This window comes from Sphingomonas liriopis (assembly GCF_024211255.1).
Classification (GTDB): Bacteria; Pseudomonadota; Alphaproteobacteria; order Sphingomonadales; family Sphingomonadaceae; genus Sphingomonas; species Sphingomonas liriopis.
Window position 1 is genome coordinate 57,072 of the sequence record NZ_JAMLDY010000003.1, and the last position, 193,104, is coordinate 250,175.

Sequence of the window (193,104 nt, forward strand, 5' to 3'; positions counted from 1 at the left end):
TTTGGCAGACACCCCCTGTAGCACCCCAATATAATTACAGACGTGGTGGTACGTGCTGGAACCGGTCGTGCTGACACCGCAGCCGGCGCCGTGTCCACCGGAGTTCATCCATATCGAACTGCCGGGTGGCGTGCGGGTGAGCGTGGATGCTGCGGTGGATGCAGGGGCGCTGGCACGGGTGCTGTCGGTGCTGCGATGAACCCCGTGCCTCTGCCGACACGGGTGTTCCTGGCGTGCGGGGTGACCGACATGCGCAAGGGGTTTGATGGCCTGGCGGTGCTGGTGCCGCAGGTGCTGGCGCAGAACCCCTAAAAAAGCCGTCGGCATCTTTGCGGAGATGCCGCGATGAAGTTCGCCTTTATCGAGCAGCATGCGTCCATCTGGCCGGTGAACGTCATGTGCCGCATGCTCGGCGTGTCGCGCACCGGCTTTTGCGACTGGCGCGGTCGCGCACCGAGCGCACACGCCCCAGCCGCTCCCTTACCGCGCAGGCGTAGGCCAGCTTCCCGCAAAGCCTCACACCGTCATAGCGAGACGGGTCTCCATGCGTGCACGATTGGCTGGAATACGTCGTCCATCGAACGGAAATACGCGAGGCCCGCCCGCAGCGTCTGGCGATCGCGGTTGATGAGACCGTTGTAGAATGCCCGGGTGTCGCTCGACTGCGTTTCTCCCGACGATCTCGATCGGGTTCCGCCAATTTGTGGACTGCTTTCCTCGACGAGCTCTTCCGGCTCGGTCTGGCATCGGTGATGGTAGCCGGCTTCAACCACGTCACCGTTTATGCAAACCGCCTCCTCCCGTCATTCGGAACGCAGCCCGATTCGAGGACATTTGCGTGCCGAAGGCGCAGCATACGCGCGTCTTGCCGATGGCGACTGTGCGGGCCGCTTGGAGAGATCGGGAAGAGATGTAATGGACATGTCAGTCGAACATTCTGACCGCTCATAAGGGGATAGCCGTGATGTACTTTACCTGAGCCAAGGAAAAATGCGATGAGCCGGTCGCAACCGAAGGGTGACGTAATACGATCCGCATTAAAAAGTGATTATAATGGTCTACGTCGGTGACGATGATCCGCAGAAGATAGTCCCAGTCACCAGACATTGAGTAGCACTCCATTATTTCGTCCCGCGAAGCGACAAAGGTCTCGAAAGCTTCTGTGGCCTTCGCCGAGTGATCCTTCATCCGAATGTGGCACAGCACGTTCACGCCGCGGCCGACGCTCTCGGGATCAACAAGGCGAACATGCCGCCCTAGCACGCCGGCGGCTTCCAGCGCCCGGATCCGGCGCCAGCAGGACGCTGTGGAAGCGCCGACCCGCTCAGCGAGATCGGCGTGGCTGAGGGACGCGTCGCGTTGCAGTTCGACGAGCAGCTTGCGGTCGATCGCATCGAGTTCTCGAGCCCTACTCATGGCGCCACGGGATCAGCGTCAGGCTGCAATTCCGGCCTCGCCCTGTCGAACGCTTCAAGGGACAGGCAAGCAGCCGCAATCTTCAAAAGCGCGGGGTATGCGGCGAGTTCGACGGACCAATCCGATCGCCGCCAATGCCAAGTAACCGGATCGTGCTGCGCTCCACTGCGCAGTTCGTGCGTGACCTGGCTATAGCTCAGTCCCTTGAGGAGTCCGATCCTTACTCGATAGGCGACTGAGGAACGCCAGTAGCCGTGGAGTCGTAGGGATGGATGCGCTGCCTCTGTTCCGTTTCGCTCGTACTCCATCTGCAAATCTCGCTCTCGTCGCTTCGGCTATCGCATGCCCGCACCGTGTTGATCAAATCAATTCGTATCCTGGCATATTATGAAAAGAACCTATCACATCTATAGCCGTTTATTCCATATTTGAGATCGTATTTCGTCACTTTCCGATATATTTACACCATGGCTACCGACCTTACTCGACCCTCGCATGCCGCGCCCGATTGGACCGTCGCGCAGGACTGGCACTCCTATTCCGCAGAGGAACATACCGTGTGGGATCGTCTCTTTGCGCGCCAAGCCGAGATGCTGCCGGCACGTGTCGTTCCCGCCTTCATGGAAGGCCTGGATATGTTGCGAATGACGAAGCCAGGCATTCCTGACTTCGACGAGTTGAACGCCCGCCTTTCCGATGCGACCGGCTGGCAGGTCGTTGCGGTGCCGGGGCTGGTTCCGGACGAGATATTTTTCGAGCATCTCGCCAACCGGCGCTTCGTTGCCGGCCGCTTCATTCGGACGCCGGAACAGCTCGACTACCTGCAGGAGCCGGATATCTTCCACGACGTGTTCGGCCACGTGCCGCTGCTCGTTCATCCCGTGTTCGCAGACTATATGCAGGCCTATGGCGAAGGGGGCCTGCGTGCCGCCAAGCTCGGTATGATCGAGGCACTGGCACGGCTATACTGGTACACGGTAGAATTTGGCCTGATCCGGGACGGCTCGGATCTCAAGCTATACGGCGCCGGCATCGTCTCTTCCTACGGCGAAAGTGTCTTCGCCCTCGACGACCCCTCCCCCAACAGGATCGGTTTCGACATCGAACGGGTGATGCGGACGCGCTATCGCATTGACGACTATCAGCAGAACTACTTTGTGATCGACAGTTTCGAGGACTTGCTGCGCCAGACCCGGGACACCGACTTCGGGCCCATCTACGAACGCCTTCGCGACAGGGACGCTATCGACGTCGGAGACCTGTTGCCATCCGACAGGATTCTCCACGTCGGTACGCAGGCCTATGCCAAGGCCGGGGTACGCGCATGAGCGGGGATCTGATGCCGTTCGCGGCCCTTCGGCCGCAGAAGCCCGACGCGCTGCTGGCGCTCATCGCCATGCACCGCGCCGATTCGCGTCTTGACAAGATCGACGTGGGCGTTGGAGTCTATCGCGACGAGGCAGGGCTTACGCCGGTCATGCAAGCGGTCAAAGCTGCCGAAGGGCGCTTGCACGCGGAGCAACAGAGCAAATCCTATCTTGGCGCGGAAGGCGACGTCCGCTTTGCCGAACTCCTGATGAAACTGGTCTTCGGTGAGGGGCAGAGCGATGCGAGACGCTTCGGGCTGCAGACGCCCGGCGGCACCGGGGCCTTACGGCTCGGTGCGCAGCTTCTGGCGCGCGCGGCGCCATCGTCGCGCGTGTGGTTGAGCGAGCCGACCTGGCCAAATCACGCGCCGATCTTCGCTGAGGCCGGTCTTGCCACGCGCCTTCATCCCTATTTCGATGTCGAAAGCCGCGGCATCGCCTTCGATGCCATGCTCGAGGCGCTGCAGCAGTCGCGAGCAGGTGACGTCCTCCTGCTTCACGGCTGTTGCCACAACCCGACGGGCACGCAATTCACGCTGGAGCAGTGGGAGGCGCTGGCGGCGCTCTGCAATGAGCGCGACATCGTCCCCTTCGTCGACCTGGCCTACCAGGGCCTCGGCAATGGGATCACTGCAGACGGCGAAGGTGCGCACCGACTTCTCGATGCTGTTCCGACAGCGCTCGTTGCTTATAGCTGCGACAAGAACTTCGCATTATACCGCGATCGGGTTGGCGCGCTCTTTGTCCAGACGCCGACAAGCGACCTGGGCGAGGTGACGCGGGCCAATGCGCTCGCGCTGGCCCGCAGCCTCTGGTCGATGCCGCCAGACCATGGTGCTGCGGTGGTCCGCACGATTCTGGATGACGGCGAACTGCGCCTCTCCTGGGGCGACGAACTTGATCGCATGCGGGACCGATTGAACAAGATGAGGGTGCTGCTGGCAACGGCGCATCCGGCCTTGACGTCTGTCGCGTCCCAACGCGGGCTCTTCTCGCTTCTGCCGATCGCACCGAGCGCCGTCCCGGCGATTCGCCAGACCCATGGGATCTACATGCCGGCGGATGGCCGGATCAATATCGCGGGCCTGAACGAAATCAATCTCCCGCGTTTCGTCGAGGGGTTGCTACCTCACCTCGAAAAAGGGGTCGGCATCCCGCAGGCATTTGCCGCGACGGCCAAAAGCGCGTTCAAATGAAAGTGATTGTAACTGGCGCGGCAGGCGCGCTCGGAACTGCTACCGCCGACATTCTGGAGCAAGCGGGGCATAAGGTCGCGCGTATCGTGGTCAGAGCGGCCTCTGATGCATCGCCGTTGATGATCGAGTGTGAAGATCTCGCGCATTCCGAGGCGGCGGCGCAAGCGATCGGGATTGCTGCCCATCGCCTCCGCGGCCTGTCTGGCGTTCTTCATCTGGCCGGCGCGTCGAGTGGCGACCTGTCGCCGAGGGGAACGGCGCGCTCTCCATCTACGACATCGACTTCGCCTACGAGCCGGACATTGATCGCCAGCCGGTGGGTGCCGGACTTCAGCGTATCGATCATCTCACACACAACGTCTATGGTGGTCGGATGGCGCACTGGGCTGCGTTCTGCGAGCGCATCGCCGGCTTCCGCGAAATCCGCTACTTCGATATCAGGGGCGAATATACCGGCCTCGCCAGCAAGGCGATGACCGCGCCCGACGGCCAAATCCGAATTCCGCTCAATGAGGAAGGCAAAGCCGGCGGCGGACAGATCGACGAGACCGCCTTCGCCGAGGACAAGGTTCCGTCCACGGGCGGGGACGATCCGTATATGCACATCTTCCTCGATTGTGGCGGCGGCAACGTCTTGGCCTTCTTCGAGTTGCCGAACCAGCCTCCGATGAGCCGGGACCCAAATACCGCCGGCTGGGTTCAGCATCTCGCCTTCGAAGTTCAGGATGGGGCGGCGTTGCTCGCTGCCAAGGCGCACATCGAAGCGCAGGGCTGCTCGGTGTGGGCCCACCTGTCACGGCGTTTTCAGATCGATCTATTTCTTCGACCCAAACGGACACCGCGTCGAACTTGCCTGCAACATCGGCACCCCCGAACAATATGACGATCTGAAGCGCGTCGCCCCGCTGATGCTCGAGGAATGGAGCCGGACCAAGCGTGCCCCGCGATACGCGGAATGGCTGCACAAGGAACCCACCGCATGAAGCTTGCCAGTCTAAAGGGGGGCCGGGATGGCCGTCTCGTCGTCGTGTCTAATGACCTCTCGACCTACGTCGAGGCAGGCACCGTTGCGCCCACATTACAGGCGGCGCTTGACGATTGGTCTGCAGTCGCGCCGCGGCTCGAGCAACTGGCCTCTAACCTCGACCGTGGCAGCCCTGCGGGCCTGCCATTCCACGAGGCTGCACTCGCCGCTCCTCTTCCACGCGCCTATCAGTGGGCCGACGGATCGGCCTATGTAAATCATGTCGCCCTTGTTCGGCAGGCTCGAGGCGCCGAGCTGCCGGACAGTTTCTGGCACGATCCGCTGATCTACCAGGGTGGGTCCGATGGCTTCCTGGGAAGCCATGACCCGATATCTCTGTCCAACGAAGACTGGGGCTGCGACATGGAGGCAGAAGTCGTCGTGGTCACCGACGACGTGCCGCAGGGCGTCAGCCGCGAGGCGGCTATAAGCCTGATCCGGCTGATCGGGCTGGTGAACGATGTATCACTGCGGAACCTCATTCCCGCTGAACTGGCCAAGGGCTTTGGCTTTTACCAATCCAAGCCAGCTAGCGGCCTTTCGTCGGTGTTCGTAACGCCCGACTCGCTCGGCCCACGGTGGCGAGATGGCAAACTGTACGGCACACTGAAGGTCGATCTTAACGACCAACCCTTCGGGCGAGCCGACGCCGGAATCGATATGACGTTCGATTTCGGCACCCTTATCGCGCATCTCGCTGCAACGCGTTCACTGGCTGCAGGCACGATCGTGGGTTCCGGAACAGTTTCGAACCGCGATGCCAATGGCGGTCCCGGACGTCCGGCGGCCGACGGAGGGCTCGGGTATAGCTGCATCGCCGAGGCCCGCATGGTGCAGACAATCCTCACCGGGGGTCCAGCCACGCCCTTCCTCAAGCACGACGATCGCGTCCGTATCTGGATGGACGACGAAGACGGTAGGCCGATCTTCGGCACGATAGACCAGAAAGTGAAGGTGGGGCAATGAAAGTGCTCGACGATCAGGAACGGAACGAGGCCCTCATCTCCCTCCCAGGATGGACGCACGACGCTGGGCGAGACGCCATCGTCCGAAATTTCGAATGCGGGGACTTCGTCAGCGCATTCTCGTTCATGACGGCCGTCGCGATCATGGCAGAGAAGGTTGATCACCATCCGGAATGGTCCAATGTCTATGGCAAGGTGTCCATTGTCCTCACGACACACGACGCAGGTGGCCTCACGCCGAAAGACATCGAGTTAGCGCGCAAAATCACGGCTATAGGACCATCGTCCTGAGCGACTTTGTCGCTCGGCTTTGCTGATTGCGTCATTGCGTCCTTCGCAGCCGCTGGAGGATGCAAGCACCAGCGGCCGCGGCAGTGCAAGCGGCTCCCCCTGCCCGGCCCATCCTGCAAGGCAGGGGCTGCGATCATAGGAGGCCCCAGGTTGAACGCGACTTGCCTACCCCAATTTTTTGTAGAGATATTCGAACATCGGCTTCCACGCGCCCATTTCCGGCTTGTCGGAATATTCGGCAGATGAGCGTACGCTGCCGTCAGGAAGGCGTTCGAAATAGGCGCGGACATAACGATCCTTTCGCGGCTCGATCGAGACGAAACGGATGATTCCGTCGGGCCCCTGCCGGCCGCGGGCGATGAAAGGTTGGCCCATGATATCGACCGACATCAGCGTCCAGACACCATGGGCGTAGGCAATGATATCATTGGCGGCGAAGTGAAATTCCTGCCCCGGCTTGCGATATTTGTCATTGATCCATTTGCTTTCGAGCGAGAGCCAGCAGCCACGTTGGCGGCTCTCCGCATGTGCAAAGGCCATCGGCTGCCCGTTTTCGAACACGAGCCAGTCGCCCTCAAGGAAATCCAGCGCGCGATAGCCCGGCTCGGCACAGTACGTTTGTTCAGGCGGTGCAACGACCGTGCCGAGGACTTGGGCCTGCGCGGATTCGACTTCGCCGGTGGCCACCAGAACCGTCGCCGCCGCGATCAAGTTAAGAAATTTTGCACGCATGATCTGCCTCCCTCGCTGATGTGAATGTGGGGCAGGCGACTCCCGGCCGCTTGCCCCACCAAGTCTCATCGACCACCAAAATTGTACTGGAGCGAAACACCGAATGTGCGTGGCCGAATGACATTCGCATAATAGCGCGACGTTGCAGTCGCGGGCACCGCCGAGAAGGAAGAGTAAATGATCCCGCGGCTGTCGGTCACGTTGTTGAGATAGGCAGACACCGTCCACGTGGTTTGGCGCAGCCCCAGTCGCAGATCGATCGTGGTATAATCAGGCAGCGTCTGGCGAACATTGCCGGTCGCTGGGGCGCCGCGCGCGAAGGGACCGTAACGTTTACCGGTGTAGCCGACCGTAGCGCCTGCGAACAATGTCGCACTTTCGCTCACCTGAAAATCCCGATCAAACCCCGCTGAACCGCTCCAGACGGGTGCGTTGATGAGGCGTTCGCCGCGAAGCGCGTAGATCGAACCGGCGGCAATGAGATTATCCCGCAACTTAGACGAACTGTAGGATCCGTTGAAGAACAGATGGGTATCTTGGAGTGGATTGAACTGAAGCGCGGCCTCAACACCGTTGATACGTGCCTTGCCGAGATTGCCAACATAGGAATAGGTGATGTTGTTCACCACGGCGGTCGACGTGATCTGGATCCCATCCCAGTCGATCCGGTAGACTGACAGGTCATATGCGAAGACCTTGTTCGGGGTGCTTCCCTTGGCGCCGATCTCGTAATTGGTGGTCTTGTCGGATTTGTACGTCAGTGGAATGCCCGGGGCAACGCCGGCATTGGCGCCGCCGGCGCGGAAACCGGTCGCGACGCGCGCGTAAACGGTCAGATCGCGATTGACCTTCCACCGCGGGCTGACCGACCAGGTCACAGCGCTGTCGTCCGCAGACGATGGAATGACGGTACGCGTCCCGCTTGCGCCGGTGGTGATACCGACATCAGCCTGATGGTTCTTGGCGTAGCGTAAGCCCCCTTCGATATCCAATCCGCCGACTATCTTCACACGAGCAGATCCGAACACCGAATATTCGCGGTATAGCGGATCGTCGGTCGTCTGCGAGATGAAGCCCGCCTTGGCTCCGCTCGTCGGGTTATAGGCATTCAGGGTGAGATTGTTATCGCTGTGTTCGCGCGTGTAAAATGCCCCGACGAGCCCGCTGATCGGCGCATTCTGGTCGCTGGCGATGCGCACTTCCTCGCTAAACTTTTTGGTATTGTAAGCGTAGGGATCATAGGCCGCGCCGCGCACCCCATAAAGTGCCTGTGCCGCCCCGCCGGCATAGCCGGAATAATCGCGAAAGAGTTTATAGTTGCTGATCCCATAGCCAGTAATAGACGTGAAGGTCAGTCCGTGGCCGAGAACCGCGTTGAACGCAGCGGAGTAAAGCTGGCTGCGGCTGACCGCCTCACCCGTGCCCGGAATGAAGATCTGCGTAAGATCGCCGTACACCGGCCTGGTCAGGTAATTGACCTCGACCTGTGAGGAGCCGAGATAATGATCACGTTGATACAGCGCGGTCACCTTCAAACTGACGTCCGGTGCGATCTTCCACAAGGCTCCAAGGCGCGCACCATAAGAGCGCCCCTCGTTGACGTTCGATTTACCGGAGTTCACGTTGTCGATGTAGCCAGGATCCTGCCGGTAAAAGCCGCTGACGCGCACGCCGAGCACGTCGGTAACGATCGGCGTGTTCACGGCTCCACGTATCCCGAAGCCGCTGTTGCCGTGCGCGACGGTCGAACCGCTTACCCCGACGAGGCCGAAGCTATTGACGGTGTCCGCGTCGGTCGTCACATATTTCAGCAAGCCACCCATGCTCGACGCGCCGTAAAGCGTGCCCTGAGGACCTTTAAGGGCCTCGATACGCTGAAGATCGGATGGGTCGAGATCAGGGATGCGGACCGCGCCCGCCGCCGTTACGGTGCTCGCGCCAACGGGAACGTCGTCGATCGTGATGCCCACCGTTGGGTTGCCGGCGACGCCGGTCACCACGCCCCGGATAGCGACTCCGGTCTGCCCGGAATCGACGGCCTGAACCGACAAGCCGGGGACTTGCTGGTAAAAATCCTGAAGGCGCGTTGCCCCCTTTGCAGTCAGCGCCTCGGACGAAAGGGCGGTGATCGCCATGGGCACATCTTGCAGGCGCTCGGCCCGCTTCTGAGCCGTTACGACAATGTCAGTGGAAACGGTGTTTTCGGAGACTTCGGATTGCGCCGGATCGGGGTGAGGCTGTGGCGGATCGGACTGCGCGCGCGCCGAAGGTGCGCAGATTACCATAATAAGGGCCGCGCCTGTCATCAGGCCAGCGAAGTGGGTGCGAGCAACCGGATTTCTCATTTAACCCCCCATTTTTATAGTACGCCATCGATTCGCGCATTTAATACGTTTTTTTTATCATCGGAGTTTTCGCATGTCTACACCGTACTGGAGATTGGCTATCCGTGGCATAGGCCCAACTCGTCAACGGTCTAAAACAAGGAGGAGACGGTTGTTTTTTCCGATTGATCTGAATCTTTCGTATGGTAACGCTCGTCGCCGGGCCGCGACGGCGATTGCGCCCCTGACCACTGCCGCGTGAGTTGCAATCGCGGTGCGGACGGACCCTCGTAATTTAGTCCGGCGTTTGCTGACGGAGGCTTGCATGCGAGTTGCCCTTCTAACCTTAGTTGCCCTGGCGTCACTTTCATTGGTGCATTCGCCAGCGATGGCGGAGCCGGATCCGCCCGCCCAGAGCAGTGAAGCTCTCAAGCCCGTAGCCGAGCAATCGGTGCGGACGCGGCATCAGATCAGGATCGGGGGCAAGCCCGTCAAATACACGGCCGTCGCCGGTACGCTCACCATCCGCGACGATAAGGGCCAGCCCCGGGCAAGCATGTTCTACGTGGCGTATATGCTCGACCCGAATGACCGCTCACGCCCGGTCACCTTTCTCTATAACGGCGGCCCCGGCTCATCGAGCGTCTGGATTCACCTCGGCTCCTTCGGGCCGAAACGCGCCGAATTGCCGGGCCCGGGACAAGCGGCCGGGAACCCGCCCTATGAACTGATCGACAATCAGCAGACGTTGCTACCCAAATCGGACCTCGTCTTTCTCGACGCGATCAGCACGGGCTATTCGCGCCCCGCGCCCGGCGTCGCAGCGCGTGACTTCTTGACCGCAGATGCAGACGCCGAGGCTTTTGCCAAAGGTATCGAGCGCTTTCTCACCTTGCACGATCGCTGGAACGCGCCGAAATTCCTGTTCGGCGAATCTTATGGAACTGCGCGCAATGCCGCACTGGTAGATCGTCTGCAGCGCGACGGCGTCCAGATGAACGGGGTCATCGCGCTCGGTTCGATCCTGGATATCTCCCGGGTCATCAACCAAGACGACCGCCTCTTCATTACGATCGTGCCCAGCTACGCGGTCACAGCCGCCTTTCATCGACGGATCGCGCACTCGGGTGACCAACAGAGCTTGATTTCCTCCGCGATCCAGTGGGCAGAGGGACCTTACGCACAGGCGCTCGCCAAGGGCACTACGCTGAGCAACAGCGAAAGGGCAAGCACAGCCCGGCAACTCGCGCAATATTCTGGCCTGCCCGAGCAGTTCATTCTGCAAAACGACCTACGCGTCGATCCGGATAAATTCCGAGCCGAGTTACTGCGCGATCAGGGCGTCGCGGTCGGCGAACTCGACGCGCGCTATACCGCAGATGAACCGCCAGGAACCCGCGACGCCCCGACGTTCGATCCCTCCGGCAACGGCACCTTCCGGATCATCGTCAGCCAGATGAATAGCTATATCCACGGCGACCTCGGTTTCAGCACGGATCTCGAATACCGGCGATCCGATCCGGAAACGTCCAGGGCGTTCGATTTCCGGCGGGCCGGCAACGGCGCTTTCTCCAGTGCCTTTGGCAGTTACGGCGATGATCTGGCTCATGCGATGACGGTCAATCCACGGCTGCAAGTGCTCACCCTGAATGGCCTGTTTGATCTCTCGACGATCTTCTACGGTGCGGTTTACGATTATCACCATCTCAAGATCCCGCGCGCATTGGCCAACAATATCACATACAAATACTATGATGCCGGGCACATGGCCTATACCGACGACACCGTCCGCCGTCAGATGCTCGCAGACATCGAGCGCTTCTATGACAAGGCCGCGCCTGTCCGGTAAAGGCGCCCTCTCCCACTGTGAGTGCGCAATCGCAGACGCGCTAGCCTTCGCAATTTACTATCTGCTATCAACGCAGACCAACAAACTGGAAGTGTAGCTAAATGGCAAATCTCCGTACGGCGAGAAAACCTGCAAAGCCGGGGAGCAAGCGGCCGGCGCGATCGCCGGTCGCTCCGCCGTCAGGTATCGCCATGATCGTCAAGGCTTTCCGCCAGAATGCGAAAATGACCCTGAACGAGTTGGCGCAGCGCGCCAACGTGGCGGCATCGACGATCTCAAAGATCGAGGGTGGCCAGCTCTCCCCTGGCTATGAGATTATCGTCCGTCTGGCGCAAGGACTCGGGATCGACGTTGCCGACATGTTCCGTGCGCCGCAGCAGAATGCCGCTACGGGACGGCGCGGCGTTACCCGTCGGGGTGGGGGCGTCCAATACACCACCCCGAATTACGCCTATCAAGCGTTGGTCAACGACGTCTCACGCAAAGAGTTTATCCCGCTGCTAACGACCATCAAGGCGCGTGAGCGTGTTTCCTGGAATGAGCTTCCCGCCCATGACGGCGAAGAATTTGTCTATGTATTGAAAGGCAGTGTCCGCCTGTTCAGCGAGCATTACGAGCCGTTGGATCTCGAGGTCGGTGATTGCGTATATTTCGATAGCCGATCGGGCCATGCCCTGGCTTCGATCGGCGAGGAAGATGCCGAGGTGATGTGGATCTGCTCGCATCCCGATGCAATGACCCACGTCAATTCCGGCGCTTCAGACGAGGGCGAACGGAGCGCCTAGCCCTTTTCATGTCGCCGCGGGATCGGGGAGGTCAAGCCACCCGCGGCTGAACGTCACGCATTTCGACACCAGCGTCAACGCATCACCGGCGAGCGTCGCACGGAAGGCCCCGCCCCTCGACGACACTTGAATAAAGTCAAGGGACGCTTGCCCAAGCCGTGCGTTCCAGAAAGGCGCAAGCGCACTGATCGCCGAGCCGGTCGCAGGGTCCTCCTGCTCGCCGATTGAGAAGCCGGGGCAGAAGAATCGGAAAACGACGTCCGTTCCCGCCAAGGCGGTGGCGATCACTGCCGAATCGCCGAAGGCGCGCATGACGTCGTAATCTGGCGCAAGTGCGGCGACCTGCTCCGGTGTTTCAAAGAGCGCAATCCAGTCGCGCTCGCTGCGATGGACGCTGACGGGCATTGCGCGCAGCGCCGGACCCAGCTGTGCAGGGCTGCCGGCCTGAGTGTAGGACCAGCAGGGAATTCCCATGCTGATCCCGCCGTCCACCATCGCTGCCGGTCGGATGCCACTAACCGTGGCGAATTGAATAGCATCCGCGCCAGTCTCGTGCAGCACAGCATGGGCAGCTGCAAACGTCGCGTGACCGCAGAAGCTCATCACCTCCCGCTCGCCTCGTGTGAACCAGCGCAGACCACGGGTATCCTCTCCCGGCCCGACAAAGGCGGTGACGGAAGGGCCAAAATCGTGGGCGATGCGCGCCAACACGGCATCTGTCGGCCACGTGTCGAGCAGACACACGCCCGCAGGATTGCCGCCGAACACCTTTGAGGTAAAGGCGTGAATTTGGAAGGCGCGTAGAGCCATCACGACGCCAGCGCCATCGGTAAAGCATCAAGTGTGCCGCTCTTCGTTCTCGCCAGCGCGAACTCGGCGGCTATCAGGTCCGCTGCGGCAAAACCTGCGCATTTGAAGATCGTGATATCCTCTCGCTCCGGGCGGACGGAACTCCGCAGGAGTGAACGAAGGTCTCCGTCGATACGGCTCTCGTCGAGACACCCCTCGGCAATGGCGTCCAGCAGATCTCCGGATTCGGCGAGTGCCGCGTGATCATCGAGCCATATCTGCCCGGCACGGCGGAAGGCCTCACCGTCCACCTCCCGCATCGTCGGCTTGAAACTGCCGACAAGGCTGAGATGCGCCCCGGTCTTGAGCCAGCGTCCGTGGACGACAGGCGTCGTGGCGCTGGTCGCCGTCACGATAAGATCGGCGCAGCGCACCGCTTGCTCAAGGCTCCCGCACTGCGTTGCCGGCAATCCCGCGTCGCGAAGCTCGAGCGCCATTTCTGACGCTACCTTTTCCTGCCGGCCGAATATCTCGATGCTTTCAAAGCCATGGCACGCGGCGTGCGCCTGCGCCAGCGCTCGAGCGACCGGTCCGGTGCCGACGATCAGCATGCGCGTCGCATCCTTGCGCATCAGGCGGGATGCGGCCGCTGCCGACAGCGCGGCGGTACGCCGCTCGGTCAGCATGCCACCATCGAGGATCGCCTCGACGATACCCGATCTTGCGTTGATGATGATATAGCTGGCGCCATGCGATGCCTGCCCGCGAGCACGATTGCTTTCCCAGAACGTCACCGTCTTGAGCCCGATCACCGCATCGTTGCGCCAGGCCGGCATGACCAGCAACGTACCGACGTCATTTGCGCCACCCGAAAGTTCAAACTGGAGACGCGGAGGGGATACGCTCGTGTCTCCGCCGAGGGAGCACGCGAGGTGGTCGGTAAGCACCGTCCACGGAAGCAGCGCCGCGACATCATCATGGTTCAATACGATCATTCGTTCATACCTTCGGCAACCAAGCCATTTTCACCCGTGCCCGACGATGTTCATCGCCAGGGAACCTTCATAGAGAAGCAATTTTATATTAGGAAATCTTATGGTACAATAATAAATTACGCTCAGTCCTTGGCATACGTCGCGTGCAGCCTTGACGACAGCAACCAACAAAACCGGCCGGCGCAAACGAGCCTGAGGCGGGCCGGTTAATCGAGGCTTCGTTCCGCGAGGGGTTCCGGCGCCATCGCGTAGGGCGAGAGCGGTTCGCCTCCCGACTTGACCGTGGGACCGCCGATCGTAAGTCCACGGACCAGAGCTGCCGCGACGATGAGTAGCCCCGCGGGCACGAGAGCAAAGCCGTATCGTATGGCGCTCGCCGCCGGCGTGTTGGCCACCGCTGTAGCGGCAGTACCGGAATGGTAGCCGATGAGGTCGAGATAGAGCCCTACCAGGAACGCGCCGATCGACATTCCCGTCTGCTGGGTGAAGATCCACGTACCGTAAATGGCGCCTTCCCTCCGCTGGCCGCTGAGTTTCTCGTCCAGTTCAACAGTGTCCGGCGTCATCGCGCTCGGCAACATGAAGACCCCGCCAAAGAACGCCCCGATCAAAACCATGAGCGGGAACATCAGCGCCGGCACCCCGACCGGCACGAGCAGAGCGAGACAGAATACCGTAGCCGCACCCGAATAGGCGATCGCACAGGCGCGCCGTCGTCCTATGCGTCGCCCGAGCGCCGCCCAGAGCGGCGTCGTCACGATCGCCGTAATCGATCCAACCGGGTACAATGCTCCCATCAGGCCTCCGTCGAGACGCAGGGTGATCGTGACGAAATAGATCATCATGGCGCTGTAGAAGGCGTCGCTGGCGCTGCTGAACAGATAGGCGCCGGACAGTCGGAACAGCTGCCGATTCGTGCGGAAGCTCCGCCATTGCTGGGCAAGGCTGGCGTTCGTCATTTGCAGGGCCCTGCTCGGCGCGCGCGCGGTTGCGAAAAAGGCGGTAAGCCCCGACAGGATGATGAACGCTCCTGTGATGAAACCCACCCACCGATGGCCAGCGACCGGATCAGGCGCCGCGCGGACGATCAGCGGACTCGCCATCACGGTGAGGAGGACCGCGAAACGTGCTGCAATTTCTTTGTAGCCGGTTAGCGCCAGCCGTTCGGATACGTCATCCGTCATCTCCGGCAGCATCGCAGAATACGGGACGTGGTAGAGGCTGAGTCCGGTGTTGACTGCAAAGCACGCCGCGAGGAACCACGCAGCCTTGGCCGTCAAAGTCCAGTCGGTCGGAATCGCGAACATTGCGGCATAAGCGATGCCCCAGACAAGCGAACCCACCAGCAGGAACGGACGGCGCCTGCCCCAGCGGGACCGGAACCGATCAGACACTCCGCCCATCAGAGGATCCGATATGACGTTCCACAGGCGCGGCACCAGGATCAGCGTGCCGGCAAGCGCGCTCGGCACCTTTTGCACGTCGGTGAGGTAATAAAGCAGGTAGATCGACAGGATCGCCATATGGCTGGCGATAGCAAACTCGCCGACCGCCCATCCGAGCCGTGTCGTACCGGCTAGCGGTGACTTACGCGCATGTGCCACCCTGCCCCTCCTGATCCATGACGAGGCACGTCCGACACCGACTTTCTGCTATCCATATCTTCTGATTATACATTGTCGATCTTTTCCGGTGGCTTTCGCCAGGTTGCCGGCCCCTCTGCGTTACGCCGTAACTATGTTTTTGTGGATCTCGCCATTCTTGCAAATCAGGAGAAGATTGTCCTCGTAGTTGGCGAGGATATCGATCGCTTCCAACGGATTGCCCTTGACGAGCAGAAAGTCGGCCCAAGCGCCCGGTTTCAGCACTCCGAGCGGTGCAGCCCTGTACGGGTTTCGTGCGCCGCTCATCGCGAACAGCGCGGCGTTGCCCGACGTTGCGATCCGCAGCGTCTCGGCATTCGAGTACACCGTCGCAAACTTCGTGAGCATCCGATTCTCGACGGGGCTATCCGGCTGGAAAACCAGGTCCGTCCCAAATGCGACGCGAACCCCATGCTTCTGCGCCCAGCGCAGCAGATGCTCATAGGCACCGTTCACCGGGGCGCCCTTCGCATGCATTTCAGGAGACACAGGCTGATCTCCCGCGGAGAACGCCTGCGTACTAAGCCAGACGCCTTTCTGGCCGAGCAGCGCCATTGTCGCCTCGTCCATCAAATGCCCGTGCTCTATGCAGGCAACGCCAGCCTCAATGCACCGCCGGATGCTGTTCGATGAATACGCATGGGCCATCACGTACGTGCCCCACGCCTGCGCTGCTTCGACCGCGGCCGACAATTCCTCCATCGTAAATTGAGCGCTGTCGATCGGGTCGAAATCGGACACGATCCCACCCCCCGCCGCGATCTTGATCTGGCTCGCGCCACGCCGCAACTGCTGCCGCGCGCCGGCCAGGACCGCAGGCACGCCGTCGACGACCAGCTCGAGTCCGAGTTGCTGAAAGCGCGAAGGGGTTCCCGCGAACGTCGGCGAAAGGGCGTAGGCGGCCGCGTGATCACCGTGGCCGGAGGTCTGCGAGAGTATCGCGCCACTTGGATAGATACGCGGTCCAGCTATCCGACCTTCATCGATCGCACGCTTGATGCCGAACGTCGGCCCTGCGCAGTCGCGAACCGTGGTGAAGCCGCGCAACAGCTGGCGCTGGGCTTCCGCCACCATGTCGGCGAACATCAGGCCATCGTCCGCCGCGTCCAGGTCCGCCGGCCGGTTAGCCGCGAGCGCCAAATGCCAATGGGCGTCGGTCAGGCCCGGCATCAGCGTCTGACCGCGGCCATCGATGACGATGCATCCCGATGGCGGATCGATCGGCGAGGTGGAGACGCGGGTAATCAACGGCCCTTCCGCCAGCAGATGGCTATCGACAAGCTTCGGCGACACGCCGTCGAACAGCCGCACGTTCTTGACGAGTACCGCCGGCTTTCGCTCGCGCGGCGCTGCGACCGCGGAGGTAGCGGCTACTGCCATCGTGCCGGCACCGATCAGCAGGGTTCGTCGATCGATCTGCATAATGGTTCCTATCCGGTCAGCGTTGCGTTACGAATGTGGAAATCGCATCGAGGACTTCGGGCTGAGCGATCAGTCGGTGCCCGCCGTCATAATAAGCGATGCTGTAGCGGCTACGGTCGAGCTTCGCCTGACGCATGATATATTCGCTGTTGCCGATGGTCGTCAGCGTATCGAAGCGCCCCTGCACCAGCATCACCCGTAGCGACGGATCAGCTTTCATCTCGTCGGCCAGCGTGACGTCTAGCGCCATCGCGCCTGACGTATAGTAGTTCCACCCCGGATTGAGCACCGTATTGAAACCGTGGTAGGCGCCGAGGCCGGTAACCCCGATCTGTGTTGCGGCATAGTCAGCCATCAATTTGTCATAGAGCGCGAGCATTTGCGTCAGCGACTCACGCTCGCCTGCCGGATGGGTAATGCGCCCGTCGTCACCATCAACGACGAGATGGCGATCGGCCAGCAGTTCCGCCTGGAAATCGGCCGGGACGATCGAGTTGCGCCCGGTGAAATTTTCCGCCGGGAGGCCGATCAGTGCCGGGAGGCGGGCAATCACCCGGTCCCGCTCCGCCTCGGTCAGTTCATACCCTTGCATGAGCGCCGCGATATAGTCCGTGCGCGCGAACAGCCGGGCCTTATCGACTGCCTGCTGCCAGGTCTGGCCCTTATTGTCGATGCGGCCGTGATACCAGGCGACGGACGCCATCATGGGCAGGGCATTGGCAGCATATAGAATGTCGGGCATTTGGCCCTTCTGGAAATAGCCGAGGCTATTTCCCCCAAGCATCAACCCGGCAACCTTGATCGCCGGTTGGCCGCGGGCCAGGTCGCGTGCCATCGCCACCGCCCGCATCGTGCCGTAGCTTTCCCCATAGATGTAAACGGGCGCGTTCAGCCGGCCGTGGCTCTGCAGCCAGGTTACCGCCATCCGCGACATCGCCGCCGAATCGCCGTCGACGGAGGCGAACGCGCTCTTCTGACCGTCGGGCAAGATATGGCTATATCCTGTCTCGGGCATGTCGAGGAATACGAGGTCGGCGACAGCCAATGGCGAACGCGGATTGTCGATCAGCCCCCGATCGGGATGTCCAATGTCGGATACGATTTTGGGTCCGAGCGCACCGAACTGCAGAAAGACCGCCGAGGCACCCGGGCCGCCATTAAACGCGAAGATAACGGGACGCGGCTTTCCGGTCGGCGTTGTCGCGACATAGGAGGTGGCGAAGAGGCTCGCCGTCGGCTTGCCGGTAGCGATATCCTTGATGATCGTTTCCGACACCTCGGCGGTGTAGGAAAGCTCCCTTCCGTCGAAAATGCCCTCGTGCGAACTGCGGAAGATCCGCGGCCCCGGCTGCGAGGTCATCGTAAGGGGCACGAGCGGCTGCGGCGCGATCTGCGCCTGTGTGCTGGTCACAGCCGCAGCAATGGCGGCCGTGGACAGAAGGGCAAGGACGAAGCGCCTCATTTGCTGTGATCTCTGTCTGTTCTGGGTTGATCATTGCGGATCGGCGATGCCGGCAACGGCGTCGCCGCGGCGGATGAATGGCTGGCGAGCGTATCAAGGATGAATTGTCGCACATCGCGACCGAATTGCGGTGCAGTCTCACCCAGGTAGGACATGTGACCCGAAGCATAACTATGCAGTGTCACGCGTTCCGGAGGCAGACCTGCGGCTCTGGCGCTGCTTGCCGTCGCCAGCGGCGTCGCCAGCAGATCGTAATAGCCCGTCATCAGCATCACCCGCAGCTGCGGCTGGCGTCGCATCGCGATCGCGAGATCGTCACCGTATGTCTGGTCGGGCGCGACGCCCGCCCGACGGTTGTTCCAACGACTGAATACGCCCTCCCAGACGATCGCCTCATAGGGGATCGGCATGTCGACCTTCAGTTCGTCGTGGATCATCTGCTGAAAGCCGGCGACGATCCCGGGCACATATTGCGCCATCGCCGGATCGTCTGCGACGAAGTCGCCCCCGTCGTGCGACGCGGGCAAAGTATAGCGGCTGTCATACAGTCCAACCTTCAGGCCCGACCCGGCCAGCGCCAGAGCGGAATATTCAGGAGGCGACAATGCCAGATGTCTGTCGATCCAGGTTTTGGCAGGAACGCCGGTATAAAGTGCCAGGCGATCAGCCACCTCCGCTTCAACGCTTTGCGGTAACGCGCCGTCTTTCAGTCGCCGAAGCGCGTCTGCGTACGGACCGCCCACATAGTCAGAAACTTCACCGTACCGGGTTGCGACGTCGGGCGCGGAGGCGCCCCCACGATGATAATCCGCGGTAATCGCCATGCCGGGGATCAGTGCACCCCCGCCGATGCCGGCATCGGTAGCGGGAGCGGCGCCGCTATTGGCCCCCAGGCTGAGTGGCGCCCCGACAATGATCACGCCGTCCAGCGTTATCCCCCGCATCACGCCGACATAGCGGATACCGCCGAGAAGCGCGCGCGGCATCATGGCAGCGCGGAAGCCGCCGTAGCTCTCGCCAAGCACGAACTTGGGCGACGTAAACCGACCGTTACGCTGCAACCACCCCTCGATGAAACGCGCGACGCTGTCGGCGTCGGCATCGACGCCCGCGAAGTCGCTATCCTCGGCGGCTCCCGCAGCGTGGCTGAATCCGGTCCCGACTGGATCGATGAAGACGAGGTCGGCGACGTCCAGCGGCGAGTCCGGATTTTCGGAATAGCCGAACGGAGGGACGTTGCTCGGATTGACGCTGTGGTCGAGGAACGCCCTCCATGGCCCCATCGCCCCCATCTGCAACCAGCACGATGCCGAACCGGGACCGCCGTTGAAGAGGAAGAGGACAGGCCGATTAGGATCGCGGGCACCCGTCTTCACATAACTGAACGTGAAGAACCGACCGGTCGGCTCACCCTCGATATTGGTGACGTAGCTCTCTTCGGCGGTTGCCGTAAACGCGATCTTCCGCCCTCCGATGGTGGCCACATGCTGGGTGACAAAGCGACGCGGTGGTGGAACATCGGCGAGCGACAAATGCTTGCCGGTATATCTGGTAGCGACAGAGGGTGCCGTTACCGTCGTTTGCGATGCCGAGCTTTCTGAAGGGCTGGAGGCGACAGCCGGTGACGGCGCTGACGCTGACGCTGACGATGTCTGCGGCGTTGGCGGGGGTGTTGCGGCAACTGCGGACATCGTGCCCGGTGTTGCGAATACGCCGCATATCAGCGTGAACCGGGCTACGGACCCGCCCATTGACTTCAGCATGCGTGCGCCCCCCGCCATGGTGCGTCAGAAAGTCCGGCTGAGTGACAACCCAACCGTGCGCGGCCGGATATAGACAGCTGCGAAGGGCGCACTCGCGAGCGATTGCAAACTACGCGTAGCGCCGCCGATCACGCCCCGTCGGTTCGTCACGTTCGTCAAAAACGCGTTCACTGACCACGGCCCCTGCTTGAGCCCTGCGCGAAGATCGAAGGTGGTATAGGCAGGGTAACGCGGCCGCAACAGACTTAACGTTCGCTGGAAGTCGCTGTAGCGGTCACCAACATAGGTTACCGTGCCACCGAAGGTGGCGCTGGTCGTGCCGTTTAGAGGAATAGTCTGGTCGATGGCGATGTTGCCTGCGAAGCGGCTGCTGAACGGCAGACGATCGCCGTCGAGTCCGGCTCCCCCTCCGACAGGCAGATCGCGCGTCAACTCGGCCACGTTGTAGGTGCCGTTGGCGGCGATCGTGAGCCCGTCGGTTGGATTGAGGGTGATCGCCGCTTCGACGCCTTCGCTCTTTGCGCGTGGCCCGTTGGTAAAATAGGTCAAGCCGGTCGTCGGGTTGCTCAACGAAAGCTGAATGTTCCGCCAGTCGATGTAGAAGAGCGACGTGTCGATCGTCAGCCGTCGATCCCAGAAGCTTCCCTTGAAGCCGATCTCGTAATTGACCGTCTTATCGGGCGCATAGCTGGCAGGCACGCCGGCGGCGGCGTTGGGATTGGGGCCTCCGATGCGATATCCCGAGGCTATACGCGCATAAAGCATCGCATTGTCGGAGAACTTGTACTGTGGCGACACCAGGAAGGTGCCGAGGTCGCTTTTCGAGCCGATGTCGGTTGTCCCCGGCGCGACCAGCACCCCGGCCGCAGTGCGCGGGTAGGACTGGTTGTTGTGGGCGTAACGCCCGCCTGCCTGCAGGGCGAAGGCTCCCAAGTGAAGCGTCACGTCTCCAAAAGCCGCCAACTCATCCAGCTTGGTGTGCGAACTGATCGTCGCGAGGTTTATCGCTACCTGGTTTGCGCTCTGTAGGACGCCATTGATGATCTGCTGACCTGAGGTTCGTTCGCGGCCATAATAGCCGCCCACCGTGACGTCCAAGAGATCGCCAATCGAACGGTCGGCGCGCACCTCCTGTGTGAACTTCCGCGTATCGTAGATATTGTGGAACGTTGCGCCGGTAGCCGCGGGATTGCCGCTGAATAGGGCAGAATACACGCCGTAACTCGGGGAATAGTCGTAAATGGCGTTGTATTTACTCTGCCCGTAGCCAGTCAGCGCCGTTAGTGTGAAACCAGCAATATTCGCCGTTATGGTGGAACTGTAAAGCCGAACCCGGCTGCGATACTGGCCGGTTCCTGGCAAGCGCGCCTGGGAAAGCTCGCTTGTATTTGCCTGGAAAAGGCTGTCCGAATCGACTTCGGATGTTCCGTTACCATCGGTATTCTGCAGGAGGGCCGAAACCTTCCAGGAAATGTTAGCATCCGGCCGCCAGAGAAGCGATATCCTGCCGCCATAAGCATTAGCCGAATTGACATCGTCCTTGCGGGTTGTTGCGTTATCGACATATCCGGGATCGCGGCGCCCAAAGCCGCTCACGCGGACCGCCAATTGGTCGTCGAGCGGCACGTTGATCGCTCCTCGCAGGCCAGCGCCCACGCCGCCGCCGTCCACCGACGTCAAGTTGGACTGCACTTGACCCGATACTCCGCGGGTCGAGGGATCGACTGTTACATATTTAAGCAGCCCACCCATGCTGCTGGCACCGTACAGAGTCCCTTGCGGGCCGCGCAGCACCTCGACCTGGGCCAGATCCGAGGGATCGAGATCCGGTATCAAACGCGACGAGTAAGAGGTCACGCTGCTTGCACCAAACGGCACATCGTCGATCACGATGCCAACGGTGGGATTACTGGACGAACTCGTGCTGATACCGCGCACGGCCAACGTGAACTGGCCACTGCCTGACGAGAGCAGGCTAAGCCCTGGGATCTTGTCGAAGTAATCCTGCAACTGTGTCCGGCTCTCACTGAGCAGTGTGGACGGTGCAATCGCCGTTACAGGCACCGGCACCGACAGAAGCCGCTCCGATCGCTTCTGGGCGGTGACGATGATATCACCCTGCCCGTTGATGTTCGGCGAAGTCGGCGCCGCAGCGTCCGGCGTTGCGGGAGTGGAATCCTGCGCGAACGCGGGCGCAGCAGACGCAAACGTCACCGCTGTCGTCATCAGGAAGAAGCGCCGAACACGGCTCTTGATTGAATTCACGGCCATCTGCCCCCCTCGAACTACCAAAGCGACACCTTGATGACGAATCAAAGGCGGATACGCAACATTTCTATGATCGTATGAGATTTGGTATGAGTGGCAAGCTGGTAACAGGCGACGTTCGGGCTTAGGCGGTTCGCTTTGGCGAAGGCGCTCTATGTCGAGAGGACTATTCCATAGTTACGCCCAGCCGCGGATAAGCAACGGCGGCTTTTCCCCTCCCTCCGATCACCAGCGATAGCCAAGAGTCGCGATCACGTTCCTGCGATAGCCGAACCCGCAGGCGGCCCGCACCGAGCTGAGCAGCCCCCACAGGGTGGTCCAAGTTGTTAGTTAGTGCATTTGCCCTGCTGCACCACTCGGATCAGGGCAGCCAATATACGAGCGAGAAGTTCCAACGGCTGATGGCCGACAACGGCGTGACCTGCTCGATGAGCCGGTCGGGCAACGTCTGGGACAACGCGGCGATGGAGAGCTTCTTCTCCTCGCTGAAGACCGAGCGGGTCGGACGTAAAACCTACCGCACGCGCAATCACGCAAAGGCAGACGTGTTCGACTACATCGAGCGCTTCTACAATCCGACGCGACGCCACTCGACCCTGGGTTATCTCAGCCCCATGGACTTCGAGCGGCAAGCGCAGGTAGCTTAACCTCGTGTCCGCGAAATCGGCAGCAGCTCAGGCCGCAACGGTCGGTCGTGAGACCTTCCAGGACGCCAAACCGCTTTAAGTTGCTGATCAGCCAGTGTTTATCGGGACGTTCCGGGACGTGGTGAGACGTCCCTGGAAATTGTACTGGCTGGGGCGGCAGGAGCCTCATCCAAGTTTCTGATCCCCAGCGAAACTGCCGTTTTCACCTTTGCGATTGATGCCGATCGACGCAACCTCTGTAGCAGAAGGCTGTAGGGGCGGGTCAAGGCTGACGGCGGCGTGTCGCTTAAACGGCTGGATCGACGCAGGAATGGGGTCGCTTACCGAACACTCAGTTGAGTCCGTGCAGACCCATAATCGGCCATTCAGTGCAAGCGTAGCGCTACTCGCAAGCGGTCGCTCGTTCATGTCCAATGACTCTTTTCTGAACAGGCAAAATACCCGGCCCCACCGCTTGCCGGCGTGGGCTTAGGGGCCGATCTCCAGCGCCCGTCAGCCGATAAAGGCCGGGCCCGCGAAGCGACCGTGCGCGTTGAGGTTCCCACAGCGACAAGGCGGAGACGGCATGAACACGATTGAGCGAGGCGCTGGACGCACGCTGCTTCTGATCCACGGCCTGGGCGGGAGTTGGCAATCGTGGAGCACCGTCTTGGACCCACTCAGCGCCTCGCGAAAGGTCATCGCGGTCGACCTTCCCGGCCATGGGGCTACCCATGCCGAGTCCGACAGCGGGACGTTCGATGGTCTGGTCGGCAGCGTCGAGCGTTATATCGCGGAGGCTGGCTTGTCCGGCGTCGATGTCGTCGGCAGTTCCATGGGTGCGCGGATTGTACTTGAGCTCGCGCGGCGTGGACTCGTCGGCAACGTGGTCGCGCTTGATCCGGGCGGCTTCTGGCGGGGCTGGGAGCGCACCTTCTTCAGAACCACCATCGGCGCCTCCGGTCGCTTACTGCGGGCCATCCGGCCGGCCCTGCCGGCGTTGAGCCGGAATGCAGCGTCGCGCACGGCCCTGCTCGCTCAGCTCTCTGCGCGTCCTTGGGCGCTTGACGGGGAGACCGTCGCGACCGAGCTGGAAGGTCTCAGTAAGACGCCGACATTCGATGCGCTGGTCCGGAGCCTTGCCACGGGGCCTGAGCAGTCCGGCCCCGCCGCTGCCGGCACCGGCCGGGTCGTCATCGGGTGGGGCAGGTACGACCGGCTCTGCCTCCCCAGACAGGCTGCGCGCGCGCAGGCAGCCTTTCCCGGCGCCGAGCTGCACTGGTTTGATGGCAGCGGGCACTTTCCGATGTGGGACACGCCGGAGGAGACAGTCGCCGTCATTCTCGACGCGACGAGGTGATTCTCCACCCGCTGGACGGCTCGATTGCGCGATAATTGCAGCATCGACCCATACCCGGACGTTCAGGCCGCCCTTCCGGTTCCTCGATTCCGGCCGTTCGTTCACCTCACCCATCCGCAGCTTCTCTCGGCGGTCAGCCCGCTGAAGTCTGCAAACCGTTTCGGTTGGCCCAGAGTTCGGCCATGTCAATATTCGGTAGCGCCTCCTCCATCCGTCGCTTGGCATTATCGGAGGAACATGGAATCTTCTGCGCCCCAAACTCAAAGACGTGACAGCAAGTCAGGTCGTTATCGATGCCGAGGTGCGCGCAGAGTACCTTTGCTTTAGGCGGGCTGAGGCCGACCTTGGTGGCAAGCTCGTTCCGTTGATGGTGAAACTGCTTACGCAGATCAACCCTTGACGGAGCCTGAGGCGTTGAACAACAGCTAACGCCGCGCTTCTAGGGCAAGCCGAGACTCCACGGTCGACCACGCTGGATTTCGGCCTAGCGCTCTGCTCTAATGTTCGCGGGGGAAAATTTCGGGTATGAACGATTTCGATGCGATCCGTGGGTTCGCCGGGGCATCGCCCGGGCAGGACCTCAGTCGCGTCGTGTCGAGACTGACCAAGCGCGATCTCGAACTAATTGTCGGTCCCGCGGTGCTGCCACTCCTGCCCACTCTCGATCCTGCTGACAGGAGCGGGATCGAGGCGGCGGCGAACCGCATCCTCGCGGAACGGCCCTTGGCGGTGTTTGCCGACGCCGCGCAGCGCCGGACGATCCTTCGCAACCTAGATCCCGGCAAGCTCGAGGAACTCCGGCACCGTCTGAACGGTGATCCCGCAGGCCTCGCCGAAAAGGCGCATTGGCCGACGGCCTCCGGCTTCTTCGGCCTCGACCCGGCCGACGCCGCGAGCGTCGTCGCGGCACTACCCGTGGAGGAACGGGAAGTCGGCTTCGGGCTCTTCCCCCACCAACGGGCAGTCGTGCGCCGAACCGTCGCGATCATTGGCGGCGGCAAGGGGCGGACCGTCGTCCATATGCCTACCGGGGCGGGCAAGACCCGCACGGCGATGCACATCGTCGCGCGCGCGCTGAACGAGGCGGAACCAGCCCTCGTGGTGTGGCTGGCGTCCAGCCGTGAACTCGTCGAGCAGGCCGCGGAGACCTTCGGGCTGGCCTGGTCCCAGCTTGGAAACCGGACCGTGACGCTGCAGCGCTTCTGGGCGAATTTTGGCGAACCGCCAACCGCGCTCGCGGACGGGCTGCTCGTGGCGGGCCTCGCCAAGCTGCACGCCTGGCGCGAACGGCGCCCGCTCGACTTCCAACGCCTGGCGGGCCGCACTTCGCTCGTGGTCATCGACGAGGCTCACCAGGCCATCGCGCCGACATACCGGGCGCTCATCGACGGACTCTGCGGAGCGGGTGCCGACAACGCGCTGCTCGGACTGACTGCGACGCCGGGGCGGACCTGGAACGACATGGAGGCGGACCGCGAGCTCTCGGATTACTTCGAGGGCTCGAAGGTGGTGCTCGAGGCCGGCGACGATGACAACCCGGTCAAGTACCTACTCGACCAGGGCTACCTAGCGCGGCCAGTCTTCAAGCCGATCGAGTATACGCCAGCGAGGACGCCGAGCGAGGAGGAGTTGCGGCGCATCGCGCGCGCCGACGACTTCCCCGACGCCTCGCTCGAGGCGTTCGCCGCGGACACTGCCCGGAACGTTGCGATCATCGCGGCGGTGAAGGGTCTCGTAGAACGTGGCCACCGCCGTATCATCCTTTTCGCCGTCAGCGTCGGCAACGCGGAGATCCTCGCCGACGCACTGGAGGCGAACGGCATCGCCTCGTCCGTGGTAACCGGGGAGACGCCAGCCGGCCGGCGGGCCGCGACGCTGCGGGCCTTCAAATCCGCCAGCGAGGCGCCGATGGTTGTGTGCAACTTCGGCGTCCTCACGACCGGCTTCGACGCACCGCGGACGAGCGCGGCGATCATCGCGCGACCGACGAAGTCGTTGGTACTGTACAGCCAGATGGTCGGCCGCGCGACGCGGGGCCCGAAGGCTGGTGGCAACGAGACGTGCGAGATCCTGACGGTCCACGATCCCGCATTCCCGGGCTTCGGCGACATCGCCGACGCCTTCTTCAACTGGGAGGATGTTTGGAATGGCGAGTGAGGTCGAGGTGGACGTCGAGGAGGCCCCATTCATCCCCGCGGAGCTCGCGATTCAGGCGATGCGCGACAGCGGCTACAAGAACACAGCCTATGCGCTCGCCGAACTCGTCGACAACTCGGTGCAGGCAAACGCAGAGAATTGCGAGATCATCTGCGTGGAGGCGATGACCCAACTCGCCACGCGGTCGCGCAAGCGGTTGTGCGAGATCGCCGTCCTCGACGACGGCGACGGGATGGATGCCAAGGTGCTCCGCAAGTCGCTGCAGTTCGGGAACGGGACGCGGCTAAACGACCGATCTGGCATCGGCCGCTTCGGCATGGGGCTCCCCAACGCATCGATATCCCAGGCCGGGCGCGTCGATGTCTGGAGCTGGCAGAACGGCGCGGACAACGCGCTCCACACCTGGCTCGACGTGCAGGAGATCCGCGAACGGAAGACCCGGGACGTGCCACCGCCGCAGCTCGACCCCGTGCCGGCGGTGTGGCGCGCGCGGGCACGCACCATTGGCAAGTCGGGCACCCTGGTGGTGTGGACGAAGCTCGGTGCGGACCGGCTAACGTGGAAGGGCGCGAAGGCGACCCTGAAGAACACAGGTTGGCTCCTGGGCCGCATCCACCGGCGGTTCATCGGGAACAAGACCCTGTCCATCCGGATGGCCGGCGGAGAGGAGGACGCGCTCGAGGAGAGCTTCGTCACGATCAACGACCCGATGTACCTGACTCCGGCGCCGACTATGCCAACGCCGTTCAACGTGCAGCAGATGTTCGAGCACCTCTACGACATCCCCGTCGACATTGAGGTCGACGGCAGGGTGCACACCGTGCACACCCGCTACTCGGTTGCCAAGCCGCTCACGATCGAGCTGGCCGGCACGGCGAACCGCGGCGACACCGCCTACGGCAAGGATGCCGCGGACAACATCGGCGTGTCGGTAATGCGGGCGGGGCGCGAGCTGATGCTGGATCGCTCCTGGACGATCCAATACGATCCCCGCGACCGGTGGTGGGGATGCGAGGTCGAGTTCCCGGCCGAGCTGGACGAGATCTTCGGCGTAACCAACAACAAGCAGGCCGCGACCGTCTTCAACGAACTATCGAGCCTGACTTGGGACGAGCTGGCCGAGCCCGACGAGACGATGCCCGACGTCGTGAAGCGCCTGCGCGACGAGGGCGATCCCAAGGGGGTGCTGCTCGAACTGAGCAAGACCATCAAGGACAACCTCGCCTCGATACGCACCACCATCAAGGTCCAGGGCAAGGGCACGCGCCGCAAGGGTGAGCGCCACGAGGCCGGGGACCCGACCGAGGCGGCCAACGAGAAGTGGAAGAAGCGGGACGAGACGAATCCGCTTCCAGATACTCCCGAGAAGCCGTCGCCGGGCGACGTGAAGGAGATCTCCGACGACCTGAGCGAGGACGGCCGCAGCGACGAGGACACCTCCGAGATCGTGGCTCGGATCGTCTCGGGCGACCTTAAGGTGCTCTTCATCGACAAGACGCTCGGCGGCTCATCCGAGCTGTTCACGGTGGTCAACCGGGGTCCAGCAACCGAGGTCGTGTTCAACCGGCGGCACCCCGCGTTCGACATGATCTTCGACACGGTGTCGGCCGACGACGACCTGGAGCACCTGTCGTCCGGCGAGTTGGAGGAGCGCCTGCTGAAGGCCGGCAGGGCGGTTCAGCTGCTCTTCGCCGCCTGGGCGCGCATGGAGCGCGAGGACCCGCCCCACCAGCGCACCTACGAGCGGGTGCGCGAGAGCTGGGGCAAGCTGGCGCGCGACTTCCTCGAGCCCGACGACGTGGCGGGCTTCTAGCTTGCGCCGCGACGGCGACATACTCCTCGCGCACGTCGCCGCGGCGACCAGGCAGCTCATCCTGTGCGCGCCGTTCATCAAGGCCGCCGTGCTGCGGCGGCTACTGGCGGCGATGAACCCGGACGTCGGCGTATGCGTCGTGACCAGATGGCATGCGGACGAGGTCGCCGCGGGGGTGAGCGACCTGGAGACGTTCGACATAGTGGCGGCCCGTCCGGGCTCGGAGCTGAGGCTAATCGACCGGCTCCATGCGAAGCTGTACCTCGCGGACGACAGGGCCCTGGTCGGATCGGCAAACCTGACGGCCACGGCGCTAGGCTGGTGCGATCGGTCGAACCTCGAGATACTGCTCGAGGCCGGGACGGGTGACCCGTCGATAGCGCGCTGCGTCGAGGAGGCCGCCGCCGCCCGCCTGGCGACCGCCGAGGAGCGCGACCGCATCGCCAGCGAGGCGGCATCGCTGAAGGTGCCGCGATCAGTAGAGGCGACGGAGGTGGACGAAGCGAGGGCGACGAACTGGATGCCCCGGCTCGCCGCCCCGGCGCGGCTCTACCAGGTCTACAATGGGCTCGGCGCAGACCGACTGACGGCCGCGTCCCTGGAGGCCGCACGGCACGACCTAGAGGCGCTCGCGATTCTCCCCGGGCTTTCAGAGCCTGCCTTCAGGGCGGCGGTGTCCACGTCACTCACGACAATGCCGGTCCTCGCAGCCATCCTTGCCGCCGTCGACGGCGACCTCGGCGACGAGGACGCGGTCGCAATGATCGCCGCGCTCCCCGGCGAGTCGACCATGGAGCCCGAGCTGCAATGGGTCGTCGTGCGGGACTGGATGACGCACTTCCTGGGGGACACGCTGGAGATCGCGCCGAGGAGCTACGTCACCCGCCGCAAGCCGCGGCCCATGCGGTAGCCCATCGCAACGATCGGGTGTGGCGCACTTGCTCCGGCAACCCGCGCGTCGACACAGTGTCGCTATTCCCCCGACGTGAACACGAACGATCGCCACCGCAGGGTCTGACGTCCAAGGGCATCCGGCGGCGTGGCCTGCTCGGTGAGCCTGAAACCCGCGGTCTCCGCGGCTTCTACGACGTCCGCGTCTGCATGTGCGTGGAAGACGTCTGCCGGCTCGCCCGGGGCCGGCGCACGGAGGCTGACAGCGAGTGCGCCGCCGGGCGTCAGCAGCGTCGCGAACGTCGTGAAGCAGCGTTCTAACCGCGTCGCCGGAACGAGCATCAATACCGCCGAACATAAGATGAAGCGGAACCTCTGGGCCTCCGCAACCAAATGCGGCAGGTCAGGCAAGCGATCATCGACCCAGCGCAGGCGGTCGCCTTCACGGACGGCAACGGATCGGAACGCCTCGGAGGGTTCCACCGCGACGACGCGGTGGCCCATTGCGGCGAGCGCCCGCGCGTCGCGACCACTGCCCGCACCGACGTCGAGCACATTTGAGGGCAACGTTGGAAGATGCGGGGCTACGCCGGGATGCACCTCCTCGAACGAGATCGAGTCGTACGCGCCCGACAGCGTCACCGCGAGGTTGTCGTAGTAGTCGACCGACGCGAGCGGCGCTGAGCCCGGACGGCTCACCGCGGGGCCTTCGCAGCTGCTGGGAAGACGCGCTCCGGGACGGCGGCGGCCCACAGCGACCCGCAGGCGGCGACCAGCAGCAGCACCGCGAAGCACGTGACGATCATATAGTTGGGTCCGATGACGGCACGGCCGTCCCGGGTTAGGATCTGTTCTTGGATACGCTGCATGACGTAACGCAGGCGATAGAGCGCCACGATCATGACGAGGTTGGCGAGGCCCGCGAAGGCCAGGAGGCCGACGCGCGCCGCTTCGGTCACGGCGAGGCTCGCGACCCCGAACCAGAGGCCGCCGGTCAGCGTCATGAAAAGGAGTGGCGTCTGCCACAGCACCGCGTTGAGCGACCGGAAGTCGGCGCACAGTTCCCTGTAGACCGTGTCCGCGTCCAGCAGCGGTGGCGTCACTGTTTTTTCACCCGACATGGCCACATGATATAGAGGCAGCGCGTACCTTGCGACAGCCTCGGCCTGCCGCTGGCCGCACGAGCGGGGCTGCTGCTGTCGCCTGCGCGGCGCTCGCTCCAATACGGTGGCAATCCTTTTCGTGGCTGGCGGGTACTCGTCGCTAATTGGCTTGCCCGCGAACGCGTGTTCGGTAGGTTCGAGAAAGCGATATCAGGAGTAAGCTAGCTTGGCATTCTCGATAAAGGCCACGGTCCCCGAGGCGCTCACCCCAGAGATCGTGTTCCTGAAGGGCAGCGTGTCGCTCTGGAACTACTCGATCCCGTTCTTCACAACGAACGTCCCCCTCGTCTTCGCGGAGAAGTACTTTAAGCTCTTCGAGGAGCTACCTCAGGCGGACACCGCCGAGTGGACCCTCGAGGAGCTGTTCCAGCGCGACATCTCCTGGGATCGGGTCGATAACGAGATCCTCGCATACCTAAACAGCCCGACCCGTCCGCAGTTCTTCAACGCGCTGACCGTCGCCCTTATGCCGAGCCATACCGACAGCCTCGGGGGGGATTTCGGTCCCGCGGGGGACATGCCGAGGCTCACCGACCCCGGCCTCGGCGCACCCATCGGGATGGGCGGCATCCAGATCCAGTTCTATGATTCTGACGAGGACCAGGTAGCCGGAGCCGGCAAGATGCGCTGGGCGACCGACCGCGTGGACGCCGTCGCCGTGGACGGCCAGCATCGCTTGGCGGCCATCAAGCGCTTCGTAAAGGAGGCGAAGAAGGACCGGTGGGAAGGCGCATCGGTGCCGGTCATCTTCCTGATCGCTGACGCGCGCGTGGGTTTCAAAACGCCCCATGCCGACAGCGACTCCTCGCGCACAGTGTCGGCACTGCGCAGCGTCTTCATCGACCTAAACAAGAACGCCAAGCCGGTCTCGCCGAGCCGCACGATCCTGCTCGACGACCTCAGCATCGTAAGCGTCGCCACGCGCTCCCTGATGGGACGATCGCTCGGTGACACCGGCGATGCCGAGCGCATACCACTGTCGCTCGTCGACTGGATGACGGACCGCAACAAAATTGAGGACGGTCCCTTCATCACCACCGTCACGCTGCTGCATGAGGCGGTCCGACAACTGCTCGCGGTCCCCGACCTGCAGATGGACGAGGACGACAACAGCGTCGCTAAGGTGGAGAAGTGGCTGGATGCGACGCTCCCCGTCGAGGACGTCGGCGCGAGGGAAGAGGTGCTGGGTCAGATCCGGCAATGCGCCCGGCTCCAGACCCGCCTCAGCTGGCTCCCCAACCAGATCAAAATCCTCCAGCAGTCCTTCGATGCGAACTGGCGTCCGCATATGCGCGCCCTTCTACGCGACTACGCACCTTATTCCGCCCTATGGACATATGCCGAGGAGCACGACCTGCTCGGGCCACAGTTTGTCAACCTCTACGTATCGAAGGAGGTCATGCCCGCGAAGGCTGGCCAGGAGCGAAGCAAGCGCCTCGAGGAAGCGGCCAAGCAAGCGGAGCCCGGCTGGTCGCTGAGCAAGCGCTACGACAAGCCGCTCGCGGCGATCGACGAGATCAAGGAGGACAGCTGGGCCTTCAAGGTCGTGTTCCAGCGCGCGCTCTACCGTGCCTACATCAACGTGCTCCGCGGCCCCGGCCAGTACTTCAAGACAGCACCCTCGCGCGAGACCGCTGCCGAGGCATTTATCGAATACATGAATACGCTACACGAGGAAGGGCTCGACGAAGTCTACGCGCAACTGAAAAACGACTATTTCTGGGCCGGCTCGGGTCTCTCGGCCGATGACACGATCGAGTTCACGAACGCTGGCGCAGAACGGATGCGAAGCTGGCTCGAGGTCGGCTTCATCCTCAAGCTCCTCGGACCGGAGGCACCGGCGTTCGATCGCCTCGACAGCAGCGTCGGGGGTGCGCCCTCGAAGACGCTTTGCTACTACCTCGACCTCGAGGCCAACCGCCCTATCAGGTGGGGAATGGCGAAGTTCGCGCTCGCGCGGGGGTTCGACGACGACTCAGGCCAGTATGAACGCCTGGTCAAACAGCGATACGAGCACCTCCGCGGTACGCTGAGAGGCAGCTAAGGTGTTCAGCGCCGACGGGCGCGCCGACTTCTGCTCGGGTAACGCCGAGGAAGGCTACCGGCTCGTCTACAACATCGAGGCGTACCTGCGGCACATGGTCCGGTTCGAGATCGTGGCCGCCCGAGGTCGGCAGTGGCGGACGCTGCTCGGCGCCGCCGACGCGACCGCCAAGGCCGCGCAGCGCAACGAGCGCGACCTTCGCATCATCGACGCCGACGAGCGCAACATACTGTCCTACCTGCTGTTGACGGAGCTCAAGGACGTCATGCTATCCGAAGCGGTGTGGCTGATTCTGAAGAATCGCTGGCCACCACAGGACATCTTTGCGTCCTCGTTCAAGGTGTTCAACGCGTTGCGGAACAAGGTCGCCCACTTCCGGCGCCTGACCGATCGCGACATGCGGAGCGTGCGCGAGTTCAGGACGCTGGTCGAGGAGATGACAGCCCACTATCGGTCCCAACGGAGGGCGATAAAGCCGCTCACGCCGGAGACCGTCCCAGATCCTTACCGCTTGATCGTCGAGGACTGGCTCGCAAGCATCGCGTTGGGCGAAGACCAGTGGCAGGTGCCAGTCGTGAGCCGCGTTCACAGGTATCTCGTCATCGAGGCACGGCTTGCCACCGGTACGATCGCGTCCGACGCCATATCCGCACTTGTCAATGGATGCGGTACGGATGCGTTCTTCCTGTCCATAGACGGGCCGCGGGTACAGATGCGGGCCTATCTGCCGTGCATCCTTACGGCGGAAGAGGCGCAAAAGGTCGTGAAAGGCCTGCGCGAGCTACCGATCGTGACGGAAGACATGCTGGAGGAAGAAGCCGACACCGAGGCGTTCGACCTCGAAGTGCCCTTCGAAGTGCTGCTGCCAATGGACTTTCGGACCTAGCCTTCCGCAGCCCGGCCCACCCGGTCACTTATGGCAGGTGAGGCAGACCTTGGACGCGCCATACAGCTCGTCCATGTCGATGGGGTCGTCGTCCCGCCGCAGCGGGTTGACCACGCGGCGCGACGCGGCGCGCGCCACCCTGCGGTCGTGATCGGCTCGGATCTGCGCAACGCGGTCCGGTCGCGCCAGCTCGTCAAGCGACTCCCCCTGGCTCCAGGTAAAGGGCGATCCGTGGTCCACCGCGTTCTTCTCGTACGCCTTGGCCTCCTCGAAGCTCTCCGGATGGCGCTCCATCAACCGGACCCACTCAATCTTCTGCTGGAAGAAGCAGAACGTGCAGCCGGACCGAGAGCGCCAGTCATAATAACGCGGCAATCCGAGCCCGCTGGCGTTGAGGATGTCTATCACCGCCGCCTTATCGATTCCGACCTCGCGGAACGGGAGGCGCACCTTGAGGTTCGGGTGCGTGGAGGCGTAGCCCTCGCGGTAGCTCTCGTCCGAACGGATCGCGACGTAGCTGACGACAGTGTCGCCAGCGTCGAGCGACGGCCAGAGCCACTGCTCGAACGGCCGGATCTTCAACTGCCGAGTGCACCACCGCGTACGCGGGCTCGGAAGGAACGAGTTGTACTGCCTAAGCCAGAAGTCGAAGTCGCGGTCGGGGTTCAACCGCTCGATGGGCTTGCCGACGAAACCCTCGAGACGTCCCAGGTATTCGTAGACCTCCGGCAGCTCCTTCCCGGTGTCCGTGAAAAAATACTCCAGCTCGAGTTCCGGATGGGCCTGAGCCATGTGCACCGCGAGCGCGGCGCTGTCGCGGCCGCCGGACAGTCCAAGGACATGACGTTCCGCCATCAGCCGGCCTTCCGCTTGGGGCCGCTCGACGCCGGTAGGCTGGACGGCGTCAATTCGTCGGCGAGCTGCGCACCGAGCTCAATGATGGCGGCGAGCGCCACCTCGCGGGACGTCCTACTGTCGATTGCGCCCCGCAGCTTCGTCGCGAGCGACCGCGCCCGCTGCCGGTCAAGGTCATCGACACTGAACTCGGGCGCCACCAGCGCAGGGCGGCCGGGATCCGACATGTAGAACGCCATCCGGATGCGCGAGCTGTCCCGACCCTTTACGTGGGCCAGCCCCTCCGCCCGGAGGAACTCCTGCGAAAGCGCGGCGAGCTCGATAGTCGCGGCGTCGACGTCACGGTCCACCCAGTCGCGCGGGGGCTTGTTGGCCGCCAGACTCGCGAGCCCCTCAATCGCCTCGTTGCCGCCGTGAAAGGACGCGAGACGGGTCGCGAACGCATCCAAGCGGTAGTTGCCGGTCAGCCCTACCACCGTCGCGGCCCGCTTACGCAGGCGGTCCAGGGCATCGTCCCCGTCGCCAACCGCGAGCTCCGCAAGCATCCTGTCCGCGAGGTCCGCGACCATGTGGTCGTAGGCGGTCGAGATCTCGACCAGTCCGTCCCTGATCTGGCCGATCACCTCCTGCGCCGTCGCGTCGCCGTCGGCGAAGATCGTGGGCAGGTCGTCGAGCATGAACTTGTTCGGGTCGTGGGCAGACGCCGCAAGGTCGCGCACCCGCGTCGCGGCCGGGCCCATGCGGGCGGTCCGGCGCACCCATCCCTGTGCTCCCGTGACGACGGCGACGAGTTGACGACCGACGCTCAGCGGATCCACCTGTGGGGGCATCTCCTCGCCCAGGAGCTCGGCGGTGGTCTCGGCGATCCCCTGGAGGATGCGGACATGGTCTTCCGAGATGTCGTTCCGCCGCAACCTCACACTGCCCGCGTCCTGCAGGAGGCGGTCAACGAACAGGTCGCCGATCCGCGAGATGAACGCACCGTCGAGGTAGACGGAGACTTCCTCGCCGCGCGACAGGATGAAGGCGAGGCCGAGGATCGGGAGCAGCCCGTCCTTCACCCCGAACGGCCGCGCGCGCCACCGGTCGAAGAGGTCGGACAACTGCATCCCGGCGGATCCGGCTTCCGCAAGCAGCGCGTCCGCGCCGTCCCATAGCGGCAGGAGGCGGGCGCCGTCAGCGTCGTTGGGCGGAGTGCGGAAGCCATGGCCGCCGTCCGAGACAGGACCATGAAGTCCAGAGCGTTCGAGAATCGATGCGTACAGGCCGCCCTCGGCCGGGAAGTCCTCAATGCCGAGCCTCGGCCGATCGGCTGACCGGACCATGGCGACCATGAGCGCGCGGGCGGCCGCCATCGCGTTCGACGACGGCTTCGAGCGGTTCATGAGCTCGTTGCGGATGCGCGGGGACGCCGGGAACATCGCTCCCGCGAGCCGCGACGCTAGCAGGCTCAGGCGCGCCGGGCCCTCGGAGCCGTCCGCGTCCGCCCGCTCACCCTCGTCGGGGATGTGCCACGAGGTCACTGCGAGGCTGGCGCGTAGCCGCTCCTCCAGCTCGCCACCGACTCGGGCGATGCGGCTCGCGACCTCGCGACGGGCGACCGGGTCGCCCTTCAGCTCGGGCCGGGTGGACTGGATCGACTCCAGTGCGATCAGCTCGAGGCTGAGCTCGCGCAGCATAAAGCTATCAGTCGCCACGCCGATGGCGATCGCCCGCCCGCCGATGCGCTCCCGGAGCAGCGCCACCCGCCGGCGGACGGTACCCGCACTGGCGCCCGCCTCGTTGATCAGGAGGAGGAACAACCCGACGGCTCCGCTGTCGCCGCGGAAGCGGGCGATCCGCTCCTCCGCCGCGTCGAGGGACGCGACGTCCACCTCGAACCACCGCATTGCACCGGTGTCGTGATAGTGGCGCTTGGCGAGGATGGGGCCGAAGACGCCCGTGCTCCTCAATCGCCCATAGTCGCACGCCATCGTCGCCGAGAGCAGGCCGGAGACCGCATGCTCGATGTCGAAGTCAGAACCGGCGTAGAGCGAGAACGCGTCGAGGTGCCGTCTATAGACAATCACCGACCACGCCTTGAGCGTCTCGAGGTCCTGCCGCAGATCCGCCTCGGGGACGTCGGGCAACGCCGCGCCGAGGATGTCCACGCCCGCAACCAGCCCGGACCGCTCGCGGAACATGTCGACCAACGCGATCGCCTTGACCAATCGCAGCTGGTGCTCGGTGCCGCCGCGCGCCTCGCAGCGCTCCACCGCGTCCACAGCGAGCGACCACCGGTGACCGTCGGGCGACGCGAGGATCGACGGCTCCAAGTTCGCGCGGAGGTAGTTCCAGAGCAGTCCGACGTCGTATGGCCGCGCGTCGTCGACCTGGGTTGAGGCGAGATAGTCCTGGAAGCCATACGGCTCCGCGGAACCGAGGAAGCCGAAGAGGCTGCGCTGGTTCTGGCCGAAGCGCCGGCGGGAAAGCGGCCCAAGCAGACACGCCACGACGGGGCTCAGCGGCCAGCAGCCGCGAAGCGTGGCCTCGATGCCCCCGACGACGCCGGAACCAACGCGGATCGCGGCCGCGACGGCCGCGGCCGCCGGCTGAACCTCCGGCGCCCCGGGCGCGTCGATCGCGGTCGCGAGAAGGGCGAGCTGCTCCTCGCCGACCGGGTTAAGAGGCACGTCGACGTAGCGCCCCTGCACCTTCAGCCAGTCGTCACGCGTCTCACGCGCCAAACGGTAGGCGTAGTCATCGAAGGCCTGATGCAGGATGCCGATCACGATCAGGCGGCCTTCCGAACGCGAAGCCGCCTCCGCCAGCTCCTGGAAGAAGAACGCGTCGGAATGGCCAGCCGCGGCGTGCTCGAGCAGCTTGCCCATCTCGTCGACGATCAGGACCAGTCCGATGCCATGGCCGGCCGCCGCCACGAGTCTGGGTATGACCCCGCCCTTTCGCTGCGGGATGCGGTGCTCGTCGAGGGCGTCCCCAATGACCTCCTCCGCGTCGGCGCGCCGGCCGGTGACGGGGACCACGCTCCAACCGTCGCCGGCCCACCTCAAGTCGTCAGCGAAGCGGGCGGCCACATCGTGGGGCAACACGGCCATCGCGCCCTGACGACCGGGGCCGTCAGGGCCGAGCGCCGTGGCCAGCACGACCGCGAGGCTGGACTTCCCGCAACCGTAGGGCCCGGTCCACGTGAACGCCCCATGCCCAAGCCGGGAGACGTGCTCGATCGTCGTCCTGAGCGCCTGCGCGGCAGTCGAGGTGCACACGAAGCCGGACGTGGCTTCGGCGCCGATGTCGCCGTCGATGCGCACCGACCGCTGAAATCGCCGCCGGACGGAGACCGTGTCGACGAGCGCGGTCACGCCGCCTTCCTCGGGAGGTAGGCTGGCCCGAGCAGCCCGGTCGCGGAGATAGTCGCGATCGGGACCCGCGCCGAGATCTGCCGCAAACCCGTGCTCTCGTCCCAGGCGAGCGCACCGCCCGTCACCCGCTCCAGCCGTTCCAGCCGTTCCGCGATGGACTCGTCGTCCAGAAGGAAGGCCCGACCGGGCGAACCGGGCTCATGCGTGACGGCCTCGACCGAGAGCGCGCCGCGCGTCGCGAGCTGAGACTGCCAGAACTCCACGAGCGCCGAGGCGAAGACCTCGTCAGACAGCGTCGGCTTCGGCCCGCGTCGGAACTGCACCGCTCCGACACCTGCGAGCGGCGTGATCAGCCCGAGCTCCGCGAACGGACACTCGAGGCCGTCCTCGGCCCCCATCCGCCCGCCCGTCCGCGGAACATAGGTGCGGATGAGGCACTCGACGTCGCGGTCGATCGTCGCACGCGCAATGCGGCTACCGGCGAGACGGCCCGCGTCGCGCAGTTCATCGACCCGCGACATGAGGCGCGCGGCAAGGGAGTCCTTCGTGAAGATCGTCTCGTTGAACTCGTTAAAGGCGTAGTACCACGCGGTAGCGCGTCCCGGGGAGGATGCCAGCTTCCAATGCAGAGCCCATAGCGAGTCGGGCCGCTCGAGATACGGGTCGACTGAGCCGAAGAGGAGCGTGCCGAGTTCCGTCGGCGCCAACTCGCCGATTCGGCCGCCTAGGCCGTGGCTCTCAAGCACCCCGCAGGCGAGCGACCAGTGGCGCATCGACGCCACCATGTTCTTGCCAACGCCGAACTCGGAGATCGCGACGTCCGGCGCGAATGCGCGCCGACGGGCATCCTCGTCGGGTGCCGACACGACGGCGTCGTACGACTTCTTCAGCCATCCGTAGCGGCAGGGGAACGTCTCATGCCCCGCGAACTGCAATCTGACGTCCGCCCGATCTAGGAGGCTTCGCATACAGGTCTTCCCACTGGACAATATATCCAGTCGGGCATAGGCGTCAGCAAAGCGGCCGTCAACGCTGGCAGAACTCGCCAGTAGAACAGGGACATACCAGGAACATGCAAATGGCCGATATTGGTATCTACCTCGATCATCAGGCCTCGGCCCCACCAAGCCCAACAGTGCTAAGCGCAATGATGCCATTCATCTCAGGCATTTACGCAAACCCGCACAGTGACGACCACGCCGCGGGATGGGCCGCCTCAGACGCAGTCGAGGCGGCGCGCGCGCATGTCGCCGGCGCGCTGGGGGCCGAGACCGGCGAGATCGTGTTCACGTCGGGCGCGACCGAGGCGAACAACATCGCGATCCTCGGCGTGGCTGAGGCCGCCACCGACAGGCGGGCGATCGTCGTCGGCGCGATCGATCACAAGTCCGTCCTCGCGCCTGCCCGCGCCTTGGGGCGACGCGGTTTCAAAGTCCACATCGCGCCCGTCGATGACGACGGCGCGATCGACCTCGCCGTGCTCGGCGATTTGGTAAACGACGACACGCTGCTGGTGTCGATCGGCGCGGTGAACAACGAGATCGGCTCTGTTCAGCGCCTCGCCGACATCTCGCGGATCTGTCGCGACGCCGGCGCGCTGCTCCATAGCGACGCGACGCAAGGGCTCGCATGGGGCGCGGTCGACGTGGAGGCGGCTGGCGTCGATTTCGCGAGCGTCTCGGCGCACAAGGCCGGTGGGCCAAAGGGCGTGGGCGCGCTGTTCGTGTCCTCCACATCCGCCGACAGGATCGCGCCCGTAATCCACGGCGGCGATCAGGAGAACGGGCTTAGACCCGGCACGCTGCCGACGCCGCTCTGCGTCGGCTTCGGCGCCGCCTGCACCGATCTCCCGGACGAGGATGGGATCGAGCGCTGGCGGGAGGTCACCGATCACCTACTGGCCGGACTGAGAGGCGCCATCCCGGGGCTGCGGCTCAACGGAGCACCGAGTCCGCGCCATCCGGGAAATCTCAGCGTTCTGCTGCCCGATGGCGACGCCGCCGCCGTTGTGGCGCGGCTCCAACCACGGCTCGCGGTCTCGCGCGGATCGGCGTGCACATCCGGCACGCCCGAGCCAAGCCACGTCCTGCGAGCGATCGGACTTTCTGCCGTTGAAGCTGAACGGACGATCCGTCTCAGCACTGGCCCCGGCACGAGGATCGAGGAAGTCGAACGGGCAGTGGCGCTGATCGCGGCGGCGGTCCGCGCGACCTGACAGCGATAGTCGGATTGCGGAGGAACGAACGGCCGGAAACACGCTCCCGCGCCTGAAAGCGGACGGGTCGCTCTCCACCACTTCAGGATGTCCAACGTCGCTGCCCAGCTACCTCAACGAACCTCCGCCAACGGCCCCTCGCCGGCCCCAAGGCTGCTTAGTCGGCAAAGTCGATCAAAACGTTGCACAAAAGCAACACACGCACAGAGAAACAACGTCAGCCGCCCTGATGTTCTCTATTCGTCCCCGCGGCAAGTGAAGGGTTGGCGGAATTTTCGCTATATGTGTAGGCAGTGGCAAACTCGCCATTGCGCCCACCCGAATGATTAAGGGGAAAGCGCATGCTTACAATAACCGCAACTACCTATCCAGCACATGGCGATCCGCGCCACCCGCTTGCAAGCCGGTCGCTCCCATCTGCCAGCCTCGGCACCCTTGAATATCTAATACCCGGCTTGTTGTCGACCTCAGAGGCCACTGCTCCCATATCGTCACGGGAGAGGACGCTACATAATAGGCTTACCAAGCGCATCCTCGACGCAAGCGATGCCATGCTCATACCGCAGGCGGCCGGCGCATACGATATAGCGCTTTCGCTAACCGACAGCCTTTACGACACCCGCCGCTACCGGATGAAGGTGTCCATTCCGTATTCAGCCGTGGACGCCATCCACCCCGGCACGGTTCTGATCGCAGCAATAGCGGAACTGGCTCTAGCTCTGAGAAGCAATCCCAGCGGCAAGGCTCCTTTTGAGCCAGATCGGATGCGGGCGCTGTCTGACTGGTTGGGCGGGTATTGCGAACTGCAGCCGCTCGGACGCGACATCCGGCGTGCAGCTCCACACCAGATGTACACGCTGATCCAGCAGCTGCTCACGTACTACGCCTGACTATCGGGGGGCTGGCGCAGTCCAGCCCCCTCCGGAGAAAATAGATGGAAATGCCACTTTCCGTACCCGTGGAAGGGTGGGAGACGTCGCCCATTCAGCCAGACCCCTACCTTCATGGAAGGGAACGAGACCTCGACACCGGGAGCGATCGGTTTCGAGACCTACCGCCTTCCGAGCAGCGGATAGCCGCCATGTGGCGTGACGGCGAGGATCTCGTCGATCGTCAAGGCCGGCCGCGGGTGCCACTCGGCACCGGGCTGTACTCGCAACGGCTTCAAGCTTGGGAAGAAATCCGGCGCTCACGGGCCAAGCCGGTATCCGACGTCATCACCGAGCAGGACTTCATGCGCATGTACAAGGCCGTCGCCACGGCCAACATGCAAGGCCTGATCCTGAACACTTTCGTCACGGTGTCCTGGGAGGTCGGCGGCGTCCGTGACCCCGATCATATCGCATCGCTACATTCCCGTTTTCTCGCCAGCATGCAGGCATGGGCCAATGACCGCCAGAAGGCCAAACTAGACCATCCGATACCCATGCCGGTGATATGGGTAAAAGAGGTGGGACAGCACCTCGGCCTGCACAGCCATTTCCTGTTGAACGTGCCCGAATTTTGGAACGTGACGTTCCGCTCCTGGGTGGCGAAAGCGGTCCGTAGGCTCTTGGAGTTACCGGCGCCGGACCCCCGCCAGCCGCCGGCGAAACTTCGCCCCAGCCATACAAGCTGGTTCGGCAACGACACCCGCCAGCAATGGAATGTCTTTCGATACATGATGAAAGCGCTCGACGACGAGGGCACGATCATGATCGAGCACACGCATCGCGAATTTCTGTTGAGGGAAGTCTCAGGCGTGAAGCCCACCCCTCAAGGCCGAATAACGGGGCGGAGGGTCGGTCACACGAAGAATATCGGCCCTGCCGCGCTCGCGCGCCTGGAGAACGACATCGGCACAGCCGACATATGGGGTGACAGGGATCAGCGACTTGGCCTGCGCTACGACGAGTACTTCCTGCGCCACGGCGAACTGGGAGAGCAGCTTCTGAACCTACGGATATGACTGGAGGACGACGCTGAAACCGGAGAGATTCGGACCTAAACCGGAGATTTTCCGATCCTAAGCCATTAATAAGAAAAGAGCCCATGCACTTACTATGCGCTCGGCAAATCGGCGGCTCAGGAAACGAAGGACAAGGGCCGGCTAATCGTATGGATAGCCGGTCCCCTCAAAACGCGCGCCCCCCAAAACCACATCCCGTCAGAGGCTCAAGCCCAAAGGCAGATTTCGTCCTCACCCTTTGCCCAGCACGCACCGTTGCGCGTCAGTGGATCGCCATCGCCGAGCGGGTTATTGATCTTGTCCCCTCCCGGCCGGCCATTCCACATCCCAGTTGCTTCGCCCTGATCGATCTCCAGGGTGGCGAGGTAGCCGCTTTCATCCGGCTTATCGCTGATACCCCATCCAGTATGATCGACATACCAATAATAATAGCAAGGCCCGTCGATGTACTTCACGCCGGAGACCTTCAGCCGGCAGCGACCACGTAGGGTCTTGGCCTGGGTCGCAGTCACGGTGGCGGCCGCAGGCCGATCGCATTTCTGAACCTCGTACTGAAACAGCGGACCTCCATCACCGGCGTCCGTCAGATTCCATGTTCCCTCATTGCCGGGATCGAAGGAAATCGTCTGACCGGGCGCCACCGTGCCGAGGGGAGAACTGTCGTCACTTTCCGCGACCACCACATTCAGGTTGAGCGGGCGCGCCGACCCATTCGTGAGCCGCGCCTTTGCACCGACGCAAAATACGACCGCATCGGGGCCTTGCCCGAGCTCTTCCCAAGTCGGCCTATTCCGCCGAAGTTCGTCCGTTACCAGGAAATCGGGCGTGGCCGCTGCGACCGTCGCGGGTGCCTTCGCAGCCGCAGGCGCTGGTGAGATCCCGACCGGTGCCGCTGTCGCAGCGACATTGTCATCCGCGTGCTCGCGAGCCCCTTCCGTTCTCCCCATCGTGAACAGCGCGATCGCTAGGCCGATGACGACGCAGACGGCGATGAACAGCAGCCCGACCTGTACGTGGCGCCCCTTCACAGCGAGGCCCGATCGGTTGCCGGCGTAAGGCGATCCAACGCGTCCGCCACATCGGAAAGGCGATCGTGCATCGAGATGAACGTTGCGGTGATGCCGAGCATCAGGATTACGACCACTGCCCCACCAGCGAGGGCGCCGAGATATGCGTCGCGGAAAGGGATGGTTGAAAGCGGGCCGAACATCAGCGATGCGCCCAGCCACGACGCCATCACGAGCATCACTGCGAGCGCCAGCAGAATAAGCCATCGGTATAAGTCGACGATGAAACGCATGTGCTTCCCCCTGATAAATCGTCGAACGGCGCAGTCACGGGAACAGCAGGCCGCCATCGCGGACCACCGCACATCAACCTCGTTACAGAGATACACCCGCTTGCAACGCCGCCCCTTCGTCCGTTCGGGGCGGCGGCCTAAGCCGGATGTTGGAAACACTGGCGATGCTCAGCGCGCATGCGCCTTTACCGGCAAGCCGGCTGGACATGCGCGCATGCCACCCGGCCGAGAAGCTCGACCAGGTACATCGCCAAAGAGGTTTCCACGCCCCGCCCCCGAGTATTGCGGAGGCGTTCCGACCCTAACCGCCGCCGGATGAGAAATGCAAGGTCACGCCAACATCAGCTGTCTTCGAACCATGGGTTCGGCAGTGTATTCAGCTGACCGAACCGGACGCCATAATCGCGCGGCGCCCAGACATCGCGCCTTCGCGATCCTACTGGAAACATCCGGTAGTCACTTCCGCGGCAGGCGTCGTCGTCAGGATCGATGAAGACGCGATCGCCCGCTATCGCGCGGATCGTGCCCTGGCCTCGTGATCCTCGTCCCGTCCAGAAGAACACTCGTTGACCGACGATAAAGCCTGCATCTCCCACGTCGTGCCACCGCGCTATCCGGCAGCCAAGTCGACAATCCTGCATGCCGATCGCGACACCTCGACATAGCGAGAGAGTGGCGCACGCGGCTCAAAGGAGCGATCGATCTCGACCGGTAGGCCCAGCCTTCCGCGGATGCTCACCAGCTCGGCGAGGCTGACGTAGCCTAGCTCCACTTCCCCGAGTCCGAGACCGCACAAGCCAAAGGCCCGATCGCGGTCGATGGGATCGAGTTCGGTCAGAAGCCATGTGGCCGCGGCGTCCGGGGTGAAAAGCTTCACGACGGGAATCGGGTCGATGTCTTCGCCGGCGGCGGTACGCCGCCCGTTGTCGATCAGGCGATCGATGATGGCGGCGGGTAAGACAAGCTCGCGCATTACGCCCCTCCCGCGACCAGACGAAGCGGCGCCAAGACTGGGGGCGCAAGATGCCACTCCCCTCGCCTATCGGCGAGCGCGCATTCGACTGCGTGATCGACCTGATGCCAGTCGAGGTAGCGGTCAAACAGCGCAGCGGCAGCCTCCCGTGCGCCCGCCCAATAGATGGCGTCGATTAAGGCCTCCAACGTCACATTGGCGAATGGCACAGGTCCATCTGCAGGATCGCATAGGAAGGCCCCGTACAGCTTAACAGCCTGCTGGACCGACGTGTTGTGCCGCGGCGCGATCACCATGAACGCCGTCTCAGCATAGTCGCCGCGCATGAGCATAGCCTGAGCAAGCAAATGCTCGCGAAAGAGTTGCTGCATCGGGTTGACCCGCAGAGCGGCATGGCCGGGTTCCTTGAACAAACCACACGCTGGCGCCAAGCGGTCATAGCTGGCGTTCAATTCGGTCGGCGAAGGCTCGGTCAGGCCCTCGGAATATTTCACCTCGATGCCGACAAATCCAGACTTACCGTCGGCACGGTCGTACACCATGGCGACGTCGAACGCGCTTCGGTCGCCGGTCAGCGTCGGGTCTCGGCGACCGGGGTTGTGTTCGAACCAGATGTGCCGAACGGCGGCAATGTCCCGCTGTGGCAGCAGCGCACGCAAGGTTTTCGTCGCCAAAGCAAGATCGAAGCGGAGGGGTGCGAACGCGTTGAACGTCAGCGGCATCGACGACAGAAGGTTGCCGTACAGCCGCCCCTGTTCGATGAGGGCGCCGGCTTCCTGATAGGCCACTTCTCGTCGCACCAGATGCGCGATCGATGGGGTCATGAAGTTGCGTCCCGCATCTGCGGCGGCACCACTGAGCAGCGATCCCAGCCGGCGCTTGCGTCCCGCGCGGTCCTGATGATTGCCGGGTGGCAGGCCCTGGCGATCGCGCCACAGCGATTGAAGCAGCCGAGCGCAAGCGCGGAAACGGGTGTCGAATTGCTCGTGGACGTGATGACGCTTCAGAACTTCAACAGGCACGATGGGAAGCTGATCCAACCGCTCGCCGCGTTCGGGTGCCATGAATCCTCCTGAATGATCGCCCGCCAGATTGCGGACAGGAAGGATCCACCCGCATCGGCCATCTATTCACCCGGTTCGATCACGCCTCGTTCCAGCATGCGGATCAACTCGCCAAGGCCGCGTTGTTGCAGTGGCTGTCGCCCATCGGGGACGATCCGCCCCGTCGTGGGATAGTAGCTGACGAAAGGCGCTACCTTGATCTGATAGGAGTTTCCCTGTGGGCGACGAACATCGAAGCCGAGGCGCAACAAACGATCGATTGCTTCGGTCATGTCAGGAGAATCTCCCGAGCGCGGCGCCGCCGCTGGCATAACACTGAACCTCACATCAGCCTCCTTTAGCCATTTCCCTCCGGCGGAGAGATAAAGGTTAATAGATAGCTAAAGGGGTATAGGTATAGGTATAGGTATAGGTATAGGTATAGGTATAGGTATAGGTATAGGTATAGGTATAGGTATAGGTAGATAGGTAGATAGGTAGATAGGTAGATAGGTAAAGCGCAAGGCGCGCCTATTCTATGCGCTCGATGCCAAATTTTGTCTACGCTATGAGATAATAACCTCCCCAGCGATCTCGCTAAATTTATCCTGACTTAGACGAGACAGGTCTACGCCAATGTCAATGCGTTCGATCGCACTGCGCAAATTGGCTATGGTGAGACCCTTCGAATATCGCGCGGTTTCGCCGACGGTCGCGTGACCAGTCAATTCATCGATCGTCGGCTCATCTACGCCGGCCTGTCGCATGAACGTCGTTGCGCTGTGACGGAAAGAATGGAAGTCACGGCCGGGTACGAACAGCTTTACATCCTGTCGATACCGGCTGAACCACTTCGAATAATTATGCCCGAAACGGCCATCGGCACCTCCGGGTTGGAGGTTGGGAAACAGCATCTTATCGCCGCTTCGGCGTAGCTGCTCGACGTACACCAGTAGCCCCAATTCGATCAGTTTGGAGTGAAGCGGTACGCGCCGAACAGCATTGGCGTTCTTCAACTGCTGCCCGTCACGGGTGTTGAGATCGAACAGCCAGACGCTCTCTTCCTGGCGGATGTCGGCCAGCCGAAGTTGACAGATTTCCTCCTGTCGCATGCCGGAGAACAAAGCGATGAGCGGCAGCCAGAACCTCTCGTCCCGCTCGATCACCGATCCCGGTCTAGACCGCCGTGCGATCGAATAGCACCCTTTCCAAATCGGCGTCTCGAACAGTTCTGCTAGCTGCTCACGTGTCCAATGCTCGCGCTGATCCTTAGCGCGCTTCGCCGAAGGAAATTTCCAGTCGGCAAAGATGTTCGATGCCACCTGCCCCTTCTCCAACGCCACGGACCACAGCGCCGCGAGTGCGTTGAAATGCCGCTGAATGGTGCGGGGCGTCAGACGATCGGTATCGACCGCTTTGGTAGCCGCGACGATCTCGGCCGCGGGCATGCCGCGAAACTCAGCCGCCTTGCCGTAATTGGCCGGCAGATCGCTGAGCAGTTCCTTGAAAGACGCGGCATCGCTCCGTGCAAATCCCTCGAGGGGTCGATCCCCGAAATGCTGTACGAACAGCGCATAGGTCTTGCGCGCCTGCAAGGCCGTTTGCTTCTCCCACACACCTCGACGAACCTGCGTCTCGCGGAACTGCTCCGCTTCGACGGAAAACATTGGACTTGAGGGTGCAGAGGCCTGGGCTGGGGAAGCGGATTGCGGCTGTACCGCCCGTTCGGCAAGCGCCGCCGCCAGCAGCTTGTCGGCAGGTTCGTAATTGAAGTCGCCTTCCGCCCTGGCGCGCAATGTCTCGGCTATCTCGACGCCAGCACGCAGCATGGCTTGCCCCGCTTTGCGAACACTCAGTTTGTCGAAGCGCGCCTCCATGCCGTATCGACGCGCAAGCATGACGGCGGTCATCTGCCGCACCGATCCAAAGGCATTGCTCGCGAGGTCGATCCGGCTGCGTTCCGCAAGCTGGCGATAGTGCTCCGCCCGATGTTCCCGGAAGGCATCGGGAGCGTCGCTCAGCAAGCGCTCATTGTCGTCCTGCCGCAAGATGGTGGCATAAAAGTCCCGCACCAGCGCCGCGATGTCGTCGTCGCTCAGCATGGGCGCGCATTCGAGAACACCGAACAATTCCTCCGACCGCAGGTACAGGCAGCGCGACAGCGTTCGCGCCGCGCCTGCTTCGTGCGTGTGGAGGCTGCATGTCAATTCTGCACGGGCCAACCGCATGCGCAGCGCCGCCGGCACGGCCCTGCGGAAGTGATAGACGCCACCGCGCCTGACCGTATTCGGGATCGCTCCCATCGCCACAAAGCCCCGGCTCTGTAGCAGGGTTCTGTAGCAAAACCCCACCACGGTTCCGGCACCGCCCACAAAACCGATACTGGTCAGTATCTTAGGGGAAACATGGCTGGGGCGGCAGGATTCGAACCTGCGGATGGCGGCACCAAAAGCCGCTGCCTTACCACTTGGCGACGCCCCAACGGAGAGGCGGCCTTATAGCCGCGTCGGCGGGGTTGGAAAGCCCCGCCGACACCACTTTTCACCGCTGCCGCCCGGCTCAGCCGAGGCGCTGCAACCAGCCGTGCGGATCGGGTGCGCGGCCGCGCTGGATCGCGGATAGCGCGTCGAGCATGCGTTGGGTCAGCTGGCCCGTGCCGCCGCCGCCGATGGTGAAGCGGCCGTCGGGGCCGACGACCTCGCCGATCGGGGTGACGACCGCGGCGGTGCCGCAGGCGAAGGCTTCGGTCAGGCGGCCGCTGCCTGCGTCGGCGCGCCACTGGTCGATGCCGTAGAGTTCCTCGCGGACCTCGATGCCCTGGTCGCGGGCGATGCGCAGGATCGAATCGCGGGTGATGCCGGGCAGGATCGTGCCGGTCAGCGGCGGCGTCACCATCGATCCGTCGTCGAACACGAAGAAGACGTTCATGCCGCCCAGTTCCTCGACCCAGCGGCGCTCGACCGCGTCGAGGAAGACGACCTGGTCGCAGCCCTGGCGGATCGCCTCCTGCTGCGCGGCGAGGCTGGCGGCATAATTGCCGCCGCACTTCGCCTCGCCGGTGCCGCCGGGCGCGGCGCGGGTGTAATCCTGGCTGACCCAGATCGACACCGCGCGCGCCTCGCCCTTCCAGTAGGAGCCGACCGAGGAGGCGATGACCATGTAGAGATATTCGGACGACGGCTTGACGCCGAGGAACGCCTCGCTCGCGAACATGAACGGGCGCAGGTACAACGCGCCGCCGTCGACCTGCGGGAACCAGTCGCGCTCGGTCGTCACCAGCTGTCGGCACGATTCGAGGAACAATTCTTCGGGCAGCTCGGGCATCGCCAGCCGGCGCGCGGAATTGTTGAAGCGGCGCGCGTTGGCGTCGGGGCGGAACAGCGCGGTGCCGCCGTCGTCGAGGCGATAGGCCTTGAGCCCTTCGAAAATTTCCTGTGCATAATGCAGCACCGCGATGGAGGGGTCGACGGTGATCGGTGCGCGCGCGGTGATCGCGGCGTCGTGCCAGCCCTTGTCCTCGCTATAGCGGATCACCGCCATATGATCGGTGAAGACGCGGCCGAAACCCGGGTCGACCAGCCTGGCGGCGCGGTCGTTGGCATCGACCGGAGTCGTGCTGGGATCGAAGCGGAAAGCGGCCGCGCCGGACATCAATTGAGCGTTCATCGATTTCTCTCAGGCATCAGGGGTTGCGGATGCGTACGGACGGTGGCTAAACCGGTCAACATGGCTGCCACAGCTCCCTCCGCGTCTGCGCAATTCTTGCGCGAATCCGAACTTCGTCGGGGCATGGAGCTGTTGTACTTCGGCCATAGCCATCTCACCCGCTCCGTCGATCAGGGGCTTGCCGCCCAGGGGCTGGGCCGCGCGCACCATCGTGCCCTGTACTTCATCGCTCGCCGGCCCGATCTGACGGTCAGCGAGTTGCTGGCGATGCTGGCGATCACCAAACAGTCCCTGGGGCGCGTACTCAACGAGCTGACGGATCGCAAGCTGGTCGAGACCCGCCCGGGCGAACGCGACCGCCGCCAGCGCCTGCTGCGCCTGACCGAGGAAGGCGCGCGGCTGGAAAGCGAGTTGTTCGAGGCGGTGCGCATCAAGATGTCGCAGGCCTATCAGGCGGCAGGGCAGGATGCGGTATCGGGCTATTGGGCGGTGCTGGAGGGGATGATCCCCGACCCCGACCGGGCGCAGGTGGAAAAGCTGCGGTCCTAGGGATCGTCCCGCTCGAAGCGGGGTACATTCTCTCGCCGTTCGCCCTGAGCTTGTCGAAGGGCAGATGAAACTCAATGGGCTTCGACAGGCTCAGCCCGAACGGATCGTGTGTGGAGGTCCCCCAGCCTATCGCGCCGCGGCGGCCATCTCGCGATTGCGCCTTGCCGATGCGGCCAGCGTTTCGGTCAGCAGCGCGACGAGGCCGTCGGGCCGGTCGAGGACGTTCAACCCCTCGCGCGTCGAACCGCCGGGGCTGGCGACGCGGTCGGCGAGCGTCGCGGGGCTGACGTCCGCCTCCGCCGCCATGCGCGCGGCGCCGTGCAGCGTGGCGAGTGCCAGCCGCGCCGCCTGATCGGCGGGCAGTCCCAGCGCCGTCCCCGCCTGCGCCAGCGCATCGGCGAAGCGAAAGACGAACGCCGGGCCGCAGCCGGCGAGCGCGGTGACGTCGTCGAAGCGCGCCTCGTCGGCGATCCATTCGACCAGGCCCAGCGGCTGCATCCAGTCCGTCACCCGCGCCCGCGCCGCGTCGTCCGCATCCGGTGCATGGAGCGCGACCACGCCCTTGCCGATCGCGACGGGCAGATTGGGCATCGCCCGCACGACCGCACCGGCCGCGCACAGGCCGGCGAGCGTCGCCACCTCCACCCCTGCGAGGATCGACACCAGCAGATCGGGAGCGTGTCTGCCAAGCGGGCCGTCGCGCAACGTGGCGAGCTGTTGCGGCTTCAGCCCGAGCAGGATGACGTCGAACCGCGGCCCGTCGCCGGCATCGGGGATCACCGGCACGACGGTGACGCCATCGGGCATCGCGCGACCGCTGGGCGACACCACCGTCACGTCAGCCGGGTCCATCCCCGCGGCGAGCCAGCGGCGCAGCATCGCGCCGCCTATGTTGCCGGCGCCGACCATCAGCAACCGCATGGAATCAGGCCTCGCCCTGCGTCTCGATCAGCGCGGCGGCGAGCGCCTCGCGCGGGGTCTTGCCGCCCCACAGGACGAACTGGAAGACGGGATAGAAGCGCTCGCACTCCTCGATCGCCGATTCGACGAGCAATTCGGTGGCGCCCAAGGACATCGTGCCCTCCTCCTCGCCATTGATCATCGCGGCGTGGCGATAGAGCAGCACGCCCGACGACGACCACAGCTCGAAATGGCCGATCCACAATTGCTCGTTGACCAGCCCGATCGCCTCGTAGACTCCGGCGCGGCGATCGTCGGTCACCTTGATGTCGGGGAAGGCGAGGAACTGGAGGACGCTGTCGTCCTCTCGCCACAGCGCGCGCAATTCGTAGCTCGTCCAGCTGCCCTTGACCGTCGCGACGATCTCGTCGTCGTGCCGCTCGTGTTCCCAGCCATGCGCGGCGTAATAGGCCTCGAGCATGTCGATGGGGGCGGCGGGGTCCTGGTCAGCTTCGGCGGAATCGAGCATCATTGCGCCTCTTATCGCACGACAAGGCTGCCGAGGCAAAATCGCCGCGGCAAGCCCTTCGTGGACAAGGCTGTCGATAAAGCTGTGGAAAACCGCGTCAGGCGGCGGGCGGCGGCGTATCGGCCTGCTTCGCCTCCAGCGCGTCGAGCCGCGCGCGCAGCGCGTCATTCTCGTCACGCGCGGCGACAGCCATCGCCTTCACCACCTCGAACTCGTCGCGGCTGACGAAGTCGAGCCCGCCGATCCACTCGCGCGCCCGCGCCCGTGCGCCCGATTCGGCCTCTCGCCCGACGCCGGCGAGCGTGCCGGCGGCGCCGTTCATCAGCTTCACGAAATCATCGAACAGGCGGTTTTCGGACTGCATGGTTTCACTATTCCCGGCACGACAGGTGCATCTGTCACAGCATCTGGGAGGTATGCGCCGCCGGTACAAGCGTTTCCGCGTCGGGATTGAGCTGGCCGATCCGCCAGGTCAGCACGCCGGCGAAGCTGATCCACACCAGATACGGCACCATCAGCCACGCCGCGAGCGGCCGGATGCGGCCGAACAACAGCGTCGCGACGATCGCCAGTACCAGCATCGCGACGATGACCAGCAGCGCGGTGCCGACCTGGTGCATGCCGAAGAACAGCGGCGTCCAGGCGAGATTGAGGACGAACTGCACCGCGAACACGCCGAGTGCCACGCCACGCAGCCGCGCGCCGCGTGCGTGCAGGATCACCGCCACCGCGAGGCCGAGCAGGATGTAGAGCGAGGTCCAGGCGACCGGAAAGACCCAGCCCGGCGGGGTCAGCGCCGGTTTCTGCAACGCGACGTACCAGCTGTTCTCGCTACCCGCAGGCACCGCCCGCCCCGACGCGAAGCCGAGCAGCAGGACCAGCGGCACGGTGACCACTGCCCAGCGCAGGAACGACATCCGCAATTGACCTCTGGATGCGATGCCGCCCACGTCTTGCTCCCTCGGATGCTGCGCCGCCGCCTTGCCGCGCTGCACAAGCTTCGTAAAGCGTCCGATGCGATTATCGTTCCGTCAGCGATCCGTTCCGGGACGCCGCGACCAGATATTCCACATTGCCCTCCGGCCCGGTGATCGGGCTTTCGGCGATCCCGGCGACGCTCCAGCCGGCTCCGGTCAGCCATGTGGCGACCGCGTCGCACACCCGCGCGCGGATCGCGGGATCGCGGACGACGCCGCCCTTCCCCACCTCCTCGCGCCCCGCCTCGAACTGCGGCTTGATGAGCGCCATCAGCCGCGCATCGGGCGCCGCGAAGGTCATCGGGCGTTCGAGCACCTTGGCCAGCCCGATGAAGCTCGCGTCGCAGACGATCAGGTCGATCCCCTCGGGAATGTGCGTCGCATCGAGGATGCGCGCGCTGGTCTGTTCGTGGACGATCACGCGCGGGTCCTGGCGCAGCTTCCACGCGAGCTGGTTGGTGCCGCTGTCGACCGCATAGACGCGCGCCGCGCCGCGGGTCAGCAATACGTCGGTGAAGCCGCCGGTCGACGAACCGACGTCGATCGCCACCGCGCCCGCGACGTCCCAGCCGAAATGATCGAGGCCGTGCGCCAGCTTGACGCCCCCGCGCGACACCCAGGGGTGATCGCGCCCGCGCACGTCGAGCACGACGTCGTCCGCGAACGCCTGTCCGGGCTTGTCGACCTTCTTCGTCCCCGCGAACACCAGCCCCGCCATGATGAGCGCCTGCGCCCGCGTCTTCGATTCGGCGAGTCCGCGGGTCACGAGCATCTGGTCTGCACGGGTCTTGGCCATGCCCCGCCCTAGCGCTGCGACATGCCCCTCGCCACCCCCGCAGCCGCGGCTTTCCATCCGCCGCATCGCGTCTTCGACTGGGCGCAACGCGATTGCCGATCGATTTAGTAGGTTTATCTCCTGGAACGGGGGGCGTGCCGGCGGCGTGCCCTAGAGCGCCGACCCGACACGCCCCCTTCAACGGAGGGAGATGCAGCCATGACCGGATTTTCCAGTTTCGACGCCGCGCAACCGACCATCCTGACCGTGCCGGGTCTGGGCGGTTCCGGCCCCTCGCATTGGCAGACCTTATGGGAAGACGCCCGGCCCGACACGGTGCGGGTCGAACTCGGCATGTGGAACACGCCGCACCGCAACGCCTGGGTGACCAAGCTCGACCAGGCGATATCGCAGGCCGAGGCACCGGTGATCCTCGCCGCCCACAGCCTCGGCTGCCTCGCGGTGGCGTGGTGGGCGGAGCTCAGCCCGCAGCCCTACGGCTGGCCGGTGGCAGGCGCGCTGCTGGTGGCGCCGGCCGACGTCGACCGGCCGGGCGCGCCCGACGAGCTGCGCGCTTTCGCCCCGACACCACGCACGCCCCTCCCTTTCCCCTCAATCGTGGTCGCCTCCAGCGACGATCCCTGGATCGGCATCGACCGCGCGCACAGCCTCGCGGCGCAATGGGGCAGCCATTTCGTCGATGCGGGACCGCAGGGGCACCTCAATGCGGCGAGTGGCATCGGCTGGTGGCGCGAAGGGCAGGAATTGCTCGACCGCATCATCACCGCGGGCACCGATGGCCATGGCCGCGTCCGTGCGCCGGGAGATGCCCGCTCGATCCTGGCGATCAACGCGACGGATGCGGCGCAGACGCATTATCTGGGGGGATGAGGGGGACTTCGACCGTCTGACGTAAGATGGACCCAGCTTCTCACCGTTCGCCCTGAGCTTGTCGAAGCCTGTCCTGAGCGACGCCGCAGGCGGCGTCGAAGGGGGCCTGAGTCTCACCTGTGCTTCGACAGGCTCAGCACGAACGGTCTGGTTACGTCGTCATGTTCCCGAGAGTCCCACGCGCAGGGCGACCGGTTTTATCCCAATAGCAAAACGCCCTCCCCCGCATGCCGCGAGGGAGGGCGTCGTAACCCGCAAACTGGTGGGTCGCCTTACGCGACCGCCGCCTTCAGCTGATCGACCAGATCGGTCTTTTCCCACGTGAACAGGTCGCCTTCCGGCTCGCGGCCGAAGTGACCGTAGGCCGCCGACTTCACATAGATCGGCGCGTTGAGCTTGAGGTGCTGGCGGATGCCCTTGGGCGTCAGGCGGACGAGCTGCGGCAGCACCTGCTCCAGCTTCGCTTCGTCGACCGTGCCGGTGCCGTGCGTATCGACATACACCGACAGCGGCTCGGCGATACCGATCGCGTACGACAGCTGGATCGTGCAGCGCTTCGCGAGGCCGGCCGCCACGACGTTCTTGGCAAGGTAGCGTGCCACGTAAGCCGCGGAACGGTCGACCTTGGTCGGGTCCTTGCCGCTGAACGCGCCGCCGCCGTGCGGAGCGGCACCGCCGTAGGTGTCGACGATGATCTTGCGGCCGGTGACGCCGGCGTCACCGTCGGGGCCACCGATCTCGAACGCGCCGGTCGGGTTGATGTACAGCTTGGTCGCGTCGGTGACGAAGCCCTCGGGCAGCGTGCTCTTGAGCACGCCCGTCACGTAATCCTTGAGCACGTCGTACTTGGCGGCATCGGCATTGTCGCCCTGCAGGCAATAACCCGCCTTGTGCTGCGTTGAGACGACCAGCGCGACCGCACCGGTCGGCACGCCGTTCTCGTACTGCAGCGTCACCTGGCTCTTGGCGTCGGGCTCCAGGAACGGCGCCTTGCCCGAATGGCGGTCGGCCGCCATCGTCTCGAGGATCTTGTGGCTGTAATACAGCGTCGCCGGCATCAGGCCCGGCGTCTCGTCGGTCGCGTAACCGAACATGATGCCCTGGTCGCCCGCGCCCTCGTCCTTGTTCGAACCCTCGTCGACGCCCATCGCGATTTCCGCCGACTGGCCGTGCAGGTTGTTCTGGAACGCGAAGGTCTCCCAGTGGAAGCCCGACTGTTCGTAGCCGATCCGCTTGACGGTGGCGCGCACCGCCGCCTCGATCTCGGCGAGCGCGCCATCGGCCCAGGCGCCGTTCTCGTACACGCCCTTGCAGCGGATTTCGCCCGCCAGCACGACGAGGTTGGTGGTGGTCAGCGTCTCGCAGGCGATGCGCGCCTCGGGGTCCTTGGACAGGAACAGATCGACGATCGTGTCGCTGATCTGGTCGGCGACCTTGTCGGGATGACCTTCGGAAACGGACTCGGACGTGAAGATATAGCTGCTGCGCATCACTGCCTCATAACGATATAAAGAAACCTTTATATGAGCTCTCTAGCGTCGGGCGCGGCGGTTTGCAATCGCGAGCGCGAGGAAGGCGAGCGCGACGATCAGCGCCGCCCAATTGCCCAGCCGGCTGAACGGCGTCGGCGGCAGCGCGGGCGGCATCGTCATGCGGATCGTGCCCGCGGTTTCGTGCGGCACGGTGGCCAGCAGGCGGCCGTCGGCGGCGATCACCGCCGAGATGCCGGTGGGGGTCGAACGGACGATCGGCAGCCCTTCCTCGATCGCCCTCATCCGCGCCTGTGCCAGATGCTGCGGCGGACCCCAGCGGCCGAACCACGCGTCGGTCGAGGGATTGAAGATCATCCGCGGCCGGTGGGCTTCGTCGACGACCTGGCCCGAAAAGATGATCTCGTAGCAGGTCTGGAACCCGATCGCGCCGAAGCCGGGGATTGCGAGCGTGCGCGGACCCGGGCCATCGTCGAAATCGATGTCGCCGGGCACCAGCCGGGCAAGGCCGAGCGGCTTCATCAGCCACGGTAGCGGCAGATATTCGCCATAGGGGACGAGGTGCGCCTTGTCGTAGCGCCCGACGATCCGGGCGTTGCTGTCGATCGCGAACACCGAATTGGACGCGCCGACGACGTCGCCCGCCGCATCGAAGCGCAGCGGCGTATGGCCCGTGAGCAGCACGTCGCGCGGTCCCAGCAATCGCGCCAGTCGCCAGCGGTTGAACAGCGGGCTCTGGCCGTCGTAGATCCAGCGCGGGTAGCCGCTTTCCAGATAATCGCGCATCACGCCTTCTGGCCACAAGACCAGCCGCGGACGCGCGCCCGGCGTCCCCGACCAGCGCGCCAGCGCGGCGAGCATGCGTTCCTGATCGTCCTGCCCGCGCGCGTCCTGGCCGATGTTGGGCTGGACGACCTGCAACAACGGCGCGTCGGGCCCGGCGGCGGGGGCGTCGGTCCATATCCCCGACAGCGCGGCGAGCGCCAGCGCCGCTGCCAGCCCCGCCGGCAGACGCCAGCGCCGCCGTGCTAGTAACAAGAGCGACACCGCCGCCAGCACGGTGACGCCCGACAGCGCATAGGTGCCGATCCACGCCGACAGCCGCGCGACGCCGATCACGGGCAGCCAGATCACCGCGATCGGATCCCAGGCATAACCGGTGAACAGCGTGGCGCGGAGATATTCGCTACCGATCCACGCCGCCGCGAACACCAGCGCATAGCCCGCGTCCGGCACCCCGCGCCGCCCGAACCGCCAACCGATCCCCGCCGCCAGCATCGGGAAGACCGCCAGATACAGCGCCAGCCCCACCGCGGCGAAATAGCCGAGCACGGGGGGCATCTTGTCCTGGAAGTCGAAGGCGTGCTGGAACCAGTTGTTGTTGATCGTGAAATGCCCGACGCCCCAACACCAGCCGATCCAGCTGGCGCGCTTGAGGGTCGGTGCGGCATGGACCAGCGCCGCAAGGCCCGCGAGCCCGAGCAACGTGAGCGGCCAGAACTGAAGCGGCGCGAACCCCGTCGCGGCGAGCGCGCCGAGCAGGAGCGCGAGCAAGGCGGGACGGCGGGACAGGATGGCAGGCATGCCCCACGCTGTATCGCGGCCGGGGGACGTTGTCGCGTCCGTCCGACGTCTGCGGAGATGCCACCCTCTCCCCACCCCTTCGTCACCCCGGACTTGTTCCGGGGTCCACTCCGCGGCGAGGCGAACAGTGCGCGCCTCCTGCCGTTCCGCTCGCTGCACGGTGGACCCCGGAACAAGTCCGGGGTGACGGCGGATTTTGGGCAACCTTCATCACCCTGCACACGTGCAGACACGTCGCCCCCGCCCCGCCCCCTTCGTCATCCCCGCGAAGACGGGAATCCATAATCACTGACCATCGGGATGGAGCCGGTACGGCAGCCAGCATGGATCCCCGCCTTCGCGGGGGATGACGATGAGTGTGGAGGGGAGGACGATGAACATACACCCCCCCAAACCCGGTGTCGCATCAGCTCTCACACCGCTATGACGCCCCCATGCACGGCCGTTTTGACCATATCCCCAACCGCCGCCTGATCGTCGACCGCCGCGCGCTCGCCGAGCGGATCGCGACGATCGAGGCGAGCGACGCCGCGCTGCGCGCGCAGGCGACGCAGATGCTCAAGGCCGCGCTCGCCGAGGGGCGCGCCGAGATCGAACGGCGCCTCGCCGCGCATCCCTCGCGCGGGCTCGAGGCGTCGAATGCGCAGGCGTATCTCGTCGACCAGCTGCTGCGCGTCCTGTTCGACCTCGCGACGCAGCGGCTGCATCCGCTCGCCAACCCCACCGCGGGCGAGCGGCTGACGCTGATCGCGGTCGGCGGCTATGGCCGGGCCGAGATGGCGCCCTTCTCCGACGTCGACATCGGCTTTCTGACCCCGGGCAAACAGACGCCCTGGGCCGAACAGGTCATCGAATCGATGCTCTACGCGCTCTGGGATACGGGGCTGAAGGTCGGCCATTCCAGCCGCTCGCTCGACGAGATGGTCCGCCAGTCGAAGAGCGACGTCACCATCCGCACCGCGCTGCTCGAGGCGCGCTACGTCACCGGCGACATCGCGCTGTACGACGAGGCGGCGAAGCGCTTCAAGGCGGAGGTGCAGCACGGCACCGAGCGCCAGTTCATCGCCGACAAGCTCGCCGAGCGCGACGCGCGCCACCGCAAGATGGGCGACACGCGCTACGTCGTCGAACCCAACGTCAAGGAGGGCAAGGGCGGCCTGCGCGATCTCCACACCCTGTTCTGGATCGGCAAGTACATCCACGACGTCCAGCGCGGGGCCGACCTCGTCGGCGTCGGGCTGCTGACCGCGGAGGAATACAAGCTGTTCCACCGCGCGGACAATTTCCTGCAGGCGGTGCGCTGTCACCTCCACACCGTCACCCGCCGTGCCGAGGATCGCCTGACCTTCGACGTGCAGCGCGAGATCGCGATGCGGATGCGCTTTTCCGACCGGCCCGGCAAATCCGCGGTCGAACGGTTCATGCAATATTACTTCCTGCAGGCGAAGACGGTCGGCGACCTGACCGGCGTGTTCCTCGCGCATCTCGACGAACGGTTCGCGGCGCGCGGGCGACGCTTCGGGCTGCCGACGATCCGGCGGCGGCCGGTCAAATTGCACGGCTTCGTCCTCGACCGCGGCCGGCTGGCTTTGCCCCGCGACGACTTTTTCGCCGAGGACCCGGTGCGGCTGATCGAGATCTTCCAGCTCGCCGACCTCCACGGTGTCGAGATTCATCCGCTGGCGATGCGCGCCGCCAACCGCGATGCGCGGCTGATCGCGGGCCATCGCCGCGATCCGCGCGCCAATGCGCTGTTCCTCGACGTGCTCACCTCGCCGCGCGATCCCGAGCTGGTGCTGCGCTGGATGAACGAGGCGGGGGTGTTCGGCCGCTTCGTGCCCGATTTCGGCCGCGTCGTCGCGCAGATGCAGTTCGATATGTACCACCATTATACCGTCGACGAACATACGATCCGCGCGATCGGGCTGCTGTCGCGGATCGACAAGGGCGACATCAGGGACGATCATCCCCTCGCCTCTGCGATCATCAAGCATATCGTGTCGCGCCGCGCGCTTTACGTCGCGGTGCTGCTCCACGACATCGCCAAGGGGCGCGGCGGCGACCATTCGATCCTGGGGGCGGAGGTCGCCGAGCGGCTGTGCCCGCGCTTCGGCCTGACCCCCGCCGAGACCGAGACGGTGGTGTGGCTGGTGCGCTGGCATCTCCTCATGTCGGCGACCGCGTTCAAGCGCGACCTGTCGGACTTCAAGACGATCCTCGATTTCTGCGAGGTAGTGCAGAGCCCCGAGCGGCTCCGGCTGCTGCTCGTCCTCACCATCGTCGATATCCGCGCGGTGGGGCCGGGCACGTGGAACGGCTGGAAGCGCCAGCTGCTCGCCGATCTGTACGAGGCGGCGGAGGAGGTGCTGCGGCTCGGCCACAAGCAGCGCGGGCGCGGCGAACGGATCGCGGCGCGACAGGCGACGTTGCAGGCGGCGCTGGGCTGGGACGATACGCGCTTCGCCGCCTTCGTCCGCCGTTTCCCCGAAGCCTATTGGATCGCCGAGCCCGACGACGTGCTCGCCCACAACGCCCGCTTCGTCGCCGCGGCGGGCGATGCACAGCTATCGATCGATGCACAGGTCTATGCGACGCGCGGCGCCACGCTGGTGACGATCTACGCCGCCGATCATCCGGGTCTGTTCTACCGCATCGCCGGCGCGATCCACGTCGCCGGCGGCAATATCATCGACGCGCGCATCCATACGACGCGCGACGGCATGGCGATCGACAATTTCCTGGTCCAGGACCCGTTCGGGCGGCCGTTCGACGATCGCGATCAGCTGGCCCGGCTGACCACCGCGATCGAGGATGCGCTCGCCAATCGCGGCAAGCTCGCCGACCGGCTCGTCGCCAAGCCCGCCGCGCGCACCCGCGCCGACGCGTTCGAGATCGTCCCCAACGTGCTGATCGACAACCGCGCCTCGAACCGCTTCACCGTGATCGAGGTCAATGCGCGCGACCGGCCGGCGCTGCTCAACCAGCTCGCGCAGGCGCTGTTCCAGTCGAAGGTGACGCTGCATTCGGCGCATGTCGCCACCTATGGCGAGCGCGCGGTCGATACCTTCTACGTCACCGACCTGACCGGCGACCGCATCGTCGCGCCGACGCGGGTGAAGACGCTGGAACGCCGGCTCCACGCCGCCGCCGCGGGCGAGACGGAGGGGCTGGCCGCCTGAAACGAAACGGCCGGCGCGCATCGCTGCGGCCGGCCGAGGTGGTCGTTGCCTGTCGAACGCTTAGAACCGCGCGCGGATCGTCGCGCCATAGGTGCGCGGCTCGGCGAGATATTGCGAGAACAGCTGGCGGCCGCCCGGATACTGCGGGTCCTGGAACGCGGCCGTCGCCGCACCTTCCTGGAACGGCGAATTGAACGCGACCTGCGCGTAATTCACGTTGAACAGGTTCTGCCCCCAGAATTCCAGGCTGAACTTCTCATCCGGCGTCCGCAGGCCGATGCGCGCGTTGACGATCGCATAGCCATCCTGCGCCTTCTGCGGGAACAGGTCTGAGCCGGTGTTATAGTCGCTGGTCATGCGCGTATCGACGTAGAACAGCGCCGAATAGCCGCCGCCGAGCTGCGGCGTCCACGATGCCGACGAGGTCGCGACGATATCCGCCGAGTTGGACAGCGTCTGCCCCGGCAGCAGGCGCAGCGCCTGGTCGAGCGGCGCGCCCGCCGACGAACCGACGATCTGGTCGCGATATTTGGTATCGGTCAGCGTCAGGCCCATCGTCACGCGGAAGTCGCGGGCCGGGACCAGCGACGCCTCCAGCTCGACGCCCTTGGCGCGCACGCCATAGCCGACATCGCCCGACGGGCAGGCGCCGGTGGTCGATGCCGCGGCATTGTAATTGGCGGCGCCCGTGAACTTGCTCTGGTCGCGATCGCCGCCGCCGAGGCTCGACGAACACCCGTTGATGTTCTGCACCAGGAAGACGGTGCCGTTGAAGGTGTTCAGCTGGAAGTTGCTGAAATCCTGGATGAACGCTGCCGCCGACAGGGTGAACGGCCCGGTCGCGTATTTGGCGCCGATTTCATAGGAATTGACCGTCTCCGGCGCGAACTGCAGCCCGTTCGCCAGCGCCTGCGCGCCGCCGACCGAGGCAAAGCTCGCCACCGGCTGCTTCAGCGCCGAGCGATCGAGGTTGAAGCCGCCCGCCTTGTAGCCGCGCGAATAGCTGCCGTAGAGGAGCAGGTCGTCGATCGGCTTCCACGACAGGATCGCGGTGCCGGTGAACTTGTCTTCCTTGCGCGTGCTGTTGATCGACACGCCGTTGAGCTCGGCGGTCGAATTGCCCTGGCACGACAGGCCGATGATGCCCGCCGCCGTGGCGGCCAGCCCGGCGTTGGCCAGGAACGGCGTCAACGCGCGCTGGTTGGTGACGCAGCCGACGTTGTCGTTGGTGAAGGTCGCGTCGAACTTCTTGCGCTCGTTGGTGTAGCGCACGCCCAGCGTCAGATCGACCGTGCTGGTGACGTGGAAGATGTTGTGCGTGAACAGCGCGTAATTGCGGCTGTTCTGGTTGTAGACGTCGCGGGTCGAACCCTTGTCGTTGATCGCATCCAGCGTATCGATCGCGCCGACGATGGTCGAACCGGCCGCGCCGAACGGCGAGGCGACGCCGGGCACGACGCCGCTGAGCACGGCGCGTCCCGTCGCGCTGAGGCAGCCCGCATTGCCGGGCGCGTAGAATTGCGCGAGCGCGCTGCCCGAGACGAGGCGGCAGGTCGCGAAGCGGCCGTACTGGCTGCCGAAGCGCAGGTTATCGAGCACGCGCAGATTCTCGTTGGCGAAGAAGCCGCCGACCAGCCAGTCGAGCTTGTCGTCGAACAGCGACCCGTTAAGGCGCAGTTCCTGCGTGAAGGTGCGGAAGCGGCGCGCCGAATTGCCGTTGGCGGCGCGGTACAGGATGTCGACGCGGCTGTAATCGGTGTCCGACCCCTGATCCGAATCGTAATCGCGATAGGCGGTGATCGAGGTCAGCTTGGTCGTGCCGAAGTTCCAGTCGAGCTGGCCCGAGACGCCCCAGTCCTTGGTCTTGCCGGCAAAGCTGCGGCCCTGGCTGACCGACACGTCGCGGCTGTAGCCGGGGCGGTTGACCAGGCCTAGCGGCTGGCCGAGATCGGTGATGACGTTGACGATGTTGTTGCCGTTCGATCCCGCGGCGAGGCCCGCGTTGACCGAGGTTACCGGTTCGTTGAGGTTGCCGATCGCCGGGTTGACGCTGCGATCGACATAGGTCGCGGCGCAGCACTTCTCGTTGCGATGCGTATAGTCGCCGATCAGGCGGAAACTGATGTCGCTGCTCGGCTCGAACAGCAGCTGGCCGCGGACGAAGTAACGGTCGCGATCGTTGACGTCGGTGTTGTTGGTGTAGTCGCGATAGAAGCCGTCGCGCTTGACGTAGACGCCGTCGACGCGCGCCGCGATCGTCTCCGACAGCGGCAGGTTCAGATTTCCCGCGACGCGGTAGAAGTCGTAATTGCCGTAGGTCGCCTCGGCGCCGCCGCTGAAGCCCTGGAACGAGGGGGCCTTGCTGATGATGCTGATGAGACCGGCCGACGAATTGCGCCCGCCGAGCGTGCCCTGCGGGCCGCGCAGCACCTCGACGCGGTCGATCTCGCCCAGTTCGGTGAGACCGATACCCGAGCGCGAGCGATAGACGCCGTCGATGAACACCGCGACCGAGCTTTCGAGGCCCGGATTGTCGCCGACCGTGCCGATGCCGCGGATACGGGCCGAGCCGTTGGCCTCAGACCCGGTCGACGACACCAACAGCGACGGCGCGAGCTGGTTGAGCTGACGGATGTCGTTGGCGCCCGAATTCTGCAGGCTCTCCGCCGACACGGCGGAGATGGCGACCGGCACGTCGGCCAGCGCCTGTGCGCGACCCTGCGCGGTGACGACGATATCGGTGTTCTGCGCATCGTCCTGCGTCACCGAGCCGGCCGTGGCGGTCGAGGTCGTCTGCGTCACCGGGCTCGACGGCTCCGGGGAATTGTTTTGCGCCATCGCGGGGGTGGCAATCGCGATCGTCGCTGCCGACAGCAGGTACGCGGTAAGGCGCATGGCATTCTCTCCTGAACGATTTCGTTTTTTCGAATATCGGGTTTTCTTTTCAGGCTAGGGGCGCAAGGCGCCAAGCGTCCACCGATTTGTGCCTTCGGTCTGTATTTTCGAACCTAGTGTCGCCAATGCGCAACACCGGGCCTGTTGCCAGACCCGGTGTTCGAAAATGCCCGACGCTACGGAAAGCGTCGAACCGGTATGAAGTGGGGAAGCAGTACTTACTTGGGTGCGAGCACCATCAGCATCTGCCGGCCTTCCATGCGGGGATAGGCCTCGACCTTGGCGATCTCCGCGACCTGTTCGGCGACGCGCTGGAGGACCGCCATGCCGAGCTGGCCGTGGCTGAGTTCGCGACCGCGGAAGCGCATGGTGACCTTCACCTTGTCGCCCTCGTCAATGAACTCGGCGACCTTCTTCATCTTGGTGTCGTAATCGTGGTCGTCGATGTTCGGACGCATCTTGATCTCCTTGATCTCCTGCGTCTTCTGCGACTTCCTCGCGAGGTTCGCTTTTTTCTGCGCCTCGTACTTGAACTTGCCGACGTCGAGGAACTTGGCGACGGGCGGATCGGCGTTGGGCGACACCTCGACCAGATCGAGGCCGAGTTCCTGCGCCTGCGCCATCGCCTCGCGCGTGTACATCACGCCGAGATTCTCGCCCTCATGATCGATCACGCGGACCTTGGGGCTGACGATCCATTCGTTGAATCGAGGACCATTCATTGGCGGCGCCTGGTTCGGCCGGCGCATCATGGGAGGACGTATGGGTATTGCTCCTGTGGTGGTTTGCAGACGTATATAGGTGTTTTGGAGCGCTTACGGAAGATGCCTGCACACGACGAAACGGCAATGGTGGCAGAAAGGCGCGTTCTCAAGGTCTGGCCCGACGATATTCCCTTCCCGCTGACCGATGCCGAATGCGCGCTGCTCTGTCGCGGGCATCCAGTCCGCTGGTCGGCACGGCAGAAACCGCGCTGGCGTTGCCCGGCCGGTACGAACTGCTCGATGGATGGCTTATCCTGAAACGCTAACTCCAACAGACGTGTTCGCCGGTCGAGCGTCAGGTATCAGCCGACATCGACACTCGTCATTGCGAGCACAGCGAAGCAATCCAAAGCATCCTGGTCCGGCTCTGGATTGCTTCGCTGCGCTCGCAATGACGATAAAATCTCAAACAGGCGCCCCCAGAACCAGGTTTCGTCGGGGCGCCGACGCGGCTTGCATCCTTCACCGCTGATCGGGCGGCGTCGCTTCCTCGCGCAACATAGCGACCGCTTCCTCGACCGTCACGATCTGCTGCGCCTGGCTGCCGAGGCGGCGGATGGCGACCTTGCCCTCTTCCGCCTCGCGCTTGCCGACGACGAGGAGGACCGGGACCTTGGCGACCGAATGCTCGCGGACCTTGTAGTTGATCTTCTCGTTGCGCAGGTCGGTTTCGACGCGGATGCCGGCCTTGCGCAGCGTCGCCGCCACGTCTTCGGCATAGCCGTCCGCGTCCGACACGATCGTCGCGACGACCGCTTGTACCGGCGACAGCCACAGCGGGAAGCGGCCGGCGTGGTGTTCGATCAATATGCCGATGAAGCGTTCGAACGTGCCGAGGATCGCGCGATGGAGCATGATCGGGCGATGGCGATTGCCGTCCTCGCCGACGTAGCTCGCGTCGAGTCGGTCGGGCAGCACGCGGTCGGACTGGATCGTGCCGACCTGCCACGTCCGGCCGATCGCGTCGGTCAGGTGGAATTCGAGCTTCGGGGCGTAGAAGGCGCCTTCGCCGGGCAATTCTTCGAATTTTGCCTTGATCGGTTCGGGCAGGTTGGAGGCCTGCACCGCGTCGCGCAGTTCCTGTTCGGCCTGGTCCCACATTGCATCCGAGCCGAAGCGCTTGTCGGGGCGCAGCGCCAGCTTCACGGCGTAATCGGTGAAGCCGAGGTCGTTGTAGACGCTGTCGAGCAACTCGCAAAACTTCCGCACCTCGTCGACCAGCTGATCCTCGCGCACGAAGATATGCGCGTCGTCCTGCGTGAACTGGCGGACGCGCATGATGCCGTGCAGCGCGCCGTGCGGCTCGTTGCGGTGGCAGCAGCCGAATTCGGCCATGCGGATGGGGAGGTCGCGGTACGATTTGATTCCCTGCTTGAAGATCAGGACGTGCGCGGGGCAATTCATCGGCTTGAGCGCCATCAGGTCGCTTGTTCCCGACAGGACCGCGCCCTCATCCTCGGTATTGGGGACCTCGTCGGGGACGACGAACATGTTCTCGCGATACTTGCCCCAGTGGCCCGACTGCTCCCACTGGCGCGCGTCCATCAGCTGCGGGGTCTTGACCTCGGCATAATCGGCGGCGTCGAGGCGGCGGCGCATATACGCCTCCATCTGCCGCCACAGCACGAAGCCCTTGGGGTGCCAGAAGACCGAGCCCTGCGCCTCGGACTGGAGGTGGAACAGGTCCATCTCCGCGCCAATCTTGCGATGGTCGCGCTTGGCGGCCTCCTCGAGCATGAAGAGGTGCTGGTCGAGCTGCTTCTTGTTGAGCCAGCCGGTGCCGTAGATGCGGCTGAGCATCGCGTTCTTCTGGTCGCCGCGCCAATAGGCGCCCGATACGCGGGTCAGCTTGAACGCCTGCGGATCGAGCTTGCCGGTCGAGACCATGTGCGGCCCGCGGCACATGTCGAGCCATTCGCCCTGACGATAGATTGTCAGTTCCTCGTTGTCGGGCAGTTCGGCGGCCCATTCGGCCTTGAAGGTCTCGCCCTGCTTCTGCCACGTCTCGATCAGCTGCTCGCGTGTCCAGACCTCGCGCGTGAACGGTTCGTTGCGGGCGATGATCGCGCGCATCTCCGCTTCGATCGCGGGCAGGTCCTCCTCGGTGAACGGACGGTCCTTCGGCGCGAAGTCGTAGTAGAAGCCGTCGTCGGTCGCCGGGCCGAAGGTGATCTGCGTGCCGGGGAACAGGTGCTGCACCGCCTCCGCCATGACGTGCGCGAGGTCGTGGCGGACGAGTTCGAGTGCGTCCGCCTCGTCCTTCGCCGTCACCAGCGCAAGGTTGGTGTCGCCCTCGAATGGGCGGTTGAGGTCGCGCACCTGCCCGTCGATCCGCGCAGCGAGCGCCGCCTTGGCGAGCCCCGGGCCGATCGCGGCGGCGACGTCCGCGGGGGTAGTCCCGGGCGCAACCTCGCGGACGGAACCGTCGGGCAGCGTGATACGGAACATGGCGGACATGATGGACTTTCAGGTTGGTTGAGGCGCCCGCGAATAAAGCGGCGCAGGGTATATAGGCAAGCGTTGCCGCGATTGCCCTTTCGGGAGGGCTAACGTCGCCAAACTTCTCGCGTCACCCCGGACTTGTTCCGGTCCACCGCGCGGCGATGCGCATGGCCCGACACGGGAGCGATACGCCCGTACACCGGTGGACCCCGGAACAAGTCCGGGGTGACGATGTATCGGGGGCGCCCGATCGGTCAGATCATGCCGAACGGCACGACGCGGTTGCTCTGCGTATGGCCGATGTCCGCGCGGCCGAGATACGGCACGCCGAGATCCCCGCACCAGCGGCGGATCATGAATTCGAGGGTGTCGCCGAATTCAGGCTCGTTCGGCGTCACCGCGGTGACGCTGCCCAGCCGCACGCCGGCGATCCCCTTCAGCTGCGTCGCATGGCCCATGTGGAACAGCAGCCGGTCGATATTGTACATCGGTTCCGACACCTCCTCGATGATGAGGACATGGTCGGTGAGGTCGGGCAGATAGGGCGTGCCGATCAGGCTCCCCAGGATCGACAGGTTGAACGCCGCCGCCGGCCGGCCGTCGAGCCCCGGCTCAAGCCCCTGCCGGTCGCCGCGAGCGAGCCAGCCGAGCGAGCGGGCGATCGTCTGGTCGCCCCCCTTGCGACGGATATCGCTCGCCATCGGGCCGTGGACCGGTCGCCCGATTCGCGCGGCGTAGAGCGCGCCCAACAGGAACCCCATGTCGGAATAGCCGAGATAGCTCTTGTGCCGCGCCGCCGGCCCGAGCCGCGGCATTACCAGCGGCAGGATGCGGTTCGAGCCATAGCCGCCGCGCAGGAACCAGATCGCATCGAAGCCGGGATCGTTGGCGAACTCCAGAAACGCCGACGCTCGCCGCGTGTCGTCGCCGGCGAAATGCCCCGCGGTCTCCCAGCATTGCGGATGGACGACCAGATCGACCTCCGGATAGGCCAAGGCGGCGAAGGCGACGAACGGCGCCTCGGCATCCTTGTTGCCGATGCTGGCGGGGGCCACCACTCCAATCCGCATGTCGCAAATGCTCCGGTCGATCGCGGAGCCTTGCCCCTGTCCGCCCGCGGCGATAGCGCAGCGCCATGCTTACCGGCAACCTGTCAGGCTCGCTCGCGGGCCAGCGCTTCTTCCTCGTCGGCATCGGCGGGTCGGGGATGATGCCCCTCGCGACGATCCTCGCCGGCCGCGGCGCGATCGTCGAGGGTTCCGACCGCAGTCTCGATCAGGGGCGCGTGCCCGCCAAGTTCGATGCGCTGCGCGCGCGTGGCGTCGCGCTGTTCCCGCAGGACGGCAGCGGGCTGGTGTCGCCCGACCAGATCGTCGTCGCCTCCGCCGCGGTCGAGGAGGACGTCGCCGACATCGTCGCCGCCGACCGTCTGGGCTGCGCCCGCGCCAGCCGCGCGCAATTGCTCAGCACGCTGTTCAACCAAAGCGCGCTGCCGATCGGCGTCGCCGGGACCAGCGGCAAGTCGACCGTCACCGGGATGATCGGCTGGATCCTGCACGCCACCGGCCGCGACCCGACGGTGATGAACGGCGCGGTGATGAAGAATTTCGCACATCCGCAAGCCCCCTTCGCCAGCGCGCTGGTCGGCGACGGCGCGGCGTTCGTCAGCGAGGTGGACGAGAGCGACGGGTCGATCGCCGATTACCGGCCGCGGATCGCGGTGCTCAACAACGTCAGCCTCGACCACAAGGGGCTGGACGAATTGCGCACCCTGTTCGCCGGCTTCATCGCCAAGGCGGAGACGGCGATCGTCAACATCGACAATGACGAAGCCGCCGCGATCGCCGCGACGCTGCCGCCCGAGCGGGTCGCGACCTTCGCGCTCGACCGCGACGCCGATTTCGCCGCGCGCGGGATCGTCGAGGCGCCGTTCGCGGTGCGTTTCGACCTGATCGCCGGCGGCGGCGCGGCGATCGCGGTCGCGCTGCAGGTGCCCGGCCGGCACAACGTCGCCAACGCGCTCGCCGCGATCGCCGCCGCGGTGGCGGCGGGCGTCCCGCTGGCCGAGGCGGCGGCGGCGATCGGCGGCTTCACCGGGCTGCGCCGCCGCTTCGATCTCGTTGGAGAGGCCGGCGGCGTCGCGGTGATCGACGATTTCGGCCACAACCCCGACAAGATCGCCGCGACGCTCGATACGCTGCACGCCTTTCCGGGGCGGTTGCTCGTACTGTTCCAGCCGCACGGTTACGGTCCTCTGAAGGTCATGCGCCACGAGCTGGTCGCGATGTTCGCAGAGAAACTGGCGCCCGGCGACGTGCTGGTGCTGCCCGACCCGGTCTATTTCGGCGGCACCGTCGCGCGAGAGGTCGGCAGCGCGGCCATCGTCGCCGATGTCGTCGCGAGCGGGCGCGAAGCGCATCACGTCGCGGATCGCGCGACCGCGGCGGCGCGGCTGGTCGACATGGCGCAGGCCGGCGATCGGATCGTCGTGATGGGCGCACGCGACGACACGTTGAGCCTGCTCGCCGCCGACATGCTGGGAACGCTGCGCGCGCGGGGATAGTTTTGCTGTGGGAGGTACGCGATGAACCCCTTCACCGATTACCCGGCCTCGGTCGGCGAAAGCTACCCCGCGCACTGGCGTGTCGCGACCCGCTTCGGGTTGCGGATGATCGGCGGCGGCGTCGCCGCGCTGGTCCACGGCGTCTTCCCCTTCCTGTTCACCACTACCGGCAGCCGCACGATCGAGGCGCTGCACGGCGAGATCGTCGCCAAGCGCGCCGACGAGGTGCAGAAGCGCACGGTCGAATTCGTGATCTGATGTAAAGCTCGCTTGACGTAAAGCTCGCTTTCCATGTAAAGCTTCCTTCACAACGAATCGAAGGAGGTTTCCCATGGCCGTCTCTCCCGCCCAGCGCCGCTACAATTGGCGCGTCGTCATTCTTGCGATCGTCTATGCCGCCGTGCTGCTGCCGGTATGCTGGCTGTTCGCGCGCCACCTCGTCCACGGCCCGCTCGCCTATCTGCTCGGCGCGCTGCCCGCCTTGCCGGTATCGGGGTTCTTCGTGGCGATCGGCCTGTATCTCGCCCAGGAGCGCGACGAATATCTGCGCATGCTGCTCGTCCGCCAGTCGCTGATCGCGACCGGGGTGGCGATGACCGCGGCGACCTTCTGGGGCTTTCTCGAAGGGTTCGACCTGCTGCCGCACGTCGTCGGCTATGCCTGGCCGATCGTCTGGTTCGCCGGGCTCGGCTTCGGCGCGGGCGTTAATGCCGCGATCGAGCGGAGGGCGGCATGAACAACCGTCTGCGCGATCTGCGCAACGCACGCGGCTGGTCGCAGCAACACCTCGGCGACCAGCTCGAGGTCAGCCGCCAGAGCGTCAACGCGATCGAGACGGGGCGCTACGACCCGTCGCTCCCCCTCGCCTTCAGGATCGCCGAACTGTTCGGCCTCACCATCGAAGACGTCTTCGTCAGCCCGTCCAAGGAGAAGTGACATGAAGTATCTCGGCCTCCGCCTCGCCGCCTCCGCGCTCACGCTGGGCGTCGTCCTCCATCCCGCCGCGAGCCATGCCGCGACGCCGGCGCCGGTCACGCAGATGGCGCATATCTCGGTCGTCGCCACCGGCAAGGGATCGCCGGTGATCCTGATCCCCGGCCTCGCCTGCCCGCGCGCGGTCTATGACGACGTCGTCGCCGACCTCGCCAGGACGCATCGCGTCATCCTGGTGCAGGTCAACGGGTTCGGCGGCGATGCGCCGGGCGCCAATCTGAAGCCGGGCATCCTCGACGGGATCGTCGCCGACCTCCATGGCTATATCGGGCGCGAGCGACTGCGGGACGTCGCGGTCGTCGGCCATTCGATGGGCGGGCTGGTCGCGATGATGCTGGCGAAGGCACATCCCGGCGACGCCGGCAGGTTGATGATCGTCGATTCGCTGCCCTATTTCGCGGTGCTGATGGCGCCGCCCGGCGTCGATCCCACCCCGGCCATGGTCGCGCCCCAGGCAGCGAAGATGCGCGACGGGATCGCAGCCAACTACGGCAAGCCGCTGGATGCGGCGACGCTGGACGCCCAGACCCGCGGCCTCGCGCTCAAGCCCGCGAGCGTCGCGACGATGAAACGCTGGGCGATGGCGGCCGACGCGCGAGTGACAGCACAGGCGATGTACGAGGATCTCACCACCGATCTGCGGCCTGCACTGGCGTCGATCACGACGCCGATCACCTTGGTCTACCCGTGGAACGCGGGCGGCCCGACCAAGGCGATGGCCGATCCCTTCTATCGCCGGCAATATGCCGCCGCCCCGCGGATCGACTATGTCGATATCGGCGATGCCGCGCATATGGTGATGCTGGACCAGCCAGCGGCGTTCCGGGCGGCGCTCATGGCGTTCCTGGCGAAATAGGTGGAGGACAGGCGCAGATCGGTTACCGGCGCGACGTTCGCCCGGATGACGCGCGCGGCGCGGGACGGTAAAGCCATGCAATGACCCAAGCCCCCCGCCCCCGCCTCGCCTACCGCCACAGCCCCGGCAGCGGACCGACGATCGTCTTCCTGCCCGGCTACGCCTCCGACATGAACGGCACCAAGGCGCTGGCGCTGGAGGCATGGGCGCGAGCGGAGGGACGCGCGTTTCTGCGCTTCGACTATGGCGGCTGCGGCGAGAGCGAGGGCGCGTTCGAGGAGCAGACGCTCGCCGGCTGGCGCGACGATACGGTCGCGATGCTCGACCAGATCGCCACGGGGCCGGCGGTGCTCGTCGGATCGTCGATGGGCGGCTGGCTGATGCTGCTCGCCGCCAGGGCACGGCCGGAACAGGTGGTGGGCCTGATCGGCATCGCGCCGGCGCCTGACTTCACCGACTGGGGTTTTTCGACCGAGGACAAGATGACGATGCTGACCGAGGGACGGCTGGAACGTGCCAACCCCTATGGCCCCGAACCGACCGTCTATACGCGCGGCTTCTTCCAGTCGGGCGAGGCGAACCGGACGATGTTCGGCGCGATCCCCTTCGACGGCCCGGTGCGGCTGGTGCAGGGACAGGCCGATCCCGACGTGCCCTGGCACCGCACGGTGGCGCTCGCCGGGCTGATCCGTTCAGCCGACGTGCAGACGTGGCTGGTCAAGGACGGCGACCACCGCCTGTCGCGCGACGCCGACGTCGCGCTGATCGTCCGGGCGGTCGAGGACGTGCTGCACCGCTTATGATCCTGATCCTTGCCGTCGCCCTGCAGGCCGCCGCCGCCAGGCCCGCCGACCCGCGCGAGGCGCGCTACGACCGCTGCGTCGCGCTGGCGGCGAGCGATCCCGCCGCGGCGCGAGCGGAGGCGGTACGCTGGGGCGCGGCGGGCGGCGGCTGGTTCGCGCGGCAATGCGCCGGCCTCGCTTATGCGCAGCAGGGCGATTTCGCCGCCGCGGCGGGCGAGTTCGAGGCGGCGGCGAAGGCGGCAGAGCTGGCGCACGACAAGCGCGCCGCCAATTACTGGGCGCAGGCCGGCAATGCGCGGCTGGCGGCGGGCGACGTGCCGCGGGCGCGGGTCGCGCTCGACACCGCGATCGTCGCGGGGACGCTGCAGGGGCTGGCGCTCGGCGAGGCGCAGCTCGACCATGCACGCGTGCTGGTCGCTGCCGGTGAGACCGAAGCGGCACGGCGCGATATCGACATGGCGCTGGCGACCGCCGGCGACGATCCGCTCGCGTGGCTGCTGTCGGCGACGCTGGCGCGACGCGACGGCGACCTGCCGCGCGCGAAGAAGGATATCGGCGAGGCATTGAAACGCTCGGCGGACGATGCCTCGGTGCAGCTGGAGGCGGGCAATATCGCGGCGCTGGGTCGTGACGAAGCGGGAGCGCGCGCGGCATGGACCGAGGCCGCAAGGCTCGCGCCGAACGCACCGGCGGGTAAGAACGCGCTGGCGGCGCTGGCGCAGTTCGGCGATGCGCCGCAACGGGCGGTGCCGGCGGGACGCTGATCCGGCTGTGGCGGCCACATAAGGTTCGCACCCCACCCCGCCCAAACCTCCCCCGTCACCCCGGACCTGTTCCAGGGTCCACTCCGCGGCGAGGCATACGGCCGGAGACGAGAGCGCACGCGCCCGGCCCGGTGGGCCCCGGAACAAGTCCGGGGTGACGGGGGGCTTTTGGAAAGCTTGGGGGCAGCAAACGCCCCCCCCGGCACGCTCTGGCCACCTGCGCGTTGGGGGCGTAACACGCACCCGAACCAGCGCAGGACCCTTGCATGCATTACCTCCACACGATGATCCGCGTCACCGATCCAGATGCGACGATCGCCTTCTTCGAACTGCTCGGGCTGAAGGAGGTGCGACGGCTGGAGAATGAGAAGGGCCGCTTCACGCTGATCTTCCTCGCCGCGGACGAGGATATGAACGCACCCGGCGAACGCGCCAAGGCCGAGGTCGAGCTGACCCATAATTGGGACCCGGAGGAGTATGGCAGCGGCCGCAATTTCGGCCATCTCGCCTATCGCGTCGACAATATCTACGACACCTGCCAGCGGTTGATGGATGGCGGCGTCACGATCAACCGCCCGCCGCGCGACGGCCATATGGCGTTCGTCAAGACCCCCGACGGCATCTCGATCGAGTTGTTGCAGAACGGCGTGCTCGATCCGGCCGAGCCCTGGGCATCGATGCCGAACACCGGGACCTGGTGATGCCGCTGGAGATCGTCCGCGTCCCGGTGCTCAGCGACAATTACGCCTGGCTGGTCCACGATCCCGCCAGCGGCGAGACGGTCGCGGTCGATCCGGGCGAGGCGGCGCCGGTGCAGGCCGCCGCCGCGGCGCGCGGCTGGACCATCGATCAGGTGTGGACGACGCACTGGCACCCCGACCACACCGGCGGCAACGCGGCGTTGCAGGCGGCCGGCGCGCGGATCACCGGCCCCGCGGCAGAGGCGGCGAAGATTCCGACGCTCGACGTCACCGTCGCGGAAGGTGACACGGTGCGGATCGGGACGGAGGTCGCGACCGTGCTCCACGTCCCCGGCCATACCGCGGGGCACATCGCCTTTTACCTTGCCGAGGATGACGTGATCTTCACCGGCGATACCCTGTTCGCGCTCGGCTGCGGCCGGTTGTTCGAGGGCACGGCGGCGGAGATGTTCGCCAACATGGCGCGCTATGCCGAACTGCCCGATGCGACGCGCGTCTATTGCGGGCATGAATATACCCAGTCGAACGGCCGCTTTGCGCTGACGGTCGAGCCGGACAATGCCGCACTCGTCGCCCGGATGCACGACGTCGATGCGGCACGCGCGGCGGGCGAGGCAACCGTGCCGACGACGATCGGGCTGGAACGCGCGACCAATCCGTTCCTGCGCGCCGTCGATGCGGAGGAACTGGCCAAGCTGCGGTCGCAAAAGGATAATTTTCAGGGCTGATGCGTTCGGACGGTTGCAGGAGAACAGGATCATGAAAGCGGTATTGGCGGCGATCATCCTATGCGGCGTCGCGGGTTGCGCGCAGACACCGCAGCAGCGGCTGGCGACGGAGCGCGCCGATGCCGCCGCGGCGGTCGATCTGGGCAAGGAGCTCGCCGGGCTGACCCCGCGCGAAACCTCGGGATGCATGCCGCGTTATCCGACGACGCAGGTCAAGGCCTATGGCCCGACGATCGTCTACACGGTCAGCCGCGGCCTCAAATTCCGCAGCGACACCGCGGGCGGTTGCGAACGCGTCGGGCGCGGCGACATTCTCATCACCCGCTCCCCCACCGGCCAGTTGTGCCAGGGCGATATCGCGCAGACGATCGATTCGGGATCGCGGACGTTCAGCGGCAGCTGCTCGTTCGGGCCGTTCGTCCGCTACACCAAGGGATCGTGAGATGAGGCGGCCGCCGGTCGCCGTCGCGCTGGCGCTGCCGCTGCTGGGTGCGGCCTCCGACCCCCTCGCCGGCCGGATCGCGGGGCCAGCGGAAAATTGCATCACGGTTTCGCGCACCAACGGCCCGTCGATCGTCGACGCGCATACCATCCTGTACACCGAAGGCGCCGGGCGGCGGGTGTGGAAAACCGGCCCGATCGGCGCCTGCCCGTCGCTCGAACCGCTCAGCACGATGGTGGTCGAGATATACGGCGGCCAATTGTGCCGCAACGACCGGTTCCGGGTCGTGACGCCCGGGCTGTCCATCCCTTCGGCCTATTGCCGGTTTTCCGCCTTCACGCCCTATACGCGGGCGACGACGCGTTAAAACCGCTCCCTGCACCGTTCGTGCTGAGCCTGTCGAAGCACAGATGGGTCTCAGGCCCTTCGACAGTGAGCCGGAGGTGATGCCGCCAGCGTGGTCTGGCATCGGCGGTCGCCCTGCCCTATCTCGGATCGCGTGACCCTGCGCCCCTTCCATCTCGCCTTTCCCGTCCACGATCTGACCGCGGCGCGTGCCTTCTACGGCGGCACGCTCGGCTGCCCTGAGGGGCGATCGAGCGAGCGATGGATCGACTTCGACCTGTTCGGCCATCAGATCGTCGCGCATCTCGACCCCGCCGCGCGCGCCGTCCGGGTGGCAAACGCGGTCGACGGCCATGACGTACCGGTGCCGCATTTCGGCGTCGTGCTGACCATGACCGACTGGCGCGCGCTGGCGGATCGCGTCGCCGCCGCGGGTGTACCGTTCGGCATCGCGCCGCACATCCGCTTCGCCGGCCAGCCGGGCGAACAGGCGACGATGTTCTTTTCCGACCCCTCCGGCAACGCGCTCGAATTCAAGGCGTTCGCCGACGACGCGATGCTGTTCGCCACCACGAAGGATTCCGTATGAGCGCGCCGATCGAACTCGACATTCCCCACAGCCTCGGCAAGCAGGCGGTGCGCGACCGGCTGGACGGCGGCATCGGCAAGATCGGCCGGATGATCCCCGGCGGCGCGCAGGTCGACCACCGGTGGGAGGGCGACACGATGCACTTCACCGTCGGCGCGATGGGCCAGTCGATCGGCTGCCGCGCGACGGTGTCCGACGCCAACGTCCATGCGATCGTCGACCTGCCGGGGTTCCTGGGGCTGTTCGCGGGCAAGATCCGCGACGTGATCCAGCAGGAAGCGCCGAAGCTGCTGAAGTAGACGCTCCGGTGCTGTGGGACGATCGCTAGATCGCCCGCCCAGCATCCTCCGTCACCCCGGAACAAGTCCGGGGTGACGGAGGAATTTGGGATGCCGCCGCGCCAGCCAGTCGGCCATGTGATCGTCCCGCACCGCGCCGGATCGCCTCACCCCATGTGCCTTTTGTCGAGCTTCCGCGCCAACGTCCGCCGGTGCATCCCCAGCCGTCGCGCGGCTTCCGAAATGTTGAAGTCGACGTCCGCCAGCGTCTGGTGGATATGCTCCCATTCCAGCGTCTTGATCGAGGTCGGCGGCGCGGGTGCGATCGTCGCGTCGGCGTCGCCGGCGACGCGGGCGAAGGCCGCCTCGATATCATCGGTGTTGGCGGGTTTCGTCAGGTAATTGGTCGCGCCCAGCTTGATCGCCTCGACCGCGGTGGCGATGCTGGCGAAGCCGGTGAGGACGACGATCTTGATCTCGGGATCGAGCGCGTGCAGCGCCGCGACGCAGGTCAGCCCCGACGCGCCGCCCAGCCGCAGGTCGACCACCGCATGGTCGGGGCGGAAGTCGCGCACCGCCGCGTCCAGCCCGTCCGGTCCCGGCAGCATCGCCACCGCATAGTCCCGCCGCTCGAACGAGCGGCCGAGCGTGCGGGCGAAATTCGCATCGTCCTCGACGATCAGCAGCCGTCGCTGGGTCATGCCGCCGCCTCGAGCGCCAGCGCGTCGATCGGCAGCCGCAGCACCGTTTCCGCGCCGCCGCCCGGCCGGTTGCGCGCGGCCAGCGTGCCGCCCAGCGTGCGCAGCACGTTGGTGGCGAGGAACAACCCCAGCCCGGCGCCGCGCCGGTCCTTGCTGGTGTTGTACGGCCGCCCCAGACTGGCGAGCACCGCCGCAGGAAAGCCGCTGCCGTCATCGCCGACCGTCAGCACCAGCGTGTCGCCATCGACCGTCGCGGCGAACACGATGTCCCGCGCGCCGGCCTCGGCGGCATTGTCCAGCAGATTGGTCAGCACCTGCCCCAGCGCGCGGTCGGCGACGATCGGCCGGTCCTCGCCCAGATCGTCGGCAAAGGCGACGCGCCCGGGCCATGCCGCGACGATACCGGACAGGAAGCGGCGCAGCGTCGTGCGCTCGGGTGCCTCCCCCGTCACCTCGCCCGCGGCGAACAGGATGCCCGACACGATCGTCTTGCAGCGCATCACCTCGGCCTGCATCTCGTCGACCTCGGCGGCGAGGCGCGCGTCGCCGCGGATCAGCGGCTCGCCCTTCCAGTCGCCGAGCAGCACCGCGATCGAGGCGAGCGGCGTCCCCAGCTCATGCGCCGCGCCGCTGGCGAGCAGGCCCATGCGGACGATCTGGTCCTCCTCGACCGCGCGTTCGCGCAGACCCGCGAGATGCGCGTCGCGCTCACGCAGATTGGCGGCGATGCGCGTGACGAACCACACCAGCAGCACCGCGGCGAGCACGAAATTGCACCACAGGGCCAGCAGATAGGCGGGCGACAGCGTCGTCGCGAACCACGGCGGCAGCGCCAGCGGCGGGCTGACCAGCGCCACGGTCGCGAAGGCGGCCGACGTCAGCCCGACCAGCGCCCAGCTCGACCAGGCGTGAAGCAGCACCGCACCCATCACCACCTGCAACAGGTACAGCGACACGAACGGATTGGTCGCGCCGCCGCTCAGGTACAGCTGCACGCTCAGCGCGACGACATCGCAGACGAGGGTGGCGAACAGCTGGAAATTGGTCACCGGCCAGTCGGGATGGCCGAGCCAGGTCATCACGTTGACCATGACCAGCGCGACCAGCACGACGATCATCGGCGCGATCGGCAGCGCGATGCCGAAGACGTAGTGGACGGTGAGGATCGTCGCGAGCTGTCCACTGACCGCCAGCCAGCGCAGCAGCACCAGCTGCCGCATGTTGCGCGCCGCGGCATCCTCTGGCGCGGGCGATGGCTGGCGGGTGGCGTGGGGAGGCATGCGGGGAGTGTAGAGCGGTTTGCCGGGGAGCGCGATCTATCCTTGCCCCTGCTCTTCCGAGGAGAGCCGTGGCACATGTCTGGCGTTCACGGGGTCCGACCACGCTGCGGCCAACGTCTCGTCACCCCGGACTTGTTCCGGGGTCCACTTGGCGGCGAGGCCTATCGCAGGAAGCTCGATCGATACGCTTGCCGCCCGGTGGACCCCGGAACAAGTCCGGGGTGACGACGTGATTTTTGAAGCGTGCCGCCATTCCTACGACGACACCCCACCGCCTCTTGCACGTTGGGGACGAGAAGAAACGCTACTTCAGCTTCGCCGCGGTCTCCGCGATCCGCTTGCCCTGATAGCGCGCGCCGGCAAGCTCCTCCTCGTGCGGCTGGCGCGAACCGTCGCCGGCGGCGATCGTCGTCGCGCCGTAGGGCGAACCGCCGCGCACCTCGTCGACGCCCATCTGGCCCTGGAAGCCGTAATCCAGCCCGACGATCGTCATCCCGTGGTGCAGCAGATTGGTCAGGATCGAGAACAACGTCGTCTCCTGCCCGCCATGCTGGCTGGCGGTGGAGGTGAAGGCGCCGCCGACCTTGCCGATCAGCGCGCCCTTCGCCCACAGTCCGCCGGTCGTGTCCCAGAATGCCGCCATCTGGCTCGGCATGCGGCCATAGCGGGTCGGCGCGCCGACGATGATCGCGTCGTAGTGCGCCAGCGCATCGGCGCCTTCGATCTCGGCGTGCGCGGTGTCGGTCTTGAAATGCGCCGCCTTGGCGACCTCGGCTGGCGCGGTCTCGGCGACGCGGCGGATGTCGACTTCGGCGCCGCCCGCGCGCGCGCCCTCGGCGACGGCATCCGCCATTTGCTCGATATGGCCGTAGGACGAATAATAGAGCACCAGAACCTTGGTCATGCGAACGTCTCCACCTCGGGGTTTCCGCCAAGATGGTCGCTGCCGATCATCCCGTAAACGGAAACGCTGGAAACCGATCGTTTCCGCGCTAGGTTCCTCCCGACCGGCTGGAGGACCCTTGCGATGCGACTACCCGATCTGGAGGCCTGGGCGATCTTCGCCGCGGTCGTCGAGCATCGCTCGTTCAGCGGCGCCGCCGATGCGATCGGCCTCAGCAAGGCGACGGTGTCGAAGGCGATCACCCGGCTGGAGGCGCATATCGGCCAGTCGCTGTTTCATCGCACCTCGCGCCGGCTCGCGCTCACCGAGGCGGGCAAGCCACTGGCACAGCACGCCGCGCGCATCCTTGCCGAGGCGGAGGCCGCCGAAGAAGCGGCGCGCGATGCCGCCAGCGCGCCGACGGGGCGCGTCCGCCTCGCGGCGCCGATGAGCTTCGGGGTCCGCAACGTCGCGCCGCTGCTCGCGACGTTTCTCGCCGCGCATCCGGGCGTCGAGATCGACCTGCATTGCTCCGACGCGCGGGTCGATATCGTCGCCGAGGGGTTCGACGTCGCGCTGCGTATCGGCGACCTGCCCGACAGCAGCCTGCGCGCGCGCCGCCTGTGCGACATCGCAACGCATCTGGTCGCCGCGCCGGCCTATCTCGCCGCGCACGGCACTCCGACGCATGCGGCGGCGCTCTCGGCACACCGCTTCCTCGGCTATTCCAACATCCTCGGGCTATGGCGCTTCCAGCATGCCGACGGCAGCGACGTCGCGATCCGTCCGCAGGGGCCGCTGACCGCGAACAGCGGCGAGGCGCTGCTCCCCGCGCTCATCGCCGGCCTCGGCATCGCGCGGCTGCCGGGCTTCATCGTCGGGCCGCATATCAGCAGCGGCGCAGTGGTCGAGATCCTGCCTGACTGGGCACCGGACCCGGTCGGCCTCCACATCCTGACCCCGCCCAGCGCGCTGCGCCCGGCGCGGGTCGAGGCGCTGATCGCCTTCCTCTCCGCCCATCTGCGCGATCCGTGTGCCGAGGCTCGGGCTGCTTGATGGATGGCCCGTTCGTGCTGAGCCTGTCGAAGCACTCGGTTCCACAATCACGGTCATCGATCGTGGAAGCGAGCCCTTCGACAGGCTCAGCACGAACGGTGGGGCTTTGCGCCGTGGATCAGGCGTTCCGCGCCACCTGAAACCCCGCGAACGACTGGCTGACCGGCATCAGCTCCAGCCGGTTGACGTTGAGGTGCGGCGGCAGCGTCGCGACCCACAGCATGGTCTCGGCGATATCCTCTGCGGTCATCGGGTCGGCGCCCTTGTACAGCGCGTCGGAGGCCGCCTGGTCGCCGTGGTTGCGGACCTTGGTGAACTCCGTCTCGACCATCCCCGGCTCGATCGAGGTGACGCGCACGCCCTTGCCGTGCAGGTCTGACCGCAGGCCGAGCGAGAATTGCTCGACGAACGCCTTGGTCCCGCCATAGACGTTGCCGCCGGTGTACGGATAGGTCGCGGCGACCGACGACAGGTTGATGATCGCTCCCTTGCGTTCGACCAGCCCGGGCAGCAGCCGGTGCGTCAACGCGACGAGCGCGGTGACGTTGGTCGCGATCATCGTTCGCCAGTCGGTCAGGCTCGCCTCCTGCGCCGGCTTGGTGCCGAGCGCGAGGCCGGCGTTGTTGATGAGCAGGTCGATTCCCCGCCATTCCGCGGGCAAATCGGCCAGCGCCCGATCGACCGCCGCATCGTCGGCGACATCGAAGGCGAGCGTGTGCACCGCATCCGCGCCCAGTTCGTCGACCAGCGCCGCCAGCCGGTCGGCACGCCGCCCGGTCGCGATCACCCGCCAGCCGGCGCCGACGAATTCACGGACGGCGGCGGCGCCGATGCCGGAGGTGGCACCGGTGATGAAGGCGGTCTGGGTCATGGGATCTCTCGAATCGCGGAACGTCCGCCGCCTGATGCCGCGGCGGCGACGCCTTGCCAACGATCATGAGGGCGGTGGGCTCCGCGAGGTCGTCCAAGCGCTGACAATTCCTCCCCCGCCAAGGCAGGGCTATCGCATATGGCCGATCGGCTGGCGTCACGGCTTTTGCTCCGTCACCCCGGACGTGTTCCGGGGTCGACTGTTCGGCAAGCGTGAAGCCGGAGCCTCTTGTCCTACGCTTGCGGCCCGGTGGACTCCGGAACACGTCCGGGGTGACGGGGGATTTTGGGCAGTCGGTCAATTATGCGATCATATGCGACAGCTTGCCCGCCAGGAGGAGGAGTTTGACGCGATTCAGTCCCCGCGTCCCTCGGCCTCGCGCCCCTTGGCGGTGGCGGCCTTCATCGCGCGATAGAGGCGGACGTTGAGGCCGATGAGCATCACCAGCGCGAGGCCGGTGATGACGGCGACCGCAGTCCAGCCCTTCACGCGCGCGCGCCTTCGGTGACCTCGGTGCTGTTGTGGCGCAGCGTCTTCAGCACGGTCTGGACGATGTGATCGGCATCGAGCCCGGCCTCGGCATATTGCTTCTCGGGCTTGTCCTGATCCTGGAAGGCGTCGGGCAGGCGCATCGTACGCAGCTTTAGGCCGCCGTCGATCAGCCCCTCGTCGCTCGCCAGCGTCAGCACATGCGCGCCGAAGCCGCCGACCGCGCCCTCCTCGATCGTCACCGCGACCTCGTGGCTGGTCAGCAGGCGGCGGATCAGTGCCTCGTCCAACGGCTTGGCGAAGCGCAGGTCGGCGACGGTGGTCGACAGCCCCTTCGCCTCGAGTATCTCGGCGGCCTTCAGCGCCTCCTCCAGCCGCGTGCCGAGCGACAGGATGGCGACCGTCTTGCCCTCGCGGACGATCCGGCCCTTGCCGATCTCCAGCCGCTGCGGGACTTGTGGAAGCGCTACGCCGGTGCCGGCACCACGCGGATAGCGCACGGCGATCGGGCCACTGTCATGGACCGCGGCAGTGTGCGTCATATGGACCAGCTCGGCCTCGTCCGCCGCCGCCATCACGACGAAATTGGGGAGCGTCGCCAGATAGGTGACGTCGAACGACCCGGCGTGCGTCGCGCCGTCGGCGCCGACCAGCCCGGCGCGGTCGATCGCGAAGCGCACCGGCAGGTTCTGGATCGCGACGTCGTGCACGACCTGGTCATAGGCGCGCTGGAGGAAGGTCGAATAGATCGCGCAGAACGGCCGCATCCCCTGCGCGGCGAGGCCGGCGGCGAAGGTAACGGCATGCTGTTCGGCGATGCCGACGTCGAAGGCACGGTCGGGGAAGGCCTTGGCGAAGCGGTCAACGCCGGTGCCCGACGGCATCGCCGCGGTGATCGCGACGATCGTGGAATCGCGCTTGCCCTCCTCGATCAGCGCGTCGCCGAAGACGTTCTGGTATTGCGGCGGCCCCGGCGGCGCCTTGGCCTGCGCGCCGGTGATGACGTCGAACTTCTGGACGCCATGATATTTGTCCGCCGCCGCCTCGGCCGGGGCATAGCCCTTGCCCTTCTTGGTGACGACGTGGACCAGGATCGGACCTTCCTCGGCGTCGCGGACGTTCTCCAGCACCGGGATCAGATGATCGAGGTTATGACCGTCGATCGGGCCGACGTAATAGAAGCCCAGCTCCTCGAACAGCGTGCCGCCCATCGTCATGCCGCGGGCGAATTCGTCGGTCTTGCGCGCCGCCTGATGGAAGGGGCGCGGCAGGCGACGGGCGAATTTCTTCAGGATCTCGCGGATGCCGAGGAATTCGCGGCTCGACACGATGCGCGACAGATAGGCCGACAGCCCGCCGACCGGCGGCGCGATCGACATGTCGTTGTCGTTGAGGATGACGACCAGCCGGCTACCCGCCTGTTCGGCGTTGTTCATCGCCTCGTACGCCATGCCCGCGGACATCGATCCGTCGCCGATCACCGCGATGCCGCGCCCGGGTGTGCCGGCCAGCTTGTTGGCGACCGCGAAGCCCAGCGCCGCGGAGATCGAGGTCGAGCTGTGCGCCGCGCCGAACGGATCGTATTCGCTCTCGCTACGCTTGGTGAAGCCACTGAGGCCGCCGCCCTGACGCAAAGTACGGATACGGTCGCGGCGGCCGGTCAGGATCTTGTGCGGATAGCATTGGTGGCCGACGTCCCACACCAGCCGGTCGCGCGGCGTGTCGAAGACGTAATGGATCGCTGTGGTCAGCTCGACGACGCCGAGCCCTGAACCGAGGTGACCGCCGGTGGTGCCGACCGCCGAAATCGTCTCCTGCCGCAGCTCGTCGGCGAGCTGGCGGAGCTGTTCGGGCTTCAGTTTTCGCAGCTCTTCCGGCGTGTTGACGGTATCGAGCAGCGGCGTAGCGGGTAATTCGGCCATCGCGCCCGTCTACGCGCTTGCAATCACGCTGTCGATTGGGCCCGCACCGAGGTTCAGGCGCAATCGGCGCATTTGCCACGCACCTCGATCACCGGACGAACCGGCAGGAATCCAGCGGCTTGCGCCGCGCTCCTGACGCCGCGCGTCACGACGTCGTCGTCGAGGTGCACCGTCTGTCCACAGGAATCGCACACCAGGAAGATGCAGTCGTGCAGGCAATCGGGATGCGCGTTGGCGACATAGGCGTTCGAGCTTTCGACCTTGCGCGCGAGGTTCGCGGCGACGAACACGTCGAGGATGCGATAGATGCTGTTGGCGGCGACGCGGCGGCCCTCGCTCTTCGACAGCGCCTCGGCGATGTCATAGGCGCTGGCGGGCTTGGCGAAGGCGGCGAGCGCCTCGAACACGTTGGCGCGCATCTGCGTCCATTGTTCGCCGGATTTCTCCAGCGTCGCCTGCGCGGCCTTCATCAAGTCGGCGCCCTGCGGCTCGTGGTGGTCGTGATGCGCGTGGGATGCCATGCCGCAAATTTAGGGCGTCGCCGCGCCTGCGACAAGCGGCGTCAGATCACCGCGCGACGGTTGAGGTCGTGCCCGAAGGCGAGCAGCCCGACGCCGATCACCGTCCACAGCGTCTCCGCCCCGCCGCCGCCCTCGTGCGGCAGCGTCATCGCCCCTGCCATGATGCCGAGCCCGAACGCGCCCATCGACGCCGGCATGACATAGCCATGCTCCATCACGCCGCGCCCCAGCGCGATCGCGCCGAGCACGATCGCGATCGTCAGGCCGACTTCGTGGAAGATCGGGTTGAGCAGCAGCCCGCCGGCGGCAGACAGCATCGCCAGCAACACTGCGCTCGCGAGACAATGGACGACGCACAACCCCGACAGCGCGATCGCGGCGCGATCGAGCCAGGCCCAGCCGAAGCGGCGTACGAAGTGGGTCGCATGTGCCATCCGTGGCGACCATCTAGGACGATTGCCGACAGGTTACAATATCACATCCAATCAACCACGACACTTTTCGGACGGCAACCCGTTGCCGCCATCCACCGTCGCTGGCATCGTCGCCTGCAGCCATCCCGAAAGGAGCGATGTCCCATGGCCGCCCCGCGTGCGGAAAAACCGGAATCGCAACCCGCCGACCCGACTGCCGTACCCGACGACTGGCGCAGCCGGATGCTGGCGCGGGTTGGGCACCTCATCCGCCAAGCCGCGCCGGATGTCGTCGAGGAGGTCAAATGGCGCAAGCCGACCAATCCCGATGGGGTCCCGGTCTGGTCCTGCCATGGCATGATATGCACGGGCGAGCGGTACAAGGACAAGGTGAAGCTGACGTTCGCGCGGGGCGCCGCACTGGCCGACCCCGCCGCGCTCTTCAACGCGGGGCTGGATGGCGGGACGCGCCGGGCGATCGACCTGCGCGCCGGCGACCGGCTCGACGAGGAGGCGTTCGTCGCACTGGTCCGCGCCGCCGCAGCGCTGAACGCGGCGCGTGCGTGACACAGGCCATCGCTGCTGGCGGGGCTGCGCCGATCGGCCTATGAGCGCGGCCATGCTACAACCCAATGCCGCCTTCCTGTCGCGTGCCCGGCCGCGCAGCGTCGCGCGCTGGCTGTTCGTCGTCGCCGGGCTGATCGTCGCGATGGTCGTCATCGGCGGGATCACCCGGCTGACCGAATCCGGGCTGTCGATCACGACGTGGAAGCCGATCAGCGGTATCGTCCCGCCGCTGAACGAGGCGCAATGGCAGGCGGAGTTCGCCGGCTATCGCCGGATCCCCGAATATGCCGCGTTCAACCAGGACATGACGCTCGCCGGGTTCAAGCGCATCTTCTTCTGGGAGTATCTCCACCGACTGCTCGGGCGCGTCATCGGTGCGGCGTTTGCCTTGCCGCTGCTGTGGTTCGCGATGCGGCGGCAGATTCCGGGGGGCTATGGCTGGCGGCTGGTCGCGCTGCTCGCGCTCGGCGGGTTGCAGGGGGCGATCGGCTGGTGGATGGTCGCGTCGGGCCTGTCGGTGCGCACCGACGTCAGCCATGTGCGGCTCGCCGTCCACTTGCTCACCGCGCTCACCATTCTGGCGGGCATCGTATGGACCGCGCTCGACCTGATGGCGCTGCACCGTCACCCGCTCGCCCACCCCGCGCGGCTGACCGGGGTCGCGGTACTCGCGCTGGCGCTGCTGTTCGTCCAGCTCGTCTATGGCGCGTTCACGGCGGGGCTCGACGCGGGCTACGCCTTCGCCAGCTGGCCGCTGATGGGCGATGCGCTGTTCCCGGCGGGTGTGCCGATGGTCGATCCCTCGTGGCGCAACGCGGTCGACAATCCCATCGTCGTCCAGTTCATCCACCGCTGGTGGGCGTTCGCCGCCGCCGCCGGGCTCGTCTGGCTGGCGATCCGTGCGACGCGCAACGGTTCGAAGGCGGGGATCTGGGTCGTCGCGCTGGTGACGCTGCAGATCGCGCTCGGCATCGCGACGCTGCTCAGCGGCGTACAGATCGACGTCGCCGTCGCGCATCAGGGCAATGCCGCGCTGCTGCTGATCGCGGCGGTCTGCGCCGCGCATGCCACCGGCCGCCGCGCCATGTGAACGACCCCATGGTATCATTTTACCCGTCAGCAAAGCCGCGCTTTGCTTGACTTTCGGGAGGCGTTCCAGCAGTAGCGCCGTCAACCACGCCGTCCTTCGGGGCGGCGTGTATCGTTTCAAACCGAAAGGTCTACGCCCATGAAGGCGCTCATGAAGACCACCAAGTCGGCCAAGCCGCACGAGGTGGAGAAGAAGTGGCATATCATCGATGCCACCGACCTGGTGGTCGGCCGCACCGCATCGATCATCGCCAACATCCTGCGCGGCAAGCACAAGCCGTCGTTCACCCCGCACGTCGACTGCGGTGACAACGTCATCGTCATCAACGCCGACAAGATCCGCTTCACCGGCAACAAGGCCGCGAAGAAGGTCTATTACAAGCACACCGGCTATGCCGGCGGCATCAAGGGCATCACCGCCGCCAAGGTCCTCGACGGCCGCTTCCCCGAGCGCGTCCTCGAAAAGGCCGTCGAGCGGATGATCCCGCGCGGGCCGCTGGGTCGCGAGCAGATGCGCAACCTGCGCATCTTCAAGGGCACCGAGCATCCGCACGAGGCCCAGAACCCCGAAGCTCTGGATATCGCGGGCATGAACCGCAAGAACAAGGTGGGCGCGTAATGACCGACAATCGCCAGTCCCTTTCCGACCTCGCGTCGCTGACGCAGCAGCCGGCGCCGGCGACCGCCGGTGCGCCCGCGATCACGACCGATGGCGAGGCCCCCGCCGCCCCGACGCAGGTCCTGCCGGTGACGCCGCTGCGCGAGCAGATCCTCGACAAGTTCGGCCGCGCCTATGCGACCGGCCGCCGCAAGGACGCCGTCGCGCGCGTCTGGCTGAAGCCGGGTTCGGGCAAGATCACGATCAACGGCCGCGACCAGGAAGTCTATTTCGCGCGTCCGACGCTGCGCCTCGTCATCAACCAGGTGTTCGGCATCACCGAACGCGAAGGCCAGTATGACGTCGTCTGCACCGTCAAGGGCGGCGGCCTGTCGGGCCAGGCCGGCGCGGTCAAGCACGGCATCAGCCAGGCGCTGACCCGCTTCGAGCCGATCCTGCGCGCGCCGGTGAAGGCCGCCGGGTTCCTGACCCGCGACAGCCGTACGGTCGAGCGTAAGAAGTATGGCCGTGCGAAGGCACGTCGTTCGTTCCAGTTCTCGAAGCGCTAAGTGCGGGCCACCTTGGATTGCACCAGCAATCCAAGGACAGGCCGCGGCGGGCGGCGGGAACGGCGAAGCCGTTCACGTCCGACGGCGTGGCCAGACGTCGAGTTCCGAAAGGGGCGGTCCAGCGATGGGCCGCCCTTTTGCGTTGCGCGACCGTTGCTGGCGATGGCGGAAGGGCCGAACGGGTTGCCCTCGCCCGGCACCGGGTCTAGCCGCGGGTCCAACGACAGAACACGCGCAGGAGCCCCCGTCATGCCCGCCATCCTCGATCGCCGTCAGGTTCTCAGCGGCGGTGCGACCATCGCCGGGCTGACGCTCGGCGCTCCCGTCTTCGCGCAGAGCAACCGGATCGAAACTCTGATCGCGAAGATGACCCCGCAGGAAAAGGCGGGGCAGCTGTCGTGCTTCTCCGACCAGATCCGCCCGATCGGCGTACCGTTCAATCCCGGCCTCGCCAGCGGCGGCGCCAACGAACAGCTGGCGAAGATCAGGACCGGCGCGATCGGCATGCTGTTCAACGGCGTCGGCTATGCGGGCGCCAAGGCGGCGCAGGATGCGGCGCTGCAGACGCGGCTCAAGATCCCGCTGATCTTCGCCGGCGACGTCATCCACGGCCTGCGCACCGCCTATCCGCTCCCGATCGCCGAGGCGTGCGCGTTCGATCCCGACCTCGCGATGCGCACCGCGCGCGCCGCGGCGCTGGAGAGCACCGCACTCGGCATCCACTGGACCTTCGCGCCGATGGTCGACGTCGCACGCGACCAGCGCTGGGGCCGCGTCGCCGAAGGATCGGGTGAGGACCCGTATCTTGGTACCTTGCTCGGTGTCGCCCGCGTAAAGGGCTTCCAGGGCGACAATCTGAAGGACGCGACCCGCGTCGCCGCCTGCGCCAAGCATTTCGCCGCCTACGGCGCGGTGTCGGGCGGGATGGAGTACAATTATACCGAAATCAGTCCGTCGACGCTGCACGAGGTCCATCTCGCGCCGTTCAGGGCGGCGGTCGACGCCGGCGTCGCGACGCTGATGAGCGCGTTCAACGACATCGATGGTGTGCCCGCCTCGGGCAACAGATGGCTGATGACCGACCTGCTGCGCGGCCAATGGAAATTTGGCGGCATGGTGGTGGGCGACTATACCGCCGACGAGGAACTGATCGCGCACGGTTACGCCAAGGACGGCCGCGACGCCGCCAAGAAGGCGTTCCTCGCCGGCATGGACATGGCCATGCAGTCCAACCTGTTCAATCTGTGGCTGCCCGACCTGGTCGAGAAGGGCGAGGTGCCGGTCGCGCGGCTCGACGAGGGCGTACGCCGCGTGCTCCATCTCAAGGAACGGGTCGGGCTGTTCGACAATCCCTATCGCTCGGTCAGCCAGAAGGCCGAGCGGACCAGCGTCGCGACCCCGGCGATGCTCAAGCTCAGCCGCGAGGCGGGCGCGCGGTCGATCGTGCTGCTCAAGAACGATGGCAACGTCTTGCCGCTCGCGAAGACGGCCAGAATCGCACTGGTGGGGCCGTTCGCCGAGGATACCGACAATGTCGTCGGCACCTGGGCGTTCATGGCCGACAAGGCGCTCAACGTCTCGATCGCCGCGGGGCTGCGCAACCGCAAGGCGAACGTGACGGTGGTGAAGGGTTCGGACGTCGAGGCCGCCATCCCCGGCGGCATCGATGCGGCGGTCGCGGCGGCGCGGGCGGCGGACGTCGTGCTGCTCGCGATCGGCGAGACGCAGCTGATGTCGGGCGAGGCGCAGGCGCGCGTCGAGATCACCGTGCCGCCGGCGCAGATGGCGCTCGCCGAGGCGATCGCGGCGACCGGCAAGCCCGTCGTCGTGCTGCTCCGCCACGGCCGCGCACTGGCGCTGGAGGGTGCGGTGAAGGCCGCACCGGCGATCCTCGCCACCTGGTTCCTCGGCTCGGAAAGCGGCAATGCGATCGCCGACGTGCTGTTCGGCGACGTCAATCCGTCCGCCAAACTGTCGGCCAGCTTCCCGGTGTTCAGCGGGCAGGAACCCTATTTCTACAACCACAAGATCACCGGCCGCCCGCAGCCCGACGGCCCGCTGTCCGAATACAAGGCGCGCTATCGCGAGACGCGCAATGAGGCGCTGTACCCGTTCGGGCATGGGCTCAGCTACACCGGCTTCGCGGTGTCGAACGTCGTCGTGCCGGCGCAGATGAACGACCGGCTCGAGGTGACCGCGACCGTCGCCAACACCGGCAGCCGTGCGGGCGACGAGGTCGTGCAGCTGTACATCCACGACGTCGTCGCGAGCCACACCCGCCCGATCCGCGAGTTGAAGGGCTTCCAGCGCGTCAGCCTGGCGCCCGGCCAGTCGAAGCAGGTGCGCTTCACGCTGACGCGCGAGGACCTGCGCTTCTGGATGGATGGCAAGTGGGTGGTCGAACCCGGCACGTTCCACGTGTGGGTCGCGACGAGTTCGGTGGGTGGTGAACAAAAGCAGTTCGAGTTGGTCTAGGATCCTCCCCGCCCCGGCAGGCTATCACCTATGATCTGGTAACCGATCGATTGCCCAAAACGCTGCGTCACCCCGGACTTGTTCCGGGGTCCACTGTTCGGCAAGCGGACAGTCAGAGCATCTTGTCCTACGCTTGCGGGCAAGTGGACCCCGGAACAAGTCCGGGGTGACGGAGGAATGGGGAACCGTGACGCCAGGCAATTGCCGTTGTGCGATAGCCCCCCGTGCCGGGAAGTATCTAAACCCCCACGATCCGCGTCCCCAACCGCTCCGCCTCGTCAGGATCGTGCGTCACCATCAAGATCGGCAACCCGGCCTCATCACGCACGCGCAGGATCGCGTCCATGATCTCGCCCCGCCGCCCGCGGTCGAGCGACGACAGCGGCTCGTCGAGCAGCAGGAATGCCGGATCGCTGAGCAACGCGCGGCCGATCGCCACGCGCCGTGCCTCGCCGCCCGACAGCGTTCGCGGCCAGCGGTCGAGCAGGTGGCCGATCCCCAGCATCGCGACCGTCGCCGCCAGCCCGTCCTCGTCCGCCGCGCCGTAGAGCAGGTTCGCGCGCACCCGGCGGTGCGGGAACAACCGCGGCTCCTGAAAGACATAGCCCGCGCGCCGCCGCTCGGGGGCGACGTCGATGCCGTCCGCATCGTCGAACAGCATCCGCCCCGCCACCGCGATCCGCCCGGCATCGGGACGCAGCAGCCCCGCCACCATGTTGAGCACGCTGGTCTTGCCGATCCCCGACGGCCCGAACAGCACCGTCAGCCCCTCGCCCGCGGTCAGGTCGAGCGACACGTCCGCCTCGCCCAGCCGCTTGGTCACGCGGATCTCAAAGGACATGCAGACCCCGCCGCACGCGCCGCGTCAGCAGCTCGGACACCAGCAGCGCGATCAGGCTCAAGCCCACCGACATCGCCGACAGCCGCCACACCGTCGCCTCCGCGCCCGGCTGCTGCAACGCCGAATAGATCGCCAGCGGCAGCGTCTGCGTCTCGCCCGGCACGTTGCTGACGAAGGTGATGGTCGCGCCGAATTCGCCGATCGAGCGCGCGAACCCCAGCACCGCGCCGGCCAGCACGCCCGGCAGGCTGAGCGGCAGCGTCAGCGTCCAGAAGACCCGCGTGGGTCCCGCGCCGAGCGTGCGTGCCGCGCTCTCCAGCCGCCGGTCGACCGCCTCGATCGACAGCCGCATCGCACGCACCATCAGCGGCAGCGCCATGATCCCCGCCGCGATCGCCGCGCCGGTCCAGCGGAACAGCACGCTGACACCGAACCAGCGCTCGAGCCACCCGCCGAGCGGCCCCGCCGGTGCGAAGGCGAGCAGCAGCACCCAGCCGGTGACGACCGGCGGCACGACCAGTGGCAGATGAACAACCGCATCGAGCAGCAGCTTGCCCGGAAACCGCACCCGCGCCAGCACCCAGGCGAGCGCGAAGGCGATCGGCAGCACCGCGGCCATCGCCACCCCGCCGACCTTCAGCGACAGCGCGACGATCCCCCATTCCGCCGCCGTCAGCATCAGCGCGCGATGAATCCATAGCGAACGAAGACGGCCTTGCCGGCGCGGCTGACGAGGAAGCGGCGGAACGCTTCGCCCTCCGGATTGGTCGATCGCGCCAGCCGCGCGACGGGATAGGTGATTGGCGGGTGGCTGCCGGCCGGGAAGACGCCCGCGATCCGCACCGCCCGCGACGCCTTGGCATCGGTCGCATAGACGATGCCGAGCGGCGCGGCGCCGCGCTCGACCAGCGTCAGCGCCGCGCGTACGCTGTCGCCGCGCACCACCTTGGGTGCGACCGTGGCCCACACACCGAGCGAACGCAGCGCCGCCTCGCCGTATTTGCCCGCCGGCACCGGTGCGTCCGCCATCGCCAGCGGCCCCGCCGCCAGCACCTTCGCCAGCGCTGCGGCCGGTCGCACCGGGATGCGCACCGGATTGCCCTTCGCCGCGACGACCACCAGCCGGTTGCCGAGGAAGGTGACGCGGCTCGCCGGGACGATCAGCCGCTTGGCGGCGAGCGCATCCATCCACTCCTGATCCGCCGACACGAACAGATCGGCATCGCCCCCAGCCTCCACCTGCCGCGCCAGCGCCGACGACGCCGCGAACGAGATCACCGGGCGCGGATGCCCAGCCGTCGCCCAGGCGTCCGCGGCCGCGTTCATCGATTCCTGCAGGCTGGCGGCGGCGAGAACCAGTGGCGGCTTGCCTTGCGCCAGCGCCGGTGCGGCCGCCAGCAGCGTCAGGAACATCAGCAACGATCGGATCATGCGGGCACCTTGGTCGGCTACGGTCGATCATTCGGGTATACAGCGCGGGGCGGTCGGCGCATCTCCTTATCGGCCATGGCGACAGCCGCTTCATGCCGCTATCCTGCCGGCATGACGTTCGATCTCGCCGCCGCTTTGCATCGCAAAGAGGAATATGAGACCTCACGCCTGGTCGACTTCGCCTTTCGCGTCCGTGCCCGGGCGACGCGCGCGCTGGCGGGGGAACTGGGTCTGGACATGCATGTAGCGACGGCCTTGCTGGTTCGTCACGACGAAGCGGGGGTATGCGCCGCGCTCGCCGCACAGACCGGTCGCGCCCTCGACGAGGTCACCGCATCCTATCGCTTGCATCACGCCGCGGCCGCGCGCGCGCTCGTCGTAGAACGGGGCGACCCTTCGCCGCATCGTCTCGCCTGACGCCGCTGGCGATCCGTCCCGTGCCTAATGCGCCGATCCGGCTGCCTGCACCCGCCCGGTGCGCTGCAGCTTGCCCCAGCCGACCATCGGTCCGCGCAGCGCCTGGGCGATCGCCTTCAGCACGACGTAGTACATCACCTGCCGATAGCCGATCCGTTGCGGGATCAGCAGCCAGAGCAGCCGCCACTTCTCGCGCCGTTCGAGCGCGAAGGCGATCGTGGCGGCGAGCAGGTCGATCGCGGTGAACACCAGCCAGAAGGCGAGCATCGTGTACACGTCGTGGCTGGTCTGCGCCCAGCCATGCGCCTGGATGTCGACATAGGTCGTCAGGAAACTGACCAGCAGCGCAAGGTCGATGATCGGGCTGATCGCGGCAAGCAGGATCTGGAAGACGATCGCCTGCGGCAACCCGACCCAACCGAGCCCGCGAGGGTTGCTGCCGCCGATCGCGGAACGGTGTTTCCACAGGCATTGCAGGGTGCCGAACGCCCAGCGGAACCGCTGCTTGGCGAGCGCGCGGAAGCTCTCGGGCGCCTCGGTCCAGGCGACGGCATACTGGTCGTACTGCACCCGCCAGCCGGCGCGCTGGATCGCGATGGTGAGGTCCTGGTCCTCGGCCAGCGTGTCGTGCGGATAGCCACCGACCTGCCGGATCGCCGCCAGCCGCCATGCGCCGACCGCACCCGGCACCACCGTGATCGCGTTGAGCCGCGCGAACGCGCGCCGCTCGAGATTCTGCGCGGTGATATATTCGAGCGCCTGCCATTTGGTGACGATGTTGACTCGGTTGCCGACCTTGGCATTGCCCGCCACCGCGCCGAGCGCCGGATCGTCGAACCAGCGCGCCAGCCGCGCGATCGTCGTCGGTTCGAACTGCGTGTCGGCGTCGAGCGCGATGACGATCTCGCCCTTTGCCTGTTCCAGCGCGGTGTTGAGCGCGCGCGCTTTGCCGCCGTTCTGCAGCGTCAGCAGGCGGACGCGCGGATCGTCGCCGAACGCGGCGCGCACCACGGCGGAGGTCGCGTCCTTCGACCCGTCGTCGATCACCAGCACCTCGATCGCCACGTCGGTCGAGGCGAGCACACCGCGCACCGCGCGTTCGATCACGCGTTCCTCGTTGTATGCGGGGATCATCACTGTGACGAAGCGGGTGGGGTCGATCGCCGGGAACACCGTCCGCCCCTCGCGCCGCGCCTGGAGCAGCGCCAGCGCCGACAGCGCCAGCGCGCGCAGGATGCCGACGGTGATCGCGATGATGAACAGCCAGCGCAGGCCGATCACCAGCCCGCCGAGCGCGGTGAACAGCGCGAGATCGGCACGCGCCGCAAGCTGGTCGCTGGCGCTGATCGGGGGCATCGACGCATTGCGCGACAGGCCGGCGAGCGTCGAGACGGGGACGAAATGATAGCCCATCGCGCGCAGCCGGTCGATGATGACCGGCAGCGCCGCGACGGTCTGCGCGCGGTTGCCGCCGGCGTCGTGGAGCAGCACGACGTTGCGGCTGCAATCGGCATCCGAATCGCTGGTGCAATTGTCGGGCGCGCTGGTGATCCGCGCGATCGTCGCGTCGATGATCTGTTGCACGCCCGGCCGCTTCCAGTCGCCGGGATCGACGTGCAGCCCGACCGAGATATAGCCGCGCTGCTGCGCCTGCAACGCCGGCAGGATTTCGTCGGCGGTGGTCGGTTCGGCGTCACCGAAATAGGGCGCGCGGAACAGGCGGAGCGAGCGGCCGGTGAACGCCTGGAACAGCCGCTGGTTGGCGTTGAGCTCGAACATCACCTGCCCCGGCGATGCGGTGGCGAGGTTGGGATGGGTATAGGTGTGGCTGCCGACCTCATGCCCCTCCAGAATCATGCGCTGCAGCAGGGGGCGCTGGGTCAGCGCATTCTCGCCTATGATGAAGAAGGTCGCCGGAACGTGGCGCTGTTTCAGCACGTCGAGCACCTGCGGCGTCCAGGTCGGATCGGGACCGTCGTCGAAGGTCAGCGCGATCTGCTTCCTGCGATAGCCGGTGCGGTCGACCTCATAGGGCGAGGGCAGGCGGTCGAAGCGGACGTCGGCGATGCTGCCGTCCGGGGCGGCGGTCGCGCGGCGGACGCCGGCGACCGGGGTGCCGCCGATTTTCAGGATCTCGCCGGCGCCCTCGATATCGACTTCGGTACCGGCGGGGATCGCGTCGATCGCCGACACCGGCGGCAGGGTGCGATGATCGCGCCCAAACAGCGACCACAGGCCGGGATCCTCCGATCCCAGCCGCCACAGCGCGACGCTGCTGACCCCGGCGCGGCGCAGGAAGGCGATCTGGTTGTACGCCGATGCCGCGTCGAGCAGCCAGACGACATGGCTGGTATCGCCCTCGCGATAGGCGAAGCCGCTGTTGCCGCTCGCGCGATCGAACATGGGCACGGTGCCCGAATCGCGTGCGGTCTGCCACGCCTCTTCGATGCTGAGCGGTTCGCCGCCGCCGTCGTGCCAGTCGTAGGCGTAGGAGCCGACCGCGACGACCAGCTTCGCCGCCGGAATACCGCGCGCGGCGGTTGCGACCTGTTCGGCGAACCAGTGCTGCGAGGCGATCGGCCCCGCCGGCCCCGACGTCTCATGCTCGTCATAGGCCATCAGGAACACCTTGTCGGTGACCCTGGCATAGGCCGGCAGGTCCCAATCCGCATTGCCGACCGGCGCGGCGATCGCCACCACCCAGCCGCGCGGGGCGAACTGACGCTGCACCTCGGCGAGGAAGGTGCGATAGTTCGCCTGCGCGCCCGCCGGCAATTCCTCGAAGTCGAAGAAGATGCCGCCGGCGCGGTTCGCCGCCAGCCATGGCACCAGTTTCGCCAGCAGCGTCGCCCGCGCGCGCGGATCGGCGAGCAGCGCGGCGGTGCCCGCGCCGTCCCATTCGCCGTTGATCGCATTCTGGATCATCGGCACCACGACAGGCCGGTGGACCGCCCGGTTGAGGATCGCCCGCCCCGTAGCGTCGCGGAAGACGGTGATGCTGTGGTTGGCCCCCGTCACCGAGACCCAGCCGGGGATCACCCAGTCGAGCTGTTCGACGTGACGCTTGAGGCTCGCCGCGCTCGACGGGTCCCAGGGGGTGTGGAAGGCGATGGCGAGCGACGGGTTGCCCGACGCGGACGCGGTGCCGCGGCCGGTCCCGAACAACCGGTTCTCATAATAAGCGATGCTGCGCCGTGCCCGGCGGATCACCCCGTGCGGCGGCGCGAGCCGTTGCAGCGGTGGGTGCTCGACCTCGACCGGCAGCAGTGGCGCGACGGGCACGGCGCCGATCGACACCGCGAAGACGCCGATGGCCAGCAGCAGCAGCACGATGAACGCGACCACGCCCAGCGTGAACCGCCGTTTGCGCCGACCACTGGCGTCGAAGAACACGGGATGCTGAGACATGCGGGACACTCCGCATGCCGCCATGCGTCAAAGTCCGTGGCGCGATCAAGACGCGCGGATGACAAAGCCGTCATCGAAGCGCCTCTGGATGACGAAAATCACACCAGCAGCACGCTGCTCCCCCGGGTCTCGCCCGCTTCCAGCGCACGATGCGCGTCAGCGGCGTCTTCCAGGGCGAAGGTCTGGCCGATGTCGGGGCGGATGGCGCCATCGGCCAGCATGGCGAAGACGCGGGCGACGCCGGCCTGCCGTTCGTCGGGCGTGACATAATAGTCGAACAATGTCGGGCGAGTGACGAACAGCGAGCCCTTCGCCGCGAGCGTGCCGAGGTTGAGGCCGGTGACCGCGCCGCCGGCATTGCCGTAGCTGACGACCAGCCCGCGTCGCGCGGTGGCGGCGAGCGTCGCGTCCCACGTCGCCCGGCCGACGCCGTCGAAGGCGACCGCGACGCCGCGGCCGTCGGTGATCGCGCGCACGCGGGCGGCGATATCCTCGTCGCGGTGGTTGAGGACATGGTCGGCGCCGGCGGCACGCGCATGCGCCGCCTTGTCGGCCGATCCGGCGACGCCGATGACGGTCGCGCCGATCGCCTTCAGCCAGCCGACGAGCAATTGTCCGACGCCGCCCGCCGCGGCCCAGACCAGCACCGCCTGCCCCGGCTGCACGCGCGCGCAGCGTTCGACGAGACATTCGGTGGTGCAGCCCTTGAGCAGCAGCGCCGCGGCGGTACGGTCGCCGACCGCGTCGGGCAGGCGGAGCAACTGCGTCGCGGCGACGTTGCGCGCGGTCGCATAGGCCCCGCGGGTCGGGCCAAAGGTGCCGACACGGTCGCCGACCGCGAAGTCGGTGACGCCCTCGCCCACCGCCTCGACCACGCCCGCCGCCTCGCTGCCGAGCCCGGCAGGCAAGTCGACCGGATAGACGCCGCTGCGGTGATAGGTGTCGATATAGTTGAGGCCGACGGCATGGTGGCGCATGCGGACCTCGCCCGCGGCCGGCGGCGGCAGGTCGACGTCGACCCATTCGATCACCTCCGGCCCGCCGGTGCGGGTGATCCGTGCCACGCGTTCGCTCATCATGCCTGTCCTTTCATACCCACCTCGAAACGGCCGACACGCGTTTCGGGTTGCAACCTTTCCGCCGGCGTCGCACATCCTGCCGGCAAAGCAGAACCCATGGAGAGCGACGCGATGACCGATCCCTTGAGCTTCTATATCGACGGTGCCTGGGTAGCGAGCGAGGGCGGCCGCCCGCATCAGGTGATCGATCCTTCGACCGAACAGCCGGTGACGACGATCACGCTCGGCACGCAAGCCGACGTCGACAAGGCGGTCGCCGCCGCGGCGCGCGCGTTCGAGAGCTTTTCGCAGACCACGCCGGAAAAACGCGCCGACCTGCTCGACCGGATCGTCGAGGTCTACAAGACGCGGATCCCCGACCTCGCCAAGGCGGTCAGCCAGGAGATGGGCGCGCCGATCGGCTTCGCGCAAGCCGCGCAGGCGCCCGCGGGGCTCGGCTATATCATGGGCACGGTGAAGGCGCTGCGCGAGTTCAGCTTCTCCGAACAGGTCGGCAAGGCGCGCGTCGTGCACGAACCCGTCGGCGTGGTGGCGATGATCACGCCGTGGAACTGGCCGCTCAACCAGATCTGCGCCAAGGTCGCGCCGGCGCTCGCCGCGGGCAATACGATGGTGCTGAAGCCGTCGGAGGAAGCGCCGAGTTGCGCGATGATCCTTGCCGAGATCCTGCACGAGGCGGGGGTGCCGGCAGGCGTCTTCAACCTCGTCAACGGCGACGGGCCGACGGTGGGCGCGGCGCTGTCGCAGCATCCGAAGGTCGATATGGTCAGCTTCACCGGATCGACGCGCGCGGGGATCGCGGTGGCGCAGGCGGCGGCGGCGACCGTCAAGCGCGTGCATCAGGAACTGGGCGGCAAGGCGCCCAATCTGGTGCTGGAGGGCGCAGACCTCGCCAGCGTGCTGCCGCCGACGCTGCAGGGCGTGCTCGCCAATTCGGGGCAGAGCTGCATCGCGCCGACGCGCCTGCTGGTCCACGACAGCCAGGCGGACGAGGCGGCCACCGTCGCCAAGGCGATCTTCGAAGCGACGCCGGTCGGCGATCCCGCCGAAATGGGCGCGCATATCGGCCCGGTGGTCAACAAGGCGCAGTTCGACAAGATCCAGGACCTGATCCAGTCGGCGATCGACGAGGGCGCGACGCTCGTCACCGGCGGCACCGGCCGCCCGGACGGGCGCAACGCGGGCTATTTCGTCCGCCCGACCGTCTTCGCCGACGTGACGCCCGAGATGCGCATCGCGCGCGAGGAGACGTTCGGGCCGGTCGCGACGATCACCCGCTATGCGACCCGTGACGAGGCGATCCGACTCGCCAACGCGACCGAATACGGCCTGTCCGCGGCGATCTCTGGCGATCCCGCCGACGCGGCGACCGTCGCGCCGCGGCTGCGCGCTGGGCTGGTGACGATCAACGCGTGGAGCGGGACGATCGGCACGCCGTTCGGCGGTTACAAGCAATCGGGCAACGGCCGCGAGGGCGGCAAATACGGCATCGCCGATTTCATGGAGGTCAAGACGATCGTCGGCGAGCCGGGGTAAGGCTTCCCACCATGTGCGTCACCCCGGACTTGTTCCGGGGTCCACCGGGCGGCAGGCACACGGTATGATGCTCTTGCCGATGCGCCCGCGGCACAGTGGACCCCGGACCAAGTCCGGGGTGACAGGGTATGTTTGGCGGGCTTACCGCGCGCTTGCGAACCAGATCGTGTGCATCGCGCCCTTGCCGTTGCTGCGCGCGCGGACGGTGACCTCGTCCACCGCGAAGCCGCCCTCGCGCAGGCGGCGGGCGAAGGCGGCGTCCTTCGCCGCCGACCATACCGCCAGCACCCCGCCCGGGCGCAGCGCGCTCCGCGCCGCCGCCAGCCCGCGCGCCGCATAGAGCCGGTCGTTGGCGGCGCGGACCAGCCCGTCCGGGCCGTTGTCGACGTCGAGCAGGATCGCGTCGTACCGCCCAGCCCCTTCGCAAATCGCATCCGCGACATCGCCGTAGCGCACGTCGACGCGCGGATCGTCGAGGCCGCCGGCGGTCAGGTCCGCCATCGGTCCCCGCGCCCATGCGACGATCTCGGGCACGAGTTCGGCGACGGTGACGCGCGCCTGCGCGCCCAGTTTCGCCAATGCCGCGCGCAGCGTGAAGCCCATGCCATAGCCGCCGACCAGCAGATGCGGCGCCTTCGTCGCCAGCCGGTCGATCGTCATCGTCGCGAGCGCCTCTTCCGACCCGCTCATCCGGCTGTTCATCAATTCGTTGCGCTCGAGCACGATCATGAAGTCGCCGCCGCGCCGGAACAATCGCAGCGGCTCGCCGCCCGGCACCTCGGCAATTCCCAGCAGTTCGCGCGGCGTCATGGCGTTTTTTCCGTCTTTCTTCGGGAATGGGCGCCCGCCCTATGGCATAGTTTTGGAGAATGCGGCGTTTTGCTGTAACGCGCGCCGCGGAACGCCTCGCGCGATGCGAAAGCGCCCACGATCAAGGACCCCTATTCCCCACATGCCAGCCTATAAGCCCCAGACGTTCCAGGAGCGCGCCGCGCTGTCCGCCCAGGCCAAGCAGGCCGCGCTCGAGAAATTGAAGTCGCGTCCGCCGGTCGACGAGGCGGTGCTCGCCGAGCGCCGCGCCGCCGCGGAAGCGAAGGAAGCCGCCCGCCTGAAGGCCAGTGCCGAGAAGAAGGCCGCGCGCGAACAGGCGATCGCCGAGAAGAAGGCCGCCGCCGAAGCCGCCGCGCTCGCCGCCGCCGAAGCCGCCGCCAAGGCGAAGCCGAAGATCCCGACCGAGGCCGAGATGAAGGCCGCCCGCGACGCACGCTACGCCGCGCGAAAGGCCCGCAAGAAGTAACGCCGGCCGGCCCCCGCCGCGTCGGGGGCCGCCGATGGACGCCGCGTCACGGGCCGGGGCTTGACGACGCGCGACCGGTGCATTCCGCAGATGCGGTGCCCGCGCGCTCAATAATCCTTCGACACGCGGACGTTGGCGCTCTGCCGACCGAGCGTCGAGATGCTCGACAGCAGCGACAGCCAGCGCGTCACCTGGAACTCGACCTGCGTCGCGGAATAGCCCTGACCGTCGGTGACGATCTCCGCATACAGCCGCCGCGTGACGTATTTGCCCGCGGCGATCGACGTGCCCTGCCCGGTCTGCGGATCGGCGGGCAGGATGCGCAGGCGATCGAGCCCCGCCGCGCGGCGCACCGCGTTGATCGGGTTGAGGCCGTTGCCGCCGTTCTGCAGCGCCGCGACCGCCGCGGCGAGCTGCAGCGCCTCGGGCGCGGACAATTTGGTGATCGAGGTGCCGAACAACAGGCGCGACAATAGCTCGTCCTGCGGCAGCGCGGGGACGCTGGAAAAGCCGATCTCGGGCTTCAGCGCGGTGCCGGTGACACGGATCGATGCGCTGAGGCCGGTGGTGTCGGCGTTCGCCTCGATATCAAGGGCCGGATTGGCGGGCACCTCGCCGGCGAAACGGATGATGCCGCGGGCGAGCTCGAACTTGCGACCCGCAAACTCATAGTCGCCGCGCACCAGCGTCGCCTGGCCGGTGATCGCCGGGTTGGCGGGCTGGCCGGCGATGGCGACGTCGGCGGACCATTCGCTCGACAGGCCGAGGCCGCTGACGATGACCTTGTCGTTCGCCTTCGCGCGGATCGCCAGCGTCCAGGGGGCAAGCGGCACCTCGTCCTCCTCGCCGCCCTCGGGCAGGTTGATCTCGCGGATGTTGAGCCGCGGCACGGCGGTGGCGGCACTCGCCTGCCCCAGCCGGTAGCGGCTGCGGTTGAGCACGACGTCGCCCGCGATCCGGCCGCCGGTGCCGTCGGAGGTGAAGGTCAGCGGGCCGGTGACGGTCGCCCCGATGTCGTCGCGGTTGATCATGACGGCGTGATCGGCGGCGAGGCGGATGTCGAGGCCGATGCCGTTCGCCGCCGCGAAGTCGAATCCGCCGCTGCCGGTCACGCGCCCGCCCTTGCCCGCGTCGGCGGCGAAGCGGTCGATCTGCAGCTTCGATCCGCCGAAGCGGCCGGATGCCACGACGTTGGTCAGCACGGTGCCGGTATTGGCGCTCTCGATCCGCGCGCCGTTCGCCTGCAGCACGCCGCGGATCACCGGCGCGCCGATGCGGCCGCTGACGTCGGCACCGATCGCGACGGGGCCGGACAGGTCGAACAATTCGACCCCGGTCAGCCGCCACAGGGTATCCGCTGGCCCCTGATAGCGGAGCTGCGCGAACAGCGGCGCAGCGGCGATGCGGTCGGCGAGATCGCCCGCGCCGAGCGGGCGCAGCAAGGCCTGCGCGCGGCCGATCGTCTTGCCGCCCGACGCCATCACCGCGCGTACGCCAAGGCGGTCGGCGGACAGCACGCTGGCGAGGCCGAGGTCGATCGGCCGCGACGACAGCACGAGCCCCGCACGGCTCAATCCGCGCACGGTCAGATCGACCTTGCCGGTCGGCGCCTGCCCCGCCGCGGTCGCATAGAAGAAGCTGCCCGAGGCGGTACCGCCGAGCCCCAGCCGCGGGAAGCCGATGTCGAGGATGGCGAGCGGCATCGCGGTCAGCGACGCGTCGATCGCCATGCCTCCCCCGCCGAACCGCCCGCCGATTTCGCCCTGCCCGCCGGCGAAGCTCAATTTGGTGGGCGCCAGCCGCCAGCCGTCACCCTCGCGCGTGATCGCCGCGGGGGTGATGAGCTTGAGCGGCCGACGGTCGAGCGTCCCCTGCGCCATCACCGCATAGCGATCCGACGCGACCTGCGTGACGGTCTGGATGTCGAACGCCCGGCCGCGCGATCCGGCGATCGACGCGCGCACTTCGCCTGCGCCGCCGCGCAGCCGCGCATTGCCGGCGAACCGCGCAAGGCTCAGCCGCCCCTGCCGCAGCCCCTGCCCGGTCGCGGTCGCCTCCAGCGTCGTGCCGGCGGGATCGAGCAGCAGCACCGCGTCGAGGTGCCCGCGCCGCAGCGTCGCCGACGCCAGTTGCGCATTGGCGGCGTCGAGGTGCATCTCGATCCGCTGCACCGTATCGACAGGGCGGAACAGCAGTTCGCCCGACACCGGGCCGACCACCGCCAGCGTGCCGGCGAAGCCGCCATGGCCCATCGCGAGCCGGCCCGATGCGGTACTGCCGCTCACCGCCAGCCGGTCGATCACCAGGATATCGTCGACACCGGGAGGCAGCAGCAGGATCGATCCCGCCGCGGTGAACGGGCCGAGCCGCGAGCCGCCCTCGGCACGCCAGACGAACCCCGTCGGCGTCGGGTCGAGGTGGCCACGTACCTGCGACAGGCCGAGCGTGTCGTTGGGCGCAGCGAAGACGAGGTCGAGCGTCGGCCGGTCGATCTTGCCGTCCAGCCGCAGCGTGACCGGGCCGTATTTGCCGTGCCGCCCGACCGCCTCGATATGGAAGGTCTCGTCGCGGCGCCGATAGCCGTTGCCGCGCAGGGTGAGCAGCGGTGAGGTCAGCACCATGTTCGTGAACCGCAGCATGCCATCGGGCGAACGCTCGAGTCCCGTGACGATCCGCGGCAGTCCGCCGGTCAACCCGCGCAGGAAAGTGTTGTCGAGCCGCACCACCTGCGCGATGCCGCGTCCGACGATCCGCGTGCCCTTGCCCCCCGCCCCGGGCACGACGCGCAGGTCGGAGCGCAGGTCGACCACCCCCAGCCCCTTGATGTAGAGCCGGTTGAGCGAGCCGCTGAGCCCGACTTCGTAGCGGCCGGTGGCGAGGTCGAGCGCCAGCATGATCCGCGCGGCGAGCTGGTCCGATCGCAGCCGCAGCGCGTCGCCGGTGAGCAGCGAACCGTTGAGCCGCAGCGGCCCGTCGAGGCTGAGGTTGCGCAGCACGCCGCCCGCGACCGCGCCGACGCCGGTCACCTCCGCCGCGGTGAAGCGCACCGGCATCGTCAGCACCCGCTGCCCCAGCCGGCCGCTGCCCGCGAGCCGGACGACGCTCATCCCCGTCCGGTCCACCGCCAGCCGGTCGGCACGCAGCCGATAGTCGAAGCGCGCGGTGGCGAAATCGCCGTCGAGCACCGCGCGCAGCACGACGCCGCTGCCGCTCATCGCCGGGATCACCACCGCCGGCCGCAGCAGCCGCGCGGTCAGCCGCACGTCGCGCCACGCATTGGCGCCGAGATCGACGATCCCCGCCGCCTCCAGCGCCAGCGCGGGACTGCGCAGCGCCAGCGTGCCGTCGAGCCGTCGCCCGGCGAAGGTCGCCTGCCCCGCCACGCGTACACGGGGGGCCGCCAGTCGCTGCGCCAATCCGCCGACGAGGCCGGCGGTGACGACATCACCCGACAGCGTGTAGCGTCCGGCATCGGCGGCGAGCGCGAGGTCGAGCGCGCGCGTCGTCCCCGCCCGACCGATCGCGCGCCCGCGCCAATGCGACCAGCTACCATCGCCGCCGACCTCCAGCGTCACCGCGCGTTTCAGCCCCATCGCACGTGCCAGCACGCCGCCCGCCGCGCCGCCGGCGCGCACGTCGATATCGAACCGGTCGCGATCCGGCGCCGCATCGATCCGCACCGCCAGCCGGTCGGACCCGGCGACCAGCGCATCAAGCCGCACCAGCGCCCGCCCGCGACGGATATCCGCGCGGCCGGCCACCCGCCCGACGCGCTCGCTGCCGAGCACCGGCTTCGCCAGCACCAGCCGGTCGATCGCCAGCGATCCGATATGGATGTCGAAATCGGGCAGGATCGGCCCGCGCTTCGCCGAGGGGCGGGTGTGCGGCGTATGGAACAGCGTCGCCTGCGCGATCGCCAGCCGCTCGATCACCAACCGATTGCGCAGCCACAGCCACGGCGCCCAGTCGAGCGTCACCGCCGGCGCCTGCACCAGCAGACCGTCGAGATCGTGGACGCGCACGTCCTTCAACCGCGCCTTGCCGTACAGCGACCCGTCGATCCGGCCGATCGTGAAGCGCAGGCCGTTGGCGGTACGGATCGCGCCGATCCGCTGCGCCACCCAGCGATGGCCGACGTCGGTATCGACGATGACCAGCGCCAGCGCGAACACCGCGACCAGCGCCGCGAGCGCGATCCCGATCCGCCGCAGCCAGCGCCTCAAAACGCCTGCCCCAGCGACACGTAGACCGCGATGCGGCTGTCGCCCGGCTGCGGATTGAGCGGCGTGCCGACGTCGAGGCGGATCGGCCCGAAGTTGGAATAATAGCGCACGCCGACCCCGGCACCGTACTGGAAATCGGACAGGCGCGGCAGCGCGCTGGTGTAGATCGTGCCACCGTCGAGGAAGGGGACGATGCCGAAATTGCCGAACGTCTTGACCCGCGCCTCGATCGAGAATTCGGCGAGGCTGAGCCCGCCGATCGGATCGTTGTTGACGTCGCGCGGCCCGATCGCCTGATAGCCATAGCCGCGCACCGACGCGCCGCCGCCCGCGTAGAAGCGCCGCGACGGCGCGATCCGGTCGCGCGGCGCGCCGAGGATCGACCCCAGCCGGACGCGCTCGGCGAGCACGACGCGTGGGCTGACCGGCTGGTAGGCGCTGCCATCGACCTGTAGTCGCGCATAGCCGAACGCCGATCCCTGCAACGAAAACTCCGGGCTGAACCGGCCGCCGAGGCGAAAGCCGCGCGTCGGATTGAGCAGGTCGTCCGAGCCGTCGTAGTTGAGGCTGGTCGGCGTCGCGGCGATGAAGAAGGTGCGCCGTCGCGGCTCGCCGGTCGCGGCGATGACGTCGCGCTCGTCCGAGGCGAGCAGCTCGCCGCCCAGCGACCAGGTCCATGCCTTCTGGAAGAAGATCGTCGTCTGCCGCTCCAGCCCGCCCGCCAGCGTGAAGGTCTTCGCCTCATAGGCGTCGCGCACGACATGGCTGGCGGCGAGCTGCGCGGTCAGCACGCGGTCGCGGCCGTTCACGTTGTTGCGGCGGAAGACGATGTTGCCGAGCTGTTCGCGCGTGCCGAGCACGCCGCGCAGCGTCAGTCCGCCCTCTGGCGGGAACAGGTTGCGATGCGTCCAGCTGATCTCCGACCGCGCGCCCTCCCCGGTGCCATAGCCCAGCTCGCCCGCGATCGTGCGTGGCGGGGCGGGTTCCAGCTTGACGCCGATATCGACCGCACCCGGCGTCGCGCTCTCCACCGGCTTCACCTCGACCGACGAGACGAGCCCGGTCTGGATCAGCGCGCGGCGCAAATCGTCGAGCGACGCGGCGTCATAGGGATCGCCGGGCGCGAAGCGCGCGATATCCTGGACGTGGTCCGCGTCGAACACGCGGTTGCCGGGCAACGCCACCACCTGTCCGAAGCGCCGCGCCCCACCCGGCGCGACGGCGAGCGCGAGCGTCGCGGTCTTCGCCGCGCGATCGACGACGATCTGCGATTCGCCGACGTCGGCGAAGGGAAAGCCCGCCTGCCCGATCTGCGTCTTCAGCCGCGCCTCGCCCGCAACGATCGCATCGGCATTGACCGGATCGTCCGCCTTGACGCCGAACGCGTCGCGCAGCGCCGGCGCCTTGCCGTCCGCCGCCGCGATCCCGCCGAGCGTCACGTCGCGGAAGCGGTAGAGCGTGCCCGGCTCGGCGGCGAGCACGACCAGCGGCTTCGCCCCCGGCTCGACCCGCGTCGTCACCCGCGCGTCGTAATAGCCCTCGCCGCGCAGCAGCGTCTGGAGCAGGTCGGCGTCCTCGCGCGCCCGCCGGTCGAGCTGCGCGGCATTGGCGGCGCTGCGATCGTTGGCGGACAGCGTGGAGAGTTCGTCGAAGCGCTGGCGCAGCAGCGGCGTCGCGGCGGCATCGATCCCGTCGATCCGCCACGCATAGCGCGTCTCGGCGGCGCCATCGGTGGTCTGCACGACATTGGTCGTCGCGGTGCCGGTGCCGAGATCGGGCCAGGCGACGCCGATATCGGGCAGCGGCGCGAGCGGCGCATTGGGGTCGAGCGGCGGATCGGCAGCGGCCGACGCGGGCGGGGCAGCCGGCACGGTCTGCGCAGGGCCGGTCTGCGCCGCGAGCGGTGGGGCAACAAGAAGCACGGCAGTCGCGCCCAGCCCGAACCACCCCAAACGCGACGCCATGCCCCGTCCTAGCGCGGGCCGCGCGCGTGCGACAGCCCCATCGCCGATGCTTTTCCGATCAGCCGGTTTGCGGAAGCGCCGCACCGCATCGACGTCTTCCCCGCCAATCGGAAAAAGGGCTAGAACCGCCGGCAGTTTGCGAAGGAGATACCGACGTGCGGAGCCGGGAGGTCATCACACGGTTGGAAGCCGATGGCTGGGCGGCGGTACGGCAGCAAGGCAGCCACATCCAGTTTCGTCATCCCACGAAACCCGGAACGGTCACCGTTCCTCATCCCAAATCGGACCTCGCCATCGGAACGCTGAAAAGCATCGAGCGCCAAAGCGGCGTGAGCCTGCGCCGATAACTGTTAGGCCGCTTCGTCGCGACGAACCGCCAGCGCGTGACGCGCAGCATCGGCCAGAAACCCCGACCGGTTCGTCGTCACGCGATCGATCGCCGCAACCAGTCCCTCGTCCAGCGTGATATTGAGGCGGACCGATTTGCCGGGACGCTCCGCCCGCACCAGGATCCGTCCGACCTCATGAATATCGGGATCAGGCTCAAGCCGGTCGAGGGGGGTCGGATCGGCGACCGTATCGCCGAATTGCGCGGACACCAGCAGATGACCAGCCAGCGCCTCTTCCGCGTTTAGCGCCGCTTGCTGAACCGTCGTGCCCGCCGATGTGCATCCCGGCAAATCGGGGAAGAACAGGCTGAACCCCGTGTCGGATCGCTCGACGATGGCAGGGTAGATCGCAATGGGCATAACGTGTTCCGACGTAAACCTACCGATACACACCTATACACACAATAGCGTTTGTCAATATCGCGCTGGTCAGTGCACCGTGCCCACCGCCTCGTCCGACGCCATCAACTCGACCAGCCGTTCGGTCTGGCGCCAGCGGCAGAAGTGCACGACGTTGCCGATGTCGCGCATATGGCCGGCGCGGATGGCGGCCTCGACCACGGCATGCTCGCCGAACGTCGCGATCAGGTCCGCCGCTTCGGCGACCTGCTGGGCGTCGGCGAGATACATGGCGGCCATTCACAAACTCCTGAAACTGCGCGGGCCCCGGTCGTTCTACAAGCGACGTGCCAGTTCGACACGGCGGCGCCGCGCGGCGACATGCGATGGTAAACACCGTCTCGGCGGCCGTCCCGCCTGTGCCGTCGCGGGACGCTGGCGTCCCGGCGCGGGACGTGGCAGGGGCGATGCCATGGCCGACACTCCTCCTTCCGCCGCCGGCGGCATCCTGATCGCGATCTGCTCGATCGGCGGCGCCGTGGTCGGACTGATGCAGGGACAGGTGACGATCGGCTTCCTCGCCGGGCTCGGCATCGGCAGCCTCGGCGCGATCGCGGTGTGGCTGCGGGATCAGCGCCGCTAACCTTCCCTACCTATTACCGTTTTTACCGGGGTTCGCGCATCAGCCAGACGACGCGGCCGATTACCTCGATCGCGCCGTCGGGCACCGGTGCGGCGGCGGGGTTGTCGCTCGCCGCGATCAGCCCGTCGCGCCCCCGGCGGACGCGCTTGACCATTACCGCCTCGTCGATGCGGATCACGAAGACCGCACCGCGCGCATCGGGGGTCCGCCGCGCGCGATCGACGACGATCAGGTCGCCGTCGACCAGCCCCGGCTGCATCGAATCGCCACGGACGCGGACGATTGCCGCCATCCCCTCGCGTAGCCCCAGTCGCGCTGCGAGCGCCGGATCGAGCGCTTCGGCACCCAGCACGATCTCGCCATCGACGAATGCCCCCGGCCCCGCCGACGCGGCGACATCGAGCCGCGGCACCGTAAAGGCGCGCCGGCCGGGGTCCGCGCCCAGTTCGACCTCGTCCACCCCGAAATAATCCGCCAGCCGCCGCCGGTCCTCGGCCGCCAGCCGCCGCGGCGATCCGCGCGTCACGAACTGCTGCAGATAGGCGGCGTTGCGTCCGAGCATCGCCGACAGCGCCATCAGGCTGTCGCCGCGTGCATCGGCCAGTGCCCGCAACCGGCCCCTCGGATCGTCGCCTTCCACCATCGATCGATACTCTAGGAAATTTTCCTAGACAAGTTGGAAAGACCGGAACAGATCGCGAACATTGCCTTTGGGACTCGGGAGGGAGAGGATGTGCCTGCTCATCAAGATCGATCGCTATCTGCGCCACACCAGCATGTCGCGCACCCAGTTCGGCCGGCTGGCGGCCAACGATCCGCGGCTGGTCACCGACATGATGCGCGGCCGGATCGTCGGCCCGGAGATGCAGGCGCGGATCGAGCGGTTCATCGCGGAGCGGCCGGCATGACGCGCAGCCCCGCGGCGCGGCTGCTGCGCGCGCTCGACGCCAGCGCGCGGGGACACGGGCTGACGCTGTGCCTGATCGAATCGCAGGAGCGCGCCTGGTCGAGCGCCACGTTCACCGGCCAGCACCTGACGCTGGCCGTCGCCATCGCCGGCGGCGATTCCGCGGCGTGGCTGAACGCTTTGCCCGAGGAGGATCTGCCGGTGCCCGGGCGACTCGTCGCCGATCTCGTCGTCCGGACCCACGACGATGCCACGACGCTGGAGGTGCTCCTGCTCGAGGCATAGTCACATCCCCCACCCGTTCGCCCCGAGTCTGTCGAAGGGCAGGTGGGTCTCCATGTGCGTCGGGCTGCATCCCGCGCCATCACGCGCTACACTCGCCACCATGACGATCACCTATCGCAGCTACCTGCGCCTGCCCGAACTGCTCACCGTCCAGACTCCCTTGAGCGGGGTGCACGACGAACTGCTGTTCGTCACCATCCACCAGGCATCGGAATTATGGATGAAACTGTGCCTGCACGAACTGGGCGAGGCGCGCCGCCGCATCGCCGCGGACGACGTGCCGCCTGCGCTCAAGATGATGGCGCGGGTCAGCCGCATCCAGGCGCAGCTGATCCAGTCGTGGGAGGTGCTGGCGACGATGACTCCGGCCGATTACGCCGCGATGCGCGGCAGCCTGGGGTCGAGTTCGGGCTTCCAGTCGGACCAGTATCGGCAGCTGGAGTTCGTGATGGGCAACCGCAATCCGGCGATGGTCGCCGTCTTCGACGAGCCGGAGGTGCGCGAGCGGCTGGCGGACGAACTCGCCCGCCCCAGCCTGTACGACGAGACGCTGCGCCTGCTCGCCCGCCGCGGCCTGCCGGTGCCGGCCGAGCGGCTGGAGCGCGACTTCGCGCAGGTCGCCGCCCCCTCTTCCGCAGTCGAGGCGTGCTGGGCGACCGTCTATGGTCGTCCGCATGACTTTTGGGACCTTTACGAGCTCGCCGAAAAGCTCGTCGACCTCGAATATCACGTCCAGCTCTGGCGATTCGGCCACCTCAAGACGGTCGAGCGCGTCATCGGCTTCAAGACCGGCACCGGCGGCACCGCAGGCGTGCCCTATCTCGCGCGCGTCGTCGAACAGCGCTTCTTCCCCGAGCTGCTCGACGTCCGCACGAGCCTGTGATGCGACGAACCGCGATGGACATGACGCTAAATTCATTTTGATATAACGTAACATTGCCGTTACAAACGCTTCGCACCTGCACAATGCCTGCGCTTCCCGGAGGAGGCATGGGCCAGTCGTTCGCGGAGTTTCGATGTTGAAGTTCACCCTGCTCGCCGGCGCCGTCCTGCTCGCCAGCCCCGCCGTCGCCCAGACCACCCCCGATCCCACGCCGCCCCCTGCTCCTGCGCCGCAAGGCCGCGACATCATCGTCACCGCCGCGCTGCCGCAGAGCGAGCGCGACGTGCTGCAGGGCACCTCGGTCATCACCGGCGAGGAACTCGCCCGCAACTTGCGCCCGACGATCGGCGAGACGCTCGCGCGCCAGCCCGGCGTGTCGGCAACCTCGTTCGGCCCCAGCGCATCGCGGCCGATCCTGCGCGGCTTCCAGGGCGACCGCATCCGCGTGCTGACCGACGGTATCGGCTCGATCGACGTCAGCAACACCAGCGTCGATCACGCGGTCATCATCGATCCCCTGCTCGCCGAGCGGATCGAGGTGCTGCGCGGCCCGTCGGCGCTGCTGTTCGGATCGTCCGCGGTCGGCGGCGTCGTCAACGTCATCGACACCCGCATCCCGCGCACCGTGCCGGCCAGCGGCTATCGCCTGAACGGCATCGCCAATTACGGATCGGCCGCGAACGAGCGCTCGGGCGGCGCGGCGGGCGACGTCGCGGTCGGCGAGCATCTCGTCCTCCACGCGGACGGATCCTACCTCAAGTCCGACGACCTGCGCACCGGCAAGGGCTATCTCCTGTCGCCGCAGGCGCGCGCCGCCGCGCTGAGCCAGGTCGGCCTGCCGCAGCCGGGCGCCGACGAGCCGATCGACTTTGCCGCGTCCGCCGCGTTGCGCGACCGCCTGCCCAATTCGGCCGCCGAGACGTGGACCGCCGGCGCGGGCGCGTCGATCATCACCGACACCGGCAACCTCGGCGTCTCGTACAGCCATTACGACAGCCTCTACGGCGTCCCTATCCGCTACGCGACCGCGGTCGGGCAGGAGCAGGAGGCGCCGCGGCTGTCGGTCGTGCAGAATCGCGTCGACCTGCGCGGCGAGGTGAACACCGGCGGCGGCTTCCTCGACAAGATCCGCATCCGGGCGGGCCAGGCGACCTACCGCCATTTCGAACTGGAGGAGGACGGCAGCGTCGGCACCGCTTTCTACAACAAGGGGCTCGAAGGGCGGCTCGAACTGGTCCAGGCCAACCGCGGCGGCTGGCAGGGGGCGAGCGGCGTCCAGTATTTCAACCGCATCTTCAACGTCGTCGGCGACGAAGCCTTCCTGCCCAAGAACGAGACCAACCAGACCGGTTTCTTCACGCTGCAACAGTACAGCGCCGGCCCGTTCCGTGCCGAGGGCGGGCTGCGCTACGAACTGACCGACGTCGCCGGCCGCGTGCCCTATGGCAACGACCGCTTCTTCGGCGGCAACCGCCATTTCGAGGCGCTGTCGGGGTCGATCGGCGCCTCCTACGCGATTGCCGACGGGGTGCGCATCGGCCTCAACGGCTCGCGTACCGAGCGCGCGCCTTCCGCTGAGGAACTGCTCGCCAACGGCCCGCATGCCGGCACGCAGGCCTATGAGCTCGGCAGCCCCGACTTCCGGCTGGAAAAGTCGTGGGGGCTGGAGGCGACGTTGCACGCGCATGGCGACGGCTACAGCTTCGATGCCTCGGCCTATTACAACAGCTTCTCCAACTACATTTCCGAAAACCGCGTCGCGCAGTCGGTGTGCGAGGCGCGTTCGGACGAGGTCGACCTGCCCTGCTTCCAGTATCAGCAGGGCGACGCGCGCTATTACGGATTCGAGGCGGACGCCTCGGTGCGGCTCGCGCGGATCGGCGGCTATACGATCAACGCCGACCTGCTCGGCGATTACGTCCACGCCAATATCGTCGACGTGGGGCCCGTGCCGCGCATCCCGCCGGCGCGCGTGCTCGGCGGGGTCGAGGCGCAGGGCGACCGGATCGGCGGCCGCGTCGAGGTCGAACACGTCTTCCCGCAGAACCGCCTCGCCGCGTTCGAAACGCGCACCGACGATTACACGATGGTCAACGCCACCGCCTCGCTCAGCCCGTTCGGCAAGGACAGCAAGACCAGCCTGCTGCTCTCGGCGAACAACATCTTCGACGTCGTCGCGCGGCGGCATTCGAGCTTCCTGAAGGACTTCGCGCCGCTCGCGGGCCGCGACATCCGCGTGACGCTGCGGTTCGGACTGTAAGGACCGGCCCCGCGCCACAAATCCTCCGTCACCCCGGACTTGTTCCGGGGTCCACTCCGCGGCGAGGCATCCGGCAAGAGGCTCAGCGCGATACACCCGCGGCCCGGTGGCCCCCGGACCAAGTCCGGAGTGACGAGGCACCTGGGGTCACCCCTTGCCCCCTCCCGCGTCCTCCCGTACCGCATCCTCAAAAGAGGAGACGATGCGATGGCCGGCATGGGCAAGTTCGACTGGGCCGATCCCTTCCTGCTCGACGACCAGTTGAGCGAGGACGAGCGGATGATCCGCGATACCGCGAAAAGCTATGCCGAGGACAAGCTCGCGCCGCGGATCGTCGATGCCTTCCAGAACGAGGTGACCGATCCCGCGATCTTCCGCGAGATGGGCGAACTCGGCCTGCTCGGCCCGACGATCCCCGAGGAATACGGCGGCGTCGGCGCGGGTTACGTCGCCTATGGCCTCGTCGCGCGTGAGGTCGAGCGGATCGACAGCGGCTATCGCTCGATGATGAGCGTCCAGTCGAGCCTCGTGATGTACCCGATCTACGCCTACGGCTCGGAAGAGCAGAAGCGTGCCTTCCTGCCCAGGCTCGCCAGCGGCGAATATATCGGCTGCTTCGGCCTGACCGAGCCCGACGCGGGCTCCGACCCCGGCGGCATGACGACGCGCGCGCGCAAGGTCGATGGCGGCTATGTCCTGTCCGGCGCCAAGACCTGGATTTCGAACAGCCCGATCGCCGACGTCTTCGTCGTCTGGGCGAAATCCGACGCGCATCATGGCGCGATCCGCGGCTTCGTGTTGACCAAGGGGATGAAGGGTCTGTCCGCCCCCAAGATCGAGGGCAAGCTCTCCCTGCGCGCCTCGATCACCGGCGGAATCGTGATGGAGGACGTCGAGCTCGGCGAGGACGCGCTGCTGCCCGGCGTCGAGGGGCTGAAGGGTCCGTTCGGCTGCCTCAACCGTGCGCGCTACGGGATCAGCTGGGGCGCCCTGGGCGCGGCGGAATTCTGCTTCCACGCCGCGCGCCAATACGGGCTCGACCGCAAGCAGTTCGGCACGCCGCTCGCCGGGCGGCAGTTGTACCAGAAGAAGCTCGCCGACATGGAGACGGAGATCGCGCTCGGGTTGCAGGCGTCGTTGCGCGTCGGCCGCTTGATGGACGAAGGGCGGTTCGCGCCGGAAATGGTCTCGATCGTCAAGCGCAACAACGTCGGCAAGGCGCTCGATATCGCGCGGATGAGCCGCGACATGCATGGCGGCAACGGCATCTCGGGGGAGTATCAGGTGATGCGCCATGCGATGAACCTCGAGACGGTCAACACCTACGAAGGCGCACACGACGTCCACGCGCTGATCCTCGGCCGCGCGATCACGGGAATCGCGGCGTTTTGAGCGCGACCGAAAGCCCCTCCCCTTCAGGGGAGGGGTTGGGGGTGGGCGAGGTCTCACCGAGACCGGAGCCCGCGGACAGGCCCTACCCCAACCCCTCCCCCAAGGGGGAGGGGCTTAAGTCTGCCCCCCTCGCCGGCCTGAAGGTCCTCGAACTCGCGCGCATCCTCGCCGGCCCCTGGGCCGGGCAAGTCCTCGCCGACCTCGGCGCGGAGGTGACCAAGGTCGAATCCCCCGCCGGCGACGACACCCGCAGCTGGGGCCCGCCCTTCGTCGACAACGGCGACGGCACGCGCGATGCCGCCTATTTCCACGCCTGCAACCGCGGCAAGACCTCGATCGTCATCGACTTCACCACTCCGCAAGGCCAGCAACAGGTCCGCGACCTCGCCGCACAGGCGGACGTCCTGATCGAAAATTTCAAGGTCGGCGGCCTCGCCAAATATGGCCTCGACTATGCCAGCCTCTCCGCGCTCAATCCGCGGCTGGTCTATTGCTCGATCACCGGCTTCGGCCAGGACGGTCCCTATGCGCCGCGTGCCGGCTACGACTTCATCGTGCAGGGGATGAGCGGGATGATGGACCTCACCGGCGATCCCGATGGCGCGCCGCAGAAGATCGGCGTCGCGATGGCGGACATCACCACCGGCCTGTACGCGGTGATCGCGATCCAGGCGGCGCTGGCGATGCGGGCACGCACCGGGCGGGGGCAGCATATCGACATGGCGCTGCTCGACACGATGACCGGCGTGCTCGCCAACCAGGCGGCGAATTACTTCGCAAGTGGCGTGACGCCACCGCGGGTCGGCAACGCGCACCTCAACGTCTGCCCCTATGCGGTGTTCGAGACCGCGGACGGCTGGTTCATCCTCGCGGTCGGGAACGACGGCCAGTTCCGCCGCTTCTGCGGCATGGTGGGGATGGACGCCGCCGATCCGCGCTACGCCACCAACGCGCTACGGCTGGAGCATCGCGAGCCGCTGTTCGCGGCGATCACGGTAGCGACGAAGGCGTTCGCGCGCGACGACCTGCTCGCGCGGCTGGAGGCGGCAGGGGTGCCGGCGGGGCCGATCAACACCGTCGAACAGGCGCTGAACGATCCACAGGTCCTGGCGCGCGACATGGTGCTGGAGGGCGGGCCGATCAGGGGGCTCAGGACGCCGATCCGCTTTTCGGATGCCGAGCTTGCGACCGGCCGGCCGGCACCGCGGCTGGGGTCGGGGGGCTGATCGCTTCGAGCCTGACGCCGTGAAACGAACCCGTTCGTGCCGAGCCTGTCGAAGCACCCGTTTCCGCAAAGGACGGCACCGCGGGCGGAGACCAGCCCTTCGACAGGCTCAGGGCGAACGGTAGAATGGCGGTCATCACACTCTAAATCCTCCCCGGCACGGGGAGGTGGCACCGCGTAGCGGTGACGGAGGGGGCTTCCTTACGCGGGGTCGCCTGCGGAGACCCCCCTCCACCATTCGGCTGATGCCGAACGGTCCCCCTCCCCGTGCCGGGGAGGATTGGCCAGCCATAACATTTGTTGTGCCACGCCCCCCCTGCGCATACCCTCTTCAAAAAATCAGGAGAGCATCCATGGCCACCCCACCTCTCGCCGGCTTGCGCATCGTCGAGATGGCCGGCATCGGCCCCGGCCCGTTCGCCGGCATGATGCTCGCCGACCATGGCGCGGAGGTGATCCGCATCGATCGCGGCGTCCAGCCGGGGTTCAGCGATCCGGCAAGGGATCCGCTGCTCCGCTCGCGCCGCTCGGTCGCGCTCGACCTCAAGACGCCGCCGGGGATCGCCGCGGTGCGCCGCATCGCGGCCACCGCCGACGGGCTGATCGAGGGCTTCCGCCCCGGCGTGATGGAGCGGCTCGGCCTCGGGCCGGAGGTGCTGCTCGCCGACAACCCCCGGCTCGTCTACGGGCGGATGACCGGCTGGGGGCAGGATGGCCCCCTCGCACACGAGCCGGGGCACGACATCAACTATATCGCGCTGTCGGGCGCGCTCCATGCCTTTGGGCCGGCGGGGGGCAAGCCGGCGGCGCCGATCAACATGGTCGGCGATTTCGGCGGCGGCGGCATGCTCCTCGCCTTCGGCATGCTCGCCGCGCTGCTCCACGCGCAACGCAGCGGCGAGGGCCAGGTGGTCGATGCGGCGATGACCGAGGGATCGGCGCTGCTGATGAGCATGATCTGGGGCTTTCGCGCGATGGGCCGGTGGAGCGATGCGCGCGGCACCAATTTGCTCGACGGCGGCGCGCCTTTCTACGACACTTACGAAACGCAGGACGGCGGGTGGATCGCGGTCGGCGCGATCGAGCCCGCCTTCTACGCTGCGCTCCGCCGCGTGCTGGGGTTGGACGATGCGCTGTGGGACCGCCAGTTCGACCCCGCCGCCTGGCCGGCGATGCGCGAGGCGCTCGCCGCGCGCTTCCGCACCCGCCCGCGCGACACCTGGGTCGCCGCCTTCGCCGGCACGGAAGCCTGCGTCACCCCGGTGCTCGGCTTCGACGAGGCGGCGGCGCATCCGCACAACCGCGACCGCGCCGCCTTCGTCACCGCGGGCGGCGTCGTCCAGCCGGCCCCCGCCCCGCGCTACACCGCGAGCGTCACCGTCGCGCCGGCGATGGCCACCGCGCGCGATGATGCCGCAGTACTCGCCGACCTCGGCTTTTCGCCCGCCGAGGTCGCCGCGCTGGGCCTTTAGGCGGCGCGCTCGACCTCGCGCACCGGCCGGCGGGCGTAGAGACCGTAGGCGAGGATGATCGCGTAACAGATCGCCGGGATCAGTAGCGAGAATTGCATCGATCCGGTGACGTCGGCGATCAGCCCGGTCAGCGGCGGCAGGATCGCGCCGCCGACGATCGCGGTGGCGATCACGCCCGATCCCTCCGCCGCGCGCTTGCCGAGGCCCTCGCTGGCGAGGCTGAAGATCGTCGGGAACATGATCGCGTTCATCAGCCCGATCGCGAGCAGCGCCCAGCCCGCCAGCGTGCCGGTGGTGTTGGCGGAGATCAGGATCAGCGCGATCGCCCCCGTCGCCACCGCGGCGAGCACCTTGCCCGGCGCAACGCGGGTCAGCACGTACGAGCCGATGAACCGCCCGACCAGCGCGCCGCCCCAGTAATAGGCGACGTAATTGCCCGCTGCCTGGTCGGCGATGCCGAACACCGACGCCTGCATCAGATAGAGGACGATGACCGAGCCGATCGACACCTCGGCGCCGACGTAGAGGAAGATGCACGCCGCCCCCATCGCGAAGCGCGGGCGCTTCAGGAGGGTGAAGGCGTGGAAGATGCTGCCGGTCTGGTCTTGCTCTTCCTTCAGCCGGTTGCGGCGCGTCCAGACCACCGCGGCGATGATCGCCAGCGCGATGGCGAGGCCGATATAGGTGTGGACGATCGCCTGCGACGCCTCCTGCCGGTAACTGACCAGCGCCGCCCCGCTCAGCGACGCCGCGCTGACGCTGGCGAGCCCGCCGAGGATCAGCGACGAACCGACGCGCGGGAAGATCGTCGTGCCGAGAGAGTTGAACGCCTGTGCGAAGGTCAGCCGGCTCGACGCGGTCTCGGGCTTGCCGAGCAGCGAGATCAGCGGGTTGGCGACCACCTGCACGATGGTGATGCCGGCGCCGAGCACGAACAGCGCGGCGAGGAACATCTCGAACCTGGCGCTCTGTGCGGCAGGGATGAACAGCAGGCAGCCGACCATCATCGTGACGAGGCCGATCGACGCGGTGCGCATATAGCCGGCGCGCCGCACGATCGCCGCGGCGGGCAGCGAGAACAGGGCGTAGGCGAGGAAGAATGCCGACTGGACCAGCATCGACGTCGCGTGGTCGAGCGTGAACAGCTCCTTCAGCTTCGGGATGATGATGTCGTTGAGGCTGGTGATGCCGCCGAAGATGAAGAACAGCGCGATGACGAAGACGCGCAGGTCTGGCGCGTCATAGCCGTGCGCGGCATCGCCGGAGGCCGCGGCGGCGGGGGTGGTATCGACGTGCATGGCCATAACGGTGGCGCCCTCCCGAAAGATCGTTGCGCCCGGGCATAAGCGCGGCTCAGCCGAAACGGAAGCCCGACACCGCCCAACCCATCACCACGTCGTGATAATCGCGTATCGCCGGCCCCTCGCCGCCCGCGCCCATCGCCACCATCAGCGGCAGCAGATGTTCGGCCTCCGGGTGCGCGAAGTGCGCGTGCGGCAGGTCCTGCCAGCGCGCCAGCCGTTCGGCGCGGCGGCGCGGATCGGGGTCGGTCACCGCGTCCGTCAGCGCCGCGTCCCATTCCGCCGCGACCGGCGTCACCTGCGGCCCCCGGCGCACGCAGATTGTGGAAGCTCATCCCCGATCCGACGATCAGCACGCCCTCGTCGCGTAACGGGGCGAGCGCCCGCCCGATCGCGATATGCGCTACGGGATCGAGATCGGCGCGCAGCGACAGCTGCACCAACGGGATGTCCGCCGCCGGGTTGGCGACCATCATCGGAATGAACACGCCATGGTCCCAGCCGCGCGTCGCCTCCTCGCCCACCTCATGCCCCGCCGCGCGCAGCAGGTCGGCGGCACGGCGCGCGACGTCGGGCGCACCCGGCGCATCCCAGCGCAGCCGATAGGTGTGTGCGGGAAAGCCGTAATAATCGAACAGCAGCGACGGCGCCGCGCCGACATGCACGGTCGGCACCGGCGTTTCCCAATGGCCCGAGACCATCAGGATGGCACGCGGTCTCTCGGGCAGCGAATCGATCAGCCCGGCGAGATACGCCTGCATCGGCCGCCACATCGGATCGGGCGGGCCGCCATCGGGGTCCATGAAGAAACAGGGGCCGCCGCCATGCGGCACGAAGAGCGTGGGAAGCGTCATGCCACGAACGTCGCCCCTCGCCCGCGCGGCCGCAACCGTCTGGATCGAAACGCCGCGTTTCCCTAAACACCCGGCATGTCGCGCCTCACGGTCAACAATCAGCCGGTCGAATACCGGCTCGATCCCGCCACGCCGCTGCTCTGGGCGCTGCGCGACGCGTCGAACCTGACCGGCACCAAATATGGCTGCGGCACCGGCCATTGCGGCGCCTGCACCGTCGACATCGACGGTCGCGCGGTGCTGTCGTGCCAGGTCGCGGTCGGCGCCGTCGAGGGCAGCTACGTCACCACGATCGAGGGGCTGTCGCGCGAGCGCAACCATCCACTGCAACTCGCCTTCATCGCCGCCAACGTGCCGCAATGCGGATACTGCATCCCCGGCATCATCATGGCGGCGTCCGTGCTGCTCAAGCGCAACAGCGGTCCCGACGAGACGGCGATCCGCGCCGCGATCCGCAACCTGTGCCGCTGCGGCATCTATCCGCGGCTGGTCGAGGCGATCCAGCGCGCCGCGCGCGCGATGCGCGGCGAGGAGACGATCCCCGCCGGCGCCCGCCCCGGCATCGATCCCGCCGATGCCGCGCGTGTCGTTCCCGCGCTCGTCCCGCCGCCGCGCAAATAGCCGTCCCGCCTACCCAAGTATCAGCAAAGCTTTCGCAACGCTGACGAACCAATTCAGCTTCGGCACACCGCGACGGGTGCAAAGCGTGTTCATCATCGGGGCCGGCTCGTGCGCCGGTACATGAGGACGAACCGGGATGAAGACCGTTATCAAGGCGCTGCTCGCCGCATCGATGCTGATGCCGATCGCCGCGCAGGCGCAGGAACAGGACGGCCGCGAGCGCGGTCCCGGCCGCCGCGGCGGCGACTGGGGCGAACGCGCGCAGCGTCCCGAACGCAGCGCCGACATCGGCGTCGAGGCGCAGGTGCGTGCCGAACGCCCGCAGCGTGGCGACTTCCATACCGATCGCCCGCAACCGGCGCGCGACGACGGCCCCGGTGGCCGGCCGGACGTTCAGCGCGGCCCGGACCAGCGTGGCCCCGACCAGCGCGGACTTGACCAGCGTGGTCCGGGCGCCGGCTGGCAGGCGAACCGCGACACCGCCCGCGACGATCGTCGCGACGCGCGGTCGAACCCCGGCAACGACTGGCGCCAGGCCGATCGCGGCGACCGCCAGGCCCCGCGTCCCGACTGGCGTCAGGACCAGGCCCAGCGCGGCCAGTGGCGCGGCAACGACGGCCGCGGCTGGAACGACGGGCGCAACGATCGCGGCGGCTGGAACGACGGGCGCAACGATCGCGGCGGCTGGAACGACAACCGCGCTCGCTACGACCAGCGGGGTGGCGCGTGGAACCGCGGCTGGCGCAACGACGGCCGCTACGACTGGAACCGCAACCGCCAACTGAACCGCGGCGCCTATCGCCTGCCGCGCTATTATGCGCCGTCGGGCTGGAGCTATGGCTATCGTCGCTTCTCGGTCGGCGTGTCGCTGTCGGCGGGCCTGTTCGGCCGCAACTACTGGATCGACGATCCCTACACCTATCGCCTGCCCGAGGCGTACGGCCCGTACCGCTGGGTGCGCTATTACGACGACGCGCTGCTCGTCGATCTGCGCAGCGGACAGGTGGTCGATACGGTCTACGGCATCTTCTACTGATCCCTCGTCGGGACAAGCGCGAGAGGTCCGGCGGCGATGCCGGGCCTCTTGTCTTATCGGCTGCGGATCGGCATCTCCGGCCGATGTTCTCGCGCCGGAAAGCCCCCGCCACCCAGCCCCTTCGCCAGCGGATGGGGGCCGAGGTCGCGGCGCGGCTCGACGCCAACCCGGCCGTCACCCGCGCCGACGTGACCGGCGTCCAGGTCTATTATCACCTCGATTTCCTCGATGCCGCACAATGCGACACGCTGATCGCGATGATCGACGCCGACCGGCGCCCCTCGTCGCTGTTGTCGGACAAGGCCGGCGCCGATTTCCGCACCAGCGAAAGCTGCGACCTAAACCGCTACGCGCCGGACGTGCAGCCGATCGACGAGGCGATCGCCGCGTTGCTCGGCCTGCCCGCGGAAAATGGCGAGACGCTGCAGGGCCAGCGCTATGCCCCCGGCCAGCATTTCCGTGCGCACCACGATTATTTCCACGAAGGCGAAAGCTACTGGCAGCAGATGCAGGCGTCGGGCGGCCAGCGCACCTGGACGACGATGGCCTATCTCAACGACGTGGCGGAGGGCGGCGCGACCTGGTTCCCGCAGGCCGGCTTCAAGATCGCGCCGCGCCGCGGGCTGCTGCTCGCCTGGAACAACATGAACCCGGACGGCACGCCCAACGAATTGACGCTGCACGAAGGCACCGATGTGGTGGAGGGCACGAAGTATATCGTGACCAAGTGGTTCCGCGAGCGGTCTTGGCTCAAGCGGTAATCCGGGGGTGGATGGCCTGCCGGTTTCAAAACCGTTTGTGCCGAGCTACCGTCACCCGAACCCATCGTGCCGGGCCACACCCCCCGAACCGTTCGTGCTGAGCCTGTCGAAGCACAGGTGAGACTCAGGCCCTTCGACAGGCTCAGGGCGAACGGAGGGAGTGTGGGTGATGCGATTTTTCGGTGTGAGGCGCGTCACGGCAAAGCCGTGACGTCAGACGGCGCCGTGCGCCGCTGGCCGCGCAGCATGAGCTTGCTCATGCTGCGGTGGGAGCCGGGACGACCCGCGGCGAAATCGTTGCGGCTGCTTCCTTCCGGACCTGACCGGGTTGGCGACGACCACGTCCGCCCGACTCCCGCGGCGCATATGGCGGGATCGGGCGGCGGGATCAAGCCTCTGCCTCAGCGATAGACGCGGAAGCAGCGGCGCACGGGCCCGTAATAGCCGCGTTCCATCCGGCATACGACACGGCCGCGGCCATAACCGTAGCCCGGCCGGCCATAGCCTCCCCGATAGCCATAGCCGCCATGCCAGCGCGGCCCGCGGCGGTCCCAGCGCCGGCCGTGATCCCAGCGTGGTCCGCGATTCCAGCCAGGTCCGCGATCCCAACCGGGACCACGATGGCCGTGCCAGCCGCGATCGGGGCCCCGTTGCGCCTCGGCGGGGGCGGCGGTGACGACGGTGCCGGCGGCGAGCGCGACGGCGCCGAACAAGGCGATGAGCTTCATGATCGATACTCCTCTCATGCGACCCGACGATGCGGGCATGAGCGGACAATCGCGCAACCGCGATGGACGATCCCTGAACCCGTCGTTGTCGTAGCGTCAGCTTCGCCGACTACCCCGGCACCGTCACCGTCAGCCCGTCGAGCGCCGCGCTCAGCCGGATCTGGCACGCCAGCCGGCTGGTCCGCGTCGCCGCGGGCACCAGATCGAGCAGGTCCTCCTCCTCCTCGCGCGGCGGCGGCAAACGGCCGGCATCGTCGGCGGCGACGACGACGTGACAGGTCGCGCACGCCATATCGCCGTTGCAGGTGCCCTCCAGTGGCTGCCCATCCGCCTGCGCGACGTCGAGCAGCCGCGCACCCTCGATTCCGAACGCCTCGCGGACCACGCCATCGGCGCCGACAAACCGCACCCGGATCATGCCGCCACCCGCTGGCGGTTCGCAGCGGCGACGATCTGGTCGAGCGCCTCGCGCAGGTCCGCCTCGGTCGTGTAACGGCCCCAGCCGAGCCGGATGCTCGACCGCGCCTGCGCCTCGGTGAGGCCGATCGCGCGCAACACATGGCTCGACCGCCCCGACCCGCTCGCGCACGCCGACCCCGCCGAAAAGGCGATGGTGCGGCAGTCCGACATCAGCCGCGCGACGTCGAGCCCGTCGCGCCGCACGTTGAGGTTGCCGCGATAGCGCGCCTCGATCGCGCCGTTGATCGTCCAGCCCGGCAACCGCTCGGTCGCGAGACCCCACAGGCGTTCGACATGCGCGGCATCCGCGTCGCGCCGCTCCGCCATCAACCGCGCCGCGACGCCGAATCCGGCGCACAGCGCTGGCGACAGCGTGCCCGACCGCCCGCCCTCCTGATCGCCGCCGTGCAGCAGCGGTTCGAGCCGCACCCCGTCGCGGATCCACAGCGCGCCGATGCCCTTGGGCCCGTAGATCTTGTGCGCCGACACCGCGACCAGATCGACGCCGGCGGGGATCGCCGCCCGGCCATAGCCCTGCACCGCATCGCACAGCAGCAGCGCGCCCGTCCCGCGGGCGGCTCCGGCAAGCTCGGCGACTGGCTGGATCGTGCCGATCTCGTTGTTGACCAGCATCGCCGCGACCAGCCCGCCTTCGGTCACGACCGCCCCGGCATCGACCTGCCCGTCGCCGTCGACGGGCAGCACCGTCGCGCTCCGCCCGGTCTCGCGCTCGTGGCGAACGCTGTCGAGCACCGCGGCATGTTCGGTCGCCACCGTCACGATGGGGCCGCGCGTCCCCTTGATCGCCCAGTTGAGCGCCTCGGTCGCGCCGCTGGTGAACACCACGCGTCCCCCCGGCGGCAGCAGCGCAGCGACCTGGTCGCGCGCGACCTCGACCGCAGCCTTCGCCGCACGTCCCGGCCGGTGCGGCGAGTGCGGGTTGGCATGCTGGTCGGCGAGCCAAGGCATCATCGCCGCCAGCGCCTCCGGCGCGAGCGGCGTCGTCGCCTGATAGTCGAGGTAGATCATGCCGCCCGCCGCATCTGCTTCGCCATCGCGCGCCACGCGGCGATGAAGGCGTCGACCTGTTCGACCGTCGTGGTGCGCCCGAAGCTCACCCGGATCACCTCGCGCCCGGCGGCCTCCTCCCAGCCCATCGCGGCGAGGACGTGGCTCGGCTTCATGCTGCCGCTCGAACAGGCGCTGCCCGCCGATACCGCGAAGCCGGCGCTGTCGAGCAAGATCAGCTGCGCCGCCGCCGCGCTGCCGCGCAACCGGTACGAACCGATCGCCGGATGCCGCGGGCTTCCCGCCCCGACGATCTCGCCACCCGAGCGCAGGATCGCATCGTCGAGCCGCGCACGCAGGTCGCCATGATCCGCCTCCGGCTCGGCCAGCGCCGCCGCATAGCCGAGCACGCCCGGCAGATTCTCGGTGCCCGGCCGATAGCCGCGCTCCTGCCCGCCGCTCGGATGGAGCAGCGCCAGATCGCGCACCAGCAGCGCGCCGACGCCCGGCGGCCCGCCGCGCTTGTGCGCCGACAGCGCGATCATGTCGGCGATCTCCGCCAGTTCGGCCGACGCGGGCATCTGCGCCGCATCGACCAGCAGCTGGCCACCGGCGGCGTGCACCACCTCGGCGATCGCCGCGATCGGCTGGCGCACCCCCGTCTCGCTGTTCGCCCATTGCACGCAGACCAGCGCCGGCGCGCCCGCCAGCATCGCCGCGAGCGCGCCCGGATCGACGATCCCGCCCGCATCGACCGGCACCACGCCCGCATCGCCGCCGGCGCGCATCACCGCATCATGCTCGACCGCGGTGATGAAGCGTCGGCCCGCGGTGGTGCGCCCCAGCGCGATCGCCAGCGATTCGCTCGCACCGCTGGTCAGGATCGTCTCACCGCGCCAGCCGTGCGCGGCGGCGATCGTACGCCGTGCCTCCTCCAGCGCCGCGCGTGCGCGCCGCCCCTCGGCATGCGGCGACGACGGGTTCGCCCACAGCGCCAGCCCCTGCGCCACCGCGGCGCGCGCGGCGACGGTCATCGGGGTCGTCGCGGCATGGTCCAGATAGATACGGTCGGTCAGCATGCGTTCCATTTGCGCCAGAGGACGTGACGCCTATATAGCGCGCAACATCCCGCGCTGCACCGGCGCGCCTCCTAGCTGTGGCGAGATCCATGCCCGAAGTCATTTTCCCCGGTCCCGAGGGCCGTCTCGAAGGGCGCTTCGCCCCCGCTCCCCGCCCGCGCGCACCCGTCGCGATGATCCTGCATCCGCACCCTAGCGCGGGCGGCACGATGAACAACCGGCTGGTGCAGGAGCTCTACAAGACCTTCCAGCGCCGCGGCTTCGCGACGCTGCGCTTCAACTTCCGCGGCGTCGGCAAGAGCCAGGGCGTGTTCGACAACGGCGTCGGCGAACTCTCCGACGCGGCGAGCGCGCTCGACTGGGTGCAGAGCTTCCACCCGGAAGCCTCGACCACCTGGATCGCGGGCGTCAGCTTCGGCGCGTGGATCGGCATGCAGCTGCTGATGCGCCGCCCGGAAATCCGCGGCTTCATCTCGATCGCGCCGCCCGCGAACATGTACGACTTCTCGTTCCTCGCCCCCTGCCCGTCGTCGGGCATCATCATCCAGGGCGAGGCCGACGAGGTCGCGACCCCGGGCGCGACGCAGAAGCTGGTCGACAAGCTGCGCACGCAAAAGCACATCACCATCCACCACGACACGATCCCGAAGGCGAACCACTTCTTCGAGAACGAAACGCCCGAGCTGATGCGCTCGGTCGACAATTATCTGGATATGCGGCTGGATCCGAACAGCCCGATACGGTGAAGGCTGGCGTGGCGGAGTAGCGCAGCTAATCCGCCGTCAATCGCCAGCCCGGCCAGCGGTGCGCAGCACCGACTGACGGCATGGGCTTCGCCCATGCCGGGCGATGGGGCGACCGCCCGGCGAGGTCGTACACCCTCAGTACCATCCCTTCGTCACCCCGGACTTGTTCCGGGGTCCACTGAGCCGCGGGCGTATCGTTCGAGCCTCTGGCGTTATGCCTCGCCGCGGAGTGGACCCCGGAACAAGTCCGGGGTGACGGAGGAGGTGGAACGGGCGTCGGCACGCCTCTCGGGACGGCGCCATCGAGCGACAGCCCGCACGCCGCCCCCCGCTCACAACTGCCAGATCACCACATTCCCCAGCAACACCGCCGCCATCACCAGCAGCAGCACGCCCTTCCGCCGGTCATGCCCACGCGCGATCAGCGCCCCGCCGCCGATCAGGCAGGCGAAGCACCCGAGCATCGCGATCGCCGGCGCCGCCTTGGCGATCGATCCCAGCGCCCCGTCCACGCGCGCCTCAGAACGGCAGTTTGAAGCCCGGTGGCAGCGGCAGCCCGCTGGTCATCTTCGACATCTCGGCACCCGACACCGCATCCGCCTTGGTCCGCGCGTCGTTGAACGCCGCCGCCAGCAGATCCTCGAGCATCTGCTTCTCGCTGACCTCGATCAGCGAATCGTCGATCGCGATGTTGATGATGCGCCCCTTGGCGCTCGCCTTCACCTTGACGAGGCCGCCGCCCGACACGCCCTCGACCTCGATCGTGTCGAGCTGGTCCTGCGCCTTCTGCAACTCGCTCTGGACGTTCTGCGCCATCGCGAGGATTTCATCGAGGTTCTTCATGCGATACTCCGTTTGCCGGGCCAGGCTTCCAGTTCCGCCTCCGGGAAGGCCGCGAACGCCGCCTTCACCAGCGGCGTGTCGAGGATCGCCAGACGCGTCGCCTCTTCATCCGCCTTGTCCTTCTCGCGCAAGGTAGGCGCGCCGGGCGCATCCTCCAAGCCAATCTTCCAAACCTGCCCGGTCGTCTTCTTGAGCGCCTCGGCGACGTCGCGCAGCGTGTCCGCCGACATCGGCCGCGATCCGCTGAGTACCAGTTCGGGCGGCGCATAGCGGACGACGCGCGCGCCATGGCCCAGCTGCGCGGCGACGGCATGATGCCCCTTGTCCTCGAGCAGCGCGACCATCGCCGGAAAGTCCGCCGGCATGCCGCCGCGTTCCTCGGCGACCGGCGCCGGTTGCGCCGCGGCGGCGGGCGCCGCCGATGCGGGCAGCGCACCGAGCTTGCCGCTGGCGATCTGCTTCGCCAGCTCGCCCGGATCGGGCAATGTCGAGGCATGGATCGCGCGCAGCAGCGCCATCTCCGCCGCCTCGATCGGCAGCGCCGCTTTGGCGACCTCGTCATGCCCCTTCAGGAACAATTGCCACAGCCGGTGCAACGCCGGAAAGGACAGCTTGTCCGCCCATTCGCTGCGCGCGTTGCGCTCCTCGATCGCCTGCGCCGGGTCCTCGGCGGTGCCGACCTTGGCGAGCGTGATGCCGTGCACCGTTTCGAGCAGCGAGCGCAGCACCGATTGCGGATCGACGCCATAATCATATTGCCGGCGCAGGCTGGCGAGCGCCCTTGCCGCATCGCCCGCGAGCACCAGCCCCAACAGGTCGCGCACCGCACCGCGATCGGACAGGCCGAGCATCTGCCGCACCGCGTCCGCGGTCACGCCGCCACCCTCCAGCCCCGCATGCGCGATCCCCTGATCGAGGATCGACAGCCCGTCGCGCGCCGACCCTTCCGCCGCCCGCGCGATCAGCATCAGCGCCTCGGGCTCGGCCTGCACCCCCTCCTCGCCGCAGACGAAGGCGAAATGCGCCGCCAGCTGCTCGGCCGAGATCCGCCGCAGGTCGAACCGTTGGCAGCGCGACAGCACGGTGATCGGCACCTTGTTCACCTCGGTCGTGGCGAACAGGAACTTGACGTGCGCGGGCGGCTCCTCGAGCGTCTTGAGCAATGCGTTGAACGCATTCTTGGACAGCATGTGGACCTCGTCCACGATGTAGATCTTGTAGCGCGCCGACACCGCGGCATAGCGCGCCGCGTCGATGATCTCGCGCACGTCGTCGACACCGGTGTGGCTCGCGGCGTCCATCTCGATCACGTCGATATGGCGCCCCTCGGCGATCGCGCGGCATGGCTCGCAGACCCCGCATGGATCGATCGTCGGCCCGCCGGTGCCGTCCGGCCCGACGCAGTTGAGCGCCTTGGCGATCAGCCGCGCGGTCGAGGTCTTGCCCACCCCGCGTACGCCGGTCATCAAGAAAGCATGCGCCAGCCGGTCGCGCTTGATGGCGTTACCCAGCGTCGTCACCATCGCATCCTGCCCGATCAGCTCGCGGAACGTCTGCGGACGGTATTTGCGCGCGAGCACGCGATACGGGTTGGCCTTGGCGGCAGGCTGCGGCGGTTCGCCCAGATCAAAGGAATCGGCCATTGGCGTTCATATAGGGGGCGAGCGCCGCGGTGTCGAAGCCTCGCCGCGCCGAGAGGGCCCAACGGTCGCACCACTTCCTTCGTCACCCCGGACTTGTTCCGGGGTCCACTCCGCGGCGAGGCATAACGCAAGAGGCTCGAACGATACGCCCGCTGCCCGGTGGACCCCGGAACAAGTCCGGGGTGACGTAGGGATATGGCGGGCGCATGGATCATCGCCCCGGTTTACCCCTGCCGGTTGTAAGCCTAGGACACCCCCACGCGCCCTCGCGCCCACCCCGGAACCGCTCGAAACCCATGCCCCCCGTCCTCGGCGTCACCGCCTCGATTCTCGGCCAGCCCTGGCATTGGCGCGCCCTCGCCGCGGACGCGCGCGACGGCTTCGGCGCAGACGATCTCGTCACGCAACTGCTGCTCGCCCGCGGTGCCCCGCGCGAAACGCTCGACCAGCACCGCGCACCCTCGATCCGCGCCTTCATGCCCGACCCGTCGGTGTTCCGCGACATGGACCGCGCGGCCACGCGCCTCGCCGACGCGGTTCAGGCGGGCGAGCGGATCGCGGTGTTCGGCGATTACGACGTCGACGGCGCGACCTCGGCGGCGCTGCTCATTCTCGTCCTGCGCGATCTCGGGATCGAAGCGCACCCCTATATCCCCGATCGGCTGCTCGAAGGCTATGGCCCTTCGGGCGACGCGCTCGTCCGGCTGGCCAACGAGGGCGCCTCGCTGATCGTCACCGTCGATTGCGGCGCGCAGGCGTTCGAGGCGCTGGCGATGGCGCACGCCCACCCGGTCGACGTCGTCGTCGTCGATCACCACAAATGCGCCGCCGCGCTGCCGCTCGCGCACGCGCTCGTCAATCCCAACCGCCTCGACGAGGACGAGGGCGCCGCGCACGGCCATCTCGCCGCGGTCGGCGTCTGCTTCCTCCTCGCCGCCGCGCTGATCCGCACGTTGCGCGGCCGCGGCTTCTTCGCGGACAGGTCCGAACCGCGGCTGATCGACCATCTCGACATCGTCGCATTGGGCACCGTCGCCGACGTCGCGCAGCTGCGCGGCCTCAACCGCGCGTTCGTCGCGCAGGGGCTGAAGGTGATGGCGCAGCGCCGCAATCCCGGCCTCGCCGCGCTGATCGAGGCATCGCGCCTCACCCGCGCACCGACCTGCAGCGACCTCGGCTTCGCGCTCGGGCCGCGGATCAACGCCGGCGGCCGCGTCGGCCGCGCCGACCTCGGCGTGCGCCTGCTCACCACGCAGGACCCCGACGAGGCGCGCGTCATCGCCGACGAGCTCGACCGCCTCAACGACGAACGCCGCCTGATCGAGGCGGGCGTGCAACAGGCCGCCGAGGCGATGGCGGCGGAGGACCGGATGGTCGCGGTCGTCGCCGGCGACGGCTGGCACCCCGGCGTGATCGGCATCGTCGCCGGCCGGCTCAAGGAAAAGCTCGGCCGCCCGGCGATCGTCATCGCGATCGGCGAGGACGGGCTCGGCAAGGGTTCGGGCCGCTCGGTCGCCGGGGTCGATCTCGGCGCGGCGGTGCTCGCCGCGAAGGAGCACGGCCTGCTCGTCGCCGGTGGCGGCCATGCGATGGCGGCGGGCCTGACGATCGCCGCCGACCGGATCGCCGACTTCGCCGACTTCCTCGAAGAGCGGCTCGCGCCTGCGGTGACCCGCGCGGTCGGCGAACGTGCGCTGCTGGTCGACACCGTCCTCGCCCCAGGCGGCATCACCCCCGCGCTGGTCGAATCGCTCGACGTCGGCGGCCCCTACGGCATGGGCTGGCCCGCGCCGCGCATCGCCGTCGGCCCGTTGCGCATCGTCAAGGCCGACATCGTCGGCAACGGCCACGTCCGCGCGATCGTCGCCGGCGACGACGGCCGCAGTTTCAAGGCGGTCGCCTTCCGCGCGGCCGACACGCCGCTCGGCCAGGCGCTGCTCGCCGCACCGCCGCACCGCCGCCTGTGGCTCGCCGGCCGCGCCAGGATCGACGACTGGGGCAGCCGCCCGGCGGCCGAACTGCACCTCGAAGACGCCGCCTGGGCGGATTGACGGCACAAACCCCTTGACCCCCCGCCCCCCCTCTTCTAGCAGCACCCCCGCTGGCCCCTTCGTCTAGCGGTTAGGACGCGGCCCTTTCACGGCTGAAGCACGGGTTCGATTCCCGTAGGGGTCACCATTGTCAAGGCAAAAGCGGCAGAAATCTGCGCTTTTTGCGGACACGGTGCGATTAGCGACATCCTCTCGTCCCCCAAAATAATTTGGCTGTGATGGTTCAATATGGACCGCCTTGGGTCGAAGGCTATCGCCGGGTGACGGCATTGCTGTGCCATGCGGGTTGGACGGTGAACCATAAGCGTGTCGAGCGGATTTGGCGGCGTGAAGGGCTCAAGGTCCCGCAGCGTCAGCCGAAGCGCGGGCGTCTATGGCTAAACGACGGATCATGCACCCGCCTGCGGCCGCAATATCCGGGGCATGTGTGGGCCTACGACTTCGTCGAGGGTCGGATGCATGATGGGCGCAAGTTCCGCATCCTCACCATCATCGACGAGCCCAGCAGGGAATGCCTGGCGCTCATCGTCGCGCGACAGCTCAAGCATGAGGATGTCGCCGGCACTTATGAACCAGTAGCGGGATCTTGTGAAAGGAGCGCGCTGATCCGCGTCGACTCCGGGGTGGATCGAATTGCTCCGCCAGCCAACCAAACATATTCGCTCCCTCGGTCTTGAGGCCGGCGTACACAACAGATGCAAGAAAAAGCGCCAGCTATATGCGAGCGCTATGCCTTTTCTCGAAATCGATCTCGTAATGCTACGTAGGGAGGTCTTCATAGCGGGTCGCTGATGGTGCCCCGACGGTCGTGGGTGCCGATCTACAGGGGCGTCCATGAAGTTCACCTATTCCGCCGCGCTGCTCTTGTTGGCCGCGCTGTCGGCCGCGTCGCCTGCGCTTGCGCAGGAGTTTGCAAAGCCGGGCGTTCCACAGGATCCAGCCGAACCGCAGGCGGCACCGACCAATCCGATCACGGTGTCGGGCAGCGTTGCGGTGCTCACCGACTATCGCCTGCGCGGCGTGTCGCAAAGCGACCGCGATCCGGCCGTACAGGGGGCGCTGACGATCGCGCACGAGAGTGGCTTCTATGTCGGCGCCTTCGCCTCGAACCTCGCGGGCTGGGGAACGTTCGGCGGGTCGAACCTGGAACTCGATGCGATCGGCGGGTTCAGGAACACCGTGGGCAGCGCCACGATCGATGCCGGCTTGACCTGGTACATGTATCCGGGCGGCGCCGACAAGACGGATTACGCGGAAGCATTCGCCAAGCTGTCCGGCACCGCGGGGCCCATGACGCTGCTCGCCGGCGTCGCCTACGCACCCGAGCAGCAGGCGCTGGGCAAATGGTATCGCAACGGTGCCGAGGCGGCGGCGGGCGTCTACTCCGATCCGGGCGACAAGGAGGACAATCTGTACCTCTGGGGCGACGGCGCGATCGCGGTGCCGAACACGCCGCTGACCGCCAAGGCGCACATCGGTTGGTCGAAGGGCAACGGCGGTCTGGGGCCGAACGCGACAAGCGCGGCGCCGACAGGCGAGTATTGGGACTGGCAGCTCGGCGCCGACTACGCGATTCCGCACACGCCGCTGACGGTCAACGTCAGCTGGATCGACACCGACATCTCGCGCCGCGAGGCGGCCTATCTGCAGCCCAGCTTCAGCAAGGGCCAGGACGGCACCGGCTCGATCGCCGGCAGCACCGTCTTCGCCTCGCTGACCGCGGCGCTTTGAGGAGCATGGTGATGAACGATCTTCTCTGGATCCTCGTCATGGTGGGGCTGGTGGCGGCGACGCTCGCCTACGCCCGCCTGTGCGATCAGGCGTGAGGGCGCGGCCATGACGCTCGATCTCTGGCTGGCGGCGCTGACCGCGCTCGGCCTCCTCGTCTATCTGGTGGCGGTCCTGATCCGCCCCGAACGCTTCTGAAGGGAGCGGACCGATGACACTCCAGGGCTGGTTCCTGATCCTCGCCTTTATCGGCCTCCTGCTGGCGCTGACCAAGCCGGTCGGCCTGTGGTTGCACGCGCTGTACGAAGGCCGCCGCACGCCGCTTCACCGCGTGCTCGGCCCGGTCGAGCGCGGCTTCTACCGCCTTTCGGGCATCGACCCGGCCGCCGAGCAGGGCTGGCGCCGCTACGCGCTGCACATGCTGCTCTTCAACGTCGTGCTGATGGCCTTCACCTACGCGGTGCTGCGCCTGCAGGGCGTGCTGCCGGGAAATCCGCAAAGGCTGGCGGGGCTCAGCCCGCACCTCGCCTTCAATACCGCGATCAGCTTCGCCACCAACACCAACTGGCAGAGCTACGGCGGCGAAAGCACCATGTCGAACCTCAGCCAGATGCTGGGGCTGGCCATCCACAACTTCCTGTCCGCGGCGACCGGCATCGCGCTCGCCTTCGCGCTGTTCCGCGGGTTCGCGCGGGCCGAGGCGAAAACGGTGGGCAACTTCTGGGCGGACGTGACGCGGGTCACGCTGTACCTGCTGCTGCCGCTCTGTATCGTCTACACGCTGTTTCTGATCGCGTCGGGCGTGCCGCAGACGCTGGCCGCGACGATCGAGGTCGATACGCTGGAGGGGATACGCCAGGTGCTCGCCACCGGCCCGGTCGCCAGCCAGGAGGCGATCAAGATGCTCGGCACCAACGGTGGCGGCTTCTTCAACGCCAATTCCGCGCACCCGTTCGAGAACCCGACGGCGCTCACCAACTTCGTCCAGATGCTGTCGATCTTCGTCGTCGGCTTCGGCCTGACCTGGTGCTTCGGCAGGGCGGTCGGCAACACGCGCCAGGGCTGGGCGATCCTGTCGGCGATGGTGATCCTGTTCCTCGCCGGCGTGACCGTGACCTACTGGCAGGAAGCGGCGGGCAATCCCGTCCTCCATCACCTCGGCGTCGCCGGCGGCAACATGGAGGGCAAGGAAGTGCGCTTCGGCATCGCCGCCTCGTCGCTGTTCGCCGTCGTCACCACCGCCGCCTCATGCGGCGCGGTCAACGCGATGCACGACAGCTTCACCGCATTGGGCGGCATGATCCCGCTGTTCAACATGCAGCTGGGCGAGGTCGTGATCGGTGGTGTCGGCGCCGGCATCTACGGTTTCCTGCTGTTCGCGATCCTGGCGGTGTTCGTCGCCGGGCTGATGGTCGGCCGCACGCCCGAGTACGTTGGCAAGAAGATCGAGGCGCGCGAGGTGAAGCTGGCGGTGCTCGCCATCGCGGTGCTGCCGCTGATGATCCTGGGGCTGACCGCGTTGTCGAGCGTGGCCGCGCAGGGGCTGGCGGGGCCGCTCAACAAGGGGCCGCACGGCTTCTCGGAGATCCTGTACGCCTTCACCAGCGCGGTCGGGAACAACGGCTCGGCCTTCGCCGGTCTCACCGCCAGCACGCCATGGTACGACGGGCTGCTCGGCGTCGCGATGTGGGCCGGCCGCTTCTTCGTCATCGTGCCGATGCTGGCGATCGCCGGCTCGCTCGCCGCGAAGAAGCATACGCCGGAGAGCGCAGGCTCCTTCCCGACCACGGGCGGCCTGTGGGTCGGCCTGCTCGTCGGGATCATCCTGATCCTGGGCGGTCTCACCTTCCTCCCGAGCCTCGCGCTCGGCCCCATCGCCGATCATCTCGCGATGATCCGCGGCCAGCTGTCCTGATCGGAAGCCACCATGGCGAATACGCAGACAAAGAGCCTGTTCACGGCCGACCTCGTCGTTCCCGCGATCAAGGCGTCGTTCCTGAAGCTCGACCCGCGCGAGCTGGTCCGCAACCCGGTGATGTTCGTCACCGCCGCGGTCGCGGCGCTGATGACGGTGCTGCTCGTCGTCGGGCACGATGATCTGGGGCTCGGCTTCAAGCTCCAGCTCGCCGTGTGGCTGTGGCTGACGGTGCTATTCGGCACCTTCGCCGAGGCGCTGGCGGAAGGCCGCGGCAAGGCGCAGGCGGCAAGCTTGCGCGCGACCAAGGCGGAGCTGACCGCCAAGCGGCTGAGAGGAGCAGACCGCGACTACGACGACGTGCCCGCCAGCCAGCTGAAGGTCGGCGACATCGTGCTGGTCGAGACGGGCGACCTGATCCCGTCGGACGGCGATGTCGTCGCCGGTGTCGCCTCGGTCAACGAGGCCGCGATCACCGGCGAGAGCGCGCCGGTGATCCGCGAGGCGGGCGGCGACCGTTCGGCGGTGACCGCGGGCACGCGCGTCATCTCCGACGAGGTTCGCGTGAAGGTGACGGTGGAGCCCGGCCACGGCTTTCTCGACCGGATGATCGCGCTGGTCGAGGGCGCCGAGCGGCAGAAGACGCCCAACGAGGTGGCGCTCACTATCCTGCTCGTCGGGCTGACGATCATCTTCCTGATCGCGGTCGGCACCATCCCCGGCTTCGCCTCCTACGCGGGCGGGTCGATCCCGGTCGCGATGCTCGCGGCGCTGCTCGTCACGCTGATCCCGACGACGATCGCCGCACTCCTCTCGGCGATCGGCATCGCCGGCATGGACCGGCTGGTGCGGTTCAACGTGCTCGCCAAGTCGGGGCGCGCGGTAGAGGCGGCGGGCGACGTCGACGTGCTGCTGCTCGACAAGACGGGCACGATCACGATCGGCGATCGCCAGGCGTCCGAGTTCCGCGCCGTCGGCGGCGCGAGCGAGGCGGAACTCGCCGAGGCGGCGCTGCTCGCCAGCCTGGCCGATGAGACGCCCGAGGGCCGATCGGTCGTCGTGCTCGCGCGTGACCGGTTCGACCTGCAGCGGTCGATGCCGCGGGGCTGCGAGGTGATCCCATTCACAGCGCAGACCCGCGTCTCCGGACTGCGGTTCGACGGCACGCTGATCCAGAAGGGCGCGGTCGATTCGATCCTGCGCGCCAATCCGGGTTCGGGCGAGACCGCCGCGGCGACCGAGCTGCGCCGGATCACCGACGAGATCGCCCGTGCCGGCGGCACGCCGCTGGCGGTTGCGAAGGACGGCCGGCTGCTCGGCGCGATCTTCCTGAAGGACGTGGTCAAGGCCGGCATTCGCGAACGCTTCGGCGAACTCCGCACGATGGGCATCCGCACGGTGATGATCACCGGCGACAACCCGCTGACCGCCGCCGCGATCGCTGCGGAGGCGGGGGTCGACGACTTCCTCGCCCAGGCGACGCCCGAGGACAAGCTGGCGCTGATCCGCAAGGAGCAGGCGGGCGGCAAGCTGGTCGCGATGTGCGGCGACGGCACCAACGACGCGCCCGCGCTGGCGCAGGCGGACGTCGGCGTGGCGATGAACACCGGCACGCAGGCCGCGCGCGAAGCGGGCAACATGGTCGACCTCGACAGCGATCCGACCAAGCTGATCGAGGTCGTCGGCCTCGGCAAGCAGCTGCTGATGACGCGCGGCGCGCTCACCACCTTCTCGGTCGCCAACGACGTCGCGAAGTATTTCGCGATCATCCCGGCGATGTTCGTGGTGCTCTATCCAGGATTGGATGTGCTCAACGTCATGCGGCTGGCGACGCCACAGTCGGCGATCCTGTCGGCGATCATCTTCAACGCGGTCATCATCCCGCTGCTGGTGCCGCTGGCGCTGAAGGGCGTCGCCTACCGACCGATGGGGGCGGGGGCGCTGCTCGCGCGCAATCTCGCCGTCTACGGCCTGGGCGGCCTCGTCGCGCCGTTCGTCGGCATCAAGATCATCGATCTCGTGGTCGGCGGCATCGGCCTCGCGTAAAGGGTACAGGAACATGGGCAAGGACTTCACTTCCGCGCTGCGGCCGGCGATCGTCATGACGATCCTGTTCGCTGCGCTCCTCGGGCTGGCCTATCCGCTGGCGATGACCGGAATCGGCCAGGCGCTGTTCCCGCATCAGGCGAACGGCAGCCTGATCGCCGACGCGCAGGGCCGGGTGATCGGCTCGGAGATCGTCGGGCAGGCGTTCGCCGCCGACCGCTATTTTCAGACGCGTCCGTCCGCCGCCGGCAAGGGCTACGATGGGCTCGCCTCGTCGGGATCGAACCTTGGGCCGGCCGCGCAGGCGCTGGTTGACCGGGTGAAGCCTGACGTCGACCGGCGCCGTCACGAGGGCATCGCCGGGCCGATCCCTGCCGACCTTGTCACCGCCAGCGGCTCGGGACTCGATCCCGACCTGTCGCCCGCCGCCGCGCTCGCGCAGGCGCCGCGGGTGGCCCGGGCCCGCGGCATCGCGTGGGAGCGCGTCCGGGCGCTGGTGGCCGAGCAAACCGAGGACTCGCTGTTCGGCGTTCCGCACGTCAACGTGCTCGCACTCAACCGCGCGCTCGACAGCCTCGCGTCCGGTAGCCCCTCGCGCTGATGCCAGACACCAACCCCGATCCGGGGGCCGGACGCCCCGATCCCGACGCGCTTCTGCGCTCCGCCGCGCAGGAGGGGCGCGGGCGGCTGAAGATCTTCCTCGGTGCCGCACCGGGCGTCGGCAAGACCTACGAAATGCTGTCCGAGGGCGCGGCACGCCGGCGCGACGGGGTGGACGTCATCGTCGGGGTGGTCGAGACCCATGGCCGCACGGAGACCGAGGCGCTGACTCGCGGCCACGAGATCGTGTCGCGCCGCGACGTGCCCTATGAGGGGCGGACGCTGCACGAGATGGACCTCGACGCTATCCTCGCCCGCGCGCCGCGACTGGTGCTGGTCGACGAACTGGCGCACACCAACGCCCCTGGCAGCCGCCACCCCAAGCGCTACCAGGACGTCGAGGAGCTGCTCGCCGCCGGCATCGACGTCTATTCGACCATCAACATCCAGCACGTCGAGAGCCTGAACGACATCGTCGCCAGTTTCACCCGCGTCCGCGTCCGCGAGACGGTGCCCGACAGCGTGTTGGAGCGGGCCGAGATCGAGGTCGTCGACATCCCGCCCGACGAGCTGATCGAGCGGTTGAGGGCGGGCAAGGTCTATCTGTCGGAGGAGGCGACCCGAGCGCTCGGGCATTTCTTCTCCAGGTCCAACCTGTCGGCATTGCGCGAGCTGGCGCTGCGCCGCGCGGCGCAGGCGGTCGATGCGCGTATGCTCGACGACGTGCGTGCGCTGGGGCTCGGCGGCACCTGGGCGGGCAGCGACCGCATCGTCGTCGCGATCAACGAACTACCGGGCGCCGAGGCGCTCGTGCGCGCCGCCAAGCGTGTCGCCGACGGCCTGCGGGGCCCGTGGACTGCGCTGTTCGTAGAGACGCCCCGCGCCGCCCATTTCACCGACGTGCAGCACGCCCGCGTCGCGGCGGCGATGACCCTGGCGACGCAGCTCGGCGCGGCCGTTGCCACCGTGCCCGCGACCAGCGTCGTCGAGGGCATCCAGAACTTCCTCGCCGACGCCCGTGCCACGCAGCTGGTGATCGGCAAGTCGCGGCGGTCGCGCTGGTTCGAGCTGCGCCACGGCTCGGTCGTGGACTGGCTGATCCGCGCGACCCCGGGTGTCGCCATCCACGTCATGCCGGTTGGCGGAACGGGCGGTCGCGAACCGCGAGGCATCCGCCCGCCGGCACGTTGGGGAACACCCGTGGGATACGTAGCGACGGGTGGCCTCATCGCCGCGATTACCGCCGGCGGCATCGCCTTGCAGCCGGCTTTCGACCTCGGCAATCTAGCCCTCCTCTACCTGCTACCGGTGATGGTGGGGGCGAGCCTCTACGGCCTGCGCACCGGCCTGTTCGCCGGCCTGACCTCCAGCCTGGCCTACAATTTCTTCTTCCTGCCCCCGGTCGGCACACTCAGCATCAGCAACCCCGAGAACGTCGTCTCGGTGATCGTGCTGCTCGGCATCGCGTTCGCGACGAGCCAGTTGACGGCGCGCGTGCGGGCGCAGGCGGATCTGGCGACGGCGAGCGCGCGGACCAACGCCACGCTCGCCGGGTTCCTGCGCCAGATCGCGAGCGTCAACGATCCCGACGTCGCCGCGCAGATGATCTGCGACGATGTCCGCCGCCTGCTCGATGTGCAGGTTGTGCTGCTGGGTTCGCCCGGCGGCACCGAGCTGGACGTGCTCGCCGCGAGCGATCCGGGTTACCGGTTGGACACGATGGACAATGCCGCGGCGCGGTGGGCGTTCGACAACGGCGTGCCGACCGGCATGGGCTCGGGAACGCTCGCCGCATCGGGATGGCTTTTCCAGCCGCTAAGGGCGGGTGATCGCGTCGTTGCCGTGCTGGGCGTTGCGAACGAGGCGGGCGGCCAACCAGTCCGCGCCGACCAGCAGCCGCTGCTCAGCAGTCTGATCGACCAGTCGGCGCTCGTCATGGAGCGGCTGCGGCTCCAGACCGAGATGCGCGACGTCGACGTCGTCCGCACCCGCGACCGGCTGCGCGCGGCGCTGCTCTCCTCGGTCAGCCATGATCTGCGCACGCCGCTGACCGCGGTGATCGGTGCCGCCGGCGAGCTCGACCATGGCTGCACGCCCGAGCTGATCGGTACCATCCAGGCCGAGGCCGCGAGGCTCAACCGGTTCGTATCCAACCTCCTCGACATGGCCCGCGTCGAGGCGGGCGCGATCAAGCTCGCCGTCGAGCCGATCGACCTGAGCGACGCGGTGACGAGCGCCGCGCATGATGCCCGTCGCGCGCTGGAGGGCCATCCCATCCGGCTCGACGTTCCACCCGATCTTCCGCTGGTCCGCGTCGATCCGCAGCTCCTCCATCACTGCCTCCTCAACCTTCTCGACAATGCCGGCCGCTATGGCGACCCTGGCACCGAGATCGTCATCGAGGGCAGCAACCGCTACGGTGAGGTTCGCCTCGCCGTGCTCGACCATGGCCCCGGGCTGCCGAATGGGAGCGAAGCCGAGGTGTTCGAGACGTTCACGCGCCTGGAAGGCTCCGATCGCGCGATCGGGGGTACCGGTCTTGGCCTCGCGATCGTAAAGGCGTTTGCTGAGGCGATGGGCATGACCGTCGAGGCCGAGAACCGAGAGGATGGTGCTGCCTTCACCCTCGCCTTTCCGTCGGCACTGATTGTCCGCGAGCCTGCGCCGGAAAGGCTGACCTGAATGCCCGCCAAGATCCTCGTCGTCGACGACGATGCCGCGATCCGTCGTCTGCTCCGCAATACGCTTGTCCGCGCGAGCTACACCGTGGTCGAGGCAGCGGACGCCAAGGGCGCATTGCGTCAGGCTGCCGCCGAACAACCCAGCGCGATCCTTCTCGATCTCGGGCTTCCGGATCGTGACGGCCTCAGCATCATACCGCTCCTGCGCTCCCACAGCGATGCGGCTATCCTCGTCGTGTCAGCCCGCGAGGCGGTGGACGACAAGGTGGCGGCGCTCGACCTTGGCGCCGAAGACTTCGTCACCAAGCCCTTCGACACGGACGAGCTCCTTGCGCGCCTTCGTGTCGCGTTGCGCCTTCATCAAATGCTGGGAGCGCCGCCCAGGATTGTCCGCCGAGGCGACCTGACGATCGATCTCGACCTCCGGACCGTTTCGCGGAACGAGCAGGAGGTGCATCTCACGCGTAAGGAGCACGATGTGCTGGAGGTCCTTGCCCGGCACATTGGCAGGATCGTCACTCATGAGAAGCTGCTCTCCGCGTGCTGGGGCGGCGAGGAGGAGCCGCGCGTCGAGTATCTTCGGATCGTCATTCGCAATCTGCGACAGAAATTGGAAGCGCCAGCGCTGGTAGGAACTGTGATCGCTAACGAACTTGGTGTCGGTTATCGGCTAAGGACGGAGAGCTAAACTCGGCGATCCGGACCTTTCGCTCGGTACCGGCGGCGAATTGCTGTTTCAGGTCGTCCAGCGTCCCGGCGATATGCTGCAACAGCAGCGCTTCGAGCGTGACCGCGTCGCGCGCCATCCACGCATCGAGCAGTCCGCGATGTTCCAGATGCGCGCGCGATTCGCGTCCCGCGGGCTGAAGGTGCGCGACGACATAGCGTTCGGCGAGGATCGACAGCCGCTCGACGAGCTGCGTCGTCAGCAGCCGGCCGCCGGGCCGGACGAGTGCGGTGTGGAAATCGCGGTTGCGCACTGCCACCTCGGCGAGGTTGGAGCCGGCGGCGCTGTCGAGCCGTTCGAACGCCTCCGCCGTCTGCGCGCGCGCCGCGCCGTCGGCGACCAGCGCGGCATGCGCCGCCGCGGCGGGTTCGATGGTCAGGCGCAGCGCGTAGATCTCGTCGACCTGCTCGGCCGACATCGGCTGGACGAAATAGCCGCGGTTGGCGTGGCTGACGAGCAGCCCTTCCTGTTCCAGCCGGGCGAGCGCTTCGCGCAGCGGAATCTTGCTGACCCCCAGTTGCGCGGCGAGCGCGTCCTGGCGGATCGGCGTATCGGTGGCGAGGCGCCCGATGACGATCTGTTCGCGCACGATCTCGAAGACCCGCTCCGACAGGGTACGCACGACGATGCTGGTCATGGCCGGCTCTCCACAGGCGAACGGCACGCGCGACGACGGTTCGCCGACGCCTGCTTCACTGGACCTGGAAGCCATTCCAGAAGGAATCGGCCCGATCAATGCATATCGTGTTGAATCCGGTGGCGATCGCCGACCCTTCGATCGACGGGACGATCGCCGGCTGGCCGCCGAGCGTCGTCGCCGCCTTGGCCCGGCCGATGAAGCGACCGCCGATATAGCGTTCGTGGACGAAGCGGTCGCCGACGCGGCGATCGAGCGGGGCGGCTATACGATCCCGCCTGGGACGACGCCGACGGTGGTGACGCTGCGGCGGCGCGTCAGATCGGCAGCTGCGTCGTCGCCTTGACCTCCTCGAGCACCGCGTATGTCCGCGTCTCGCGGATGCCGGGCAGGTCGACCAGCGTCGACCCCAGGAACACGCGATACGCCGCCATGTCGGCGACGCGCACTTTGAGGAGGTAGTCGAACCCGCCCGCGACCATATGGCATTCGAGCACCTCGGGCAGCCGCTCGACATGCGCGGCGAAGGCGGCGAAGACGTCGTCGGACGTCCGGTCGAGCAGCACCTCGACGAAGATCATCAGCGCGCGGCCGAGCTTGGCGGGGTCGAGCAGCGTGGTATAGCCGGTGATGACGCCGCTGGCGCGCAGCCTTTTCACCCGGTCGAAACAGGCGGCGGGCGACAGGCCGCATTGCGCGGCGAGCGCCTGGTTGGTGATCCGGCCATCGGCCTGCAACGCGCGCAGCAATCGGGCGTCCATCGCGTCCATGCGAACATCCTTCGGCTTTGGGGCGCTTGCCGGATAATCCTTCGGTCACGTCTGCGCAAACGCAAAGCACCTCCGTCGCGAAGCGCGATATAGACGAACGATCGCCCCTTACCGGAACATCCTTCATGCTTCGCACCTTCGACTGGGACCGCCTCGACACCGCCAAATATCAGGACGAGGCCGAATCGGTCGGCGCGCTGCTGCGCGCGGTGCCCTTGTCGGATGCCGAACGCGAAGCGGTGTCGGCGCAGGCGGTGACGCTGGTGCAGGCCGCCCGCACCTCCACGAAGAAACAGGGCGTGGTCGAGAGCTTCCTGCAGGAATATTCGCTCGGCACCAAGGAGGGCCTCGCGCTGATGTGTCTCGCCGAGGCGATGCTGCGCACGCCCGATGCCGAGACGCGCGACCGGCTGATCGCGGAAAAGATCGGCGCCGCCGACTGGGGCAGCCACCTCGGCGGGTCGGACAGCCTGTTCGTCAACGCCTCGACCTGGGGGCTGATGCTGACCGGCAAGCTGATCGACGTCGATGCCGAGGCGAAGACGGATCTGGGCGGCTGGTTCAGGCGGCTGACCGCGCGATTGGGCGAACCCGTCATCCGCCAGGCGGTCGGCGCCGCGGTCAAGATGATGGGCGAACAGTTCGTCCTCGGCCGCACGATCGAGGGCGGGCTGGAGCGCGCGCGCAAGGAGGGCTATCTCTGCTCGTTCGACATGCTCGGCGAGGGCGCGCGCACCGCGGCGGACGCCGCGCGCTACGAGTCGATCTATGCCAATGCGATCGAAGCGGTCGGCGCGGCGCGCGCGCCCGGCCTCAGCCCGGAGGACGGCCACGGCGTCTCGGTCAAATTGTCCGCGCTCTGCCCGCGCTACGAGGCGGTGCAGGAAGCGCGCGTCTGGGAGGAATTGTACCCGCGCGTGAAGCGCCTCGCGCTGATCGCCGCGCGCCACAATCTCAACTTCGCGATCGACGCGGAGGAGGCCGACCGGCTGGTGATCTCGCTGCGCCTCGTCGACCGGCTGGCGCGAGAGGAGGAATTGGGCGACTGGACCGGCCTCGGCGTCGTCGTGCAGGCGTATCAGAAGCGGGGCCTCGCGGTGATCGAGGGACTGGCGGCACTCGCCCGCAGCACCGGGCGGCGAATCATGGTCCGCCTCGTCAAGGGCGCCTATTGGGACAGCGAGATCAAGCGCGCGCAGGTCGCCGGCCGGCCCGATTATCCCGTCTTCACCACCAAGCCCGCGACCGATTTGTCCTATCTCGTCTGCGCCGCGGCGCTGATCGAAGCCAGCCCGGCGCTCTATCCGCAATTCGCGACGCACAATGCGCACACGCTCGCCGCGGTCAGCCTGATGGCGACGCGCCGCGGCGTGCGGATCGAGCACCAGCGGCTGCACGGCATGGGCGAGGCGCTGTACAAGGCGGCGGGCGGCAATCTCAGCTTGCGTGCCTACGCCCCCGTCGGCGGCCATGAGGAGTTGCTCCCCTATCTCGTCCGTCGCCTGCTCGAGAATGGCGCCAACACCAGCTTCGTCCATGCGCTGCTCGACGAGCGCGTGCCGGCCGAGCTCGTGGTCAGCGATCCCGTCGACACCGTTCGCGCGCAGCCCGATCGCCACCCGCGCATCCCGACCCCCGCCGACCTGTACGGCGCCACCCGCGCCAATCCGCCGGGGCGCGACTACAGCCGCGACAGCGAACGCGCCGCCGCGGCGCGCACGGCGCAGGTCGGTGCGGCGGACACGATCGCCGCAGGCCCGATCGTCGGCGGGCAACTGCTCGCCGGCACCGGGCCGCAGCCGGTGCACAGCCCGGTCGATCGCAGCCGGCTGATCGGCACCGTCGCCGAAGCGACACCCGCCGACATCGACCGCGCCGCCACCCTCGCCCGCGCCGCGCAGCCGCGCTGGGACGCGGCGGGCGGCGTCGCGCGCGGCCGGGTGCTGCGCGCGATGGGCGACGCGCTGGAGGGCGCGATGGACCCGCTGATCGCCTTGCTGTCGCGCGAGGCGGGCAAGACGCTCAACGACGGCGTCGCCGAGGTGCGCGAGGCAGTCGATTTCTGCCGCTATTACGCGCATCTCGCCGAAACGCAGTTCAACGGGCTGCAACCGCTGCCCGGCCCGGTCGGCGAGACCAACCATCTCGAGCTGCGCGGGCGCGGCACGTTCGTCTGCATCTCCCCATGGAATTTCCCGCTGGCGATCTTCACGGGTCAGATCGCCGCGGCGCTGGCGGCGGGCAATGCGGTGCTGGCGAAGCCCGCCGAACAGACGCCGCTCGTCGCCGCCGAGGCGGTGCGGCTGTTCCACGCCGCCGGCCTCGACCCCGATCTGCTCGCGCTGCTGCCCGGCGACGGCGCGACCGTCGGTGCGGCGCTGGTCGCGCATCCGGGGATCGCGGGCGTCGCCTTTACCGGCGGCACCGACACCGCGTGGGGCATCAACCGCAGCCTCGCCGAACGCCGCGGGCCGATCCTGCCGTTCATCGCCGAGACCGGTGGCCTCAACGCGATGTTCGTCGACACGACCGCGCTCAAGGAACAGGTGGTCGACGACGTTATCGTCTCGGCGATCGGGTCTGCGGGGCAGCGCTGTTCGGCGCTGCGGCTGCTGTTCGTTCCCGAGGAATCCGCGGACGAGCTGATCGCGACGCTGACCGGTGCGCTCGACACGCTGGTCATCGGCGATCCCGCCGATGCCGCGACCGACGTCGGCCCGGTGATCGACGCCGACGCGCTGGCGATGCTGGAGGCGCATCGTGCGCGGCTGGAGCGCGAGGCGATGGTCCTCGCACGCCGCGATCCGGGGGTGTGGAGCGACCGCGGGTATTTCTTCGGCCCCGTCATCGCCGAGGTGCCGCGTGCCGACTTCCTCGCGCAGGAGGTGTTCGGCCCGATCCTCCACATCTACCGCTACAAGGCAGATGAGCTGGAGGGGATCGCGCGGCAGCTTGCCGACACCGGCTATGGCCTGACGCTCGGCATCCACAGCCGGATCGAGGGGTTCGCCAACCGGGTGCGCGCGCTGGTCCCCGCGGGCAATGTGTACGTCAACCGTTCGATCATCGGCGCGGTGGTCGGCGTGCAGCCGTTCGGGGGTGAGGGGCTGTCGGGCACCGGGCCGAAGGCGGGCGGGCCGCATGCGCTGCTCCGCTATTCAGTCGAGCGCGCGGTCTCGGTCAACATCACCGCGCAAGGGGGCGATCCGGCGCTGTTGAATATCTGAGGCTGTATTACGGTACGTGAGGAGGTGAGTCTCACCGTGCTTCGACAAGCTCAGCATGACCGGTCGGGGGGTGGGTCGCGCGTGGCTCTGGGACAGCGTCAGCTACCGATCCGAACGGGGCGATCCGGCGCTGTTGAATATCAGACGGCAGGCCAAGCCGGGCGCGAACGATCGGCTTGGTTCCGGCCCCTTCGTCCCCCCGTTCGTACTGAGCTCATCGAAGTACGATGAGACTCACCCTGCTTCGACAAGCTCGGCATGACCGGATGGAGGGGGTGGATCGGATGCTCGCCCGCCGCTTCTCGCACGAGGCGCTGCTCGCGCCGCTCGCCAAGGCACGCGATCCGCTCGACGGCCTGCACGCCAATACGCAGGTGCCCAAGGTCGTGGGCTTCCAGCGCGTCGCCGAAGTGACCGGCGATGCCGCCGCCTTCTACTGGCGGACGGTGACGCGCACCCGTTCGTTCGCGACCGGAATGCGGCGGCAGACAGGGATACGCTCTGTTTAACCTTTCCCCGGTACAGCGGCGGCCATGTCAGCTTTCCGCACGGTTCCTGTCGCGAATCCCACCGATCGGGTGACGCCCGGGCGCGACGACAGCGTGCTGGCCGGCGCGATCCGGGCGTGCCGGCGGCACCTGACCTTCGCGGCGGCGTTTTCGGGGCTGGTCAACGTCCTGTACCTCGCGCCCTCGCTCTTCATGCTGCAGGTCTACGACCGCGTCGTGCCGACCCGCGGCGGCGCGACGTTGTTGCTGCTGACGCTGATCCTCGTCGTCGCGCTGATCGTCTTCGCGATCCTCGATGCGGTGCGCATGCGGCTGCTGCTGCGCGCGAGCATGCGGCTGGAGCGGCAGGCGGCGCCCGGCATCCTGCTCCGCATCCTCGGCACCGACAATGCGAGCGCCGCGCAGCGCGGGCAGGCGATGCGTGATTTCGACACGATCCGCGGCACGCTGACCGGGCCGACGATCATCGCGCTGTTCGATGCGCCCTGGGCGCCGATCTACATCCTCATCGCCTTCCTGCTGCATCCGTGGATCGGCGTGCTGGCGCTGGTCAGCGCGCTGCTGCTCGGCGGTATCGCGATCCTCAGCGACCGCGTCACCGCGACCGCGGCGCGCGATACGCAGGCGCGGGCGATGCTGGCGACGCGCGAACAGGACGTGTCGATCCACGGGTCCGAAGTCGCGCGCGTGCTCGGCATGCGCAACGCGCTCATCACCCGCCACCTGCTCGAACGCGCCGAGCTGGTGCGACGGCAGGCGGCGCTCGCGGGCACCTCTGGCCAGTTCCTCGCGGTGACCAAATTCCTGCGGCTGCTGCTCCAGTCGCTCGCCCTTGCATTGGGCGCATGGCTGGCGATCCGGCAGGACATATCGGGCGGGGCGATCTTCGCCGCGTCGCTGCTGCTCGGCCGCGCATTGCAGCCGGTCGAGCAGATCCTCGGCGCGATGAAGCCGCTCGCCGCCGCGCGCAATGCCTGGCGCGACCTTGACGCCTTCTGCCGCCTGCCCGGCCCCGGCGCGAGCACCACCGCGCTGCCCGCGCCGGTCGGCCGGATCGACGTGCGCGACGTCTCGGTCCTCGCCGGCGAGGGCGAACGCGCGCTGCTGTCCGACATCAGCTTCTCCGTCGCGCCGGGCGAGATCGTCGCGCTGGTCGGCCCGAGCGGCGCGGGCAAATCGACGCTGCTGCGCGTCCTGTCCGGCGCGGTGATGCCCGACAGCGGCGAGGTGAGGATCGACGGCGCCAGCCTGACCGACTGGAACCGCGAACAACTGGGCCGGCACATCGGCTATATGCCGCAGACGCCGTCGCTGTTCCCGACCACGGTGCACACCAACATCTCGCGCTTCCAGGCGGTGCTGGCGGGTGAGAGCGAGGGCCTCGACGCCGCGGTCGTCACCGCGGCACAGGCGGCCGGCGCGCATGAGGTGATCCTGGGCCTGCGCCACGGCTATGCGACGATGCTGTCGACGGCGGAGGGCGGCGGGTTGTCGGCGGGGCAGAACCAGTCGGTCGCGCTCGCCCGCGCGCTGTTCGGCGAACCGACGATCCTGTTCCTCGACGAACCCAATGCCCACCTCGACAGCGAGGGCGAGGCGCGGCTGGTCGCGACGCTGGCGGCGCTGCGCCAGCGCGGCGCGACGGTGGTCGTCTCGACGCACCGCACCGGATTGTTGCAGGCGGTCGACAAGATCATGGTGCTGCGCGGCGGCACGATCCAGATCTACGACGAGCGCGCCAAGGTGATCCGCACCGCCGGCCCCGCGCCCGTCGCCGCGGGAGGCCAACGATGAACGCGCCGGTCGCTTTGTCCAACGACCCGCGCCGGCAGATCGCCGAGCGGCTGCGCCTCGACGATTCGCCGCGCCATGCGATCCTGATCGGCGGGGTCGTCGCCTTCCTGTTCTTCGTCGTCGGGCTCGGCTGGGCGGCGTTCGCGCGGCTCGACGCGGCGGCGGCTGGCGAAGGCCAGGTCGTCGTCGCCGGCAACCGCCAGACCGTCCAGCATCGCGAAGGCGGCATCGTCGCCGCGCTGGCGGTGCGCGACGGCGCACACGTCAAGGCGGGCGACGTGCTCTTCCGGCTCGAGGGCGCGGAGGTCACCGCCGGCGAACGCGCGCTCGCCGCGAGCGTCATCGACCTGCAGGCGCAGCGCGCGCGGCTGGAGGCGGACGTGCGCGGCGGTGCGATCCTATGGCCCGCGGACTTCGCCACCGCGACCGGCGACGACCGCCGGCTGGTCGATCGCGCGAAGACGCTGCAGGTCGCGCAGCGCTCTGCGCGCGCCGCCGCGCTCGCCGCCAACGGCGCGGTGCTGCAGCAGCAGGCGGCGAGCGTCGCGCAACAGACCAACGGTTTCAACGCGCAGGCGCAGGCGACCGCTCGCCAGCGTGCCTCGCTCCGCCAACAGCTCGAAAGCACCCGCGCGCTCGCCGATCAGGGCTATGTCTCGCGCAACACGGTGCGCGCGATCGAACGGTCGATCCAGCAACTGGACGGCGCCGATGCCGACTATGTCTCGCGCTCCGCTGCCGCGCGCGAACAGATCGGCCAGACGCGGGCCGAGGCGGTGCAGAACCGCCGCAAATACGTCGAGGACAGCGCCGCGCTGCTCCGCGACACGCAGTTCCAGCTCAACGAGATGCTGCCGAAATGGACCGCGGCGCGCGACCAGCTGGCGCGCACGATCATCCGCGCGCCGGTAACCGGCACCGTCGTCGGCCTGCGCGTCTTCTCGGTCGGCGGGGTGATCCAGCCGGGGCAGCCGATCCTCGATATCGTCCCCGACGCCGCGCCGCTGGTGGTGCGCGCCAATTTCGCGCCCGGCGATATCGACGGCGTGTTCGCGGGCCGCGAGGCGGAGGTAAAGTTCCTGTCGCTGCACGAACGCGACCTGCCGATCCTGACCGGCACCGTGCGCACCGTCTCCGCCGATGCGCTGCGCGACGAGGCCTCCGGCCACAGCTATTTCAGCGCCGAGATCGCGGTGCCGCGCGACCAGATCGCGCGGATCGAGGCGGTGCGCGGCGGCGACACCGGCATCCGCGCCGGCGTGCCGGTCAGCGTGCTGGTCAAGCTGCGCTCGCGCACCGCTCTGGGTTATCTCCTCGATCCGTTGACCGAGGCTTTTTCACGGTCGCTCCATGAACGCTAGAACCCGCCACACCCTCCTCGCCGCCTCCGCGCTCGCCGCCCTGCCGGTGCAGGCGCAGGAGAGCGACCCGCCGCCGATCTATATCGAGGCGCGGCCCGGCGTCCCCGAGACGCTGGGACAGGCGATCGCCGACGCCTATCGCTCCAACCCGCAGCTGGAGGGGCAGCGGGCGCAATTGCGCGCGCTCGACGAACAGATCGTCCAGGCCGCCTCGCCTTACCGGCTCAACGCCAACCTCGATCTGGCGCTGCAATATCGTTCGCAGGAACAGCGCGGGTTGCTCGGAGAATTCGACACGCTGCGCAGCCGGACGATGGGCGCCAGCGTCACCGTGTCGCAGATCCTGCTCAACGGCGGGCGCACCGCGGCGCAGGTCTCCGCCGCCGAAGCCAGCGTGCTGGCCGGGCGCGAGCGGCTGCGCGAGGCGGAGAACAGCATCCTCTACGAGGTGGTCGACGCGTACGTGTCGGTGCGCCGTGACCAGGCGCTGGTCGCGATCCAGCAGCGCTCGCTCGCCTCCTACGGCCGCCAGCTGACGCAGGCGATCGCGCGCGAGCGGGGCGGCGACCTGACCCGCACCGATATCGCGCAGGCGCGGGCGCAACGCGAGATCGTCCGCGCGCAGGCGGCGCAGGCGGCGGCCAATCTGCAGGCGAGCCGTGCGCGCTTCGCCACCGTCGTGGGGCGCAATCCCGGCAATCTCGCGCTGCCGCCGACGCTGCCCGGCCTGCCCGCCTCGCTCGACGCCGCTTTCGCGATCGTCGAACAGGAAAGCCCCAGCCTGTGGCAGGCGATCATGGCGACCAAGGCGGGCGACGCGCGCATCGCCGCGCAGCGTGCCGAACGCGCGCCGATCGTCGCGCTGTCGGGCAGCTACGGCTATGCCAGCCCCTATTCCTACCAGCTGCGCGACGCCGGGCCGCAGGTCACCGGCGGCGTCACCGTGCGTGTGCCGCTGCTGAGCGGCGGCGTGATCGGATCGCGCATCCGCGCCGCGGTCGCCGAACGCCAGCAACTGGGCTTCGAGGTCGAGACCGCGCGGCGCGCCGCGCTCGCCGAGGCGCAGAACGCCTGGAACCAGGCGGTCGCCGCGGATTCGCAGATGGATTCGGGGCGAGAGGCGACCGAGGCCGCCGAGGCGGCGCTGACCGGCGTCCAGCGCGGCTTCGCGGAAGGCTTCCGGTCGAATTTCGAGGTGCTCGATTCGGAGCAGCGGTTGCTCACCGCGCAGGTGGTGTTCGTCAACGCGACCTATGCCGCTTATGCGGCGCAGGCCCGGCTGTTGGCGACGCTGGGACGGTTGCAGGCGGCGGCGATCGACCGCGACGTGCCGGCCTACGATCCGGCGCGCAACACGCGGCGGGTGAAGGCGCAGACCTTCGGACCGTTCGACCCCATCCTCGCGCCCATCGACCGCGCGCAGGTGCCGAGCGGCCGGGCGCGGCCGGCGCCGGTGCTGGCGCCCGCGGTCGATGCGCGCGTGCGGCCGGCGGTAGTGCAGACGTTGCCGGGGCCGATGGGCGGCGCGTTGCCGATCGTGCCGGTGCTGCGCGGGCCGGTGGCGACGGATCTGAGCGATACGGTGGTGACCGGCGGGTCCTGACGCCATTGGGAGGTTCGAACGTCACACCCCTCCTCCGTCATGCCGGACTTGTTCCGGCATCCACCGTTCCGCAAGCTTAGACGTCTGGTTTCGCGGACGGGTGGACCCCGGAACAAGTCCGGGGTGACGGATCGCTTTTGGCTCCCCCGCAGCCATCGCCTACCGCGCGATCAGCGACCCGTATAGCTCCCGATACGACCCGATGATCGCATCGTGGTCGTAGTCGCGCAGCACCCGCGCGCGCATCGTCTCACCCATCGCGGCGCGGCGTTCGGGATCGCCGGCGATCGCCAGGATCCCCGCCGCGGTCGCCGCCGGATTGACCAGCGGCGTGACGATCCCGCCATGGCCGACATCGTCACCGCCGCGCCCCTCGATCATCTCGCGGCAGCTGCCGACGTCGGGCGCGACGACGGGGATGCCGCAGGCGCCGCCCTCCAGGATCACCAGCGGCTGCGCCTCCGACAGGCTGGTGAGGACCAGCAGGTCGATCCGCGCCATCCAGTCCTCGATCCTCACCCGCCCGGCGAAGGCGAACACCGCGCCGAGATCGAGGTCCGCGACCAGCCGCGCGCATTCGGCGGCATATTCGGGGTCCTCGTCCTCCGGCCCCAGCACGACGAAGCGGATGTCGGGGCGTGCGGCATGGACGATCGCGGCGGCGCGGATGAAGGTCTTGACGTCCTTGATCGGCACCACCCGGCCGAGCAGCGCGACGAGCGGCTGCGCCGGGTCGCGCGCATCGGGCAAGGCGGCGAAGCGGCGCGCGTCGATGCCGTTGGGGATGACGCGCACCCGCTCCGCCGCGGCGCCGAGCCGGCGCTGGACGAGCGTATTCTCGCCATACAGCGCGACGATCGGGTCGCAGGCGGCGTAGCACGCCTCGGCATAGCTGGTGAACGCACGCACCCACAGGTCGCGCAGGTCGCGGACGCTGCGCTCCAGCTCGAGGCCGGTATCGACTTGGTCGCCGATCCAGTCGGCCATCATCACCTCGATCTGCCGTTCGAGCAGGTAGATGCCATGTTCGGTGATGAACGCCGGCCGCCCCGTCGCCCGTGCCGCGCGCGCGGCGAGCAGCCCGGCGAACCCGGTCGAAATGGTGTGATACGCCCGCGCGCGCGGCAGCGGCGCGGTCAGCACCGCGAGCAGGCCGCCGAGCAGCACGCGCATCGCCCAGAAATAATGGTGGAACGACGCCTTGGGCAGGATCGCCTGATAATGACGGCGCAGCCGCGCGAACACCGCCGGATGCGCCAGGATATCGCCGGTCACGACCGATGCGCGCATCCCGCCGATCAGGTCGATCAACGCCGCCAGCCGCCCGACGTCGCCGGTCGCGACGAAGGCGACGAGCGCATCGGCGATCGGCACCGCGATCCTCTCGGGGATGGCGCGCGGCATGCACGCTTCGGGCGCGAGCGCGATCTCGGTGACCATGACGACATTGGGCGGCGGCGTCAGGCGGAACGGCAGCGATTCGCCGCTCGGCTTGATCGCCGCGATCGCGAAGCGGATGTCGGGCAGATGCGTGACGAGATCCTGCAACCAGCCGGACACGCCGCCGATCACGTACGGATAGGCGCCCTCGACGATCAGGCAGACGTCGGCGTCGTAACCGTCATCCGCGCTCACGCCGTCGCTTCCGATCGCCACCAGCGGGCCACATCGTCTGGAGCATCCTCCGCCGCGGCCAGCCGGTCGATCGTGGCATAATCGCCCGCCGCCCATGCCGCCTCGACCTGCAGGGCGATACCCTCAGGGGCGAGCGCCACCGCGTCTTCGCGCAGATGCCCGCGCTGCGAATCGGACAGCAGCACGTCGGCGCGCGCGTGGTCGGCGAGCAGCGCCGCCAGCGTCGCGGTGGCGGCCGGGCCGGCGCTTTCCCCGCTGCGCGCGAGGGCGAGGTTCTGCGCGACGCGCGCGGAGGCGGCGGCGGCGAGCGCACGGATCGTCTGGTCGCCGTCGGTCAGCGCCTGCGCGATCAGCGGCGACAGCGACGGCTCGAACGAGCGCACCACCGTCTCCAGCGCCCGCCGCCGCGCGACGATGTCGCCATGGCGCAGGATGGTGACGAGCGACCCCAGCGTCTCCGGCGCGGCATGATGGATACGCCCGTCGAGCATCCGTGCGACCGATGGCCCCGCGCCGCTCGACGTACGGGACGGCGTGGCGGGATCGAACGCTGCGTGGCTGGCCGCAGGCCGCGACCGGCGATCGAACGGGCGTCCGACCAACAGCCCCACCGGCCCCAGCACGCCGCCGATCGCCGCGGCAAAGCCCTTGTCCTCGGCCGTATGCAGCCAGATCGCGTAACCCGCGCCGCTCGCCAGCGCATGCCCCGCCAGCCCCCAGCCCGCGGCGCCCGCCATCGCCGCCAGCGCCACCGCGGCGAGATCGAGCACCGCCAGCGCCACCAGCCGCACCGTCACGCGACCAGCCCCGCCGGCCGATGCAGCGTGCGCGGCGCGTCGGCGAGCAGCGGCGTCAGCCACGTCGCGATCTCGGTCAGCTCGGCGACGCGGCCGGCGTTGAGCGCCGCGAACGGCAGCGCATGGAGGACGAGGCAACCGGCAAGCCTGCCCGCGCCATCGATCAGCGGCACCGCGGCGACCCCGACGCCGTCCAGCGACGCGCGGTCGCTGCGCCGCGCGACGTGGACGATGCCGCGGCGGCGGATCAGCCGCTCCATCAGCATTACCGGCAGGACGTCGCGCCGCCCGCTCGACTGCGACGAGCGCAGCCACGCCCGCGCCTCGTCGCCGGCGACGCGGTAGCAGGTGAAATCCTCGCTGCGGGCGGCGAGCGCGATCAGCCGCACGATCGCTTCGCGCCGCTCGCCCGGCGCCGCGGACGACAGGTGCGTCGCGGTGGCGATGACATGGCCCAGCGTCCCCGCCTCGGTCGCGATCTGCACCTGCAACCGGCGGTTGGTGCGCGACAGCGCGTCGAACGCCTCGCTCAGCCGCGCGACGTTGCGCGTCGCGACGCGGCCGCGCCGTTCCAGCCGCGCCTGCCGCCCGGTGCGCACGATCGTCACCTCGCCGATCACCACCGCGCTGACGAACCACAGCAGAGGCAGCAGCGACAGATGGAACAGATGGTCGAGATAGTCGCGCTCGCCGGCATGATGATGCCCCGCGAGCACCCACAAGGCCGAGGCGATCGCGGCCGCGATCACCCCCGGCGCGGTACCATAGGCGAGCGCAGCGACGAGCACCGGCAGCCAATAGGGGTTGGGCTGGACGCGTTCGAACCCGAACCCGCCGATCAGGAACCAGTCGAGCGCGGCGAGCCCGCCGAAGCCGACCGCCATCTCGACCGCGATGCGCAGCGGTCGCCGCCAGCGTGCAGGGGTAGCGGGAGTCATGGCGCATCCCCCAGGCTGCGGGTCAGCGCGGCGCGCGCGAACAGCTGCCGCCCGGAGAAGCCGGCGCGCGCGATCGAGGTGATGCCGCCGCTGGCCTCGACGCGCCAGCCGATGCCGATCGGCGCGGCGAGGCCCAGGCTCGCGGTCGGGCCATCGCCGCCGAGGCGATCGACCGTCCAGCCGGCGAGCGCGGTCCATTGTACCGCGCCGGTCGGCAGGCTGGCGAAGCCCTGCAACGTATGGTTCTCGCGGCTGGCCAGCGGGATCACCGGCACGCCATCGGCGCGGCGCAGCATCCGCTGCACATATTCCGCCTCGTAGCGATAGGTGAGGCCGAGCGCGGGGAACTGGCGGCGGATGAGGTAATCGGCGCCCGCGCTGGCGACGATCGTGTCGCTCGCGCCGCCATCGCCGGCGAGGCCGTAGCGCTGCACGCCGCCATCGGCCTGCACGACGACGCCGGGGGTCAGGCGATAAGTGACGCCGATCAGCGCACGTGACAGATAGCCGCCCGCCAGCACCTGCGCCGGGGTCGAATAATCGGGCATGTGCGCGGTCAGCGTCGCGCGGAATTGCGCGTCGGCCGATCCCGCGACCAGCCGCGCGCCGCCGCCGGTCACCGCATCGTCGAGCGCGGCGGAGGCAAGCAACTGTACGCGCACCGTTTCGGCGAGCCGGGCGGTGACCGAGGCATCGACCACGCTCGCACCCGCGCTGCGTGCGCCGACGACCTTGCTGGCGATATGGCGCAGCCCGCCGCCGACCGCGATCCGGTCGTCCACCGCGGCATCGATCCGCGCGCCGAACTCGGCCTGCGCCATGTCGCTGCCGTCGCGTGCGACGACGCCGAGGCTCGCGGTGCCCGGCGCCGCGGCGATGGCGCGCCGTGCCGAGCGGTCCCGCGCATCGAGCGCGCGATAGCCCCGCGCCGCACCGCGCACGTCGCCATCGGCGGCCTGCGTATCGGCGACCAGCCGCGCGACGCGGCGGTCGTCTGGGTAGCGCCGCCGCAACGCCAGCGCCCCGCGCCGCGCCCGCCCAGGATAGCCCGCCGCCGCATCCGCCTCGATCCCCGCGATCGCGGCTTCGTCGACGCCAGCGGTCACCGGTGCAGCGACGACGGGCGGCGGTGCGAAGGCGACCGTGACCGTCACCCCCGACTGCCGCCAGCGCATGTCCCTGCCCGGCGCGGCGCGCAGGACGAGGCTGTCGTCGTTCCAGCGCAGATCGCCGATCGCCTCTCCCGCCGCATCGCGAAACGCGTCGATCGCATCGGCAGGCAGCGGCCGGTCGGCGCGGACGACGAGTTCCCCCTCCCCCGCCTCGACGCGCAACCGCGTGCCCGCCGGCCAGACGAGCCGCGCGGACGGCAAAGCGACCTGCGCATCGGCGAACACCGCCGCCGGGACGGCCAGGCGCGGCGGCGCATCGGCGAGGAGGAGCAGCGCGGCGATCATCGCGCCAGCACCGCTTGCGCCGCGCCCGGCTTGCCCTGCGCGATCAGCAGCCGCGCGTGGAGCGCGGCGAGCGAGCGGTCCTGCGGCGCCTCGGCACGCAATTGCTCCACCAACGCCACCGCCTCGCCGCGCTGCCCCAGCCGTTCCAACAGCTCGACCTGCGTCCGCCCATCGTCGGTCGTCGCCAGCGCACGCTCGAGCCACGGCCGCGCCGCCCGCGCGCCGCCGGTGCGCGCCTGCGCGTCCGCCATCAGCCGCAGCGCACCGGGGTCGCGCGGATGCGCGGCGAGATACGGCTGCAGCCCGCGCACCGTACCCGCCGCATCGCCGCCGTTCCACGCCGCCCAGGCGAGATCGAGCGCATCGCGCGGCTTCGCGACGCCGCCGGCGATCCGCCGCTTCGCGATCGCCGCCGCCTGCGCGGGATCGCGATCCGCCGGCACCACCGCCGACAGCCGCCGCAGCTGAGCACCATCCAGCGGCCGGCCATCGAGCAGTCCCGCCACCGCCGCGCGTGCACCCGCATCGTCGCCGCTCGCGCGCGCCAGCGATGCGCGCAGCAGCAACACGTCGGTGCGTCCGCCCAGCGGATGCGCGGCCAGCGTCGCCAGCGCCTCGCGCGGCCGCGCGCGGTCGGCATAGACGGTCAGCCACGCGAGCTGCTCCGCCGCGCTGCCCCGCCCCGCCTGCTCGCGCAGCCAGGCCAGGTCCGCCGCCCCCGGTCGTGGCCCGATCAGGTACAGCAACCGCCGCGCCGCCGGCGTTGACGGCGACCCGCCCGCCGCGGCACGGCGCAGCACCGCCGCCGCATCGTCGCGATAGCCCGCCGCCAGCAGCTGCTCGGCGATCCCCTCGCGCGCCGCCCCCGGTGCCTCGGCGCGCGCCAACAACAGCCGGCGCAACCCGGCCTTGTCCCCGGCGCGGGTCAGGATCGCCTCGCGCGCCGCGTCGCGCTGGTCGGCAGGCAGCCGCGCCGCCGCGCGCAGGCCCGCCGCGCTATCGCCGTTGCGTGCCGCGACGCGGATCGCCAGCCATGGATCGGCGGCGCGCCAGTCCGCCCGCGTCGCCCGGTCGAGCGCCACGATCCAGTCGCCCCGCCCTGCTTTGTCGGCACGCCGCGCGAGATCGAGCGCCAGCGCACCATCGGGCGGCGGGATCGCGCCGCTCGCCGCCGCGGCGATCACCAGATCGGGCTGGTCGATCGCATAGGCCGCGGCGATCAGATCGGCCGGCGGCACCGCACCCTTGGCTTTGACCGCCGCCGCGACCAGCGCCGCAGCCTCCGCATGACGGCCCGCCTTGTGCAGCAGGTCGATACGCAACCGCCACGTCGCCGGCGCCGACCCGTCGGGCCGCGCCGCCAGATAGGCGAGCGCCACCGCCGGCCTCCGCCGCGCGACGAGATCGTAGGCGACCTGCGCGGTCGACACCTTCTGCCCCTCGCCGATCAGCCGCGCGGTCAGCGCCGCCAGATCGGCGGCATCGGCGGTCGGGATCAGCACCGCGAGCGACGGCGGTGCCGGTGGCAGCGGGCGCGGCGGCGACGGTACGGGCGTCGGCGCGGGGGTCGCGACCGGCGGCAGCGACGAGACCGCCGTCGCGGCCGGCTCGGGCAGCGCGCGCCGCTCCGCCTGATCGACCTCCAGCCGGCCGGGCAGCAGCAGCGCCGCGGCGACCAGCAGGCCGACGCCGGTCACCACCGGCACCACCACCGCGAGCCGCCCGGGTCGGACGCCCGCCATCATCGCGCCGGCTCCGCGATCAGCCGGTCGAGCGCCAGCGTCGCGACATAGGGGCGGAACCCCGCCGCCCGCTCACGCGCGTACAGCGCGGCGATCCGCTTGGGTTCGTCGGGGTTCCAGTAATCGAGCGTCGCCATCACCAGCGCCGGGTTGCGCGCCTGCGCCGCGCGCAGCCGCTCCGCCTGCCACTGCCAGTCGGCGTCGCTCACCATCTCATACGTGCCGGCCGCGAAATTCCAGCGCGACGCCATCGCCTCGGCCAGCAGATAGTCGATCTGCGGCGCGACCGCGGGCAGCACCGCATAGCCGCGGTTGAGCATGATCCCGATCCGGGGAAAGCGTGCGCGCAGTTCGCCGATCAGCGTCGCCGCGGCGGCGACCATGCCCTTGTTACCGATCGGATCGCGCGCCTCCATCGCCTCGACGCTATCGATCGTATCGATGAAGATCCCGTCATAGCCGAGCGTCAGCACCTCGGGCACCATCCGCTCCAGCACGATTCGCCGCGCCTGCGGATGGCGCAGGTCGAACATGCGCGCGTCGGGCCAGTTCGGATTGGCCGGCCCCAGCGCGCCCGCCGCATCCAGCTCGGCGAAATACGGCCGGCTGCGCTCGACCTCGCCCAGGCTGACATAGCCGAGCAGCCGACTGCCGGGCCCGCGCAGCGGCGCGATGGGCCTTGCATGATGCGGCTCCAGCACCAGCAGCCGGAACGTGCGCGCCAGCGCCGGATCGGTCGCCGCGCCGTAATCGACACCCCAGCGCCAGCCGTCGTCCCTGCCGCCGCCGGCTCGTTCCGCGCTCGCACCCGGTATCGCGCGCAACCCCAGCGCCAGCCCCGCCGCGCCGAGCGCGAGCATTCGCCGCCGCGCCATCACAGCAACCGCCCCCCATGGCCGACCACCGAAGGGTTGTTGCCGACGAACAGCAGATAGGTGAGGTTGACCGTCGCCTCCGCGACCAGCGCCAGCCCGACCGACGCGCCGACGACCGCGCCGGCCATATAGCCCCAGCCGAAGGCGGCGAACCCCGCATCCCATTGCGCCAGCGTCGCGATGCCGCTGCCGATCGCGAACAGCGCCCAGGTCAGCAGGATGCGCCCGAACAGATCGTAGTAGGCGAGCACCACCGTCGCCGCGATCGCGATCAGGTGGAACACCGCACCCAGCGACGTCTGCCGGAACGCGAAGATCGCACGCGTATCCGCACCGATCAGGTCGAGCAGCGGCACTGCCAGCACCCAGGCGAGCGCCGCGACCAGCGCCTGCACCAGCACCAGCAGCCGCAGCGCGTCGAGCAGCGTGCGGGTGACTCCGCTGCGCGCCTCCTCGATCCGCTCGAGCGTCGACGTGCCGGTGCAGCGCGCGATCAGGTCGCCGAACGCGCGGTCGAACCGCGTCTCGCCGACGATCAGGATCAGCGTCAGCCCCGGCACCATCGTCAGCAGCCCCAGGAAGCTGCCCGAATCGTTGATCGGGTTGAGCCGCAGCCGGCCGATCGCCGCGACGCTGTCCGGCCCGAACCACAGCAGCCATTTGTCGATCCAGATCGCCGCGACCGCGGCGACGCCGGCGGCGGCGACGATCTGTGCCAGACGCGGCGCGATCGCATCGGGCGCGGGTAGCGCGGGCACCGCGACGAAATGGCGGCGGATCGCGCGGACGATCACCGCCAGCGTCAGCCCGACGCTGACCGCGATCACCGCCAGCACCAGCGTCACGCCCGGCCGCGGCAGCAGCGCCAGCACGCCGCCGCCCGCGACGATGCCGAGCAGATAGGCGAGCGGCACCGCGCGATAGCGGCGCAATGCGGTCAGCAGCGGCGCGGCGATCCACACCTGCGTCAGCCACGCGAGCGTCAGCGTCGCGAACGCCGCCTGTCCCGGCGGCAGCGCGGCGAGCACGCCGAACACGAACGCCCCGAGGCCCAGCGCGATCACCCCGCCCGCCGCCAGCGCCGCCAGCATGATGCCGTTCACCCCCGCCGCGTCGCGCGCGAAGATGCGATCTGCCGCCATCCGCGTCGCGAGTATACCGATCGGCGCCGCCGCCAGCGCCGACAGGCTGAACGCATAGACCAGCACCGTCTGGACGACGCGTTCGCCCGCCCCCTCCAGATGCCGCGCCGTCCACGCCTGCAGACATACCATGGCGATCGCGGTCATCAGCCAGGGCCCGGCGCTGATGAGCGCACCGAAGGCGGCGGCCCCGGCGATCCCGCCGACGCCCCCCTCCCGTGCGGTCTTCGCGAGCTGGAACCCTATGCCGGCCATATCGGCGGCCTCATGCCACCGATCACATGAAGAAGTCGTTTGCGGTCAGATTGTGATGCCCCAGCAGCGCGACCGAGAAATCGGCGGAATTGAGGATGTCGGTATTGCCCTCGACCACGGTATATTCCTTGCCGCCGATCATCTGGTAGCTGTAGCGCAGCTGCCCGGCGGCGGTGAACTTGCCCGTTCCGATGAAGGTGAACGCCTGGTCGCCGCGCGCGAAGATCGAGCTGTTGGCGTCGATCGCCGACAGATCGATCTTGTCGGTGCCGCTCAGGAAATCGGTGATGACGTCGCGCGCCGAACCGGCGACGCTGTCCGCGGTGCTCTCGAAGCGGAAGATGTCCTTGCCCGCGCCGCCGGTCAGCGTGTCGGTGCCGCGGCCGCCGATCAGCGTGTCGTCGCCGTCGCCGCCGATCAGCACGTCCTTGCCGTCGCCGCCGTTCAGCCAGTCGTTGCCCGCGCCGCCGTCGAGCCGGTCGTCGCCCAGCCCGCCGGTCAGCCGGTCGTTGCCGCCGAGGCCGTTGAGGACGTCGTTGCCCCAGCCGCCGTCGATGACGTCCTGTTCGCTGGTGCCGGTGATCGTATCGGCGAAGATCGTCCCGGTCTTGGTGATGCCGACCACGTCGGTGACGCCGATCGACAGCGTCTGCGTGTCGATCGCGCCGCGCGCGTCGGTGGCGACGACAGTGACCGCATAGACGTTGTCGTGGTTGGCGTCGGTCGGCGCCTCGAAATCCGGCGCATTGACGAACTTCAGCACGCCGGTGGTGGCGTCGATCGTGAAGGCGCTGCCGTCGCCGCCCGCCTGAATCGAATATTTGATCGAATCGCCCCAGACGATGTTGGCGTCGGTCGCGGTGATCGTGGTCAGCGCGCCCGCGGTGTTCTCCGCGACCGACAGCGTGCCGGTGGTGCCGCCGCCGAACGAGGTCAGCACCGGGCCGACGTTCGCCTCATGGCCGATCCGGATGTCGTGCGTGCCGATCGTGCCGATGTCGACCGTCAGGATCTCGCCGATCTGGCTGACCACCTTGCCGCCGGTGACGGTGGCCCAGTCGGTGCCGGGCGCCTTCAGGTCGACCGTCATCGTGCCTTCGCCGACCAAAGTCGCCGACAGGTCGCGTCCGTCGCCGCTCACCGAAACGAGCTCGGCGCGCATCGGCAGCGCGGTGATGTGCGTCACGTCGTCGGCGACCGCGCCCATCGTGATCGTGAAGGTGCCCCCCGCCTTGGGCAGGAACACCTTGTCCGCGCCATAGGCGTACCAGCCGGCGACGTTCTGGATCACCTGTCCGCTCGCCTGGCCATCGACGTCGAGGCTGAACGTGCCCGTCGTCGCGCCGACGGTCGCGGTGATCGTGTCGCCGGCGACGGTCGAGGTGATCGTCGTGTCGTGGAAGGCGTTGACCCGGTTGGCGAGGTCGGCGAGCGTCACGAACTCCATGCCGGCGGCGGCCGCCTGCGCGATGAAGTCGGTGAACATCTGCTTGGTATAGCCGCTGATCGTGCCGTCGCTGGTCCACATCGTCGGGCCGTAATCGTGCCACGGCCACACGACCACCGGTGCATCGGCGCCCTTGGTCAGCGTCGCGAACTCCTTCGCCCATTCGGCCTGCGCCTCGGCGACCGTCTTCTTCTGGAACTCGATCAGCGTGAAGTCGAAGAAGGTGTTGGGCGCGATATAGACCTTGTCGTCCGCGGCGTTCTGCGGGGTCATATAGCCGATCGCATTGGGATACCCTGCGCCGACGCCCGAATAGCCGCCCGACAGGTACGTCACGTACTTCAGGATTTCCTGGCTGGTCGCGATCTGTTCGGGCGCGCCCGGCACCGCCGCGCCGCCGACGCTGACCGTCTTGCCGAGGAAGGCGGAGAGCTGCTTTTCCAGCTCGGCGCGCGACTGGCCGAATTCGAACTTGATCTGTTCGTCGGTCAGGATGTTGGTGTTCTCGGGGTGGGTATAGCTGTGCGAGCCCAGCTCGTTGCCCATGTCGAGCAGCGCCTTGTAATAGGGCAGCGACACCGCCCAGTCGGTGCTCTGCCCCGTCGTCGGGCTGTTGCCGACGTTGACGTAATAGCTGCCGACGAAATTGTAGTTGGTCTTCCATTCGGTCAGGATCGGGATCAGCTTGTCGTAGATGCCGGGCGCGTTGTTCGCCGGATTGACCTCGTCCTTCTCCTGGCTCTGGTCCATGTCGGTGCGCGAGGCGAACATGCCGCTCTGTCGCGTCATCTGCAGCCCGACCGACAGGCCGCTGCCGTGGACCGAATAATCGATCGCCTTCTGCAGCAGGTTGTCGTCGGCCATCACCGCTTCGCTGGAGAACAGCACGTTGCGCCCGCCGGTCTGCGTCGCGAGCGCGGCGGCGTAATTCTGGCCGTTCACCGTCTCGGTGGCGATCGTCGTGCCGGTCTTGCTGACGCTTTCGAACGCGTTCCAGCCGACGCCGGTATACTGGCGGATGGTCTGGCCGTCGGTATAGCCGTCGAGCACCAGATGCGCCGGGTCGCTCGCCTTGACGGTGACGTCCGCCGGAAAACCGCCGGTGACGCGCGTCGCATCGAACAGCAGCTTCATCCGCGCATAGCTGTCGCCGGCCAGCGCGGCATTGTCGGCGCCGTTGGTCATGAATTCGCCCGCCGCGACCAGCCCGATGCCGAACTGCTTGGTCGCCTGCTCCAGCGTCTGCGCGATCAGGTCGGCCTTGTCGGCGGCGACGTTGCGGAACGATGGGAAGACGATCGTGTCGTACTTGGCGAGCGTCGCCAGGCTGGTGAGGTCGCTTTCCTGCAGGATGTCGAACGGCACGCCGGCCTGCATCGCCTGGCTCTGCGCGGCCATGAACAGCTGCGAATAGGCGGTCTTGCTGAAATAGTTGTTGGCCGTCGTCTCCGACCAGACGATCGCGATACGGTGATCGGCGGCGGCGGTGACGCCGGTATCGTTGAAGACGGTGAACGGCGTCGACGAGTAATTGCCGGGCAAATAGACGCTGTCGTTGACGTCGTAGATCGTGTCGATCGCCTGCGGATTGCCGATCGCTGCCTTGGGCACGCGAAACTCGACCGTCGTACGATCGGCGTTCCACACCGCCTGCAATCCTGCCTGCACCAACGTCTCGCCCGCACCGCCCTTGAACAGCGACACGGTGCCGTCGGCGGCGAAGTTGACGTTATATTCGGCACCGCCGGCGAAGCCGAACACCTGATAGCCCGTCGTCGCGTTGCGATCGGTGTTGAGCCAGGCGGTGGTGTTCGCGCCGATCGCGGTCGGCGCGGTCATCGCGAAGACGAAATCGGTGCCGTCGGCCTTGGCGTAGATCGCATAGCCCGCGCCCAGCCCCCGGTCGATCCGATCGCCCGCGGTCCAGTCGTTGAGGTTGCCGTCGAGCGTGATCGTCGCTGCGTTCGCCATGGAAAGTCCCCGTTCCGTCGCCTGGTCGTCCGTGTTCGCTGGCGTGAGCACGGAAAATAGGGCGATCCCCTAGCAGGAACCCCGGCGGCTTCGCACCCCGCCAAAACATGGAAGAAGCGTTAATTTTTGTGCCAATGCGGCACCGGGCCGCGACAACGGCCGATTGCCCCTTCGGAAAACCGCACATGCCATTGGTCCGCGCGCGACGCTCGCCTAAGGGATGGCGCCATGGACGACGCTTTCCCACGCGAGGCCCGGCGGCTCGCGGCGCTTTCGCGCTATGCCGTGCTCGACACGCCGAGCGAACCCGCGTTCGACGAGATCGCCTCGCTCGCCGCGGCGATCTGCGGCGCGCCGATCGCGATCGTCAATTTCATCGGCGACGGCCGCCAGTATTTCAAGGCGGAGGTCGGCCTCGGCGTCCGCTCCACCCCGCTCGAAACCTCGTTCTGCGTCAGGGCCCTGCTGGAGGAGGATTTCCTCCTGATCCCCGACGCCGCCGCCGATCCGTGTTTCGCGAACAGCCCGCTGGTCGCCGGCGAACCGCATCTGCGCTTCTATGCCGGCGCGCTGCTCAAGACCGGCGACGGGCACCCGATCGGGACGCTGTGCGTGCTCGACCATCGCCCGCGTGACCTCGATGCGGTGCAGCAGCAGGCGCTGCGGACGCTGGCGCGGCAGGTGATGACCGCGCTCGACCTGCGGCTCGCCGCGATGGAGGCGGAGCGCGAGCGTGCCCGCCACCGCGCGATCGTCGACAGCGCGCGCGACGCCGCGATCATCGTCACCGACATGGACGGCCGGATCACCGACTGGAGCGCCGGCGCCGAGGCGATCTTCGCCCGGCCGGAAGCCGATATGGTCGGGCAGAGCCTCGCCGTGATCCTGGCCGACGACGACGCCGTGGCGGTGGTCGCGCAGACGATGCGCGATGCGGTCGCGCACGGCGGCGCTGGGGTCGAACGCTGGTACGCACGCGGCGATGGCGAACGGTTCCGGGCGAGCGGCACGCTGTCGCCGCTGCGCGATGCCGACGGCCGGCACCGCGGCTTCGTCCAGACGCTGCGCGACCGTACCGAGGACAATCGCGCCACCACCGCGCTCGCCGAGGCGAAAGGCCGGCTGCGCTGGGCGCAGGAGGCCGGCGGCGTCGGCATCTTCGAGGTCGGCGAGGACGGCGTCCTGCACGGTACCCCCGAATTCTGCCGCCTGTACGGCCTCGACGTGTGCGAGACGCTGCCGGCCACGGCGTTCGAGGCGCTGGTCGTGGCGGAGGACCGCCATCTGGTGTCCGCCGCCGACACCCGCGCCGCGGGCACCGCGCCGCTCGACGTCGAATATCGCATCCGTCGCGCCGACACCGGCGAATTGCGCTGGATCGCCCGCCGCGGCGAGATCCAGCGTGATGCGACGGGGCATCCGATCGGCTTCGCCGGTGTCGCGCTCGACATCACCGACCGCGTCCGCACCCGCGAGGCGCTGGCCGCGGAACGCGAGCTGCTCGCGCAGATGTTCGAACAGGCGCCGACCTTCATGGCGCTGCTCGAAGGGCCCGAGCATCGCTTCGCGCGCGCCAATCCCGGCTATACCCGGCTGGTCGACCACCGCGACGTCATCGGCCGGACGGTGGCGGAGGTGCTGCCCGATGCCGCCGCGCAGGGCTATGTCGCGCTGCTCGACGGCGTCTACCGGACCGGCGTCCCCTATGCCGCGAGCGGCCTGCACTATGCGGTGCAGGCCGGCCCCGACGAACCGGTCCACGACCGCTACGTCGATTTCGTCTACCAGCCCATCCGCAACGCGTCCGGCGCGGTCACCGGCATCTTCGTCGAGGGCGCCGACGTCACCGACCGCACGCTGGCCGCCGCCGCCGCGCGCGATGCCGAGGAACGCTATCGCACCGTCGTCGAGGCGATCGACGTCGGCTTCTGCGTGATCGAGATAAAGTTCGACGCAGATGGCGTCGCCGTCGACTATCGGCTGGTCGAGGGCAATCCCGCGTTCGAGCGGCAGACCGGTCTGGTCGACTGGCTGGGCAAATGGGTTAGCGAGGTCGCCCCCGGCCTCGAACAGCATTGGTTCGACCGCTACGGCCATGTCGCCAGGACCGGCGAGCCGGCGCATTTCGAAAATCCCGCCGACGTCTTCGGTCGCTGGTACGACGTGCGCGCGATCCGCACCGGCGATCCCGCCGACCATCGCGTCGCGATCTTCTTCAGCGACATCTCAGACCGCAAGACGATGGAGGAACGGCTGCGCCGGCTCAACGCCTCACTGTCCGATCAGGTCGAGGCGCGGACGCAGGATCGCGACCGGATGTGGCGGCTGTCGACCGACGTCATGCTCGTCGCCGGGTTCGACGGACGGGTCGCGGCGGTGAACCCCGCCTGGTCGACGCTGCTCGGCTGGGACGCGGAGGAACTGATCGGCGACGACTTCCTCACCCTGGTCCACCCCGACGATCGCGACGCTACGGTGGCGGAGGTCGGCAAGCTGGAAAGCGGGCGCACCACGCTGCGCTTCGAGAACCGCTATCGCCATCGCGACGGCAGCTATAGCTGGATCTCGTGGACCGCGGTGCCCGACGATCGCTTCATCCACGCGGTCGGCCGGGACATCACCGGCGAGCGCGAACAGGCCGCCGCGCTGATGCGCACCGAAGAGGCATTGCGCCAGGCGCAGAAGATGGAGGCGGTCGGCCAGCTGACCGGCGGCATCGCGCACGATTTCAACAACATGCTGACCGGCGTGATCGGCAGCCTCGACCTCGTCCAGCGCTATATCGCGAGCGGCCGGATGGACCGCGTCGATCGGTATATCGAGGCGGCGAACAGCTCGGCGCAGCGCGCCGCGGCGCTGACCGCGCGGCTGCTCGCCTTCGGGCGGCGCCAGTCGCTCGATCTCCAGTCGATCGACGTCAACGCACTCGTCACCGGCATCGAATCGCTGCTGCACAGCACGCTCGGCGAACAGGTGGCGCTGGACACGCGGCTCGCCGTGCCGCTGGCGCCCGCGCATACCGACGCCAACCAGCTCGAGAATGCGCTGCTCAACCTGTGCATCAACGCGCGCGACGCGATGCCCGACGGCGGCCGGCTGACGATCGCGACCGCCGACGTCCACCTCGATGCGCGCTACGCCAGCGAGCATGCCGAGGTCGAGCCCGGCGACTATGTCATGCTGAGCGTCGCGGACACCGGCACCGGCATGTCGGCGGAAACGGTCGAGAAGGTGTTCGAACCCTTCTTCACCACCAAGCCGGTCGGCCAGGGCACCGGCCTCGGCCTGTCGATGATCTACGGCTTCGTCCGCCAGTCGGGCGGCCACGTCCGTATCGAGAGCGAGCTGGGCCGCGGCACGACGATCCGCCTCTACATCCCCCGTTTCGAGGGCGAGGCGCAGCCGGCGCGGGCCGAACCGCGCGAGGCGCCGGCGGGTGCGGGCGAGACGGTGATGATCGTCGAGGACGATGCCGCCGTCCGGCTGATCGTGCGCGAGGTGCTGGAGGAATTGCGCTATCAGGTCGTCGAGGCCGACGATGCGCGCACCGCGATCCCGATCCTGCAATCGCCGCGGCGGATCGACCTGCTGGTATCCGACGTCGGCCTGCCCGGCATGAACGGCCGCCAGCTCGCCGAGATCGCGCGGCAAAGCCGGCCCGAGCTCCAGATCCTGTTCGTCACCGGCTATGCGGAGAATGCCGCGGTGCGCGGCGGCTTCCTCGACCATGGCATGGAGATGATGACCAAGCCGTTCGCGGTCGATGCGCTCGCGACCCGGATCCGCGGCATGCTGGGCAACCGATGACGGTCGATCGCGGGCAGCCTCGCGCCGCCTGGGCTTGCCCCCGGCGATGATCCGGCGGTAACCGCGATGGCCATTGTCATCGGAGCAGCCCCATGAAGACCCGCGCCGCCGTCGCCTTCGAAGCGAAACGCCCGCTCGAGATCGTCGAACTCGATCTCGAAGGGCCGAAGGCCGGCGAGGTGCTGGTCGAGATCATGGCGACCGGCATCTGCCATACCGACGCCTATACGCTCGACGGGCTGGACAGCGAGGGGCTGTTCCCCAGCGTGCTCGGCCACGAAGGCGCGGGCATCGTCCGCGAGGTCGGCGCGGGCGTCACCAGCGTCGCCCCCGGCGACCACGTCATCCCGCTCTACACGCCCGAATGTCGCCAGTGTAAGTCGTGCCTCAGCGGCAAGACGAACCTGTGCACCGCGATCCGCGCGACGCAGGGCAAGGGGCTGATGCCCGACGGCACGACGCGGTTCAGCTACAAGGGTCAGCCGATCTTCCACTACATGGGCTGTTCGACCTTCTCGAACTTCACCGTGCTGCCCGAGATCGCGGTGGCGAAGATTCGCGAAGACGCGCCGTTCGACACCAGCTGCTACGTCGGCTGCGGCGTCACCACCGGCGTCGGTGCGGTGGTCCACACCGCCAAGGTGCAGCCGGGCGACACCGTCGTCGTCTTCGGCCTCGGCGGCATCGGCCTCAACGTCATCCAGGGCGCGAGGCTCGCGGGCGCGAAGATGATCGTCGGCGTCGACATCAACGCGACCCGCGAAGACTGGGGCCGCAAATTCGGGATGACGCATTTCGCCAACCCCAAGGTGGTGGGCGACATCGTGCCGCATATCGTTCAGCTGACCGACGGCGGCGCCGACTACAGCTTCGACGCGACCGGCAACACCGACGTGATGCGCCAGGCACTCGAATGCTGCCACCGCGGCTGGGGCACGTCGATCGTCATCGGCGTGGCGGAGGCGGGCAAGGAGATCAGCACCCGCCCGTTCCAGCTGGTCACGGGGCGCAACTGGCGCGGCACCGCCTTCGGCGGCGCGCGCGGACGGACGGATACGCCCAAGATCGTCGACTGGTACATGGACGGGATGATCCAGATCGACCCGATGATTACCCACCGCCTGACGCTCGACGAGATCAACAAGGGCTTCGACCTGATGCACGCGGGCGAGAGCATCCGGTCGGTGGTGATCTACTAACCCCGCCCCACCCTTTCGTCACCCCGGATTTGGGTCCCATCAAAGTATTACTTCGATGGGGTCCCTTGTTCCGGGGTCCACCGCGCCGCAAGCTTGGGACAAGAGGCTCTTGCCGATTGCCTCGCCGCGGAGTGGACCCCGGAACAAGTCCGGGGTGACGGGGGACATGAGGCAGGCGCAACACGAACACGAATAATCAACAAGAGAGGACCATTATGTTCAGCCACGTCATGCTCGGCACCGACGATCTCGACGCCGCCAAGACCTTCTACGACGCGACGCTCGGCGCGCTCGGCATCGCGCCGGGGCGGGTCGATCCCAAGGGGCGGGTGATCTACATGCACCCTGCAGGCGCGTTTCTGCTGACCCGACCGATCAACGGCGAGCCCGCCTGCCATGCCAATGGCGGAACGATCGGGTTCGCCGCCGCCAGCCCCGAGGCGGCGGATGCCTGGCACGCCGCCGGCGTCGCGGCGGGCGGCACCGCGATCGAGGACGAACCCGGCATCCGCGAGGCGCCGTTCGGCAAGCTCTACCTCGCCTATCTGCGCGATCCCGCGGGCAACAAGGTGTGCGCGATGCACCGCGTGCCGGCGTGACCGGCGCCGGCACGGTTCCCGGCGCCGTCAGCGTCCTGACGCTCGCCTGCCAGGACCGTGTCGGCATCGTCGCGGCGGTATCGGGCGCGCTGGCCGGTATCGACGGCTTCATCCTCGACAGCCAGCAATATGCCGATCTGGAGACGGGGCGCTTCTTCATGCGCGTCGTCTTCACGGGCGCCGGCGAGCGTTTTCCCGCCGACCCGGCCGGGGTGCGTGCCGCACTCGCGCCGGTGGCCGACACCTTCGGCTTCGACTGGAGCCTCGACGCGGCGGATCACCGCCCGCGCGTGCTGATCGCGGTGTCGAAGGGCTCGCACTGTCTCAACGACCTGCTCCACCGCTGGCAGACCAGGACGCTCCCGGTCGAGATCGTCGGCGTCCTGTCCAACCACGACAGCCTGCGGCCGCTGGTCGAATGGCACGGCCTGCCCTGGCACCATCTGCCCGTCGAGGCCGCGACGCGCGATGCGCAGGAGGCGGCGATCCTGTCGCTAATGGCGGACACCCGCGCCGATTACCTCGTCCTCGCACGCTACATGCAGGTGCTGGGGCCGCGGCTGGTCGAGGGGCTGGCCGGGCGCTGCATCAACATCCACCACAGCTTCCTGCCCGGCTTCAAGGGCGCGCAGCCCTATCATCGCGCGCATGCCCGCGGGGTGAAGCTGATCGGCGCGACCGCGCATTTCGTCACCGCCGACCTCGACGAGGGGCCGATCATCGAACAGGCGGTCGAACGCGTCGACCATCGTGCCAGCGTCGACGACCTCATCCGCATCGGCCGCGATATCGAGGCGCAGGTGCTCGCCCGCGCCGTCGCCTGGGTCGGCGAACGGCGCGTCTTCCTCAACGGCAACCGCACGGTGATTTTCCGATGACATTCGAAACGCTATCCACCGCCAGGGCCTATGGCGGCACGCAGGGCGTTTATCGCCATCAGTCCACGGCGACGGGCACGCCGATGACCTTCTCGGTCTATGTGCCCCCGCATGACGAGGGCGCGCGGCTGCCGGTGGTCTGGTATCTGTCGGGCCTCACCTGCACGCACGCCAATGTCACCGACAAGGGCGACTATCGCCGCGCCTGCGCCGAACTGGGGCTGATCTTCGTCGCGCCCGACACGAGCCCGCGCGGCGAGGACGTCGCGGACGATCCCGCCTACGACTTCGGCCAGGGCGCCGGCTTCTACGTCGATGCGATGCAGGCGCCCTGGGCGCCGCATTTCCGCATGTGGTCCTACGTCACCGAGGAGCTGCCTCCGCTGATCGCCGCGCATTTCCCCGCCGACATGGCGCGCCAGTCGATCATGGGCCATTCGATGGGCGGCCACGGCGCGCTGACCATCGGCCTGACGCTGCCCGAGCGGTTCCGCGCGGTGTCCGCCTTCGCCCCGATTGTCGCGCCGTCACGGGTGCCGTGGGGCGAGAAGGCGCTCGGCGGCTATCTCGGCGACGATCGTGCGGCATGGCGCCGCCACGACGCGGTCTCGCTGATCGAGGATGGCGCGCGGGTGCCGGCGCTGCTGGTCGATCAGGGCGATGCGGACCAGTTTCTGGAGGAACAGCTGAAACCGCATCTGCTGGCGGAAGCGTGCGCAGCGGCGGGCATCGACCTGACGCTGCGGATGCAGCCGGGCTACGACCACAGCTACTATTTCATCGCGACCTTCATGGCCGATCATCTCGCCTGGCATGCCGAACGGTTGAAATAGCCCAACCCCTCTTCGTCACCCCGGACTTGTTCCCGGGTCCACTGTTCCGCAAGCGTCGGACTGGAGCCTCTAGCCTTTACGCCTGCCGCGCCGTAGACCCCGGAACAAGTCCGGGGTGACGAGGAAATAGGTGCGAGCGTGCTCGCCGACCACGCAGGTCGTTCAGGCCTCCTTCGCCAGCATCTTCTCCGCACTCGTCTTCACGAACTCGGCGATCGGGCCGGACATCATCGCCAGCATCATCGGCACCTTGACCGTGCCCCCGACGCTGCCCTCGCCCACCGCCATGTCGACGCCGACCTTCTGCCCCATCGCGACGATTCCCAGCACCAGCGCATCCGGCCCGGTCCATTCCGCCTCCACCGTGCCGCCGCCGGGGATATGCTGCGCGAGCTTGGGCAGCCCCGCCTCGATCCGGCGGCGCGCCTCGTCGCGGCCGAGGGCGTGGGGAATGTCGAAAGGGATAGTGGCCATGATCGTCTCCGGTTCGGTCGCCCCCTGCCCCCGCCGCCGGTGCGGTGCAACCGATCAGCGATGGTGACGAAACCGCCCCGCCCCGCTAAGGCGCGGCCATGACCGAGATCACGCCCCAGATCGTTGCCGACCACGGCCTGTCCGTTGAAGAATATGAGCGCGTCCTCGCCGCGCTGGGCCGGACGCCCAATCTCGTCGAACTCGGCATCTTCTCGGTGATGTGGTCCGAGCATTGCAGCTACAAATCCTCGCGCATCCATCTGAAGAAGCTCCCCACCGAAGGCCCGCAGGTGATCTGCGGGCCCGGCGAGAATGCCGGCGTGATCGACATCGGCGACGGCCAGGCCGCCATCTTCAAGATGGAGAGCCACAATCACCCGTCGTACATCGAGCCGTATCAGGGCGCCGCGACCGGCGTTGGCGGCATCCTGCGCGACGTCTTCACGATGGGCGCGCGGCCGATCGCCAACATGAACGCGCTGCGCTTCGGCTCGCCGACGCACCCGAAAATGCGCCACCTCATCAGCGGCGTCGTCCACGGCATCGGCGGCTATGGCAATTGCGTCGGCGTCCCCACGGTGGGCGGCGAGGTCAATTTCCACCCCGCCTATGACGGCAACATCCTCGTCAACGCGATGACCGTCGGCGTCGCCGATCAGGACAAGATCTTCTATTCCGCCGCCAGCGGCATCGGCAACCCGATCGTCCACGTCGGCAGCAAGACCGGCCGCGACGGCATCCACGGCGCGACGATGGCCTCGGCCGATTTCGGCGAGGATGCCGACGCCAAGCGCCCCACCGTGCAGGTCGGCGATCCCTTCACCGAAAAGCTGCTGATCGAGGCCTGCCTCGAACTGATGGCGACCGACGTGATCGTCGCGATCCAGGACATGGGCGCCGCCGGCCTCACCTCCTCCAGCGTCGAGATGGCGTCGAAGGGCGGCGTCGGCATCGAGCTGGTGATGGACGACGTCCCCCAGCGCGAAACCGGCATGACGCCGTACGAGATGATGCTCTCCGAATCGCAGGAGCGCATGCTGATGGTCCTGAAACCCGGCCGCGAGGCGGAGGCCGAGAAGATCTTCCGCAAATGGGAGCTCGACTTTGCGGTCATCGGCCGCGTCACCGACACCGGCCGCATGGTGCTGACGTGGAAGGGCGAGACCGTCTGCGACATCCCGCTCGGCCCGCTCGCCGACGAGGCGCCGCTCTACGACCGCCCGCACGTGCCGACGCCGAAGCCCGCGCCGCTCACCGACGTGCCGGAAAGCAAGGACATCGCCGCCGACCTGCTGACGCTGATGGGCTCGCCCGACGTCGCCAGTCGCCGCTGGATCTGGGAACAATATGACCACATGGTCGGCGCCGACACGGTACAGGCCCCAGGCGGCGATTCCGCGGTCGTCCGCGTCCACGGCACCGACAAGGCGCTGGCGATCACCACCGATTGCACCCCGCGCTATTGCTTCGCCGACCCCATCGAAGGCGGCAAGCAGGCGGTCGCCGAGGCGTGGCGCAACCTGACCGCAGTCGGCGCGACGCCGCTTGCGATCACCAATTGCCTCAACTTCGCCAATCCGCAGCGCCCCGAGATCATGGGCCAGATCGTCGGTTGCCTCGACGGCATGGCGCAGGCGTGCCGCGCGCTCGACTTCCCGATCGTCTCGGGCAACGTCAGCCTCTACAACGAATCGAAGGCGACCGGCGGCGGCAGCGCGATCCTGCCGACCCCCGCGATCGGCGGCGTCGGCCTGCTCAAGGACTGGACGAAGAACGCGACGATCGCCTTCAAGGGCACCGGCGACATCATCCTCGCCGTCGGCAAGCGCGGCGGCCATCTCGGCCAGTCGCTCTACCTGCGCGAGTGCCACGGCCGCGAGGAAGGCCCGCCGCCGCCGGTCGATCTCGCCGCCGAGCGCAAGACCGGCGACCTGATCCGCACCGCGATTCTTGAGGGCCAGCTGTCGGCAGTCCACGACGTGTCGGACGGCGGCATCGCGGTGACCCTCGCCGAGATGGCGCTAGCCGGCAATATCGGCGCGATGATCGACCGCAAGCAGCCGTTCGGCTGCGCCCGTTCCTTCTTCGCGGAGGACCAGGGCGTCTATGTCGTCACCGTCCACGACCATGCGCTGCTCGACTTCCTCGGCGCCGCGCATGCCGCCGGCGTCGAAGCGGAACCGCTGGGTCGCACCGGCGGCAAGCGGCTGATCTTCGAACGCCCCGATCGCGACGACGTGGTGGCGATCGACGACCTGCGCAGCGCGCATGAAGGCTTCTTCCCCAAGCTGATGGGGACCGACGCCGCGGTGGCGTGAGGCGTTCGTCCGATCGCCCAGCCTCCCCCCGTCACCCCGGACTCGTTCCGGGGTCCACTGGGCCGCGGGCGTCGGACAAGAGGCTCAAGCTTCACGCCTGCCCAACCGTGGACCCCGGAACAAATCCGGGGTGACGAAGGGATTGGAGAACGGACTGCGCCTGCCAAACGGTTGAATGCGCGCAGGTGTCAAAGAACCAGCCCCCTTCATTTGCGACGAACCGAGCGCCAGCGACTGCGAATCAGTCGCAAACCAGCTTGCGAACGTTTCGCATTAGCCCTATCCGTCAGGGCGAAGCGAAGGAGCGTTCATGGTCGTCTGCGTCTGCAATGCCATCCGTGAGACCCAGGTCCGGGCCGCCGCGCGCAGCGGCTGCCTGACGGCGTGCCAGGCCTACCGGTCGCTCGGCTGCCAGCCGAAATGCGGCCAGTGCACAGTGGTAGCGCGAGCCATTATCGATACCGAACGCGCTGCTGCATAACGTTCGCAAACCCGAAAAACCGCAGATTTCCGCCATTTTTGACTTGCCGTAACGAGCCCGTGGCGCGTACATCCGCGCCATCGGTTCGAAAGGTTTGGCACATGGCGATCAAGGGCGACCCGCGGGTCATCGAATATCTGAACGAGGCGCTCAAGAACGAGCTGACCGCGATCAACCAATATTGGCTCCATTACCGGATGCTCGACCATTGGGGCGTCTACAAGCTCGCTCAGTATGAGCGGATGGAATCGATCGACGAGATGAAGCACGCCGACTGGCTGTCGGAGCGCATCCTGTTCCTCGACGGCCTGCCCAATTTCCAGCTGCTCGGCCGCCTGCGCATCGGCGAGACGGTCGAGGAAGTGCTCCGCTCCGACCTCGCGATGGAGGAAGAGGCGGTCGTCCAGCTGAAGGGCGCGATCGCCTATTGCGAGGAAGTCCGCGACTATATCAGCCGCGACCTGTTCGCGCGCATCCTCGCCAGCGAGGAAGAGCATGTCGACACGCTCGAACGCCAGTTCGAGATGATCGAGCGGATGGGCATCCACAATTACGTCCAGCTCAATTCGATCAGCGAGCATGATTCGCCCAAGGCGGGCGCCGCGCCCTACCTGAAGGGCTGACGCGCTTCGGGCAACGCGATGCGCCCAATCCGTTCGTGCTGAGCCTGTCGAAGCACCGGTGGGTCTCAGGCACACGGACAGTGAACAGGTGAAAGGTCCCCCGCGGGCGCTTCGCCTGGTCACCAGAGCGAACGGCGCAAAGCAGGATAGACTCGCCGTCGTCAGTCTATAGGCTGCCGCCCGATGCGCAGGATGACGATCGCCGCGGTATTGCTGATGTCGGCGGCGGCTCCGGCCGCCGCCGACGAGCGGGCAGGATTGCAGGACCGGGTCGCCGCGACGCTGCGCAGCGCAGGCCCCGGCACGCGGTTCGGACTGGTCGTGCTCGACGATACGGGCGCCGAGATCGTCGCGATCGCGCCCGACGACCGCTTCGTCCCTGCCTCCAACACCAAGATCTTCACCACCGCCGCGGCGTTCGACGCGCTCGGCGACGTGACGCAGCCCGATCGCGAATCGGGGGCCAGCGTGCGGATCGAACGCGGCGACGTGATCCTCACCGGCCACGGCGACGCGCGCCTGTCGAGCGCCGACGATTGCGCGGCCGATTGCCTCGCATCGCTCGCCGATGCGGTCGCGGCGAAAACCCGGAGGGTACGCGACGTGGTGGGCGACGACAGCCTGTTCCCCAACGAGCGCTGGAGCCCGGGGATGAGCTGGAACAACATCCCCACGCGATCGGGCACCGGCGTGTCGGCGCTGACGCTCGACGACAACGAATTGCGCGTCACGGTCACCCCCGCCGCCGGCCATGGCCCGGCACGGATCGCGATGCTGCCTTATTATACGCTCGACAATCGCGTCACTACCGGCGGCCGCACCGCGATCCGCCTCGACCGGCTGCCCGGCAGCCGCACGCTGCGGGTCGAGGGAACGATCGCGCCCGGTGCGGCGCCCGAGCCGTTGCGCGTCGGCATCGACGATCCCGCGGATTACGCCGCGTGGCGGCTGCACGCACTGTTGATCGCGCGCGGGGTGCGGGTGACGGGCACGGTGACCGTCCGCCACCGGCCGCCCGCACCGGACGACGATCCCGCGACGCGTGGCGGCGCCCCCGTCGCCCGCCTACCTGCGCCGCCGGCGCTGGCGCAGGCCACGCCGGGCCCGCTCGCCGAGGATCTGGCGCTTACCAACAGGGTCAGCCAGAACCTCCATGCCGAACTGCTGCTGCGCCGGATCGGACGGATCACCGGCAGCGGCTCGATCCTCGACGGGCAGGCGCGCGTCTCGGCGATGCTGACCCGCGCCGGTGTCGAGCGCTGGCGCTACGACCTGGCCGACGGATCGGGGATGTCGAGCTACAATCGGGTCTCGCCGCGCGGGGTCGCACGGTTCCTGCGCTGGACGCAGAGCCAGCGCTGGGGGGCCGCGTGGCGCGCGACGCTGCCGGTCGGCGGCGTCGATGGCACGCTGCGCCGCCGCTTCGCCGGGACCGCGCTCGACCGGCGCATCATGGCCAAGACCGGCACGCTCAACGCGGCGTCCGCGCTCGCCGGATTCATGACGGCGCGCAGCGGCCGGACGCTGATCTTCGCCAGCTATGCCAACGACATGCCGGCGGACGGGTCGGCAACCGCGGCGGTCGATGCCGCGCTGCTGCTGATCGCCGCCGAACGCTGACCGGCGCCGCATCCGCTGCGGCGCCGGTCCGGTTTAGATCAGCGGCATTTCACATTGCCGCGGTCGATCGAGCGGCCGAGCACCGCACCGCCGCCCGCGCCGAGCAACGTGCCGAGCGTCCCGCCACCGACGAGGTTGCCGAGCACGCCACCACCGAGCGCGCCGACCACCAGCCCGGTGGTCCCGTCGCTGCGCCGGCAATAGGCACGGCCGTCGCGCCCCTTGTAGATGCGGTCGTTGCGGCTCAGCCGGCGTTCGCGATACTTGCCCGACCGGTAATGGTCGGCGGGCTCCCAACGGCCGCCGCGGTCGCCCTGCCAGCGATAATCGCCGCGCTGCGCCATCGCCGCACCCGTCGTCACCGGCGACGCCATCGTCACCATCGCCAATACGGCGAGCCATCCGGTCTTCATCGGTCATCCTCCTTGCCAATAGCAGCGGGATAACCGCGCATCGCGGCGGTTGGTTGCAGGCACTGTCCTATTTCGGCGCCGGCGCCTTGGTCTTGACCAGCCATGGCTTGACCAGCCCGGTCGGGCGCGGCGTGCCGGTCAGCCGCCGTGCGCGGAGCAGCTTGATCGGGCGCAGCAGCAGCTGCCCGCCCATCCCGCCGCCGGTCGGCAGCGCCAGGATGCGGCGGATCACCGGCATCCCCGACTCGACGTGGCCGAAGGCGGCATAGCCGGGATAGCTGCCCTTCGCGTCCATGCTCGGCATCGGTCCCACGGTGATGAAGAAATTGCCGCCCGCCGACCCCGCCTCGGCGCGCCGCGCCATCGAGATCGTGCCGTCGAGATGCCTGATGCCGGTCATCGCGGTCGTCTCCAGCGGGAACGGCGGCAGGATGCGGCGCGCATCGGTGCGAATGCCGCCCTGGATGAAGCCATAGGTCGGCGCGCTGCGATTGCGCGCCGACCGGTAGAAGCTCATCCCGTCGAAGCGCCCGTCGTCGACATAGCCCATGAAATTGGCGACGGTGCGCGGTGCGCGGCGCGCCTCCAGCGCGAGGACGATCGGGCCATAAGGCGTGTCGAGGCGGACGCGGACGAGCGCCGGGCCGCGCGGTGCAGCTGCAGGTGCAGCACCGGCCAGCGCTGCGGCTGCGAGCAGGATCATGGAAAGACGCATCGTTCGCGTTCGCTATGCGCAGTACGCCCTTGGCGCAAGCTGCCCGACTCGCGCGAAAATCGGATACGATTGCGCCGGACGAACGCTTGATTGCACCTTTTGCAATTGCGCCGGATCGTGCTGCGATGCACAACGACTGTGCCTTTCAGGCATCCTCTCCTAAAAACTTTTCGGCCGGTCCCTGACCGGCCTTTTTTTTGGCTGCGATTCGGCGTAGGAACCCCCTCGCCCAGAACGCGCCGTCAACGAGATATAAGCGGAGCGGAGCCAGCCGGTAAAACCGGCAACGGCGTGTTCGGGGCGCGGGGGATCGAGTCGATCGGCGCATTCCGATTCTCCCCCGCGGTTCCCCCGGCCCATCGCACCGGCTATGGCATGACCCCATGCATATCGGCATCCTCGAAACCGGCGCGCCGCCGGGCGATCTCGCGGTCGAGCACGGCGATTATTCCGCGATGGTCGCGCGGCTTCTCGGTCCCCGCCACCGCTACGCGCGCTACGACGTCCGCGGCGGCGACCTGCCGACGGCGGTGACAGCGTGCGACGCCTATGTCGTCACCGGCTCCGCCGCCGGGGTCCACGACGGCCTAGGCTGGACCGAATCGCTGTTCCGCTTCCTGCGCGACGCGCGCGGCAAGGCACGGCTGATCGGCATCTGCTTCGGTCATCAGGCGATCGCGCACGCCTTCGGCGGCACCGTGGTCAAGGCACCGCAAGGCTGGGGCCTCGGCCTCCACCGCTACGCCCTCGCCTGCCCGGTCCCCGAACTGGGCCAGGCGGTCACTGCGATGGCATCGCATCAGGATCAGGTCGTCGCCGCGCCCGACGGTGCCGAGATACTGGCCGCGAGCGCCTTCACCCCCTGCGCCGCGCTCGCCTATGCGGACGGCGCAGCGCTGACGCTGCAATTCCACCCGGAATTCGACGCCCCCTACGCCACCGCCCTGATCGCCGCCCACCGCGCGCCGGACATCGACCCGACGCTGCGCGAGACGGCGACGCAGTCGCTAGCCGGCGCCAGCGATAACGCCGCCATCGGCCAATGGCTCAACCGGTATCTGGAGACGGGCGCAACTGGCTAACATGAAACGACTGGGCATCATTCGCCGGCGACCGAGTTGAAGCGAATGGCGAGTTCTGGTGGCTAGCGAACATATTTCGCCTGCCTCCCTTACAGCGCAGTTTGCTTTCCGACGAGCTCAACTGTGATCGCGTTCCATTTTCGTTATCGCACCCGAACGCGGATCGACATGGAACTCGAATTTGATGTTCGCTTTCGTGGCTTCACCTTCCCAATGTCCATCATCTGCTTCTAATTTGGTTACTCTGTAGCCACGTTTCGCAAGTATGTTCTTCACTTTCGCGCTGCTAATCCAGCCTTTGCCGGGCATGTCGGCCAGTGCAGGGGTTCCAATACCAGCCAAGGCAATAGCAGCGATCAGTAGTTTGATGGACATGTCAGTCTCCTTTGACGTGGATCAAGTTCTCGAACGCGAGCATTGTTCCGTTACAATGAACGCGTAAGGGGTCGGACAGTCATCCACTCGAACGTCCGCCGTTGGGGCGAAAGCCGCCGTCAACTCCCCTCCCCCAAAGGACGTCTGCGATCCATCGAACGTGCTGCATTTTGCCGGTAGCGGGGCTATCCCGGCGTAGCTCTCCAGGGACACGACGATGACGACCACGCTCTACGGCATCCGCAACTGCGACACGGTGAAGAAGGCGCGGGCGTGGCTCGATGCCGAGGGGATCGCGTACGACTTTCACGACTATAAGACGATGGGCGTCGACCGCGAGCGGCTGACGGCCTGGGTCGACCGGCTCGGGTGGGAGGCGTTGCTCAATCGCGCGGGCACGACGTTCCGCAAGCTGCCCGACGCGGACAAAGCCGACATCGATACCGCCAGGGCGATCGCGCTGATGCTCGCGCAGCCGTCGATCATCAAGCGGCCGGTGCTGGAGCGGGACGGCGTGCTGCTCGTCGGGTTCAAGCCCGATGGCTGGGCGGCGGCGCTCGGCTGAGGTTGCGCAGGGGCCGCGAAACGCGCAGCATCCCGTCCGATCGAGAGAGGGGGCGAGGATGACGCAATCGGACAGGCGGCCACCGGCGTGGTTCGGGATCGTCGCGGTGGTGCTGGTGATCTGGGGCGCGGTCGGGGTGTTCGCGTGCGTCCAGCAGCTGCGGCTCGGCGCGGAGGCGATGGGGCCGGCGGATGCCTATTACCGGCGGCTCTATGCGACCCTCCCGTTCTGGTACAATCCGGTCTACGCCGTCGCGACCTTCAGCGGGCTGGCGGCGGCGCTGGCGCTGGCGCTGCGCAGCCGGTTCGCAGGCCCGTTGTTCGCCGTGTCACTGGTCGCCATCGTCATCCAGTTCGGCTGGCTGTTCGCCGCAACCGACCTGATCGCGGTGCGCGGCGCGGCGCAGGTCGTCCCCTTCCCCGTCTTCATCGCCGCGGTCGCCGCCTTCGGCCTCTGGCTGTCCCGCCATGCGCGGCGGCAGGGATGGATCGGATAGGCGCGAGCGGATAAGGCGCACCCCATGTCCACGACCTTCACGATCGACACCGCGACCAGCCGCGCCAACCCGACGCCGTCGCTCGCCCGGCGGCTGACCGTGCCGGCGATCCGCCGCCGCAAGGGGCCGGATGCCGAGCCGCTGGTGATGCTGACCGCCTATACGGTGCGCACCGCGCAGCTGCTCGATCCGCATTGCGACATGCTGCTGGTCGGCGACAGCCTTGGGCAGGTGATCTACGGCCTGCCCTCGACCGTGCCGGTGACGCTCGAGATGATGGCGGCGCACGGCGCGGCGGTGGTCCGCGGCAGCCATCATGCGGTCGTCGTCATCGACATGCCGTTCGGCAGCTACGAAGCCTCGCCGCAACAGGCGTTCGAGAGCGCGGCGACGCTGCTCAAGCAGACCGGCGCAGCGGCGGTGAAGCTGGAGGGCGGCGAGGCGATGGCGCCGACCGTGCGTTTCCTCAGCGAGCGCGGCATTCCGGTGATGGGCCATGTCGGCCTGACGCCGCAGGCGGTCAACGTGCTCGGCGGCTACGGCGCCCGCGGCAAGAGCGACGCGGAAGCGGCGAAGATCGTCGCCGACGCGACCGCGATCGCCGACGCCGGCGCCTTCGCGATCGTCATCGAGGGCGTGATGGAGCCCATCGCGATCCGCATCACCGAAGAGGTCGCCTGCCCGACGATCGGCATCGGCGCATCGGCGCGCTGCGACGGGCAGGTACTGGTCGCCGAGGACATGCTCGGCCTGTTCGAACGCACCGCGCGCTTCGTGAAGCGCTACGACGACATGGCCGGCCGCATTTCCGCCGCAGCCGAGGCCTATGCCGGCGAAGTCAGGGCGCGCAGCTTCCCGGGACCCGATCAGATCTATCCGTCCAAGCCATGATCGGCCCCGACCGTTTGCGTGACCTTTTGTTTCGCAACCGTCGCCGCTAAGAGTGCGCGCCCTTCATCCACTTTCGTCCGGAGCCCTCCTTGGCCCTTACGCCGCAAAACAACGAAGCCTTCCTGCGCGAAGTCGACGACGAACTGCGCCGCGACCAGCTGATGACCTTCTGGGAACGCTACGGCCGCTGGACGATCGCCGCGGTGGTGGTCGCGCTCGCCGCCTTCGCCGGCTTCCTCTACTGGCAGCATCGCCGGGCCGAGGCCGCGGGCGTGCAGGGCGAGCAGCTGCAGGTCGCCTATGACGCGCTCGGCAACACCCAGCCCGACGCCGCCGCCAAGACGCTGGCGCCGATCGCGAGCGAGGGCCGCGACGGGTACAAGGCGCTGGCGTTGATGACGCAGGCCGATATCCTACTCAGCAAGAAGCAGGACAAGGCCGCCGCCGCCAAATTCGCCGCGATCGCCGGCGACGCGAGCATCGCCCAGCCGTTCCGCGATCTCGCGCTGATCCGCCAGACCGTCGCCGAATACGACACGCTGAAGCCGCAGGTGGTGATCGAGCGGCTGCGGTCGCTGGCGGTCCCCGGCAACGCCTATTTCGGCAGCGCGGGCGAACTGGTCGCGATCGCCTATCTCGACAGCGGTCGCAAGGATCTCGCCGGGCCATTGTTCGGCCAGCTCGCGCAGAGCGAGACCGTGCCCGATTCGATCCGTCAACGCGCCGTTCAGATGGCCGGCACGATGGGCGTCGATGCCGCCGCCGCCAGCGTGCGCGTGGTCAGCCCCGCCAGCGTATCCGCCGCATCATCCAAGGAAGCACCCGCGCAATGACGACCAAGTTCCGGGCCACCGTCGGTATCGCCGCCCTGATGGCGCTGTCCGCCTGCGGCATCTTCAAGGGCGGCGGGCCGAAGAAGACGCCGACGGTCGGCGAGCGCGTGCCGATCCTGACGTCGGAGAACGCGATCGAGGCCGATCGCACGCTCGCCGATATCCAGGTGACGCTGCCCGCGCCCGCGGCGAACGATTCCTGGACGCAGCCGGGTGGCAATGCCGCCAAGTCGATGGGGCAGCTGGCCTTGGGCGAAAGCCCGTCGCGCAGCTGGCAGGCGTCGGTCAACGGCGGGTCGAACCGCGAGCGCCTGGGCGCCGCGCCGGTGATCGCCGAGAACAAGCTGTTCGTCGTCGACGTACAGGCGCAGCTCCACGCCTTCGCCGCCGACACCGGTGCGAAACTGTGGACCGCCACGGTCAGCAGCGGCGACGAGAACCGCCCGGCGCGCTTCGGCGGCGGCGTCAGCTATGACGGCGGCAAGGTGTTCGCCACCGATGGCGTCGGCGACGTCGTCGCGGTCAACGCCGCGGACGGCAAGGAAGTCTGGCGCGCCAAGCCCGGCGGCCCGCTGCGCGGTGCGCCGACGGTCGCCAACGGATCGGTCTACGTGCTGAGTCAGGACAACCAGATCTTCGCGCTCGATCAGGCCGACGGCAAGGTCCAGTGGGCGCAGTCGGGGACGCTGGAGACGCAGGGCGTGTTCGGCGTCGCCGCGCCCTCGGCGAGCCAGGGCACCGTCGTCGCCGGCTTCTCGAGCGGCGAACTCAACGCCTATCGCTACGAAAACGGACGTGTGCTGTGGGGCGACGCGCTGTCGCGCACCTCGATCACCACGTCGGTGTCGAGCCTGTCGGACATCGACGCCGCGCCGGTGATCGACAACGGCCGCGTTTTCGCGGTCGGGCAGGGCGGACGCATGGTCAGCCTCGACCTCGCCACCGGCCAGCGGCTGTGGGAGCAGAATTTCGCCGGCATCTCGACGCCGTGGATCGCGGGCGACTGGCTGTTCGTCGTCACCGACGATGCGCGGCTGATCTGCCTCGCCCGCTCGAACGGCAAGGCGCGCTGGATCGCCTCGCTGCAGCGCTTCAAGAACGCCAAGAAGAGCAAGGGGCCGCAGGTCACCTGGTTCGGGCCGATCCTGGCGGGCAACCGCCTGGTACTGACCAATTCGCTGGGCCAGGTCGTCTTCGCCTCCGCCAACGACGGCAGCGTGGTGAACACGATCGACGCCAAGGACAGCTTCGCCCTGCCGCCGGTCGTCGCCAACGGCACGCTGTACACGCTGGGCCAGTCGGGTAAGATCACCGCGTACAAGTAGAACTAGCGGGCGCGCATCGTCGTGTGACGCGCGTCACCGCCCCAAGGAAACCGTCACCCCGGACGTGTTCCGGGGTCCACTATTCCGCGGGCGCATCGCTCCCATATCGGGCGCTGCGCCTTGCCGCACGGTGGACCCCGGAACACGTCCGGGGTGACGGAGGAGATTTGGCGCCGCGCTGCATCTGTACATAGGCCCCTCCCCCCACCCCGCGAACATTTGGTGTTTCCCCCCGCCTCCCCTAAAGCGCGACCATGTCCCGTCTTCCCACCGTCGCGATCGTCGGCCGTCCCAATGTCGGCAAGTCCACGCTGTTCAACCGCCTCGTCGGCAAGAAACTCGCGCTGGTGGACGACCGTCCGGGCGTGACGCGCGACCGGCGCGAGGGCGACGCCAGCCTGATCGGCCTCGATTTCCGCGTCATCGACACCGCGGGCTACGAGGATCACGACGCGCAGACGCTGCCCGGCCGGATGCGGCTGCAGACCGAGGCGGCGATCGGCCAGGCCGATGTCGCGCTGTTCCTGTTCGACGCGCGCGCCGGCATCGTGCCGCTGGACGAGGAGATCGCCCGCTGGCTGCGCTCCTCCTCCACCCCCGTCGTGCTCGCCGCCAACAAGGCGGAAGGGAAAGCGGGCGAACAGGGCATCCTCGAATCGCTCAGCCTCGGCTTCGGCGATCCGGTGCAGCTGTCCGCCGAACATGGCGAGGGCATGGGCGACCTGTTCGAGGCGCTGCTGCCGCATATCGAGGCCGCGCTCGAGGCGATGCCCGAAGAGGAAGACGACGACCGCCCCGACGCGCCGCTGAAGCTCGCGATCGTCGGCCGCCCCAATGCGGGCAAATCGACCCTCATCAACAAGATGCTCGGCGAGGACCGGATGATTACCGGTCCCGAAGCCGGGATCACGCGCGATTCGATCGCGGTCGACTGGATGTGGTACGACCGTCTGGGCGCCCCCCGCCCCGTCCGCCTGATCGACACCGCCGGCATGCGCAAGCGCGCCAAGGTACAGGACAAGCTGGAAAAACTGTCGGTCGCCGACGCGCTCCACGCGGTCGACTTCGCCGAGGTCGTCGTGCTCCTCCTCGACGCGACATTGGGGCTGGAGGCGCAGGACCTGCGCATCGCCGACAAGGTGCTCGAAGAGGGTCGCGCGCTCGTCATCGCGCTCAACAAATGGGACGTCGCCGAGAATGCCTCGTCGCTGTTCAACGGCGTCAAGCGCGCGCTGGAGGATGGCCTCAGCCAGGTAAAGGGCGTCACCGTGATGACCGTGTCGGCGGCGACTGGCAAGGGCATCGACCAGCTGATCCAGGCCGCGTTCGAGACGCGCGAGGCGTGGTCGAAGCGCGTCGGCACCGGCGAGCTCAACCGCTGGTTCGAACGCGCGATCGAGGCCAATCCGCCCCCCGCCCCCGGCGGCAAGCGGATCAAGATGCGCTACGTGACGCAGGTCAAGACGCGCCCGCCCAGCTTCGTGATCTTCGGCACCCGCGTCGACCAATTGCCGGCGAGCTACGAACGCTATCTGGTCAATTCGATGCGCAAGGATCTGGATTTCGGCGCGGTGCCCGTCCGCATCACCTTCCGCGCGCCAAAAAATCCCTTCGCCGATAAGGAGTAACGTACGGCGGCAACTTCGTGTTTACCGCTTGGGCGTAGACAGGTCTCCGATCCGTGATGGGACGATCCATCGTGTGAGGAGGTCGCAGTGTCGTTCGAAGGCAGCACGTTGGTGGATTGGACGGCGTTCGCGCGGGCGCGCGCCGAGCTCGGCGCCGGATTCGTGCGCATCCTGGGCTATTTCCGCGAGGATGGCGTGAAGTCGGTATCGGTCATCGAGCAGGCGATGCGCGGCAAGAGCGCCGCGGCGATGGTCATCCCGGCGCACACGCTGAAGGGCGAGGCCCGCCAGTTCGGCGCCGAACCGCTCGCCAGCCTCGCCGAGACGATCGAGGAGATCGCCCGCGACTGCGTCGAGCGGCAGGATACCTGCGAAGAGGCGCTGGAGCATGTCGTCCGCCTGCGCCCGCTGTTCTTCGAAACGCTCAACCTGCTGGAGCGCGAGGCCAACCCGCTGGTCCCGCGCAAGTCGGCCGGCGGCTTCGGCCGCAGACCGGGCGGCTTCTGACCGCGTCGCCGTAGCTCGCCCCCACCTCTCCCGTTCGTGCCGAGCCTGTCGAAGCACAGGTGAGACTCATGCCCCACGCATCGACCATGGAAGCCAATGCGGCGGTGGCAGCACATGCCCAATTTGGACATTCACGTTGCCAACTCCGGGCGGGATTGGCACAATGGGAAGGTGGGGGATAAAGGGCAGCATGAAGCGCTGACAAGCGCAGACGGAGCGCCTGACGCGTCACCGGTCCTCGCTCGCGATGTGGACGGGGAAGAGCAATTGGACATTCACAAGCCCAAACCTGTTCACAGCTGGCGCGAATTCATCAATGAAATAGGCGTGATCGTCATCGGCGTGTTGATCGCGCTCGGTGGTGAGCAAGCCGTAGAGTCGCTCCATTGGCGGCATGTGGTCGGCGAGACCAAGGAGTCGCTGAGCGCTACTGTGGAGGATGCCTATGGCGCGATGCTGTCGCGACAGGAGATGCAGTCATGCGTCGACCGACGCCTTGGCGACATTGCGACGATCCTCTCCCGTCACGATCAGGGCGAGCCACTGGGTATCGTCGGCCCGATAGGCGCTCCTACTGCCAGCGTGGTTCAGACCTATGCATTTGACATGGCGATCGCCAGTCAGGCGTTCTCGCACATGCCGATAACCGATCAGGCCAAGTTTTTCGAGCCAATCGGTGTCTATCGGACCTTCGACGAGGTCATCAAGGACGAGCGCAGCATTTGGCGGGAGTTTCGCGCACTCGAACGCGCATCCTTTCTTACGCAGGCGGACTGGTCCGACGTTCGCAAAGCCTATAACCGCGCCTCGGACTTGAATGCGATACTGTCAGCCAACCTTCGTAACGAAGAGCCCGGCTTGTGGCTCTATCCGTTTCGACCATTTCACAAGCCGAAGAGTTATAGCTTGTCAGGGATACCTCGCGTCCGGCAACTGTGCCGGCCCGCGGTCTCCAAATCGCCGGCCTAGACCGGGATGACATGAACCTGACCCGTTCGGGCTGAGCCTGTCGAAGCCCTGCTCTCCACAAGCCCGACGCCTGCGGAAGCCAGCCCTTCGACAGGCTCAGGGCGAACGGTGGAAAAGGCGATCCCGTCTGGCGTCATTCTGCTCTAGCACCCACGCCCGTCAACCCTCATCCCGCAGCCGCGCGATCGCCCAGATGGCGGCCTCCGCCACCACGGGATCGGCATCCTCGCGCAATCGCTCCAGCACCGGCAGCAGCGAGGGGGCGCCACTGTTCCCCGCGGCGATCGCCGCGTTGCGGACCATGCGATTGCGCCCGATCCGCTTGATCGGCGATCCCGAGAACACCTGTCGAAAGCCGGCATCGTCCAGCGCCAGCAGGTCGGCCAGCGGCGGCGCGGTCAGCTCGGCACGCGGATGAAACGCCATGTTCGCCGCCGCCGACGCCGCGAACTTGTTCCACGGACAGACCGCCAGACAATCGTCGCAGCCGTAGATGCGATTGCCGATCCCTGCGCGGAACTCCTCGGGGATCGGCCCGGCATGCTCGATCGTCAGGTACGAGATGCAGCGCCGCGCATCGAGCCGGTAGGGCGCCGGGAAAGCATCGGTCGGACACACCCGTTGGCACGCGTCGCACGAACCGCAGCTGTCGTGCCCCGGCGCGTCCGGCACCAGATCAAGCGTCGTATAGATCGCGCCGAGGAACAGCCAGCTGCCATGCGCGCGGCTGACGAGGTTGGTGTGCTTGCCCTGCCAGCCCAATCCCGCCGCCTCGGCGAGCGGCTTCTCCATCACCGGCGCGGTGTCGACGAACACCTTGAGGTCGCATCCCGCCTCCTGCGCCAGCCAGCGGCCGAGCGCCTTCAGCGCCTTCTTGACGACGTCGTGATAGTCGCCGCCCTGCGCATAGATCGAGATACGCCCGACCTCCCCCTCCTCCGCCAGCCGCAGCGGATCGGCGGCGGGGGCGTAGCTCATGCCGAGCGACACGACGCTGCGCACCGCGTCCCACAGGCCGGCGGGCGAGCCGCGATGATGGCTGCGCTCTTCCATCCAGATCATGCCGCCGTGGCGTCCTTCGTGAAGCCATTGCCGCAGCCGCTCGCCGCTCCTCGGCGCGGCGTCGGCACGCGCGATGCCGCAGGCGACGAAGCCGAGCTCCGCTGCCTTCGCCTTGATCCGATCTTCGATACTGGCTTGTCGCTTGTGTTCGGACACGTCGCCCCGCTACCACAATCCATGAACGGGGATACAGCGTGACAGTGAACGATCCGGCGGTGTTCGCCGAACATCTGGTGAAGCGCTTCGGCGAACGCCGCGTCGTCGACGGCATCGACCTGATCGTGCCGCGCGGCGCGATCTACGGCGTGCTCGGCCCCAATGGCGCCGGCAAGACGACGACGCTGCGCACGCTGCTCGGCATCATCGAACCCGACGAGGGCCGCCGGTCGATCCTCGGCCATTTCAGCCCCCGCGAGGCGAGCGACCGCGTCGGCTATCTGCCCGAGGAGCGCGGCCTGTATCCGTCGATGAAGGCACGCGACGCGATCGCCTTCATGGGCGCGCTGCGCGGGCTCGACCGCCGCACCGGCCGGACGCGGGCCGCCGAGATGATGGAGGCTGCCGGCCTCGGCCACGCGATCGACGAGAAGATCAAGAAGCTGTCGAAGGGGATGGCGCAGCTCGTCCAGCTGCTCGGATCGGTGGTGCATCGTCCCGACCTGCTGGTGCTCGACGAGCCCTTCTCAGGCCTCGACCCGGTCAATCAGGAGAAGCTGGAGGCGCTGATCCTCGCCGAGCGGGATCGCGGCGCGACCGTGCTGTTTTCGACGCACATCATGGCGCATGCCGAGCGTGTCTGCGATCGCCTCGCGATCATCGCCGGCGGCAAGCGCCGGTTCGAAGGTACGGTGGACGAGGCGCGCGGGACGCTGCCCAGCCGGGTCCGCTACCTGCCCGCGCGTCCGCAAGCGGGCGTCGCGGAGGTCCTGCCGCACGATGCGACGCCGGACGGGGATGGCTGGCGCTTCCAGCTGCCGCGCGAGGGGATCGAGGGGTTGCTGGTGACGCTGATCGAACGCGGCTACGGCATCGGCGGGCTGTCGATCGAGCGGCCCGGGTTGCACGACGCCTTCGTCCGCATCGTCGGGCGCGATGCCGCCGAAGGAGAGCCGGCATGAGCAACCTGCTGCGCACGCTGCGCCAGGCGATGACCATCGCACGGCGCGACTTCATCGCGACGGTGTTCACGCCGATCTTCCTCCTGTTCCTGTTCGCGCCGGTCATCATGGGATCGTTCGGCGCGATCGGCGGCATGGGCGCGGCGAGCGTCGCCGACGGCCGCGCCGACAAGACGCGCATCGTCGCGATTGTCCCCGATGCGAACGCCCGCACGATCGCCGAGGCGGACACCCGCCTGCGCGCCGTCTTCCGCCGCGACGAGGAGGCGCCACCGGGCCTCACCACGCTGCGCCCCGCCGGCGATCCCGCCGCGCAGGCGCGTGCCGCCTTCGCGAGCAAGGATTATGAGGCGACCGCGGTCCTCTACGGCCCGCTCGAGACGCCGCAGGTGCTCTACGGCCCGCGCGGCAAGCGCGCCGCCGATTACCTGGGGTTGCTCGCCGCCGAGACGCTCGCCGCCAACCGGCTGAACGGCGACGTGCCGCGCGTCACCGCGGTCAAGACGGCGCTGGAGCGGCAGGGCGGATCGGCGGGCAACCGCCGCCAGTCCGCGTCGTTCGCGGTGTTCGGCGTATTCCTGCTCAACCTGTTCCTCGCCAGCCAGGTCGTCGGCACGATGGCGGAGGAGCGGAACAACAAGGTGATCGAGGTGCTCGCCGCCGCGGTGCCGCTGGAAAGCGTGTTCCTCGGCAAGCTGCTCGGCATGTTCGGCGTCGCGATCCTGTTCGTCGGCTTCTGGGGGACGATCATCGCCAAGCTGGGATCGTTGCTGCCGCCCGACGTCGCCTCGGCGCTGGCGATCCAGGCGGCGGTCGGCACACCGGCGTTCGTCGTGCTGTTCGTCACCTATTTCACGATGGCCTACCTGCTGCTCGGCTCCGCCTTCCTCGTCGTCGGCGCGCAGGCATCGACCCCGCGCGAGATCCAGATGCTCGCGCTGCCGATCTCGGTGCTGCAGATGGGGATGCTGGCGCTGGCGCTCGCCGGCACCGCGCGGCCCGACGGCTGGATCGCGACCGTCGCACAGATGTTTCCGCTATCCTCGCCCTTCGCGATGGCGGGGCGCGCCGCGACCTCGCCCGACCTGTGGCCGCATATCGCGGCGATCGCGTGGCAATTGCTGTGGGTGACGATCTTCATCACGCTCGGCGCCCGCCTGTTCCGCCGCGGCGTGCTGCAATCGGGCAGCGCCAAGCCGTTCTGGAAGCGCGCGAGGGGCTGACGCCCTGCCCCAAGCCCCCCCGTCACCCCGGACTTGTTCCGGGGTCCACTCTGCGGCGAGGCATACGGCCCGAGCCTCCTGCCGTTCGCCTGCGGCCGGGTGGACCCGGAACAAGCCCGGGGTGACGGCGCGATCTGGCAGTTCAACGCCCCTCCACGCCTCACCATAACGTTACCCAATTGACATAAGTGTCAGTCCGGTATCTCCTGCGCAAAAAGCAGGAGAGAGATGATGGCGACCCTGATGCAGGCGGCCGAATCGCGCGTCGATCCGCTCGACGTCAGCCGCGCGGAACTGTACCGCGACGACACCTGGCACGAACCCTTCGCCCGACTGCGTGCCGAGGCGCCGGTCTATCGTTGCGAGCACAGCGACTACGGCCCCTATTGGTCGGTTTCGACCTACAAGCCGATCGTCGAGGTCGAATCGCTCCCCGAACTCTACTCGTCGGAGGCAGGCGGGATCACGCTCGCCGACTTCCTGCCCGAAAGCGACGTGCGCATGCCGATGTTCATCGCGCGCGACCGGCCCGTCCACACCGGCCAGCGCCGCACCGTCGCGCCCGCCTTCACCCCGTCGGAAATGACGCGGATGAGCGGCGACATCCGCCTCCGGACGGAGGAACTGCTCGACAGCCTGCCGTGGAACACGCGCTTCGACTGGGTCGATACCGTGTCGATCGAACTGACCACGCAGATGCTGGCGATCCTGTTCGACTTCCCGTGGGAGGACCGGCGCAAGCTGACCTTCTGGTCCGACTGGGCGGGCGATATCGAGCTGGTCAAGAACGAGGAACTGCGCAAGCAGCGGCTGGGCTACATGTACGAATGCGGCGCCTATTTTCAGGGGCTGTGGAACGCCAAGGTCGGCAAGGAACAGACCCCCGACCTCATCAGCATGATGATCCATTCAGACGCGATGAGCCACATGGATCATTTCGAATTCATCGGAAACCTGATCCTGCTGATCGTCGGCGGCAACGACACGACGCGCAATTCGATGTCGGCGCTCGCCTACGGCCTCGATAAATTCCCGGAGAGCCGTGCCAAGCTGGAGGCGGACCCGGCGCTGATCGCCAATGCGACGCAGGAGATCATCCGCTGGCAGACGCCGCTCGCGCACATGCGCCGTACCGCGACGCGCGATACCGAGCTGATGGGGCAGACGATCCGCGAAGGCGACAAGCTGGCGCTGTGGTATCTGTCCGCCAATCGCGACGAGAGCGTGTTCGGGCCGGACGCGAACGACCTCGTCGTCGATCGTCCCAATGCACGCCGTCACCTCGCCTTCGGCCACGGCATCCACCGCTGCGTCGGCGCGCGGCTCGCCGAATTGCAGATCGGCATCCTGCTCGAAGAGATGGCGAAGCGGCGGATGCGGGTAAACGTGCTCGAGGAGCCGACGCGGGTCGCCGCCTGCTTCGTCCACGGCTATCGCCAGCTGCCGGTGGAGATCAGCCGCTATTGAGCGCAGATGACGGCCTTGTCATCGCTACGCCGTAGCGCCGTCATGCGGATATGTGTACGGATCGGCCCTGTTCCTTGGGGGAGGGCATCGCGTGCGTCGGCTGGGTATCATGATTGTGGCGGCGATCGTGCTCGTCGCCGGCTCCGCGGAGCCGTTCGCCGTGCAGGCGGTACAGGCGCCCGTGCCCCATGCCGCCCCCGCGGCGGGGCCGGTCACCCTTCTATCCTATAACGTCGAGGGGCTGCCCTGGCCGCTGACGCATGGCCGCACCGGCGCCGCCGCGGCGATCGCCGCCGAGTTGCGCAGCCTGCATGAGTCCGGTGCCGCGCCGCAGGTGGTCGCGGTGCAGGAGGCGTTCGGCGACGCGCAAAAGGGCATCGGCCGCGCCGCCGGCTATCGCTACACCGTCTATGGCCCCGACGCGGCAATGCCGCGCGCCGCCGCGGTCACCGCCGCCGACCAGGCGTTCGTCGCCGACGCCAGCCTGTGGCATGGCGAGACCGAGGCACCGCGCGAGGACAGCGGCCTTGCCATCTTCTCCGACTATCCGGTGCTGTGGGCGCGGCGCGTCCCCTTCCCCGCCTTCGCCTGCGCGGGTTACGACTGCCTCGCCAACAAGGGCATGCTGGCGGTGGCACTCCGCCTGCCGGGCCAGGCGAAGCCGCTGATCGTCATTGATACGCACCTCAACGCGCGCACCGCATCGGGCGTCGGCGACGCGCGCAGCCTGTTCGCCTATGCGCGGCAGGTCGCGGCGCTGCGGGCATTCGTCATCAGCCTGGAACGCGACGGATCGGCGGTCGTGCTGGCGGGCGATTTCAACGTCGGTAACGATGCCGCACGCCAGCGCGTGCTGGCGCAGGGGCTGATCGGCAATGACGGGCTGACCGTCGCCGCGTCGGAGAGCGCGTGCGGGTCGGGTTGCCGCAACCTCGCCGCCGTGCCGGGCATCGCGCATGCCAAGACGATCCTCGCCTATCGCGGCCGGCTGGGCGCGACGGGCCTCCCGGTCAGCTTCGGCACCGCGCCCGACGGTTCGCAGCTGTCCGACCATATCGGCGTGATGCGGACGTTCGCACCCGCCTGACGCGTCAGTTGGGCTTGATCGTCTCGACGCTGATCGGCTCGGGCGCGCCGGAACACTCGCCCTGTTCGCGCGCGACGACCGCGCCCGGCTTCTTGCGGCCCATCGTCCAGTTCGCCTGCAACCGTACGCGCGGGTTGGGCGCGCACCAGATCTCGCCGGTATCGTTGATCGCGGTGACCCAGATCAGATTGTGCTCCTGCCCATAGTCGATGACGGCGAAAGCATAGCCCGCCCCCTTGTCGAGGACGTGGACGGGCAAGGGCGGATCGAGCTGCTGGAACGACATGGGTCACCTTTCGTGCAGGAAAAGCGCGCGACCCGGCGACCGGTTCCCGCGAGGGGATGCGACGCCCGCAGGCCGATCCTATATCCTTGCGATGACGCAAGATCCCACCCGCCGCTCGCTGTTCTCGCTCGCCGCCGCCGGGATCGCCGGTGCGGCATTATGGGGCTGCCGTAGCGCGCCTGCCGCTGCCGCGCAGCGCTATCCGGTCGAGATGAGCGACGCCGCGTGGCGCAAGAAACTGGGCGACGCCGCGTGGAGCGTGCTGCGCCACGAGAGCACCGAACGCCCCTATTCCAGCCCGCTCAACGACGAACATCGCGCCGGCACGTTCGCGTGCAAGGGCTGCGCGCAGCCGCTGTTTTCATCGAAGACCAAGTTCGAGAGCGGCACCGGCTGGCCCAGTTTCTACGCGCCGCTGCCCAATGCGGTCGCGACGCGCACCGACGGATCGCTGATGATGGAGCGGGTGGAGGTGCATTGCCGCCGCTGCGGCGGACATCTGGGCCATGTCTTCGACGACGGGCCCAAGCCGACCGGCAAGCGCTATTGCATGAACGGCGTGGCGATGACGTTCCGCGCGGGGTAGCAGCCGGACGATCGCCGTCCCATCACGCACAACCATCGTCATCCCCGCCTGCGCGGGGATGACATAGGCTGGAGAGTTGGCTTACTCCCCCGCGACCGGAACCACCGGCACGGCGGCGGCGGTGGCGATGACGCGGGTGTCGCTGGCCGGCGCGGCGTCGACGGCCGGCGCATGGCCCGAATAGATGAAGCCGTTGGTCGGATAGCTCGAGGTGCCGAGACCGCCGGTCGGGCCGTACCACACCTTGACTTCGCTCCAGTCGCCCGCGGCCGAGACGTCGATCGCGCGGACGTTGCGCTCGATCGCGCCGGGGCGCGACCAGTTGGCGTGGGTCAGCAGCACTTCGCGGTTCGACACCACCTGCGACACCATCGCGACATGGCCGACGCGCATGCGGCGGGTGGACTGGAAGGCGAGCACCGCGCCGACCTTGGGCGCATGGCCACGCTCGTATTTGCCGGCGGCCTGGCCCCACCAGGTGTTGGCGTTGCCGTGGATATCGATGCCCGAAATCTCGCGCGCATAGGGCGCGCACTGCCAGAACTGCGCCATCGCAGGGGTCGCCGTCATCAAGGCGCACGAGAACACCAGCGCAACGCGCGCCGCCAACGTCTTCACAGTCATTTGCTGACCCCCCGGTCAAAACCCGTTCGTCGAGGATGTCGCTAGCCGGGGGTTCCGGTTTCTCCAATGGCCGCGGGAACCATAAGCGGCGAACGGTGTTTGCGCGCCGACGAGACGACGAAGCGCGTCCGAAGCCCTGTCCCTTTATCGCCGATGAACGGCCGTTTCCGTCAGGAATCGGGCTGCGCGATCGCCCCCAGCCGCGCGATCCGCGCGTCGTGCTCCGCGCGGCCGAACGGGAATCGGCTGAAACAGAATGCCGCCAGCGCCGCGATGACCAGATAGATGATGCCGAAGATCAGCGTCAGCCGGTCGATCGTCGCGACCGGCACCTGCCCCGGCACCGCCTGTTTCGGGAACCCCGCCACCGCGAGGATCAGGCCGGCGAGGAAGATGCCGACGCCCGACGTGCATTTCTGCACGAAGAAGGATCCGGCGAAGAACACCCCCTCCGACCGGCGGCCGGTCTTCGCCTCCGAATCCTCGACCACGTCGGCCATCATCGACGCGCCGAGGATGAAGGCGGTGACGTTGCATGCGGTCGACAGGACGAAGAAGCCGAGCAGCACTGGCAACAGCATCGGCGTCCCCACCGCCGGCATCGCGCCGAGCAGCCGCAGCGCGTAGGGCAGGATGTTGAACCCGGCGCCGAACAGCACCGCCAGCGTCGCCGCGCGCGGCTTGCTCACGTGCTGGCCGATGCGTGGCGCGACGACGAACGCGACGAGCACGCCGCCGAACAGCGCCACGGTCGCATAGACGAAGACGATGCCGCGGAACCCCCAGACATAGGTGTAAAGATAGGTCGACATCGCATAGCTGATCCCCTGCACCGTATAGGCGCAGAGCCCTGCGAGCATCAGGATCGCGAAGGCGCGGTTCTTCACCGTCTGCGCGAGTTCGCGAAAGCTCGCCCACAGCGATTGCCGCTCGATCGGCGGATGCGGCAGGTTCGGGATCTCGCGATGCGTGCCCCAGGCGGACAGCAGGATCGCCACGCCCATCAGCGCGGCGCCGAGCAGCGAATAGCCCGCATAGCCCGCGCGGTTGAGCAGCCCGTTGGGAAAGGCGGCGGTGGGCGCGAGGAAATACAGATACGCCGACACCAGCATGGTCAGCCCACCCGCCCAGCCGAACAGATAGCGCCACGCCATGATCCGCGTCCGTTCGTCGTAATCCGACGACAGTTCCGGCGTCAGCGCGACCGAGGGCACTTCATAGCAACTCACCGCCGTCCGCACGAGCACCGCGGCGACGAACAGCCAGCCCAGTGTCGCGGGCTGCGACAGCGTCGCCGGCGGGTTCCACAGCAGCACCCAGCCGACCATGATCGGCAGCGCCGACCCGTACATCCACGGATGCCGCCGCCCCCAGCGCGTCCGCGTCCGGTCGGAGAAGAAACCGACCATCGGATCGACGAAGGCGTCGATGACCAGCGCCATCATCACCACCAGCCCGACGGTGGCGGACGGCAGGCCGACGACCTGGTTGTAGAACAGCAGCAGGAAGGTGCCGAACCCGGCATCCTTGACGCCATAGGCGACGGCACCGAAAGCATAGCTGCCCATCGTACCGCTTCCCAGCCGCCGCGCGGCGGGGACGCCCGCCGCCGTGGCGCCCGTGCGCGTTCCTGCCAGACCCATGACCGCTCCCATCTGTTGCCACCGAGCATAAGCGCGTGGCAAGCCCGGTCAACCGATGCGCTTTCGAAATTCGGGTTTGCAGCGCCGCGACACAGCCCTTAACCTCGTCACTGACGACAACCGGCTCGCTCGAGAGCCTCACAGTGGAATCGGTATGGCCCTCGACCCCGAAACCTTCGACGCGCTGATCGACACCGTCCGCCGCTTCGTCGCCGAACGGCTGCGCCCGCTCGAGGCGGAGGTCGAGGCGGCGGATGCCATCCCCGACGCGGTGATCGCGGCGATGAAGGACATGGGCCTGTTCGGCCTGTCGATCGCGGACGAGTTCGGCGGGCTGGGGCTGAATATGATCGAGGAGTGCCGCGTCGCGATCGAGATGGGGCGCACCACGCCCGCCTTCCGTTCGACCTTCGGCACCAACGTCGGCATCGGCAGCCAGGGGCTGGTGATGGCGGGCACGCCTGAACAGAAGGCGGAATGGCTGCCGCGGATCGCGAGCGGCGAGATCGTCACCAGCTTTGCGCTGACCGAACCCGACGTCGGCAGCGATTCGGGTAGCGTGAAAACGCGCGCGGTGCGTGACGGCGACGTCTACCGCCTGTCGGGCACCAAACGCTACATCACCAACGCCGACAAGGCGCAGCTGTTCACCGTGATGGCGCGCACCGGCGAGGAGAAGGGCGCGCGCGGCGTCTCCGCCTTCCTGGTGCCGAAGGACCTGCCCGGCGTCACCATCGGCGAACCCGAGAAGAAGATGGGGCAGAAGGGCGCGAAGGTCGCCGACGTCCATTTCGACGACGTCCCCGTCCCCGCCGCCAACCGGCTGGGCGCGGAGGGCGAAGGCTTCAAGATCGCGATGCGCGTGCTCGACCGCGGCCGGTTGCACATCAGCGCGGTCTGCGTCGGCGTCGCCGAGCGGCTGATCGCCGACAGCGTCGCCTATGCCGGCGGTCGCCATCAGTTCGGCCAGCCGATCGCCGCACACCAGCTGATCCAGGGCATGATCGCCGATATGAAGACCGAGGCGCTGGTCGCCCGCGCGATGGTGCTGGAGACCGCGGCGGCGAAGGATCGCGGCGAGGACGTCGTCCTCGAATCCGCCGCGGCCAAATATTTCGCGTCCGAGATGGTCGGCCGCGTCGCCGACAAGGCGGTGCAGATCTACGGCGGCGCCGGTTATATCGCCGATTACGGCATCGAACGCCTGTACCGCGACGTCCGCCTGTTCCGCATCTACGAAGGCACCAGCCAGATCCAGCAGGTCATCATCGCCCGCGAGACGATGAAGCGCGGGGGGTAGGCGCCGCGTTCACTACGCCAGTACGCCCCCTCCCCCGTTCGTGCCGAGCCTGTCGAAGCACAGTGAGACTCAGGCCCTTCGACAGGCTCAGGGCGAACGGACGGGGAGAGTGCCAGCCCATTCGACAGGAGAACCCATCATGGACACCACTACCCTCTTCCGCCTCGACGGCCGAATCGCCCTCGTCACCGGCGGCAGCCGCGGCATCGGCAAGATGATCGCGGCGGGCTTCATCGCGCAAGGTGCGCGGGTCTACATCTCGTCGCGCAAGGCCGATATCTGCGAGGAAGCCGCGAAAGAACTCGGCCCGAACTGCATCGCGCTGCCGCAGGACGTCAGCACCGTCGCCGGCTGCAAGGCGTTGGCCGCGCAACTCGCGGAGCATGAGGAACGCCTCGACATCCTCGTCAACAACGCCGGCGCCGCCTGGGGCGTGCCGTTCGAGGAGTTTTCGGAGGTCGGCTGGGACAAGGTGATGGACCTCAACGTCAAATCGCCCTTCTTCCTGACGCAGGCGCTGCATGGTCTGCTGAAGGTGGGGGGATCGGCGGCGCGCCCGGCGAAGGTCATCAACATCACCTCGATCGATGGCCAGCGGCTCAACCCGTGGGAGACGTACAGCTATCACGCGTCGAAGTCGGCGCTGATCTATCTCACCAAGCGGATGGCGGCGCGGCTGGTGCGCGACCACGTCAACGTCACCTCGATCGCGCCGGGCGCCTTCCCCAGCGACATGAACAAGGCGGCGCGCGACCATGGCGAGGCGATCGCGCGCGGCATCCCCGCCGGCCGGATCGGCGTCGACGAGGACATGGCGGGCGCGGCGATCTACCTCGCCAGCCGCGCCGGCGATTACGTGATCGGCGAGACGATCACCGTCGACGGCGGTCTGGTCCATGCCGCACTCGGCACCAGCATCGACGCCGGTTAGAGTCCGTTTGGAAACGCGCGGAAGAGCGAGTTTCGCGGCGGTGCCGGCCCGCTCCCCCACCCGGCCGCCCACAGAGTATCCTTGATGGGCGGCCGGGTGGGGGAGCG

171 protein-coding genes, 2 tRNA genes, 1 other RNA gene and 7 pseudogenes are annotated in these 193,104 nt (G+C 67.7%); 97 read left to right on the plus strand and 84 right to left on the minus strand.

Annotation, left to right across the window (positions count from 1 at the left end):
- Positions 1-52 precede the first annotated feature (52 nt).
- The gene (locus M9979_RS02820) at positions 53-199 is read left to right on the plus strand and encodes a hypothetical protein (protein WP_254287825.1); all 147 of its coding nucleotides are present in this window, start codon (positions 53-55) and stop codon (positions 197-199) included.
- Positions 196-309 (plus strand): annotated as a pseudogene (gene tnpB / locus M9979_RS02825) (IS66 family insertion sequence element accessory protein TnpB); the annotation flags it as partial. The gene M9979_RS02820 and the pseudogene tnpB, both read left to right, overlap by 4 nt.
- A gap of 215 nt (positions 310-524) precedes the next feature.
- Here the strand turns inward: tnpB and M9979_RS02835 are convergent.
- From M9979_RS02835 to M9979_RS02845, 3 genes and pseudogenes are all read right to left on the minus strand, one after another.
- Positions 525-773, minus strand: coding sequence for a hypothetical protein (locus M9979_RS02835; protein ID WP_254287994.1), 249 nt, complete (start codon positions 771-773; stop codon positions 525-527).
- A 172-nt stretch (positions 774-945) separates the two neighbouring features.
- A complete protein-coding gene (locus tag M9979_RS02840; protein WP_254287827.1) occupies positions 946-1,416 on the minus strand; it encodes an Lrp/AsnC family transcriptional regulator in 471 nt (156 codons plus the stop codon).
- A 146-nt stretch (positions 1,417-1,562) separates the two neighbouring features.
- Positions 1,563-1,724 (minus strand): annotated as a pseudogene (locus M9979_RS02845) (thioredoxin domain-containing protein); the annotation flags it as partial.
- Positions 1,725-1,883: 159 nt separating this feature from the next.
- On the opposite strand from M9979_RS02845, the gene phhA reads away from it, so the two are divergent.
- From phhA to M9979_RS02870, 5 genes and pseudogenes are all read left to right on the plus strand, one after another.
- Complete coding sequence (phhA, locus tag M9979_RS02850; RefSeq protein WP_254287828.1) at positions 1,884-2,744, plus strand: phenylalanine 4-monooxygenase; 861 nt, start codon at positions 1,884-1,886, stop codon at positions 2,742-2,744.
- Complete coding sequence (locus M9979_RS02855) at positions 2,741-3,979, plus strand: amino acid aminotransferase (protein WP_254287829.1); 1,239 nt, start codon at positions 2,741-2,743, stop codon at positions 3,977-3,979. Before phhA ends, M9979_RS02855 begins: the two co-directional genes overlap by 4 nt.
- Before the next feature lie 250 nt (positions 3,980-4,229).
- Positions 4,230-4,862 (plus strand): annotated as a pseudogene (locus tag M9979_RS02860) (VOC family protein); the annotation flags it as partial.
- 96 nt (positions 4,863-4,958) lie between these two features.
- Positions 4,959-5,969, plus strand: coding sequence for a fumarylacetoacetate hydrolase family protein (locus tag M9979_RS02865; RefSeq protein WP_254287830.1), 1,011 nt, complete (start codon positions 4,959-4,961; stop codon positions 5,967-5,969).
- A complete protein-coding gene (locus M9979_RS02870) occupies positions 5,966-6,259 on the plus strand; it encodes a 4a-hydroxytetrahydrobiopterin dehydratase (RefSeq protein WP_254287831.1) in 294 nt (97 codons plus the stop codon). The genes M9979_RS02865 and M9979_RS02870 overlap by 4 nt, the downstream gene beginning before the upstream one ends.
- Positions 6,260-6,424: 165 nt before the next feature.
- Here M9979_RS02870 and M9979_RS02875 read toward each other — a convergent pair whose 3' ends face one another.
- Positions 6,425-6,991 (minus strand): hypothetical protein, encoded by a 567-nt coding sequence (locus tag M9979_RS02875; protein WP_254287832.1) that lies wholly within the window; start codon positions 6,989-6,991, stop codon positions 6,425-6,427.
- 65 nt (positions 6,992-7,056) lie between these two features.
- On the minus strand, positions 7,057-9,297 hold the full coding sequence (locus tag M9979_RS02880; protein ID WP_254287833.1) for a TonB-dependent receptor: 2,241 nt from the start codon (positions 9,295-9,297) through the stop codon (positions 7,057-7,059).
- A gap of 343 nt (positions 9,298-9,640) precedes the next feature.
- Between M9979_RS02880 and M9979_RS02885 the strand changes: the two genes are divergently transcribed.
- Together M9979_RS02885 and M9979_RS02890 are read left to right on the plus strand one after the other, a co-directional pair.
- Positions 9,641-11,164 (plus strand): S10 family peptidase, encoded by a 1,524-nt coding sequence (locus M9979_RS02885; RefSeq protein ID WP_254287834.1) that lies wholly within the window; start codon positions 9,641-9,643, stop codon positions 11,162-11,164.
- 191 nt (positions 11,165-11,355) lie between these two features.
- On the plus strand, positions 11,356-11,949 hold the full coding sequence (locus M9979_RS02890; protein WP_254287835.1) for a helix-turn-helix domain-containing protein: 594 nt from the start codon (positions 11,356-11,358) through the stop codon (positions 11,947-11,949).
- A gap of 6 nt (positions 11,950-11,955) precedes the next feature.
- Here M9979_RS02890 and M9979_RS02895 read toward each other — a convergent pair whose 3' ends face one another.
- The 7 genes from M9979_RS02895 to M9979_RS02925 all read right to left on the minus strand — a co-directional run bounded on the left by M9979_RS02895 (position 11,956) and on the right by M9979_RS02925 (position 22,294).
- The gene (locus M9979_RS02895) at positions 11,956-12,759 is read right to left on the minus strand and encodes a PhzF family phenazine biosynthesis protein (protein ID WP_254287836.1); all 804 of its coding nucleotides are present in this window, start codon (positions 12,757-12,759) and stop codon (positions 11,956-11,958) included.
- Positions 12,759-13,733: an ornithine cyclodeaminase family protein gene (locus tag M9979_RS02900; RefSeq protein WP_254287837.1), complete on the minus strand. Its 975-nt coding sequence runs from the start codon at positions 13,731-13,733 to the stop codon at positions 12,759-12,761. The genes M9979_RS02895 and M9979_RS02900 overlap by 1 nt, the downstream gene beginning before the upstream one ends.
- A gap of 206 nt (positions 13,734-13,939) precedes the next feature.
- Positions 13,940-15,337, minus strand: a complete 1,398-nt coding sequence (locus tag M9979_RS02905) for an MFS transporter (RefSeq protein WP_340689040.1) — start codon at positions 15,335-15,337, stop codon at positions 13,940-13,942.
- A 120-nt stretch (positions 15,338-15,457) separates the two neighbouring features.
- Positions 15,458-16,798 carry a metal-dependent hydrolase family protein gene (locus M9979_RS02910; protein WP_254287839.1) on the minus strand — a complete coding sequence of 447 codons (1,341 nt, stop codon included), beginning with the start codon at positions 16,796-16,798 and terminating at the stop codon, positions 15,458-15,460.
- A 16-nt stretch (positions 16,799-16,814) separates the two neighbouring features.
- Entirely contained in the window at positions 16,815-18,260 is a 1,446-nt protein-coding gene (locus M9979_RS02915; protein WP_254287840.1) for a S10 family serine carboxypeptidase-like protein, read from the minus strand.
- Positions 18,257-19,792 (minus strand): S10 family peptidase, encoded by a 1,536-nt coding sequence (locus M9979_RS02920; protein ID WP_254287841.1) that lies wholly within the window; start codon positions 19,790-19,792, stop codon positions 18,257-18,259. The genes M9979_RS02915 and M9979_RS02920 overlap by 4 nt, the downstream gene beginning before the upstream one ends.
- Positions 19,793-20,047: 255 nt before the next feature.
- Entirely contained in the window at positions 20,048-22,294 is a 2,247-nt protein-coding gene (locus M9979_RS02925) for a TonB-dependent receptor (protein WP_254287842.1), read from the minus strand.
- 338 nt (positions 22,295-22,632) lie between these two features.
- Here M9979_RS02925 and M9979_RS02930 point away from each other — a divergent pair.
- From M9979_RS02930 to M9979_RS02950, 5 genes and pseudogenes are all read left to right on the plus strand, one after another.
- Positions 22,633-22,938, plus strand: a pseudogene (locus M9979_RS02930) (IS3 family transposase); the annotation flags it as partial.
- A 565-nt stretch (positions 22,939-23,503) separates the two neighbouring features.
- Positions 23,504-24,277, plus strand: coding sequence for an alpha/beta fold hydrolase (locus M9979_RS02935; protein ID WP_254287843.1), 774 nt, complete (start codon positions 23,504-23,506; stop codon positions 24,275-24,277).
- 525 nt (positions 24,278-24,802) lie between these two features.
- Positions 24,803-26,434, plus strand: a complete 1,632-nt coding sequence (locus M9979_RS02940; protein WP_254287844.1) for a DEAD/DEAH box helicase — start codon at positions 24,803-24,805, stop codon at positions 26,432-26,434.
- On the plus strand, positions 26,424-28,247 hold the full coding sequence (locus M9979_RS02945; protein WP_254287845.1) for an ATP-binding protein: 1,824 nt from the start codon (positions 26,424-26,426) through the stop codon (positions 28,245-28,247). Before M9979_RS02940 ends, M9979_RS02945 begins: the two co-directional genes overlap by 11 nt.
- Position 28,248: 1 nt before the next feature.
- Positions 28,249-29,157 carry a phospholipase D family protein gene (locus M9979_RS02950; protein WP_254287846.1) on the plus strand — a complete coding sequence of 303 codons (909 nt, stop codon included), beginning with the start codon at positions 28,249-28,251 and terminating at the stop codon, positions 29,155-29,157.
- A 62-nt stretch (positions 29,158-29,219) separates the two neighbouring features.
- Here M9979_RS02950 and M9979_RS02955 read toward each other — a convergent pair whose 3' ends face one another.
- Together M9979_RS02955 and M9979_RS02960 are read right to left on the minus strand one after the other, a co-directional pair.
- A complete protein-coding gene (locus tag M9979_RS02955) occupies positions 29,220-29,837 on the minus strand; it encodes a class I SAM-dependent methyltransferase (protein ID WP_254287847.1) in 618 nt (205 codons plus the stop codon).
- The gene (locus M9979_RS02960) at positions 29,834-30,259 is read right to left on the minus strand and encodes a hypothetical protein (protein WP_254287848.1); all 426 of its coding nucleotides are present in this window, start codon (positions 30,257-30,259) and stop codon (positions 29,834-29,836) included. The genes M9979_RS02955 and M9979_RS02960 overlap by 4 nt, the downstream gene beginning before the upstream one ends.
- 208 nt (positions 30,260-30,467) lie before the next feature.
- On the opposite strand from M9979_RS02960, the gene M9979_RS02965 reads away from it, so the two are divergent.
- Both M9979_RS02965 and M9979_RS02970 read left to right on the plus strand, forming a co-directional pair.
- On the plus strand, positions 30,468-32,345 hold the full coding sequence (locus M9979_RS02965; RefSeq protein WP_254287849.1) for a DNA sulfur modification protein DndB: 1,878 nt from the start codon (positions 30,468-30,470) through the stop codon (positions 32,343-32,345).
- 1 nt (position 32,346) lies between these two features.
- The gene (locus tag M9979_RS02970) at positions 32,347-33,231 is read left to right on the plus strand and encodes a hypothetical protein (protein ID WP_254287850.1); all 885 of its coding nucleotides are present in this window, start codon (positions 32,347-32,349) and stop codon (positions 33,229-33,231) included.
- Positions 33,232-33,255: 24 nt separating this feature from the next.
- Here the strand turns inward: M9979_RS02970 and M9979_RS02975 are convergent, their stop codons facing one another.
- From M9979_RS02975 to M9979_RS02985, 3 genes are read right to left on the minus strand one after another with little or no spacing between them, the layout of a single operon-like run.
- Positions 33,256-34,086 (minus strand): phosphoadenosine phosphosulfate reductase family protein, encoded by an 831-nt coding sequence (locus M9979_RS02975; RefSeq protein ID WP_254287851.1) that lies wholly within the window; start codon positions 34,084-34,086, stop codon positions 33,256-33,258.
- Positions 34,086-37,445: a hypothetical protein gene (locus tag M9979_RS02980; protein ID WP_254287852.1), complete on the minus strand. Its 3,360-nt coding sequence runs from the start codon at positions 37,443-37,445 to the stop codon at positions 34,086-34,088. Before M9979_RS02980 ends, M9979_RS02975 begins: the two co-directional genes overlap by 1 nt.
- Complete coding sequence (locus tag M9979_RS02985; protein ID WP_254287853.1) at positions 37,442-38,380, minus strand: DUF4007 family protein; 939 nt, start codon at positions 38,378-38,380, stop codon at positions 37,442-37,444. The genes M9979_RS02980 and M9979_RS02985 overlap by 4 nt, the downstream gene beginning before the upstream one ends.
- Positions 38,381-38,523: 143 nt before the next feature.
- Between M9979_RS02985 and M9979_RS02990 the strand changes: the two genes are divergently transcribed.
- The 3 genes from M9979_RS02990 (at position 38,524) to M9979_RS03000 (ending at position 41,608) form a co-directional block, all read left to right on the plus strand.
- Positions 38,524-39,660: a cysteine desulfurase family protein gene (locus tag M9979_RS02990; protein WP_254287854.1), complete on the plus strand. Its 1,137-nt coding sequence runs from the start codon at positions 38,524-38,526 to the stop codon at positions 39,658-39,660.
- Between the two features lie 551 nt (positions 39,661-40,211).
- The gene (locus M9979_RS02995) at positions 40,212-40,550 is read left to right on the plus strand and encodes a hypothetical protein (RefSeq protein WP_254287855.1); all 339 of its coding nucleotides are present in this window, start codon (positions 40,212-40,214) and stop codon (positions 40,548-40,550) included.
- Positions 40,551-40,741: 191 nt separating this feature from the next.
- On the plus strand, positions 40,742-41,608 hold the full coding sequence (locus tag M9979_RS03000; protein WP_254287856.1) for a hypothetical protein: 867 nt from the start codon (positions 40,742-40,744) through the stop codon (positions 41,606-41,608).
- 206 nt (positions 41,609-41,814) lie between these two features.
- Here the strand turns inward: M9979_RS03000 and M9979_RS03005 are convergent, their stop codons facing one another.
- The 8 genes from M9979_RS03005 to M9979_RS03040 form a co-directional block, all read right to left on the minus strand.
- Entirely contained in the window at positions 41,815-42,636 is an 822-nt protein-coding gene (locus M9979_RS03005) for a hypothetical protein (protein WP_254287857.1), read from the minus strand.
- Positions 42,633-42,908, minus strand: coding sequence for a hypothetical protein (locus tag M9979_RS03010; RefSeq protein ID WP_254287858.1), 276 nt, complete (start codon positions 42,906-42,908; stop codon positions 42,633-42,635). Before M9979_RS03010 ends, M9979_RS03005 begins: the two co-directional genes overlap by 4 nt.
- A 610-nt stretch (positions 42,909-43,518) precedes the next feature.
- Complete coding sequence (locus M9979_RS03015; protein WP_254287859.1) at positions 43,519-43,881, minus strand: DUF2958 domain-containing protein; 363 nt, start codon at positions 43,879-43,881, stop codon at positions 43,519-43,521.
- The gene (locus M9979_RS03020; RefSeq protein ID WP_254287860.1) at positions 43,881-44,945 is read right to left on the minus strand and encodes a PGN_0703 family putative restriction endonuclease; all 1,065 of its coding nucleotides are present in this window, start codon (positions 44,943-44,945) and stop codon (positions 43,881-43,883) included. Before M9979_RS03020 ends, M9979_RS03015 begins: the two co-directional genes overlap by 1 nt.
- Before the next feature lie 62 nt (positions 44,946-45,007).
- Complete coding sequence (locus M9979_RS03025) at positions 45,008-45,217, minus strand: hypothetical protein (protein ID WP_254287861.1); 210 nt, start codon at positions 45,215-45,217, stop codon at positions 45,008-45,010.
- Between the two features lie 273 nt (positions 45,218-45,490).
- Entirely contained in the window at positions 45,491-47,227 is a 1,737-nt protein-coding gene (locus tag M9979_RS03030) for a site-specific integrase (protein ID WP_254287862.1), read from the minus strand.
- Positions 47,228-47,330: 103 nt separating this feature from the next.
- Positions 47,331-47,405, minus strand: a tRNA-Gln gene (locus M9979_RS03035).
- 78 nt (positions 47,406-47,483) lie between these two features.
- A complete protein-coding gene (locus tag M9979_RS03040) occupies positions 47,484-48,575 on the minus strand; it encodes a branched-chain amino acid aminotransferase (RefSeq protein ID WP_254287863.1) in 1,092 nt (363 codons plus the stop codon).
- Positions 48,576-48,650: 75 nt separating this feature from the next.
- Between M9979_RS03040 and M9979_RS03045 the strand changes: the two genes are divergently transcribed.
- Positions 48,651-49,139 carry a MarR family transcriptional regulator gene (locus M9979_RS03045; RefSeq protein WP_254287864.1) on the plus strand — a complete coding sequence of 163 codons (489 nt, stop codon included), beginning with the start codon at positions 48,651-48,653 and terminating at the stop codon, positions 49,137-49,139.
- Between the two features lie 126 nt (positions 49,140-49,265).
- On the opposite strand, the gene M9979_RS03050 is transcribed toward M9979_RS03045, so the two are convergent.
- The 5 genes from M9979_RS03050 to M9979_RS03070 all read right to left on the minus strand — a co-directional run bounded on the left by M9979_RS03050 (position 49,266) and on the right by M9979_RS03070 (position 52,341).
- Entirely contained in the window at positions 49,266-50,060 is a 795-nt protein-coding gene (locus M9979_RS03050) for a pyrroline-5-carboxylate reductase family protein (protein ID WP_254287865.1), read from the minus strand.
- Between the two features lie 4 nt (positions 50,061-50,064).
- Positions 50,065-50,568 (minus strand): type III secretion system chaperone family protein, encoded by a 504-nt coding sequence (locus M9979_RS03055; RefSeq protein WP_479725605.1) that lies wholly within the window; start codon positions 50,566-50,568, stop codon positions 50,065-50,067.
- A 97-nt stretch (positions 50,569-50,665) separates the two neighbouring features.
- A complete protein-coding gene (locus M9979_RS03060; RefSeq protein WP_254287867.1) occupies positions 50,666-50,932 on the minus strand; it encodes an accessory factor UbiK family protein in 267 nt (88 codons plus the stop codon).
- A 34-nt stretch (positions 50,933-50,966) separates the two neighbouring features.
- Positions 50,967-51,485, minus strand: a complete 519-nt coding sequence (locus M9979_RS03065; RefSeq protein WP_254287868.1) for a TspO/MBR family protein — start codon at positions 51,483-51,485, stop codon at positions 50,967-50,969.
- 103 nt (positions 51,486-51,588) lie between these two features.
- Entirely contained in the window at positions 51,589-52,341 is a 753-nt protein-coding gene (locus M9979_RS03070; RefSeq protein ID WP_254287869.1) for a TlyA family RNA methyltransferase, read from the minus strand.
- Between the two features lie 198 nt (positions 52,342-52,539).
- On the opposite strand from M9979_RS03070, the gene M9979_RS03075 reads away from it, so the two are divergent.
- On the plus strand, positions 52,540-53,211 hold the full coding sequence (locus tag M9979_RS03075) for an RBBP9/YdeN family alpha/beta hydrolase (protein ID WP_254287870.1): 672 nt from the start codon (positions 52,540-52,542) through the stop codon (positions 53,209-53,211).
- 272 nt (positions 53,212-53,483) lie between these two features.
- Here M9979_RS03075 and metK read toward each other — a convergent pair whose 3' ends face one another.
- Positions 53,484-54,701: a methionine adenosyltransferase gene (metK, locus tag M9979_RS03080; protein ID WP_254287871.1), complete on the minus strand. Its 1,218-nt coding sequence runs from the start codon at positions 54,699-54,701 to the stop codon at positions 53,484-53,486.
- Positions 54,702-54,743: 42 nt separating this feature from the next.
- The gene (lnt, locus tag M9979_RS03085) at positions 54,744-56,285 is read right to left on the minus strand and encodes an apolipoprotein N-acyltransferase (RefSeq protein ID WP_254287872.1); all 1,542 of its coding nucleotides are present in this window, start codon (positions 56,283-56,285) and stop codon (positions 54,744-54,746) included.
- Between the two features lie 434 nt (positions 56,286-56,719).
- On the opposite strand from lnt, the gene M9979_RS03090 reads away from it, so the two are divergent.
- Complete coding sequence (locus M9979_RS03090) at positions 56,720-59,464, plus strand: [protein-PII] uridylyltransferase (RefSeq protein ID WP_254287873.1); 2,745 nt, start codon at positions 56,720-56,722, stop codon at positions 59,462-59,464.
- A 60-nt stretch (positions 59,465-59,524) separates the two neighbouring features.
- On the opposite strand, the gene M9979_RS03095 is transcribed toward M9979_RS03090, so the two are convergent.
- The 4 genes from M9979_RS03095 to M9979_RS03110 all read right to left on the minus strand — a co-directional run bounded on the left by M9979_RS03095 (position 59,525) and on the right by M9979_RS03110 (position 66,635).
- On the minus strand, positions 59,525-62,359 hold the full coding sequence (locus M9979_RS03095; protein ID WP_254287874.1) for a TonB-dependent receptor: 2,835 nt from the start codon (positions 62,357-62,359) through the stop codon (positions 59,525-59,527).
- Positions 62,360-62,577: 218 nt separating this feature from the next.
- On the minus strand, positions 62,578-63,111 hold the full coding sequence (infC, locus tag M9979_RS03100) for a translation initiation factor IF-3 (RefSeq protein WP_254287875.1): 534 nt from the start codon (positions 63,109-63,111) through the stop codon (positions 62,578-62,580).
- Positions 63,112-63,585: 474 nt separating this feature from the next.
- On the minus strand, positions 63,586-65,580 hold the full coding sequence (gene thrS, locus M9979_RS03105) for a threonine--tRNA ligase (RefSeq protein WP_254287876.1): 1,995 nt from the start codon (positions 65,578-65,580) through the stop codon (positions 63,586-63,588).
- Positions 65,581-65,819: 239 nt separating this feature from the next.
- Positions 65,820-66,635, minus strand: coding sequence for an LD-carboxypeptidase (locus M9979_RS03110; RefSeq protein ID WP_254287877.1), 816 nt, complete (start codon positions 66,633-66,635; stop codon positions 65,820-65,822).
- 65 nt (positions 66,636-66,700) lie between these two features.
- Here M9979_RS03110 and M9979_RS03115 point away from each other — a divergent pair, with 65 nt between their 5' ends.
- The 13 genes from M9979_RS03115 (at position 66,701) to M9979_RS03175 (ending at position 74,648) form a co-directional block, all read left to right on the plus strand.
- Positions 66,701-68,128, plus strand: a complete 1,428-nt coding sequence (locus tag M9979_RS03115; protein ID WP_254287878.1) for a glutamate ligase domain-containing protein — start codon at positions 66,701-66,703, stop codon at positions 68,126-68,128.
- 21 nt (positions 68,129-68,149) lie between these two features.
- Positions 68,150-68,386 (plus strand): DUF6356 family protein, encoded by a 237-nt coding sequence (locus tag M9979_RS03120; RefSeq protein WP_254287879.1) that lies wholly within the window; start codon positions 68,150-68,152, stop codon positions 68,384-68,386.
- A gap of 73 nt (positions 68,387-68,459) precedes the next feature.
- Complete coding sequence (locus M9979_RS03125; RefSeq protein WP_254287880.1) at positions 68,460-68,864, plus strand: hypothetical protein; 405 nt, start codon at positions 68,460-68,462, stop codon at positions 68,862-68,864.
- Positions 68,861-69,064 carry a helix-turn-helix transcriptional regulator gene (locus M9979_RS03130; protein WP_254287881.1) on the plus strand — a complete coding sequence of 68 codons (204 nt, stop codon included), beginning with the start codon at positions 68,861-68,863 and terminating at the stop codon, positions 69,062-69,064. The genes M9979_RS03125 and M9979_RS03130 overlap by 4 nt, the downstream gene beginning before the upstream one ends.
- A 1-nt stretch (position 69,065) precedes the next feature.
- Complete coding sequence (locus tag M9979_RS03135) at positions 69,066-69,977, plus strand: alpha/beta fold hydrolase (RefSeq protein ID WP_254287882.1); 912 nt, start codon at positions 69,066-69,068, stop codon at positions 69,975-69,977.
- A gap of 80 nt (positions 69,978-70,057) precedes the next feature.
- Positions 70,058-70,780, plus strand: coding sequence for an alpha/beta hydrolase (locus M9979_RS03140; RefSeq protein WP_254287883.1), 723 nt, complete (start codon positions 70,058-70,060; stop codon positions 70,778-70,780).
- On the plus strand, positions 70,777-71,544 hold the full coding sequence (locus tag M9979_RS03145; protein WP_254287884.1) for a tetratricopeptide repeat protein: 768 nt from the start codon (positions 70,777-70,779) through the stop codon (positions 71,542-71,544). The genes M9979_RS03140 and M9979_RS03145 overlap by 4 nt, the downstream gene beginning before the upstream one ends.
- Before the next feature lie 266 nt (positions 71,545-71,810).
- The gene (locus M9979_RS03150; RefSeq protein WP_254287885.1) at positions 71,811-72,245 is read left to right on the plus strand and encodes a VOC family protein; all 435 of its coding nucleotides are present in this window, start codon (positions 71,811-71,813) and stop codon (positions 72,243-72,245) included.
- Entirely contained in the window at positions 72,245-72,973 is a 729-nt protein-coding gene (gloB, locus tag M9979_RS03155) for a hydroxyacylglutathione hydrolase (protein ID WP_254287886.1), read from the plus strand. Before M9979_RS03150 ends, gloB begins: the two co-directional genes overlap by 1 nt.
- 31 nt (positions 72,974-73,004) lie before the next feature.
- Positions 73,005-73,415 carry a hypothetical protein gene (locus tag M9979_RS03160; protein ID WP_254287887.1) on the plus strand — a complete coding sequence of 137 codons (411 nt, stop codon included), beginning with the start codon at positions 73,005-73,007 and terminating at the stop codon, positions 73,413-73,415.
- Position 73,416: 1 nt separating this feature from the next.
- Positions 73,417-73,782: a hypothetical protein gene (locus M9979_RS03165; RefSeq protein ID WP_254287888.1), complete on the plus strand. Its 366-nt coding sequence runs from the start codon at positions 73,417-73,419 to the stop codon at positions 73,780-73,782.
- A 132-nt stretch (positions 73,783-73,914) separates the two neighbouring features.
- A complete protein-coding gene (locus M9979_RS03170) occupies positions 73,915-74,349 on the plus strand; it encodes a VOC family protein (protein WP_254287889.1) in 435 nt (144 codons plus the stop codon).
- Positions 74,346-74,648: a polyhydroxyalkanoic acid system family protein gene (locus M9979_RS03175; RefSeq protein WP_254287890.1), complete on the plus strand. Its 303-nt coding sequence runs from the start codon at positions 74,346-74,348 to the stop codon at positions 74,646-74,648. Before M9979_RS03170 ends, M9979_RS03175 begins: the two co-directional genes overlap by 4 nt.
- Before the next feature lie 146 nt (positions 74,649-74,794).
- Here M9979_RS03175 and M9979_RS03180 read toward each other — a convergent pair whose 3' ends face one another.
- The 3 genes from M9979_RS03180 to wrbA all read right to left on the minus strand — a co-directional run bounded on the left by M9979_RS03180 (position 74,795) and on the right by wrbA (position 77,512).
- On the minus strand, positions 74,795-75,328 hold the full coding sequence (locus M9979_RS03180; RefSeq protein WP_254287891.1) for a response regulator transcription factor: 534 nt from the start codon (positions 75,326-75,328) through the stop codon (positions 74,795-74,797).
- Positions 75,325-76,608: an ATP-binding protein gene (locus M9979_RS03185; protein ID WP_254287892.1), complete on the minus strand. Its 1,284-nt coding sequence runs from the start codon at positions 76,606-76,608 to the stop codon at positions 75,325-75,327. Before M9979_RS03185 ends, M9979_RS03180 begins: the two co-directional genes overlap by 4 nt.
- 304 nt (positions 76,609-76,912) lie before the next feature.
- Positions 76,913-77,512, minus strand: a complete 600-nt coding sequence (wrbA, locus tag M9979_RS03190; RefSeq protein WP_254287893.1) for an NAD(P)H:quinone oxidoreductase — start codon at positions 77,510-77,512, stop codon at positions 76,913-76,915.
- Positions 77,513-77,635: 123 nt separating this feature from the next.
- Between wrbA and M9979_RS03195 the strand changes: the two genes are divergently transcribed.
- The gene (locus tag M9979_RS03195) at positions 77,636-78,547 is read left to right on the plus strand and encodes a LysR family transcriptional regulator (protein WP_254287894.1); all 912 of its coding nucleotides are present in this window, start codon (positions 77,636-77,638) and stop codon (positions 78,545-78,547) included.
- A 118-nt stretch (positions 78,548-78,665) separates the two neighbouring features.
- On the opposite strand, the gene M9979_RS03200 is transcribed toward M9979_RS03195, so the two are convergent.
- From M9979_RS03200 to M9979_RS03215, 5 genes are all read right to left on the minus strand, one after another.
- Positions 78,666-79,418 (minus strand): SDR family NAD(P)-dependent oxidoreductase, encoded by a 753-nt coding sequence (locus M9979_RS03200; RefSeq protein ID WP_254287895.1) that lies wholly within the window; start codon positions 79,416-79,418, stop codon positions 78,666-78,668.
- Between the two features lie 354 nt (positions 79,419-79,772).
- Positions 79,773-79,907: a hypothetical protein gene (locus M9979_RS17205; RefSeq protein WP_277998371.1), complete on the minus strand. Its 135-nt coding sequence runs from the start codon at positions 79,905-79,907 to the stop codon at positions 79,773-79,775.
- Positions 79,904-81,829, minus strand: a complete 1,926-nt coding sequence (gene dxs / locus M9979_RS03205) for a 1-deoxy-D-xylulose-5-phosphate synthase (RefSeq protein ID WP_254287896.1) — start codon at positions 81,827-81,829, stop codon at positions 79,904-79,906. Before dxs ends, M9979_RS17205 begins: the two co-directional genes overlap by 4 nt.
- Before the next feature lie 53 nt (positions 81,830-81,882).
- On the minus strand, positions 81,883-82,350 hold the full coding sequence (locus tag M9979_RS03210) for a Fur family transcriptional regulator (protein ID WP_254287897.1): 468 nt from the start codon (positions 82,348-82,350) through the stop codon (positions 81,883-81,885).
- 41 nt (positions 82,351-82,391) lie between these two features.
- Complete coding sequence (locus M9979_RS03215; protein ID WP_254287898.1) at positions 82,392-82,784, minus strand: MerC domain-containing protein; 393 nt, start codon at positions 82,782-82,784, stop codon at positions 82,392-82,394.
- Positions 82,785-82,928: 144 nt separating this feature from the next.
- On the opposite strand from M9979_RS03215, the gene M9979_RS03220 reads away from it, so the two are divergent.
- The 5 genes from M9979_RS03220 (at position 82,929) to bglX (ending at position 88,061) form a co-directional block, all read left to right on the plus strand.
- Positions 82,929-83,330, plus strand: coding sequence for a DUF1801 domain-containing protein (locus M9979_RS03220; protein ID WP_254287899.1), 402 nt, complete (start codon positions 82,929-82,931; stop codon positions 83,328-83,330).
- 52 nt (positions 83,331-83,382) lie between these two features.
- Positions 83,383-84,420, plus strand: coding sequence for a COX15/CtaA family protein (locus tag M9979_RS03225; protein ID WP_254287900.1), 1,038 nt, complete (start codon positions 83,383-83,385; stop codon positions 84,418-84,420).
- Positions 84,421-84,558: 138 nt separating this feature from the next.
- On the plus strand, positions 84,559-85,038 hold the full coding sequence (gene rplM / locus M9979_RS03230) for a 50S ribosomal protein L13 (protein WP_254287901.1): 480 nt from the start codon (positions 84,559-84,561) through the stop codon (positions 85,036-85,038).
- Positions 85,038-85,586 carry a 30S ribosomal protein S9 gene (rpsI, locus tag M9979_RS03235; protein WP_254287902.1) on the plus strand — a complete coding sequence of 183 codons (549 nt, stop codon included), beginning with the start codon at positions 85,038-85,040 and terminating at the stop codon, positions 85,584-85,586. Before rplM ends, rpsI begins: the two co-directional genes overlap by 1 nt.
- A gap of 249 nt (positions 85,587-85,835) precedes the next feature.
- Positions 85,836-88,061: a beta-glucosidase BglX gene (bglX, locus tag M9979_RS03240; RefSeq protein ID WP_254287903.1), complete on the plus strand. Its 2,226-nt coding sequence runs from the start codon at positions 85,836-85,838 to the stop codon at positions 88,059-88,061.
- Between the two features lie 238 nt (positions 88,062-88,299).
- Here the strand turns inward: bglX and M9979_RS03245 are convergent, their stop codons facing one another.
- Genes M9979_RS03245 through modA form a run of 3 tightly spaced genes read right to left on the minus strand, consistent with a single transcriptional unit; the run spans position 88,300 to position 90,333 of the window.
- Positions 88,300-88,902: an ATP-binding cassette domain-containing protein gene (locus tag M9979_RS03245; RefSeq protein WP_254287904.1), complete on the minus strand. Its 603-nt coding sequence runs from the start codon at positions 88,900-88,902 to the stop codon at positions 88,300-88,302.
- Positions 88,892-89,581, minus strand: a complete 690-nt coding sequence (gene modB, locus M9979_RS03250; protein ID WP_254287905.1) for a molybdate ABC transporter permease subunit — start codon at positions 89,579-89,581, stop codon at positions 88,892-88,894. The genes M9979_RS03245 and modB overlap by 11 nt, the downstream gene beginning before the upstream one ends.
- Complete coding sequence (gene modA, locus M9979_RS03255; RefSeq protein WP_254287906.1) at positions 89,581-90,333, minus strand: molybdate ABC transporter substrate-binding protein; 753 nt, start codon at positions 90,331-90,333, stop codon at positions 89,581-89,583. The genes modB and modA overlap by 1 nt, the downstream gene beginning before the upstream one ends.
- A gap of 111 nt (positions 90,334-90,444) precedes the next feature.
- On the opposite strand from modA, the gene M9979_RS03260 reads away from it, so the two are divergent.
- Entirely contained in the window at positions 90,445-90,750 is a 306-nt protein-coding gene (locus tag M9979_RS03260) for a hypothetical protein (RefSeq protein ID WP_254287907.1), read from the plus strand.
- A 24-nt stretch (positions 90,751-90,774) separates the two neighbouring features.
- Here M9979_RS03260 and M9979_RS03265 read toward each other — a convergent pair whose 3' ends face one another.
- Entirely contained in the window at positions 90,775-94,158 is a 3,384-nt protein-coding gene (locus tag M9979_RS03265; protein WP_254287908.1) for a glycosyltransferase, read from the minus strand.
- A 98-nt stretch (positions 94,159-94,256) separates the two neighbouring features.
- The gene (locus tag M9979_RS03270; protein ID WP_254287985.1) at positions 94,257-95,234 is read right to left on the minus strand and encodes a quinone oxidoreductase family protein; all 978 of its coding nucleotides are present in this window, start codon (positions 95,232-95,234) and stop codon (positions 94,257-94,259) included.
- Positions 95,235-95,348: 114 nt separating this feature from the next.
- Between M9979_RS03270 and M9979_RS03275 the strand changes: the two genes are divergently transcribed.
- Entirely contained in the window at positions 95,349-96,773 is a 1,425-nt protein-coding gene (locus tag M9979_RS03275) for an aldehyde dehydrogenase family protein (protein ID WP_254287909.1), read from the plus strand.
- Positions 96,774-96,914: 141 nt separating this feature from the next.
- On the opposite strand, the gene M9979_RS03280 is transcribed toward M9979_RS03275, so the two are convergent.
- On the minus strand, positions 96,915-97,583 hold the full coding sequence (locus tag M9979_RS03280) for a spermidine synthase (protein WP_254287910.1): 669 nt from the start codon (positions 97,581-97,583) through the stop codon (positions 96,915-96,917).
- 142 nt (positions 97,584-97,725) lie between these two features.
- On the opposite strand from M9979_RS03280, the gene M9979_RS03285 reads away from it, so the two are divergent.
- Positions 97,726-98,070, plus strand: a complete 345-nt coding sequence (locus tag M9979_RS03285; protein ID WP_254287911.1) for a DUF6481 family protein — start codon at positions 97,726-97,728, stop codon at positions 98,068-98,070.
- 107 nt (positions 98,071-98,177) lie between these two features.
- Here M9979_RS03285 and M9979_RS03290 read toward each other — a convergent pair whose 3' ends face one another.
- Together M9979_RS03290 and M9979_RS03295 are read right to left on the minus strand one after the other, a co-directional pair.
- Complete coding sequence (locus M9979_RS03290) at positions 98,178-102,293, minus strand: translocation/assembly module TamB domain-containing protein (RefSeq protein ID WP_254287912.1); 4,116 nt, start codon at positions 102,291-102,293, stop codon at positions 98,178-98,180.
- Entirely contained in the window at positions 102,290-104,257 is a 1,968-nt protein-coding gene (locus M9979_RS03295; RefSeq protein ID WP_254287913.1) for an autotransporter assembly complex protein TamA, read from the minus strand. The genes M9979_RS03290 and M9979_RS03295 overlap by 4 nt, the downstream gene beginning before the upstream one ends.
- A 155-nt stretch (positions 104,258-104,412) precedes the next feature.
- Here M9979_RS03295 and M9979_RS03300 point away from each other — a divergent pair, with 155 nt between their 5' ends.
- Positions 104,413-104,604, plus strand: a complete 192-nt coding sequence (locus M9979_RS03300) for a type II toxin-antitoxin system HicA family toxin (RefSeq protein WP_254287914.1) — start codon at positions 104,413-104,415, stop codon at positions 104,602-104,604.
- Between the two features lie 3 nt (positions 104,605-104,607).
- On the opposite strand, the gene M9979_RS03305 is transcribed toward M9979_RS03300, so the two are convergent.
- Together M9979_RS03305 and M9979_RS03310 are read right to left on the minus strand one after the other, a co-directional pair.
- On the minus strand, positions 104,608-105,006 hold the full coding sequence (locus M9979_RS03305) for a type II toxin-antitoxin system HicB family antitoxin (RefSeq protein ID WP_254287915.1): 399 nt from the start codon (positions 105,004-105,006) through the stop codon (positions 104,608-104,610).
- Between the two features lie 69 nt (positions 105,007-105,075).
- Entirely contained in the window at positions 105,076-105,285 is a 210-nt protein-coding gene (locus M9979_RS03310; RefSeq protein ID WP_254287916.1) for a hypothetical protein, read from the minus strand.
- A gap of 172 nt (positions 105,286-105,457) precedes the next feature.
- On the opposite strand from M9979_RS03310, the gene M9979_RS03315 reads away from it, so the two are divergent.
- Entirely contained in the window at positions 105,458-105,628 is a 171-nt protein-coding gene (locus M9979_RS03315) for a hypothetical protein (RefSeq protein WP_254287917.1), read from the plus strand.
- 22 nt (positions 105,629-105,650) lie between these two features.
- Here M9979_RS03315 and M9979_RS03320 read toward each other — a convergent pair whose 3' ends face one another.
- Positions 105,651-106,271, minus strand: coding sequence for a S24 family peptidase (locus M9979_RS03320; RefSeq protein ID WP_254287918.1), 621 nt, complete (start codon positions 106,269-106,271; stop codon positions 105,651-105,653).
- Between the two features lie 88 nt (positions 106,272-106,359).
- Here M9979_RS03320 and M9979_RS03325 point away from each other — a divergent pair, with 88 nt between their 5' ends.
- From M9979_RS03325 to M9979_RS03355, 7 genes are all read left to right on the plus strand, one after another.
- On the plus strand, positions 106,360-106,536 hold the full coding sequence (locus tag M9979_RS03325; RefSeq protein ID WP_254287919.1) for a hypothetical protein: 177 nt from the start codon (positions 106,360-106,362) through the stop codon (positions 106,534-106,536).
- Positions 106,533-106,820 (plus strand): hypothetical protein, encoded by a 288-nt coding sequence (locus M9979_RS03330; RefSeq protein ID WP_254287920.1) that lies wholly within the window; start codon positions 106,533-106,535, stop codon positions 106,818-106,820. The genes M9979_RS03325 and M9979_RS03330 overlap by 4 nt, the downstream gene beginning before the upstream one ends.
- 100 nt (positions 106,821-106,920) lie before the next feature.
- Positions 106,921-107,703 (plus strand): tryptophan 2,3-dioxygenase, encoded by a 783-nt coding sequence (locus tag M9979_RS03335; RefSeq protein WP_254287921.1) that lies wholly within the window; start codon positions 106,921-106,923, stop codon positions 107,701-107,703.
- 133 nt (positions 107,704-107,836) lie between these two features.
- On the plus strand, positions 107,837-109,963 hold the full coding sequence (locus tag M9979_RS03340; protein ID WP_254287922.1) for a TonB-dependent receptor: 2,127 nt from the start codon (positions 107,837-107,839) through the stop codon (positions 109,961-109,963).
- A gap of 207 nt (positions 109,964-110,170) precedes the next feature.
- Positions 110,171-111,355: an acyl-CoA dehydrogenase gene (locus M9979_RS03345; RefSeq protein ID WP_254287923.1), complete on the plus strand. Its 1,185-nt coding sequence runs from the start codon at positions 110,171-110,173 to the stop codon at positions 111,353-111,355.
- 137 nt (positions 111,356-111,492) lie between these two features.
- Positions 111,493-112,581 carry a CaiB/BaiF CoA transferase family protein gene (locus M9979_RS03350; protein WP_254287986.1) on the plus strand — a complete coding sequence of 363 codons (1,089 nt, stop codon included), beginning with the start codon at positions 111,493-111,495 and terminating at the stop codon, positions 112,579-112,581.
- Between the two features lie 352 nt (positions 112,582-112,933).
- Complete coding sequence (locus tag M9979_RS03355; RefSeq protein WP_254287924.1) at positions 112,934-114,052, plus strand: CaiB/BaiF CoA transferase family protein; 1,119 nt, start codon at positions 112,934-112,936, stop codon at positions 114,050-114,052.
- Here M9979_RS03355 and M9979_RS03360 read toward each other — a convergent pair.
- Positions 114,049-115,356 carry a sugar MFS transporter gene (locus M9979_RS03360; RefSeq protein WP_254287925.1) on the minus strand — a complete coding sequence of 436 codons (1,308 nt, stop codon included), beginning with the start codon at positions 115,354-115,356 and terminating at the stop codon, positions 114,049-114,051. The genes M9979_RS03355 and M9979_RS03360 overlap by 4 nt on opposite strands.
- 49 nt (positions 115,357-115,405) lie before the next feature.
- A pseudogene (locus M9979_RS03365) lies at positions 115,406-116,207 on the minus strand (DODA-type extradiol aromatic ring-opening family dioxygenase).
- Between the two features lie 75 nt (positions 116,208-116,282).
- Here M9979_RS03365 and M9979_RS03370 point away from each other — a divergent pair.
- The 3 genes from M9979_RS03370 to M9979_RS03380 all read left to right on the plus strand — a co-directional run bounded on the left by M9979_RS03370 (position 116,283) and on the right by M9979_RS03380 (position 118,625).
- Positions 116,283-116,828, plus strand: coding sequence for a (2Fe-2S)-binding protein (locus M9979_RS03370; protein ID WP_254287926.1), 546 nt, complete (start codon positions 116,283-116,285; stop codon positions 116,826-116,828).
- Positions 116,829-116,964: 136 nt separating this feature from the next.
- Entirely contained in the window at positions 116,965-117,864 is a 900-nt protein-coding gene (locus M9979_RS03375; RefSeq protein WP_254287927.1) for an RcnB family protein, read from the plus strand.
- Between the two features lie 83 nt (positions 117,865-117,947).
- On the plus strand, positions 117,948-118,625 hold the full coding sequence (locus M9979_RS03380) for a 2OG-Fe(II) oxygenase (RefSeq protein WP_254287928.1): 678 nt from the start codon (positions 117,948-117,950) through the stop codon (positions 118,623-118,625).
- A 264-nt stretch (positions 118,626-118,889) separates the two neighbouring features.
- On the opposite strand, the gene ffs is transcribed toward M9979_RS03380, so the two are convergent.
- The 5 genes from ffs to M9979_RS03405 form a co-directional block, all read right to left on the minus strand.
- Positions 118,890-118,983: signal recognition particle sRNA small type (gene ffs / locus M9979_RS03385), an RNA gene on the minus strand.
- Positions 118,984-119,026: 43 nt separating this feature from the next.
- Entirely contained in the window at positions 119,027-119,353 is a 327-nt protein-coding gene (locus M9979_RS03390) for a hypothetical protein (protein WP_254287929.1), read from the minus strand.
- A 109-nt stretch (positions 119,354-119,462) separates the two neighbouring features.
- On the minus strand, positions 119,463-119,771 hold the full coding sequence (locus M9979_RS03395) for a 2Fe-2S iron-sulfur cluster-binding protein (protein ID WP_254287930.1): 309 nt from the start codon (positions 119,769-119,771) through the stop codon (positions 119,463-119,465).
- Positions 119,768-120,841 (minus strand): cysteine desulfurase family protein, encoded by a 1,074-nt coding sequence (locus tag M9979_RS03400; protein ID WP_254287987.1) that lies wholly within the window; start codon positions 120,839-120,841, stop codon positions 119,768-119,770. Before M9979_RS03400 ends, M9979_RS03395 begins: the two co-directional genes overlap by 4 nt.
- Positions 120,838-121,908, minus strand: coding sequence for a cysteine desulfurase family protein (locus M9979_RS03405; RefSeq protein WP_254287931.1), 1,071 nt, complete (start codon positions 121,906-121,908; stop codon positions 120,838-120,840). Before M9979_RS03405 ends, M9979_RS03400 begins: the two co-directional genes overlap by 4 nt.
- Before the next feature lie 80 nt (positions 121,909-121,988).
- Here M9979_RS03405 and M9979_RS03410 point away from each other — a divergent pair, with 80 nt between their 5' ends.
- On the plus strand, positions 121,989-122,645 hold the full coding sequence (locus M9979_RS03410) for an alpha/beta hydrolase (RefSeq protein WP_254287932.1): 657 nt from the start codon (positions 121,989-121,991) through the stop codon (positions 122,643-122,645).
- A gap of 332 nt (positions 122,646-122,977) precedes the next feature.
- Here the strand turns inward: M9979_RS03410 and M9979_RS03415 are convergent, their stop codons facing one another.
- From M9979_RS03415 to M9979_RS03425, 3 genes are read right to left on the minus strand one after another with little or no spacing between them, the layout of a single operon-like run.
- Positions 122,978-123,157, minus strand: a complete 180-nt coding sequence (locus tag M9979_RS03415; RefSeq protein ID WP_254287933.1) for a hypothetical protein — start codon at positions 123,155-123,157, stop codon at positions 122,978-122,980.
- Positions 123,158-123,164: 7 nt separating this feature from the next.
- Positions 123,165-123,488 carry a YbaB/EbfC family nucleoid-associated protein gene (locus tag M9979_RS03420; protein WP_230630128.1) on the minus strand — a complete coding sequence of 108 codons (324 nt, stop codon included), beginning with the start codon at positions 123,486-123,488 and terminating at the stop codon, positions 123,165-123,167.
- Positions 123,485-125,131 (minus strand): DNA polymerase III subunit gamma/tau, encoded by a 1,647-nt coding sequence (locus M9979_RS03425; RefSeq protein ID WP_254287934.1) that lies wholly within the window; start codon positions 125,129-125,131, stop codon positions 123,485-123,487. The genes M9979_RS03420 and M9979_RS03425 overlap by 4 nt, the downstream gene beginning before the upstream one ends.
- A 296-nt stretch (positions 125,132-125,427) precedes the next feature.
- Here M9979_RS03425 and recJ point away from each other — a divergent pair, with 296 nt between their 5' ends.
- The 10 genes and pseudogenes from recJ to M9979_RS03475 all read left to right on the plus strand — a co-directional run bounded on the left by recJ (position 125,428) and on the right by M9979_RS03475 (position 136,840).
- A complete protein-coding gene (gene recJ / locus M9979_RS03430; RefSeq protein ID WP_254287935.1) occupies positions 125,428-127,182 on the plus strand; it encodes a single-stranded-DNA-specific exonuclease RecJ in 1,755 nt (584 codons plus the stop codon).
- A 52-nt stretch (positions 127,183-127,234) separates the two neighbouring features.
- Positions 127,235-127,309 (plus strand) — tRNA-Glu (locus tag M9979_RS03435).
- 82 nt (positions 127,310-127,391) lie between these two features.
- Positions 127,392-127,820, plus strand: a pseudogene (locus tag M9979_RS03440) (IS3 family transposase); the annotation flags it as partial.
- Between the two features lie 196 nt (positions 127,821-128,016).
- A complete protein-coding gene (locus tag M9979_RS03445) occupies positions 128,017-128,913 on the plus strand; it encodes a TorF family putative porin (protein WP_254287936.1) in 897 nt (298 codons plus the stop codon).
- Positions 128,914-129,018: 105 nt separating this feature from the next.
- The gene (kdpF, locus tag M9979_RS03450) at positions 129,019-129,108 is read left to right on the plus strand and encodes a K(+)-transporting ATPase subunit F (protein WP_037531783.1); all 90 of its coding nucleotides are present in this window, start codon (positions 129,019-129,021) and stop codon (positions 129,106-129,108) included.
- Positions 129,109-129,121: 13 nt separating this feature from the next.
- The gene (gene kdpA, locus M9979_RS03455; RefSeq protein WP_254287937.1) at positions 129,122-130,825 is read left to right on the plus strand and encodes a potassium-transporting ATPase subunit KdpA; all 1,704 of its coding nucleotides are present in this window, start codon (positions 129,122-129,124) and stop codon (positions 130,823-130,825) included.
- A 12-nt stretch (positions 130,826-130,837) separates the two neighbouring features.
- Positions 130,838-132,871 carry a potassium-transporting ATPase subunit KdpB gene (kdpB, locus tag M9979_RS03460; protein WP_254287938.1) on the plus strand — a complete coding sequence of 678 codons (2,034 nt, stop codon included), beginning with the start codon at positions 130,838-130,840 and terminating at the stop codon, positions 132,869-132,871.
- A 13-nt stretch (positions 132,872-132,884) separates the two neighbouring features.
- Complete coding sequence (gene kdpC / locus M9979_RS03465; protein ID WP_254287939.1) at positions 132,885-133,472, plus strand: potassium-transporting ATPase subunit KdpC; 588 nt, start codon at positions 132,885-132,887, stop codon at positions 133,470-133,472.
- Positions 133,472-136,153, plus strand: coding sequence for a sensor histidine kinase (locus M9979_RS03470; RefSeq protein ID WP_254287940.1), 2,682 nt, complete (start codon positions 133,472-133,474; stop codon positions 136,151-136,153). Before kdpC ends, M9979_RS03470 begins: the two co-directional genes overlap by 1 nt.
- The gene (locus M9979_RS03475) at positions 136,154-136,840 is read left to right on the plus strand and encodes a response regulator transcription factor (protein ID WP_254287941.1); all 687 of its coding nucleotides are present in this window, start codon (positions 136,154-136,156) and stop codon (positions 136,838-136,840) included.
- Here M9979_RS03475 and M9979_RS03480 read toward each other — a convergent pair.
- The 3 genes and pseudogenes from M9979_RS03480 to M9979_RS03490 all read right to left on the minus strand — a co-directional run bounded on the left by M9979_RS03480 (position 136,797) and on the right by M9979_RS03490 (position 138,286).
- Positions 136,797-137,516, minus strand: a complete 720-nt coding sequence (locus M9979_RS03480) for a GntR family transcriptional regulator (RefSeq protein WP_254287942.1) — start codon at positions 137,514-137,516, stop codon at positions 136,797-136,799. The genes M9979_RS03475 and M9979_RS03480 overlap by 44 nt on opposite strands.
- Positions 137,517-137,571: 55 nt before the next feature.
- Positions 137,572-137,760: pseudogene (locus M9979_RS03485) on the minus strand (proline racemase family protein); the annotation flags it as partial.
- Between the two features lie 73 nt (positions 137,761-137,833).
- Positions 137,834-138,286, minus strand: coding sequence for an Lrp/AsnC ligand binding domain-containing protein (locus M9979_RS03490; protein WP_254287943.1), 453 nt, complete (start codon positions 138,284-138,286; stop codon positions 137,834-137,836).
- 125 nt (positions 138,287-138,411) lie between these two features.
- Between M9979_RS03490 and putA the strand changes: the two genes are divergently transcribed.
- The 5 genes from putA (at position 138,412) to M9979_RS03515 (ending at position 146,780) form a co-directional block, all read left to right on the plus strand.
- Positions 138,412-141,513 carry a bifunctional proline dehydrogenase/L-glutamate gamma-semialdehyde dehydrogenase PutA gene (putA, locus tag M9979_RS03495; protein WP_254287944.1) on the plus strand — a complete coding sequence of 1,034 codons (3,102 nt, stop codon included), beginning with the start codon at positions 138,412-138,414 and terminating at the stop codon, positions 141,511-141,513.
- Positions 141,514-141,740: 227 nt separating this feature from the next.
- Positions 141,741-142,022, plus strand: coding sequence for a beta-L-arabinofuranosidase domain-containing protein (locus tag M9979_RS03500; protein ID WP_254287945.1), 282 nt, complete (start codon positions 141,741-141,743; stop codon positions 142,020-142,022).
- 24 nt (positions 142,023-142,046) lie between these two features.
- Positions 142,047-143,816, plus strand: a complete 1,770-nt coding sequence (locus tag M9979_RS03505; protein ID WP_254287946.1) for a type I secretion system permease/ATPase — start codon at positions 142,047-142,049, stop codon at positions 143,814-143,816.
- Entirely contained in the window at positions 143,813-145,177 is a 1,365-nt protein-coding gene (locus M9979_RS03510; RefSeq protein WP_254287947.1) for an HlyD family type I secretion periplasmic adaptor subunit, read from the plus strand. Before M9979_RS03505 ends, M9979_RS03510 begins: the two co-directional genes overlap by 4 nt.
- Positions 145,167-146,780, plus strand: coding sequence for a TolC family outer membrane protein (locus M9979_RS03515; RefSeq protein ID WP_254287948.1), 1,614 nt, complete (start codon positions 145,167-145,169; stop codon positions 146,778-146,780). The genes M9979_RS03510 and M9979_RS03515 overlap by 11 nt, the downstream gene beginning before the upstream one ends.
- 159 nt (positions 146,781-146,939) lie before the next feature.
- Here the strand turns inward: M9979_RS03515 and pelF are convergent, their stop codons facing one another.
- From pelF to M9979_RS03555, 8 genes are read right to left on the minus strand one after another with little or no spacing between them, the layout of a single operon-like run.
- Positions 146,940-148,415 (minus strand): GT4 family glycosyltransferase PelF, encoded by a 1,476-nt coding sequence (gene pelF, locus M9979_RS03520; protein ID WP_254287949.1) that lies wholly within the window; start codon positions 148,413-148,415, stop codon positions 146,940-146,942.
- Positions 148,412-149,212, minus strand: a complete 801-nt coding sequence (locus M9979_RS03525) for a hypothetical protein (RefSeq protein ID WP_254287950.1) — start codon at positions 149,210-149,212, stop codon at positions 148,412-148,414. The genes pelF and M9979_RS03525 overlap by 4 nt, the downstream gene beginning before the upstream one ends.
- Positions 149,209-150,150, minus strand: coding sequence for a hypothetical protein (locus M9979_RS03530; RefSeq protein WP_254287951.1), 942 nt, complete (start codon positions 150,148-150,150; stop codon positions 149,209-149,211). Before M9979_RS03530 ends, M9979_RS03525 begins: the two co-directional genes overlap by 4 nt.
- Positions 150,147-151,607, minus strand: coding sequence for a hypothetical protein (locus M9979_RS03535; RefSeq protein WP_254287952.1), 1,461 nt, complete (start codon positions 151,605-151,607; stop codon positions 150,147-150,149). Before M9979_RS03535 ends, M9979_RS03530 begins: the two co-directional genes overlap by 4 nt.
- Positions 151,604-153,352 (minus strand): hypothetical protein, encoded by a 1,749-nt coding sequence (locus M9979_RS03540; RefSeq protein ID WP_254287953.1) that lies wholly within the window; start codon positions 153,350-153,352, stop codon positions 151,604-151,606. The genes M9979_RS03535 and M9979_RS03540 overlap by 4 nt, the downstream gene beginning before the upstream one ends.
- On the minus strand, positions 153,349-154,224 hold the full coding sequence (locus M9979_RS03545) for a glycoside hydrolase family 191 protein (protein WP_254287954.1): 876 nt from the start codon (positions 154,222-154,224) through the stop codon (positions 153,349-153,351). The genes M9979_RS03540 and M9979_RS03545 overlap by 4 nt, the downstream gene beginning before the upstream one ends.
- Positions 154,224-155,621: an exopolysaccharide Pel transporter PelG gene (gene pelG / locus M9979_RS03550; protein ID WP_254287955.1), complete on the minus strand. Its 1,398-nt coding sequence runs from the start codon at positions 155,619-155,621 to the stop codon at positions 154,224-154,226. The genes M9979_RS03545 and pelG overlap by 1 nt, the downstream gene beginning before the upstream one ends.
- 22 nt (positions 155,622-155,643) lie before the next feature.
- Complete coding sequence (locus M9979_RS03555; RefSeq protein ID WP_254287956.1) at positions 155,644-159,039, minus strand: M10 family metallopeptidase C-terminal domain-containing protein; 3,396 nt, start codon at positions 159,037-159,039, stop codon at positions 155,644-155,646.
- Between the two features lie 228 nt (positions 159,040-159,267).
- Here M9979_RS03555 and M9979_RS03560 point away from each other — a divergent pair, with 228 nt between their 5' ends.
- The 5 genes from M9979_RS03560 (at position 159,268) to fghA (ending at position 166,355) form a co-directional block, all read left to right on the plus strand.
- Positions 159,268-162,846 carry a PAS domain S-box protein gene (locus M9979_RS03560; RefSeq protein ID WP_254287957.1) on the plus strand — a complete coding sequence of 1,193 codons (3,579 nt, stop codon included), beginning with the start codon at positions 159,268-159,270 and terminating at the stop codon, positions 162,844-162,846.
- A gap of 92 nt (positions 162,847-162,938) precedes the next feature.
- On the plus strand, positions 162,939-164,045 hold the full coding sequence (locus M9979_RS03565; protein WP_254287958.1) for an S-(hydroxymethyl)glutathione dehydrogenase/class III alcohol dehydrogenase: 1,107 nt from the start codon (positions 162,939-162,941) through the stop codon (positions 164,043-164,045).
- A 215-nt stretch (positions 164,046-164,260) separates the two neighbouring features.
- Positions 164,261-164,644: a VOC family protein gene (locus tag M9979_RS03570; RefSeq protein ID WP_254287959.1), complete on the plus strand. Its 384-nt coding sequence runs from the start codon at positions 164,261-164,263 to the stop codon at positions 164,642-164,644.
- The gene (gene purU / locus M9979_RS03575; RefSeq protein ID WP_254287960.1) at positions 164,641-165,522 is read left to right on the plus strand and encodes a formyltetrahydrofolate deformylase; all 882 of its coding nucleotides are present in this window, start codon (positions 164,641-164,643) and stop codon (positions 165,520-165,522) included. Before M9979_RS03570 ends, purU begins: the two co-directional genes overlap by 4 nt.
- Positions 165,519-166,355 (plus strand): S-formylglutathione hydrolase, encoded by an 837-nt coding sequence (gene fghA / locus M9979_RS03580; protein ID WP_254287961.1) that lies wholly within the window; start codon positions 165,519-165,521, stop codon positions 166,353-166,355. The genes purU and fghA overlap by 4 nt, the downstream gene beginning before the upstream one ends.
- A 162-nt stretch (positions 166,356-166,517) precedes the next feature.
- Here the strand turns inward: fghA and M9979_RS03585 are convergent, their stop codons facing one another.
- Positions 166,518-166,829, minus strand: a complete 312-nt coding sequence (locus M9979_RS03585; RefSeq protein ID WP_254287962.1) for a polyhydroxyalkanoic acid system family protein — start codon at positions 166,827-166,829, stop codon at positions 166,518-166,520.
- A gap of 98 nt (positions 166,830-166,927) precedes the next feature.
- Between M9979_RS03585 and purL the strand changes: the two genes are divergently transcribed.
- The 4 genes from purL to dacB all read left to right on the plus strand — a co-directional run bounded on the left by purL (position 166,928) and on the right by dacB (position 171,871).
- Positions 166,928-169,147, plus strand: a complete 2,220-nt coding sequence (gene purL / locus M9979_RS03590; RefSeq protein ID WP_254287963.1) for a phosphoribosylformylglycinamidine synthase subunit PurL — start codon at positions 166,928-166,930, stop codon at positions 169,145-169,147.
- A 310-nt stretch (positions 169,148-169,457) separates the two neighbouring features.
- Positions 169,458-169,628, plus strand: a complete 171-nt coding sequence (locus M9979_RS03595) for a (2Fe-2S)-binding protein (protein WP_254287964.1) — start codon at positions 169,458-169,460, stop codon at positions 169,626-169,628.
- A gap of 107 nt (positions 169,629-169,735) precedes the next feature.
- Positions 169,736-170,251, plus strand: coding sequence for a bacterioferritin (bfr, locus tag M9979_RS03600; RefSeq protein ID WP_254287988.1), 516 nt, complete (start codon positions 169,736-169,738; stop codon positions 170,249-170,251).
- A gap of 183 nt (positions 170,252-170,434) precedes the next feature.
- Positions 170,435-171,871: a D-alanyl-D-alanine carboxypeptidase/D-alanyl-D-alanine endopeptidase gene (gene dacB, locus M9979_RS03605; protein WP_254287965.1), complete on the plus strand. Its 1,437-nt coding sequence runs from the start codon at positions 170,435-170,437 to the stop codon at positions 171,869-171,871.
- A gap of 38 nt (positions 171,872-171,909) precedes the next feature.
- On the opposite strand, the gene M9979_RS03610 is transcribed toward dacB, so the two are convergent.
- Complete coding sequence (locus M9979_RS03610; protein WP_254287966.1) at positions 171,910-172,284, minus strand: glycine zipper 2TM domain-containing protein; 375 nt, start codon at positions 172,282-172,284, stop codon at positions 171,910-171,912.
- A 67-nt stretch (positions 172,285-172,351) separates the two neighbouring features.
- Positions 172,352-172,999: a peptidylprolyl isomerase gene (locus M9979_RS03615; RefSeq protein WP_422921477.1), complete on the minus strand. Its 648-nt coding sequence runs from the start codon at positions 172,997-172,999 to the stop codon at positions 172,352-172,354.
- A 383-nt stretch (positions 173,000-173,382) separates the two neighbouring features.
- On the opposite strand from M9979_RS03615, the gene M9979_RS03620 reads away from it, so the two are divergent.
- Positions 173,383-174,081 (plus strand): type 1 glutamine amidotransferase, encoded by a 699-nt coding sequence (locus M9979_RS03620; RefSeq protein ID WP_254287968.1) that lies wholly within the window; start codon positions 173,383-173,385, stop codon positions 174,079-174,081.
- 117 nt (positions 174,082-174,198) lie between these two features.
- Here the strand turns inward: M9979_RS03620 and M9979_RS03625 are convergent, their stop codons facing one another.
- Positions 174,199-174,456 carry a PepSY domain-containing protein gene (locus M9979_RS03625; protein ID WP_254287969.1) on the minus strand — a complete coding sequence of 86 codons (258 nt, stop codon included), beginning with the start codon at positions 174,454-174,456 and terminating at the stop codon, positions 174,199-174,201.
- 217 nt (positions 174,457-174,673) lie between these two features.
- On the opposite strand from M9979_RS03625, the gene M9979_RS03630 reads away from it, so the two are divergent.
- The 8 genes from M9979_RS03630 to M9979_RS03665 all read left to right on the plus strand — a co-directional run bounded on the left by M9979_RS03630 (position 174,674) and on the right by M9979_RS03665 (position 181,670).
- Positions 174,674-175,021: an ArsC family reductase gene (locus M9979_RS03630; protein WP_254287970.1), complete on the plus strand. Its 348-nt coding sequence runs from the start codon at positions 174,674-174,676 to the stop codon at positions 175,019-175,021.
- 58 nt (positions 175,022-175,079) lie between these two features.
- On the plus strand, positions 175,080-175,517 hold the full coding sequence (locus M9979_RS03635) for a hypothetical protein (RefSeq protein WP_254287971.1): 438 nt from the start codon (positions 175,080-175,082) through the stop codon (positions 175,515-175,517).
- 24 nt (positions 175,518-175,541) lie between these two features.
- Positions 175,542-176,408: a 3-methyl-2-oxobutanoate hydroxymethyltransferase gene (gene panB / locus M9979_RS03640; protein ID WP_254287972.1), complete on the plus strand. Its 867-nt coding sequence runs from the start codon at positions 175,542-175,544 to the stop codon at positions 176,406-176,408.
- Between the two features lie 89 nt (positions 176,409-176,497).
- Positions 176,498-177,241 carry a tetratricopeptide repeat protein gene (locus M9979_RS03645; RefSeq protein WP_254287973.1) on the plus strand — a complete coding sequence of 248 codons (744 nt, stop codon included), beginning with the start codon at positions 176,498-176,500 and terminating at the stop codon, positions 177,239-177,241.
- Positions 177,238-178,566, plus strand: a complete 1,329-nt coding sequence (locus M9979_RS03650; RefSeq protein WP_254287974.1) for an outer membrane protein assembly factor BamB family protein — start codon at positions 177,238-177,240, stop codon at positions 178,564-178,566. Before M9979_RS03645 ends, M9979_RS03650 begins: the two co-directional genes overlap by 4 nt.
- A gap of 254 nt (positions 178,567-178,820) precedes the next feature.
- The gene (der, locus tag M9979_RS03655) at positions 178,821-180,194 is read left to right on the plus strand and encodes a ribosome biogenesis GTPase Der (RefSeq protein WP_254287975.1); all 1,374 of its coding nucleotides are present in this window, start codon (positions 178,821-178,823) and stop codon (positions 180,192-180,194) included.
- Between the two features lie 87 nt (positions 180,195-180,281).
- Complete coding sequence (locus tag M9979_RS03660) at positions 180,282-180,701, plus strand: Hpt domain-containing protein (RefSeq protein WP_254287976.1); 420 nt, start codon at positions 180,282-180,284, stop codon at positions 180,699-180,701.
- A gap of 114 nt (positions 180,702-180,815) precedes the next feature.
- The gene (locus M9979_RS03665; RefSeq protein WP_254287977.1) at positions 180,816-181,670 is read left to right on the plus strand and encodes a hypothetical protein; all 855 of its coding nucleotides are present in this window, start codon (positions 180,816-180,818) and stop codon (positions 181,668-181,670) included.
- 159 nt (positions 181,671-181,829) lie between these two features.
- Here the strand turns inward: M9979_RS03665 and queG are convergent, their stop codons facing one another.
- Positions 181,830-182,861 (minus strand): tRNA epoxyqueuosine(34) reductase QueG, encoded by a 1,032-nt coding sequence (gene queG / locus M9979_RS03670; RefSeq protein ID WP_254287989.1) that lies wholly within the window; start codon positions 182,859-182,861, stop codon positions 181,830-181,832.
- Between the two features lie 71 nt (positions 182,862-182,932).
- Here queG and M9979_RS03675 point away from each other — a divergent pair, with 71 nt between their 5' ends.
- The 4 genes from M9979_RS03675 (at position 182,933) to M9979_RS03690 (ending at position 187,627) form a co-directional block, all read left to right on the plus strand.
- A complete protein-coding gene (locus M9979_RS03675; RefSeq protein ID WP_254287990.1) occupies positions 182,933-183,850 on the plus strand; it encodes an ABC transporter ATP-binding protein in 918 nt (305 codons plus the stop codon).
- Positions 183,847-185,073, plus strand: a complete 1,227-nt coding sequence (locus tag M9979_RS03680; protein WP_254287978.1) for an ABC transporter permease — start codon at positions 183,847-183,849, stop codon at positions 185,071-185,073. Before M9979_RS03675 ends, M9979_RS03680 begins: the two co-directional genes overlap by 4 nt.
- 231 nt (positions 185,074-185,304) lie before the next feature.
- Positions 185,305-186,540: a cytochrome P450 gene (locus tag M9979_RS03685; protein ID WP_254287991.1), complete on the plus strand. Its 1,236-nt coding sequence runs from the start codon at positions 185,305-185,307 to the stop codon at positions 186,538-186,540.
- Positions 186,541-186,631: 91 nt separating this feature from the next.
- A complete protein-coding gene (locus M9979_RS03690) occupies positions 186,632-187,627 on the plus strand; it encodes an endonuclease/exonuclease/phosphatase family protein (protein WP_254287979.1) in 996 nt (331 codons plus the stop codon).
- Positions 187,628-187,631: 4 nt separating this feature from the next.
- Here the strand turns inward: M9979_RS03690 and M9979_RS03695 are convergent, their stop codons facing one another.
- The gene (locus M9979_RS03695) at positions 187,632-187,913 is read right to left on the minus strand and encodes a hypothetical protein (protein WP_254287980.1); all 282 of its coding nucleotides are present in this window, start codon (positions 187,911-187,913) and stop codon (positions 187,632-187,634) included.
- 91 nt (positions 187,914-188,004) lie between these two features.
- On the opposite strand from M9979_RS03695, the gene msrB reads away from it, so the two are divergent.
- Positions 188,005-188,499, plus strand: coding sequence for a peptide-methionine (R)-S-oxide reductase MsrB (msrB, locus tag M9979_RS03700; RefSeq protein WP_254287981.1), 495 nt, complete (start codon positions 188,005-188,007; stop codon positions 188,497-188,499).
- An 81-nt stretch (positions 188,500-188,580) separates the two neighbouring features.
- Here the strand turns inward: msrB and M9979_RS03705 are convergent, their stop codons facing one another.
- Together M9979_RS03705 and M9979_RS03710 are read right to left on the minus strand one after the other, a co-directional pair.
- Positions 188,581-189,123: a CHAP domain-containing protein gene (locus M9979_RS03705; protein ID WP_254287982.1), complete on the minus strand. Its 543-nt coding sequence runs from the start codon at positions 189,121-189,123 to the stop codon at positions 188,581-188,583.
- Positions 189,124-189,293: 170 nt separating this feature from the next.
- Positions 189,294-190,691, minus strand: a complete 1,398-nt coding sequence (locus M9979_RS03710; protein ID WP_254287992.1) for an MFS transporter — start codon at positions 190,689-190,691, stop codon at positions 189,294-189,296.
- A 229-nt stretch (positions 190,692-190,920) separates the two neighbouring features.
- Here M9979_RS03710 and M9979_RS03715 point away from each other — a divergent pair, with 229 nt between their 5' ends.
- Complete coding sequence (locus tag M9979_RS03715; protein WP_254287983.1) at positions 190,921-192,066, plus strand: acyl-CoA dehydrogenase family protein; 1,146 nt, start codon at positions 190,921-190,923, stop codon at positions 192,064-192,066.
- Positions 192,067-192,205: 139 nt separating this feature from the next.
- Complete coding sequence (locus M9979_RS03720) at positions 192,206-192,997, plus strand: SDR family oxidoreductase (RefSeq protein ID WP_254287984.1); 792 nt, start codon at positions 192,206-192,208, stop codon at positions 192,995-192,997.
- Positions 192,998-193,104: the final 107 nt, after the last annotated feature.

Excerpts from the sequence above, each read along its gene's own strand:
- M9979_RS02840 (WP_254287827.1), bottom strand. The coding sequence starts at position 1,416 with ATGAGTAGGGCTCGAGAACTCGATGCGATCGACCGCAAGCTGCTCGTC.
- phhA (WP_254287828.1), top strand. The coding sequence starts at position 1,884 with ATGGCTACCGACCTTACTCGACCCTCGCATGCCGCGCCCGATTGGACC.
- M9979_RS02855 (WP_254287829.1), top strand. The coding sequence starts at position 2,741 with ATGAGCGGGGATCTGATGCCGTTCGCGGCCCTTCGGCCGCAGAAGCCC.
- M9979_RS02865 (WP_254287830.1), top strand. The coding sequence starts at position 4,959 with ATGAAGCTTGCCAGTCTAAAGGGGGGCCGGGATGGCCGTCTCGTCGTC.
- M9979_RS02870 (WP_254287831.1), top strand. The coding sequence starts at position 5,966 with ATGAAAGTGCTCGACGATCAGGAACGGAACGAGGCCCTCATCTCCCTC.
- M9979_RS02875 (WP_254287832.1), bottom strand. The coding sequence starts at position 6,991 with ATGCGTGCAAAATTTCTTAACTTGATCGCGGCGGCGACGGTTCTGGTG.
- M9979_RS02880 (WP_254287833.1), bottom strand. The coding sequence starts at position 9,297 with ATGACAGGCGCGGCCCTTATTATGGTAATCTGCGCACCTTCGGCGCGC.
- M9979_RS02885 (WP_254287834.1), top strand. The coding sequence starts at position 9,641 with ATGCGAGTTGCCCTTCTAACCTTAGTTGCCCTGGCGTCACTTTCATTG.
- M9979_RS02890 (WP_254287835.1), top strand. The coding sequence starts at position 11,356 with ATGATCGTCAAGGCTTTCCGCCAGAATGCGAAAATGACCCTGAACGAG.
- M9979_RS02895 (WP_254287836.1), bottom strand. The coding sequence starts at position 12,759 with ATGGCTCTACGCGCCTTCCAAATTCACGCCTTTACCTCAAAGGTGTTC.
- M9979_RS02900 (WP_254287837.1), bottom strand. The coding sequence starts at position 13,733 with ATGATCGTATTGAACCATGATGATGTCGCGGCGCTGCTTCCGTGGACG.
- M9979_RS02910 (WP_254287839.1), bottom strand. The coding sequence starts at position 16,798 with ATGCAGATCGATCGACGAACCCTGCTGATCGGTGCCGGCACGATGGCA.
- M9979_RS02915 (WP_254287840.1), bottom strand. The coding sequence starts at position 18,260 with ATGAGGCGCTTCGTCCTTGCCCTTCTGTCCACGGCCGCCATTGCTGCG.
- M9979_RS02925 (WP_254287842.1), bottom strand. The coding sequence starts at position 22,294 with ATGGCCGTGAATTCAATCAAGAGCCGTGTTCGGCGCTTCTTCCTGATG.
- M9979_RS02935 (WP_254287843.1), top strand. The coding sequence starts at position 23,504 with ATGAACACGATTGAGCGAGGCGCTGGACGCACGCTGCTTCTGATCCAC.
- M9979_RS02940 (WP_254287844.1), top strand. The coding sequence starts at position 24,803 with ATGAACGATTTCGATGCGATCCGTGGGTTCGCCGGGGCATCGCCCGGG.
- M9979_RS02945 (WP_254287845.1), top strand. The coding sequence starts at position 26,424 with ATGGCGAGTGAGGTCGAGGTGGACGTCGAGGAGGCCCCATTCATCCCC.
- M9979_RS02960 (WP_254287848.1), bottom strand. The coding sequence starts at position 30,259 with ATGTCGGGTGAAAAAACAGTGACGCCACCGCTGCTGGACGCGGACACG.
- M9979_RS02975 (WP_254287851.1), bottom strand. The coding sequence starts at position 34,086 with ATGGCGGAACGTCATGTCCTTGGACTGTCCGGCGGCCGCGACAGCGCC.
- M9979_RS02990 (WP_254287854.1), top strand. The coding sequence starts at position 38,524 with ATGGCCGATATTGGTATCTACCTCGATCATCAGGCCTCGGCCCCACCA.
- M9979_RS02995 (WP_254287855.1), top strand. The coding sequence starts at position 40,212 with ATGCTCATACCGCAGGCGGCCGGCGCATACGATATAGCGCTTTCGCTA.
- M9979_RS03000 (WP_254287856.1), top strand. The coding sequence starts at position 40,742 with ATGTGGCGTGACGGCGAGGATCTCGTCGATCGTCAAGGCCGGCCGCGG.
- M9979_RS03010 (WP_254287858.1), bottom strand. The coding sequence starts at position 42,908 with ATGCGTTTCATCGTCGACTTATACCGATGGCTTATTCTGCTGGCGCTC.
- M9979_RS03015 (WP_254287859.1), bottom strand. The coding sequence starts at position 43,881 with ATGCGCGAGCTTGTCTTACCCGCCGCCATCATCGATCGCCTGATCGAC.
- M9979_RS03020 (WP_254287860.1), bottom strand. The coding sequence starts at position 44,945 with ATGGCACCCGAACGCGGCGAGCGGTTGGATCAGCTTCCCATCGTGCCT.
- M9979_RS03025 (WP_254287861.1), bottom strand. The coding sequence starts at position 45,217 with ATGACCGAAGCAATCGATCGTTTGTTGCGCCTCGGCTTCGATGTTCGT.
- M9979_RS03030 (WP_254287862.1), bottom strand. The coding sequence starts at position 47,227 with ATGGGAGCGATCCCGAATACGGTCAGGCGCGGTGGCGTCTATCACTTC.
- M9979_RS03040 (WP_254287863.1), bottom strand. The coding sequence starts at position 48,575 with ATGTCCGGCGCGGCCGCTTTCCGCTTCGATCCCAGCACGACTCCGGTC.
- M9979_RS03045 (WP_254287864.1), top strand. The coding sequence starts at position 48,651 with ATGGCTGCCACAGCTCCCTCCGCGTCTGCGCAATTCTTGCGCGAATCC.
- M9979_RS03050 (WP_254287865.1), bottom strand. The coding sequence starts at position 50,060 with ATGCGGTTGCTGATGGTCGGCGCCGGCAACATAGGCGGCGCGATGCTG.
- M9979_RS03055 (WP_479725605.1), bottom strand. The coding sequence starts at position 50,568 with ATGCTCGATTCCGCCGAAGCTGACCAGGACCCCGCCGCCCCCATCGAC.
- M9979_RS03060 (WP_254287867.1), bottom strand. The coding sequence starts at position 50,932 with ATGCAGTCCGAAAACCGCCTGTTCGATGATTTCGTGAAGCTGATGAAC.
- M9979_RS03065 (WP_254287868.1), bottom strand. The coding sequence starts at position 51,485 with ATGTCGTTCCTGCGCTGGGCAGTGGTCACCGTGCCGCTGGTCCTGCTG.
- M9979_RS03070 (WP_254287869.1), bottom strand. The coding sequence starts at position 52,341 with ATGGCCAAGACCCGTGCAGACCAGATGCTCGTGACCCGCGGACTCGCC.
- M9979_RS03075 (WP_254287870.1), top strand. The coding sequence starts at position 52,540 with ATGACCGGATTTTCCAGTTTCGACGCCGCGCAACCGACCATCCTGACC.
- metK (WP_254287871.1), bottom strand. The coding sequence starts at position 54,701 with ATGCGCAGCAGCTATATCTTCACGTCCGAGTCCGTTTCCGAAGGTCAT.
- lnt (WP_254287872.1), bottom strand. The coding sequence starts at position 56,285 with ATGCCTGCCATCCTGTCCCGCCGTCCCGCCTTGCTCGCGCTCCTGCTC.
- M9979_RS03090 (WP_254287873.1), top strand. The coding sequence starts at position 56,720 with ATGCACGGCCGTTTTGACCATATCCCCAACCGCCGCCTGATCGTCGAC.
- M9979_RS03095 (WP_254287874.1), bottom strand. The coding sequence starts at position 62,359 with ATGCGCCTTACCGCGTACCTGCTGTCGGCAGCGACGATCGCGATTGCC.
- infC (WP_254287875.1), bottom strand. The coding sequence starts at position 63,111 with ATGATGCGCCGGCCGAACCAGGCGCCGCCAATGAATGGTCCTCGATTC.
- thrS (WP_254287876.1), bottom strand. The coding sequence starts at position 65,580 with ATGTCCGCCATGTTCCGTATCACGCTGCCCGACGGTTCCGTCCGCGAG.
- M9979_RS03110 (WP_254287877.1), bottom strand. The coding sequence starts at position 66,635 with ATGCGGATTGGAGTGGTGGCCCCCGCCAGCATCGGCAACAAGGATGCC.
- M9979_RS03115 (WP_254287878.1), top strand. The coding sequence starts at position 66,701 with ATGCTTACCGGCAACCTGTCAGGCTCGCTCGCGGGCCAGCGCTTCTTC.
- M9979_RS03120 (WP_254287879.1), top strand. The coding sequence starts at position 68,150 with ATGAACCCCTTCACCGATTACCCGGCCTCGGTCGGCGAAAGCTACCCC.
- M9979_RS03125 (WP_254287880.1), top strand. The coding sequence starts at position 68,460 with ATGGCCGTCTCTCCCGCCCAGCGCCGCTACAATTGGCGCGTCGTCATT.
- M9979_RS03130 (WP_254287881.1), top strand. The coding sequence starts at position 68,861 with ATGAACAACCGTCTGCGCGATCTGCGCAACGCACGCGGCTGGTCGCAG.
- M9979_RS03135 (WP_254287882.1), top strand. The coding sequence starts at position 69,066 with ATGAAGTATCTCGGCCTCCGCCTCGCCGCCTCCGCGCTCACGCTGGGC.
- M9979_RS03140 (WP_254287883.1), top strand. The coding sequence starts at position 70,058 with ATGACCCAAGCCCCCCGCCCCCGCCTCGCCTACCGCCACAGCCCCGGC.
- M9979_RS03145 (WP_254287884.1), top strand. The coding sequence starts at position 70,777 with ATGATCCTGATCCTTGCCGTCGCCCTGCAGGCCGCCGCCGCCAGGCCC.
- M9979_RS03150 (WP_254287885.1), top strand. The coding sequence starts at position 71,811 with ATGCATTACCTCCACACGATGATCCGCGTCACCGATCCAGATGCGACG.
- gloB (WP_254287886.1), top strand. The coding sequence starts at position 72,245 with ATGCCGCTGGAGATCGTCCGCGTCCCGGTGCTCAGCGACAATTACGCC.
- M9979_RS03160 (WP_254287887.1), top strand. The coding sequence starts at position 73,005 with ATGAAAGCGGTATTGGCGGCGATCATCCTATGCGGCGTCGCGGGTTGC.
- M9979_RS03165 (WP_254287888.1), top strand. The coding sequence starts at position 73,417 with ATGAGGCGGCCGCCGGTCGCCGTCGCGCTGGCGCTGCCGCTGCTGGGT.
- M9979_RS03175 (WP_254287890.1), top strand. The coding sequence starts at position 74,346 with ATGAGCGCGCCGATCGAACTCGACATTCCCCACAGCCTCGGCAAGCAG.
- M9979_RS03180 (WP_254287891.1), bottom strand. The coding sequence starts at position 75,328 with ATGACCCAGCGACGGCTGCTGATCGTCGAGGACGATGCGAATTTCGCC.
- M9979_RS03185 (WP_254287892.1), bottom strand. The coding sequence starts at position 76,608 with ATGCCTCCCCACGCCACCCGCCAGCCATCGCCCGCGCCAGAGGATGCC.
- wrbA (WP_254287893.1), bottom strand. The coding sequence starts at position 77,512 with ATGACCAAGGTTCTGGTGCTCTATTATTCGTCCTACGGCCATATCGAG.
- M9979_RS03195 (WP_254287894.1), top strand. The coding sequence starts at position 77,636 with ATGCGACTACCCGATCTGGAGGCCTGGGCGATCTTCGCCGCGGTCGTC.
- M9979_RS03200 (WP_254287895.1), bottom strand. The coding sequence starts at position 79,418 with ATGACCCAGACCGCCTTCATCACCGGTGCCACCTCCGGCATCGGCGCC.
- dxs (WP_254287896.1), bottom strand. The coding sequence starts at position 81,829 with ATGGCCGAATTACCCGCTACGCCGCTGCTCGATACCGTCAACACGCCG.
- M9979_RS03210 (WP_254287897.1), bottom strand. The coding sequence starts at position 82,350 with ATGGCATCCCACGCGCATCACGACCACCACGAGCCGCAGGGCGCCGAC.
- M9979_RS03215 (WP_254287898.1), bottom strand. The coding sequence starts at position 82,784 with ATGGCACATGCGACCCACTTCGTACGCCGCTTCGGCTGGGCCTGGCTC.
- M9979_RS03220 (WP_254287899.1), top strand. The coding sequence starts at position 82,929 with ATGGCCGCCCCGCGTGCGGAAAAACCGGAATCGCAACCCGCCGACCCG.
- M9979_RS03225 (WP_254287900.1), top strand. The coding sequence starts at position 83,383 with ATGCTACAACCCAATGCCGCCTTCCTGTCGCGTGCCCGGCCGCGCAGC.
- rplM (WP_254287901.1), top strand. The coding sequence starts at position 84,559 with ATGAAGGCGCTCATGAAGACCACCAAGTCGGCCAAGCCGCACGAGGTG.
- rpsI (WP_254287902.1), top strand. The coding sequence starts at position 85,038 with ATGACCGACAATCGCCAGTCCCTTTCCGACCTCGCGTCGCTGACGCAG.
- bglX (WP_254287903.1), top strand. The coding sequence starts at position 85,836 with ATGCCCGCCATCCTCGATCGCCGTCAGGTTCTCAGCGGCGGTGCGACC.
- M9979_RS03245 (WP_254287904.1), bottom strand. The coding sequence starts at position 88,902 with ATGTCCTTTGAGATCCGCGTGACCAAGCGGCTGGGCGAGGCGGACGTG.
- modB (WP_254287905.1), bottom strand. The coding sequence starts at position 89,581 with ATGCTGACGGCGGCGGAATGGGGGATCGTCGCGCTGTCGCTGAAGGTC.
- modA (WP_254287906.1), bottom strand. The coding sequence starts at position 90,333 with ATGATCCGATCGTTGCTGATGTTCCTGACGCTGCTGGCGGCCGCACCG.
- M9979_RS03260 (WP_254287907.1), top strand. The coding sequence starts at position 90,445 with ATGACGTTCGATCTCGCCGCCGCTTTGCATCGCAAAGAGGAATATGAG.
- M9979_RS03265 (WP_254287908.1), bottom strand. The coding sequence starts at position 94,158 with ATGTCTCAGCATCCCGTGTTCTTCGACGCCAGTGGTCGGCGCAAACGG.
- M9979_RS03270 (WP_254287985.1), bottom strand. The coding sequence starts at position 95,234 with ATGAGCGAACGCGTGGCACGGATCACCCGCACCGGCGGGCCGGAGGTG.
- M9979_RS03275 (WP_254287909.1), top strand. The coding sequence starts at position 95,349 with ATGACCGATCCCTTGAGCTTCTATATCGACGGTGCCTGGGTAGCGAGC.
- M9979_RS03280 (WP_254287910.1), bottom strand. The coding sequence starts at position 97,583 with ATGACGCCGCGCGAACTGCTGGGAATTGCCGAGGTGCCGGGCGGCGAG.
- M9979_RS03285 (WP_254287911.1), top strand. The coding sequence starts at position 97,726 with ATGCCAGCCTATAAGCCCCAGACGTTCCAGGAGCGCGCCGCGCTGTCC.
- M9979_RS03295 (WP_254287913.1), bottom strand. The coding sequence starts at position 104,257 with ATGGCGTCGCGTTTGGGGTGGTTCGGGCTGGGCGCGACTGCCGTGCTT.
- M9979_RS03305 (WP_254287915.1), bottom strand. The coding sequence starts at position 105,006 with ATGCCCATTGCGATCTACCCTGCCATCGTCGAGCGATCCGACACGGGG.
- M9979_RS03310 (WP_254287916.1), bottom strand. The coding sequence starts at position 105,285 with ATGGCCGCCATGTATCTCGCCGACGCCCAGCAGGTCGCCGAAGCGGCG.
- M9979_RS03315 (WP_254287917.1), top strand. The coding sequence starts at position 105,458 with ATGGCCGACACTCCTCCTTCCGCCGCCGGCGGCATCCTGATCGCGATC.
- M9979_RS03320 (WP_254287918.1), bottom strand. The coding sequence starts at position 106,271 with ATGGTGGAAGGCGACGATCCGAGGGGCCGGTTGCGGGCACTGGCCGAT.
- M9979_RS03325 (WP_254287919.1), top strand. The coding sequence starts at position 106,360 with ATGTGCCTGCTCATCAAGATCGATCGCTATCTGCGCCACACCAGCATG.
- M9979_RS03330 (WP_254287920.1), top strand. The coding sequence starts at position 106,533 with ATGACGCGCAGCCCCGCGGCGCGGCTGCTGCGCGCGCTCGACGCCAGC.
- M9979_RS03335 (WP_254287921.1), top strand. The coding sequence starts at position 106,921 with ATGACGATCACCTATCGCAGCTACCTGCGCCTGCCCGAACTGCTCACC.
- M9979_RS03340 (WP_254287922.1), top strand. The coding sequence starts at position 107,837 with ATGTTGAAGTTCACCCTGCTCGCCGGCGCCGTCCTGCTCGCCAGCCCC.
- M9979_RS03345 (WP_254287923.1), top strand. The coding sequence starts at position 110,171 with ATGGCCGGCATGGGCAAGTTCGACTGGGCCGATCCCTTCCTGCTCGAC.
- M9979_RS03355 (WP_254287924.1), top strand. The coding sequence starts at position 112,934 with ATGGCCACCCCACCTCTCGCCGGCTTGCGCATCGTCGAGATGGCCGGC.
- M9979_RS03360 (WP_254287925.1), bottom strand. The coding sequence starts at position 115,356 with ATGGCCATGCACGTCGATACCACCCCCGCCGCCGCGGCCTCCGGCGAT.
- M9979_RS03370 (WP_254287926.1), top strand. The coding sequence starts at position 116,283 with ATGTCGCGCCTCACGGTCAACAATCAGCCGGTCGAATACCGGCTCGAT.
- M9979_RS03375 (WP_254287927.1), top strand. The coding sequence starts at position 116,965 with ATGAAGACCGTTATCAAGGCGCTGCTCGCCGCATCGATGCTGATGCCG.
- M9979_RS03380 (WP_254287928.1), top strand. The coding sequence starts at position 117,948 with ATGTTCTCGCGCCGGAAAGCCCCCGCCACCCAGCCCCTTCGCCAGCGG.
- M9979_RS03390 (WP_254287929.1), bottom strand. The coding sequence starts at position 119,353 with ATGAAGCTCATCGCCTTGTTCGGCGCCGTCGCGCTCGCCGCCGGCACC.
- M9979_RS03395 (WP_254287930.1), bottom strand. The coding sequence starts at position 119,771 with ATGATCCGGGTGCGGTTTGTCGGCGCCGATGGCGTGGTCCGCGAGGCG.
- M9979_RS03400 (WP_254287987.1), bottom strand. The coding sequence starts at position 120,841 with ATGATCTACCTCGACTATCAGGCGACGACGCCGCTCGCGCCGGAGGCG.
- M9979_RS03405 (WP_254287931.1), bottom strand. The coding sequence starts at position 121,908 with ATGGAACGCATGCTGACCGACCGTATCTATCTGGACCATGCCGCGACG.
- M9979_RS03410 (WP_254287932.1), top strand. The coding sequence starts at position 121,989 with ATGCCCGAAGTCATTTTCCCCGGTCCCGAGGGCCGTCTCGAAGGGCGC.
- M9979_RS03420 (WP_230630128.1), bottom strand. The coding sequence starts at position 123,488 with ATGAAGAACCTCGATGAAATCCTCGCGATGGCGCAGAACGTCCAGAGC.
- M9979_RS03425 (WP_254287934.1), bottom strand. The coding sequence starts at position 125,131 with ATGGCCGATTCCTTTGATCTGGGCGAACCGCCGCAGCCTGCCGCCAAG.
- recJ (WP_254287935.1), top strand. The coding sequence starts at position 125,428 with ATGCCCCCCGTCCTCGGCGTCACCGCCTCGATTCTCGGCCAGCCCTGG.
- M9979_RS03445 (WP_254287936.1), top strand. The coding sequence starts at position 128,017 with ATGAAGTTCACCTATTCCGCCGCGCTGCTCTTGTTGGCCGCGCTGTCG.
- kdpF (WP_037531783.1), top strand. The coding sequence starts at position 129,019 with ATGACGCTCGATCTCTGGCTGGCGGCGCTGACCGCGCTCGGCCTCCTC.
- kdpA (WP_254287937.1), top strand. The coding sequence starts at position 129,122 with ATGACACTCCAGGGCTGGTTCCTGATCCTCGCCTTTATCGGCCTCCTG.
- kdpB (WP_254287938.1), top strand. The coding sequence starts at position 130,838 with ATGGCGAATACGCAGACAAAGAGCCTGTTCACGGCCGACCTCGTCGTT.
- kdpC (WP_254287939.1), top strand. The coding sequence starts at position 132,885 with ATGGGCAAGGACTTCACTTCCGCGCTGCGGCCGGCGATCGTCATGACG.
- M9979_RS03470 (WP_254287940.1), top strand. The coding sequence starts at position 133,472 with ATGCCAGACACCAACCCCGATCCGGGGGCCGGACGCCCCGATCCCGAC.
- M9979_RS03475 (WP_254287941.1), top strand. The coding sequence starts at position 136,154 with ATGCCCGCCAAGATCCTCGTCGTCGACGACGATGCCGCGATCCGTCGT.
- M9979_RS03480 (WP_254287942.1), bottom strand. The coding sequence starts at position 137,516 with ATGACCAGCATCGTCGTGCGTACCCTGTCGGAGCGGGTCTTCGAGATC.
- M9979_RS03490 (WP_254287943.1), bottom strand. The coding sequence starts at position 138,286 with ATGGACGCGATGGACGCCCGATTGCTGCGCGCGTTGCAGGCCGATGGC.
- putA (WP_254287944.1), top strand. The coding sequence starts at position 138,412 with ATGCTTCGCACCTTCGACTGGGACCGCCTCGACACCGCCAAATATCAG.
- M9979_RS03500 (WP_254287945.1), top strand. The coding sequence starts at position 141,741 with ATGAGACTCACCCTGCTTCGACAAGCTCGGCATGACCGGATGGAGGGG.
- M9979_RS03505 (WP_254287946.1), top strand. The coding sequence starts at position 142,047 with ATGTCAGCTTTCCGCACGGTTCCTGTCGCGAATCCCACCGATCGGGTG.
- M9979_RS03510 (WP_254287947.1), top strand. The coding sequence starts at position 143,813 with ATGAACGCGCCGGTCGCTTTGTCCAACGACCCGCGCCGGCAGATCGCC.
- M9979_RS03515 (WP_254287948.1), top strand. The coding sequence starts at position 145,167 with ATGAACGCTAGAACCCGCCACACCCTCCTCGCCGCCTCCGCGCTCGCC.
- M9979_RS03530 (WP_254287951.1), bottom strand. The coding sequence starts at position 150,150 with ATGACTCCCGCTACCCCTGCACGCTGGCGGCGACCGCTGCGCATCGCG.
- M9979_RS03535 (WP_254287952.1), bottom strand. The coding sequence starts at position 151,607 with ATGATCGCCGCGCTGCTCCTCCTCGCCGATGCGCCGCCGCGCCTGGCC.
- M9979_RS03540 (WP_254287953.1), bottom strand. The coding sequence starts at position 153,352 with ATGATGGCGGGCGTCCGACCCGGGCGGCTCGCGGTGGTGGTGCCGGTG.
- M9979_RS03545 (WP_254287954.1), bottom strand. The coding sequence starts at position 154,224 with ATGGCGCGGCGGCGAATGCTCGCGCTCGGCGCGGCGGGGCTGGCGCTG.
- pelG (WP_254287955.1), bottom strand. The coding sequence starts at position 155,621 with ATGGCCGGCATAGGGTTCCAGCTCGCGAAGACCGCACGGGAGGGGGGC.
- M9979_RS03555 (WP_254287956.1), bottom strand. The coding sequence starts at position 159,039 with ATGGCGAACGCAGCGACGATCACGCTCGACGGCAACCTCAACGACTGG.
- M9979_RS03560 (WP_254287957.1), top strand. The coding sequence starts at position 159,268 with ATGGACGACGCTTTCCCACGCGAGGCCCGGCGGCTCGCGGCGCTTTCG.
- M9979_RS03565 (WP_254287958.1), top strand. The coding sequence starts at position 162,939 with ATGAAGACCCGCGCCGCCGTCGCCTTCGAAGCGAAACGCCCGCTCGAG.
- M9979_RS03570 (WP_254287959.1), top strand. The coding sequence starts at position 164,261 with ATGTTCAGCCACGTCATGCTCGGCACCGACGATCTCGACGCCGCCAAG.
- fghA (WP_254287961.1), top strand. The coding sequence starts at position 165,519 with ATGACATTCGAAACGCTATCCACCGCCAGGGCCTATGGCGGCACGCAG.
- M9979_RS03585 (WP_254287962.1), bottom strand. The coding sequence starts at position 166,829 with ATGGCCACTATCCCTTTCGACATTCCCCACGCCCTCGGCCGCGACGAG.
- purL (WP_254287963.1), top strand. The coding sequence starts at position 166,928 with ATGACCGAGATCACGCCCCAGATCGTTGCCGACCACGGCCTGTCCGTT.
- M9979_RS03595 (WP_254287964.1), top strand. The coding sequence starts at position 169,458 with ATGGTCGTCTGCGTCTGCAATGCCATCCGTGAGACCCAGGTCCGGGCC.
- dacB (WP_254287965.1), top strand. The coding sequence starts at position 170,435 with ATGCGCAGGATGACGATCGCCGCGGTATTGCTGATGTCGGCGGCGGCT.
- M9979_RS03610 (WP_254287966.1), bottom strand. The coding sequence starts at position 172,284 with ATGAAGACCGGATGGCTCGCCGTATTGGCGATGGTGACGATGGCGTCG.
- M9979_RS03615 (WP_422921477.1), bottom strand. The coding sequence starts at position 172,999 with ATGCGTCTTTCCATGATCCTGCTCGCAGCCGCAGCGCTGGCCGGTGCT.
- M9979_RS03620 (WP_254287968.1), top strand. The coding sequence starts at position 173,383 with ATGCATATCGGCATCCTCGAAACCGGCGCGCCGCCGGGCGATCTCGCG.
- M9979_RS03625 (WP_254287969.1), bottom strand. The coding sequence starts at position 174,456 with ATGTCCATCAAACTACTGATCGCTGCTATTGCCTTGGCTGGTATTGGA.
- M9979_RS03630 (WP_254287970.1), top strand. The coding sequence starts at position 174,674 with ATGACGACCACGCTCTACGGCATCCGCAACTGCGACACGGTGAAGAAG.
- M9979_RS03635 (WP_254287971.1), top strand. The coding sequence starts at position 175,080 with ATGACGCAATCGGACAGGCGGCCACCGGCGTGGTTCGGGATCGTCGCG.
- panB (WP_254287972.1), top strand. The coding sequence starts at position 175,542 with ATGTCCACGACCTTCACGATCGACACCGCGACCAGCCGCGCCAACCCG.
- M9979_RS03650 (WP_254287974.1), top strand. The coding sequence starts at position 177,238 with ATGACGACCAAGTTCCGGGCCACCGTCGGTATCGCCGCCCTGATGGCG.
- der (WP_254287975.1), top strand. The coding sequence starts at position 178,821 with ATGTCCCGTCTTCCCACCGTCGCGATCGTCGGCCGTCCCAATGTCGGC.
- M9979_RS03665 (WP_254287977.1), top strand. The coding sequence starts at position 180,816 with ATGCCCAATTTGGACATTCACGTTGCCAACTCCGGGCGGGATTGGCAC.
- M9979_RS03680 (WP_254287978.1), top strand. The coding sequence starts at position 183,847 with ATGAGCAACCTGCTGCGCACGCTGCGCCAGGCGATGACCATCGCACGG.
- M9979_RS03685 (WP_254287991.1), top strand. The coding sequence starts at position 185,305 with ATGGCGACCCTGATGCAGGCGGCCGAATCGCGCGTCGATCCGCTCGAC.
- M9979_RS03695 (WP_254287980.1), bottom strand. The coding sequence starts at position 187,913 with ATGTCGTTCCAGCAGCTCGATCCGCCCTTGCCCGTCCACGTCCTCGAC.
- msrB (WP_254287981.1), top strand. The coding sequence starts at position 188,005 with ATGACGCAAGATCCCACCCGCCGCTCGCTGTTCTCGCTCGCCGCCGCC.
- M9979_RS03705 (WP_254287982.1), bottom strand. The coding sequence starts at position 189,123 with ATGACTGTGAAGACGTTGGCGGCGCGCGTTGCGCTGGTGTTCTCGTGC.
- M9979_RS03710 (WP_254287992.1), bottom strand. The coding sequence starts at position 190,691 with ATGGGCAGCTATGCTTTCGGTGCCGTCGCCTATGGCGTCAAGGATGCC.
- M9979_RS03715 (WP_254287983.1), top strand. The coding sequence starts at position 190,921 with ATGGCCCTCGACCCCGAAACCTTCGACGCGCTGATCGACACCGTCCGC.
- M9979_RS03720 (WP_254287984.1), top strand. The coding sequence starts at position 192,206 with ATGGACACCACTACCCTCTTCCGCCTCGACGGCCGAATCGCCCTCGTC.